This is a genomic window from Microbacterium shaanxiense, from assembly GCF_054779995.1.
Window position 1 is genome coordinate 334,713 of sequence record NZ_BAAGXE010000003.1, and the last position, 222,184, is coordinate 556,896.

223 protein-coding genes and 1 riboswitch (2 of these 224 only partly in view) are annotated in these 222,184 nt (G+C 68.0%); of the genes, 105 read left to right on the forward strand and 118 right to left on the reverse strand.

Annotated elements, in window-relative coordinates:
* From mmsB to ACYVG2_RS11190, 3 genes are all read right to left on the reverse strand, one after another.
* Window positions 1–37 carry the start of a 3-hydroxyisobutyrate dehydrogenase gene (gene mmsB, locus ACYVG2_RS11180; RefSeq protein ID WP_460781037.1) on the reverse strand. The gene continues 848 nt to the left of window position 1, outside the view, so only the first 37 of its 885 coding nucleotides appear in the window; it begins with the start codon at window positions 35–37; its stop codon lies beyond the left edge, outside the window.
* The gene (locus tag ACYVG2_RS11185) at window positions 34–1,179 is read right to left on the reverse strand and encodes an acyl-CoA dehydrogenase family protein (RefSeq protein ID WP_460781458.1); all 1,146 of its coding nucleotides are present in this window, start codon (window positions 1,177–1,179) and stop codon (window positions 34–36) included. Before ACYVG2_RS11185 ends, mmsB begins: the two co-directional genes overlap by 4 nt.
* Before the next feature lie 66 nt (window positions 1,180–1,245).
* Entirely contained in the window at window positions 1,246–2,748 is a 1,503-nt protein-coding gene (locus ACYVG2_RS11190) for a CoA-acylating methylmalonate-semialdehyde dehydrogenase (protein ID WP_460781039.1), read from the reverse strand.
* A gap of 394 nt (window positions 2,749–3,142) precedes the next feature.
* Here ACYVG2_RS11190 and ACYVG2_RS11195 point away from each other — a divergent pair, with 394 nt between their 5' ends.
* Window positions 3,143–3,721: an antibiotic biosynthesis monooxygenase gene (locus ACYVG2_RS11195; RefSeq protein ID WP_460781040.1), complete on the forward strand. Its 579-nt coding sequence runs from the start codon at window positions 3,143–3,145 to the stop codon at window positions 3,719–3,721.
* A 4-nt stretch (window positions 3,722–3,725) separates the two neighbouring features.
* Here ACYVG2_RS11195 and ACYVG2_RS11200 read toward each other — a convergent pair whose 3' ends face one another.
* On the reverse strand, window positions 3,726–4,625 hold the full coding sequence (locus tag ACYVG2_RS11200; RefSeq protein ID WP_460781041.1) for a LysR family transcriptional regulator: 900 nt from the start codon (window positions 4,623–4,625) through the stop codon (window positions 3,726–3,728).
* A gap of 92 nt (window positions 4,626–4,717) precedes the next feature.
* On the opposite strand from ACYVG2_RS11200, the gene ACYVG2_RS11205 reads away from it, so the two are divergent.
* The gene (locus ACYVG2_RS11205; protein WP_460781042.1) at window positions 4,718–5,383 is read left to right on the forward strand and encodes a type 1 glutamine amidotransferase domain-containing protein; all 666 of its coding nucleotides are present in this window, start codon (window positions 4,718–4,720) and stop codon (window positions 5,381–5,383) included.
* 70 nt (window positions 5,384–5,453) lie between these two features.
* On the opposite strand, the gene ACYVG2_RS11210 is transcribed toward ACYVG2_RS11205, so the two are convergent.
* The 6 genes from ACYVG2_RS11210 to ACYVG2_RS11235 form a co-directional block, all read right to left on the reverse strand.
* On the reverse strand, window positions 5,454–6,917 hold the full coding sequence (locus tag ACYVG2_RS11210; RefSeq protein WP_460781043.1) for a hypothetical protein: 1,464 nt from the start codon (window positions 6,915–6,917) through the stop codon (window positions 5,454–5,456).
* A 66-nt stretch (window positions 6,918–6,983) separates the two neighbouring features.
* On the reverse strand, window positions 6,984–7,907 hold the full coding sequence (locus ACYVG2_RS11215; protein WP_460781044.1) for an aldose 1-epimerase family protein: 924 nt from the start codon (window positions 7,905–7,907) through the stop codon (window positions 6,984–6,986).
* 23 nt (window positions 7,908–7,930) lie between these two features.
* Window positions 7,931–9,445: an L-arabinose isomerase gene (gene araA, locus ACYVG2_RS11220; protein ID WP_460781045.1), complete on the reverse strand. Its 1,515-nt coding sequence runs from the start codon at window positions 9,443–9,445 to the stop codon at window positions 7,931–7,933.
* Window positions 9,446–9,461: 16 nt separating this feature from the next.
* Window positions 9,462–11,045 carry a xylulokinase gene (locus ACYVG2_RS11225; protein WP_460781046.1) on the reverse strand — a complete coding sequence of 528 codons (1,584 nt, stop codon included), beginning with the start codon at window positions 11,043–11,045 and terminating at the stop codon, window positions 9,462–9,464.
* Window positions 11,042–11,761: an L-ribulose-5-phosphate 4-epimerase gene (locus ACYVG2_RS11230; RefSeq protein ID WP_460781047.1), complete on the reverse strand. Its 720-nt coding sequence runs from the start codon at window positions 11,759–11,761 to the stop codon at window positions 11,042–11,044. The genes ACYVG2_RS11225 and ACYVG2_RS11230 overlap by 4 nt, the downstream gene beginning before the upstream one ends.
* Window positions 11,762–11,891: 130 nt before the next feature.
* Window positions 11,892–12,911, reverse strand: a complete 1,020-nt coding sequence (locus tag ACYVG2_RS11235; RefSeq protein ID WP_460781048.1) for a LacI family DNA-binding transcriptional regulator — start codon at window positions 12,909–12,911, stop codon at window positions 11,892–11,894.
* A gap of 113 nt (window positions 12,912–13,024) precedes the next feature.
* Here ACYVG2_RS11235 and ACYVG2_RS11240 point away from each other — a divergent pair, with 113 nt between their 5' ends.
* From ACYVG2_RS11240 to arfA (ACYVG2_RS11260), 5 genes are all read left to right on the forward strand, one after another.
* Window positions 13,025–14,071 (forward strand): LacI family DNA-binding transcriptional regulator, encoded by a 1,047-nt coding sequence (locus tag ACYVG2_RS11240; RefSeq protein ID WP_460781049.1) that lies wholly within the window; start codon window positions 13,025–13,027, stop codon window positions 14,069–14,071.
* Between the two features lie 94 nt (window positions 14,072–14,165).
* A complete protein-coding gene (locus ACYVG2_RS11245; protein ID WP_460781050.1) occupies window positions 14,166–15,503 on the forward strand; it encodes an extracellular solute-binding protein in 1,338 nt (445 codons plus the stop codon).
* Window positions 15,500–16,459, forward strand: coding sequence for a carbohydrate ABC transporter permease (locus ACYVG2_RS11250; RefSeq protein ID WP_460781051.1), 960 nt, complete (start codon window positions 15,500–15,502; stop codon window positions 16,457–16,459). Before ACYVG2_RS11245 ends, ACYVG2_RS11250 begins: the two co-directional genes overlap by 4 nt.
* Window positions 16,459–17,370: a carbohydrate ABC transporter permease gene (locus ACYVG2_RS11255; protein ID WP_460781052.1), complete on the forward strand. Its 912-nt coding sequence runs from the start codon at window positions 16,459–16,461 to the stop codon at window positions 17,368–17,370. Before ACYVG2_RS11250 ends, ACYVG2_RS11255 begins: the two co-directional genes overlap by 1 nt.
* A 40-nt stretch (window positions 17,371–17,410) precedes the next feature.
* Entirely contained in the window at window positions 17,411–18,934 is a 1,524-nt protein-coding gene (gene arfA / locus ACYVG2_RS11260; protein WP_460781053.1) for an arabinosylfuranosidase ArfA, read from the forward strand.
* An 81-nt stretch (window positions 18,935–19,015) separates the two neighbouring features.
* Here the strand turns inward: arfA (ACYVG2_RS11260) and ACYVG2_RS11265 are convergent, their stop codons facing one another.
* From ACYVG2_RS11265 to ACYVG2_RS11300, 8 genes are all read right to left on the reverse strand, one after another.
* Window positions 19,016–20,035, reverse strand: coding sequence for a LacI family DNA-binding transcriptional regulator (locus ACYVG2_RS11265; RefSeq protein WP_460781054.1), 1,020 nt, complete (start codon window positions 20,033–20,035; stop codon window positions 19,016–19,018).
* 81 nt (window positions 20,036–20,116) lie between these two features.
* Window positions 20,117–21,136 carry a galactofuranose ABC transporter, permease protein YjfF gene (gene yjfF, locus ACYVG2_RS11270; protein WP_460781055.1) on the reverse strand — a complete coding sequence of 340 codons (1,020 nt, stop codon included), beginning with the start codon at window positions 21,134–21,136 and terminating at the stop codon, window positions 20,117–20,119.
* Window positions 21,133–22,179: an ABC transporter permease gene (locus tag ACYVG2_RS11275; RefSeq protein WP_460781056.1), complete on the reverse strand. Its 1,047-nt coding sequence runs from the start codon at window positions 22,177–22,179 to the stop codon at window positions 21,133–21,135. The genes yjfF and ACYVG2_RS11275 overlap by 4 nt, the downstream gene beginning before the upstream one ends.
* Window positions 22,176–23,750: a sugar ABC transporter ATP-binding protein gene (locus ACYVG2_RS11280; RefSeq protein WP_460781057.1), complete on the reverse strand. Its 1,575-nt coding sequence runs from the start codon at window positions 23,748–23,750 to the stop codon at window positions 22,176–22,178. Before ACYVG2_RS11280 ends, ACYVG2_RS11275 begins: the two co-directional genes overlap by 4 nt.
* A gap of 65 nt (window positions 23,751–23,815) precedes the next feature.
* Complete coding sequence (locus ACYVG2_RS11285) at window positions 23,816–24,811, reverse strand: ABC transporter substrate-binding protein (protein WP_448964414.1); 996 nt, start codon at window positions 24,809–24,811, stop codon at window positions 23,816–23,818.
* A gap of 221 nt (window positions 24,812–25,032) precedes the next feature.
* On the reverse strand, window positions 25,033–26,067 hold the full coding sequence (locus ACYVG2_RS11290; protein ID WP_460781058.1) for a helix-turn-helix domain-containing protein: 1,035 nt from the start codon (window positions 26,065–26,067) through the stop codon (window positions 25,033–25,035).
* A gap of 65 nt (window positions 26,068–26,132) precedes the next feature.
* Window positions 26,133–27,644 carry an arabinosylfuranosidase ArfA gene (arfA, locus tag ACYVG2_RS11295; protein ID WP_460781059.1) on the reverse strand — a complete coding sequence of 504 codons (1,512 nt, stop codon included), beginning with the start codon at window positions 27,642–27,644 and terminating at the stop codon, window positions 26,133–26,135.
* A 53-nt stretch (window positions 27,645–27,697) separates the two neighbouring features.
* Window positions 27,698–29,995 carry a glycoside hydrolase family 3 N-terminal domain-containing protein gene (locus ACYVG2_RS11300; RefSeq protein ID WP_460781061.1) on the reverse strand — a complete coding sequence of 766 codons (2,298 nt, stop codon included), beginning with the start codon at window positions 29,993–29,995 and terminating at the stop codon, window positions 27,698–27,700.
* Between the two features lie 174 nt (window positions 29,996–30,169).
* Between ACYVG2_RS11300 and ACYVG2_RS11305 the strand changes: the two genes are divergently transcribed.
* From ACYVG2_RS11305 to ACYVG2_RS11320, 4 genes are all read left to right on the forward strand, one after another.
* Complete coding sequence (locus tag ACYVG2_RS11305) at window positions 30,170–31,087, forward strand: carbohydrate ABC transporter permease (protein ID WP_460781062.1); 918 nt, start codon at window positions 30,170–30,172, stop codon at window positions 31,085–31,087.
* Window positions 31,084–31,977: a carbohydrate ABC transporter permease gene (locus ACYVG2_RS11310; protein WP_460781063.1), complete on the forward strand. Its 894-nt coding sequence runs from the start codon at window positions 31,084–31,086 to the stop codon at window positions 31,975–31,977. Before ACYVG2_RS11305 ends, ACYVG2_RS11310 begins: the two co-directional genes overlap by 4 nt.
* Window positions 31,978–32,038: 61 nt before the next feature.
* Window positions 32,039–33,376, forward strand: a complete 1,338-nt coding sequence (locus ACYVG2_RS11315) for an ABC transporter substrate-binding protein (RefSeq protein WP_460781064.1) — start codon at window positions 32,039–32,041, stop codon at window positions 33,374–33,376.
* A gap of 168 nt (window positions 33,377–33,544) precedes the next feature.
* Window positions 33,545–34,564, forward strand: a complete 1,020-nt coding sequence (locus tag ACYVG2_RS11320) for a LacI family DNA-binding transcriptional regulator (RefSeq protein ID WP_460781065.1) — start codon at window positions 33,545–33,547, stop codon at window positions 34,562–34,564.
* 12 nt (window positions 34,565–34,576) lie between these two features.
* Here the strand turns inward: ACYVG2_RS11320 and ACYVG2_RS11325 are convergent, their stop codons facing one another.
* The 7 genes from ACYVG2_RS11325 to ACYVG2_RS11355 all read right to left on the reverse strand — a co-directional run bounded on the left by ACYVG2_RS11325 (window position 34,577) and on the right by ACYVG2_RS11355 (window position 41,581).
* Window positions 34,577–35,761, reverse strand: coding sequence for a thiolase family protein (locus ACYVG2_RS11325; protein ID WP_460781066.1), 1,185 nt, complete (start codon window positions 35,759–35,761; stop codon window positions 34,577–34,579).
* Window positions 35,762–35,792: 31 nt separating this feature from the next.
* On the reverse strand, window positions 35,793–36,983 hold the full coding sequence (locus ACYVG2_RS11330) for a bifunctional 2-methylcitrate synthase/citrate synthase (RefSeq protein WP_460781067.1): 1,191 nt from the start codon (window positions 36,981–36,983) through the stop codon (window positions 35,793–35,795).
* Between the two features lie 3 nt (window positions 36,984–36,986).
* A complete protein-coding gene (gene prpB, locus ACYVG2_RS11335; protein ID WP_448964404.1) occupies window positions 36,987–37,889 on the reverse strand; it encodes a methylisocitrate lyase in 903 nt (300 codons plus the stop codon).
* The gene (locus ACYVG2_RS11340) at window positions 37,889–39,406 is read right to left on the reverse strand and encodes an MmgE/PrpD family protein (RefSeq protein WP_460781068.1); all 1,518 of its coding nucleotides are present in this window, start codon (window positions 39,404–39,406) and stop codon (window positions 37,889–37,891) included. The genes prpB and ACYVG2_RS11340 overlap by 1 nt, the downstream gene beginning before the upstream one ends.
* Complete coding sequence (locus tag ACYVG2_RS11345) at window positions 39,403–40,071, reverse strand: GntR family transcriptional regulator (protein WP_460781069.1); 669 nt, start codon at window positions 40,069–40,071, stop codon at window positions 39,403–39,405. Before ACYVG2_RS11345 ends, ACYVG2_RS11340 begins: the two co-directional genes overlap by 4 nt.
* Before the next feature lie 74 nt (window positions 40,072–40,145).
* Window positions 40,146–40,511, reverse strand: a complete 366-nt coding sequence (locus ACYVG2_RS11350; RefSeq protein ID WP_460781070.1) for a VOC family protein — start codon at window positions 40,509–40,511, stop codon at window positions 40,146–40,148.
* 14 nt (window positions 40,512–40,525) lie between these two features.
* On the reverse strand, window positions 40,526–41,581 hold the full coding sequence (locus ACYVG2_RS11355; RefSeq protein WP_460781071.1) for an EamA family transporter: 1,056 nt from the start codon (window positions 41,579–41,581) through the stop codon (window positions 40,526–40,528).
* 38 nt (window positions 41,582–41,619) lie between these two features.
* Between ACYVG2_RS11355 and ACYVG2_RS11360 the strand changes: the two genes are divergently transcribed.
* Window positions 41,620–42,150 carry a CGNR zinc finger domain-containing protein gene (locus ACYVG2_RS11360; protein WP_460781072.1) on the forward strand — a complete coding sequence of 177 codons (531 nt, stop codon included), beginning with the start codon at window positions 41,620–41,622 and terminating at the stop codon, window positions 42,148–42,150.
* Between the two features lie 11 nt (window positions 42,151–42,161).
* Here the strand turns inward: ACYVG2_RS11360 and ACYVG2_RS11365 are convergent, their stop codons facing one another.
* Entirely contained in the window at window positions 42,162–42,767 is a 606-nt protein-coding gene (locus ACYVG2_RS11365; protein ID WP_460781073.1) for a glucose-6-phosphate isomerase family protein, read from the reverse strand.
* Between the two features lie 99 nt (window positions 42,768–42,866).
* Between ACYVG2_RS11365 and xylB the strand changes: the two genes are divergently transcribed.
* Genes xylB through ACYVG2_RS11385 form a run of 4 tightly spaced genes read left to right on the forward strand, consistent with a single transcriptional unit; the run spans window position 42,867 to window position 47,320 of the window.
* Window positions 42,867–44,474, forward strand: coding sequence for a xylulokinase (xylB, locus tag ACYVG2_RS11370; RefSeq protein ID WP_460781074.1), 1,608 nt, complete (start codon window positions 42,867–42,869; stop codon window positions 44,472–44,474).
* Entirely contained in the window at window positions 44,474–45,424 is a 951-nt protein-coding gene (locus ACYVG2_RS11375) for a phosphoglycerate dehydrogenase (RefSeq protein ID WP_460781076.1), read from the forward strand. The genes xylB and ACYVG2_RS11375 overlap by 1 nt, the downstream gene beginning before the upstream one ends.
* Before the next feature lie 10 nt (window positions 45,425–45,434).
* A complete protein-coding gene (locus ACYVG2_RS11380; protein ID WP_460781077.1) occupies window positions 45,435–46,361 on the forward strand; it encodes a shikimate dehydrogenase family protein in 927 nt (308 codons plus the stop codon).
* Window positions 46,361–47,320 (forward strand): phosphotriesterase family protein, encoded by a 960-nt coding sequence (locus ACYVG2_RS11385; protein ID WP_460781078.1) that lies wholly within the window; start codon window positions 46,361–46,363, stop codon window positions 47,318–47,320. Before ACYVG2_RS11380 ends, ACYVG2_RS11385 begins: the two co-directional genes overlap by 1 nt.
* A gap of 82 nt (window positions 47,321–47,402) precedes the next feature.
* Here the strand turns inward: ACYVG2_RS11385 and ACYVG2_RS11390 are convergent, their stop codons facing one another.
* From ACYVG2_RS11390 to ACYVG2_RS11400, 3 genes are all read right to left on the reverse strand, one after another.
* On the reverse strand, window positions 47,403–48,410 hold the full coding sequence (locus ACYVG2_RS11390) for an ABC transporter substrate-binding protein (protein WP_448964393.1): 1,008 nt from the start codon (window positions 48,408–48,410) through the stop codon (window positions 47,403–47,405).
* Between the two features lie 73 nt (window positions 48,411–48,483).
* Window positions 48,484–49,515 carry an ABC transporter permease gene (locus ACYVG2_RS11395; protein WP_448964392.1) on the reverse strand — a complete coding sequence of 344 codons (1,032 nt, stop codon included), beginning with the start codon at window positions 49,513–49,515 and terminating at the stop codon, window positions 48,484–48,486.
* A complete protein-coding gene (locus ACYVG2_RS11400; RefSeq protein ID WP_448964391.1) occupies window positions 49,515–51,017 on the reverse strand; it encodes a sugar ABC transporter ATP-binding protein in 1,503 nt (500 codons plus the stop codon). The genes ACYVG2_RS11395 and ACYVG2_RS11400 overlap by 1 nt, the downstream gene beginning before the upstream one ends.
* Before the next feature lie 195 nt (window positions 51,018–51,212).
* Here ACYVG2_RS11400 and ACYVG2_RS11405 point away from each other — a divergent pair, with 195 nt between their 5' ends.
* Entirely contained in the window at window positions 51,213–52,085 is an 873-nt protein-coding gene (locus ACYVG2_RS11405) for a sugar phosphate isomerase/epimerase family protein (RefSeq protein WP_460781079.1), read from the forward strand.
* Window positions 52,086–52,088: 3 nt separating this feature from the next.
* On the opposite strand, the gene ACYVG2_RS11410 is transcribed toward ACYVG2_RS11405, so the two are convergent.
* Genes ACYVG2_RS11410 through ACYVG2_RS11420 form a run of 3 tightly spaced genes read right to left on the reverse strand, consistent with a single transcriptional unit; the run spans window position 52,089 to window position 54,772 of the window.
* Window positions 52,089–52,508 carry an RbsD/FucU family protein gene (locus ACYVG2_RS11410; RefSeq protein WP_460781080.1) on the reverse strand — a complete coding sequence of 140 codons (420 nt, stop codon included), beginning with the start codon at window positions 52,506–52,508 and terminating at the stop codon, window positions 52,089–52,091.
* Between the two features lie 10 nt (window positions 52,509–52,518).
* The gene (locus ACYVG2_RS11415) at window positions 52,519–53,490 is read right to left on the reverse strand and encodes an aldo/keto reductase (RefSeq protein ID WP_460781082.1); all 972 of its coding nucleotides are present in this window, start codon (window positions 53,488–53,490) and stop codon (window positions 52,519–52,521) included.
* Complete coding sequence (locus ACYVG2_RS11420; RefSeq protein WP_460781083.1) at window positions 53,477–54,772, reverse strand: enolase C-terminal domain-like protein; 1,296 nt, start codon at window positions 54,770–54,772, stop codon at window positions 53,477–53,479. Before ACYVG2_RS11420 ends, ACYVG2_RS11415 begins: the two co-directional genes overlap by 14 nt.
* A 125-nt stretch (window positions 54,773–54,897) precedes the next feature.
* On the opposite strand from ACYVG2_RS11420, the gene ACYVG2_RS11425 reads away from it, so the two are divergent.
* Both ACYVG2_RS11425 and ACYVG2_RS11430 read left to right on the forward strand, forming a co-directional pair.
* Window positions 54,898–55,758 (forward strand): fumarylacetoacetate hydrolase family protein, encoded by an 861-nt coding sequence (locus tag ACYVG2_RS11425; protein WP_460781084.1) that lies wholly within the window; start codon window positions 54,898–54,900, stop codon window positions 55,756–55,758.
* Window positions 55,755–56,507 carry an SDR family NAD(P)-dependent oxidoreductase gene (locus ACYVG2_RS11430; protein ID WP_460781085.1) on the forward strand — a complete coding sequence of 251 codons (753 nt, stop codon included), beginning with the start codon at window positions 55,755–55,757 and terminating at the stop codon, window positions 56,505–56,507. The genes ACYVG2_RS11425 and ACYVG2_RS11430 overlap by 4 nt, the downstream gene beginning before the upstream one ends.
* A 16-nt stretch (window positions 56,508–56,523) precedes the next feature.
* On the opposite strand, the gene ACYVG2_RS11435 is transcribed toward ACYVG2_RS11430, so the two are convergent.
* Complete coding sequence (locus ACYVG2_RS11435; protein WP_460781086.1) at window positions 56,524–57,402, reverse strand: amidohydrolase family protein; 879 nt, start codon at window positions 57,400–57,402, stop codon at window positions 56,524–56,526.
* 46 nt (window positions 57,403–57,448) lie between these two features.
* Here ACYVG2_RS11435 and ACYVG2_RS11440 point away from each other — a divergent pair, with 46 nt between their 5' ends.
* Entirely contained in the window at window positions 57,449–58,147 is a 699-nt protein-coding gene (locus ACYVG2_RS11440; protein WP_448964383.1) for a FadR/GntR family transcriptional regulator, read from the forward strand.
* 21 nt (window positions 58,148–58,168) lie between these two features.
* Here ACYVG2_RS11440 and ACYVG2_RS11445 read toward each other — a convergent pair whose 3' ends face one another.
* Window positions 58,169–58,837, reverse strand: coding sequence for a transaldolase family protein (locus ACYVG2_RS11445; protein ID WP_460781087.1), 669 nt, complete (start codon window positions 58,835–58,837; stop codon window positions 58,169–58,171).
* 104 nt (window positions 58,838–58,941) lie between these two features.
* Between ACYVG2_RS11445 and ACYVG2_RS11450 the strand changes: the two genes are divergently transcribed.
* From ACYVG2_RS11450 to ACYVG2_RS11475, 6 genes are read left to right on the forward strand one after another with little or no spacing between them, the layout of a single operon-like run.
* On the forward strand, window positions 58,942–59,886 hold the full coding sequence (locus ACYVG2_RS11450) for a ribokinase (protein ID WP_460781088.1): 945 nt from the start codon (window positions 58,942–58,944) through the stop codon (window positions 59,884–59,886).
* A gap of 24 nt (window positions 59,887–59,910) precedes the next feature.
* The gene (gene rbsD / locus ACYVG2_RS11455; RefSeq protein WP_460781089.1) at window positions 59,911–60,309 is read left to right on the forward strand and encodes a D-ribose pyranase; all 399 of its coding nucleotides are present in this window, start codon (window positions 59,911–59,913) and stop codon (window positions 60,307–60,309) included.
* Window positions 60,310–61,143 (forward strand): GntR family transcriptional regulator, encoded by an 834-nt coding sequence (locus ACYVG2_RS11460; protein WP_460781090.1) that lies wholly within the window; start codon window positions 60,310–60,312, stop codon window positions 61,141–61,143. It begins immediately after the preceding gene.
* A gap of 27 nt (window positions 61,144–61,170) precedes the next feature.
* Window positions 61,171–61,461 (forward strand): hypothetical protein, encoded by a 291-nt coding sequence (locus ACYVG2_RS11465; protein WP_460781091.1) that lies wholly within the window; start codon window positions 61,171–61,173, stop codon window positions 61,459–61,461.
* 22 nt (window positions 61,462–61,483) lie between these two features.
* Entirely contained in the window at window positions 61,484–62,545 is a 1,062-nt protein-coding gene (gene cds1, locus ACYVG2_RS11470; RefSeq protein ID WP_460781092.1) for an L-cysteine desulfhydrase Cds1, read from the forward strand.
* An 18-nt stretch (window positions 62,546–62,563) separates the two neighbouring features.
* Window positions 62,564–63,070: a glycine cleavage system transcriptional repressor gene (locus ACYVG2_RS11475; protein WP_460781093.1), complete on the forward strand. Its 507-nt coding sequence runs from the start codon at window positions 62,564–62,566 to the stop codon at window positions 63,068–63,070.
* Window positions 63,071–63,163: 93 nt separating this feature from the next.
* On the opposite strand, the gene ACYVG2_RS11480 is transcribed toward ACYVG2_RS11475, so the two are convergent.
* Complete coding sequence (locus ACYVG2_RS11480) at window positions 63,164–64,177, reverse strand: aldo/keto reductase family protein (protein WP_460781094.1); 1,014 nt, start codon at window positions 64,175–64,177, stop codon at window positions 63,164–63,166.
* A 59-nt stretch (window positions 64,178–64,236) separates the two neighbouring features.
* A complete protein-coding gene (locus ACYVG2_RS11485; protein ID WP_460781095.1) occupies window positions 64,237–64,917 on the reverse strand; it encodes a FadR/GntR family transcriptional regulator in 681 nt (226 codons plus the stop codon).
* Between the two features lie 187 nt (window positions 64,918–65,104).
* Here ACYVG2_RS11485 and ACYVG2_RS11490 point away from each other — a divergent pair, with 187 nt between their 5' ends.
* Genes ACYVG2_RS11490 through ACYVG2_RS11505 form a run of 4 tightly spaced genes read left to right on the forward strand, consistent with a single transcriptional unit; the run spans window position 65,105 to window position 69,526 of the window.
* Window positions 65,105–66,325, forward strand: coding sequence for an aminotransferase class V-fold PLP-dependent enzyme (locus ACYVG2_RS11490; protein WP_460781096.1), 1,221 nt, complete (start codon window positions 65,105–65,107; stop codon window positions 66,323–66,325).
* Between the two features lie 44 nt (window positions 66,326–66,369).
* Entirely contained in the window at window positions 66,370–67,683 is a 1,314-nt protein-coding gene (locus ACYVG2_RS11495) for an ABC transporter substrate-binding protein (protein ID WP_460781097.1), read from the forward strand.
* 2 nt (window positions 67,684–67,685) lie between these two features.
* Window positions 67,686–68,636, forward strand: coding sequence for a carbohydrate ABC transporter permease (locus ACYVG2_RS11500; protein ID WP_460781098.1), 951 nt, complete (start codon window positions 67,686–67,688; stop codon window positions 68,634–68,636).
* A complete protein-coding gene (locus ACYVG2_RS11505) occupies window positions 68,633–69,526 on the forward strand; it encodes a carbohydrate ABC transporter permease (RefSeq protein WP_460781099.1) in 894 nt (297 codons plus the stop codon). Before ACYVG2_RS11500 ends, ACYVG2_RS11505 begins: the two co-directional genes overlap by 4 nt.
* Before the next feature lie 32 nt (window positions 69,527–69,558).
* Here ACYVG2_RS11505 and ACYVG2_RS11510 read toward each other — a convergent pair whose 3' ends face one another.
* Complete coding sequence (locus ACYVG2_RS11510; RefSeq protein ID WP_460781100.1) at window positions 69,559–71,016, reverse strand: aminotransferase-like domain-containing protein; 1,458 nt, start codon at window positions 71,014–71,016, stop codon at window positions 69,559–69,561.
* 19 nt (window positions 71,017–71,035) lie between these two features.
* Here ACYVG2_RS11510 and ACYVG2_RS11515 point away from each other — a divergent pair, with 19 nt between their 5' ends.
* Window positions 71,036–71,386: a hypothetical protein gene (locus ACYVG2_RS11515; protein ID WP_460781101.1), complete on the forward strand. Its 351-nt coding sequence runs from the start codon at window positions 71,036–71,038 to the stop codon at window positions 71,384–71,386.
* 13 nt (window positions 71,387–71,399) lie between these two features.
* Here ACYVG2_RS11515 and ACYVG2_RS11520 read toward each other — a convergent pair whose 3' ends face one another.
* Window positions 71,400–72,017 (reverse strand): NAD(P)H-dependent oxidoreductase, encoded by a 618-nt coding sequence (locus ACYVG2_RS11520; RefSeq protein ID WP_460781102.1) that lies wholly within the window; start codon window positions 72,015–72,017, stop codon window positions 71,400–71,402.
* A gap of 72 nt (window positions 72,018–72,089) precedes the next feature.
* Here ACYVG2_RS11520 and ACYVG2_RS11525 point away from each other — a divergent pair, with 72 nt between their 5' ends.
* A complete protein-coding gene (locus tag ACYVG2_RS11525; protein ID WP_460781103.1) occupies window positions 72,090–72,665 on the forward strand; it encodes a TetR/AcrR family transcriptional regulator in 576 nt (191 codons plus the stop codon).
* Between the two features lie 17 nt (window positions 72,666–72,682).
* Here the strand turns inward: ACYVG2_RS11525 and ACYVG2_RS11530 are convergent, their stop codons facing one another.
* Both ACYVG2_RS11530 and ACYVG2_RS11535 read right to left on the reverse strand, forming a co-directional pair.
* Window positions 72,683–74,209: a DUF4407 domain-containing protein gene (locus tag ACYVG2_RS11530; RefSeq protein WP_460781104.1), complete on the reverse strand. Its 1,527-nt coding sequence runs from the start codon at window positions 74,207–74,209 to the stop codon at window positions 72,683–72,685.
* 82 nt (window positions 74,210–74,291) lie between these two features.
* On the reverse strand, window positions 74,292–74,852 hold the full coding sequence (locus ACYVG2_RS11535; RefSeq protein ID WP_460781105.1) for a TetR/AcrR family transcriptional regulator: 561 nt from the start codon (window positions 74,850–74,852) through the stop codon (window positions 74,292–74,294).
* 65 nt (window positions 74,853–74,917) lie between these two features.
* On the opposite strand from ACYVG2_RS11535, the gene ACYVG2_RS11540 reads away from it, so the two are divergent.
* Window positions 74,918–75,553 carry an NAD(P)H-dependent oxidoreductase gene (locus ACYVG2_RS11540; protein ID WP_460781106.1) on the forward strand — a complete coding sequence of 212 codons (636 nt, stop codon included), beginning with the start codon at window positions 74,918–74,920 and terminating at the stop codon, window positions 75,551–75,553.
* Here the strand turns inward: ACYVG2_RS11540 and rlmN are convergent.
* Entirely contained in the window at window positions 75,502–76,764 is a 1,263-nt protein-coding gene (rlmN, locus tag ACYVG2_RS11545) for a dual-specificity RNA methyltransferase RlmN (RefSeq protein ID WP_460781107.1), read from the reverse strand. The genes ACYVG2_RS11540 and rlmN overlap by 52 nt on opposite strands.
* A 70-nt stretch (window positions 76,765–76,834) precedes the next feature.
* On the opposite strand from rlmN, the gene ACYVG2_RS11550 reads away from it, so the two are divergent.
* The 4 genes from ACYVG2_RS11550 to ACYVG2_RS11565 all read left to right on the forward strand — a co-directional run bounded on the left by ACYVG2_RS11550 (window position 76,835) and on the right by ACYVG2_RS11565 (window position 79,511).
* Window positions 76,835–77,353 (forward strand): ribosomal protein L7/L12, encoded by a 519-nt coding sequence (locus ACYVG2_RS11550; protein WP_460781109.1) that lies wholly within the window; start codon window positions 76,835–76,837, stop codon window positions 77,351–77,353.
* Between the two features lie 61 nt (window positions 77,354–77,414).
* On the forward strand, window positions 77,415–78,053 hold the full coding sequence (locus ACYVG2_RS11555) for a bifunctional 4-hydroxy-2-oxoglutarate aldolase/2-dehydro-3-deoxy-phosphogluconate aldolase (protein ID WP_460781111.1): 639 nt from the start codon (window positions 77,415–77,417) through the stop codon (window positions 78,051–78,053).
* A 37-nt stretch (window positions 78,054–78,090) separates the two neighbouring features.
* Window positions 78,091–78,765, forward strand: coding sequence for an ankyrin repeat domain-containing protein (locus ACYVG2_RS11560; RefSeq protein WP_460781459.1), 675 nt, complete (start codon window positions 78,091–78,093; stop codon window positions 78,763–78,765).
* Window positions 78,765–79,511: a sulfite exporter TauE/SafE family protein gene (locus ACYVG2_RS11565; protein ID WP_460781112.1), complete on the forward strand. Its 747-nt coding sequence runs from the start codon at window positions 78,765–78,767 to the stop codon at window positions 79,509–79,511. Before ACYVG2_RS11560 ends, ACYVG2_RS11565 begins: the two co-directional genes overlap by 1 nt.
* Before the next feature lie 24 nt (window positions 79,512–79,535).
* On the opposite strand, the gene ACYVG2_RS11570 is transcribed toward ACYVG2_RS11565, so the two are convergent.
* Both ACYVG2_RS11570 and ACYVG2_RS11575 read right to left on the reverse strand, forming a co-directional pair.
* Window positions 79,536–80,369, reverse strand: coding sequence for an SDR family oxidoreductase (locus ACYVG2_RS11570; RefSeq protein WP_448964359.1), 834 nt, complete (start codon window positions 80,367–80,369; stop codon window positions 79,536–79,538).
* Between the two features lie 25 nt (window positions 80,370–80,394).
* Window positions 80,395–81,156 (reverse strand): SDR family NAD(P)-dependent oxidoreductase, encoded by a 762-nt coding sequence (locus ACYVG2_RS11575; protein ID WP_460781113.1) that lies wholly within the window; start codon window positions 81,154–81,156, stop codon window positions 80,395–80,397.
* A 97-nt stretch (window positions 81,157–81,253) separates the two neighbouring features.
* Between ACYVG2_RS11575 and ACYVG2_RS11580 the strand changes: the two genes are divergently transcribed.
* From ACYVG2_RS11580 to ACYVG2_RS11590, 3 genes are all read left to right on the forward strand, one after another.
* Window positions 81,254–81,613, forward strand: a complete 360-nt coding sequence (locus tag ACYVG2_RS11580) for a DUF488 domain-containing protein (protein WP_460781114.1) — start codon at window positions 81,254–81,256, stop codon at window positions 81,611–81,613.
* Between the two features lie 138 nt (window positions 81,614–81,751).
* The gene (locus ACYVG2_RS11585) at window positions 81,752–82,030 is read left to right on the forward strand and encodes an AbrB/MazE/SpoVT family DNA-binding domain-containing protein (protein ID WP_426187824.1); all 279 of its coding nucleotides are present in this window, start codon (window positions 81,752–81,754) and stop codon (window positions 82,028–82,030) included.
* Window positions 82,027–83,217 (forward strand): macrolide family glycosyltransferase, encoded by a 1,191-nt coding sequence (locus ACYVG2_RS11590; RefSeq protein ID WP_460781115.1) that lies wholly within the window; start codon window positions 82,027–82,029, stop codon window positions 83,215–83,217. The genes ACYVG2_RS11585 and ACYVG2_RS11590 overlap by 4 nt, the downstream gene beginning before the upstream one ends.
* 60 nt (window positions 83,218–83,277) lie before the next feature.
* Here the strand turns inward: ACYVG2_RS11590 and ACYVG2_RS11595 are convergent, their stop codons facing one another.
* Complete coding sequence (locus ACYVG2_RS11595; protein WP_460781116.1) at window positions 83,278–84,420, reverse strand: hypothetical protein; 1,143 nt, start codon at window positions 84,418–84,420, stop codon at window positions 83,278–83,280.
* 139 nt (window positions 84,421–84,559) lie between these two features.
* Between ACYVG2_RS11595 and ACYVG2_RS11600 the strand changes: the two genes are divergently transcribed.
* Window positions 84,560–85,285 (forward strand): phosphotransferase, encoded by a 726-nt coding sequence (locus tag ACYVG2_RS11600; protein ID WP_460781117.1) that lies wholly within the window; start codon window positions 84,560–84,562, stop codon window positions 85,283–85,285.
* A complete protein-coding gene (locus ACYVG2_RS11605) occupies window positions 85,282–85,677 on the forward strand; it encodes an MmcQ/YjbR family DNA-binding protein (protein ID WP_460781118.1) in 396 nt (131 codons plus the stop codon). Before ACYVG2_RS11600 ends, ACYVG2_RS11605 begins: the two co-directional genes overlap by 4 nt.
* 96 nt (window positions 85,678–85,773) lie before the next feature.
* On the opposite strand, the gene ACYVG2_RS11610 is transcribed toward ACYVG2_RS11605, so the two are convergent.
* The 3 genes from ACYVG2_RS11610 to ACYVG2_RS11620 all read right to left on the reverse strand — a co-directional run bounded on the left by ACYVG2_RS11610 (window position 85,774) and on the right by ACYVG2_RS11620 (window position 88,663).
* Window positions 85,774–86,565, reverse strand: coding sequence for an energy-coupling factor transporter transmembrane component T family protein (locus ACYVG2_RS11610; RefSeq protein ID WP_460781119.1), 792 nt, complete (start codon window positions 86,563–86,565; stop codon window positions 85,774–85,776).
* Window positions 86,562–88,019, reverse strand: coding sequence for an ABC transporter ATP-binding protein (locus ACYVG2_RS11615; RefSeq protein ID WP_460781120.1), 1,458 nt, complete (start codon window positions 88,017–88,019; stop codon window positions 86,562–86,564). The genes ACYVG2_RS11610 and ACYVG2_RS11615 overlap by 4 nt, the downstream gene beginning before the upstream one ends.
* Before the next feature lie 2 nt (window positions 88,020–88,021).
* Window positions 88,022–88,663 carry an ECF transporter S component gene (locus ACYVG2_RS11620; RefSeq protein WP_460781121.1) on the reverse strand — a complete coding sequence of 214 codons (642 nt, stop codon included), beginning with the start codon at window positions 88,661–88,663 and terminating at the stop codon, window positions 88,022–88,024.
* A riboswitch (TPP riboswitch) is annotated at window positions 88,654–88,765 on the reverse strand. It overlaps the preceding gene by 10 nt.
* A 114-nt stretch (window positions 88,766–88,879) precedes the next feature.
* Here ACYVG2_RS11620 and ACYVG2_RS11625 point away from each other — a divergent pair.
* Window positions 88,880–90,535 carry a D-alanyl-D-alanine carboxypeptidase gene (locus ACYVG2_RS11625; RefSeq protein WP_460781122.1) on the forward strand — a complete coding sequence of 552 codons (1,656 nt, stop codon included), beginning with the start codon at window positions 88,880–88,882 and terminating at the stop codon, window positions 90,533–90,535.
* Between the two features lie 27 nt (window positions 90,536–90,562).
* Here the strand turns inward: ACYVG2_RS11625 and ACYVG2_RS11630 are convergent, their stop codons facing one another.
* The 3 genes from ACYVG2_RS11630 to ACYVG2_RS11640 form a co-directional block, all read right to left on the reverse strand.
* Entirely contained in the window at window positions 90,563–92,722 is a 2,160-nt protein-coding gene (locus ACYVG2_RS11630) for an ABC transporter ATP-binding protein (RefSeq protein ID WP_460781124.1), read from the reverse strand.
* A complete protein-coding gene (locus ACYVG2_RS11635; RefSeq protein WP_460781125.1) occupies window positions 92,719–94,446 on the reverse strand; it encodes an ABC transporter ATP-binding protein in 1,728 nt (575 codons plus the stop codon). Before ACYVG2_RS11635 ends, ACYVG2_RS11630 begins: the two co-directional genes overlap by 4 nt.
* Before the next feature lie 158 nt (window positions 94,447–94,604).
* Window positions 94,605–95,666 carry an enoyl-CoA hydratase/isomerase family protein gene (locus tag ACYVG2_RS11640; protein WP_460781126.1) on the reverse strand — a complete coding sequence of 354 codons (1,062 nt, stop codon included), beginning with the start codon at window positions 95,664–95,666 and terminating at the stop codon, window positions 94,605–94,607.
* A gap of 108 nt (window positions 95,667–95,774) precedes the next feature.
* On the opposite strand from ACYVG2_RS11640, the gene ACYVG2_RS11645 reads away from it, so the two are divergent.
* Complete coding sequence (locus ACYVG2_RS11645) at window positions 95,775–97,436, forward strand: ABC transporter ATP-binding protein (RefSeq protein ID WP_460781127.1); 1,662 nt, start codon at window positions 95,775–95,777, stop codon at window positions 97,434–97,436.
* An 11-nt stretch (window positions 97,437–97,447) separates the two neighbouring features.
* On the opposite strand, the gene ACYVG2_RS11650 is transcribed toward ACYVG2_RS11645, so the two are convergent.
* From ACYVG2_RS11650 to hemE, 11 genes are all read right to left on the reverse strand, one after another.
* Window positions 97,448–97,897, reverse strand: a complete 450-nt coding sequence (locus ACYVG2_RS11650; protein ID WP_448964346.1) for a hypothetical protein — start codon at window positions 97,895–97,897, stop codon at window positions 97,448–97,450.
* Window positions 97,898–98,124: 227 nt separating this feature from the next.
* Window positions 98,125–99,447, reverse strand: a complete 1,323-nt coding sequence (locus ACYVG2_RS11655; protein ID WP_460781128.1) for a glutamate-1-semialdehyde 2,1-aminomutase — start codon at window positions 99,445–99,447, stop codon at window positions 98,125–98,127.
* 10 nt (window positions 99,448–99,457) lie between these two features.
* Window positions 99,458–100,435: a porphobilinogen synthase gene (gene hemB, locus ACYVG2_RS11660; protein WP_460781129.1), complete on the reverse strand. Its 978-nt coding sequence runs from the start codon at window positions 100,433–100,435 to the stop codon at window positions 99,458–99,460.
* Window positions 100,432–101,232 (reverse strand): uroporphyrinogen-III synthase, encoded by an 801-nt coding sequence (locus ACYVG2_RS11665; RefSeq protein ID WP_448964343.1) that lies wholly within the window; start codon window positions 101,230–101,232, stop codon window positions 100,432–100,434. Before ACYVG2_RS11665 ends, hemB begins: the two co-directional genes overlap by 4 nt.
* A complete protein-coding gene (gene hemC, locus ACYVG2_RS11670) occupies window positions 101,232–102,239 on the reverse strand; it encodes a hydroxymethylbilane synthase (RefSeq protein ID WP_460781130.1) in 1,008 nt (335 codons plus the stop codon). Before hemC ends, ACYVG2_RS11665 begins: the two co-directional genes overlap by 1 nt.
* A gap of 5 nt (window positions 102,240–102,244) precedes the next feature.
* On the reverse strand, window positions 102,245–102,922 hold the full coding sequence (hemQ, locus tag ACYVG2_RS11675) for a hydrogen peroxide-dependent heme synthase (protein ID WP_448964341.1): 678 nt from the start codon (window positions 102,920–102,922) through the stop codon (window positions 102,245–102,247).
* A 74-nt stretch (window positions 102,923–102,996) separates the two neighbouring features.
* Window positions 102,997–103,272, reverse strand: a complete 276-nt coding sequence (locus ACYVG2_RS11680) for a hypothetical protein (protein ID WP_460781131.1) — start codon at window positions 103,270–103,272, stop codon at window positions 102,997–102,999.
* Window positions 103,259–103,666 carry a phage holin family protein gene (locus ACYVG2_RS11685; protein WP_448964339.1) on the reverse strand — a complete coding sequence of 136 codons (408 nt, stop codon included), beginning with the start codon at window positions 103,664–103,666 and terminating at the stop codon, window positions 103,259–103,261. Before ACYVG2_RS11685 ends, ACYVG2_RS11680 begins: the two co-directional genes overlap by 14 nt.
* A gap of 1 nt (window position 103,667) precedes the next feature.
* A complete protein-coding gene (locus tag ACYVG2_RS11690) occupies window positions 103,668–104,096 on the reverse strand; it encodes a hypothetical protein (RefSeq protein WP_460781132.1) in 429 nt (142 codons plus the stop codon).
* 123 nt (window positions 104,097–104,219) lie between these two features.
* Complete coding sequence (gene hemG / locus ACYVG2_RS11695) at window positions 104,220–105,692, reverse strand: protoporphyrinogen oxidase (RefSeq protein ID WP_460781134.1); 1,473 nt, start codon at window positions 105,690–105,692, stop codon at window positions 104,220–104,222.
* Complete coding sequence (gene hemE / locus ACYVG2_RS11700) at window positions 105,689–106,729, reverse strand: uroporphyrinogen decarboxylase (protein ID WP_460781135.1); 1,041 nt, start codon at window positions 106,727–106,729, stop codon at window positions 105,689–105,691. The genes hemG and hemE overlap by 4 nt, the downstream gene beginning before the upstream one ends.
* A gap of 83 nt (window positions 106,730–106,812) precedes the next feature.
* Here hemE and ACYVG2_RS11705 point away from each other — a divergent pair, with 83 nt between their 5' ends.
* On the forward strand, window positions 106,813–108,111 hold the full coding sequence (locus ACYVG2_RS11705; RefSeq protein WP_460781136.1) for a glutamyl-tRNA reductase: 1,299 nt from the start codon (window positions 106,813–106,815) through the stop codon (window positions 108,109–108,111).
* A 7-nt stretch (window positions 108,112–108,118) separates the two neighbouring features.
* Here the strand turns inward: ACYVG2_RS11705 and ACYVG2_RS11710 are convergent, their stop codons facing one another.
* The 6 genes from ACYVG2_RS11710 to ACYVG2_RS11735 all read right to left on the reverse strand — a co-directional run bounded on the left by ACYVG2_RS11710 (window position 108,119) and on the right by ACYVG2_RS11735 (window position 114,657).
* The gene (locus tag ACYVG2_RS11710) at window positions 108,119–108,595 is read right to left on the reverse strand and encodes a heme-degrading domain-containing protein (protein ID WP_460781137.1); all 477 of its coding nucleotides are present in this window, start codon (window positions 108,593–108,595) and stop codon (window positions 108,119–108,121) included.
* Window positions 108,596–108,650: 55 nt separating this feature from the next.
* Window positions 108,651–109,448: an NAD-dependent epimerase/dehydratase family protein gene (locus ACYVG2_RS11715; protein WP_460781138.1), complete on the reverse strand. Its 798-nt coding sequence runs from the start codon at window positions 109,446–109,448 to the stop codon at window positions 108,651–108,653.
* Window positions 109,445–110,746: a mandelate racemase/muconate lactonizing enzyme family protein gene (locus tag ACYVG2_RS11720; protein ID WP_460781139.1), complete on the reverse strand. Its 1,302-nt coding sequence runs from the start codon at window positions 110,744–110,746 to the stop codon at window positions 109,445–109,447. The genes ACYVG2_RS11715 and ACYVG2_RS11720 overlap by 4 nt, the downstream gene beginning before the upstream one ends.
* Complete coding sequence (locus tag ACYVG2_RS11725; RefSeq protein WP_460781140.1) at window positions 110,746–111,582, reverse strand: RraA family protein; 837 nt, start codon at window positions 111,580–111,582, stop codon at window positions 110,746–110,748. Before ACYVG2_RS11725 ends, ACYVG2_RS11720 begins: the two co-directional genes overlap by 1 nt.
* Before the next feature lie 73 nt (window positions 111,583–111,655).
* Window positions 111,656–113,839: an alpha-amylase family protein gene (locus ACYVG2_RS11730; RefSeq protein WP_460781141.1), complete on the reverse strand. Its 2,184-nt coding sequence runs from the start codon at window positions 113,837–113,839 to the stop codon at window positions 111,656–111,658.
* Entirely contained in the window at window positions 113,836–114,657 is an 822-nt protein-coding gene (locus ACYVG2_RS11735; RefSeq protein WP_460781142.1) for a hydroxypyruvate isomerase family protein, read from the reverse strand. Before ACYVG2_RS11735 ends, ACYVG2_RS11730 begins: the two co-directional genes overlap by 4 nt.
* Window positions 114,658–114,743: 86 nt before the next feature.
* Here ACYVG2_RS11735 and ACYVG2_RS11740 point away from each other — a divergent pair, with 86 nt between their 5' ends.
* The gene (locus ACYVG2_RS11740) at window positions 114,744–115,805 is read left to right on the forward strand and encodes a LacI family DNA-binding transcriptional regulator (protein WP_460781143.1); all 1,062 of its coding nucleotides are present in this window, start codon (window positions 114,744–114,746) and stop codon (window positions 115,803–115,805) included.
* Window position 115,806: 1 nt separating this feature from the next.
* Here ACYVG2_RS11740 and ACYVG2_RS11745 read toward each other — a convergent pair whose 3' ends face one another.
* The 6 genes from ACYVG2_RS11745 to ACYVG2_RS11770 all read right to left on the reverse strand — a co-directional run bounded on the left by ACYVG2_RS11745 (window position 115,807) and on the right by ACYVG2_RS11770 (window position 122,518).
* Window positions 115,807–116,940, reverse strand: coding sequence for a Gfo/Idh/MocA family protein (locus tag ACYVG2_RS11745; protein ID WP_460781144.1), 1,134 nt, complete (start codon window positions 116,938–116,940; stop codon window positions 115,807–115,809).
* A complete protein-coding gene (locus ACYVG2_RS11750; RefSeq protein ID WP_448964325.1) occupies window positions 116,937–117,692 on the reverse strand; it encodes a ThuA domain-containing protein in 756 nt (251 codons plus the stop codon). Before ACYVG2_RS11750 ends, ACYVG2_RS11745 begins: the two co-directional genes overlap by 4 nt.
* A gap of 71 nt (window positions 117,693–117,763) precedes the next feature.
* Window positions 117,764–118,744, reverse strand: coding sequence for a carbohydrate ABC transporter permease (locus tag ACYVG2_RS11755; RefSeq protein ID WP_460781145.1), 981 nt, complete (start codon window positions 118,742–118,744; stop codon window positions 117,764–117,766).
* Complete coding sequence (locus ACYVG2_RS11760) at window positions 118,741–119,703, reverse strand: ABC transporter permease (RefSeq protein WP_448964506.1); 963 nt, start codon at window positions 119,701–119,703, stop codon at window positions 118,741–118,743. Before ACYVG2_RS11760 ends, ACYVG2_RS11755 begins: the two co-directional genes overlap by 4 nt.
* A 41-nt stretch (window positions 119,704–119,744) precedes the next feature.
* Window positions 119,745–121,391 carry a type 2 periplasmic-binding domain-containing protein gene (locus ACYVG2_RS11765; protein WP_460781146.1) on the reverse strand — a complete coding sequence of 549 codons (1,647 nt, stop codon included), beginning with the start codon at window positions 121,389–121,391 and terminating at the stop codon, window positions 119,745–119,747.
* A gap of 215 nt (window positions 121,392–121,606) precedes the next feature.
* On the reverse strand, window positions 121,607–122,518 hold the full coding sequence (locus tag ACYVG2_RS11770) for an aldo/keto reductase (RefSeq protein WP_460781147.1): 912 nt from the start codon (window positions 122,516–122,518) through the stop codon (window positions 121,607–121,609).
* A gap of 173 nt (window positions 122,519–122,691) precedes the next feature.
* On the opposite strand from ACYVG2_RS11770, the gene ACYVG2_RS11775 reads away from it, so the two are divergent.
* Window positions 122,692–123,345 (forward strand): GntR family transcriptional regulator, encoded by a 654-nt coding sequence (locus ACYVG2_RS11775; RefSeq protein WP_460781148.1) that lies wholly within the window; start codon window positions 122,692–122,694, stop codon window positions 123,343–123,345.
* A 2-nt stretch (window positions 123,346–123,347) separates the two neighbouring features.
* On the opposite strand, the gene ACYVG2_RS11780 is transcribed toward ACYVG2_RS11775, so the two are convergent.
* Complete coding sequence (locus tag ACYVG2_RS11780) at window positions 123,348–125,414, reverse strand: alpha-amylase family protein (protein ID WP_460781149.1); 2,067 nt, start codon at window positions 125,412–125,414, stop codon at window positions 123,348–123,350.
* Window positions 125,411–126,352, reverse strand: coding sequence for an NAD(P)-dependent oxidoreductase (locus tag ACYVG2_RS11785; RefSeq protein ID WP_460781460.1), 942 nt, complete (start codon window positions 126,350–126,352; stop codon window positions 125,411–125,413). Before ACYVG2_RS11785 ends, ACYVG2_RS11780 begins: the two co-directional genes overlap by 4 nt.
* Window positions 126,353–126,384: 32 nt before the next feature.
* On the opposite strand from ACYVG2_RS11785, the gene ACYVG2_RS11790 reads away from it, so the two are divergent.
* The 6 genes from ACYVG2_RS11790 to ACYVG2_RS11815 all read left to right on the forward strand — a co-directional run bounded on the left by ACYVG2_RS11790 (window position 126,385) and on the right by ACYVG2_RS11815 (window position 131,304).
* Window positions 126,385–127,221, forward strand: a complete 837-nt coding sequence (locus ACYVG2_RS11790) for an NAD-dependent epimerase/dehydratase family protein (protein WP_460781150.1) — start codon at window positions 126,385–126,387, stop codon at window positions 127,219–127,221.
* Between the two features lie 14 nt (window positions 127,222–127,235).
* Complete coding sequence (locus ACYVG2_RS11795) at window positions 127,236–128,243, forward strand: D-2-hydroxyacid dehydrogenase (protein WP_460781151.1); 1,008 nt, start codon at window positions 127,236–127,238, stop codon at window positions 128,241–128,243.
* Between the two features lie 40 nt (window positions 128,244–128,283).
* Entirely contained in the window at window positions 128,284–128,856 is a 573-nt protein-coding gene (locus ACYVG2_RS11800; protein WP_460781152.1) for an HhH-GPD-type base excision DNA repair protein, read from the forward strand.
* 75 nt (window positions 128,857–128,931) lie between these two features.
* Window positions 128,932–129,399, forward strand: coding sequence for an SRPBCC family protein (locus ACYVG2_RS11805; RefSeq protein WP_460781153.1), 468 nt, complete (start codon window positions 128,932–128,934; stop codon window positions 129,397–129,399).
* Window positions 129,396–130,877 carry a phytoene desaturase family protein gene (locus ACYVG2_RS11810; protein ID WP_460781154.1) on the forward strand — a complete coding sequence of 494 codons (1,482 nt, stop codon included), beginning with the start codon at window positions 129,396–129,398 and terminating at the stop codon, window positions 130,875–130,877. The genes ACYVG2_RS11805 and ACYVG2_RS11810 overlap by 4 nt, the downstream gene beginning before the upstream one ends.
* Before the next feature lie 4 nt (window positions 130,878–130,881).
* Window positions 130,882–131,304 (forward strand): DUF1801 domain-containing protein, encoded by a 423-nt coding sequence (locus ACYVG2_RS11815; protein ID WP_460781155.1) that lies wholly within the window; start codon window positions 130,882–130,884, stop codon window positions 131,302–131,304.
* Between the two features lie 7 nt (window positions 131,305–131,311).
* On the opposite strand, the gene ACYVG2_RS11820 is transcribed toward ACYVG2_RS11815, so the two are convergent.
* The 9 genes from ACYVG2_RS11820 to ACYVG2_RS11860 form a co-directional block, all read right to left on the reverse strand.
* Window positions 131,312–132,130 (reverse strand): serine hydrolase domain-containing protein, encoded by an 819-nt coding sequence (locus ACYVG2_RS11820; RefSeq protein WP_460781156.1) that lies wholly within the window; start codon window positions 132,128–132,130, stop codon window positions 131,312–131,314.
* Window positions 132,131–132,147: 17 nt separating this feature from the next.
* Window positions 132,148–133,776, reverse strand: a complete 1,629-nt coding sequence (locus ACYVG2_RS11825) for an ABC-F family ATP-binding cassette domain-containing protein (protein WP_460781157.1) — start codon at window positions 133,774–133,776, stop codon at window positions 132,148–132,150.
* 351 nt (window positions 133,777–134,127) lie between these two features.
* Window positions 134,128–135,513: a glycine--tRNA ligase gene (locus tag ACYVG2_RS11830; RefSeq protein ID WP_460781158.1), complete on the reverse strand. Its 1,386-nt coding sequence runs from the start codon at window positions 135,511–135,513 to the stop codon at window positions 134,128–134,130.
* Between the two features lie 87 nt (window positions 135,514–135,600).
* Entirely contained in the window at window positions 135,601–136,266 is a 666-nt protein-coding gene (locus tag ACYVG2_RS11835) for a YdeI/OmpD-associated family protein (RefSeq protein ID WP_460781159.1), read from the reverse strand.
* A gap of 47 nt (window positions 136,267–136,313) precedes the next feature.
* Entirely contained in the window at window positions 136,314–136,925 is a 612-nt protein-coding gene (locus ACYVG2_RS11840) for a hypothetical protein (protein WP_460781160.1), read from the reverse strand.
* A gap of 70 nt (window positions 136,926–136,995) precedes the next feature.
* Window positions 136,996–137,685: a GNAT family N-acetyltransferase gene (locus tag ACYVG2_RS11845; protein WP_460781161.1), complete on the reverse strand. Its 690-nt coding sequence runs from the start codon at window positions 137,683–137,685 to the stop codon at window positions 136,996–136,998.
* Window positions 137,686–137,739: 54 nt separating this feature from the next.
* Window positions 137,740–138,582, reverse strand: a complete 843-nt coding sequence (locus ACYVG2_RS11850; RefSeq protein WP_460781162.1) for a sigma-70 family RNA polymerase sigma factor — start codon at window positions 138,580–138,582, stop codon at window positions 137,740–137,742.
* Between the two features lie 24 nt (window positions 138,583–138,606).
* Window positions 138,607–139,944, reverse strand: coding sequence for an FAD-binding oxidoreductase (locus ACYVG2_RS11855; protein WP_460781163.1), 1,338 nt, complete (start codon window positions 139,942–139,944; stop codon window positions 138,607–138,609).
* 88 nt (window positions 139,945–140,032) lie between these two features.
* Complete coding sequence (locus ACYVG2_RS11860; RefSeq protein WP_460781164.1) at window positions 140,033–141,841, reverse strand: glycoside hydrolase family 35 protein; 1,809 nt, start codon at window positions 141,839–141,841, stop codon at window positions 140,033–140,035.
* A 141-nt stretch (window positions 141,842–141,982) separates the two neighbouring features.
* Between ACYVG2_RS11860 and ACYVG2_RS11865 the strand changes: the two genes are divergently transcribed.
* Entirely contained in the window at window positions 141,983–143,425 is a 1,443-nt protein-coding gene (locus tag ACYVG2_RS11865) for an MFS transporter (protein WP_460781165.1), read from the forward strand.
* Between the two features lie 18 nt (window positions 143,426–143,443).
* On the opposite strand, the gene ACYVG2_RS11870 is transcribed toward ACYVG2_RS11865, so the two are convergent.
* The gene (locus ACYVG2_RS11870) at window positions 143,444–143,833 is read right to left on the reverse strand and encodes a hypothetical protein (RefSeq protein WP_448964303.1); all 390 of its coding nucleotides are present in this window, start codon (window positions 143,831–143,833) and stop codon (window positions 143,444–143,446) included.
* Between the two features lie 30 nt (window positions 143,834–143,863).
* On the opposite strand from ACYVG2_RS11870, the gene ACYVG2_RS11875 reads away from it, so the two are divergent.
* A complete protein-coding gene (locus tag ACYVG2_RS11875) occupies window positions 143,864–144,337 on the forward strand; it encodes a MarR family winged helix-turn-helix transcriptional regulator (protein WP_460781166.1) in 474 nt (157 codons plus the stop codon).
* Window positions 144,338–144,364: 27 nt separating this feature from the next.
* Here ACYVG2_RS11875 and ACYVG2_RS11880 read toward each other — a convergent pair whose 3' ends face one another.
* The 3 genes from ACYVG2_RS11880 to ACYVG2_RS11890 all read right to left on the reverse strand — a co-directional run bounded on the left by ACYVG2_RS11880 (window position 144,365) and on the right by ACYVG2_RS11890 (window position 148,010).
* Window positions 144,365–145,249: a serine hydrolase gene (locus tag ACYVG2_RS11880; RefSeq protein WP_460781461.1), complete on the reverse strand. Its 885-nt coding sequence runs from the start codon at window positions 145,247–145,249 to the stop codon at window positions 144,365–144,367.
* A 147-nt stretch (window positions 145,250–145,396) separates the two neighbouring features.
* Window positions 145,397–147,361, reverse strand: coding sequence for a M13 family metallopeptidase (locus tag ACYVG2_RS11885; protein ID WP_460781167.1), 1,965 nt, complete (start codon window positions 147,359–147,361; stop codon window positions 145,397–145,399).
* Between the two features lie 100 nt (window positions 147,362–147,461).
* A complete protein-coding gene (locus tag ACYVG2_RS11890) occupies window positions 147,462–148,010 on the reverse strand; it encodes a DnaJ family domain-containing protein (RefSeq protein WP_460781168.1) in 549 nt (182 codons plus the stop codon).
* A 134-nt stretch (window positions 148,011–148,144) separates the two neighbouring features.
* Here ACYVG2_RS11890 and ACYVG2_RS11895 point away from each other — a divergent pair, with 134 nt between their 5' ends.
* Window positions 148,145–149,467, forward strand: a complete 1,323-nt coding sequence (locus tag ACYVG2_RS11895; RefSeq protein WP_460781169.1) for an MATE family efflux transporter — start codon at window positions 148,145–148,147, stop codon at window positions 149,465–149,467.
* A 39-nt stretch (window positions 149,468–149,506) separates the two neighbouring features.
* Window positions 149,507–150,418 carry a hypothetical protein gene (locus ACYVG2_RS11900; protein WP_460781170.1) on the forward strand — a complete coding sequence of 304 codons (912 nt, stop codon included), beginning with the start codon at window positions 149,507–149,509 and terminating at the stop codon, window positions 150,416–150,418.
* On the opposite strand, the gene ACYVG2_RS11905 is transcribed toward ACYVG2_RS11900, so the two are convergent.
* The 4 genes from ACYVG2_RS11905 to ACYVG2_RS11920 all read right to left on the reverse strand — a co-directional run bounded on the left by ACYVG2_RS11905 (window position 150,393) and on the right by ACYVG2_RS11920 (window position 154,179).
* Entirely contained in the window at window positions 150,393–151,544 is a 1,152-nt protein-coding gene (locus ACYVG2_RS11905) for a hypothetical protein (protein WP_460781171.1), read from the reverse strand. The two genes, ACYVG2_RS11900 and ACYVG2_RS11905, sit on opposite strands and share 26 nt — an antisense overlap.
* Window positions 151,545–151,636: 92 nt before the next feature.
* The gene (locus ACYVG2_RS11910) at window positions 151,637–152,293 is read right to left on the reverse strand and encodes a response regulator (RefSeq protein WP_460781172.1); all 657 of its coding nucleotides are present in this window, start codon (window positions 152,291–152,293) and stop codon (window positions 151,637–151,639) included.
* Window positions 152,290–153,507 (reverse strand): sensor histidine kinase, encoded by a 1,218-nt coding sequence (locus ACYVG2_RS11915; RefSeq protein WP_460781173.1) that lies wholly within the window; start codon window positions 153,505–153,507, stop codon window positions 152,290–152,292. The genes ACYVG2_RS11910 and ACYVG2_RS11915 overlap by 4 nt, the downstream gene beginning before the upstream one ends.
* A gap of 54 nt (window positions 153,508–153,561) precedes the next feature.
* Window positions 153,562–154,179, reverse strand: coding sequence for a TrmH family RNA methyltransferase (locus ACYVG2_RS11920; protein WP_460781174.1), 618 nt, complete (start codon window positions 154,177–154,179; stop codon window positions 153,562–153,564).
* 36 nt (window positions 154,180–154,215) lie between these two features.
* Between ACYVG2_RS11920 and ACYVG2_RS11925 the strand changes: the two genes are divergently transcribed.
* Window positions 154,216–154,848: a metal-dependent transcriptional regulator gene (locus ACYVG2_RS11925; RefSeq protein ID WP_460781175.1), complete on the forward strand. Its 633-nt coding sequence runs from the start codon at window positions 154,216–154,218 to the stop codon at window positions 154,846–154,848.
* A gap of 27 nt (window positions 154,849–154,875) precedes the next feature.
* Here ACYVG2_RS11925 and ACYVG2_RS11930 read toward each other — a convergent pair whose 3' ends face one another.
* Together ACYVG2_RS11930 and ACYVG2_RS11935 are read right to left on the reverse strand one after the other, a co-directional pair.
* Complete coding sequence (locus ACYVG2_RS11930) at window positions 154,876–155,607, reverse strand: IclR family transcriptional regulator (RefSeq protein WP_460781176.1); 732 nt, start codon at window positions 155,605–155,607, stop codon at window positions 154,876–154,878.
* Between the two features lie 44 nt (window positions 155,608–155,651).
* Complete coding sequence (locus ACYVG2_RS11935) at window positions 155,652–156,944, reverse strand: alanine racemase (protein WP_460781177.1); 1,293 nt, start codon at window positions 156,942–156,944, stop codon at window positions 155,652–155,654.
* A gap of 148 nt (window positions 156,945–157,092) precedes the next feature.
* Between ACYVG2_RS11935 and ACYVG2_RS11940 the strand changes: the two genes are divergently transcribed.
* The 3 genes from ACYVG2_RS11940 to ACYVG2_RS11950 are packed head-to-tail and all read left to right on the forward strand — an operon-like array spanning window position 157,093 to window position 158,687.
* Entirely contained in the window at window positions 157,093–157,698 is a 606-nt protein-coding gene (locus ACYVG2_RS11940) for a bifunctional 4-hydroxy-2-oxoglutarate aldolase/2-dehydro-3-deoxy-phosphogluconate aldolase (RefSeq protein ID WP_460781178.1), read from the forward strand.
* A gap of 25 nt (window positions 157,699–157,723) precedes the next feature.
* A complete protein-coding gene (locus ACYVG2_RS11945; protein ID WP_448964289.1) occupies window positions 157,724–158,515 on the forward strand; it encodes an HAD-IIA family hydrolase in 792 nt (263 codons plus the stop codon).
* Window positions 158,516–158,519: 4 nt separating this feature from the next.
* The gene (locus ACYVG2_RS11950; RefSeq protein WP_460781179.1) at window positions 158,520–158,687 is read left to right on the forward strand and encodes a hypothetical protein; all 168 of its coding nucleotides are present in this window, start codon (window positions 158,520–158,522) and stop codon (window positions 158,685–158,687) included.
* Between the two features lie 12 nt (window positions 158,688–158,699).
* Here the strand turns inward: ACYVG2_RS11950 and ACYVG2_RS11955 are convergent, their stop codons facing one another.
* The 3 genes from ACYVG2_RS11955 to pyrE form a co-directional block, all read right to left on the reverse strand.
* A complete protein-coding gene (locus tag ACYVG2_RS11955) occupies window positions 158,700–159,857 on the reverse strand; it encodes an anhydro-N-acetylmuramic acid kinase (protein ID WP_460781180.1) in 1,158 nt (385 codons plus the stop codon).
* A 136-nt stretch (window positions 159,858–159,993) separates the two neighbouring features.
* A complete protein-coding gene (locus ACYVG2_RS11960) occupies window positions 159,994–160,896 on the reverse strand; it encodes an ROK family protein (RefSeq protein ID WP_460781181.1) in 903 nt (300 codons plus the stop codon).
* Between the two features lie 10 nt (window positions 160,897–160,906).
* Window positions 160,907–161,467: an orotate phosphoribosyltransferase gene (gene pyrE / locus ACYVG2_RS11965; protein ID WP_460781182.1), complete on the reverse strand. Its 561-nt coding sequence runs from the start codon at window positions 161,465–161,467 to the stop codon at window positions 160,907–160,909.
* Window positions 161,468–161,555: 88 nt separating this feature from the next.
* Here pyrE and ACYVG2_RS11970 point away from each other — a divergent pair, with 88 nt between their 5' ends.
* From ACYVG2_RS11970 to ACYVG2_RS11980, 3 genes are read left to right on the forward strand one after another with little or no spacing between them, the layout of a single operon-like run.
* Window positions 161,556–162,092 (forward strand): YbhB/YbcL family Raf kinase inhibitor-like protein, encoded by a 537-nt coding sequence (locus ACYVG2_RS11970; protein WP_460781183.1) that lies wholly within the window; start codon window positions 161,556–161,558, stop codon window positions 162,090–162,092.
* A 28-nt stretch (window positions 162,093–162,120) separates the two neighbouring features.
* Complete coding sequence (locus ACYVG2_RS11975; RefSeq protein ID WP_460781184.1) at window positions 162,121–162,966, forward strand: exodeoxyribonuclease III; 846 nt, start codon at window positions 162,121–162,123, stop codon at window positions 162,964–162,966.
* Window positions 162,967–163,002: 36 nt separating this feature from the next.
* Window positions 163,003–163,812: a Cof-type HAD-IIB family hydrolase gene (locus tag ACYVG2_RS11980; RefSeq protein ID WP_460781185.1), complete on the forward strand. Its 810-nt coding sequence runs from the start codon at window positions 163,003–163,005 to the stop codon at window positions 163,810–163,812.
* Window positions 163,813–163,890: 78 nt separating this feature from the next.
* Here the strand turns inward: ACYVG2_RS11980 and ACYVG2_RS11985 are convergent, their stop codons facing one another.
* Window positions 163,891–164,052 (reverse strand): hypothetical protein, encoded by a 162-nt coding sequence (locus tag ACYVG2_RS11985; protein ID WP_460781186.1) that lies wholly within the window; start codon window positions 164,050–164,052, stop codon window positions 163,891–163,893.
* Window positions 164,053–164,538: 486 nt separating this feature from the next.
* Here ACYVG2_RS11985 and ACYVG2_RS11990 point away from each other — a divergent pair, with 486 nt between their 5' ends.
* Window positions 164,539–165,672 carry a DUF4232 domain-containing protein gene (locus ACYVG2_RS11990; RefSeq protein WP_460781187.1) on the forward strand — a complete coding sequence of 378 codons (1,134 nt, stop codon included), beginning with the start codon at window positions 164,539–164,541 and terminating at the stop codon, window positions 165,670–165,672.
* Window positions 165,673–165,768: 96 nt separating this feature from the next.
* On the opposite strand, the gene ACYVG2_RS11995 is transcribed toward ACYVG2_RS11990, so the two are convergent.
* The gene (locus tag ACYVG2_RS11995) at window positions 165,769–166,740 is read right to left on the reverse strand and encodes a nucleotidyl transferase AbiEii/AbiGii toxin family protein (RefSeq protein WP_460781188.1); all 972 of its coding nucleotides are present in this window, start codon (window positions 166,738–166,740) and stop codon (window positions 165,769–165,771) included.
* Window positions 166,737–167,534 (reverse strand): type IV toxin-antitoxin system AbiEi family antitoxin, encoded by a 798-nt coding sequence (locus tag ACYVG2_RS12000; RefSeq protein ID WP_460781189.1) that lies wholly within the window; start codon window positions 167,532–167,534, stop codon window positions 166,737–166,739. The genes ACYVG2_RS11995 and ACYVG2_RS12000 overlap by 4 nt, the downstream gene beginning before the upstream one ends.
* Before the next feature lie 147 nt (window positions 167,535–167,681).
* Between ACYVG2_RS12000 and ACYVG2_RS12005 the strand changes: the two genes are divergently transcribed.
* Entirely contained in the window at window positions 167,682–168,080 is a 399-nt protein-coding gene (locus ACYVG2_RS12005; protein WP_460781190.1) for a VOC family protein, read from the forward strand.
* 50 nt (window positions 168,081–168,130) lie between these two features.
* On the opposite strand, the gene ACYVG2_RS12010 is transcribed toward ACYVG2_RS12005, so the two are convergent.
* The 3 genes from ACYVG2_RS12010 to ACYVG2_RS12020 all read right to left on the reverse strand — a co-directional run bounded on the left by ACYVG2_RS12010 (window position 168,131) and on the right by ACYVG2_RS12020 (window position 169,657).
* A complete protein-coding gene (locus ACYVG2_RS12010; RefSeq protein ID WP_460781191.1) occupies window positions 168,131–168,667 on the reverse strand; it encodes an RNA polymerase sigma factor in 537 nt (178 codons plus the stop codon).
* Window positions 168,664–169,302, reverse strand: a complete 639-nt coding sequence (locus ACYVG2_RS12015; protein WP_460781192.1) for a hypothetical protein — start codon at window positions 169,300–169,302, stop codon at window positions 168,664–168,666. Before ACYVG2_RS12015 ends, ACYVG2_RS12010 begins: the two co-directional genes overlap by 4 nt.
* A 160-nt stretch (window positions 169,303–169,462) precedes the next feature.
* The gene (locus ACYVG2_RS12020) at window positions 169,463–169,657 is read right to left on the reverse strand and encodes a hypothetical protein (RefSeq protein WP_460781193.1); all 195 of its coding nucleotides are present in this window, start codon (window positions 169,655–169,657) and stop codon (window positions 169,463–169,465) included.
* 124 nt (window positions 169,658–169,781) lie between these two features.
* Here ACYVG2_RS12020 and ACYVG2_RS12025 point away from each other — a divergent pair, with 124 nt between their 5' ends.
* Window positions 169,782–170,372: an RNA polymerase sigma factor gene (locus ACYVG2_RS12025; RefSeq protein WP_460781194.1), complete on the forward strand. Its 591-nt coding sequence runs from the start codon at window positions 169,782–169,784 to the stop codon at window positions 170,370–170,372.
* The gene (locus tag ACYVG2_RS12030) at window positions 170,369–171,124 is read left to right on the forward strand and encodes a hypothetical protein (protein ID WP_460781195.1); all 756 of its coding nucleotides are present in this window, start codon (window positions 170,369–170,371) and stop codon (window positions 171,122–171,124) included. Before ACYVG2_RS12025 ends, ACYVG2_RS12030 begins: the two co-directional genes overlap by 4 nt.
* A 138-nt stretch (window positions 171,125–171,262) precedes the next feature.
* Here ACYVG2_RS12030 and ACYVG2_RS12035 read toward each other — a convergent pair whose 3' ends face one another.
* From ACYVG2_RS12035 to ACYVG2_RS12045, 3 genes are read right to left on the reverse strand one after another with little or no spacing between them, the layout of a single operon-like run.
* Window positions 171,263–171,886 carry a dihydrofolate reductase family protein gene (locus ACYVG2_RS12035; RefSeq protein ID WP_460781196.1) on the reverse strand — a complete coding sequence of 208 codons (624 nt, stop codon included), beginning with the start codon at window positions 171,884–171,886 and terminating at the stop codon, window positions 171,263–171,265.
* Window positions 171,883–172,578, reverse strand: a complete 696-nt coding sequence (locus tag ACYVG2_RS12040) for a winged helix-turn-helix transcriptional regulator (RefSeq protein WP_460781197.1) — start codon at window positions 172,576–172,578, stop codon at window positions 171,883–171,885. Before ACYVG2_RS12040 ends, ACYVG2_RS12035 begins: the two co-directional genes overlap by 4 nt.
* Before the next feature lies 1 nt (window position 172,579).
* Window positions 172,580–173,023, reverse strand: a complete 444-nt coding sequence (locus ACYVG2_RS12045; RefSeq protein ID WP_460781198.1) for a VOC family protein — start codon at window positions 173,021–173,023, stop codon at window positions 172,580–172,582.
* Window positions 173,024–173,174: 151 nt separating this feature from the next.
* Here ACYVG2_RS12045 and ACYVG2_RS12050 point away from each other — a divergent pair, with 151 nt between their 5' ends.
* The 4 genes from ACYVG2_RS12050 to ACYVG2_RS12065 are packed head-to-tail and all read left to right on the forward strand — an operon-like array spanning window position 173,175 to window position 177,257.
* Window positions 173,175–174,437, forward strand: a complete 1,263-nt coding sequence (locus tag ACYVG2_RS12050; protein ID WP_460781199.1) for a sensor histidine kinase — start codon at window positions 173,175–173,177, stop codon at window positions 174,435–174,437.
* On the forward strand, window positions 174,434–175,102 hold the full coding sequence (locus tag ACYVG2_RS12055; protein ID WP_460781200.1) for a response regulator: 669 nt from the start codon (window positions 174,434–174,436) through the stop codon (window positions 175,100–175,102). The genes ACYVG2_RS12050 and ACYVG2_RS12055 overlap by 4 nt, the downstream gene beginning before the upstream one ends.
* Window positions 175,099–175,737: an ABC transporter ATP-binding protein gene (locus tag ACYVG2_RS12060; RefSeq protein WP_460781201.1), complete on the forward strand. Its 639-nt coding sequence runs from the start codon at window positions 175,099–175,101 to the stop codon at window positions 175,735–175,737. Before ACYVG2_RS12055 ends, ACYVG2_RS12060 begins: the two co-directional genes overlap by 4 nt.
* Before the next feature lie 14 nt (window positions 175,738–175,751).
* Complete coding sequence (locus ACYVG2_RS12065) at window positions 175,752–177,257, forward strand: hypothetical protein (protein WP_460781202.1); 1,506 nt, start codon at window positions 175,752–175,754, stop codon at window positions 177,255–177,257.
* 81 nt (window positions 177,258–177,338) lie between these two features.
* Here the strand turns inward: ACYVG2_RS12065 and ACYVG2_RS12070 are convergent, their stop codons facing one another.
* Window positions 177,339–177,911 (reverse strand): NADPH-dependent FMN reductase, encoded by a 573-nt coding sequence (locus ACYVG2_RS12070; protein WP_460781203.1) that lies wholly within the window; start codon window positions 177,909–177,911, stop codon window positions 177,339–177,341.
* A gap of 133 nt (window positions 177,912–178,044) precedes the next feature.
* Here ACYVG2_RS12070 and ACYVG2_RS12075 point away from each other — a divergent pair, with 133 nt between their 5' ends.
* The 10 genes from ACYVG2_RS12075 to ACYVG2_RS12120 all read left to right on the forward strand — a co-directional run bounded on the left by ACYVG2_RS12075 (window position 178,045) and on the right by ACYVG2_RS12120 (window position 189,297).
* Window positions 178,045–179,235, forward strand: a complete 1,191-nt coding sequence (locus ACYVG2_RS12075; RefSeq protein WP_460781204.1) for a benzoate/H(+) symporter BenE family transporter — start codon at window positions 178,045–178,047, stop codon at window positions 179,233–179,235.
* A gap of 60 nt (window positions 179,236–179,295) precedes the next feature.
* Window positions 179,296–180,192 carry an ABC transporter ATP-binding protein gene (locus ACYVG2_RS12080; RefSeq protein WP_460781205.1) on the forward strand — a complete coding sequence of 299 codons (897 nt, stop codon included), beginning with the start codon at window positions 179,296–179,298 and terminating at the stop codon, window positions 180,190–180,192.
* On the forward strand, window positions 180,189–181,286 hold the full coding sequence (locus ACYVG2_RS12085) for an ABC transporter permease (protein WP_460781206.1): 1,098 nt from the start codon (window positions 180,189–180,191) through the stop codon (window positions 181,284–181,286). Before ACYVG2_RS12080 ends, ACYVG2_RS12085 begins: the two co-directional genes overlap by 4 nt.
* A 283-nt stretch (window positions 181,287–181,569) precedes the next feature.
* Entirely contained in the window at window positions 181,570–183,165 is a 1,596-nt protein-coding gene (locus ACYVG2_RS12090) for a peptide ABC transporter substrate-binding protein (RefSeq protein WP_460781207.1), read from the forward strand.
* A gap of 14 nt (window positions 183,166–183,179) precedes the next feature.
* Window positions 183,180–184,562 carry a M14 family zinc carboxypeptidase gene (locus ACYVG2_RS12095; protein ID WP_460781208.1) on the forward strand — a complete coding sequence of 461 codons (1,383 nt, stop codon included), beginning with the start codon at window positions 183,180–183,182 and terminating at the stop codon, window positions 184,560–184,562.
* Window positions 184,562–185,494, forward strand: coding sequence for an ABC transporter permease (locus ACYVG2_RS12100; RefSeq protein ID WP_460781209.1), 933 nt, complete (start codon window positions 184,562–184,564; stop codon window positions 185,492–185,494). The genes ACYVG2_RS12095 and ACYVG2_RS12100 overlap by 1 nt, the downstream gene beginning before the upstream one ends.
* Window positions 185,487–186,410 carry an ABC transporter permease gene (locus tag ACYVG2_RS12105; RefSeq protein WP_460781210.1) on the forward strand — a complete coding sequence of 308 codons (924 nt, stop codon included), beginning with the start codon at window positions 185,487–185,489 and terminating at the stop codon, window positions 186,408–186,410. The genes ACYVG2_RS12100 and ACYVG2_RS12105 overlap by 8 nt, the downstream gene beginning before the upstream one ends.
* Entirely contained in the window at window positions 186,397–186,963 is a 567-nt protein-coding gene (locus ACYVG2_RS12110) for a GbsR/MarR family transcriptional regulator (RefSeq protein WP_460781211.1), read from the forward strand. Before ACYVG2_RS12105 ends, ACYVG2_RS12110 begins: the two co-directional genes overlap by 14 nt.
* Before the next feature lie 2 nt (window positions 186,964–186,965).
* Entirely contained in the window at window positions 186,966–188,612 is a 1,647-nt protein-coding gene (locus ACYVG2_RS12115; RefSeq protein WP_460781212.1) for a dipeptide ABC transporter ATP-binding protein, read from the forward strand.
* 97 nt (window positions 188,613–188,709) lie between these two features.
* Window positions 188,710–189,297 (forward strand): nitroreductase family protein, encoded by a 588-nt coding sequence (locus ACYVG2_RS12120; RefSeq protein ID WP_460781213.1) that lies wholly within the window; start codon window positions 188,710–188,712, stop codon window positions 189,295–189,297.
* A gap of 67 nt (window positions 189,298–189,364) precedes the next feature.
* Here ACYVG2_RS12120 and ACYVG2_RS12125 read toward each other — a convergent pair whose 3' ends face one another.
* The gene (locus tag ACYVG2_RS12125; RefSeq protein ID WP_460781462.1) at window positions 189,365–189,985 is read right to left on the reverse strand and encodes a TetR/AcrR family transcriptional regulator; all 621 of its coding nucleotides are present in this window, start codon (window positions 189,983–189,985) and stop codon (window positions 189,365–189,367) included.
* Window positions 189,986–190,102: 117 nt separating this feature from the next.
* Between ACYVG2_RS12125 and ACYVG2_RS12130 the strand changes: the two genes are divergently transcribed.
* The 3 genes from ACYVG2_RS12130 to paaZ are packed head-to-tail and all read left to right on the forward strand — an operon-like array spanning window position 190,103 to window position 193,742.
* Complete coding sequence (locus ACYVG2_RS12130) at window positions 190,103–190,846, forward strand: enoyl-CoA hydratase/isomerase family protein (RefSeq protein ID WP_460781214.1); 744 nt, start codon at window positions 190,103–190,105, stop codon at window positions 190,844–190,846.
* The gene (locus tag ACYVG2_RS12135; RefSeq protein ID WP_460781216.1) at window positions 190,843–191,685 is read left to right on the forward strand and encodes a 3-hydroxyacyl-CoA dehydrogenase family protein; all 843 of its coding nucleotides are present in this window, start codon (window positions 190,843–190,845) and stop codon (window positions 191,683–191,685) included. Before ACYVG2_RS12130 ends, ACYVG2_RS12135 begins: the two co-directional genes overlap by 4 nt.
* Window positions 191,682–193,742 carry a phenylacetic acid degradation bifunctional protein PaaZ gene (gene paaZ / locus ACYVG2_RS12140; protein ID WP_460781217.1) on the forward strand — a complete coding sequence of 687 codons (2,061 nt, stop codon included), beginning with the start codon at window positions 191,682–191,684 and terminating at the stop codon, window positions 193,740–193,742. Before ACYVG2_RS12135 ends, paaZ begins: the two co-directional genes overlap by 4 nt.
* Here the strand turns inward: paaZ and ACYVG2_RS12145 are convergent.
* Entirely contained in the window at window positions 193,731–195,839 is a 2,109-nt protein-coding gene (locus ACYVG2_RS12145; RefSeq protein WP_460781218.1) for a RecQ family ATP-dependent DNA helicase, read from the reverse strand. The genes paaZ and ACYVG2_RS12145 overlap by 12 nt on opposite strands.
* Window positions 195,840–195,936: 97 nt before the next feature.
* Here ACYVG2_RS12145 and ACYVG2_RS12150 point away from each other — a divergent pair, with 97 nt between their 5' ends.
* Window positions 195,937–196,356, forward strand: a complete 420-nt coding sequence (locus tag ACYVG2_RS12150) for a pilus assembly protein CpaE (RefSeq protein ID WP_460781219.1) — start codon at window positions 195,937–195,939, stop codon at window positions 196,354–196,356.
* A 197-nt stretch (window positions 196,357–196,553) separates the two neighbouring features.
* On the opposite strand, the gene ACYVG2_RS12155 is transcribed toward ACYVG2_RS12150, so the two are convergent.
* Complete coding sequence (locus ACYVG2_RS12155) at window positions 196,554–197,939, reverse strand: FAD-dependent oxidoreductase (protein WP_460781220.1); 1,386 nt, start codon at window positions 197,937–197,939, stop codon at window positions 196,554–196,556.
* 11 nt (window positions 197,940–197,950) lie between these two features.
* A complete protein-coding gene (locus ACYVG2_RS12160) occupies window positions 197,951–198,712 on the reverse strand; it encodes an aquaporin (protein ID WP_460781221.1) in 762 nt (253 codons plus the stop codon).
* Between the two features lie 48 nt (window positions 198,713–198,760).
* Here ACYVG2_RS12160 and ACYVG2_RS12165 point away from each other — a divergent pair, with 48 nt between their 5' ends.
* The 9 genes from ACYVG2_RS12165 (at window position 198,761) to ACYVG2_RS12205 (ending at window position 206,016) form a co-directional block, all read left to right on the forward strand.
* Window positions 198,761–199,435, forward strand: coding sequence for an arsenate reductase/protein-tyrosine-phosphatase family protein (locus ACYVG2_RS12165; RefSeq protein WP_460781222.1), 675 nt, complete (start codon window positions 198,761–198,763; stop codon window positions 199,433–199,435).
* Window positions 199,436–199,455: 20 nt separating this feature from the next.
* The gene (locus ACYVG2_RS12170; protein WP_460781223.1) at window positions 199,456–199,854 is read left to right on the forward strand and encodes an arsenate-mycothiol transferase ArsC; all 399 of its coding nucleotides are present in this window, start codon (window positions 199,456–199,458) and stop codon (window positions 199,852–199,854) included.
* Window positions 199,855–199,940: 86 nt separating this feature from the next.
* On the forward strand, window positions 199,941–201,401 hold the full coding sequence (locus tag ACYVG2_RS12175) for an HNH endonuclease signature motif containing protein (protein WP_460781224.1): 1,461 nt from the start codon (window positions 199,941–199,943) through the stop codon (window positions 201,399–201,401).
* Window positions 201,402–201,499: 98 nt separating this feature from the next.
* Window positions 201,500–202,477: a 1,2-phenylacetyl-CoA epoxidase subunit PaaA gene (paaA, locus tag ACYVG2_RS12180; protein WP_460781225.1), complete on the forward strand. Its 978-nt coding sequence runs from the start codon at window positions 201,500–201,502 to the stop codon at window positions 202,475–202,477.
* On the forward strand, window positions 202,477–202,779 hold the full coding sequence (paaB, locus tag ACYVG2_RS12185) for a 1,2-phenylacetyl-CoA epoxidase subunit PaaB (RefSeq protein WP_460781463.1): 303 nt from the start codon (window positions 202,477–202,479) through the stop codon (window positions 202,777–202,779). The genes paaA and paaB overlap by 1 nt, the downstream gene beginning before the upstream one ends.
* Window positions 202,755–203,600 carry a 1,2-phenylacetyl-CoA epoxidase subunit PaaC gene (gene paaC / locus ACYVG2_RS12190; RefSeq protein ID WP_460781464.1) on the forward strand — a complete coding sequence of 282 codons (846 nt, stop codon included), beginning with the start codon at window positions 202,755–202,757 and terminating at the stop codon, window positions 203,598–203,600. Before paaB ends, paaC begins: the two co-directional genes overlap by 25 nt.
* Window positions 203,594–204,094 carry a 1,2-phenylacetyl-CoA epoxidase subunit PaaD gene (gene paaD / locus ACYVG2_RS12195; RefSeq protein WP_460781226.1) on the forward strand — a complete coding sequence of 167 codons (501 nt, stop codon included), beginning with the start codon at window positions 203,594–203,596 and terminating at the stop codon, window positions 204,092–204,094. Before paaC ends, paaD begins: the two co-directional genes overlap by 7 nt.
* Window positions 204,094–205,209 (forward strand): 1,2-phenylacetyl-CoA epoxidase subunit PaaE, encoded by a 1,116-nt coding sequence (gene paaE / locus ACYVG2_RS12200; protein ID WP_460781227.1) that lies wholly within the window; start codon window positions 204,094–204,096, stop codon window positions 205,207–205,209. Before paaD ends, paaE begins: the two co-directional genes overlap by 1 nt.
* Window positions 205,210–205,245: 36 nt before the next feature.
* Complete coding sequence (locus ACYVG2_RS12205; RefSeq protein WP_460781228.1) at window positions 205,246–206,016, forward strand: enoyl-CoA hydratase/isomerase family protein; 771 nt, start codon at window positions 205,246–205,248, stop codon at window positions 206,014–206,016.
* On the opposite strand, the gene ACYVG2_RS12210 is transcribed toward ACYVG2_RS12205, so the two are convergent.
* The 3 genes from ACYVG2_RS12210 to coaBC all read right to left on the reverse strand — a co-directional run bounded on the left by ACYVG2_RS12210 (window position 206,003) and on the right by coaBC (window position 209,955).
* Window positions 206,003–206,482 carry a hypothetical protein gene (locus ACYVG2_RS12210; RefSeq protein ID WP_460781229.1) on the reverse strand — a complete coding sequence of 160 codons (480 nt, stop codon included), beginning with the start codon at window positions 206,480–206,482 and terminating at the stop codon, window positions 206,003–206,005. The genes ACYVG2_RS12205 and ACYVG2_RS12210 overlap by 14 nt on opposite strands.
* Before the next feature lie 63 nt (window positions 206,483–206,545).
* Window positions 206,546–208,696, reverse strand: coding sequence for an ATP-dependent Clp protease ATP-binding subunit (locus ACYVG2_RS12215; protein WP_460781230.1), 2,151 nt, complete (start codon window positions 208,694–208,696; stop codon window positions 206,546–206,548).
* A gap of 56 nt (window positions 208,697–208,752) precedes the next feature.
* Window positions 208,753–209,955: a bifunctional phosphopantothenoylcysteine decarboxylase/phosphopantothenate--cysteine ligase CoaBC gene (gene coaBC / locus ACYVG2_RS12220; RefSeq protein WP_460781231.1), complete on the reverse strand. Its 1,203-nt coding sequence runs from the start codon at window positions 209,953–209,955 to the stop codon at window positions 208,753–208,755.
* 93 nt (window positions 209,956–210,048) lie between these two features.
* On the opposite strand from coaBC, the gene ACYVG2_RS12225 reads away from it, so the two are divergent.
* Window positions 210,049–211,527 carry a peptide MFS transporter gene (locus tag ACYVG2_RS12225; protein ID WP_460781232.1) on the forward strand — a complete coding sequence of 493 codons (1,479 nt, stop codon included), beginning with the start codon at window positions 210,049–210,051 and terminating at the stop codon, window positions 211,525–211,527.
* Window positions 211,528–211,531: 4 nt separating this feature from the next.
* Here ACYVG2_RS12225 and ACYVG2_RS12230 read toward each other — a convergent pair whose 3' ends face one another.
* Window positions 211,532–212,158 carry a TetR/AcrR family transcriptional regulator gene (locus tag ACYVG2_RS12230; protein ID WP_460781233.1) on the reverse strand — a complete coding sequence of 209 codons (627 nt, stop codon included), beginning with the start codon at window positions 212,156–212,158 and terminating at the stop codon, window positions 211,532–211,534.
* A 57-nt stretch (window positions 212,159–212,215) separates the two neighbouring features.
* Between ACYVG2_RS12230 and ACYVG2_RS12235 the strand changes: the two genes are divergently transcribed.
* On the forward strand, window positions 212,216–213,160 hold the full coding sequence (locus ACYVG2_RS12235) for an NAD(P)-dependent alcohol dehydrogenase (protein WP_460781234.1): 945 nt from the start codon (window positions 212,216–212,218) through the stop codon (window positions 213,158–213,160).
* Between the two features lie 49 nt (window positions 213,161–213,209).
* Window positions 213,210–213,914, forward strand: coding sequence for an NRDE family protein (locus ACYVG2_RS12240; protein WP_460781235.1), 705 nt, complete (start codon window positions 213,210–213,212; stop codon window positions 213,912–213,914).
* Window positions 213,915–213,919: 5 nt separating this feature from the next.
* Here ACYVG2_RS12240 and ACYVG2_RS12245 read toward each other — a convergent pair whose 3' ends face one another.
* Entirely contained in the window at window positions 213,920–214,885 is a 966-nt protein-coding gene (locus ACYVG2_RS12245; RefSeq protein WP_460781236.1) for a GlxA family transcriptional regulator, read from the reverse strand.
* Between the two features lie 109 nt (window positions 214,886–214,994).
* Here ACYVG2_RS12245 and ACYVG2_RS12250 point away from each other — a divergent pair, with 109 nt between their 5' ends.
* Both ACYVG2_RS12250 and ACYVG2_RS12255 read left to right on the forward strand, forming a co-directional pair.
* On the forward strand, window positions 214,995–215,156 hold the full coding sequence (locus ACYVG2_RS12250) for a hypothetical protein (protein ID WP_460781237.1): 162 nt from the start codon (window positions 214,995–214,997) through the stop codon (window positions 215,154–215,156).
* A gap of 28 nt (window positions 215,157–215,184) precedes the next feature.
* The gene (locus ACYVG2_RS12255; protein WP_460781238.1) at window positions 215,185–215,733 is read left to right on the forward strand and encodes a hypothetical protein; all 549 of its coding nucleotides are present in this window, start codon (window positions 215,185–215,187) and stop codon (window positions 215,731–215,733) included.
* A 15-nt stretch (window positions 215,734–215,748) separates the two neighbouring features.
* Here the strand turns inward: ACYVG2_RS12255 and ACYVG2_RS12260 are convergent, their stop codons facing one another.
* Complete coding sequence (locus tag ACYVG2_RS12260) at window positions 215,749–216,966, reverse strand: glycosyltransferase family 4 protein (RefSeq protein WP_460781239.1); 1,218 nt, start codon at window positions 216,964–216,966, stop codon at window positions 215,749–215,751.
* A gap of 2 nt (window positions 216,967–216,968) precedes the next feature.
* A complete protein-coding gene (locus ACYVG2_RS12265; RefSeq protein WP_448964499.1) occupies window positions 216,969–218,189 on the reverse strand; it encodes a glycosyltransferase in 1,221 nt (406 codons plus the stop codon).
* A 158-nt stretch (window positions 218,190–218,347) separates the two neighbouring features.
* Between ACYVG2_RS12265 and ACYVG2_RS12270 the strand changes: the two genes are divergently transcribed.
* From ACYVG2_RS12270 to ACYVG2_RS12290, 5 genes are all read left to right on the forward strand, one after another.
* A complete protein-coding gene (locus ACYVG2_RS12270) occupies window positions 218,348–218,935 on the forward strand; it encodes a hypothetical protein (protein WP_460781240.1) in 588 nt (195 codons plus the stop codon).
* A 44-nt stretch (window positions 218,936–218,979) separates the two neighbouring features.
* Complete coding sequence (locus ACYVG2_RS12275; protein ID WP_460781241.1) at window positions 218,980–219,423, forward strand: MarR family winged helix-turn-helix transcriptional regulator; 444 nt, start codon at window positions 218,980–218,982, stop codon at window positions 219,421–219,423.
* Window positions 219,420–220,076 (forward strand): hypothetical protein, encoded by a 657-nt coding sequence (locus ACYVG2_RS12280; RefSeq protein ID WP_460781242.1) that lies wholly within the window; start codon window positions 219,420–219,422, stop codon window positions 220,074–220,076. Before ACYVG2_RS12275 ends, ACYVG2_RS12280 begins: the two co-directional genes overlap by 4 nt.
* A 308-nt stretch (window positions 220,077–220,384) precedes the next feature.
* Entirely contained in the window at window positions 220,385–221,755 is a 1,371-nt protein-coding gene (gene mgtE, locus ACYVG2_RS12285; RefSeq protein ID WP_460781243.1) for a magnesium transporter, read from the forward strand.
* Window positions 221,756–221,872: 117 nt separating this feature from the next.
* Window positions 221,873–222,184, forward strand: partial view of a Pr6Pr family membrane protein gene (locus ACYVG2_RS12290; RefSeq protein WP_460781244.1) — the 5' portion only. Its footprint extends 342 nt past the window's final position; 312 of the gene's 654 nt are visible here — the first part of the coding sequence; its start codon is at window positions 221,873–221,875; the stop codon falls past the right edge of the window.

The following is a 222,184-nucleotide window of genomic DNA, read 5'->3' on the forward strand; positions in this document are numbered from 1 at the left end:
GCCCCATGTGACCGAGGCCGAGGAATGCGATCTTCATGACGCCGCCTTGAGCGCGTCACGTCCGACGATCATGCGCATGATCTCGTTCGTCCCTTCCAGGATCTGATGCACGCGCAGGTCCCGCACGACCTTCTCGATCCCGTAGTCCTGAAGGTACCCGTAGCCGCCGTGCAGCTGAAGGGCATCATTGGCGACGCGGAATCCGGCATCCGTCGCGAAGCGCTTGGCCATCGCGCATCGCACCGTCGCGTCGTCAGCGTGCTCATCGACGGCGCGCGCGCCATCCTGCACCATGAGCCTCGCCGCGTGCAGCTCGGTCTCCATGTCTGCGATCGCGAACACGATGCTCTGCTTCTCGGCGAGCGCCTCGCCGAACGTGAACCTCTCGTGCACGTAGCGCCGCGCCTGGTCCAGAGCCCAGCGCGCACCGCCCAGCGAGCATGCCGCGATGTTGAGACGGCCGCCGTTGAGCGCGGACATCGCGATCGCGAAGCCCTGCCCCTCCGCGCCGAGCAGAGCGGATGCCGGCACCCGCACCTCATCGAGGATCACCTGCCGCGTCGGCTGGGCGTGCCAGCCCATCTTCTTCTCCGGCGCGCCGAAGGACAGGCCCTCCGCGTCACCGGGGACCAGGAACGCGGAGATGCCGCGGGCACCCGCCTCTCCGGTGCGCGCCATAACGACGTAGACGGCTGCCTCTCCGGCGCCGGAGATGAACTGCTTGACGCCGGTCAGCACGTACTCCTCGCCGTCGCGGATCGCGCTCGTCGCGATGGCGGCGGCATCCGAGCCGGCACCGGGCTCGGTCAGGCAGTAGGCGCCGAATCCCGTCATGGCGGTGAGTTCCGGCAGCCACTGCGCACGCTGCGCATCAGACCCGTAGGTGTCGAGCATCCACACCACCATGTTGTGGATGGAGATGTATGCCGCCACCGCCGGGTCGCCCTTCGCGAGCTCTTCGAAGATCGCGACGGTGTCCACCCGCGCGAGACCGGTTCCGCCGAACTCCTCGTCGGCGTAGATGCCGCCGAGACCGAGTTCGCCGGCATGCTGCAGCGCCTCGCGCGGGAACACGTGGTTCTCGTCCCACTCGGCGGCGTACGGCGCCAGCTCGGTCTCTGCGAACTCGCGAACCGCGTGCAGGATGGCCGCGCGCTCTTCGGTGGTTGTCGTGATCATCGTCATCGGGGATCCTCTCGCCTTGTGGGCAGATCATTGATGTGGTCGGTCATCGTCGGGTCGGTCTCAGTGCATGGTCGGGATGACGAAGCTCGCCCCGTCGCGCACACCGTGCGCCGGCCAGCGGCTCGTCACCGTCTTGGTCTTCGTGTAGAAGCGGAACGCGTCGGCGCCGTGCTGGTTGAGGTCGCCGAAGCCGCTGCGCTTCCAGCCGCCGAACGTGAAGTACGCGATCGGAACGGGGATCGGCACGTTCACGCCGACCATCCCGACGTTCACTCGAGCGGTGAAGTCGCGGGCGGCGTCTCCGTCGCGTGTGAAGATCGCGACGCCGTTGCCGAACTCGTGATCGGATGCCATGGCGAGCGCCTCTTCGTAGTCGGCGGCGCGGGCGATCACGAGCACGGGTCCGAAGATCTCCTCGCGATAGATCGACATGTCGGTGGTGACGTGGTCGAACAGAGTGGGCCCGAGGTAGAAGCCGCTCTCGTGTCCGTCCACGTTGAGCCCCCGCCCGTCGGCGAGCAGCGTCGCGCCGGCATCGATGCCCTGCTGGATGTAGCCCTCCACGCGCTCCACCGCGGAGAGCGCCACGAGCGGGCCGTAGTCGACGTCCTCGGCGAGTGCCGGCCCGACGCGCAGCTGACCCACGCGTTCCGTGAGCTTCGCGGCGAGAGCGTCGGCCGTCTCTTGGCCGACGGGAACGGCGACCGAGATCGCCATGCAGCGCTCCCCCGCCGAACCGTAGCCGGAGCCCATCAGCGCATCAACGACCTGATCGAGATCGGCATCCGGCATCACGATCATGTGGTTCTTGGCCCCGCCGAAGCACTGCGCCCGCTTGCCGTGGGCGGTCGCCGTCGAGTAGATGTACTCGGCGATCGGCGTCGAGCCCACGAACCCCACGGCCTGGATGCGCGGATCCGTCAGCAGAGTGTCGACGGCCTCCTTGTCGCCGTGGACGACGTTGAAGATGCCGGCGGGCAGTCCCGCCTCGAGGAACAGCTCTGCGAGACGCACCGGCACCGACGGGTCGCGCTCGCTGGGCTTGAGGACGAAGGCGTTGCCGGCGGCGATGGCCGGGCCGGCCTTCCACAGCGGGATCATCGCGGGGAAGTTGAACGGGGTGATCCCGGCCACGACGCCGAGGGGCTGACGCATCGAGTAGACGTCGATGCCAGTGCCCGCCTCGGTGGAGTACTCGCCCTTGAGCAGGTGCGGTGCGCCGGCGGCGAACTCGATCACTTCGAGACCGCGCTGGATGTCGCCCTTGGCGTCATCCAGCGTCTTGCCGTGCTCACTGGAGAGCAGCGTCGCGAGCTCGGTCATGTTCTTCTGCACGAGATCGAGGAAGCGCAGCAGCACTCGTGCCCGCTTCTGCGGGTTGGTCGCCGCCCACGCCGGCTGCGCGGCCTCGGCGTCGTCGATCACACGACGCACTTCTTCTGCCGACGCCAGCGGCACATGCGCCTGCACGGTGCCCTCGCTGGGGTCGTAGACGTCACCGAAGCGTCCGTCCTTGGGCGTGAGAAGCGATCCGCCTACGAAATGGGGGATGGTACGAGTCATTATGCGATGTCCCTTCGCGCCGTCGTTGGCACGATGAACAGATTACTCTGGTCTCCGTATATTTACTAGGGCATCCAAGTATTCCTCCTCAAGCCTCTGCGGAAGGGCCGGCCATGTCGACGTCGCACGTTCGATGCCCGTTCACCATCCGGTCACCTTCGACACGTACAACTGCAGGTGCGCGGAAGAACTCAGACCGGAACGGGTAGTCAGGACTTTCCGCGCGACGGTGAGCAGAGCTCCCGAGACCCCCGCCGAATCGGGTCGGCGGGGGTCTTCTCCGTCCGGGCCCGGCCGCTCGGCGACGTCGCCCAGCGGCTCGAAGCAAACACGAAACAAAGCCCGCATACACTCGGATCCGCCACAAGCACGCTTCATCTCCGAGGGGCCCACCATGTCCAGCGTTCCGATCACCGTCTCCATCCGCCGCGAGGTGGACCCCGCACGCATCTCCGAGGCGACCGCCTGGGTGCAGACCGGCGTCAATCTCGCGAACAAGCACCCGGGTTTCCTGGGCTCCGGGTGGGTGCGCGCCGGCGAGGATTCGCAGCTCTGGCACATGCTCTACCGGTTCGCGAGTGTCGAGACGCTCGAGGCGTGGGAGCAGTCCCCCGAGCGCACCTGGTGGCTCTCGATGGGCGAGGGATTCGTGCGCAGCGAGCATTCGCGCAGACGCACAGGGATCGAGGGCTGGTTCGACGAACCGGCGACCGGTTCGATCCGCGTTCCGGATGCCGTCGCCGCCGACGATGCACCGCCCGCACCGCCGCGGTGGAAGCAGGCGGTGACGATCTGGCTCGGCTTCTTCCCCGTCAACCTGCTCTTCAGCCTCGCGATGACGCCGGTGCCCGGCTGGGGCGAACTGCCGCTCTGGCTGCGGGTGCTCGCGACGACGCTCGTGCTCACGCCGATCATGACCTACTGGGTGCTCCCTTGGGTCACCCGCGCCCTGCGGGGATGGCTCGCGCGCTGAGCCTTCAGAGCCCCTCGACCGCGGCGCGCAGCGCGCGCTCGACGATCGCGACGCCCTCATCGAGACGACCAGGCCGACGCACCAGGTGCAAGGTGTTGATCGGCGGGTCGTCGGTCTCGCGCAGTACGACGAGCCGCCCTTGCGCCAGTTCTTCTGCGATCAAGTACGTCGGCAGCACCGTCACTCCCGCCCCGGCGCTCGCAGCCGTGGCCAGAGCGCGGAGGTCGGGCGCGATCAACTGAGGTTCGCGCTCCAGACGGACGCCGAACACGTGCCGCCAGTAGCGCCGCAGGATCGGGACGTCACGCGCGTAGGAGAGCAGCGGCCGGGCATCGATGTCCGAGGGACGCAGGCCCGCGGAGGGTTCGATCCCCAGGGACGGCGATGCGACGAGGACGAACTCCTCATCGCACAGCACAGCCGTCGGAAGTGCACGGCCGCGCGGCCGCACCGCCGAGATCACCACGTCGAGGCTGCCGACCCTGAGCTGCTCCAGCAGGTCCTCGGCGAGACCGTGGGTCGCTTCAAGACGGAGTCCGTCGGCGATCGCCGGCGCGAGGGCGGGGAGGGCGACCCGGGCGAGGAACTCCGCCGCTCCACCCAGGCGCACTCGTGGAGCCTCGACGGCCGGCTGCGCGCCCAGGGCCTCCGCCAGTGCATCGAGCGGGCCGGAGAGACGGGTGGCGAGTTCGTCGGCACTGGCGGTCGGGCGGATGCCGCGGGCGTGACGCACGAACAGCGGTTCTCCGATGCTGCGCTCCAGGGACTGCAGCTGCGCGGTGACGGACGACTGTGCGAGACCGAGCATCCGTGCGGCTGCCGAGACCGAACTCGAACGGTAGGCCGCAAGAAACACCCGCCATCGGTCGAGGCTCTGCAATCCATCGGAATTTCGATCGCTCATATCGAGAATCTATCGGAATCACCCATCTGCAACGACCGTTGTCATCGGTGTCCGCAACCCACGGCGTAGCCGTCAGACCCTTTGGAGTCCACATGTCCACCGTCCTCTTCGTCGTCACCGGCGCTCGCACCTGGACCCTTTCCGACGGCACGGCGCACGCCACCGGCTTCTGGGCGGAAGAGCTGCTCACGCCGTACGCCCTGCTCACCGAAGCCGGCCACGACATCGCCTTCGCGACACCCGGCGGCGTCGTGCCGATCGCCGACGCAGGCAGCCTCGCCGAAGGGGATGCTGAGGCGATCGCGCGCATCACCGCGCTCCGGACGCCTCTCGTGCTCGCCGACGTGGATCCCCTCGCGTTCGACGCGGTGTACTACCCCGGCGGCCACGGACCGATGCAGGACCTCGCCGTGGACGCCGACTCCGCTCGTCTGATCACCGCCACCGTCGCGGCCGGGCGTCCCCTCGCTGCAGTGTGCCACGGACTCGCGGCGTTGCTGCCGGCGCGCACCTCCACGGGCACGCCCATCCTGGCCGGGCGCCGGATCACCGGCTTCTCGGATGAGGAGGAGCGCATCGGCGGGCTGGCCGACCGAGCACCGTTCCTGCTCGAGACGTCGCTGCGCGAGCTCGACGCTGACGTCGAGGTGGCGGCGCCGTGGAGCGATCACACGGTCGTGGACGGGCTGCTGATCACCGGGCAGAACCCGCAGTCATCGGCATCCGTCGCTGCGGCTCTGGTGACGGCGCTGGGCTGACTCACGAACCGCTCGAACCGCGCAAGTGCGGCATCTCGCTGGATGCCGCACTTGTGCTTCGGGGTCGGGGTCAGTCCCAGGTGACGGTCGGGGTCTCCTGGGCGAAGTCGACCGACGGCGTGTCCATGTAGCCGCCGAACCAGACCTCGAACTCCGAGGTCTGGCCGTCCTTCGTGCCCTGGAGCGTCATCTCCACATCGGGGGTGTCGTACGTCGAGACCAGAGTGGGCGTGGAGTAGTCGACCTCCGGCACCATGCTGTCGAGCGTCGCCATGCCGTCGCTCGTGATCGTCCTGGTCACCGAGCCGTCGACCGGTGTGTAGCCGCTGAGGTCGATCTCGGTGATGTCCATGCCGCAGGGCGTCGTGAGCGTCTTCATCGCCACGCATTCCTCGATGGCCGCACGCACGAGCGATCGGAACGTCGCTGCGCCGTCATCGGTGAGCACCGGGTAGATGTCCCAGAACAGCTCGCTGTCGTCGTCCGTCGTCAGCGTGAACGTGTCGGTGTCGGAATCGAGCGCGAACTGCTCGTAGCCGAGCGCCAGCTGGTAGGCACCGGGGAAGAGCGAGGTCGACGGGTCAGCGGGCTCGACCCCGTTCACCGTCAGCCCGAGACCGTCGAAGTTCGACAGCGTCGCCATGACCAGGCCGTCGCTGATCACCCATCCGTCGTCGGACGAGCTGTACGCGGTGAATTCGCGTTCGATCGTCTCGCCTCCGACGGCGAAGGACGCCGAGACCGTCGCCTCGTACTCGCTGGCATCCTCTGACTCCTCCACGACGATGTCGGTGATCGGGGCGAGTTCCAGCGATGCACTGAGCACCTCGTCAGTGAGCAGACTGTCATCCGCGTACGTCTCGACGAACGTGAGCGCCGTCTCGGCGTCGCCTTCCGACAACGCCGTCAGGTACTCCTCGACTGCTTCGGATGCCGTCGGGGCGGCCCCGCGCAGCAGACCGGGCACGATGATCGCTGCGGCGACCAGCAGCACGAGCACCGCCGCTCCACCGATGATGCCGAACAGCAGCCCCTTCGACATGGGCTTGCGCGGCGCGGCCGGCGCGACCGGATATGCGCTGGTGGGGTATCCGCCGGCGGTATACGCCTGTGGTGCGTTCGGGTCGTGCACGGGAGCGTTCCCCGGGTACACCGGCGCGTTCGGGTCGTACACCGGAGCGTTCCCCGGGTACACCGGCGCGTTCGGGTCGTACACCGGCGCCGCATGGGGCTCGGGGATCGCCTCCGGGGCGGTGGAATGACCCGCCCCAGGGAGCTCGTGCCCACCGGCAGCGGGCGCGGGTTCGGGCGTCGGCGCGGGCGCAGGCGCGGGCTCCGGCATCGGTGCGGGTGCAGGCGCGGGTTCGGGCATCGGCGCAGGCACGGCTCCCGCATCCGGTGCTCCCGCATCCGTCGAGCCCGCATCCGAAGAGAACGTTCCGTCGAAGCCGTGCTGACCCGCGGCCGTGTCGCTCACCGACTCCGGCACGTTCGTCGGGGTGGGCGGGAAGTTCTCCGGAGTGTCATTCGTCACGGCTCCCATCGTATTGCCAACGCGACGGGCCTCCCGTGGGCAGAAATGCCCATGGGAGGTGCGTGATCAGATCGCGCGGAAGTGCCAGGATGCGGCGGCTTCGGTGCCCGCATCCAGCACGATCAGGTCGACGGTCGAGTTGAAGGCGTCCGGTGGGCACGTCATCGGCTCGACGGCCAGACCGATCCGGCTGTTCGCCGCATCCGTCGGAAGGTCGGCGGTGTGCACCTGCACCCACGGGCAGCTCTCGTCCCAGCGCAGTGCGACGCCGCGTCCGTCCGCCGCCACGACGCGCACCTCGGCGAATCCGTCGGTGCGGTCGAGTTCGGTGAAGGCGTGATCGATGAACACGTCGCCGATCACGCGCGGGGTGCGGAAGTCCCATTCCGGATGCGCGTCGACCGCGTCCACCGCGATCGGGCTCAGCCGATCGGCAGTGACGGTGAGCACCTCGGATGCCGGGAGCTCGAGAGTCCAGTCATCGACCCGTCCTTCGCCACCGACCAGATACGGATGCGGGCCGGTACCCCAGGGCGCCGCATCCGTCCCGAGGTTGCGCGCGGTGACGGTCTGATTCAGACCGTCTGAATCGAGACGGAACTCCACGGCGACCTCGACGCGGAACGGATACCCGAGCTGAGGTTCGATCACGGCTTCCAGCACGACGCGGTCGTCTTCCACCGCGCGGTCGGCGAACTCGGTCCACGCCAGCAGTCCATGCAGCGCGTGGCCGCGGGCGGGCTCGGTGAGCGCGAGCTGGTGCGCCTGGCCGCCGAACGAGTAGCTCCCGTCGACGACGCGATTCGGCCACGGCGCGAGCGTCGCTCCCCGGTACGCGGGGCGCACCTCATCGGCGTCGAACGGCACGATGAGGTCGCGGCCGTCGTGCTGCAGCATCCGCAGCGTCGCGCCGACACTGGCGATGACCGCCTCGTAGCCGTGGGCGGAGATCCGCAGCTGACGACCGGATGCGGGGAGGGAAGCGCTCATGTCCTCGACGATAGCGGGCCGGTTCACAGGCCCTGCGCCAGGCGGTAGTAGGCCTGGTTCCAGCGCACCTGCTTCTGGAACTCGGGCAGCGTGGTGTCGTCGTCGATCACGAGCAGTTCGACCTCCGCCATCTCGGCGAAGTCGCGGAACGCCTCGAGCCCGACGGCTGTCGACATGACCGTGTGGTGCGCGGCACCCGCGGTCAGCCAGGCGGCGGCGCTGGTGTTGAAGTCGGGTGCGGGCTTCCAGACGGCACGGCCGACGGGGAGGTTCGGGAGAGCGGCGCGCGGCTCGACGTTCTCGACCACGTTCGCGGTGAGGCGGAAGCGGTCGCGCATGTCGCTCATCGCCACGACGACGGCGGGGCCGGGGTCTGCGGTGAAGACCAGGCGCACCGGGTCGTCCTTGCCGCCGATGCCGAGCGGGTGGATCTCGAGCGTGGGCTTCGCGGTGGTCAGCGACGGCGACACCTCGAGCATGTGCGCGCCGAGGATGAGCTCGTCGCCGGGGGTCATGTCGTAGGTGTAGTCCTCCATGAGGCTGGCACCGCCGGGGAGTCCTGCACCCATCACGTTCGCGATGCGCACGAGCACTGCCGTCTTCCAGTCGCCCTCCGCGCCGAAGCCGTACCCCTCGGCCATGAGCCGCTGCACGGCGAGACCCGGCAGCTGCTTCAGGTCGCCGAGGTCTTCGAACGACGTGGTGAAGGCGCCGAACCCGCCCTCTTCCAGGAACGACCGCAGCCCGATCTCGATCGCTGCTCCGTCGCGCAGCGACTGGTGCCGCTCGCCACCCTTGCGCAGCTCAGGCACGACCTCGTAGAGCTCCTCGTACTCGGCGACGAGCGCGTCGATGGCCGACGAGGATGCCGCGGCGACAGCATCCGCCAAGTCGTTCACGCCCCAGGTGTTGACCTGCACGCCGAAGCGCAGCTCGGCCTCGGTCTTGTCGCCCTCGGTGACGGCGACGAAGCGCATGTTGTCGCCGAAGCGCGCGAGCTTGAGGCTGCGCGATGCCGCGAGGCCTGCCGCGGCGCGCTGCCAGGTGCCGAGCTCCCTCTGCACGCGCGGGTCGCTCGCGTGGCCGACGACGGTCTTGCGCGGCACGCGGAGGCGCGTCTGGATGTACCCGAACTCGCGGTCGCCGTGGGCGGCCTGGTTGAGGTTCATGAAGTCGAAGTCGATGTCGGCCCACGGCAGCTCGACGTTCGCCTGCGTGTGCAGGTGCGCCAGCGGCTTCTGCAGGGCATCGAGGCCCGCGATCCACATCTTGGCGGGGCTGAAGGTGTGCATCCACGCGACGAGTCCGATGACGCGGTCGTCGGCGTTGGCCTCGAGCGCGATGCGCTTGATCGCGGCGGAGTCGGTCAGCACCGGCTTCCATACGATGCGGACGGGAACGTCGGATGCGGCATCCAGCGTCTCGGCGATCCCGCGCGACTGCTCGGCGACCTGCGCGAGCGTCTCAGGACCGTACAGGTGCTGACTTCCGGTGAGGAACCAGACCTCGTAGGCGTCGAGGGAGGTGGTCAATGACATGGCGTGTCCTTTGAGATCAGAGGGAGTCGACAGCGGCCGACTCGATGGCGAGCCCGGCGCGATAGCGGGCGAGGTAGGTGGAGAACCCGACGGCATCCGAAGAGTCGGGGGCGACAGCGGAGAGGGACGCCGCGGCGAACACCCGCTCGTCGAGGTAGGCGCCCAGAGTCACGTCATCGGCGTGCGCGAGATACGACGCCAGTACGGCGATGCCCCACGCGCCTCCCTCGGAAGCGAGTTCCCCGACCGCGACCGGCGCACCGAGAGCACCGGCGAGGAAGCGCTGCGCGACGCCTGCGGTGCGGAACATGCCACCGTGCGCGAACATGCGGTCGATGACCACGCCCTCCGCCTCGAGCACCTGCATGCCCAGCGCCAGCGTGCCGAACACGCCGTACACCTGCGCGCGCATGAAGTTCGCGAGCGAGAAGTCGCTGTCGGGCGTGCGCACGAACAGCGGCCGGCCCTGATCGAGACCCGCGATCGGCTCGCCGGCGAGATGGTTGTACGCCAGCAGGCCACCGGCATCCGCTTCGCCCTCGAGCGCTTCACGCAGCAGCGCATCGAAGACCGCGTCTTCGTCGAGGGGCTGCCCTGCGGCTGCCGAGAAGCGCGTGAACAGCCCAGCCCAGGCAGCGAGTTCGCTCGCGCCGTTGTTGCAGTGCACCATGGCGACGGCATCACCGGCCGGGGTCGTCACGAGGTCGAGTTCGTGGTGCACGCTCGTGAGCGGTCGCTCGAGCACGACCATCGCGAAGATGCTCGTGCCGGCCGACACGTTGCCGGTGCGCTGAGCCACCGAATTGGTCGCGACCATGCCTGTTCCCGCATCGCCCTCCGGCGGGCAGAGCGGGATGCCGGGGCGCAGAGCGCCCGTCGGATCCAGCAGTGCCGCCCCCGCTGCGGTCAGAGTGCCGGCCGGGGCACCCGCGGGCAGCACTCGGGGGAACAGCTCGCCGAGGGGTGCGGGCAGACGGTCGGCGGCGAGGACGGCGTAGGCGTCCAGCATCCCCGCGTCGTAGTCGCAGGTGGCCGAATCGATCGGGAACATGCCGGACGCGTCGCCGACGCCGAGCACCCGCTCGCCCGTGAGCGCGCTGTGCACGTAGCCGGCGAGCGTCGTGACGAAGTCGAGCTGCGGCACGTGCGGCTCCTCATCGATCACCGCCTGGTGCAGGTGCGCGATCGACCAGCGCAGCGGGATGTTCACGCCGAGCAGCCCGGTGAGCTCGGCGGCCGCGACACCGGTGTTGGTGTTGCGCCAGGTGCGAAACGGCACGAGAAGCTCGCCCGCAGCATCGAAGGCGAGATAGCCGTGCATCATCGCCGAGATGCCGATGGCGCCGAAGGTCTCGGGTCGTACGCCGTGCTGCGTCTCGGCATCGGCGATGAGGTCGGCGAATGCTGCCTGCAGCCCCTGCCAGACCTCGTCCAGCGCGTAGGTCCAGAGCCCTCCCTCGAGGCGGTTCTCCCACGCGAACGATCCTGTCGCGAGCACCTCGGTGGCTTCGCTTCCGATCAGGCACGCCTTGATGCGGGTGGAACCGAGTTCGATGCCGAGGCTGGTGCGTCCCTCGAGAATGTCGTCACGGGCACTCATCGCCGGGTGTCTCCGCTCTGGCCGTACACGTTCTGGTAGCGGTCGTAGAGACTGTCGATCGCGTCCTGCGGGATCGGGATCAGCGGGCCCGCCTCGCGGGCATAGTGCACGGTGCGGGCGACGTCCTCCACCATGACCGCGGCCTTCACGGCATCCTTGGCGTTCACGCCGACCGTGAAGGGCCCGTGGTTCTGCATCAGCACGGCGCGCGAGCGGTGACCGCTGAGCGTCTCCACGACGCCGCGGCCGATCGAATCGTCGCCGATGATCGCGAAGGGGCCGACCGGGATCGGGCCGCCGAACTCGTCGGCCATCGCGGTGATGACGCAGGGGATCTCCTCGCCGCGCGCTGCCCAGGCGACCGCGAACGTCGAGTGCGTGTGCACCACGCCGCCGACGTCGGGCATGTGCCGGTACACGTAGGCGTGAGCGGCGGTGTCGCTGGAAGGCGCTCGTTCGCTGCCCTCGCTGCCGGGGACCGCGACGCCGTCGAGGTCGCACAGGATCATGTTCTCGGGCGCGAGGTCGTCGTAGCTCACGCCGGACGGCTTGATCACGAACAGATCGGCGCCGGGAACCCGGCCGGAGACGTTGCCGCCGGTCCACACGACGAGTCCGCCTCGGACGAGCTCGCCATGCAGTGCGGCGACGTCGGTTCGGACGGCGGCGATGGAGGCTTCGACCTCGGGGGTGAATGCGGGTGCGTCGTTGCTCACGGGTTCCTCGTTGATCAGGGCTGTGACCGGTCACAGTCAGCCTAAGCAGTTTCAGAGGTGGTCGTCAAGGTCAGCCGACCCGCAGGCAGATGAGCGTGGATATCCGACGAAACGGCCGGCGGCGGGTCGACTATGCCGGCGGCGGTGCGACGGACTCGCGTGCGATCAGGACGGGAGCGACGGGCGCGAGGTCGGATGCCGCGGCATCGGTGCTTCCGATGAGGGTGGCGACCGCTCGACGGGCGAGCTCCTCGAAATCCTGCCGCACGGTCGTGAGTCGTGGCCAGTAGTAGGCCGCGTCGGGAACGTCATCGAAGCCGACGACACTGATCTCGGCCGGCACGGCGACCCCCGCCTCGTGCAGGCCACCGAGAAGCCCCAGAGCCATCTGATCGTTCGCCGCGAACACCGCAGTGGAACGTGAAGTCAGCACGGCACGCGCGGCCTCGTAACCGGAGCGCGCGGTCCAATCCCCCGCCACCACCAGGGCCGGCTCGAGCGCACGATGGGCCAGCTCCGCCGCATACCCCTCGGCCCTGGACTCGGCCTCCAGCCAGTCGGCAGGACCGGCGAGGTGCGCGATGCGTCGGTGTCCGGCATCCGCCAGCGCTGCGACGGCCAGACGCGCACCGGCTGCCTGGTCGACCGAGAGCCCCCGCGTCCCACGACCGGCGGAGTGCAGTGTGAGCACCGGCACACCGACGGGCAGGGTGTCGAGGGCGTGGAGGGTGCGAGCGTGCGGGGCGACGACGACGATGCCTTCCACACCCTGCGTGACGAGGTGCTCGAGCGCAGAGACGACCGACTCGTCGTCGCCCGCGTCGGCGAACGCTGCGCTCACCCAGTACCCCGCCGCACGGGCCGCGTTCTCGATCGCCGCGATGCTGCGGGACGGCCCGTACTGCAGCGCATCGGAGGCCAGCACCCCGAGCGTGCGCGAGCGGCGGGTGCCGAGTGCCCTGGCTGCGTTGTTCAGTCGGTACCCGAGCTCGACCATCGCCTGTTCGACGCGCGCCTTCGTGTCTGCGGCGACATCGGGATGATCGTTGAGCACCCGCGAGACGGTCTGCCTGGAGACCCCGGCGAGCGCGGCGACGTCACGGACGCCGACAGCGCGCACCCGCGCCTGGGAGCTGCTCGACTCGGTCACGCGGACGAGTGTACGGCGTGCGCAGCGGGCGGATGCTTCGCGCTCCACTCCATCCGAAGGGATTACATCGTGGTAATCCAGGAGAACGCGAGCGTCGCGACTAAGCTTGCGGCATGACATCGCCGGCGCCGCCCCCTGCGACGATGAAGGACGTCGCCGCTCTCGCCGGCGTCTCGCAGAAGACGGTGTCCAACGTCGTGACAGGCGCGGTGCCCGTCCGCGAAGAGACCAGGACCCGCGTCGAGGCCGCGATGCAGAAGCTCGACTTCGTCCCCAACCTCAACGCCAGAGGGCTGCGCAGCGGACGCTCGGGCACCATCGCCCTCGCCCTTCCCGATCTCGCCACCGCGTACTCGGCCGAGCTGCTGCATCGGATCGTCGATGCCGCCCACGGCCGGGGGCTCGCCGTGCAGATCGAGGAGACCGCCGCGACGCCGGAGCGCGAGCGAGAACTGCTCGCACGCGCCCGCTCGCATCTGATCGACGGCCTGATCCTCAACCCGATCCGCCTCGAGGACAGCGTCATCCGCTATGCGGACCGACTGCCGCCCCTGGTCGTGATCGGTGAGGTGGAGCAGAACCGGGCCGATCATGTGCGCATCGACAGCCGGCTCGCCGCCGCGGATGCCACTCGCCACTTGCTCTCGCGCGGCGCCGAGCGGATCGCGGTGATCGGCGGCGACGATGACGCATCGTTCGCGACCGCCACCAGTCGGCTTCGCCTGGAAGGTGTGCACGATGCCCTCCGGGAGGTCGGGATCCCCCGCGATCCGCGTCTGGAGGTCAATCGCCTGCCGTGGTCCATGGCATCCGGTGCCGATGGCGCGCGCGAGCTGCTGGCCCGCGATGTCGCGTTCGACGCCGTCGTGGCGTTCACGGATTCACTGGCCGTCGGCGCACTGCACGCCCTCCATGAGCACGGCATCCGCGTGCCGGAGGACGTGATGATGACCGGCTTCGACGACGTGGAGATCTCGGAGTTCACCTCGCCCTCCCTCACGACTGTCGCCTTCGATCGCGGCGCGTTCGCGGATGCCGTTCTCGATCTGCTCGAGTCGAGGATGATCGATCGATCGGCCGCGCCGCGATCGCGCACGCTCGCGCACCGCGTCGTCGAACGCGCGAGCACCGCACGGCCATCGCCAGCCGACCGCGGCTGAGCGGGCGGCGCCACCGATCTTCGGCGTGTCCTTGCATCCTGATTACTGCGATGTAATCATGTAGACGCCAACCCCCGGTCACGAAGGAGTGACGATGACACCCCCGCTCGATCTGTCCCGCCGACAATTCCTCACCGCCAGTTCGCTGGCCGCCGGCGCAGCCCTGCTCGCAGGGTGCGCTCCCGGTTCCGCGATCGGCGACAGCACTCAGACCCTGCAGTTCTGGCATCTTCTGAGCGGCGGTGACGGCGTCACGATGTCGTCCCTGCTCGACGGAGTCAACGGCGCGCAGGACGCGTATCGCATCCGCCCGACCGTGCTCGCCTGGGGAACGCCGTACTACACGAAGCTCGCCATGGCGGGTGCCGGTGGGCGCGCTCCGGACGTCGCGATCATGCACGCCACCCGCGTCAACGGATGGGCGCCGGGCGGCCTCCTCGACGATTGGGATCTCGATCGACTCGCGGATCTCGGTGTCGACAAGAGCACCTTCCCCGCCCCGATCTGGGAGAAGGGTTTCGTCGGAGACAGGCTCTTCAGCGTCGCGCTCGATGCCCATCCGTTCGTCATGATGTTCAACACCGATGTCTGCGATGCGGCGGGAGTGCTCGACACCGACGGTCGCCTACGGGAGACGAGCTCTCCCGAGGAGTTCGTCGACCAGCTCCGCGCTGTCAGCGGCTCAGCCGAAGGGCACGCGCTGTCGTACGGGTACCTCGGTGACGGCGCCCAGATGTGGCGACTGTTCTACGGCCTCTACGCGCAGCACGGTCTCGCCATGGAGCTCCCCCTCGGCGGCAAGGCCGTGATCGACAAGGATGCCGCTGTCGAGTCGCTCACCTTCATGCAATCCCTGCTCGACGGCGAGATCGCCGCGGCCCAGAACGACTACGGATCGGCGATCGCCGAGTTCGCCACCGGCAAGAGCGGCATGCTCTTCACCGGCGTCTGGGAGCTGCGCACGATGCAGAACGCGGGCATCCCGTTCGACGCCGCGATGATCCCGACCCTCTACGGCACCCCGGCCGTGTACGCCGACTCCCACTCGTTCGTCCTCCCCCACCAGGCGAACGCCGACGAGGCCAAGCGCGAGCTGACCTACCAGTTCGTGGCCGATGTGCTGAAGGGCTCGTTCGGCTGGGCCGAAGCAGGGCACATCCCGGCATTCCTGCCGGTCACCGAATCCCCGGAGTACGCCGAACTGATCCCCCAGGCGAACTACGCCGAGGCCGCGGAGCACGTCGTCTACGACCCGTCGGCGTGGTTCACCGGATCGGGCTCCAGCGTGCAGGAGGACTTCGGCGCCGCTGTGCAGGGCGTGCTGCTCAGCGGCGACGACCCTGCCGCGGCGATAGACCGCTTCGAGGCGCGCGTGAACACCATACTCACTCAACCGAATCCGGCCGACCCCGAAGGGACGTGGAAGCCATGACGACCTCTGCCACCGCATCCGGCGCCGCCACCCGTACGATCGTCACCGGCTCCGCCGCATCCGCCGTCCCTGCCCGCCGCGCGGGCAGCCGCAATCGTGAGCAGCTCATCAGCTGGGCGTTCCTCGCCCCGTTCCTCATCGCATTCGCGCTGTTCCTCGTGTGGCCGATCGTGCACGGCATCTACCTCAGCTTCACCGACCAGTCCCTGACCGGAGCCGGTGGGTCGTTCGTCGGCTTCGCCAACTACGGCGAGGCACTGACGGATCCCGTGATGTGGCAGTCGATGTGGAACACCGTGTGGTTCACGCTGCTCTCCACAGTGCCGCTCGTCGTGATCGCGCTGCTCATGGCGGCGCTCGTCGACCGGGGCCTGCCCGGCCAGTGGCTCTGGCGACTGTCGTTCTTCATGCCGTACCTGCTGGCATCCACCGTGATCTCGCAGATCTGGGTGTGGATCTTCAACCCGCAGATCGGTGCGGCGAACAACATCCTCGAAGCCCTCGGACTCGAGCCGCTCGCCTGGCTGCAGAATCCGGACACGAACATGCTGTCGATCGTGATCGCGACGGTGTGGTGGACGGTCGGATTCAACTTCCTGCTCTACCTCGCGGCCATGCAGAACATCCCGCCGCAGCAGTACGAGGCGGCGTCGCTCGACGGTGCGGGGCCCTGGCGTCAGTTCTGGTCGATCACGTTGCCGCAGCTGGGACCGGCCACCGTGCTCATCCTCATCCTGCAGATCCTCGCCTCGCTGAAGCTGTTCGATCAGGCCTATCAGATGCTCGGCGGCGTCGCGAGCGACACCACCCGCTCGATCGTGCAGTACATCTACGAAGCCGGCTTCGTGAACTACCGGTTCGGGTACTCGGCCGCCATCTCGTACGTGTTCTTCGCCCTCATCGTCATCATCGGCGTCGCGCAGGCCCTGGTCTCGCGTCGCCGGAAGGAGCTGTGATGTCCACCGCCACTCTCTCTCACACCCAGGCGATCACCGCACCCGGCGCGCGTCGCCGCCGTCGTCCGCATCTGCCCGGCCAGAAGCCGTTCGGACTGCTGCGCGTCACCGCATTCGTGGTGCTCGCCCTGCTCGCCATCGGCTGGCTGCTGCCGTTCCTCTGGGCGATCGCCACGGCGTTCAAGACCGAGACGGATGCCGCTTCCGGCGACCCTTCGTGGATCGGTGCGACCGGTCCCACCGTCGAGGCCTTCACCGCGATCCTCTCGCAGGGCAACGTCTACACCTGGGCGTTCAACAGCCTGTGGACCTCGGCAGCGATCACGCTCATCACACTGGCGATCTCGGCACTCGCGGCCTACGCGTTCTCGCGGATGGACTTCACCGGACGCAAGTGGATGTTCGTCGTCGTGATCGCGTCGATCATCGTGCCGCCCCAGGTGCTGATCATCCCGCTGTTCTACCAGATGCTGACCTTCAACATGATCGACACGCATTGGGGCCTCATCCTGCCGCAGGTGGTCGCGCCGGCGATGGTGTTCATCCTGAAGCGGTTCTTCGACGCGATCCCCATCGAGCTCGAGGACGCCGCACGCGTCGACGGCGCGAGCAGGTTCCGAATCTTCTGGTCGATCGTCCTCCCGCTGTCGCGTCCGATCCTCGCGTCGGTGGCGATCTTCGTGTTCATCGGAGCGTGGAACAACTTCCTGTGGCCTTTCCTGGTCATCAACGACACCACCCTGATGACGCTGCCGGTGGGTCTTCAGACCGTGATCAGCGCCTACGGCGTGCAGTACGCGCAGGTCATGGCGCAGGCGGTGCTCGCCGCCCTCCCGCTCATCATCGTGTTCATCATCTTCCAGAAGCAGATCGTCAAGGGAGTCGCGACCAGCGGCTTCGGCGGTCAGTAGTCCGTCACCACCCGGCATCCAGCCAGAAACAAGGAGAGCAATGTCCCACGCCCGTATCACCATCGACCGCGACTACACGATCGCCGACGTGCCGCGCAGGCTCTTCGGCTCGTTCGTCGAGCACATGGGCCGCTGCGTGTACACCGGCATCTACGAGCCGGGCCATCCGATGGCCGACGAGCGCGGCTTCCGCAAGGACGTGCTCTCGCTCGTCAAGGAGATGGGCCCGACGGTCATCCGCTACCCCGGTGGCAACTTCGTCTCCGGCTACCTGTGGGAGGACGGCGTCGGACCTGCGGCCGACCGCCCGACGCGCATCGACGGCGCCTGGCACACGATCGAGACCAACGCGTTCGGCCTGCACGAGTTCGTGGACTGGGCGCGCGACGCCGACGTCGAGATCATGGAGGCCATCAACCTGGGCACGCGCGGCGTCGAGGAGGCGCGTGCTCTCGTGGAGTACGCCAACCACCCCGGCGGCACGTACTGGTCGGACCTGCGCCGCAAGAACGGCGCGGCCGATCCGTTCGACATCAAGCTGTGGTGCCTGGGCAACGAGCTCGACGGCCCGTGGCAGATCGGGCACAAGACGGCCGCGGAGTACGGGCGTCTCGCGCAGGAGACCGCGAAGGCGATGAAGCTCGTCGATGACTCGATCGAGCTCGTAGCGGTCGGGTCGTCGAACAGGCAGATGCCGACGTTCGGTACGTGGGAGCACACCGTGCTCACGCACGCCTACGACGAGGTCGACTACATCTCGATGCACGCGTACTACCAGGAGCACGACGGCGACGCCGAGTCGTTCCTCGCCGAGGCCGTCGAGATGGATGCCTTCATCGAGGGCGTGGTCGCGACGATCGACGCTGTGAAGGCCGCGGGCAAGCACACGAAGCAGGTCGACATCTCGTTCGACGAGTGGAACGTCTGGTACCAGTCGGGACTCGACACCGAGGACCAGCCGCATCAGGTGTCGAAGTCGTGGCGCACGCACCCCCGCCTGATCGAGGACACCTACTCCGTGACGGATGCCGTCGTCGTGGGAACCTTCCTCAACAGCCTGCTGCGCCACGGCGACCGCGTGCGTATCGCCAACCAGGCGCAGCTGGTCAACGTCATCGCGCCGATCCGATCCGAGGAGGGCGGGGCAGCCTGGCGGCAGTCGACGTTCTGGCCCTTCGAGCGGATGGCGCGCCTCGCCACCGGGCAGATCCTTCGCCTTGCGGTCTCGTCGTCGCAGATCAGCACGAAGCGCTACGGAGACGTCGACGCGGTCGACGCCGCGGCGACCTGGGACGAGGAGACAGGGCGACTGGTCGTCTTCGTGGCGAACCGCTCACTGGAGGAGTCGAACGACCTCACCATCGATCTGCGCGGGCTCGGCGATCTTCGCGTCACGAACGCCGAGACATTGACCGTCCCTGAGGCCGGGGATCGCCACACGGCGAACCTCGAGACCAGCCCTGATACCGTGCGCATGGTGCCGCTGACCGCCGCTGAGGTCGTCGACGGCGCGGTCCGCGCGACACTGCCTCCGCTGTCGTGGTCGGTGATCGAACTGAGCTGAGGCGATCCCCTGTTCGAGTCGCGCGGATATGCCTCCGCAGCGGATGCCGCGCTCTGCGCGACTCGAACGGCCTCTTCCGCGTCAGCGACGGGCAGCACTCGCCCGGACGACGAGCTGCGGGATCTGCATCGTGCTCGCCACCGGCGAGCCCTCGTCCGTGAGCTGCGCGAGCACGGCGGCCATCGCCTCCTGGCCGAGCGCGGTGAAGTCCTGCCGCACCGTCGTCAGCGGCGGGGTGAAGTGGGCGGAATCGGGCACGTCGTCGAAACCGACGACGCTGACGTCCTCCGGCACACGGACACCGGCATCCTGAAGCGCATGCAGGAAGCCGAGCGCCATCTGGTCGTTGCCTACGAAGACCGCTTCGGGAGTGCGGACGGCCAGCAGTTCGCGGCCGATGCGATGACCGGACTCGGACGACCAGTCGCCGCGCAGCGGATCTTCGACGGGCAGACCGGCGGCGACCAGCGCGTCCTTCCACCCGCGCAGCCGCTCCTCGGCATCCATCGACCCGGCCGGTCCAGCGAGATGCACGATGTCCTGATGGCCGAGCTCCTGCAGGTGCGCCACGGCGCGACGCGCGCCGCCGTACTGGTCGAGGCTCACACGCACTCCGCGCCCTCGCGCCTCCGAGGCGATGGAGATGAGCGGGACTCCGAGCTCCCAGCCGTCGAACGCGTCGAGGACGCCGCGTTCGGCCGCCAGCAGCACGATCGCCTCCACGCTCTGCCTGATCAGCATCTCGGCGGATGAGCGCAGCGTGGAGCCCTCGATGTCGGCCGGATTCGTGGAGATCACCGCGTAGCCGGCTGCCCGCGCGGACTGGTTGAAGCTCAGCACGATGCTGGACGGACCGAAATCGGGCAGGCCCGTCGCCACGAGGCCGATCGTGCGCGAGCGTCGCGTGACCAGCGCCCGCGCCGCCTGCGAGGGCACGTAGTGCAGCTGACGGATCGCCTGCTCGACGCGCTCCCTGGTGCTAGCGCGCACATTGGGCAGATTGTTCAGCACCCGCGAGACGGTCTGGTGCGAGACTCCGGCCAGACGCGCGACATCGAAGATCGTTGTCGCGCTGTGCGACTGATCGTCGTTCGGACTCACCGGCCCCGCCTGCTCCCTCTGGCGTCCTCGGACGCGCTCCGTACCCCCATTATCGTGTCGGGAGCCCTGCACTCCGTGCCGTCACGTCTTGCGCCTGGTGAGCACGCGCTGCAATCCGATGAATGCGAGCAGCAGCGCGCCGATGAAGATCTTCGTCCACCACGATGACAGCGTGCCCTCGAACGTGATGATCGTCTGGATGATCCCCAGCACGAGCACACCCAGCACGGACCCCAGCACGAAGCCGTATCCGCCGGCGAGGAGCGTGCCTCCGATCACGACCGCGGCGATCGCGTCGAGCTCTGTGCCGATCGCCGTGAGCGGGTAGCCGGAGAGCGTGTAGAAGGAGAACAGGATGCCGGCCAGCCCCGAGCAGAGGCCGCTCACGGCGTACACGAGCACCTTGGTGCGGGCCACGGGGAGACCCATCAGCTGCGCACTGTGCTCGCCGCCGCCGATCGCGTACACCGTGCGACCGAAACGCGTCCGGTGCAGCGTCCACACCGCGACCGCCACGATCACCAGCGCGATCACCACGCTCCACGTGATCGACATGCCGCCGCCGAGAGGGATGCGCGACACGGCGAGCGCGATGAACGACTCGTCGGAGATCGAGATGGAGCTCTGGCTGATGACGTAGCAGAGGCCGCGGGCGAGGAACATCGCGGCGAGCGTCGCGATGAACGGCTGCACCTTGAAGTGGTGCACCATCAATCCCACCAGCAACCCCAGCACGGTCGTCGCGACGATGATGACGGGGATGACGATGACCGCGGGCACACCGCTCTGCAGCAGGCTCGCGACCATCATCGTCGACAGTGCCACCACCGCGCCGACCGAGAGATCGATGCCACCGGTGAGGATGACGAAGGTCATTCCGACGGCCAGGACGATCAGATAGGCGTTGTCCACGAACAGGTTGAGGATCACCTGACCCGCGAAGAATCCCGGATAGCGGATCCCGCCGGCGACGAACACCACGACGAACAGGATCGCGGTCACGAGCACGGGCCCGTACTTCGGGCTGGTGAACGCGGAGCGCGTGCGTTGCAGCATCCGCTGGGCATGCGTGGGGGCGGGTGCCTTGATCAGCGTGCTCATACCGACACCGCCTCCTTGCCTGCTCGCAGCGCGAGTCTTCGTCGGAACGCCGCGAGCGTCTCATTCGTCGTCGGCGACTGCAGCAGGCACACGAGCGTGACGACCACCGCTTTGAAGACCATGGTGATGATCGGCGGGATGCCCACGGTGTAGACCGTCGTGACGAGCGTCTGGATGACCAGAGCGCCGACCACGGTGCCGACCAGCGAATACCGACCACCGGCGAGCGAGGTGCCGCCGATGACGACCGCGAGGATGGCGTCGAGCTCTATGAAGAGGGCGACGTTGTTCGCGTCGGCCGCCATCGTGTTCGCCGTGAGGATGAGTCCGCCCACCGCGGCGCACAGTGCCGCGAAGATGTAGACGAGGAACAGCAGCCCTCGCGCGCGCACGCCAGCCTGGCGCGAGGCCTCGGGGTTGATGCCGACCGCTTCGATCAGCATCCCGAGCGCGGTGCGCCTGGTGAACAGGACCGCGATGAGGAAGACTCCCGCGGCCAGGTAGATCGCGACCGGCACGCCCCAGACGAAGCCCGCACCCAGCACCTTGAAGGGCGCGCTGTTGACGGTGAGGATCTGCCCCTCTGTGATGAGCATCGCCGCCCCGCGGCCGGCGGTCATCAGGATCAGCGTCGCGATGATCGGCTGTATCCCCACCACCGCGACGAGGAATCCGTTCCAGGTGCCGAGTACGAGCGCGATCAGGACCGCGGTGAGGATCGCGATGGCGACGGTGCCGGGATCCGCGGGGTCGGGGGCGCCGAGCAGGATGCTGCAGGCGACGGAGCCGGCGATCGCGGCGACGGCGCCGACGGAGAGGTCGATGCCCCTGGTCGCGATGACGAGCGTCATCCCGATCGCCACGATCATCATCGGTGCGCCGTTGCGCAGGATGTCGATCAGGCTGCCGTAGAGATTGCCGTCGCGGACGGTGATCGAGAAGAAGCCGGGGAACGCGATCACGTTGATCAGGAACAGGACGGCGAGCATCACCAGGGGCCAGAACAGGCGGCTCGAGACGATGCGGGCCAGCAGTGCACTCATGCGGTCTCTCCGAGTTCCTCGTCGGCATCGCCCTCGGCGATGAGCGCGAGCAGGTTGTCGATGGTCAGGTCGTCGTTGTCCAGATCGGCGACCTTGCGCCTGTCGCGCATCACGACGATCCGATGGCTGAGCCGCAGAACCTCCTCGAGCTCTGCGCTGATGAAGATCACGCTCATGCCGTTCTCGGCGAGGCTGATCACGAGCTTCTGGATCTCGGCCTTCGCTCCGATGTCGATGCCGCGGGTGGGTTCGTCGAGGATCAGCAGCCGTGGGGCGACGGCGAGCCATCGACCGAGCAGCACCTTCTGCTGGTTGCCGCCGGACAGATTGCGCACGATGGCGTCGGGGTTGGCCGGGCGGATGTGCAGCGCTTCGATGTAGCTCTGCGCGAGCTCGTCCTGACGCGTGCGCGGAATGGGCCGGAACCAGCCGCGATCGGCCTGGAGCGCGAGGATGATGTTGTCGCGGACCGTGAGCTCGTCGACGATCCCCTCGGCACGACGGTTCTCGCTGGAGTATGCGATGCGCCGCGACAGCGCATGGCGTGGAGTTCTCAGCCGGATGCCGTCGCCGAGGATCTCGAGCGTGCCGGTGTCCGCCCTGTCGATGCCGCCGAGCAGCCGCGCGACCTCCGTGCGGCCGGAGCCGAGCAGGCCGGCGAAGCCGACCACCTCGCCTTCGCCGATGCGCACGTCGACGGACGAGACCGAGCCCTTCCTCCCGATGCCGGTGGCACGAAGGAACGGCACGGACTCCGGTGTGCTCTGATCGTTCTCGCGCACGCGCTGCTCGAGATCCTCGAGCGTGCCGATCTCCTTGCCGATCATCTTCTCCACCAGCTCGATGCGCAGGATCTCCGGTGTCAGATGCTCGCCGACGAGACGCCCGTTGCGCAGCACGGTGAGCCGATCCGCGATCTCGTAGACCTGGTCGAGGAAGTGCGAGACGAACAGGATGGCGACGCCGTCGTCTCGAAGGTTGCGGATGATGCGGAAGAGCTCGGCCACCTCGTCGGCGTCGAGACTCGAGGTCGGCTCGTCGAGGATGAGCACCTTCGCGTTGATGTGGATCGCGCGAGCTATCGAGATGAGCTGTTGGATCGCCAGCGAGTGGCTGCCGAGCATCGATTCCGGGTCGACATCCAGGCCGAGCGTGTCGAGGACGACGCGGCTCTGCGCCCGCATCGCCCTGTAATCGATGGATCCCCATCGGCGGGGCTCCCGCCCCAGCATGATGTTCTCGGCGACGGAGAGGTTGGGGAGGAGATTCACCTCCTGATAGACGGTGCTGATGCCGGCTTCCTGAGCCTGCGCCGTGCTGCGGAACGAGACCGGCGCGCCGTCGAAGACGATGCTGCCCGAGTCGATCTGGTACACGCCGGTGAGCGCCTTGATCAGAGTGGACTTGCCCGCGCCGTTCTCCCCCATCAGCGAATGCACCTCACCGGGGAACATCCGGAACGACACCTCGTCGAGCGCCTTGATACCGGGAAAGGAGATCGACGCGTCGCGGATCTCGATGATCGGGTCGGGGTGTGCTGCGGGTGCGGCGGGCCTGCTCAGCTCAGTCATCCTGCTTCTCCATCGAAGGGGTGATACCGGGAGCGGACTCGCATCCGCTCCCGGTGGGGTCGCGCTCAGTACTTGCGGTCGGGCAGGGCCTCGATGGCCTGCTCCTTGGTGAAGGTGGTCTCCTCCGTGACGATACGCGGCTCGACGGTCCCGCCGTCGTTCAGCGTCTTCACGATGTCGACCAGCTGCTGACCGAGCAGGGGCGAGCACTCGACGATGAAGTTGATCTTGCCGTCGGCGAGCGCCTGCATGCCGTCCTTGACGGCATCGACCGTGATGATCTTGATGTCGACGCCCGGCACGAGACCGGCGGCCTCGATCGCCTCGATGGCACCGAGACCCATGTCATCGTTGTGAGCGTAGACGAGGTCGATGTCCGGGTTGGACTTGAGCAGCGCCTCCATGACCTGCAGGCCGCCGGCACGGGTGAAGTCGCCGGTCTGGCTCGCGACGATCTCGAACTTGTCGTCCTCACCGATCACGTTCGCGAATCCTTCGGCGCGATCGATCGCAGGTGCAGCGCCGGTCGTGCCCTCGAGCTGGACGATCTTGACGGAATCCGCGTCAGCGAACTCCTCGACCGCCCATTCGCCGGCCTTCTCGCCCTCCTCGACGAAGTCCGAGCCGAGGAACGAGACGTACAGCGACTCGTCCTTCGAGTCGACCGCGCGGTCGGTGAGGATGACGGGGATGCCTGCCGCCTTGGCCTCGTTGAGCACCGCATCCCAACCTGTCTCGACCACAGGGGAGAACGCGATGTAGTCGACGCCCTGCTGGATGTACGACCGGATCGCCTTGATCTGGTTCTCCTGCTTCTGCTGGGCGTCCGAGAACTTCAGTTCGATGCCGGCGTCTTCGAACGCCGCCTGGATGTCCTTCGTGTTCGCGGTGCGCCATCCGGACTCCGCCCCGACCTGAGCGAAACCGACGACCAGCTCGTCGAGCGCCTTGGCTTCTCCGGCGCCGCCGGCGTCGCCTCCACCGGAGTCGCCTCCGGACGCACAGCCGGCGAGACCGAGCAGCAGCACGCCGGCCGCTGCGATCGAAATGAGCTTCTTCATGGGTGAACCTCCTTGTTCGTCCGGTAGCTGCTGCGGCTGGTGCTCCGCGGTGCATTCGGGCGGCCACCGTGGCCGCAATCGAAATGTTAGCGCTCACTGTTAGCGCTCACAAGAGCGTGATCACGGCCTCTGCGCAACGAAACGGTAACGGCCCCACGGCGCAGACGAAGGGCGCACTCATCCGCTCGCAGCGGACGAGTGCGCCCTCGGTCGAACGCTGATCAGGCGATCGTGGCGAGGATGGCCTCGGAGAGCCACCGGCCGAATCGGCGCAGCTCCGGCTGCTGATCCGCGTCCGCGGAGCCTGCAGCGCGGGCGAGTTCCGCATCCGGGGCCGGCTGATCGTTGATGATCGCGACCAGTTCGAGATAGCGTCCCTCGGTTGCGCGGTACCCCTCGTGCTGGAGCGCCTCCGAAGTGATCTCGTCCACTCGGCTGTAGACGTTCGCCAACCGCTTTCGCAGGTCGTCGTCGGAGGCGACGCCCCCAGCCGCCGCACTCTGCTCGACCAACTGGTCGGCGAGCAGAACCACCCGTGGATCATCGGACGCGAGGCCCGCTCCGTGAGCCGCGCCGAGCTTCGGCATCAGGTCGCCACCTGCGGAGCTGATGAATTCCTGCACGGCCGGTGCCGACATCCTCCTGCCGACTTCGGTCGCGTACGTCTCACGCAGATACGCGCGCGTCTCCTCCCGGAACTTCTCGTCTCTCAGCAGCTCCGACAGGCTGATCCATGCATCGAGCTGCTCAGCAGTGGGATCGTCGGCAAGACGGGGATGCGCGTCGCGGATCTTCTCGACCGCGGCATCCGGCAGGTCGGACGAGACGCTCTCCAGGAAGTCGTCGACCAATCGCTGACGCTCGGTGTCGGACATCGCGACGAGACGCTGCAGAAGCTTCGCGCGTTCCGCGGTGCTGTCCTGGCGCACGAGCGCGCGCAGGACGGCTCTCTTCGCCTGGAGCTCTTTCGCACGTCCTTCCACGACGTCGAGATGTTCGGCGAGGAGATCGCGCAACGAGACGACACCGGTGAGGACGCGACGGATCTGCTCGAGGCCGGTGTCGAGATCGCGCAGCGTGCGGATGAACTCGAAGCGGGCGATCGCGTCCAGATCGTAGAGCCGATGCCCGCCGTCGGTCTCGTCAGTGGGTTCGACGAGGCCTTCGTCGGAGTAGTAGCGGATGGCGCTGACGCTCAAGCCGGTGCGGCGTGCGACATCACCGATGAGGTGGAGGGAGTGTTGTGTGTCGTTCATGTCCCCACTCTGCGACCTCAAGCGGCTTGAGGTGCAAGTCCCTGGTCGATTCTAGTTCTCCGCCCTCATCCGAGTGCGATCGCGTTCCACGAGACGGGGGGAAGCACGATCGTCAGCGCCCCGCCTGCCAGCGACACCGTCTCGTTCGGACGCGGTGCGACGCGTTCGCGCTCCTCGAGGGTGTTCTTGGCGTAGATGTCGGCGTCGCTGAGCATGTGCGACTCGAGCACCGAGATGTCTCCGAGCCCGGCGACATCGATCGTCACCGTGATCGGATCCGTGACGCTGCGGTTCACGAGGAAGACCGCTGAGCGACCGGTCTCGGCGTCGTGGGTCGCCACGGCGTCCACCAGCGGGACCTCTCCGTAACGAGCGGTCTCGTACGTCGGAGATTCGAGTTTGAGTTCGAGCGCTTCGCCCTGCGCCAGGCGCGATGTGACCGAGAACGGGAAGAACGTGGTCTGCCGCCAGGCAGGACCGCCCGGTTCGGTCATGATCGGCGCGATCACGTTGACGAGCTGAGCCAACGAGGCACTGGTGACACGATCGGCGTGCTTGAGCAGCGAGATCATCAGACCACCGAAGACGACCGCGTCCAGCACCGAGTAGCTGTCCTCGAGGATCCTCGGCGCCACCGGCCAGTTCTCGATCCCGGCGATCTTGTCGACTCCGTGATAGCGATCGATGTACCAGACGTTCCACTCGTCGAACGAGATGTCGATCCGCTTGGAGCTGCCGCGTACGGCGCCGACGTGATCAGCCGTCGCGACGACGGACTCGATGAAGCGATCCATATCGACACCAGAGGCGAGGAAGGAATCGATGTCTCCGTTCTTCTCCTCGTAGTAGGCATGGCACGAGATGTAGTCGACGTCGTCGTACGTGTGTCCCAGCACCACGCGCTCCCACTCGCCGAATGTCGGCATGTGCGCACCGGAGGAGCCGCACACCACGAGCGCGACGTCGGGGTCGATCTGACGCATCCCCTTCGCGGTCCGTGCGGCGAGCTTGCCGTAGTCGTCCGCCGACCGGTGCCCCAGCTGCCAGGGCCCGTCCATCTCGTTGCCCAGGCACCACATCTCCACGGCGAAGGGCTCGTCGCGTCCGTTCTCGCGACGACGCTCGCTGAGCTCGGTGCCGCCGGGGATGTTCGTGTACTCGAGAAGGTCGAGCGCCTCCAGCGTGCCCCGGGTGCCGAGATTCACCGCGAGCATGAGGTCGCTGCCCACCTTCTCCAGCCACGAGGAGAACTCGTGCAGGCCCACCTCGTTCGTCTCGGTGGAGTGCCAGGCGAGGTCGAGGCGACGCGGACGCTCTTCGCGGGGGCCGACCGAGTCCTCCCAGCGGAACCCTGAGACGAAGTTCCCGCCGGGGTAACGGATCGTGGAGACGCCGAGCTCTCTGACGAGCTCGATCACGTCCTGTCGGAAGCCCTCGGCATCCGCCGTCTCGTGACCCGGTTCGTAGATGCCGTCGTAGACGTGCCGGCCGAGGTGCTCGACGAAGCCTCCGAACAGTCGGCGGTGGATCCGCCCCGCGACGAACTGCGGATCGATGGTCAGATGGGCTGCGGGCATTCTCTGTTCCTCTTCTGTGACGAGATCGTGGGGGTTGCTGTTGCTGTCGGCGCTCATGCGACCTCGGTTCGGAGCACGGGGTCGACGACTTCGCGCGTGGCACCGGTCATGACGAGCGTCTGCGATCGCACGAGGGCTCCGACCGAGAACCCGGCGGAGAGCACGATCTCTCCTGCTTCGACGATCCGGCGGCGCGAGAGGCCCGTGAACGAGAAGCGGTCGGCGTGCAGGGTGAACGACACCCGTGTGCTCTGACCGGCTTCGAGTGCGATCCGCGCGTAGCCGACGAGCTGCTGCACCGGCCGCGTGACCTGTGCGACGGGATCGGCGAAGTACAGCTGCACGACGGTCTCCCCTGCCAGGTCGCCCGTGTTCGCCACGGTCACCGATGCCGTCACCGTGCCGTCCGTGGGCATCTCGGCGCGGTCGAGAACGAGGTCGTCGATCTCGAAGGTCGTGTACGACAGGCCATGCCCGAAGGGGAAGGCGGCAGCGATCGACAGGTTGCTAATCCTGTCCCCATCCTGTCCGAGCGGGGGTGCGAGGTAGGTGTGCGGAAGCGCTGCGCCCCCGTGCGGCACCTGCACCGGGAGATGGCCGCTCGGATTGACCTCTCCCGCAAGGATGCGCGCGAGGGCCCCCGCACCCTCGACTCCCGGCATGAACGCCTGCAGCATGGCGGCCGCACGACCGACGAATCGTCCGAGCGCATAGGGACGACCGGACAGGACGAGGAGCACGACGGGGGTGCCCGTCGCCAGGATCGCCTCGACGAGGTCGCCCTGCTCACCGGGAAGCTCGAGGGAGGGCGCGTCGGACCCCTCGCCCGATGTGCCCTTGCCGAACATGCCGGCGTGATCGCCCACGACGACGACCGCGACGTCGGCGACCGTCGCGGCGTCGACGGCGCGCGCGAGATCCTCCGGCGTGCCTGGCGCCTGCAGCGGACAGCCGCGCTCCACGACGACATCCGCGCCGGGGAAGGACGCGCGCACGGCGTCCGGGAGCGAGGACGCGTCGAGCCCGAGCCCGAGCTCCCGATGCCGGGAGAGCACGTGAACCGGGAACGAGTAGGCCCCCATCATCGCGCTCGGATCATCGGCGCAGGGTCCGATGACCGCGATGCGCGATGTCGATCGGGGAAGCGGGAGCAGACCTGCGGGATTCTCGAGCAGGACGACGGACTTCTCCGCCATTCGTCGCGCGATGCCGCGGTTGGCCGGGCTGTCCAGGTCGTGGTCGGCGGGTTCGCCCGGCCGCCAGCCCTCGTCGAGCAGTCCGAGTTCGATCTTCTGCCTGAGCACGCGGCGCAGCGCCGTGTCGATGTCGGCGGCGGTGCGCTCGGGATCGGGGTCATCCTCTTCCAGAGCGAGGAACGCGGAGATGTCGGGCAGTTCGACATCGAGTCCGGCATGCAGGGCGAGACGGCCCGCCTCGGCCATGCTCCCGGCGACCGCGTGCTTGGACTTCAGGAAGGCGACGGCCCAGTAGTCGGAGACGACCGTGCCGTCGAAGCCCCATTCGCCCCGGAGCAGGTCCGTGAGCAGCCATCGATCCGCTGCGGCCGGCACCCGGTCGGTCTCGGTGTAGGAGTTCATCACGCTGCGCGCTCCGGCCAGGCGAACGGCCATCTCGAAGGGCGGGAGCACGAGATCGCGCAGTTCGCGCTCCCCCATCGAGACGGGCGCGTGATTGCGTCCGCCTCGCGAGGTCGCATGCCCGGCGAAGTGCTTCAGCGTCGCGATGACACCGGATTCCTGCAGGCCCTCGACGTATGCGGATGCGAGCGTGGCGACCACATAGGGGTCTTCACCCATGGTCTCCTCCACCCGGCCCCAACGGTAATCGGTCGCCACATCGAGCACCGGGGACAAGCCCTGATGGACGCCGACCACCGACATGTCGTGACCGATCGACCGCGCCATCTCCTCCACCAGCTCAGGATCGAAAGTGGCGCCCCAGGCGAGCGCGGTCGGATAGACCGTCGCCCCGAGAGTGGTGAAGCCGGTGAGGCATTCCTCGTGCACGATCGCGGGGATGGCGATGCGCGTGGTGTCGAGCAGGTGCCGTTGCGCATCGCGGATGCGTTCCATCCCGTCGCGCGCCGAGACCGGCGCGGTGCCGAAGACCCTGGTGAGCTGACCGATGCCGTGGCGCACCACGTGCTCGAACGGCGCCCTGCCCTCGGAGAACACGTCCTGCATCGGCGCGATGATCTCGCCCGATGTGCGCTGGTCGGCCCAGTACGCGCCGAGCTGAGCGATCTTCTCTTCAGCGGTCAGCTCCGCGACCAGCGCGTCGACTCTCTCCTCGACATCGATCCGGGGATCCCGCCAGATCTCGTCCGTCATTGGTGCGCCTTCCGTCCTCGGCTCTTGCTGCTCGCATCCGTGCACGACATCAGCTCAGGATCGTATGTCGGCGGCAGAAATACAACGTTGTAAATTTTCTCTCCGGAGTATAGCCTTCTCAACCGAGGACGGAGAAGTTCAGTCCCAGAGGCATAGTTCGAGGAAGAAACTGCCATGGCCGAAACGCATCGCATGAAGAAGCTGCTCTACAACCAGCGGCTCGCCCCCTACCTGTTCATCCTGCCGTTCCTGGTGACGCTGCTCATCTTCTGGCTGGTCCCGGTAGGGCGCTCCGTGATCATGAGCTTCCAAGAGGTCCTGTACGGTCAGGCGACGTTCATCGGCACCGCGAACTACGAGCGGCTCTGGCGCGATCAGGTGTTCTGGAAGGCGATGTTCAACAGCATCCGGTACATGGTGCTGACCCTCGTGATCCTCGTTCCGATCCCGATGGTGCTGGCGGCCATCATCAACTCCAAGCTGGGCAGCAGCCGCATCAAGAACTTCTTCAAGTCGTCGCTGTTCGTGCCGGCGCTGACGTCGGTCGTGGTCGCCGGCATCGTGTTCCGACTGATGTTCTCCGAGACCGACTCGGGGCTGATGAACCAGATCGTCGAGTTCCTCGGCTTCGGACCGTTGCGCTGGCTCCGCGAGGACCTCACGGGCCTCGCGGCGCTCCTGCTTCTCGCCCTGTGGCGCTGGGCCGGTGTCAACACGATGTACTTCCTCGCCGGGATGCAGGCGATTCCGAACGAGTACTACGAAGCGGCCTCCATCGACGGCGCGAGCAAGATCCAGCAGTTCTTCAACGTGACGCTTCCCGGCATCAAGCCGACGATCGTCTACGTCACGACCATCAGCGTGTACGGCGGGCTGGCGATGTTCCTGGAGAGCTTCATGCTCTACGCCGGCAACAACTCCCCCAACAATCAAGGTCTCACGATCGTCGGCTACCTCTACCGGAAGGGCATCCAGGAGAACGATCTCGGCTTCGCCTCCGCCGTCGGCGTCGTGCTCCTCGTCGTGGTGCTCGCCATCAATCTCACCCAGCTCACCGCCACGGGGACGTTCAAGAAGGAATCGACGCGATGAGTCAGCAGACAACCACGAGGCCCGACCGTGACTCGACCGTCGGGGCGTCTCGCCCGGGCATGAGCCGCAGGACGGCCGCCCTCATCCAGGGCGCCTTCCTGCTCGCGATCGCACTGATCTCGCTCGTGCCGGTGCTCGCGATCTTCGTCGGCACCTTCCAGGACGGCAACGAGGTCATCCGCAACGGCATCTCGTTCTCGATCGACTTCTCCGAACTGAGCTTCGACAACTACGTGATGCTCTTCACCGATTCCGGCATGTACTTCCAGTGGTTCTGGAACAGCCTGGTGCTGACCGTCGTCCAGGTGGTCGGCACGCTCCTGGTGAGCTCCTTCGTCGCGTACGGATTCGCGATGTACGAGTTCCGCGGCAAGAGCCTCGGCTTCATCCTCGTGATCATCCTGATGACCATCCCCTTCGAGATGCTCATGCTGCCTCTGTACGTGCAGGTCAACGACATCGGCGCCGCGGACCAGTACTGGATCGTCGTCCTGCCGTTCCTGGCCCAGGCCGTCACGATCTTCTTCTTCCGGCAGTACTTCCTCGGTGTGCCGAAGGAGATCCTCGAAGCCGGTCGTGTGGACGGCGTCTCCGAGTTCGGCATCTTCTTCCGACTCGTCGTGCCCATCGCCAAGCCCGCTTTCGCCGCCATGGCGATCCTCAACGGGATGACCATCTGGAACAACTTCCTCTGGCCCCTTCTGGTGCTGCGCTCACCCGACAAGTTCTTGCTCCCGATCGGGCTCAACACCCTGTTGACGCCGCATGGCAACAACTACGAACTGCTGATCATCGGCTCGTTCTTCTCCCTCATCCCGATCCTGATCCTCTTCCTCGCATTCCAGCGATTCTTCGTCGCAGGCATGACCGCCGGCTCGGTGAAGGGCTGATCTGCCCACCGTCTCCTTATCCCTTACCCGCAGTACCCAACACACAGTCAGGAGTATCACCATGCGAATCCGAAGGATTCTGACCGCAACGATCGCGACAGGGCTGGTAGTCGGAGCTCTCTCCGGCTGCACGAGCGGTGGCCAGTCGGACGGCGGCGGCGAAGGCGAAGGCGGAGCCACCGAGCTGGAGATGTGGGTGTTCGCCGAGCTCCACGGCCAGGTCTACGAAGAGATGGCCGAGAAGTGGAACGAGGAGAACCCCGACAAGGCCGTCGACCTCAACCTCACCGTCTACCCGTACCAGGACATGCACGACAAGCTGCTGCTCGCCGTGAACTCCGGCCAGGGCCTTCCCGACCTCGCCGACATCGAAGTGGGCAAGTTCGCGAACTTCGTCAAGGGCGACAACCCGCCGCTCGCCGATCTGACGGAGGCAGCAGCCCCCTACGCCGACGACATCGTCAAGGCCCGACTCGACCTGTACAGCCGGGACGGCAAGATCTACGGCTACCCGACGCACGTCGGCGCGTTCGTGGCCTTCTACAACACCGAGCTGCTCGAGGGCGCGGGGATCGACTACACGACGATCAAGACCTGGGAGGACTTCGCCGCGGCCGGAGCCGAGTACAACGAGGCGACCGACAAGGCCTTCAGCGTCGCGAGCACGAGCGTGTACTTCACCGAGCCGCTGGCGATCGCACAGAACGGCGGACAGCTCTTCGAGGACGACGGCCTCGGCGCTCCCGCCGTGAACAGCCCCGAGGTCGTCGAGACGATGCAGATGTTCCAGGACATGAAGGACTCCGGCGCGATCTCGACGATCCCCGGCGGCAGCCCCGACAGCGAAGAGGCCTTCGGCGCGATCAACAAGGGCGACTACGCGGCCATCGTCTACCCGGCGTGGTACACCTCGCGCTTCGTCGATTACATGCCCGACCTGGCCGGCAAGATCGCCATCGCTCCCGCGCCGCAGATCGAAGGCTCGGATGTGCTCACGATCGGTGGCGGCGGCACCGGCACCACGGTGATGGCGGCCAGCGAGAACAAGGAGCTCGCCAGCGAGTTCCTCGCCTTCACGAAGCTGTCCCTCGACGCCAACGTGGCGGTGTGGGAGGTCCTCGGCTTCGACCCGGTCAACATGTCGGTCTGGGAGGACGACGCGGTCACGCACAACCCGGACAACAAGTTCAACAAGTACTTCCAGACGAACCTGTTCGACGTGCTGAACTCGGTGAAGGACGGCATCGGCCACTTCGAGTCGTTCTCCAACGAGAACCTGCCCACCGTGGACAACCAGTTCCGGACCGTCACTCTCAACGAGATCTATGAGAGCGGCACTCCGGCCGAGGACGCCCTCGATCAGGCGCAGGAGACCGTGCTGAACGAACTGGGCCAGTAGCCCGAGGCGATTCCGGATGCGGGCGGGCGATCATTCGCCCGCCCGCATCCGCCGTTCGCCTGATTCTCCGCGGCACGGCCGTCGTTATCCCGGTCGATCACGACGGCATGACTAGAGTGAGAACAACGGCGGCAGTGGTGGCGATGGGCGGGACCGATGGATTCGACGATGCACGACGTCGCACAGCTCGCCGGCGTCTCCATCAAGACGGTCTCGAACGTCATCAACGACTACCCGCACGTCCGCCCCGACACACGTGATCGGGTGCAGGCTGCCATCGACGAGCTGGACTATCGACCGAACCTGTCGGCACGCGGCCTTCGTTCGGGCCGCACTGGGGTCATCGGGCTGGCCGTGCCGGCACTGCGCGAGAACTACTTCGCCGAGCTCGCCGACGCGATCATCCGTGCGGCGGATGCTCGGGGCCTCGGTGTCGTCGTCGAACAGACAAGTGGCGATCGAGAGCGCGAGCTTCAGGTCGTCAGCGGCGGCCGCCTCCGACTCACCGACGGGCTGATGTTCAGCCCCTCCGCTCTGGGCCAGAAGGACGCCGAATCGCTGAGCACCGATTTCCCGCTGGTGCTGCTGGGCGAGCGCATCTTCAACGGCCCGACGGACCATGTCGCGATGCACAACACATCGTCGGCCCGCGCGGCGGTCGAGCACCTCCTCGACATCGGACGCCGGAGGATCGCGATCATCGGCGCCGAACCGGAGCGCGGCACCGAGGTCAGCTCGGCCAGCCTGCGCCTGAACGGGTACCTGCTCGCCCTGCAGGGTGCGGGGATCGAGATCGACCAGCGGCTCATCCGGTCCAGCGAGCACTGGAACCACTCGACCGGAGCGTCGACCACGCGTGAGCTGATCGACGAGAAGATCCCGTTCGACGCCGTCTTCGCCCTCAACGACACGTTGGGACTGGGTGCCCTGAGGGCACTGGGCGAAGCCGGCCTGAGTGTGCCCGGCGATGTCGCCGTCATCGGTTTCGACAACATCGACGAATCCCGCTTCTCGGTCCCCTCCATGTCGAGCGTCGACGTCGGCAGCGAGCAGATCGCCGCGACGGCGGTGGACCTTCTCATCGAGCGCATCGCGGAGAAGGGCGTGCGCCGGCCCCCGCGCACGATCAAGCCCGATTTCCGCATCATCCGGCGGGAGTCGACCGGATTCTCCGGCAACGGGCGATAGCTCTGCGGCTGCTCAGAGCCGTTCGATGATGGTGGCGTTGGCCATGCCGCCGCCCTCGCACATGGTCTGCAGCCCGTAGCGGCCACCCGTGGCCTCGAGGTGGTCGACGAGCGTGCCGAGCAGGCGGGTGCCGGATGAGCCGAGCGCGTGGCCGAGGGCGATCGCTCCTCCACGCGGATTCAGCTTCGCAGCATCCGCCCCCAGTTCTGCAGCCCATGCGAGCGGAACGGAGGCGAAGGCCTCGTTCACCTCGTACGCGTCGAGGTCGCTCATCGTGAGTCCCGCGCGTTCGAGGATGCGGCGCGTCGCAGGGATCGGACCGGTGAGCATCATCATCGGATCGTCGCCCACCACGGAGAACGCGTGGAACCGTGCGCGGGGCCGGAGCCCGAGAGTCTCGGCGCGCTCCGCGCTCATCAGCAGGGCGGCGGATGCGCCGTCCGTGAGCGGCGAGGAGTTGCCCGGCGTGATGGCCCACTCGACCTCGGGAAACCGTGCCGCGAGAGCATCCGTGCGGAACGCGGGCTGAAGACCGGCGAGCTTCTCGGCGGTCGTTCCTGGGCGCACGGTCTCGTCGGTGCGCGCATCCGGTGCCTCGTCGATGGCGACGACCGTGCTGCCGAAGAATCCGTCCGCCCAGGCCTGCGCGGCGCGGCGGTGCGACTCGGCCGCATACTCGTCGAGTTGGTCTCGGCCGAAGCCCCAGCGATGCGCGATCAGTTCGGCGGAGACGCCCTGATTCACGAGCCCGTCCGGGTAGCGGGCGCGCAGTCGCGGCGACATCGGCGAGCCTCCGACGGCTGATGATCCGAGCGGAACCCTGCTCATCGATTCCACTCCGCCGACCAGCACGGCGTCGTAGGCTCCGGCCATGATGCCCTGGGCCGCGATGTGCACGGCCTGCTGGCTCGATCCGCACTGTCTGTCGATCGTCGCGCCCGGTACCGACTCGTCGAATCCGGCAGCCAGCACCGCCTGCCTGGCGATGTTCATCGACTGGTCGCCGACCTGGCTGACGCATCCGAGGAGCACATCGTCGATCTGGCGGGATTCGAGGCCGTTGCGCTCGAGGATCGTCGTCAGGACCCCGGCCGCGAGGTCGACGGGATGCACGTCACTCAATGCACCACCCGGTTTGCCTCGTCCCACCGGGGTGCGGACGATGTCGACCAGGACCGCTTCGCTGCGATTCGTCATGATTCTCCCTTGTGGACGGAACTCGGCCGGGTCAGCCCGCCGCCTCTTCCGGCCGCTCGAGCACTTCGATCGCCGCCGTGTCCGGCTCGTACTCCGCGATGTGCCGCTCATCCGGGCCGTTGTACGCCGACAGCGGGCGGATCAGCGCGTTCGACGCCTGCTGCTCGATGATGTGCGCCGTCCAGCCCGTGATGCGCGCCGCGATGAACAGCGGCGTGAAGGTGAGCGTGTCGTAGCCGATGAGGTTGTACGCCGGTCCGGACGGGTAGTCGAGGTTCGGGTAGATGCCCTTCCGCGATACGAACTCGTTCTCGAGCGTCTCGTAGAGGTCGGCGACGTCCTTGCGGTCGTAATGCGCCACGAGCGTGTCGAGCGCGGCCTTCATGGTCGGCACTCGCGAGTCGCCGCGCTTGTAGACGCGGTGCCCGAAGCCCATGATCTTGCGCTTCTCGGCGAGCGCGGTGTCGAGCCAGCCGGACACCTCGGACGCCGAACCGATCTCGTCGAAGATGTGCATCACGGCTTCATTCGCGCCGCCGTGCAACGGGCCCTTCAGCGCGCCGATCGCGCCGACGACCGCTGAGTGCAGATCGCTGAGCGTGGAGGTGATCACGCGTGCCGTGAAGGTCGACGCGTTGAAGGAGTGCTCTGCGTACAGGATCATCGAGCGGTTGAACGCGTCGACCACGACCGGCGCCGACTCTTCACCGAACGTCAGCCACAGGAAGTTCGCCGCGTAGTCGAGATCGTCACGCGACTCGACGATCTCCTCGCCGCGGCGACGGCGCTGGCCGTACGACACGATCGCCGGCAGCACGGCGAACAGCTTCAGACTGCGATCGAGATTCTCCTCCGGGGTGCCGACGGCGTCCAGGACGTTGCTGATGCCGGCCGTCTCGATCGCGCCGATCACGCTGACGGCGGTGCGCACCTCGTCCATCGGGTGCGAATCCAGCGGCAGCCGATCGATGGCGTCCTTCACCTCGGCGGGCAGGGCGCGGTTCGCGCGCTCGGCCGCGCGGAACTCCGCCAGCTGCTCGGCGCTCGGCAGCTCGCCGTGCCACAGCAGGTACGCGACCGCTTCGAACGACTGCGTCGCGGCCAGCTCCTGCACCGGGTATCCGCGGTAGAGCAGGCTGTTCGTCTCGGGGTTGACCTTGCTGATCGCCGTCTCATCGGCGACGACCCCTGCGAGGCCCTTCTTGATCTCGATGTCAGCCATGGTTCACTCCTTCGTGATGGTGAAGTTGAAGACGCCGGAGTCGAAGTGGTTGTACGACTCGTAGTCGATGAGGTCGTAGAGGTCGGCGCGGTGCTGCATCTCGCCGAGCTTCGAGGTCAGATGCCCCTCTTCCTTCAGCGTATCGAGTGCACGGCCGGTCGCGCCCATCGCGATGCGCAGCATCGACACCGGCCAGATGACGATGTTGACCCCGACGTCACGCAGCTGATCGACCGAGAACAGGTCGCTCTTGCCGAACTCGGTCATGTTCGCCAGGATCGGCACGTCGACTGCCGCCCTGATCGCGGCGAACTCCTCGAGCGAGCGCATCGCCTCGGGGAAGATCGCGTCGGCACCGGCGTCCACCAGCGCCTTGGCGCGATCCTTCGCGGCTTCGAGCCCGTCGACGGCGGCGATGTCGGTGCGGGCCATGACGAGGAAGTTCTCATCGCGCCGTGCATCGACGGCCGCGCGGATGCGTTTGACCGCTGTATCGGAATCGACGACGGCCTTCCCGTCGAGGTGACCGCACCGCTTCGGGTTGATCTGGTCTTCGATGTGGGCTCCGGCGAGACCGGCATCCTCGAGGGTCTGGATCGTACGCGCCACGTTCATGGGCTCGCCGAAGCCGGTGTCGGCGTCGATGATGGCCGGCAGTTCCGTCATCCTGGCGATCTGCTGACCGCGACCGGCGACCTCGGTGAGCGTGGTCAATCCGATGTCGGGCAGGCCGAGGTCTGCGGACAGCACGGCGCCCGAGATGTAGACGCCCTCGAACCCCTTCTGCTCGATGAGCTTCGCACTCAACGGGTTGAACGCCCCAGGGAACCGCAGCAGCTCGCCTGTCGCGAGGCGCTCGCGGAACAGGCGCCGCTTCTCGGCAGGCGTGGTGTGGGAGTACAGCATCAGAACAGCCCCTTCGTCGCCGGCTCGGATGCCACGACACCCGGCTTCGCGATGATGGAGAGCTCGGCGACCTCAGCGGCGGACAGCTCCGGCAGGCGCTGCACGAGCGACAGGAACCGCGCGATCTCCTCAGGCGACAGCACAGGTTCAGCCAGCATGCGGAACTTGTTGATGTAGTTCTCACGGGCGAAGGGCCTGGCGCCGAGCGGGTGGGCATCCGCCACGGCGATCTCGTCGACCAGCGTGGAACCATCCGTGAACGTGATCTCCACTCGACCGCCGAACGCCTTCTCGGCGATGTCGTTCGAGTGGTAGCGACGGGTCCACTCGGCGTCCTCGAGCGTGGTCACCTTGTTCCACAGCTCGACGGTGTCGGCACGGCCGGCGCGCGACGGCGCGTACGAGTCGACGTGGTGCCACGATCCGTCCTGCAGCGCGACGGTGAAGATGTACGGGATCGAGTGGTCGAGTGTCTCGCGCGAGGCCGTCGGGTCGTACTTCTGCGGGTCGTTCGCGCCGGAGCCGATCACGTAGTGCGTGTGGTGGCTCGTGTGGAGGACGACGGAGGAGATCTTCGACGTGTCGACGCCCTCGTTGTGCAGCTTGCGCGCGAGATCGATCCACGCCTGCGCCTGGTACTCGGCGGAGTGTTCCTTCGTATACGAGTCGAGGATCGCGCGCTTCGCCTCACCTGGGGCGGGCAGCGGCACATCGTACGCGGCGTCCTTGCCGTCGAGCATCCATGCGATCACGCCGTCCTCGCCTTCGTAGATCGGCGAGGGGCTGGTCTGGCCGCGCATGGCGCGGTCGACGGCCTCGACGGCCATCTTGCCGGCGAAGGCCGGGGCGTGCGCCTTCCACGTCGAGATCTCACCCTTGCGACTCTGCCGGGTCGCGGTCGTGGTGTGAAGTGCCTGGCCCACGGCCTGATAGATGGTCTCGGCGTCGAGGCCGAGAAGGGTGCCGATGCCCGCAGCGGCGGACGGCCCGAGGTGGGCGACGTGGTCGATCTTGTGCTTGTGCAGGCAGATCGCCTTCACCAGATCGACCTGGATCTCGTAGCCGGTGGCGATGCCGCGGACCAGTGCACGCCCGTCGGCGCCGACGTGCTGAGCGACCGCGAGGATCGGCGGGATGTTGTCGCCGGGGTGCGAGTACTCGGCCGCGAGGAACGTGTCGTGAAAGTCGAGTTCGCGCACGGCGACACCGTTGGCCCACGCCGCCCACTCGGGGCTGGTGCGCGCGTCGAGCGGGGCGCCGAACACGGTCGCTCCGCTCCCTCCGGTCGAGACCGGATGACTGAACGCCTGGTCGCGGGCCGCGATGATCGGGCCGCGGGTGAGCGAGGCCGCGGCGACGGAGGCGTTGTCGATGATGCGGTTGATGATCATGTCGACGACGTCCTGCTCGACCTCGACGGCATCCGTGGCGACCTCAGCGATCTTCCAGGCGAGCTGGTCCTCGCGGGGCAGGTCTTCTTCGCTCTTGTAGACGCGGACGTGGTGGGTGACGGTCATGACTGTCCTTCGTTCTGGATGCTGTCGAGGATGCTGGTGAGGGCGTTGCGCAGATGCACGTGCGTGGCGTGGGCGGCGAGATCGCCGTCGCGTTCCGCGAGGGCTTCGGCGATGAGCCGGTGCTCTGCGACGGATGCGGAGAGCCGGGCGGGATTGTCGCGCGAAAGCCGGCGCACGCGGACGAGGTGCGTGCGCACGGTGCGCAGTGCCGCGGCGATGTAGTCGTTGTCGACTGCGGCATCCACTGCCCGATCGAATCGGGCGATGAGTGCGTAGTAGTCGGCGCGGCCGGTGGCGGCGTCGAGGGATGCTCCGGCTGCCGCGAACTCCGCGGCGAGCGCCGCGAACAGCTCGGCGTCGCCGCGCTGTGCCGCGAGGCGGGCGGCCGACTCCTCCAGCGCGCGACGGATCTCGAAGAGCGATCGGATGTCGTCGGCATCGATGTCGGTCACAACCGTGACCCGCGGTGACTGCTGCTGCACCAGCCCGTCGGCGCTGAGCTGCTGCAGCGCCTCTCGCAGCGGGGTGCGGCTGACACCGAGCCTGGCGGCCTGCTCGACCTCGGCCAGAACCGTACCAGGGGCGAGCTCGCCGGACTGGATCTCCTCGAGCAGCGTCGCGTAGGCGCGATCACTGGCCCTGGTTCGCTCGACTGCGGTACTCACACGGCTAGTGTATACACAATTCGCGAAGTCGACTCATTTCGGGCCGAACTGCACTCTCACGGTATACAAAAATGTCAACCGGCGTCGGTCACGCCTTCGTACAGCCCGATCGAATTGCCGTCGGGGTCGCCGATCACCGCCCACCAGCTCGTCTCGCTGATCGGCTGCTTCTCCATCAGCACGGTCGCGCCGGCCTCGACAGCGGCGGCGACGGTCTCATCGATCGAGTCGACCTCGACGTAAGAGCGCGGTTGCGCGAACTCGGCGCTGCGCGGCGCGAGCCCTCCCCCGCTGATCTTGTTCGGCGCCTGCCACATCGGGTAGTCCTCGAAGCCGGGGATCTCCGCGATCTCCCAGCCGAACAGCCCGGAGTAGAAGGCCTTGGCCCGTTCCATGTCGCTCACCGGGATGTCGATGTGGGTGATGTCTCCGTGCGCCATGTCGGCGTCCTCTCCTACGAGTGGTCCGGGCCCGTGCGAGCACCGGCACGGCCAGTTTCGTCCGCCGGCTCGTCGCGTGCAAGAGCATCCACGAACTGTTCACCGGGCGGGGCGAGCACCGGGTCGCCGGCGTCCGCCGCGACCGGTTCGCCGAGCTTGACGACCACCACTCCGGCGAGCACGAGGGCCGCCCCGAAGGCCTGCAGCAGGTTCGGCAGCTGACCGAGCAGCAGCCATCCGAACAGCAGCGCGGCGACCACCTCGGCGAGCGCGATGAATGACGCGAGACGCGAACCCAGCAGTCGCGTCGACGCGATACCGAGCACGTACGCCAGCGCGGTCGCGATGATCCCGAGAGCGAGCACCGGCACGAACCACGGGACGGTTCCGAACCGGTAGGTGACGTCATCCGTGTTCCAGGCGATCGGAACGATGCCGACGAGGCCGGCGAGAGTCAGCCCGATCGCGCCGACGAAGAGGCCTGATCCGGCGAGCACGAGCGGAGGGAGCCCCGTGTCGCTCTTCGCGGAGAGGATGAAATAGGCGGCCGCTCCCACCATGGCGCCGAACGCCCAGAGCACGCCGCCGACGTCGACGCTGCTCCCGGAGAGCACATCGAGCATGAGCACGAGCCCGATGAACGCGATGAGCGCGCCCAGCATGCTGCGGCGGGTGGGCCTCTCGCCCCTTCGCATCCACAGCCACAGAACCACGGCGATCGGCGCGGTGTACTCGATGAGCAGCGCGAGTCCGACATCCATCACCGCGACGGCCTGGAAGTAGAACAGCTGCGTGGCAGTGACGGCGAGCAGTCCGTACGCCGCGATGGTCCACGCGTTGCGGAGCAGCAGACGCCACCGACCGCGCAGCGCGACGATCGTCGGGATGAGCAGCACGAGAGCCGCGACCCAGATCCGCACGGTCACCGCCGCACCGGGCGTCCACCCGGCATCGATCAGACCGCGCGCCCAGGCGCCGGACATCCCGAACGCGAACGCCGCGCCGATCGCCAGCGGGAGCCCGAGCCTCAGGCCGGACTGCGGCCGCCTGTCATTTGTCAAACCACCCATGATCGATGACGCTATCGGCATCGTTGTAAGGTGTCAATATGCTCTTCACAGATGACACGGTCGAAGCGCTACGCGCCGCAGTGCATCTGGTGAACACTGCCGAAGCACCCGACACGCTCACGTCGGGGACGGACGTCGAAGAGTTCCTGGCAGCGTTCCCCTACACGGGGCGCATCGACCGCGACGCCGACGAACTCGCGGCCCTTCGTGACCTGCGTCCGCGCCTTCGCACGATGCTGCTCGCCCCCCGCGACGACATGGTCGACGGCATCAACCGCGCCCTGCAGGATGTGGCCTTCGACGCCCACGTCGTCCGTCACGACAGCGCGGACTGGCACCTGCACGCGGTCGCAGACGACCGGCCGCTCGCCGAACGCATCCTCGCCGAGACCGCGATGGCCCTGCTCGACGTCGTCCGCGCCGAGGAAGGCAGCCGGCTCGCCGTATGCGCCGACGAGGAGTGCGAGGGCATCGTCCTCGACCTGTCCCGCAACCGCTCGCGCCGCTACTGCTCCACGGCCTGCACGAATCGCAACGCCGTCGCCGCGTACCGCGCACGGCAGCGGTGAGTGGCGCGGACTCAGGCCGCGCGGTATCCGACGTGGTCCGGATTGTCCCTGAGCGCCCAGCCGTCGCCATCAGCGACGACGAGGTTCTTCATACCGCCGGCGTCGGCGATGACGGCGTAGTCCTGTCCGGCATCCGCGGCGTAGCAGAACAGCGTGACGAACGGCTCGTCGCCCACGTTCACGCTGCGATGGATCCAGTGCCCCGGCACGTCGACCGCCTGTCCCGGCGTCAGCTCGACGGCTGACGTCTGGCCGTCGAGCGTCTCCAGCAGCATGACGCCGCGTCCGCTCAGGCAGTAGTAGAGCTCGGCCCGATCAGCCACCGCGTGCAGATGCCCTCGTGTCACGGCGAACTCCTCGCCGTATCGACCGGGCAGCAGCGTGCTCGTGCCGACGATCAGGGCACCCGGCCCCTCCTGATAGCGGTGGTCGTCGACCCAGTAGACCAAGTCATCCGCGCCGCGCTCGCCGACAGCATCCTGCCAGGCCCGCTCGTCACGGTAGACGCCGTCCATGTCGCCCAGATACTTCTCGTAGCGACGCGAGCGCCCCTCGATGCCGCCCTGCGGCGAGACCTTCAGCAGGGCGGGGACGTCCACGGCGGATGGGGTGCTCACGATGATCTCCAACGACTTGTAACTACAGGACTTGTAATTACAGGTATACTCCAGATCAGCACGATCAGGAAACCGCAACCAACGAAGCAGGCACGAACTGTGATCATCGCGCACGACCTCGGCACCACCGGCGACAAGGCCTCGCTGCACGACGCCGACGGCCGTCTCATCGCATCGACCACCGTCGGATACCCGGCGCACTTCGCAGCGGGGGGCGTCGCCGAGCAGGATCCTCAGCACTGGTGGGATGCCGTCGCCGCCGCCACCCGCGCACTGCTCGAGCGCACGGGGACCGACTCGACCGAGGTGCAGGGACTCGTCGTCAGCGGACAGATGATGGGAGCGGTGCTGCTCGACGCGGACGGACGCCCCGTGCGTCCGGCGATCATCTGGGCCGATACCCGCTCGGGCGCTCAACAGCGCGAACTGGAGCGGGTGCTGGGCGCCGAGCACGCGTACCGGCTGCTCGGCCATCGACTCAACCCGACGTACTCGATCTCGAAGATCATGTGGGTGCGGGACAACGAACCCGACGTCTGGTCGCGCGTACGCCGCTTCTGCGTCGCCAAGGACTACATCGTGCTCGGCCTCACCGGGCGCCTGGCGACCGACCGCTCCGACGCCTCCGGCACGAACGCCTACGACCAGCAGACCGGCGACTGGTCAGACGAGGTGCTGGCCGCGGCCGGCCTCGACCGCTCACTGTTCCCCGAGATCCTGGATTCCACGGCGATCGCCGGGACGCTCACGGATGCCGCGGCGGACGCCCTTGGCCTGCACACCGGCGTGCGCGTGGTGATGGGCGGGGGCGACGGCCCGATGGCGGCCGTCGGATCCGGCATCGTCGCGCCGGAGGACGGCGCGTACGTGTGCCTTGGCACATCGTCGTGGATTTCGTTCGCGTCGCACGCGCCGCTGATCGACGCGCGCATGCGCACCTTCACGTTCGACAACGTCGTTCCCGGTTCGTTCGTGCCGACCGCGACGATGCAGGCCGGAGGCGCGTCGATCCAGTGGATCAGTGAGGCGCTCTCGCCCGATCCGCAGCATCCGGACACCGCGCGCCTCGCCGCAGAAGCCGGCGGCGATCTCGACACCGAGGACCTGTACTTCCTGCCGTATCTTCTCGGCGAGCGCTCCCCCATCTGGGATCCGAACGCACGTGGCGCCTTCGTGGGCATCGGTCGCCACCACTCCCGTCAGCACCTCGTGCGCGCGGTGCTGGAGAGTCTCGGCTACAACCTGCTCAGCAGCATCCACGCCTTCCGCGAGTCGGGCGCGACGATCGACCGCATCGACGCGGTCGGCGGAGGCGCGCAGAGCGACGCGCTGCTGCAGATCCTCGCCGACGTGTGGGGCGTACCCGTGCGACGGCGCACGATCGTCGAAGAGGCGAACAGCCTCGGGGCCGCGGTCACCGCTGCGGTCGGACTCGGCCTCGCCGACTTCTCGACCGCACGCGGACTCAGCGAGGTGACGGCCGAGTTCGTCCCGGATGCCGGACGTCACAGCGTGTACGCATCGCGGCACGCCCGCTTCACGGCTGCCTACGATGCTCTGGCGCCCTGGTTCGCCGCCGCGCCCGGTTCGGCGGGACACTTGTCAGTCGAAAAGCACAGTCGTCGGTCGGAATCGACGGAATCGACCGACATCCGTGATTCCGTGCTGACATCCGTACCCGCCGACTCCGACTGCGGCGCAGTCTGATGGGCATCATCCTCGCCACCAGCCGCTCCTTCTCGGACGGCGACATCGATCTCATCGCGCGAGCGACGGATGCCGGGCACGAGATCGTCCGAGGACCAGCGCACCACGAGCTCCAGACACTCGCCCCGCTGCTCGAGGCAGCGGATGCCTGGATCGCCGGCACCGGACCTGTCACCGCCGCGCACCTCGACGCCGCACCGAACCTGAGGGTCGTCGCGCGCTACGGCGTCGGAACCGAATCCGTGGACCTCGCCGCGGCGAGCGACCGCGGCATCCCGGTCACCAACACCCCCGGTGCGAACGCGGATGCCGTCGCCGACCACACCATCGGACTCATGCTCGCCGCAGTCCGGTCCATCCCCGACGGCGACCGGCGCGTGCGCCGTGGCGACTGGAGCGTCCGCCGCGGCCGCGAGCTCGGCGCGTCCACCGTCGGCATCGTGGGTTTCGGCCGTATCGGCCAGGGCGTCGCGAAGCGGCTGAGCGGTTTCGGTCCGCGCGTTCTCGCCTCGGATCCGTTCCTGCCGGCAGCACGCATCCGCGAACTCGGCGCTGTCCCCGTCGGACTCGACGAACTGTTCCGCGACTCCGACCTCATCACTCTTCACGCGCCGGGCGGGCAGCGTCTCATCGATGCGCACCGGCTCGACGGCATCCGGCCCGGCACGATCATCGTGAACACCGCGCGCCCCGACCTCGTCGACGAGACGGCCCTTGCGGCTGCGCTGAGTGCCGGCCGGCTCGCCGGGTACGCCGCCGACACTCTCGACGGCGACACCGCGGCATCCGCCAGTCCTCTGCTCGCCACCGAACTCGCCGACCGCGTGATCGTGACACCGCACCTGGGCGCGCAGACCACGCAGGCCGTCGACAACATGGGCTCCATGTCACTCGACGACGTGCTCGCCGTCCTCGCGGGTCGCGCGCCCGCCCACCCCGTCACTCGCTGAAAGGCCTCGCATGACCGCTGCATCGTCCGACTACATGGGCTTCGTCGGTGTCACCACCGGCTCGTCGTCGATCATGAAGGTCTTCCCGCTGTGGGCCGACATCCTGGGGCTGCCCACCCGCAGGCTCATCGGGCACGATCTGCCGATGGACGCCGCACCGGGGCAGTACCGCGCGCTGGTCGAGCAGATCCGCGACGATCCGCACCATCGAGGCGCGCTCGTCACCACGCACAAGATGAATGTGTACGCCGCGGCGTCCGATCTGTTCGACGAGCTCGACCCGTTCGCCGTCTCGTGCTCGGAGATCTCCAGCATCGCCAAGCGCGGCGCGCGACTGTCCGGGCGCGCGAAGGATCCGATCACGGTCGACCTCGCGCTGAACGACTTCCTGCCGGCCGACCACTTCACCAACACCGGCGCACAGGTCGTCATCCTCGGGGCGGGCGGATCGGGCACCGCGCTCAGTTGGGCCCTGGCCGAACGGGTGGACGCCCCTTCGCGGGTGATCGTGACCGCCCGCAGCGACGCCAAGCTCGAGCACCTGCGCGAGGTGCACCGCCAGCACGGCACGAGGGAGGGGTTCATCGAGTACGTGCGCACTGATGCGCCGCAGGATGCCGCCGCGATCGCCGCCGCCGCGCCCCCCGGATCGCTCATCGTCAATGCGACCGGGCTCGGCAAGGACCGTCCCGGCTCTCCCCTGCCGGACGACGTCGTCTTCCCCGAGCGTGCGTACGCGTGGGAGTTCAACTACCGCGGCTCGCTGGAGTTCCTGCACCAGGCACGCACGCAGGAGGCTGCCCGTGGACTGCATGTCGTCGACGGGTGGCGCTACTTCATCCACGGCTGGTCGCAGGTCGTCGCCGACGTGTTCGAGCTGACCCTCACCCCCGAGATCGTGGAGCAGCTCGCGGAGGCCGCCGAGGCAGCGCGCTGATGATCCGCACCGTCCTCGGCGACATCGACCCGGCCCTGCTCGGGGCGACGAACTACCACGAGCACCTGTTCCAGGTCACGCCGCTGCTGCCCGGCGACGAGCTGGACGACGAGGACGCATCGGGCGCGGAGGCTGCCCTGCTGCACGGCAGCGGCTTCGCCGCGATGGTGGATGCCACACCGTTCGGGCTCGGCCGCAACCCCGAGGCGGTCGCGCGCATCAGCGTCGCGACCGGCCTGCACATCGTCGCCACGACCGGACGGCACCGCGAAGCGCACTACGGCGACGAGCATCCGATGCAGGTGTGGACGGCCGAGCAGCTCGCCGCGCTCTTCGTCTCCGACGTCACCACCGGCATGGTCGCCGACGACGGCGAGATCTTCGAGAGCCCTGACGTGCGGATCGCCCGCACCCCGACGAGTGCTCCGGTGCGCGCGGGGATCCTCAAGGGCGGCATCGGCTACTGGTCGATCAGCCATTTCGAGCGCACGACGCTCGAGGCGCTGGCCGTCGCGCACCGCTCGACGCACGCGCCGATCATGGTGCACCTGGAGTTCTGCACCGCCGCCCACGAGGTGCTCGATCTGCTCGCGGCGGAGGGCGTGGCATCCGATCGCGTCGTCCTCGCGCACGCCGATCGGGACCCGGATGCCGGTCTGCACGCCTCGCTCGCCGAGCGCGGTGCGTACCTGGGATATGACGGCTTCGCGCGACCGCGCACGCGGTCGGATGCCGAGCTGCTCGCCCTGGCGGAGCAGGTCGTGTCTCAGGTAGGTGCGGATCGCATCCTGCTCGGCGGTGACGTCGCCCGCCGCACCCGGTACATCTCTTACGGCGGCATGCCCGGCCTCGCCTATCTCGGTGACCGCTATCTGCCGCGGCTGCGGTCGCTCGTCGGCGCGGATGCCGTGGAGCGGATGCTGGTCGCCAACGCCGCCCGGTTGCTCGACCTCGGCTGACGCCTGACCAGCCCGACGGGTGCCATTGCACGAGAACGGCCCCTCACCCGAAGGCGAGGGGCCGTCTGACGCAGGCGTCAGATCACTCGTAGAGGACCGCCGCGATGTCGGGGTCTTCCATGTTGGTGGCGTCGTACCAGTAGGAGCCGGTGTCGTAGAACTCCTCGACGGAGTCGCCGTTGGCCGCGTCGAAGGCCGCCTGGACGACCTGCTCGCCGATGCCGATCGGGTCCTGCGTGATGGCGCCGGCCATCGTGCCGTTCTTGATGGCTTCGATCTGCGCCGCACCGGAGTCGAATCCGATGATGGTGAGCTTGCCCTTCTCGAGGCCGAGCTCGCCGACGGCGTTCACGACGCCGATGGCAGAGCCCTCGTTGGTGCCGTAGATGCCCTTGAGGTCAGGGTGCGCCGCGATCATGGCCTTGGCGATGTCCGCCGACTTCAGGTGGTCGCCGTCGCCGTACTGGATGTCGACGATCTCGATGTCCGGGTAGTCGGCCTCGATCTTCTCGACGAAGCCGTCACGGCGCTCGACACCGGTCGAGTTGATCTGGGAGTGGCCGACGATGGCGACCTCACCCTCTCCGCCGATCAGCTCTGCCATGTGCTCTGCGGCCAGGGCTCCCGCGACCTTGCTGTCGGTCGCGGAGAGGCTCAGGCCGACGTCGCCGTTGCACGGGGCGTCGAAGTAGACGACCGGGATGTCCTTCGACTTCGCCTGCTCGAGCGGAGCGACGCAGGCCTCTGGGTCGAGGGCGGCGTAGGCGATGGCATCCGGGTTCTTGTCGATCGCCGTCGTGAGCATCTCGAGCTGCTGCGCGATCTCGGTCTCAGCCGCTGGGCCTTCGAAGGTGATCTCGACGCCGAGCTCCTCCGCCTTCTGCTCGGCGCCCGTCTTGACGGCCTGCCAGAACTGGTGCTGGAAGCCCTTCGACACCAGCGCGATGTACATCTCGCCGTCGCCGGCGCCTCCGCCCCCGCCGTCGGTGCCGCCCTCTTCGATGATGTCGCCGCCGCCTGCGCAGCCCGCCATCACGAGCGCGGATGCGGCCATGAGTGCCGCGAATGCGGTCTTCTTGCCAAATCGCATGGAAACTCCATTGTTCTGTGGATGCCGGCCTCACGGTCGGCGCTGTGGTGGATAGGGATAGGGAGGGAGAGGATCAGGTTCGCTGGCGGTTGCGCAGCGAGTCGAGGAAGACCGCCAGGAGCACGACGACGCCGACGACGATGTTGCGCCACTCGGTCTGGATCGACAGGATGCTGAGGCCGTTGACGAGCACGCTCATGATGAGGGCGCCGATCACGGTGCCGATGATCGAGCCGCGTCCGCCGAGCAGCGACGTGCCGCCGATGATGACCGCGGCGATCGCCTGCAGCTCGTAACCGGTTCCGATCTGCGGCTGCGCCGAGTCGAGGCGGGAGGCGATGACGACGCCGGCGATGCCGGTGAAGGCTCCGGCGAACATGTAGACGAAGATCGTCCAGCGCCGGGTGTTCACACCCGACAGCCGCGTGGCCTCTTCGTTCGAGCCGATCGCGAAGGTGTATCGGCCGAGCAGCGTCTTCGAGAGCACCAGGAACGCGATGATCGCGAGCACGGCGGTGATCAGCACGGCGTTCGGGATGCCAGGGATGATCGCGCCGAGCGCGATCCGCTTGAAGTCCGGTGCCGAAGTCGAGAAGTAGATCGGCGCGACCCCGGAGATCACCAGGGCGAGTCCGCCGGCGATCATCATCATCGCGAGCGTGGCGATGAACGGCGGCAGCCGCAGGAACGTGACGTTGAAGCCGTTGATCAGCCCCATCAGCACACCGGTGGCGATGCCGCCGATGACGCCGATCCAGACCGGCAGCCCCATGTTCGTGATGAACACGCCGGTCATGACCGAGCACAGCGCCATGCCCGTTCCCAGCGACAGGTCGATGCCACCGGTGATGATGACGAATGTCGTGCCGAGGGCCAGGATGCCGATGACCGCTGTCGACAGCAGCACGGAGGCGATGTTGCTGAACGTGAAGAAGTTCGGGCTCGCGAGAGAGAAGAAGATCAGCAGGACGACGAGCGTGCCGAAGGCCAGCGACTGCTGCACCTGTCGCTTGAGGAACGCACGGGTGTCGCGCTTGTCGGTGTTCTCGTTCACGGCCTGCTGGATGACGGTCGTCGTCGATCCGGACTGTTCTGGGGTGCTCATCAGTCTTCCTCCCCGTGGGCTGCGAGTTGCATGATCTTCTCCTGGCTGGCTTCTTCGTTGCGGAGGGTTCCGGTGATGCGACCGTTCGCGAACACGGCGATGCGGTTCGCGACGCGGAGGATCTCGGGCAGCTCCGACGAGATGACGATGATCGACTTCCCGGCATCCGCCAGCTGCTGCATGAGCCGGTAGATCTCCTCCTTGGCACCGACGTCGATGCCTCTGGTCGGTTCATCGAAGATGAGGATGTCGCAGTCGCGCATGAGCCACTTGGCTATGACGACCTTCTGCTGGTTACCGCCCGAGAGCAGCTTCACGACCTGGTTGACCGACGGGGTCTTCACCCGCAGCTGCTGCACGTACTCCTTCGTGCGCTGCTTCGCCTTGCTGTCGCCCATCCAGCCGATGCCGTTCGCATACGAGTCGAGCGAGGCGAGGACCGTGTTGAACGTGACGCTCTGCTCGAGCATCAGGCCGAGGCGCTTGCGGTCTTCCGAGAGGTAGCCGAGGCCCAGCTTCACGGCATCCGCCGGCTGGCTGATCCGCGCAGCGCGACCGCCGACCTGGATGACGCCGCCATCTCGGGGATCCGCACCGATGATGGCCCGAGCCGTCTCGGTGCGACCGGCGCCCATGAGCCCGGCGAACCCGAGGATCTCGCCCTTGTGGAGCTGGAAGGAGACGTCCTTCAGCAGTGTCTTCGTCGTGAGGCCCTGCACGTCGAGCACGACGGGGTCGCCGAGGTGCTCACGTGCCTCCGGGCGGGTTCCCTCGTCGATCACGCGCCCCACCATCATCTCGATGATCTTCGGGACGCTGATCTCGCTCTTCTCCAGTGATCCGATGTATCGGCCGTCTCGCAGCACGGAGACGCGGTCGGCGAGACGACGCAGCTCATCCATGCGGTGCGAGATGTAGACGATGCCGGTACCACTCGCCTTGAGCTGCTCGATGAGCACGAAGAGAGTCTCGACCTCGCTGTCCGTCAGTGCGGACGTCGGCTCATCCATGATGAGCACCTTCGCGTTGAACGACAGCGCCTTGGCGATCTCCACCATCTGCTGCTCGGCGACCGTGAGCTCTCCCACGAGCCGGCGAGGGTTGAGATCGATGTGCAGGCGCTGCAGGAGCTCAGCGGTCTGCCTGTTCAGCCGGCGCTCCGACAGCAGCAGCGCTGACGTGGGTTCCCGGCCGATGTAGATGTTCTGCGCCACCGTGAGATCGGGCATCAGGTTGAGTTCCTGATGGATGATCGTGATGCCCAGCTGCTGCGCCTGCAGCGGACTGGTGAGCTCCACTTCCTGGCCCTCGAAGGTGATCGTGCCCTCGTCGCGGGTGTAGATCCCCGACAGGATCTTCATGAGCGTCGACTTTCCGGCACCGTTCTCGCCGACGAGCACGAGCACTTCGCCGGAGTGCACTTCGAGGTGCACATCCTGGAGCGCCTGGACACCGGGGAAGCCCTTGCTGATGCCTTCCACCCTGAGGATGGGATCGCTCATGTACTCACCTGCTTCCTTGAAGGTCGGGGGCGGACTCCCCTGTACGGGAATCCGATCAAACATCGGATCAATTGTCTATCAGCATCGACTCTGACGCAAGTTGTATCTAAATGTACCTATCCGCGTGCTGTCATGCTAGACCTGTAATAACAACTTCGTCACGGATGCGCGCGAGCGCAGGAGAGAGGAGCCCACATGCTCATCGGCGCGCACGGACTGGTCTTCACCGGAACCTTCGACGAGGCGGGCCTGCGGCGCGCGATCGAGGGCACGCGGACGGCCGGCTTCGATCTCGTGGAGATCCCCTTGATGGATGCCGCGGCCTTCGACTCCGCGTTGGCCTCGCGGATGCTGCAGGACAACGGCCTCGCGGTGACGGCATCGCTCGGGCTGACCCCTGCGACCGACCTCACGAGCGAGGATCCCGCGGTCGTCGCATCCGGCGTCGCGATGTTGGACCGCTGCCTGGACCACGTCGCGACCATGGGCGGCGACGTGCTGTGCGGCGTGATCTATTCGGCGATGGGCAAGTACATGGCGCCGACCACCGCGAAGGGCATCGAGAACAGCCGCGCGGCGATCTCCGAGTTGGCATCGACGGCCGCGGCGCGCGGCATCCGCCTCTCGCTCGAGGTCGTGAACCGCTACGAATCGAACGTCTTCAACACCGGTCGCGGCGCGCTCGGCTTCCTCGACGGCGTCGCGGGAGATGTCAGCGTGCATCTGGACACCTACCACATGAACATCGAGGAATCGGACTTCTTCCAGCCCGTCCACGATGTCGCGAAGGCAGGGAAGCTCGGCTACGTGCACATCGGCGACAGCCATCGCGGCTACCTCGGCACCGGCACGGTCGACTTCGCGACGTTCTTCCGCGCCCTTCATGACGTCGCCTATGACGGACCTGTCGTGTTCGAGTCGTTCTCGTCGGCTGTCGTCAGCGCCGAGCTCAGCAACACGCTCGGCATCTGGCGCAACCTCTGGCAGGACTCTGACGATCTCGCCGCGCACGCGAACCGGTTCATCCGCGATGCATTGCACGCGGTCGAGACCATCGATCGGCACTGATCCCTACGCGGAGGCGTGCCCGACGACGCCCTTGCGCAGCAGCGCGTTGCCGTACTTGCGCGTCTCGCCGGTACGCACCATGAGGTACGCGGGCGCGGCGAGTTCGTAGTACGCGAAGCGCTCGACGAACCGGGTGGACTCGACGGCCGTGCCCGCGGCACGCATGAGTTCCTGCTGCACGTCGAGCACCTCGCCGTCGGCGGATTCCATCAGGTCGAGGCCGGGCGCATCGTCGAGAGGGATCACGGTGCGGATCGCGGCCAGCACTTCGGGAGTCGTCGTGCCCGGCAGATCGATCACGCGCTCCCCCAGCGCCCAGGCCGGAAAGTGCGCATCCGCGATCACGACGGCATCCGAGTGCCCCATGCGGTCCAGGTGCAGCAGCATCTCGCCGGTGAGCAGCGGGTTGATTCCTTCGAGCATCGGTTCCTCCTCAATCAGTGGTGGCCGGGATGAGACCATCGGCGACGAGCTCTGCCCAGAAGTCGTCCGGTATCGCGAGGGCTGCGAGCTCGGCGTTCTGCCGCACCTGCTCCGGACGCGAGCTGCCCAGCACGACCGACCGGGTCGCCGTGTCGCGCAGGGGGAATTGGATGGCCGCCGCGGGCAGCGGCACCTCGTGCGCACGGCAGACGGAGACGATGCGCTGTAGCCTGTCCCAGATCTCGTCGGGCACGCCGCCGTACTCGTAGCGACCGTCGCGCGTCGGCTCGGCTTTCGCGAGCAGGCCGGAGTTGAAGACGGATGCCGCGACCACTCCTGTGCCGCGATCATGGCATGCAGGCAGCACCTCGGTCGCGGCCGGCTGCTCGAGCAACGTGTAGCGCCCGGCGATCATGATGATGTCGAGGTCGGCCTCGCGCACCGAACGCGCCAGCGCCTCCGACGTCATCGATCCGACACCGATCGCCTGTACGGCGCCCTCGGCGCGGATCATCTCCAGCGATGGAAAGGCCTCCGCCAGTGCGAGGTCGAGATCATGACGTTCGGGGTCGTGCAGATAGACGAGATCGATCCGGTCCAGCCCAAGCCGCTCGCGGGATTCGTCGAGAGACGCGCGGATGCCGGCATCCGAGAAGTCCCACACCCTCTGCAGGTCGTCCGGCACGAAGAAGTCGTGCGCGGTGTCGAGGCCGCCTTCGTGGTCGGGGTTCGGCCGCAGGAGTCGCCCGGCCTTGGTGGAGAGCACGAACTCGTCTCGCGGCTTGGTCTGCAGGAACGCACCGAGGCGTCTCTCCGAGAGTCCGAGGCCGTAGTGCGGCGCGGTATCGTAGTAGCGCACCCCGCTGTCCCACGCAGCATCCAGCACCGCCCATGCCTCGTCGTCGGAGAGCTCTCGGAACAGGTTCCCGACGTTCGCGGCGCCATAGCCGAGCATCGGCAGCTGCAGCTCAGTCGATGACATGCGCGCCCTTCCAGGTGTACTTCGCGATGCTCTCCGCCTTCATCTCCATACTGGCCCCCGGAGCCGTCGGCGCCATGTACGAGCCGCCCTGGATGTCGGTGGGCACGACGAAGTGCTCGTGCAGATGATCGACGAACTCGATCAGTCGCCCCTCGCGGGTGCCCGTCACTGCGACGAAGTCGAACATCGACAGATGCTGCACGGCTTCGCACAGCCCGACACCGCCGGCATGCGGGCAGACCGGGACGCCGAACTTCGCGGCGAGCAGCAGGTTGGCGATGTTCTCGTTGACGCCGGCGACCCTCACGGCGTCGATCTGCATGACCTCGATGGCCTCCGCCTGGAGCAGCTGCTTGAAGATCATCCGGTTCTGGGCGTGCTCACCCGTCGCGACGCGGATGGGGGCGATCGCCCTGGCGATCTCTGCGTGACCGAGGATGTCGTCGGGGCTGGTGGGCTCTTCGACCCAGGTCGGATGGAATTCCGCGAGCGCGTTCACCCACTCGATGGCCTCCGACACCTCCCAGCGCTGGTTGGCGTCGATCGCGATCGGAAAGTCGGGGCCGACGACCTCGCGGGCCTTGCGGAACCGGCGGATGTCGTCGTCGAGGTCGGCGCCGACCTTGAGCTTGATCTGCGTGAAGCCGTCGGCCAGTGCCTCGCGGGCGAGCCGCTCCAGCTTCTCGTCCGAGTAGCCCAGCCAGCCCGGACTCGTGGTGTAGCCCGGGTACCCGGTGGCCAGCAGCTCGGCCTCGCGTTCCTCCCGTCCTTCCGCGCCGGCGCGGAGGATCTCGAGCGCATCCTCCGGGGTGAGCGCGTTCGTGAGGTAGCGGAAGTCGACCAGCGAGACGAGCTCCTCCGGCGTCATCCGTGCGAGCAGCTGCCACAGCGGCAGGCCGGCGCGCTTGGCCTTGATGTCCCAGAGCGCGTTGATCACTGCACCGATGGCCATGTGCATCACGCCCTTCTCGGGGCCGAGCCAGCGCAGCTGGGAGTCGCCGACGATGTCGCGGAACGTGCTGCCCATGTCATCCAGCAGCGGCTCGATCTCGCGGCCGACCAGGTGACCGGCGAGCGCATCGATCGCCGCGACCTGCACGTCGTTGCCTCGACCGATCGTGAACACGAACGCGTGGCCCTCGACACCGTCGCCCGCGTCGGTCCGGATCACGACGTACGCCGCAGAGTAGTCAGGATCGGGGTTCATCGCGTCTGAACCGTCGAGGCTCAATGACGTGGGAAAGCGGATGTCGGTGGTGTCGAGTGCGACGACGCGGCTCACGGGGATTCCTCTCCTCGTGCAGCACGAAGATTCTGCACGGATCCTTTGGAGTGTAAACATCGGATGTCTATACTGTCAATCAGACGTGCCGCCGGACGGCGGCTTCCCCGAGAGGCTGGAGAACCATGAAGTTCGCGCGGCTTGGCGCCCCTGGATCCGAGATCCCCGTCCTGGTCGATGGTGATCGTCACTTCGATCTGCGGCCCGTGACATCCGATGTCGACGGTGATTTCCTCGCCGGAGATTTCCGTGCACGCGTGGGCGCTGCGCACGCCGCGGGTGAGCTCTCCGAGCTCGAGGGCGCAGCGGATCTCCGCATCGGCGCGCCGATCGCACGCCCGAGCGCCGTCATCTGCATCGGCATGAACTACGCCGCGCACGCCGCGGAGTCCGGCTCGGAGCCGCCGACGATCCCGATCATCTTCCTGAAGACGCCGAACACCGTGGTCGGGCCGAACGATGACGTGACGATCCCACGGGGCAGCGTGAAGACCGACTGGGAGGTCGAGCTCGGCATCGTCATCGGGGCACGTGCCGCCTACCTCGACTCCACCGAGGAGGCCGACGCCCACATCGCCGGCTACGTCGTCGCGAACGACGTGTCGGAGCGCACCTTCCAGATCGAGGTCTCCGGCGGACAGTGGTCGAAGGGCAAGATCGCGCCTGGCTTCAATCCCACCGGGCCCTGGCTGGTCACCCCCGACGAGGTCGATGTGGACGACCTGAATCTGAAGAGCTTCGTGAACGGCGAATCCCGCCAGGACTCGAACACGTCCGACATGATCTTCGACGTGCGCACGATCGTGCACCACCTCTCGCAGTACGTCACGCTCGAGCCCGGCGACCTCATCCTCACCGGCACACCGCAGGGCGTGGCGCTGTCCGGCAAGTACCCGTATCTGGCGGCCGGCGATGTCGTCGAGATCGAGATCGAGGGCCTCGGTCACCAGCGGCAGAACTTCGTGGCATGGGAGGCGACCCGATGAACGGCACCTTGGAGGGCCTCGTCGCGATCGTCACCGGTGGCGCCTCGGGCATCGGCGCCGCGATCGCCGCACGGCTGCACGCCGACGGTGCGCAGATCGCCGTGCTAGACCGCGACACCTCGGGCGCAGACGGGCGCTTCGCCGCGTTCACGGCCGACGTCTCGGATCGGGCGAGTGTGGATGCTGCGGTGGCGGCCGTCGCCGAGAAGTTCGGCCGCATCGACATCGTGATCAACAACGCCGGCATCGGCGCCCAGGGCGACATCAGCGCGAACGACGACGACGAATGGGCACGGGTGCTGTCGGTCAACGTCACCGGCATCGCACGCGTGACCGCGGCCGCCCTCCCCTGGCTGCGCAATTCGCCCGCCGCAGCGGTGTGCAACACGGCATCCATCGCGTCGACCACTGGCCTCCCGCAGCGCGCGCTGTACTCGGCGTCGAAGGGCGCCGTCTCGGCGCTCACGAGAGCGATGGCGACCGACCATCTGCACGAGGGCATCCGCGTCAATGCCGTGAACCCCGGCACGGCGGATACCCCGTGGGTGGGGCGTCTGCTCGATTCGGCGGCCGACCCCGCCGCTGAGCGCGCCGCACTGAAGGCCCGCCAGCCCCACGGCCGGCTGGTCTCGGCCGACGAGGTCGCCGGCGCCGTGCTGTATCTGGTTTCTCCGGCATCCGGCTCGACGACAGGCACCTTCATCGAGGTCGACGGCGGCATGGCGCAGCTGCGTCCGCGTCCCGCGTAAGGGCGCGGGCTCGAGGTCAGCGGATGCCGTAGAAGGCGAGCGCGTTCGAGCAGAACACCTTCTCGGCGTCGAGCCCGCGCGCCTTCGCCCAGCCGTGAAGCGTGTGGAACCAGTCGTCGCGGTTGCCTTCGACGTACACGGTGGCGTCGGGACTGCTGGTGTCGACGGACGACACCGGCCAGTCGCTGCCCCACATCATCCGGTCTTCGCCGAACGCGTCAGCGGCGACGTCGAGGAACGGTTCCATCTGGTCCTCGTCGATCATCCCGGTCGATTCAGCCGGCAGGCCCGACAGTTTGACGTACACGTTCGGATGCGCGGCCAGTTCCTTCAGATCCCGGATCCACTCGGCGCTGGGCCGCAGCGGTGCATCCTCGGTGCCGATCGCGGGCTTGCCCAGGTGATCCAGCACGATACGCAGATCGGGGACAGCGTCTGCCAGAAACACGACGTCGCCGATCTGGTGGGCACGCACACAGGCATCGAACGTCAGGCCGCGAGCGGCCACTTCACCGACGCCTTCGATGAAGTCGGCGCGACGCGCGAATCCGTCCCGCTCACCCTGCAGCAGATGCCGCACGCCGACGACCCGTTCGAACGCCCCGAGGGCATCGAGATGCTTCCCGAGCGTGCGCTTCCGATCGAGCCGTGCGCCCGCGACGATGCCGACCACCCCTGCGGCGAGCGCGATCGACTCGATCCAGCGCACCTCGTCGATCGCCTGCTTCTCGACGGGATCGGCCTGCACGAAGATCGCAGACTCCCCCTCGGCATCCTGGATCCTGTCGGCTCGCAACTCCTCGGCAGCGAAGCGGGCATTGAGATCTCCCTCCAGCCAGCGGTAGGTGAGAACGCCCGGATCCCAGAGGTGCAGGTGACTGTCGACAACGCGCATTCCTCCATCCTGCCCCAGACATCCGATCAATCGCTAGAATGGCGGAATGGCAGTCACCGATGAGGCGATCGAGAAGATCAAGGCGATGATCGTGTCCGGCGAACTGTCCCCCGGAGACCGCCTCCCCCCGGAGAAGGAGCTCTCCGAGCGCCTCGGCCTCTCGCGCAATTCCATGCGCGAGGCGGTGAAGGCCCTCGAGGTCATCCGCGTGCTCGATGTGCGCCGCGGCGACGGCACGTACGTCACTAGCCTCGAGCCGCACCTTCTGCTCGAGGCGATCTCGTTCGTCGCCGACATGCACGACGACGATTCGCTGCTCGAGATCTTCGCCGTGCGCCGGATGCTGGAGTCCCAAGCGACCGGGCTCGCCGCCACGCTCGGCACGTCCGAGGCGATCGACGCCCTGCACGCCGAACTGGACGGCGTCGAGACCGACGTGTCGATCGACGCCCTCGTCGAGCACGACATCCGCTTCCACCGCGAGATCGTCCGCATGGCGGGCAACGCCTATCTCGCCAGCCTCATCGAGAGCCTCAGCGGACAGACCGTGCGTGCGCGCATCTGGCGCGGTCTCACCGAGCAGGGCGCGGTCGAGCGCACCCTGTCGGAGCACCGCGGCATCGCCGATGCCCTCGCACAGCGCGACCCGAACCTCGCCACGTCACTGGCCACCGCGCACATCGCCGGCATCGAGCGCTGGCTCCGCCAGGCAGCGGCCGTCACCGAGAGCGGCGCCGAGTCGTAGCATCCGCTCGCAGGCGACGGGCTACGCGCCGATCCGCGCCATCGCCGCCTCGAACTCCGCCGCGGAGCTGTCGCTGACCGGATGCTGCAGCACCTGATCCAGCACGTCGGGTGCGGCGGTGAAGTACGGCACTCCTGCGGTTCGCAGCGACACGATGTCGTCCGCCGAGCGCAGGCTCGCGGCGAGCACGTTCGTGCCGCTTCCCGCGCACACAGCCTGCATCTCGGGGATCAGAGCGTCGCCGTCGACACCGGCATCGCGCAGCCGCCCGAGATACGGCGCGATGTAAGTCACTCCGATGCTCGCCGCCGCGAGCGCCTGCGCCACCGAGTACACGGCCGTGATCAGCACGCTCGCACCGTCTGCGACGAGACGGGATGCCGCGGCGAAGCCCTCGGCCGTCGCCGGCACCTTCACCGCCACTCGGTCGCCGAGCGCGCGGATCGTGTCGGCGTTGCGCAGCAGGTCGACGCGCGAAGCTCCCCAGGTCTGGAAGAAGATCTCCCGCGCGCCCTCTGCCTCCCACTGCGAATACAGCGACGGGATCTCGGCCGCCGTGCGGCCCCCGCGCTCGAGGATGGTCGGGTTCGTGGTGACGCCGTGCACCACTCCCGCCGACAGCAGCCGTGAGACCCGTTCGGTGTCGGCGCTGTCGACGTACAGGCGCGGGGCGATGGCGGCAGCGGGCATGGGTTCGACTCCTTGTGACGAACCTGTCGTTACAAGTTCGGGTTCGGCTAATGTAATGACAGGACTCGGCCCCTGTCAAAGAGAGCCCCCGCAGAAGGAGATCCATGACCACCCCATCCACCGAAGGACGCAACGGCGTCGTCATCGTCGGCAGCGTCACGGCGGATGTGACCACCTTCTCCCAGCGCCTTCCCGCACGAGGCGAGACCATCCTCGGGGATCAGTTCACGCTGATGCTCGGCGGGAAGGGCGCGAACCAGGCCGTGGCGGCCGGCCGTGCCGGAGCACTGACGAGTTTCGTCGGCTGCGTCGGCGACGACCTCTTCCACGATCTGGTGGTCGACGGTCTGACGGAGGCCGGCGTCGACCTCACGCATCTGCGCACGGTCCCCGGCCCGACCGGCGTCGCGCACATCCGTGTCGACGCCTCGGCGCAGAACGACATCGTGATGGTGCCGCTCGCCAACGCCGAGCTGAACACCGCGCAGATCGACGAGGCACTCGACGCGCTCGCTCCGACCACCTCCGTGCTGCTGACCCAGCTCGAGACGCCGTCCGCGCTGACCGCGCACATCACCGCCAAGGCGCGTGCACTCGGCATGACCGTGATCCTCGATCCGGCCCCGGCGGCTCCGCTGCCCGCCGAGGTCTGGGCGAACATCGACATCGTCACCCCTAACGAGACCGAGGCGTCGGTGCTCAGCGGCATAGAGGTGACGGATGCCGCGACCGCAGAGCAGGCCGGGCGGTGGTTCCTCGACCACGGCGTCGGCGCCGCCGTCATCACCCTGGCCGCTCAGGGCTCGTGCGTCGTCACGGCAGAAGGAGCGGCACTCGTGCCGCCGCTGCCCGTCGAGGCCGTCGACACCACAGCGGCCGGCGACGCCTACGCCGGCTACCTCGGAGCGGCCCTGGCCGACGGCGCCTCACTGACCGACGCGGTGCGCCTGGCCACGGCCGCCGGCGCGCTCACCGTCACGAAGCAGGGCGCGTCGCCCAGCCTGCCCGTCCGTGCGGACGTGGACGCCTTCCTGGCGGCCAGAGTCTGACCCTCAGAAGATCAGGAACCCGAGATGCGCAAGACCTCGACCACCATCAATCCGGCGCTCTCGCGCGTGATCAGTGAGACCGGCCACACCGACCTGCTCGTGGTCACCGACGCCGGCCTGCCCATCCCTCCCGGATCCGAACGGATCGACCTGGCCTATCGCCCAGGCGCCCCCGCGTTCTTCGATGTGCTCGACACCGTGCTCGCCGAGATGGTCGTCGAGGGTGCGACGGTCTCCGCCGAGGTCGCGGATCAGAGCCCAGAGGTGCTGCAGGGGCTGCGGGAGCGGCTGCCGCACATCGACATCGAACTCGTGCCGCACATCGAGTTCAAGAAGCTGACTCACGGCGCACGCGCCTTCGTGCGCTCGGGCGAGTTCACGCCGTACGCCAACGTCATCCTGCACGCGGGGGTGGCGTACTAGATGACCACGCCGTCGACCCGCCCCGCACCGACCGACACGATCGACCGGCATTCGGCCGCGCCGATGTACGACCAGCTGCGCCAGCTCATCATCGACGGCATCACCAGAGACGGGCTGCAGCCCGGCGATCCGCTGCCCGGCGAGCACCGGCTGTGCGAGCGGTACGGCATCTCGCGCACGGTCGTGCGGCAGGCGCTCGCGCAGCTCGAGCATGAAGGGCTCGTCGAGCGGGTCAAGGGCAAGGGCACATTCGTGTCGCGCCCTCGCACGAGCGAGGCGCTCGTGCACACCCTGATCGGCCTCTTCGACGATGTCGAACGACGCGGCGGGCACGTGCACAGCGACATCCTGCGCCACGAGCGCACCGAGGCAGACGCCGACGTCGCGGCAGCCCTCGAGGTTCCCGTCGGATCGCCCGTCGTGGCCCTGGAGCGACTGCGCCACGTCGACGGCGAGCCGTGGTCGCTGTCGACGACCTGGATGCCGGATGCCGTCGGCGCCCTCACCCTCGGCGTCGACCTGTCCGAGGCGTCGTTGTACCGCGTGCTCGCCGAGCACGGCATCCGGGCTGCCGACGGTGTGCGCTCAGCGGAGGCGACCGTGGCGACCCACGATCAGGCCCAGCAGCTGGATGTCAGCGCCGGGTCCGCACTGCTGCGGCTGCGCAGCATCAGCCGCGATGAGCAGGGGATGCCGATCGAGTACTTCATCGCGTTGCACCGCGGCGACCGCTCGCGGTTCGAGTTCCAGCTGCGTCAGGAGCAGTCGCAGGCGTCGCTGTTGCACGTCGACGGCGACGGCAGCGCGTCGCGAGCCGGTACAGTCTCTCTCTGAGGGTGTGCGCACACCTCGGAAGGGACGATGATGGTCGAAGAGCAGCCCCGCCGGCGCGACGATCCCGCACCGCCGCTGGCCGACCTGAGCACCCGCCCGAGTCCGGTTCCAGGACCGTTGACGAAACCGGCACCGGTCATCCGCCCGCAGAGGAAGCGCAGACGCTGGGTGTTCGTGATCGCGGCACTGATCGTTCTGGCCGGGCTGATCGCCGGTGGGATCGCGTGGAGCAACTCGCTGCAGGCCGCACCGCAGACCTCGCATTCGGACACCGCGCTCGACGCCGGGCATCCGCACGCGCTGCACAGCCCCGTCTGACCGCACGGCTACGCTCGGATCCATGACCTCCTGGACCAGCACCGCCATCTCCCTGCTGGAAGCAGACGCCAATCGCAGTGCCGACACGCACCTGCACGTCTTCCCCCTCCCGCTCGAGTGGGGCATCGACCTCTACCTCAAAGACGAGTCCGTGCACCCGACCGGCTCGCTCAAGCATCGCCTCGCACGCTCGCTGCTGCTCTACGGCCTGGTGAACGGGCGCATCAACGAGGACACGACGCTGGTCGAGGCATCCAGCGGATCCACCGCCGTCTCAGAGGCATACTTCGCCCGGATGCTCGGGCTCGACTTCGTGACCGTCGTGCCCCGATCGACCAGCCCGGAGAAGATCGCGCTGATCGAGTTCTACGGCGGCCGCTGCCACTACGTCGACCGGGCACCCGACATGTACAGCGAGGCCGAGCGCCTGGCATCGGAGTGCGGCGGGCACTACCTCGATCAGTTCAGCTACGCCGAGCGGGCGACCGATTGGCGCGGGAACAACAACATCGCCGAGAGCGTGTTCAGCCAACTCTCCCGCGAGCGGCATCCGATTCCGGAGTGGATCGTGGTCGGCGCAGGCACCGGTGGAACGAGCGCGACGTTCGGGCGCTACGTCCGCTACCGCCAGCATCCCACCAAGGTGGCCGTGGTCGACCCGGAGGGCTCGGCGTTCTACGGCGGCTGGAGCACGGGTGCCGCCGACTACACGACCGGCACGCCCAGCCGCATCGAGGGCATCGGTCGTCCCCGCGTCGAGCCGTCGTTCGTGCCCGGCGTGATCGACGAGATGCTGCAGATCCCCGACGCCGCGTCGATCGCCGCGATCCGGCTGCTCAGAGAGCGCACCCTGCACTGGGCGGGCGGCTCGACCGGGACGAACCTCGTGGGCGCGTTCCAGCTGATCTCGCGCATGCGCGCAGCCGGACGCCAGGGCAGCGTCGTCACGCTGATCTGCGACGGCGGTGCCCGCTACGCCGGCACGTACTACTCCGACGAGTGGGTCGCATCCCAGGGCTGGGATCTCGTCCCGCACCGGGCCCGGCTCGACCGCTTCCTGGAGACCGGCGCATGGGACGCGTGACGCGGCTACGCTGACGGCATGACCACTCTGATCCTCACCGTCGCCGGATCCGACCGCCCGGGCCTCGTCGCGGCCGTCGCCGACATCGTCGACACCCACGGCGGCAACTGGGAGAACAGCCAGCTGAGTGAACTGGCCGGGGTCTTCGCCGGAGTGATCCAGGTGTCGGTGACGCCCGAGCACCAGGAACACCTCACGTCGGCGCTGCGCGCCCTCGACGGTCTGCTCACGGTCGCCGTGCACGCCGGAACGGATGCCGTGCCCGCTGCCGCGCAGCCCATCTCGCTGCAGATCCTCGGCAACGACCGGCCGGGCATCGTCCGCGAGATCTCCGGGGTGCTGCAGGCGCGCGGTGTCAGCATCGAGAAGATGGGCACCGAGACGAAGGATGCGGCGATGGCCGGCGGCCGCCTGTTCGAGGCGTCCGTGACGGCCGAGGTGCCGGCATCCGCAGACCTCGACGCGCTGCGCGCAGACCTCGAGCGCCTCACCTCCGAGCTTCAGGTCGACATCACGCTGACCTGACGCCCCCTCCCACCGTCGAGGCCCCCTCGTACCTACGCGGATACGAGGGGGCCTCGACGACAACAGGGGGCATCGCCGGTCGGCGCGCCAGGCTCAGACCAGGCGCGACTTCGGGGAGACGGAGTACGTGCCCTCCGGGTCGCTGTTGACGGTGTCGCCGAGGGCGGCATCGATCGCGGCGAGCGTGTCGGCGTCGAGGGTCACGCCGGATGCCTTGACCGTCTCGGCGAGCTGCTCAGGACGGGATGCTCCGACCAGCGCCGCTGCGACGTTCTTGTTCTGCAGCACCCAGGCGATCGCGAGCTGCGGCATCGAGATACCGGCCTGCTCCGCGATCGGCTTCAGCTTCTGCACCGCGGTGAGGATCTCGTCGCGCAGGAAGCCCTTGATGAAGTCGGCCCCGCTGTGCGGATCAGTCGCGCGTGAGCCGTCCGGCACGGGCTGCCCTGGCAGGTACTTGCCGCTGAGCACGCCCTGCGCCATGGGCGACCAGACGATCTGCGAGATTCCGAGCTCTTCGGATGCCGGAACGACCTTGCCCTCGATCACGCGGTGCAGCATCGAGTACTGCGGCTGGTTCGAGATGAGCTGCACGCCGAGCTGTTTGGCGAGAGCGTGGCCTTCGCGCAGCTGCTCGGCCGTCCACTCGCTGACGCCGATGTACAGCGCCTTGCCCTGCCGGACGACGTCGGCGAACGCCTGGAACGTCTCCTCCAGCGGCGTCTCGTAGTCGAAGCGGTGCGCCTGGTAGAGGTCGACGTAGTCGGTGCCGAGGCGCGTGAGCGATCCATTGATCGACTCGAGGATGTGCTTGCGGGAGAGCCCGGTGTCGTTCGGGCCCTTGGGGCCGGTCGGGAAGTAGACCTTCGTGAAGATCTCGAGCCCTTCGCGGCGCTGACCCTCGAGCGCCTTGCCGAGCACGACCTCCGCGGCGGTGTTCGCGTAGGTGTCCGCGGTGTCGAACGTCGTGATGCCGGCATCCAGTGCCGCGTGCACGGTCTTCACCGCGGCGTCGTCGCCGACCTGCGATGCGTGCGTGACCCAGTTGCCGTAGGTGATCTCAGAGACCTTGAGACCGCTGTTGCCGAGATAGCGATAGTTGACCATGCCTCAACGCTAGCGGCTGACGAAACCAGGAGGGTCGGCTCCGTCGCACTGAGTCACCTCTACGCCGGAGCCTGATGCTTGCGCAGCCAGAACTCCGTCTGAGCGACGTGTCCGGCAGCGGCTGCAGATGCCGCCACCGGGTCGCGCGCTTCGAGACCGCGCAGGATCGATCGATGCCCGGCATCGGAGAGCAGCTTGATCTGCGCGGCATCGTCGGTGGTGAAGATCCGATACGCCCGTGAGCGCGACCGCAGCACGTCGAGCAGTGTGGCCAGAGCGTCGTTGCCCGCGATGTCGGCGATCGCGGAGTGGAACTCGTTGTCGAGCTCGGAGAGCTCCTCGTCGTCCGCGACCGCTTCCAGGCGATCCAGGAGCGCGTCCAATCTCGCGATCGCCTCCTGATCGATGCGCGCCGCCGCGAGGCTCGCCGCGTGCGCCTCGAGCGCTCGGCGCAACTCGTACAGCTCGATGATGGAGTCCAGCGGCAGCAGCCCCACCGTGAGGCTCAGCCCCTTGATGAGGTCGGCGGCGTGCAGTTCGGAGACGTAGCTTCCTGAACCGTGGCGGGTGTCGATCACACCGAGCGCCGACAGGGTGCGGATCGCCTCGCGCAACGGACCCCTGGATACCCCGAGCCGTTCGCAAAGCTCGCCTTCGCTGGGCAGCCGGTCACCGGGGCGCAGGTCACCGTCGGCGATCAACGCACGCAGTCCGTGCAGTGCCGTCTCCATCGCGCCCATGCGCCTGCTCTCTCTCGGGCGCCATCATGCGCCGAACCACATTCGGAGTCTGCCGCGCAGACCCGTTTGCACCAAGTTGTATTACGACTTTGCTAAATATACGGCGCAGGATCGCCATTTCGGGGTCTATATGGCAAAGTTGTGCAACAAGTTTCCCTTCCGTTGATCTTCCCGCGAACGAGGCACCATGCAACAGCCGACATCCACCATCGCCCCGGTGCAGCTGGCATCCGGCATGCGAGCCCGTGATGCCTGGCCCCTCGACCCTGAGATCATCCACCTCAATCACGGTTCCTTCGGAGCAGTGCCGACAGAGGTCGTCGAACACCAGAACGCGCTGCGCGCACAGGCCGATCGCAGCCCGGTCGGGTGGTTCCCCCGTATCGCGGAGCATGTTGCGGATGCTCGGGCCCGTGTCGCGCCGTTCGTCGGCGCCCGCTCAGAGGACACCGCATTCATCCCGAACGCGTCGGCCGCGGCGACCGTCGTGTACAACAGCCTCCGCCTCGACGCGGACGACGAGATCCTCGTCACCGACCACGGATACGGCGCGATCACGATGGGTGCTGCCCGTCTCGCCCGACGCTTCGGTGCGCACGTGCGCGCCGTGCACATCCCGTTGTTCGCTCCCGCGGAAGAGGTCATCGAGCTCTTCCGCCAGGAGATCACCGGACGCACCCGACTGATCATCGTGGATCAGATCACCTCTCCCACCGCACGTGTGCTCCCGACAGCCGAGATCAGCGCACTCGCCCGCGAGCGCGGCATCCGCGTGCTCGTCGACGGCGCGCACGCTCCCGGCCTGGTCGCCGATGCCGCGGCGGTCGGCGGCGGGGACTGGTGGTTCGGCAATCTGCACAAGTGGCCCTGCGCCCCGCGCGGATCCGCAGTGCTCGTCACCTCCGATCCCGACCGTCAGGAGCTGTGGCCGCTCATCGACTCGTGGGGCGCGCCTGACCCGTTCCCTGGGCGCTTCGACACGCAGGGCACGATCGACGCGACCACCTACATCAGCACCCCCGCCGCCATCGACTTCATCGAGCGCGAGTACTCCTGGGAGCGCACGCGCGCCACGATGCGAGAGTTCGCCGACCTCGGTGCGCGGATCATCGCCGATGCCGTGCAGCCCTACGTCTCCGACGACGCACTCGTGCAGTTGCCGGCCGCGGCCGAGGCCATGCGTCTCATCCGCCTCCCCGACGGCCTCGGCAAGACCCGTGAAGAGGCCGATGATCTGCGCATGACGCTGTTCGACCGTGTCGGGGTCGAGACGGCGTTCACGAGCTTCGAGGGCCGCGGCTACTACCGGCTCTCCGTGCACCTCTACACCGAGGTGAGCGACTTCGAGGCGTTCATCGAACGCTGCGTCCCCGAGATCCTCCGCGCGGCCGAGGCCGCGGCATCCTGATCCGAATCCCCGAGAAGCACCACCACACACGAAAGAGGTACGTCATGAAGCGCACTCGTCTGACGACGATCGCCGGCGTGGGCACAGTCGCCCTGCTGGCTCTCACCGCATGTTCCGGCGGCGGCTCCGATTCCTCCGCCGAGGGCGGTGACGTCGAGCTGCAGATGGTCGAGAGCCTCACCAACCCCGCGCGCACCGAGCTGCTGCGCGGCCTGCTCGACGACTTCGAGGCGGAGAACCCCGGCGTCACGGTCAAGCTGGTCTCGCCACCGACCGAGCAGGCCGACCAGACCATCCAGCAGATGCTGCAGTCCGGCTCCGGCGTCGACGTGCTCGAGGTGCGCGACATCACCGTCGGCCCGTTCTCGAACAACGGCTGGCTGTACGACATGACCGACGACCTGGCGAGCTGGGACGGCTGGGATGCTCTGACGGACAACGCGAAGGCCGCCGCCGAGGGCGACGGCAAGAGCTACTTCGTCCCCTACGGCTTCTACGGCCTCTCGCTCTTCTACCGCACCGATCTCGTCGAGGAGGCCGGCTTCGACGGGCCGCCCACCAGCTGGGAGGAGCTCCTCGAACAGGCCTCCGCCATCCAGGACCCGGCGAACAACACCTACGGCTACGCGTTCCGCGGCGGCCAGAACGGCAACACGAACGTCGTCGCCGCCATCGAGGCCTACCTCGTCGACGACCTCGATCCGAGCAACGCCTTCCTCCTCGAGGACGGCTCGACGATCTTCGCGGCACCCGAGGCGCAGGATGCCGTCGACACGTACTTCGACCTCTTCGAGCAGGGCTCGCCGCCCTCCGCGGTCTCGTGGGGCTATCCGGAGATGGTCGCCGGCTTCACGAACGGCTCGACCGCATTCCTGCTGCAGGACCCAGAGGTCATCGCCACCGTGCAGGACTCGAACCTCACCGAGGATCAGTGGGACACGGCACCGCTGCTGACCGGCCCTGACGGCAAGGCGGCTCAGCCGCTCGCCGTCGCCGGCTGGGGTGTCGCCGAGGCCGGCGAGCACAAGGAGGAGGCCGTGAAGCTCGTCGAGTTCCTCTCCTCCGCCGAGCCCGCCACCGAGTTCGCGCAGGCGAACAGCCTCGTGCCGATCATCGCCGCCGCATCCGACGACGAGTTCTACTCGACGGGGCCGTGGACGAGCTACGTGACCATGACCGAGAACCCGGACACCTACGTCAACGTGCAGCAGCCGCGTGGCGTCAGCTGGTGGACCGAGTGGATCCAGAAGTCCGACCAGGACGTGCAGAACGTGCTGTTGGGCAACATGACCACGGCCGAGCTGCTCGAGTCGTGGGATGCGTACTGGGTCGAGAAGTACGCCTCCGAAGAGGGCTGATCATGACCTTGCTGACGCGTTCGGGGCGCTCCACCGGTGAATTCGGTGGGGCCGCCCCGGCGCGGCCGGGGAAGAAGGTCTTCCGCAGTCGCCATGCGTGGACGATCCTCGCCTTCCTCGCCCCCGCCATCCTCTTCGTCTGCTGGTTCACGTACTACCCGATGCTGCAGGGCATCCGCATGGCGTTCCACGACTGGAACCTGTGGGACCTCACCTCTACCCCGTTCGTCGGATTCGACAACTTCACCCGCATCTTCAGCGATCCGGTGTTCCCGCAGGTCGCATGGAACTCGGTGCTCTGGGTCGTCGGGTCGCTGGTGCCGCAGTTCGTGATCGGCTTCCTGATCGCACTGGCCCTTCGCACCCGCTTCCGCTTCCGCGGCGTGTACCAGGCGCTCGTGTTCTTCCCGTGGGCCGTGTCCGGCTTCCTGATCGGGATGCTGTTCCGCTGGATGTTCAACGCGGAGTTCGGCGTCATCAACGATCTGCTCATGAAGACCGGGCTGATCGACGCTCCGCTGCCGTGGTTGGCCGATCCGAAGCTCGCGATGGTCGCCGTGATCGTGGCGAACATCTGGTACGGCGTGACCTTCTTCGCGATCATGATCCTCGCGGCTCTCCAGTCCGTGCCGGACGAGATGCTCGAGGCCGCGAGCCTCGACGGCGCGGGAAAGCTGCGTCAGCTGTTCTCGGTGATCATCCCGTACATCCGCATGACGCTGATGCTTACCGTGCTGCTGCGCGTGATCTGGATCTTCAACTTCCCCGACATCATCTGGGCGATGACCAGGGGCGGGCCGGCGCACCAGACCCACATCATCACCACCTGGATGATCAACTACACCCAGCAGGGCAACTACGGCATCGCCAGCGCGATCGGCCTGATCGTCGTCGGGTTCCTGTTCGTGTTCTGCGCCTTCTACCTGATGGCGATGAGGAGGGCGAACCGATGAGCGACACCGCACAGATGGTCCTTCCGACCGGCACGAGACAGCGGCCGATCGGACGTGCAAAGAAGAAGGTCTCCGGTCTCGGCATCCTGCGCTTCGTCGGGCTCGCCGTCTGGCTGCTGATCACGCTGTTCCCGCTGTACTGGATCGCGCTGACCTCGTTCAAGGCCCCGGCCACGGTCAACGTGTACCCGATCGAGTACTGGCCGAGTCAGCCGTCGATGCAGAACTACGCCAACCTGTTCGAGACGAGCAGCTTCGGGGTGTTCCTGGCGAACTCCGCGATCGTGGCGCTGGTCGCCGGTGCCACGAGCACGTTCATCGCGCTGCTGAGCGCGTTCGTGATCGCGCGCTTCGAGTTCCGCAGCAAGGGCGCGGTGCTGATCGCGTTCCTGCTCACGCAGATGATCCCCGCGTTCATCGCGCTCGGTCCGCTGTACTCGATGATGGCCGACCTCGGACTCGTCGACAACAAGTTCGGACTGATCCTCGTCTACGTGGCGATCTGCATCCCGTTCTCCACCGTGATGCTGCGCGGGTTCTTCGAGAACGTGCCAGTGGCGCTCGAAGAGGCGGCGATGATCGACGGATGCTCGCGCCTCGGTGCACTGTTCCGGGTGCTCGTGCCGGTCATGACCCCCGGCATCATCGCGGCGTTCATCTTCAACTTCGTGAACTGCTGGAACGAGCTGTTCCTCTCTGTCGTGCTCATGCACTCCGAAGAGAACCGCACCGTGCCCGCCGCGCTGAACGGCTTCATCTCGACGTTCAACGTCGACTGGGGTTCGATGTCGGCGGCCGCCGTCGTCACGATCCTGCCGACGATGGTGCTGTTCGCCCTCGCGAGCAAGTGGATCGTGCAGGGCCTGACGGCCGGCGCCGTGAAGGAGTGAGTGTTGAGGCGCCGGCGACGGCGCCTCAACACTCACAGCAGTTCGCGATACTCCCGCCACGCGTCCCCGAGTCGCCGGATGCCCTCGGTGAGCACGGCATCCTCGGCGGTGAACGGTATGCGGATGTGATCGTCGGGAGAGGCGCCGGCAGCGAACTCCGCGCTGCCGGCGACAGCGACGCCGTGCACGGCGGCGATGCGCGCCAGGGCGTCCGCTGATCCGACGGGCAACGCCGCCCAGAGCGCGAGTCCGCCGAGGGGCTCGCGGAACGTCCAGTCCGGCAGGTGCTCCGCCATGAGGCGGATCAGCAGCCGCAGTCGCTCCTGATGCGTGGCGGAGACCTCCCGCCGCAGTTCGCCCGCGTGCTCGAGCAGATCGCTCGCGAGCAGTTGAGCGGGAACACTCGTGGACTGGTCGGCCAGTTGGCGCGCACCGCGCAGCCGACGTACCAGCACCGGATCGGCACGCAGCCATCCGACCCGCAGCCCCGCCCACGCCCACTTCGAGACGGATTCGACGACGATCACCGGAGCGTCCGGCCGCTCCGCGGCGAGCGTGGGCGGCACGACGCCGTCGAACGATATCCCGGCCACGACCCTGTCCTCGACGATCGGCACGCCGTACTGCGCCGCGAGATCGGCGATGCGCGTTCGCGCGGCCGCAGGCAGTCGCGTGCCGGTCGGGTTCTGATGATGTGGATTCAGGGCGACCAGCGCCGGACGCATCCGCGCCATCGCCACCTCCAGAGCAACGACATCGATCCCGTCGTCTCCCATCACGATCCCGTGCACGCTTCCCCCGCGCAATCCGACCGTGTCGGTCACACCCGGCCAGGTCACCTCCTCGGCGAGGACGACATCGCCGGGGCCGACGAGTGCATTCACGACCAGGCTGATGGCCTGCTGTGCACCGTGGGTCACCAGGATCTGCTCGGGTGCGGTGACAGTGCCCTCAGCCGTCAGCAGGTCCGCGATCTGCTGACGCAGCATCGGGAACCCGGCCGGGTCCGTCTCCGGGCTCAGTGCGAGATCGAGACGCGGCTGATGCGCGCGGATGATCGCGACGGCCGCAGCGGGGATCTGCGGAACAGTGCGCAGCAGATCGATCGCGTCCGGCAACGCCGAGAAGAGCGCCTCGCCGCGCCCGCCGCGCCCGCCGTCACGCGTGCGCCCGGTGGACGAGCCGGCGATGCGCGTGCCACTGCCCTGGCGGCGTTCGACTGCGCCCTCCTCGGCGAGCACCGCATACGCAGACACCACGGTCCCGCGAGAGACCGCGATCGCCGCCGCGAGCGTGCGTTCGGCGGGCAGGCGATCCCCAGGACGCAGCTCTCCCGTCTCGGCGAGGGAACGGATCCGTTGCGCGAGTTGCGCCGACAGCGTCCCGTCGCCATGCGCCCAGCGTCCGAGCCTGGCGGCCAGGGCTGCGGAATCGACCAAGTCCGTCCGATGGTCCACCAGCCGTTGATTGGCCCTGTCGCCTGCGCTCATGAGAGTTCATTCTGGTCCAATGAGCCACTCGAGCGCAGATGTTTCACCATTCATTGGGCCAATCTCGGATGATTGGACCATCGAGGAACTGCTGGATTGGTTCGCAGAAGATGACCACCGCCTCAGCGACGACAGCCTGCGGACACCGCTGCTCATGGTCGAGGAGGCGCTCACCGGACAGCCCTGGGCGCCCACGGCTGATGCGTCCTTCCGTGGCATTCGCGCGTCGCGCTCACCCGGGATCGTCAGCCTGGTGCGATCGATCGCCATGCACTCCCGTGCTCACCCCGCGATGCGCGCGTACACCCTGGCGGAGGTCGTCTCCCGGGCGAACGCTCGCCTGGTCGGCGCCGAGATCAGTGGCGCCTGACGACGCTCGCCGGTCACGCGAGGACGGCGGCGCCCGAACGGCCCGACGTGCGCTCGACGAGCATCTCGCCGAGCGCACTGATCTCGGCGGCGAGGAGATCAGGGTCCTTCGTGTCGGACTCGTACACGTAGGTCGTGGACCCGTGCGTCGCGCCGCAGTAGGACACGATCCCTCTCTCGATCTGCGTGCGCACGGTCTGCGGGATCCCATGGCGCTCGAAGCTCGCCGCATCGTCGCCCGCGACGATGACCAGATGGACCGTGAGTCGATCCAGCATCCCGAACTGGGTGGCACCCGGCGTCGCGTCGTACGCCCACCCGCCGACGAACACGCGGTCGATCCAGCCCTTGAGCAATGCCGGCATCGACCACCAGTACATCGGGAACACGAGGATCAGATGGTCGGCACGATCGACGCGTTCCTGCTCGGCGACCACCTCTGCGGGCACGTCTCCCCTGCCGCGGTAGAGCGCAAGATCGGCCTCCGAGAACCTCGGATCGAAGCCCTCGGCCGCGAGGTCGGCGAACTCGACGTCACCACCGGCCCCGCGGATCGCGTCGAACACCGCGCGCGCGGCGCCGTGGGTCAATGATTCGCGATCAGCATGCGAGACGACGACAAGACTGCTCATGGACTTCCTCCGGTATGGTTGTTGTGTACTAAACGTAGGTTACCGATAGTACATAAGATCAGGAGGGATCGGATGCCGCGACAGAGGCTGTCTCGAGAAGACAGGTACAGCCAGCTGATCGACGTCGCGTGGGCGCTGGTGCGCTCGGAGGGCGCGGATGCTCTCACCCTCGGCCGCCTCGCCGACCGCGCGGGCGTCGCCAAGCCGGTCGTCTACAGCCACTTCGCCTCCCGCGCCACCCTGCTGGCGGCGCTGTTCACGGAGTTCGACGATCGCCAGACGGCGATGCTCGAGGAGTACCTGGACGCCGCGGATGCGTCTCTGGACGGGCGCGCGAACGCCATCGCGGACTCGTACGTCGAATGCGCGCTCGCTCAGGGTCGGGAGCTGACCGGCGTGCTCGCGGCGCTGGAGGGCTCGCCTGAGCTCGAGCAGGTCAAGCGGGAGTCGGAACGCGCGTATTCGGAGCGATGCGGGGAGATCCTCGCGCCCTTCAGCGGGCCCGGGGGCGTCAGGCCCGCATCACTGACCGCCGTCTTCGGTGCCGCCGACGCCCTCTCGCAGGCCGCGGCGACAGCGGCGCTTCCCGCCGATCAGGCGAAGCAGGAACTCTCCGCGCTGATCGTCACAGTCGTCGGCAGGGGCTGATCCGCCTCGCCCGTCGGTCAGGTGGCCTGCGCGGCCGATTGCTCGGTGACGATCCGGGCGCGGTCGCGGAAGCCCTCCGCGGTGACCTTGTCGAGCGCCACCTGCTTGCGGATCGCGGCGGTCCGCTCGTACAGCGTCGGCTCGCCGAAGCTCGTGAGCACCTTCACGAGTACGGGGAGCAGTTCGATCATGAAGAACAGGGCGGCGATGAGCCAGTGCGCCCAGAGGATGGCCGGCTCCTTCTCGGAGAGGCGGTTCAGTCCGCTGATCTGGCTGAGCAGACCCGTCGCCCCTGCGTTGCCTCCCGCCACGGCATCCGCCCTCGCGTTGTACGCGGCGAGCGCCTGGTCGTAGCCCTCCCTCGCGGCGGGGAGCTGGGTCTGCGCCTGCTCGCGGTTCTGCGCCTCGGACGTCGAGGTGTTCTCCTTCGCCGCGGAACCGGCGGCTTCGAGATCGGCGTTCGCGTCGCGCAGCTGAGCAGCGAGCGCGTCGTACGTCTGCTGGGCCTGGGCAAGCTGCGCCTCGGCGGCGTCGGAGCTCGCGCCCTCGCCGTTCACGCCGGTGCAGCCGGGCACCGTGCCCGCACCCTCGCCGGTGAGCTCGCACTGGTACAGCGCCCGTGCCTGATCGATCACGGCCTGCTGGTCCGTCATCTTGGCGCCCAGGTCGTCGACCGTCGCCTGCGCGGCGGATTCGCTCGCAGAGGATGCGTCGGTGCCGGCCACGATGCCGGTGGCCGCCTGGTTCTCGAGCGTCGCGACGCGTTCGGATGCGGCATCCAGCGCCAGCTTCTCCGGGCCGGACTCCAGTGCCTCCTGGTCGGACTGCGCCTGGACGATGTTCGTCGCGGCGACCTCGCGGGAGATGTCGTTGTGGAAGATCTGCAGCACGAGCGGCTCCGCGACGACGAAACCGATGATCACGGCCATGATCACACGCGGGATCGCGAGCCCGATGAGCTTCCAGATGTTCCTCGTCGAAGTCATGGTCGAGGTGAGGAAGCGATCGAGGTTGAAGATGATGAGTGCCCAGATGATCGCCAGCGGCACCGCCAGCCAGATGATCGCCTGCACACCGGTCGTGAGCGCGAAGAGCATCGAGATCGCCGAGACCAGGGCGGTGCCGGCGAGCACGAAGAACATCTGCACGAAGCGCGAGGTCTCACCGGGGACGCGGTCGAGGATCTCTCCGTCGGCGCCGCCCAGGATCGCGAGGGTGCGCAGTCGCGAACCCGGCGTGCGGGGACGACGCGCGCGGCGAACGCGCGGGGCGCGCTCCGGCTTCACCCGCGTGGCGGCCGTCGGCGCGGCATCCGGCTCCGTCGGCACCGGGCGCTGCGGCGTGGCACCGATGAAGGGCTCATCGTCCGCGGAACCGGAGCGGTCGGCGTCCGTCGCGTCGTCGACGGAGGACGTGGATTCGGACCCGGTGGGCTCGAACTCACGCAGGAAGTCGAGGTCGTCGGTCGTGGCATCCGTGTCGCTGTCGAGGATGATCTGACCCTGCGAGTCGAAGCGACCCGGTCGATGGGCGGAGTAAGGCATCAGACAAACTTAGGAAAGCGTGCCTGTGGACTCGGTGCAAAACCCCTGCACGGCGCTCCCAGGAACGGATGCCGCGCAGCGATCAGATGAGCCGATCGACAGTCGCGCCGAACGCGGCCAGCGCGGCGTCGAGTGTCAGATGTCCGGCGGCCGAAAGGGTGCCGAGTCCGTGCACGAGACCCCAGAGTGCGGCGACGTCCTCCGGCTCGTCGAGCCCGACGGCCCTCGCGGCGGTGGCCAGCACCGTCTCCAGTTCATCGATGAGTGGCGCCATCGTCTCGGTCGGAGAACCCGGCACGCAGACGGTCGGATCGTAGATGACGTCGAACGAATTCGGGTGCTCGGCCGCGAAGCGGATGTATGCACCCCCCGCCTCCACGAGTGCCGCACGTGGGTTGCCGGCCTCTGCTCCCCGACGAACGGTGTCGACGAGTTCCGTCATGCTGCGCTCGGCGAGAGTCTTCAGCAGACCTCGCCGGTCGGTGAAGTGGTGATAGGGCGCGTTGTGGCTCACGTCGGCTGCGCGCGCCACTTCCCGAAGACTGATCTCAGCGGCCGGCATCCGCTCCAGCAACTGCATGGCCGCAACCTCGAGTGCGTGCGCAAGGTCACCGTGGTGATAGCCGGTCTTCGAACTTGACATGAGCAACATTGTCTCTTATCTTGACAGTGTCCACAACCTAGACAGTGTCAAGATAGGAATTCCCCATGCCCTCCGCTCTCGTCATCGACGGCCACCCGGACGCCGAATCCCTCACGTCCTCCCTCGCGCAGCGCTACGCCACCGGTTACGGGGATGCTCGGCTGCTCGCGCTTCGCGACCTCGAATTCGATCCGCACATGCGGTTCGGCTATCGACAGCGCATGCCTCTGGAGCCCGACCTCGCAGACGCGAAGCGGGCCATGCAGGAGGCGAAGACGATCATCATCATGACCCCGCTCTGGTGGGGATCGGTGCCGGCGCTGCTCAAGGGGTTCTTCGATCGCGCCCTGCTGCCTCAGCAGGAGTACCGGTACAACGACCACGGAGTCCCGGAGGGGCTGCTCAAGGGACGACGCGGACGGATGCTCCTCCTCGCCGACACCCCGTGGTACGCGGCTCCCGTCCTCGGACTCCCCGCCGTCACGCACGTCGCGAAGAGCACGATGAAGCTCTGCGGCGTCCGGCCCTTCACTGTGCAGCGCCTGCTCGGCGTCAAAGGTGCCGACGACGCCAAGATCGCGAGGTGGCTCGACGGCGCGGAGCGCACCGGGGCGTCAGATGCGCGGAGAGACGTCGACCGGCCGACGCCTCAGGCCATCGCCGCCGAGGCGGCCTCGTCCTCGGTCGTCGCGACGAGCTGACCGCACGCGCCATCGATCTCCTTGCCGCGGGTGTCGCGGAGCGTCGTCGGGACACCCGCGTCGTTGAGGCGGCGCACGAACTCGTTCGTGACCTCGCGGGTCGACGCCGTCCACACCGATTCGGGCGTCGGGTTCAGCGGGATCGGGTTCACGTGCACCCAGCCGCGCCCACGGGCATTGAGCTTCTCCGCCAGCAGGTCGGCGCGCCACGCGTGGTCGTTCATGTCCTTGATGAGTGCGTACTCGATCGAGACGCGACGGCCGGTCTTCTCGTAGTACTCGTACGCGGCATCCAGCGCCTCGTCGACCTTCCACTTCGAGTTCACCGGGATGAGCTCGTCGCGCAGGTGATCGTCAGGGGCGTGCAGCGACAGCGCGAACGTGACGGGGATGCCCTCGTCGGAGAGCTTGCGGATGGCCGGGACGAGGCCGACCGTCGACACCGTGATACCACGCGCGCTCATGCCGAGGCCGTGCGGCTGCTCCGCGACCATCGTGCGCACGGCATCCATCACGCGCTTGTAGTTGGCGAGCGGCTCGCCCATTCCCATGAAGACGATGTTGGAGACGCGCTCCATGCTGTGATCGTCGGCCTTCTTGCCGCCGAGGCCGCCCTCGGCGATCAGACGGTTCGCGCGGACGATCTGCTCGATGATCTCGGCCGACGACATGTTGCGGGTCAGTCCCGCCTGGCCCGTCGCGCAGAACGGGCAGTTCATGCCGCATCCGGCCTGCGAAGACACGCACAGCGTGATGCGTCCGGGGTAGCGCATGAGCACCGACTCGACGAGGGCGCCGTCATGCAGTCGCCAGAGGAACTTGATCGTGTCGCCCTTGTCGGTCTCGAGACGGCGCACCTCGGTGAGCAGCGGCGGCAGCATGCCGGCGACGAGCTCTTCGCGCTGCGCGGCGGGAAGGTCGGTCATCTCGGCCGGGTCGGACGTGTAGTGGGTGAAGTAGTGCGTCGACAGCTGCTTGGCACGGAAGCCGGGCAGGCCCAGCTCCTTGACCTTCTCGACGCGCTCTTCGACGGTGAGGTCGGCCAGGTGCACCGGCGGCTTGCCGCGCTTCGGGCTCGCGAACTGCAGCAGCGGACGCCCGCTCTCGTCCTTCTTCTGAGTCCAGCCTTCGGTACGGGGGCGCACCTGCGGGGCGGCACCCGTTTTCAGGCGTGCGGGACCCGTCGAGCGGATGCGGGAGGACTCAGTCATGCCTTCAAGGGTACGCGGTGGCGGGTGGGAAGCGGCTGGTGGCGAGAGGGCGGCCTCCTAGAATGGCGCGATGGAGATCCTGACCGTCCTCGGCGTCGTCATCGTGATCGTCGTCGTGATCCTGCTGGTGCGGCGCGCGCTGAGATCGATGCGCCCTGAGGTGCCCTCGATCCGACCTTCCGGGCAGAGCGCCCTCCCGTTCTCGGTGTCGCCGACGGTCGTGACGGCAGAAGCCGCGCATGAGGTCGAGCGTCTCCTCTCGCAGGGGCAGAAGATCCAGGCGATCAAGCTGCTGCGAGAGCAGACCGGGCTCGGACTCGCCGAGACGAAGAACCTCATCGACACCTGGCCGAACGCGATCACGGTCGCCCAGCATCGATTCGCCCCCTACGTCGCCTCGCCGACCGCGGCCGTGCCGCCGGTCGCCCAGGGAGTGCTGCCACCGGACGTCATCGCGCAGATCGACCATCTCGTCGCCGCCGATCAGAAGATCCACGCGATCAAACTCTTCCGAGCCGCGACCGGAGTCGGGCTCAAGGAGGCGAAGGACCGGATCGACGCGTGGGTTCCGCGCGGCGGCGCGCTCTGAACCTGTCACTACAGCCTGCGTGATGCACGAGAATGGAAGCATCACCGATCGAGGAGCTTCCATGACCGACCGCCTTGCCCGTGCCCGTGCCACCGGAGTCCTCGCCGTACTGCGTGCTCCCTCCCCCGAGCAGGCGCTCGATGCGGCGGAGGCGATCATCCGCGGCGGCGTCACCGGCATCGAGGTCACGTACTCCACCCCGGATGCTCCAGCCGTCATCCGCGAGCTCATCTCCCGGCACGGCGACGCGGCGTACGTCGGCGCCGGCACCGTCACCACCGTCGAGCAGGCGACGGCCGCGGCCGATGCGGGCGCCGAGTTCCTCGTGAGCCCAGGCACGCTGCCCGACCTCACCCGCGCCATGCTCGACACCGGCCGCGTCGTCATGACGGGCGCGATGACCCCGACCGAGGTCATGGGTGCGCTCGCTCTCGGTGTCGACGTCGTGAAGATCTTCCCCGCATCCCTCGGCGGCCCCGCCTACCTCGGCGCCCTGCGCGGACCGTTCCCCGACGCACCGCTCATGCCCACCGGTGGAGTGAAGCCCGATAACCTGACCGACTGGTTCGCCGCAGGCGCCGTGGCCGTCGGCGCGGGCGGCGATCTTGCGAACTCCGCGTCCATCAAGACCGGTGACTGGGCAGACCTCACCGCGCGCGCACAGGCGTTCGCGGCGGCACTCACCGCCGTCCGCGGCTGACCCTGGCCAGAGACGGTGGAGTGTGCACGTGAGACGGATGCTGCTGACCGTGCTGCTGCTCGCCGTGGCAGCCGCGACCGCCGCCTGCACGCCGTCGACCGAGGCTGAGGAGCCGGGTATGAACACCGACGCCGAACAGCGCCTGCTCGCTGCGGCATCCGCCGGCGACGACGATGCCGTGCGCGATGCACTCGAAGACGGTGCGGACCTGGAATCGCGAGGCGAGAACGGGATGACCGCGCTCATCGTCGCGACCAAGGCGAACCACGTCGACGTCGCACGCACGCTCATCGAGGCCGGCGCCGATGTGAACGCTCAGGACGACATCGAGGACTCCGCATTTCTCTATGCCGGCGCCCGCGGCCACGATGAGATCCTCCGGCTCACGCTCGAGAACGGCGCCGATCTGTCGAGCACGAACCGTTTCGGCGGGACGGCCCTCATCCCAGCGTCCGAACGGGGACTGCTGAGCACCGTGCGGATCCTGCTGGACGCAGGAGTGGACCCAGATCACATCAACAACCTCGGCTGGACGGCCCTGCACGAGGCGATCGTCCTCGGCGACGGGTCGGACGCCTACGTCGAGGTGATCGAAGCCCTGCTCGACGGCGGCGCCGATCCGACGATCGCGGACGGTGACGGCGCCTCGCCCCGCGAACTCGCCGCCGCCCGCGGCTACGACCGGGTCGTCGCCGTGATCGACGCGCACTGATGCCCGACCTCCTGCCCTGGGCCTGGGTCGTCCTCGCGATCGCCGCGCTCACGATCGGCCTCGCGAAGACCGCGATCCCCGGCGGCGGCATCCTGCCCGTGGCGCTGTTCGCGGCGGTGCTGCCGGCACGCACGTCGACGGCCGCCCTGCTGCTCCTGCTGATCGTCGGCGACATGTTCGCGCTGATCGCCTATCGGCGGCACGCGCACTGGCCGACCCTGTTGCGGTTGGCCCCCGCGGTCGTCGCGGGGCTTCTGACGGGTTTCGCCTTCCTCGCACTCGGAGACGACGGCATCGTGCGCCGCGCGATCGGCGTGATCCTGCTCGCCATGATCGCCGTGACGCTGTGGCGCCGGTGGCGTCGGCGAAGGACGGATGCCGCAGCGGCCGAGCACGGCGTCGTCGTGGCATCGACCTACGGCGCACTGGCCGGGTTCACGACGATGGTCGCCAACGCGGCGGGTCCGGTGATGTCGATGTACTTCCTCGCGATGCGCACGCCGGTGCAGGTGTTCCTCGGCACCTCGGCGTGGTTCTTCGCGATCGTGAACCTCGTGAAGGTGCCCTTCCTCGCGGGCATCGGCCTGTTCGACGGCCAGGTGCTGCTGATGGATGCCGTGCTGATTCCGCTCGTCGTCGTCGGCGCCCTCGTCGGGGTGCGCGTGGCGCGCCGGATGAAGCAGCGGGTGTTCGACGGGATCGTGATCACCCTCACGATCGTCGGCGCCGTCTACCTGCTGCTCTGACCCCCCACCCGGCGCGCGCCGGTCTCAGCCGAGGAAGATGTCCGGGAAGAGCCGGTCGTCCGGTGTGCCGGGTACTGCGGCATAGCCGGAGAAGTCGGTCACGCCGTCGGCCTCGAGCACGTCCTCCACGATCAGGCTCTGACCGGTGTAGTCGGCAGCGGTCTTCGTGAGGACGGCGTACGCGGCATCCGCATAGATCTGCGGCGTACGGCTCGCGGCCATCACCTTGTCACCGCCCAGTAGATTCTGCACCGCGGCCGTCGCGATCGTCGTGCGCGGCCACAGCGTGTTGGCGGCGATGCCGTCGGCGGCGAACTCCGCAGCGAGTCCGAGCGTGACCATGGTCATGCCGAACTTCGCCAGCGAGTATCCGGTGTGCGCACCGAGCCACTTCGGTGTGGGGTTGAGCGGCGGCGACAGAGACAGGATGTGCGGGTTCGACGACTCGCGCAGCTGGGGGATCGCGGCACGCGAGAGCATGAAAGTGCCGCGGACGTTGACGTCCTGCATGAGGTCGTACTTCTTCGCGCCGAGATCGAGTGAACGCGACAGGTCGATGACGCTGGCGTTGTTGATCACGATGTCGATGCCGCCGAACTCGCCCTGCGTCTTCATGACCGCCTCGGTGATGTCGTCGTCCTCGCGCACGTCGCCGACGATCGGCAGTGCGTTTCCACCCGCGGCCGTGATCTGCTCGGCGGCGGTGTGGATCGTGCCCTCGAGCTTGGGATGCGGGGTGTCGGTCTTGGCGAGCATCGCGATGTTCGCGCCGTCCGCTGCCGCGCGCAGCGCGATCGCCAGTCCGATGCCGCGGCTGCCGCCCGACATCAGGATCGTCTTGCCTGCGAGGTTGGTCATGCTGCTCCTTCTTGTGCGTTCAGTTCTACTTCGGTGCCATCCGGATCGCGCCGTCGAGGCGGATCGTCTCACCGTTGAGATAGTCGTTGTCGATGATGCTCATGGCCAGGGCGGCGTACTCGGCGGGTCGGCCGAGTCGCGCAGGGTAGGGCACCTGCTGCCCGAGGGACTCCTGCGCGGCTTCGGGCAGGCCGGCGAGCATCGGGGTCTCCATGATGCCCGGTGCGATCGTGCACACCCGGATGCCGTGGCGGGCGAGCTCGCGCGCGATCGGCAGCGTCATGGCGTGCACGCCCCCCTTCGACGCCGAGTACGCCGGCTGCCCGATCTGCCCGTCGAACGCGGCGACGGATGCGGTGTTGATGATGACGCCGCGATCGCCCGAGTCGGAGGGTTCGTTCTTCGCGATCACGGCGGATGCCTGCGAGGTGACGTTGAATGTGCCGACGAGGTTGATGCGGACCACGCGTTCGAAGTCCGCGAGTACTGCGGGCTTGCCGTCGCGATCGAGCACCTTCGCGGGTGGTGCGATGCCGGCGCAGTTCACGACGATGCGCAGCGGAGCCGCGGCGTTCGCGGATGCCGCGGCAGATGCGGCATCGTCGGGACTCGTGACGTCACCAGGGGCGAACGTGCCGCCCAGTTCTGCGGCCAGCTCCGCGCCCTGAGATGAAGGAAGATCGAGCAGCGTCACGTGCGCGCCGGTTGCGGCGAGCGCGCGGGCGGTGGCGAGGCCGAGGCCTGAGGCGCCGCCCGTGATCAGTGCTCCGGATCCCTGGACCTGCATGTGTTCTCCTTCGAACGGGTGTGCAACTCAGTTCCAGCATACGCAGTTCTCAGTTCCACCCTGGCGTCGCGGTGCGAACAGGTGTTGGGTGGAGGGTATGGAACTGCGTCGCAAGCGAGCCTACGACAACGCCGAGGCGGCTGACGGGTTCCGTGTGCTGGTGGACCGGCTGTGGCCGCGAGGCCTGGCGAAGGAAAGGGCTGAGATCGATCTGTGGGCCAAGGACACCGCTCCCAGCCCCGACCTGCGCAAGGCCTGGCACGCGGCATCCGACGATGACTGGGGCGTATACGCCGACCGCTATCGCGCGGAACTGGGGAATGAGACCGCACCCGCACTCGAAGAGCTCGCGGCCGAACTGAAGCAGCACGGAGTCGTCACCCTCGTCTACGCCGCACATGACGAGGAGCACAACCACGCGGTCGTGCTCCTGGCAGCGTTGCGGCCGCTGCTGTGACCGCACTTGCTTGTTCACAACTCCTCAAGTTTCGCTGACATGCGGTGCCCCCGGCGAACAAGTCGGCGTTCTGCAACCATTTCTTGGGGAGTTGTGGGCGCACCACCTCGTCACGACGACATGTATAACATGTATTCCATGTCAAAGACCAGTGGTGAGTTCGAGAGCTCTGAAGCCGATCACGCCCTCTCCGGCCCGGGCGGACGGATGTTCTACGGCGCCGTGACCGTCGGCGAGAGAGGTCAGGTCGTGATTCCCGCACAGGCCAGGCGTGACCATGACATCGCGCCGGGCGACAAGCTGATCGTGCTCGGTAGTCCGGACGGGTTGGCGCTCATGGGTGCTGATCGTCTGCTCGACCTCCTGGGCGACACGACGGTGCTCGCGGATCGGGTACGAAGAGTGGCACGGTCATGAGCCGCATCCTCTTCATGGGGCCCCACGGGCACGGGCACGTCACTCCGATGCTCGGCCTCGCCGAGGAACTCGTCACTCGTCGTCACGACGTCGTCTTCGCAGCTCCGGGCGAATATGAGAAAGGCGTCGCCGCGAGCGGTGCATATTTTCACCGCGTGCGGTCCGAGTGGGAATCACTCGATGCTGACTCGATCCCTCAGATGCATGGTCGAGAGATGGTCCGCGCCATGGGCCTGCTGCTCGACGAGACGAAGGCGATGGTCGCACAGCTCGCTGACCAGCCGCGCCCCGACCTCGTGGTCCACGACGGGACGCTCGGATGGTGGGGACGGATCCTGGCACACCGCTGGAACGTCCCGTCGGTCGAGACGTGGCCGAACTTCGTCGGGAACAAGCATTGGAACATGAGCCGCTATGTGCGGATCAACCCGTTCAGCCCGAGATTCCTCCTGACGATGCTCCGTATCGGCCGGTACATTCGTTCCGAGGGGATCCCGGACGTCGGCGCGTTCATGCAAGGACGTTTCGCGGCTGCGCGGATCGTGACGCTACCGCGGTCGTTCCAGCCGCGGGATGAGACCTTCCCCGACCACGATTTCGTCGGGCCCATCATCGCGGACCGATCGTTTCAAGGCGAGTGGAAGGCTCCCGCGCCGGGCGTGCCCGTCGTTCTCGTGTCGCTCGGGACGGCGTACAACAATCAGCCCGAGTTCTTCCAGATGGTCGCGGAGTCGGCGCGTGAGCGCCCGTGGCATGTCGTGATGGCGGTCGGCAACCAGGTCGACATGGATGGCTTCGGTGACCTCCCACCGAACGTCGAGCTGCACCAGCGGGTGCCCCAACTTGCCGTGCTGAAGCGCGCCCAGGCATTCGTCACCCATGTCGGAATGGGGAGCACCCTCGAATCCCTTGCCCTGAAAGTACCGATGATTGCTGTTCCGCAGATGGCGGAACAGCAGGCCAACGGTGACCGCATCCGCGACCTCGGTCTCGGAGAATCGCTCGGTCACACGGCGCTCACACCCGACGCGCTCTGGAATGCGATCGACCGCGTCTCGCGCGACGGGCAGATCGCACAGCGACTCGCCGACATGAGCGCCGAGATCGAGGCGTCGGGCGGCGCCAAGGCAGGCGCGGATGTCGTGGAGCGGATCCTCACGACATCGTCACGGAACTCACGGCGATAGGACTTGGGCATGATGACACCCTTACAGCGGCGCCTCACAGCACCACAGGTCAGGTGTCGCCTATCCGTTCAGTGCACCTGAGAGTCCTTCGCGGATGCTCGGCCAAGGTCCCGACGCGGCGTCCGAGCGACGAGCCATGGCGTAGCCCCAGGTCGCCAGGGCGAGCAGTGGTCCCCACAACCAGAACGGGAACATGAACAGGGACACGACAACGTCGCCGACGCTGCCGCCGCTCAGCGCGACCTCGATCGTCGGCAGTATCAAGTCGACGCCGCCGACGGTGAACAACGCCGCGACGATGGATGCCGGAACCACGGCGAGCGAGATCGGCACCGGGCGTCCCCCAAGACCTGCCATCCACCGCGGGAAGCGCTGACCCCATGGACGGATGAGCCCGAGTGTCAGCACGCCACCAGAGAGCATCGCAGCACCGAGGCTGAGCCCGATGAGAAGCGTGCCCGTTTCCTCGGCGAAATCGATCCCGCTTGGTGCAAGCAGAGGCCAGGGCGTCAGCCACGACGCCCGAGCGATCGAGTACGGCAAGGCGCAGCATGCGGCGACGACGGTGACCGCGGTGCGATGGCGAAGCAACCACTCGGCGAAGGAGCCGCGATGCGCAATCTCACGCATCACCGATCGAGTGATGAGGGCAACCGCTGCAATCAGATATACGACCGCGTACAGCAGCCAAGGGAGTTGTCGGACGAACGCGGGCCCGAGCCCGCCCACGACAGCTGCGCCCCTCAGCCCTACGAACACCCATGTCGCGATGGCAGCGATCACAGCGATCACGACCACACCCCACAAGGGATTGCGCCACACGAACAGCGCACTCAATACGACGACGCCGACGACGACGAACGCCACGAAGGAGTAGCCGGCGATCGGGATCAGCTCTCCGGGAGTCAGCAGAATCATGACGGCAGCGACGACGACGACCGCGATTCGCAGCACCATCGGCGCCTGACCGGTGCGCGTTGCGGCGGGCTCGAGCAGTCCGACGGCGAGGCCTGCGAGGCCGATAGCGAGGCCGAGCGTCGCCTCCACCGCGTCGGGAAGCACTCGCCCAGCAAGCCCAGGAGCCGCACCCTCTACCCAGTCAAGTGAGCCGGGGATGATGAGGCGGACGCCGCCGGCGATGGTCAGCACGGACGAACAGAGGACGACGACGAACGTCAGGAGACGATGGGTGCGCAAAGTCATGGCTTCACGGTACGAGCGCGGCACCGTCGCGAGCATCACCTACTGAGGTGGTCGTGCCTCACCCGCGCGAGTGAGCTTTCATTCGAGTTGTGAAGGCGACAATCAGGAAGATCGGGGCGATGACCGAGAGAATGGTCACGTGAGCATCCCCTCCACGCACATCGAAGTGCCGCAGCGCGTGCGCGAGCTCGCAGGTCGCGCGGCGCTCGCGCCCGTGTGGCACAACAACATCGGTGGGCTCACGTACCGCACCGACGATGGGCGCTTCATCAAGTACGGTCCCCTCGATGCCGAGGCGAACATGCGCGACGAGGCGGAGCGCATGCGCTGGGCCTCCCGGTGGACCCCGGTGCCAGAGGTCATCGAACAGGGAGAGGATGACACCCACGAGTGGCTTGTCACGGTCGCCGTTCCCGGCGAAAGCGCTGTCGTGGCCCGGTGGATCGCCGAGCCCGCAACAGCTGTGAGGGCCGTCGGTGAGGGTCTGCGCGCGCTGCACGATGCACTGCCGATCGGCGAATGCGCGTGGAGCTGGGGCGTACCCGCCCGAATCGGGAATGCCGAAGCCCGCGGCATTCGCGTACCCGAAGCACTGCACGAGGCGCCGGCCGTCGATCGCCTCGTCGTCTGCCATGGCGACGCGTGCGTACCCAACACCCTGCTCGACGCCGGCGGCCGCTGGCTCGCGCACGTCGACCTCGCCGCACTCGGCACCGCCGACCGCTGGGCAGACATCGCCGTGGCATCCATGAGCACGACGTGGAACTACGGCCCCGGGTGGGACGACGCACTCATCGAGGCGTACGGCCTCGAGCCCGACCGCGAGCGACTGGCGTACTACCGCGACCTGTGGAATGCGACATGACGGCTCATCCGATCATGTTCGAAGATGACGACCCGCTGCTGGCACGGGTCCGAGCCCTCGCGCTGGCCCTTCCCGAGGCCGCGGAGAAGATCAGCCACGGACGCCCGGCGTTCTTCACGCAGAAGGTGTTCTGTTACTTCGGCGGCTCCGTCCGCATCGATCAGGAGTGGGTCGCCCACGATGCGGCGATCATGGTGCGCCCCGACCCCGACGACGATCCGGCACTCCGCCAGGATCCGCGATTCTGGGTGCCGGCGTACCTCGGGCCCTCGGGCTGGCTCGGGATCGACCTCGACGACGACACGGACTGGCGGGAGATCGCCGAGCTCATCGACGCATCATTCCGCGTCACCGCGCCTCGGCGACTCGTGCGCGAGCTCGACGAACGCTGAGAGCGACGTCCAGCGCTACACATTTCGACATCCGCGTCATCGATCGATGTAGCGGATGCCGAAACATGTAGCGGATGGTCGTGGAAAGAGAGGGTCTCAGCTCCAGACGAACCGGAACGTGCCGAGCAACACCGCCGCAGCCAACGCGAGCGCCATGATCACCGCGCCCCCCAGCAGCGCGACTCCGTCGCGGGCGTGCAGACGCGACGGCCGGGCCCAGGTGCGCGGGATGCCGGAGCCGAAGCCGCGCGCCTCCATCGCCATGGCCAGTTTCGTGCCGCGCCTGACCGCGAACACCAGCAGCACGAATGCCATCGAGAAGAACCGCCGGAGCGCACCTCGATCACCGACGCCGCGCGCGCGGCGGGCGAGCCCCATCGTGCGCCAGTCGTCGAGGAACAATCCCAGCATCCTGGTGCCCGCGAGCACGCCGAGCACGAATCTGCTCGGCAGCTTCGCGACCTGGGCGAGGGCGTCCGCGAGCTCGGTCGGGTCGGTGCGCCCGAACAGCAGGATGGTCGGCAGCCCCAGAGCGACGATCCGCAGGCTCACCGCGAGGGCCAGTTGCACCGAATCCGCACTGATCGTCGCGAATCCGAAGCTCCAGTAGATGCGTCCGGCCGGCTCCGCGTACAGCAGCATGCTGAGGCCCGCGATCGGCGCGAAGAAGACGAGCGGCAGCATGCGGCGCAGCACCGTCGACAGCCGCATCCCTGTCAGCGGAAGGCAGAGGAGCTGCAGTCCGATGGCGACGACGCCGCTCACGACGTCGATCGACGCGAACAGCGGCACCGACAGCAGCAGGGCGAGCACGACCTTCGTCACCGGGTTCACCCCGTCGAGCCACGCGCGGTGCAGCGTCTCCCCGATATCGACAGCAGTGCTCATGCGGCGGGCTCCAGAGAGATGCGGTGTCCGCCGAGGTGCTGGATCACACCTTCATCGTGCGTCACGGCGACGACCGAGGTGCCGGAGGCGACCTCCTCCTGCAGCAGGGCGACCAGCTCGATCCAGCCCCTCCGATCCTGACCGAAGGTCGGCTCGTCGAGCACGATCACCTCGGGGGACGCCGCGAGCACGGTCGCCACCGACAGCCGACGCTTCTGCCCTCCTGACAGCGTGAACGGATTCGCGAGGGCGAGGTGCGACAGGTGCAGGCGATCGAGCAGCCCGTCGACGACGGATGCGGTGCGTGCATCATCCCAGCCCAGCGCCTTGGGTCCGACGCCGAGCTCGTCGCGCAGCGTCTGAGTGAGGAACTGGTGCTCCGGCTCCTGGAACACCGTGCCGATGCGGGTGAGCAGCTCGCGCGATGTCCACCGGATCGGGCGGCGACCGCCTCGGCCGGCGAGCGAAGGGGCGGCGACGACCTCACCCGCATGCTCGGCGATCAGACCGGCGAGCGTGAGCGCGAGCGTCGACTTGCCGACACCGTTCGGGCCGGTGATCACTGTCGCACGCGCCTTCGGCACGTGCACGTCGAGCGCGGACTGGACGACGGTGCGCGGGGTGCGGGCGATCGCGAGACCGCTCGCCGAGAGCACCGGCTCGCCCGCGGCGGGAGCGGCGGCGAGCACAGGCAGATCGAGCCTCTCGTCCGGCACCCACACGCCGGCCTCCGCGAGCACTCGACCGTGCTCGGCGAAGACCTGCGCGGGCGCCCCGTCGGCGAGCAGTCCTCCATCGGCGCCGAGGACGATGACCCGCGTCATCAAGTCGACCCACACCGGAGTGCGGTGTTCGACGACGATCAGGGTCGCGCCGGTGGCATCGACGACGCGGCCGACGCTCGCCCGCACCTCGGCGATGCCCTCCGGATCCAGATTCGCGGTCGGCTCGTCGAGCAGCAGCAGCCCTGGCCGCATCGCCAGCACACCGGCGAGCACCAGCCGCTGCTTCTGTCCGCCGGAGAGCTCCTTCGTCGGACGGCGCAGCGGCACCTCGAGACCCACTGCCTCGAGCGCCTCGGCCACGCGTGCGGGGATCTCGGATGCCGGGACGCCGAGATTCTCGCATCCGAAGGCGACATCGTCGCCGACCTTCGACAGCACGATCCCGGCATCCGGATCCTGCATGACGAGCCCCGCCTGCCCGCGCCGCGACTCGGGAGCCGCACCGTCGACCAGAAGCGAGCCGGTCCTGTCACCCTCGTCGGCGTCGCCGAGCACCCCGGCGAGGCCCGCGAGCAGAGTCGATTTGCCCGCCCCTGATGCGCCGAGCAGCAGGACGCGCTCTCCGGGCTCGATCGTGAACGAGACGTCGCTGACCGCGGCGCGTTTGCGCCCGGCGTAGCGCCACCCCCAGCCCACAGCCTGCACACGGGCCGGGGTGGCAGCGGTCATGCTCAGACCTCGCGCGCGAGTTCTCGCCCTGCAGCGAAGCGGCTGAGCGCTCCCGTCTTCGCCAGTGCGCGCACGAGCAGCCAGCCGACGACGCCAGCGAGAATCGCACCCGAGATCGCGACGCTGGTGAGGTAGATGGCGTTGAACTCGAACGACTTGAGAATGTTCGGCGAGCTGCCGTAGAACAGCTCGAACACCCAGGCCGCCGCTCCCGCGCCGACACCGGCGAGGGCCGCGACCCCGAGGCCGAACCGGCGGTACAGGAACAGCGCGAAGATCAGTTCGGCGCCGAGGCCCTGCACGAGACCGGACAGGACCGTGGAGACGCCCCAGACGTTGCCGATCAGCATCGACACGATCGCTGCGACCACCTCGACGACCAGAGCTGCCCCCGGCTTGCGGATCACGAGTCCGCCGATGACTCCGCCGATCAGCCAGATGCCGACGGCGACGCCACCGAGCCCGGGGGTCACCGCATCCGCAGCGCCGAACCAGGCGCCGCCGACGACGTTCCAGCCCCAGAACAGCAGACCGACCGCGACACCGAGGACTGCGGCGACGACGATGTCGACGACGCGCCAGCGCCAGGGATTGGCACCGGTGCCGTTCGATACGGCATCGGGCGTGCGTGTAGACGTGCTCATTTGAACTCCTCCCTGCGCTGGCATGACCCAGATCAGGTTCGACGGTCGAAGCGCTTGTCGCTCCCTCTCAGCCCGGCTCGCCGGACTCCCGTGGTTGTGCAGACGATCTTACCCAGGTTCGAAAGCCCCCGCACCGTCTCCCGCGGTCGCACTGCTCCGCAGCGGTGAGCCCCGCGCCCACGCACGGATTCGCACCGGATTCGATACCGTAAACAAGTGACGATCGATGACGCGACGCCCGATATCGGGGCGCTCACCCGGCGTGAGCTTCGTGCGACCACGGGTGCCACGGGCACCGTGGCCCCGCCGACCCTGCCGTTCAGCGACACCGCGGACGCCTCCGTCGCGGATGCGTCGACCGTTGATCACGTGGCGGAATCCGCGGAAACGCACGCGAACGCGGCAGCTTCTGAAGAGTCGGTCCCCGACGACTCCCCCCTTGACGACATCGAGACGATGACCGACGCGGACTCCACCGTCGCCGCGATCGAGGATCGCCCTTCGAACGCCGCGCAATGGGCCGACGACGAGCAGACGGCGACGGCGTTCACCTGGCTCGACGTCGACGCCGTGGACGAGGCCACCCGTCCTGCCGATCTCGATACCGTAACGATGCGCGAGACCGGACCCGATCTGCTCGCTGATGCACCGCTGCGCCCCGCGCTGCTGCACGCACGCTGGCTGGTGCCGCTCGGCACCCTCGCCGCACTCGTGGTGGCCTACGCGGCGACCGTGCTGCTGTGGCCGCTGCACGAGGTCCCCCCGACCGTGGAAGCCGTGGAGCTCCAGACGATCGCTTCAGAGGTCGCGGCGCCCACCTGGCCGGCCGCGGGCAGCGCCGCCATCAGCGTCGCCGGCGTCTCGTCCGCTTCTTCCGCCGCGGACGCCGTGTCGATCGCCAGCGTGACGAAGGTCGTCACCGCACTGATGGTGCTGGATCGTCTGCCGTTGCAGCTCGGCGAGCAGGGCCCCGAGTTCGCGTTCTCGTACAGCGACAACGTGGAGTACTGGGACTACCGTCGCGGCGATCAGTCCGCACTCGACGTGCCCGTCGACGGCGTGCTGACCGAGTACCAGATGCTGCAGGGCACGTTGCTCGGCTCCGCCAACAACTACATCGATCGCCTGGCCCGTGAACTGTGGGGATCGGATGCGGACTTCGCCGACGCCGCAGCCACATGGCTCACGGAGCGCGGGCTGTCCGGCATCACGATCGTGACGCCTTCTGGCTTCGACGAGGGCAACGTCGCCACGCCCGAAGGGCTGCTGCGCCTCGGGGAGTACGCGATGCAGAACCCGGTCTTCGCGGAGATCGTCGGTACGGTCTCCGCCGACATCCCGGGCGCGGGCGTCGTCACGAACACGAACGGCATGCTCGCCGATCCCGGCGTCGTCGGCATCAAGACGGGAACCCTCGAGGGCTGGAGCATGCTCACCGCGAAGGACGTGACGGTGGACGACACGACCGTGCGCCTGTACGCGGCGGTCCTGAACCAGGGCAGCGACGAGGAGCGCCTCGCGGTGACGCGGTCGCTGTTCGCCGAGGTCGAGAAGACCCTGCAGGACACACCGCCCGCCGTTCCGGCCGGCACCGTCGTCGGTGAGGTCGAGACGCTGTGGGGCGCGCGCGTCGACCTCGTCACCGACGAGGACGCCACAGTGCTGCTGTGGAACGGCGCATCGGCGGAAGCCGGTGCGGCGCTCGCACTGAGTGAGGAGCGCGCCGCGGGGGATCGGGCGGGCACCCTCACCGTCAGCGGTCCCGTCAACGCCTCCGAAGTCGGTGTCTCACTCGCGGACGAACTGTCCGGGCCGAGTCCGTGGTGGCGGCTCACCCATCCGCTCGAGCTCCTCGGCGTCGTGGCCGACTGACGAAGCAGCCGGCCACGACGATCGGGCTCAGGCTCCTGCCTGCTCCTCGGCCTCGGTGTCGCCGCTCGCGACCGACACGGTGTCCGGCGCGTCGGCGTCACCGGTGACGACCACGGGGGTCGTGCCCGTCATGGCCTCCTCGGCATCGATGTCGGTCGCCGCCTGCTCGAACTGCGACTGGTACAGCCGCCAGTAGGCGCCCTGCGCCGCGATGAGCTCTTCGTGCGTGCCCTTCTCGACGATGTCGCCGTGCTCCATCACGAGGATGAGGTCGGCGTCGCGGATGGTCGACAGACGGTGCGCGATCACGAACGACGTGCGTCCCTGTCGCAGCGCGGCCATGGCGTGCTGCAGCAGCAGCTCGGTGCGGGTGTCGACCGCACTGGTCGCCTCATCGAGGATGAGGATCGACGGCTTCGCCACGAACGCGCGTGCGATGGTGATGAGCTGCCGCTCGCCGGCCGACACGTTGGCCGCGTCCTCTTCGAGGACGGTCTCGTACCCGTCGGGAAGCGCGTGCACGAAGCGATCGACGTACGTCGCCTTCGCCGCCTCCAGCACCTCCTCGTCGGTCGCCGATGCGCGGCCGTAGCGGATGTTCTCCAGGATGGATCCCGCGAACAGCCACGGATCCTGCAGCACCATGCCCGTGCGCGAGCGCAGCTCCGACCTGGTCACCTCGGAGATGTCCTGCCCATCGAGCAGGATGCGACCACCGCTGAGCTCGTAGAAGCGCATGATGAGGTTCACCAGCGTGGTCTTTCCCGCGCCGGTCGGACCGACGATCGCGACCGTCTGCCCCGGCTCCACCCGGAACGAGAGGTCGTTGATCAGCGGACGCTCCGGCGTGTACGAGAACGAGACGTTCTCGAACTCGATGACGCCCTTACCGTGTTCGAGGGCGGGTGCGTCCGCGTCATCCGGATCCTGCTCATCAGCGTCGAGGAAGTCGAACACGCGCTCAGCCGATGCGGTGCCGGACTGCACGATCGCCGCCATACCACCCAGCTCACTGAGGGGCTGCGTGAACTGCTGCGAGTACTGGATGAACGCCTGCACGTCGCCGAGACGGAGCTGCCCGCTCGCGACCATCAGACCACCGAGCACGGCGATGCCGACATAGGTCAGGCTGCCGACGAAGGTCATGGCCGGCATGATGATGCCCGACAGGAACTGCGCCTTGAAGCTCGCCTGGAACAGCTCCTCGTTCTCGACCTGGAACTTGTCGAGCGCATCCTTCTCGCGGCCGTAGACCTTCACCAGCGCGTGGCCGGAGAACGCCTCCTCGACGCGGGCGTTGAGGCGACCGACCTTGCGCCACTGCGATCCGAACGCCTTCTGCGAGCGCGGACCGATGACGCCGAAGATCACTCCCATGAGCGGCAGCGCGACCAGGGCGACCAGCGCCAGCTGCCACGAGATCGAGAACATCATCACCAGCACGCCGATCACGGTGAGCACCGAGGTCAATGCGCCGGAGAGCGACTGCTGCATCGCCGTGGTGATGTTGTCGATGTCGTTCGTGACGCGCGAGATCAGCTCGCCGCGCTGCACCTTGTCGAAGTACGAAAGCGGCAGGCGATTGATCTTCGCCTCGACGGACTCGCGCAGGCGCCACATCGTGCGCACCATGATGACGTTGATCACGTAGCCCTGGATCCAGCTCAGCAGCGCGGCACCGATGTAGATCGCGAGCACGGCAACGATGATCCAGCGCAGGCGCTCGAAGTCGATGCCGGCGCCGACCTGGAAGTCGGTGAACGCCGCGACCATGTTGGCGAAGTCGTCCTGACCCTGCGATCGCAGGATCTCGACGACCTGCTCCTGCGAGGTGCCCGCCGGCACGCCGCTGTCGCCGAGGGTCTTGGAGATGAAGCCCTCGTAGATGATGTTGGTGGCTTCGCCGAGCACCTTCGGCGCCGCGACCGTCAGCACGACGCCGATGGCACCGAGGATCGACACGAAGACGAACCACAGCGCTGACGGCTTCAGCAGACCGATCATCCTGGCGAAGCTCTTGCCGAAGTTGTCGGCCTTGCCCGGCGCGACCGCGTCCCAGTCGCCCGAGTTCAGCCTGGCCTGCTCGGCGAGTTCGGCCTCGTACTGCTCTTCTGCGGTGAGCTCACCCGCGACTCCCTGCGCCGTGCTGGTCGGAGCCTCGGCATACGGCTTCTTCTGGTCGCTCATGCGTCCACCCCCAGCTGCGATTCGACGATCTCTCGGTATGTGTCGTTCGTGGCGAGCAACTCGTCGTGGGTGCCGACTCCGACCATCGTGCCGCCGTCGAGCACCACGATGCGATCGGCATCCATGATGGTCGACACGCGCTGTGCGACGACGATCTTCGTCACCCCTGGCAGCTCACGCCACAGCGCCTGCCTCAACCTGGCGTCGGTCGTGAGATCGAGCGCCGAGAACGAGTCGTCGAAGATGAGGACCTCGGGCTGGTGCACGATGGCCCTGGCGATCGCGAGCCGCTGACGTTGTCCTCCGGAGACGTTCGTACCGCCCTGCGCGATGCGCGAATCGAGGCCGTCCGGCATCTCTTCGACGAAATCGCGACCCTGCGCGATCTCGAGCGCATGCCAGAGCTCTTCGTCGGTCGCCTCCTCCCGCCCGTAACGCAGGTTCGACGCCACGGTTCCGGTGAACAGGAACGGACGCTGCGGCACCAGGCCGATGCTCTTCCACAGCGCGTCGACGTCCGCCTCGCGCACGTCGGTGCCGTTGACGCGCACCGAACCGCCTGTGACGTCGAACAGCCGCGGGATCAGCGAGACGAGCGTGGTCTTCCCCGCTCCGGTCGAGCCGACGATCGCGACGGTCTCCCCCTTGTTCGCGCCGAACGATACGCCGGACAGCACGGGCGAGTCGGCACCGGGGTAGGTGAACTCGACGTCTTCGAGCATCACCGTTCCAGGAGCGGTGAAGTCGACGACCCCGTTCTCTGGACGGTGCATGCTCGACTCGGCGTCGAGCACTTCGCCGACGCGCTCTGCGGAGACGGCGGCGCGCGGGATCATCATGGCCATGAAGCTCGACATGATGACGCCCATCATGATCTGGCCGATGTACTGCATGAAGGCGAACAGCGTGCCGACCTCGACGTTGCCCGCGTTGATCTCGACACCGCCGAACCAGATGACCCCGACCACTGTCACGTTGAGGATCAGCATGAACAGCGGGAAGAGCAGCACGAAGAGCGACCCGATCTTGCGGCCGAGGATCATGAGCTCGGTGTTGGTCTCGCGGAAGCGCTCTTCCTCGATCGGCTCGCGCACGAACGCCCGCACGACCCGCACGCCGGTCAGCTGCTCGCGCATGACGCGGTTGATGGCGTCGAGCTGATTCTGGTTGCGCCGGAACAGGGGGACCATGCGGCCGATGACGAGAACCGCGGTGATGAGCAGCGCGGGCACCGAGACGGCGATCAGCCAGCTCAGCCCGACGTCCTGCTGCACCGCCATGATGATGCCGCCGATGGCGAGCAGCGGCGCGGTGACGAACATGGTCGCGCCCATCATCGCCAGCATCTGGACCTGCTGCACGTCGTTCGTGTTGCGCGTGATCAGCGACCCGGCGCCGAATTGCGACACCTCGCGCTCCGAGAAGCCGCTGACACGGGAGAAGACGTCGGCGCGGATGTCGCGGCCGACGCTCATGGCGGCCTTCGCCGCGAAATATGTGGCGATGATCGAGCAGACGATCTGGCCGAGCGACACGAGCAGCATGAATGCGCCGGTGCGCCAGATGTAGCCGGTGTCGGCCTGGGCGACGCCGTTGTTGATGATGTCGGCGTTGAGCCGGGGCAGGTAGAGAGTGGCGAGCGCGCTGGCGAACTGGAACAGCAGTACGCCGACGAGGAGCCATCGGTATTTGGAGAGATAGCGGACGAGGAGTTTTCCGAGCATGAAAGTGTCCTTGTGAAAGAGGGCCGAGACAGCCACAGAACAGAGTGCCACGAAGTTCGGACATTGCACACGACGAATGCGGATTATCCGCTCAGGGCGAACGATCCGCTGATCATGGGCACATTCTGCACCGCGTCCAGCAACGCGCGACGGTCGGTTCAGCCGAAGAGAGGCACCTCGGGGACGTACGCGCGTGCTGCGGCGCCGGCATCCGGTCCGAGCTCGGCGATGGTGGCCGGTCGCCACTTCGGCGAACGGTCCTTGTCGACCAGCTGCGCGCGGATACCCTCGACGAGGTCCGGGTGATGGGTCCCGAACCACAGCACGCGACGGTACTCGCCGATCAGCGCGGCCCGCAGGTCGCCCTCTCGCGCCTCGCGGACGGCGTCGAGTGTGACGGCGACCCCGGTGGGTGAGAGTTCGGCCAGCGTCGCGGCAGTCGCGCCGGCCGCGTTCTCGGTCCGCTCCGACAGTCGCTGCACGACCTCGCCGATCGTGTCCGCGGAGAACACCTCGTCGATCCACGCGCGCTCGTCCGCGAGGACGGAGCGCTCCGGCGTCTCGTCGAACAGCAGCACGAGCTCGGACGGGCTGGTCGGGTCGGCGCGCTTGCCGAGGGCCTCGCGCAGCTCGTCGAGATGGGCGGACGGCACGTAGTAGTCCGCGAAGCCGGCGTAGACGGCATCCGCTCCCGTCATCGTGGCGCCGGTGAGCCCGAGGTACTCGCCGATCCGACCGGGAGCGCGACCGAGCAGGTAGGTGCCGCCCACGTCGGGGGTGAACCCGATCCTGGTCTCCGGCATCGCCAGACGGCTGCGCTCGGTCACGACGCGGATGGCCGCGTGGCCCGCCAGTCCGATCCCTCCGCCCATCGTGATGCCGTCGGCGAAGGCCACGACCGTCTTCGGGTACCGGGCGATCATGAGGTTGAGTGCATACTCCTCGCGGAAGAAGTCGCCGACGCCCTCATGCCGACCGCTGACGATCTGCTCGTGCAGGCCACGCACGTCTCCTCCGGCGCAGAGTCCCCGCTCGCCGGCGCCGTCGATCAGGACGATGTCGACGTCGCTGTCATCGCGCCACCGATCGAGCGCTGCGGTGAGCTGTCGGATCATGCCGAGATCCAGCGCGTTGATCGCCTTCGGCCTGTTCAACGTGAGCCGCCCCAGCGATCCCTCGGTGCGGACGAGGACGGTGGGTTCCGCGGTGCTGTCAGTCACGAATGCCACGTTACCCGCCTGTTTCTTCACGCATCGCACAGCGCCAACGCGAGATTCTGCGTGTTTTCCGACAAGATAGAGAGAACGCCCAACGCAGAAAGGCCCGGGATGCCAGACGGACAGCTGATCGAGTTCGACCATGTGACGAAGCGCTTCGGCGCTGTCGCCGCGGTGTCGGACTTCTCCGCGCGCGTCAACCCCGGTGTGGTGACGGGCTTCCTCGGACCGAACGGCGCAGGCAAGACCACTACGCTGCGCATGCTGGTCGGCCTCGAGCGTCCGACCATCGGCACCACGAAGATCGGCGGCAAGCGCTTCTCCGAGCTGCGCGACCCCGCCCGCGTCATCGGGGCGATGCTCGAGAACCCCGGCTTCCGCGCCCGCCGCACCGTCGAGCGTCATCTCATCGCCGCGGCGAAGGCGAACAGCATCCCGATGTCCCGCGTCGGAGAGCTCATCTCGTTCGTCGGCCTCGCCGATGACGTCGACACGCGCATCGCGGCGCTCTCGCTCGGCATGCGTCAGCGCCTGAGCGCGGCGACCGCCCTGCTCGGCGACCCCGGCGTGCTCGTGCTCGACGAGCCCGCGAACGGGCTCGACCCCGAGGGCATCCGCTGGATGCGCACGCTCATCCGCGGTCTCGCCGATGAAGGGCGCACCGTCCTGGTGTCCTCGCATGTGCTCTCCGAGGTGGAGCAGACCGCCGACGAGATCCTCGTCATCGCGAGCGGCGAGCTGAAGTTCGCCGGCACCATGGAAGACCTCGCTGACCCGAGCACTGGCCCCGTCGTGGTCGATGCCGCCGACCGTTCCGCGCTCTCCTCCGCGCTGCGCGGTGCAGGGTTCGAGTTCGAGGTCCTGCGCTCCGGCCTGACGGTGCGGGGCAGCGACGCGGCCACCATCGGTGCGGTCACGGCCGGCGCCGGCGTGGCGCTGACCACACTGCAGCAGCGCGGTCCGACGCTCGAGGACGTCTTCCTGGATCTCGTGAATGACCGGTACGTGCGCCCAGCGCCCGCCGTCGCAGCCGCGCAGGCGGATGCCGTTCCCGCCCCCGCCACGGATGCGGAGCCCGTTGCCGACGCCGACCGTCCGGTCGCGGCGCTGTTCAGCTCCGTCGACGTGCCCGAAGCGGATGCACTCATCGAGGACGAGGTCATCGTCGACGAGGCGCCTTCCGATCACACGCTCGCAGACGACGCCGAGGCCGCACCCGAGGCCGCACCCGCAGCCGCAGCCGCCGAGCCTCAGGACGAAGATGCGGCTCCCGTCGACGCGGCACACCTCGACGCCGACGCCGACGCCGACGCCACCGACGCGGCCGGACCGGCGGACGAAACCGATACGCCCGCCCCTCAGGAAGCAGACCGTCCGCTCCCCGGAATCGCCGGGTTGGCCGCGGTAGCGAGCCTGTTCAACACGCCCGCCAAGACGGCGGATGACGCGAGCGAAGGCGACGTCGAAGAGCAAGCCGATCGTCCGTCCGCAGACGCGGCCGACGAGATCGACCCCGACGCCACCCGCGTCATCGACGTGGTGCCGGGTGCTGACGCCACTACTGCGGATTCCGAGCCGGAGTCGCCCGAGTCGGATTCCGAGTCCGACGAGCCCGATCCCGCCGAGGAGTTCTTCGACGCGCTGACCGGCGACCCGTCATCAGAGGATGACGACGCGGAGGACGCGCCCGTCGACCACGAGACCGCGGATGGCGCGGACGACGCGCAGGACGGATCTTCGGACCACAGCGAGTCCGCGCACGAACAGCGCTGAGCTCTCGGATCTCACACCGGGCGCGGCCGGATGACCGGTCGCTGGCGCCCCTTCACGACGGGCACCGGCGCGGTACCCGCGATCTCCACGACGTCGACGGGCTCCTCCGAGACATCGAGGCGCAGCGCCTGAGTGAGGGCGAGACCGTGCCTGGTCGTGAAGATCAGTCGTTGGAACTGCTCATCGCCCTCGAGGTCGATGACCACACTCGCCCGGTGGCGGCGGATGAGCACGAAGTCGGTCGTCGCGGCGGCCTTCCATGTTCCGGCCGCGAGGATGCCGGGGATGTGCGTACCGGGGCCCGGCACTCCGCGCAGCCACGTCCAGGCATCGTCGGTGAGCTGCACCTTGGTGATGGTGTCGCGCGAAACGCGGAGGTTCTCGCGGTGGAACGTCGCAGCGCGCTCGAGCGGGGAGAGCACAACCTCAAGCTGTGTCTGATCCAGCAGCAACGTCACCATGCACCCAGTCTGCCAGCGACGCCCTGCAAACTGTCTGCGACTTCCTCACAGGACCGCAACGATCCGGTTGTGCGGTTCCACCACGTCGGTTTCTCTGCACGACTCCGGAGGAACACCCGGCTGAGCGTCGTCCGGCGACCATGTGCACCCGAATCCCCAGAAGGCTCCGGCGTTATGCGGGATGGAAACCGGCAATGACGCGCGACGTCCGCGAAACGTGCACCCGATCAGGCCAGAGCGGACGCCGCGGCCGCGGCCGCCGCCGGCAGCGCCGCCTCGATGCGGCTCAGAGCCGCGTCATCGTGCGCGGCGGTGAGGAACCACGCCTCGAACACGCTCGGCGGCAGAGCCACGCCCTGCTCGCGCATCGCGTGGAAGAAGGGCGCGTAGCGGAACGCCTCCTGCGCCTGCGCCTCGGCGTACGTGCGCGGCGGCCGCTCGGCGAACACCACACCGAACAGGTTTCCGGCGCGGGGCACGGCGTGCACGACGCCGGCGTCGGTGAGGGCGGCGTCCAGGGCCGCTGCGACACGGGCGGCTGCGGCATCCACCCGCGCATACACCGCTGGGGTCGCGAGCCGCAGCGTCGCGAGGCCCGCAGCGACCGACAGCGGATTGCCCGAGAGCGTTCCGGCCTGGTACACCGGCCCGGTGGGCGCGAGCAGGTCCATCACGGCGGCTCGACCGCCGAGCGCGGCGAGCGGCATGCCGCCGCCGACGACCTTGCCGAACGTGATGATGTCGGGCAGGTACTCCTCGCCGAGGGATGCCTGCAGCGCCCAGTATCCTGCGTGGTGCACGCGGAAGCCGGTGAGCACCTCGTCGAGGATCATCAGCGCGCCGTTCGCGTGCGCGGTGTCGGCGATGAAGCGGTTGAAGCCGGGCTCGGGCTCGACCACGCCCATGTTGGCCGCCGCGGCTTCGACGATCACGGCGGCGATGCGGTCGCCGTGCTCTGCGAACACGGTCTCAAGTGCGGCGCGGTCGTTGTAGCCGATCACGAGCGTCTGCGCGGCGATGGGCGCGGGCACTCCCGCAGAGCCCGGCAGCGCCAGCGTGGCGACCCCTGATCCGGCCTCGGCGAGCAGTCCGTCGGAGTGACCGTGGTAGTGCCCGGCGAACTTCACCAGCAGATCGCGACCGGTGGCACCACGCGCGAGGCGGATCGCCGTCATGGTCGCCTCGGTGCCCGTGGACACCAGGCGCACGCGTTCGATCGGAGCGAGGTCGCCCACCCGCACGCGCTCGGTGATGAGCCGTGCGAGCTGCACCTCGCCCTCGGTGGGCGCCCCGAACGAGAGCCCGCGGGCAGCAGCGTCCTGCACCGCGGCGACGATCTCCGGATGCGCGTGCCCCAGCAGAGCGGGACCCCATGAGGCCACGAGGTCGATGTACTCCTGGCCCGCGGCATCCGTGACGGTCGCGCCCTTGGCGGATGCCAGGAACCGCGGCGTCCCGCCGACGGATCCGTACGCCCGCACCGGGGAATTCACCCCGCCGGGCGTCACCGCGCGAGCGGCGGCGAACAGGTCATCGTTGCGGTCGTTCATGAACCCTCCCTCAGTCGCGGAGCCAGCCGGCGGCCTCGGTCGCCCAGTACGTCAGCACGGCATCGGCACCGGCACGACGGATCGACAGCAGCGACTCGAGCACGGCTGCCCTGCGATCGATCCAGCCGTTCGCACTCGCGGCCTCGATCATGGCGTACTCACCGGAGATCTGATATGCCCATACCGGAATATGCACGGCGTCGCGCACCTCGCGGAGCACGTCGAGGAAGCTCATGGCCGGCTTCACCATGACGATGTCCGCACCCTCGGCTTCGTCGATCAGCGCCTCGCGCAGTCCCTCGCGGCGGTTGCCCGGATCGAGCTGATACGTGCGGCGGTCGCCCTGCAGCTGCGAATCGACCGCTTCGCGGAACGGTCCGTAGAACGCGCTCGCGTACTTGGCGGCGTAGCCGAGCAGGAGCGTGTCGGTGAAGCCTTCGGCATCGAGCCCGCGTCGTATCGCCGCGACCTGGCCGTCCATCATGCCCGACAGCCCCAGCAGGTGCGATCCCGCCCGCGCCTGAGCGAGCGCCATCGCGACGTATCGCTCGAGAGTCGCGTCGTTGTCGACCGATCCGTCGTCGGAGAGCACGCCGCAGTGGCCGTGGTCGGTGAACTCGTCCAGGCACAGATCGGTCTGCACGACGAGCGCGTCGCCGACCTCGGAGACCAGCGCGGCCGTTGCGACGTTGAGGATGCCGTCGGGGTCGTCCGCCCCCGAGCCGGTCGCGTCACGCACGGCGGGAACGCCGAACAGCATCACACCTCCGACGCCGGCCTCCGCCGCCTCGACCGCGGCGCGACGCAGCGAATCGAGCGAGTGCTGAGCGACACCGGGCATCGAGCTGATCTGCACGGGCTCCGAGATGCCCTCGCGCACGAACATCGGGAGAACGAGCTGCCGCGGCTCCAACGAGGTCTCCCGCACCAGGTTCCGCACCGCCGACGACTGACGCAGCCGGCGCGGACGGATCTCGGGGAAACTCACGGTGCGAACTCGTCGGCCGCGTGCGGAAGGGTGAAGTGCGACACCGCATCGATGAGCGCGTCGACGGTCTGCTTGTCCGCGACCACCGTGATGGGCAGCCCGGCCTTCCGGGCGTCCTTCGCGGTGCGAGGGCCGATCGCGGCGAGCAGCGTGTCATCGGGGATGTCGGGGAACTGCTCGCGCACCTGCTGCGCGACCGATCCGCTGGTGATGAGGATCGCGTTGATGCGGCCGCTGTCGACATCGCGGCGGATGCGCTCGGTGACCGGCACTCCGACGGTGCGGTAGGCGACGACGCTCGAGACCTCATGTCCGGCGTTGATGAGCGAGCGCGTGAGGACCGGCTTCGCGATCTCGCTGCGCAGGGTCAGGATGCGACGGGGTGACGGTTCGAGGGCGAGGAGCTGCTGCGCCATCCCCTCGGCGGAGTTGTCCTCCTCCGGCACGAGCGCGACCTCGTAGCCGACCGCCTGAAGCGCTGCTGCCGTCGTCTCGCCGACCGCCGCGATCTTCGTCGACCGGGGAACCACGGCGCGGTGCGCGAACAGCACATCGACGGTCGTGGCGCTGGTGATCGTGAGCCAGTCGAACTCTCCGGCGGCGAGCTTCGTCAGCGCGTCGTCGAGCGCGGCCTGGTCGTTGGTGGGGCCGAAGTTGATCAGCGGCGCGACGACGGGGACGGCGCCCTGCGCGCGAAGGCTCGCGGCGACGCCGTCGCCCCAGGGGCCTCCTCGCGGAACGAGGACGCGCCAGCCGGTCAACGGCTTCTCATGATTCGTTTCGGGTGTGCTGCTCATCAGGATTGCTCTCGGGAGACGAGTCCGGCCGCCCCTTGATCGAGCAGCCGACGGGCGACAGAAAGTCCGATCTCGCGTGCTGCGTGATTCGGGTCCGCACCATCGGCAGCATCCGCTCCATTGCCACTGCCGTTCAGACGAATATACCCCCGGCGCAGAGGTTCGGTGACGTCGAGGCCGATCCGCCGCTCTCCTTCGGGTGCGTAGACGACCGTCCGCACGCGCACGGAGTCGCCGGTGACGACCGCGTGCGCGGCCATCGGCGCCTGGCATCCGGCATCCAATCCCTCCAGCACGCCGCGCTCCACGGTGATCGCCAGCCGGGTGGCCTCATCGTCGAGTTGCGCGAGGGCGGCGAGGAGATCTGCCGGCGCGTCCGCGGTCGTCTCCACGGCGAGCGACCCCTGGCCCGGTGCGGTCGGCCATTCGGCGAGGCCGAGCTCTTCACGCGCGAGCGGGATCTCGGTCCCGATCCGTGACAGGCCGGCGGCCGCGAGGATCACGGCATCCAGCTCGCCCGACTCGACGCGTGCCATGCGCGAGCCGATGTTCCCGCGGATGTCGACGACCTCTGCACGGGGCGCGCGACGGCGCACCTGGGCGATGCGCCGCGGTGAGCCCGTGCCGACCTTCGCTCCGGCGCGCAGCTCGTGCAGCGGGGTGCCGTCGCGCGTGAGCACGATGTCCCGCGCATCCTCCCGCTGCGGCGTCGCGGCGATCAGCAGGCCGTCGGGCTCGGCGGTCGGCAGGTCCTTGAGCGAGTGCACCAGGATGTCGCACTCCCCGCCGAGCAGCGCCTCCCTCAGGCGGGTGGCGAAGATGCCCATCCCGCCGATCTCGGACAGCGATGCACGGTTGGTGTCGCCTTCCGAGACGATGGGAACGAGCTCGACCTTGCGGCCGGAGACCTTCTCGAGTGCGGTGGCGACGTGGCCGGACTGCGCCTGCGCGAGTGCGCTTCTGCGCGTGCCGAGGCGGATCGGACGCTGTCGGGTCGAAGTACTCATCACGCCTACTGCAGCACGTCCGCGATCTCGTCGAAACGGAGCCTGCGACCCGTGAAGAACGGGACCTCCTCCTTCACGAAACGACGGGCCTCGGTGTAGCGCAGGTCGCGCATGAGGTCGACGAGCTCGGTGACATCATCGGCCTCGAGCGGGAGGATCCACTCGTAGTCGCCGAGGGCGAAGGCCGCGACGGTGTTCGCGATGACGCCCGTGAACGCCGCGCCCTTGCGTCCGTGATCCGCCAGCATCTTGCGGCGGTCCTCCTCCGGGGCGAGGTACCACTCCGGCGTGCGCACGAACGGGTACAGGCAGAGCCAGTCCTTGGGTTCGACCCCACGCAGGAAGCCGGGCACGTGCGCACGGTTGAACTCGGCGTCGCGGTGCACACCCATCACGTTCCATACGGGCAGCAGCGTGCGCAGGAGCTCGGTGCGGCGAAGGCGGCGCAGCGCCTTCTGAAGGTCCTCCGCGGTGTCGCCATGCAACCACACGAGCAGATCGGCATCCGCCTTGAGGCCCGAGACGTCGTAGAAGCCGCGGATGGTCACACCGGAGTTCTCGATGTGCTCGGAGATCGTCTCCAACTCGGTCGCGTCGGTCTCCGCGACAGGCGCATCAGGATTGCGTCGCCACACGGCCCAGAGTGTGAAGCCGGTGGGGTTCTCTTCGCTCGCGTCGGACATGCATCCAGTCTGCCCCTTTCTCGGGGAAGGAGCGAATGCAGTGACCCTCCGACGGGATCAGGGACCGGTCGGCGTCAGCGCGCGAGAGCGCGTGCGATGGCCCACACGAGCGTCCCGGCCACCGCCGCGATACCGACGGCCGCCGCCGCCGCGCCGACCGGGTTGCGATCGGCGAACACACGCGCCTTCGCGGCACCGCGCACGGACGCCTTCTCGATGCGGCGAGGCAGGTTCCCCTTGATCTCGATCGCGGCGAGAGCGGCCTTCAGCTCTGCACGAGCGGATGCCACGGGGTCGGTGATCCCTGCGGGGACGGCGGTGCGGGGCAGATTCAGCTCAGAGTTTGTCATCACCGGCATCCTTCACGATTCGAATATCGGTCGCGACCGCCTGACCGGGGTTCTCACGACGCAGCACCTTGCGGAACTTCAGCAGCCCGAGCAGCGCGAACGCCAGCACGCAGAGCAGCAGCAGCGCGATCACCGCCAGCGCGGAGAGCCACACCGGCCACCACGACGAGAGCCCGGCCACAGCGAAGACGAGGATCATCGGGATGAGCCAGAACAGGAAGAACAGCGCCACCAGGAACCAGACGCTGCCGATGCCGGCGTCCTTCGCGGTGCGCGAGATCCAGGTCTTGGCCGATTCGATCTCGGCCTTGACGAGCTTGCTGACGAGCTCAGGGAGGTCGCCGAGCAGCGTCAGGAAGCTGTCGTCCGCGCGGTCACGGTATCCGCGGACCATGTCACTTCCCGTTCGTCGTGGTCTTCTTCGCCGCGGTGCCCGTCGACGTGCTCGACGTCGCTGCCGGCTTCTTGGCCGCGGGCTTCTTCGCCGCCGCCTTCGCGTCTTCGACCACGTCCTCCGCCACCTCGGCGACGTTCTCCGCAGCCTTCTTGGTCGTGGCGATCGCGGAGTCGAGCTTCTCGCCGGGTGTCGCTCCGTTGCCGGCGGACTTGGCGACCTTGACGATGCCCGACCACACAGCACCGGGTATCGCGGCGGCCTTGTCGCCCGCGAATGCGGTGAGCTTGGTCACCTGCTCCTGAACCGGGTCCAGGTGCCAGACCTTGAGCCACTGCGTCTTGATCTGCTCGTAGCGCTCGCGTCCGGCGCGCGTGCCGAGTACGTAACCGACGCCGAGTCCGACGACGAGTCCGATCTTCCCCTTCATGGGGTCTCCTCACGTTGTTCCGGTCGAGCCGCAGGATTCCGCCCCTGTCGGCCAGGTACCCAGCGTAACCCCATATGCCGATTTCGGCATCTATACGGCAGGGGGTTGACAGCCAAGGTTCATCTACGCCCAGAGCAGGGCGCGGCGCAGGCGATCCGCCTCGTCCTTCGCGTCGGGGATGACCTGGGCGAGGCCCGTTCCGGAAAGCCACGCCCCGACGACGGCGAGGCCGTCGACCTTCTGCACCGCCGTACGCACGGACCGGCGACGCTCGGACGCACCGATGAGGGAGGCCGGCTGCGCCTGCGTGAACCGTGCACGGTGCGAGTCGACGAGGGTCGAGGCCGGCAGCGGCACTCCGAGAAGGTCCGCAGCCTCCCGCAGCGCGAGCGCGGCCGCCTCATCGTCGTCCAACCCGGCAGTTGCCGCTGGCTCGCCCTGAGCGCCGAACGAGACGCGCACGATGTGCCTGCCCCCCGCCGCGTCGCGGAGCCAGGACCACTTGGCGGTCGTGTGCGTCAGCGCCTTGGCGGTGTGACTGCCCGGCACGGTGAGCACTCCGGTGCCGCGCGGCGCGGCGTCGAGCGCAGGGGCGTCGAGAAGCAGGCTCACGATCTCGATCTCCGGGGCAGCGCCGGGGGCGCCCAGAGCAACGACGTGGCCGTCGAGCAGGGTACGGGCCGCCGGCTCAGCCGTCGCCACGATGACGGCATCCGCAGTGAGCGTCTCGGTCGTCGCCTCGGCATCGTCGCCCTCGCCGACCACCGGGAACGTCACCGCCCACTGCCCGCTTTCGCGGGTCAGGGCCTGCACACCGGTCCCGGTGCGCACGGTCGCGCCGAGTTCGTCGAGATCCTCCGCCAGCGCGTCGACGAGCACGTGCATGCCACCGGCGAGAGCCTCGACGGCGGAGCCCGGTGCCTTCTTGGCGCGGTCGGCACGGTCTGCGAGAAGCTGTGCGACTCCGCCCGACAGCGACCCCGCACGCGTGAGGGCCTCGTTCAGTCCTGGAGCCGCGACCTCGGTGTCGACGTCGTCCGGGTGCGCGGAGTAGACGCCGGCCGTGACGGGTGCGACCAATCGGTCGCGCACCTTGTCGCCCATCCGCGACGCGACGAGCCTGCCGAGGCTGTGCTCCTTGCCGATGGTCAGCGGTGGCCGCAGCCGATCGACGTACGCGCGCCACGCCCCACCCCAGCCGATGATGCGGCGCACGTCGTCGGCGAACGGGTTCGACGGGATGCCGAGGATCCCGCCCTTGGGCAGCGGGGCCGGGGCGACACCTGGCACTCCGACCAGCCACGCGCCCGCAGGGTCGGGAGTGACGATGCGATCGGTGAGACCGAGGTCGGCGAGCAGTTCGCGCACGTGCCCGCCCCGCGTCGCGTAGCTCTCGGCACCGGCATCCACCGCTGTCGAATCGAGTTCGGCGCGGCGGATGGCACCGCCGAGTTCGCCCGCCGCTTCCAGAAGGGTCACCCGCATGCCGACCTTGGCGCACTCTCGTGCGGCGATCAGACCGCCGATGCCCCCGCCGATCACGATGACGTGGCGCGCGGCGGCTCTGGCCGTGAGGTCTACCGGATCCTCGGTCATGCGCGTGCCGGCTCCGTGCGGGAGTGCACCAGTTCGACGATGCGGGTGAGCTGGTCGGGATCGGTCTCCGGAGGCACGCCGTGACCGAGGTTGAGGATGTGTGCGCGGGCCGCCCGCCCACGCTCGAGCACGTCGAGCACGTGCTCCTCGAGAACCGCCCACGGTGCCGACAGCAGAGCCGGGTCGATGTTCCCCTGCACGGTGACGTCAGGGCCGAGGATGCGTGCGGCCTCGTCGAGCGGCTGACGCCAGTCGACGCCGACGGCCGAGGCGACGCCGTCGAGCGTCATGTCCGCCAGGAAGGGTCCGGTGCCGACGCCGAAGTGGATCACCGGGATGCCGAGGTCGGTCACCGCGGCCTTCGAGTGCGGAGCGATCAGTGAACGGTAGTCGGCGGGGCTGAGCGAACCCGCCCACGAGTCGAACAGCTGCACGGTCGCCGCTCCCGCGTCGCGCTGCGCCTCGAGGAAGCGGCGGGAGATGCGGGAGAGCCAGCCGGCCAGGCGGTTCCACGCCTCGGGATCGGTGTGCATCATGGCGCGTGCGCGGAGATGCTCCTTGGAGGGCCCGCCTTCGACCAGGTACGCGGCGAGCGTGAACGGTGCACCGGCGAAGCCGATCAGCGGAGTGTCGCCGAGTTCGGCGGTGACGATGCGCACGGCCTCGGCGATGGCTGCCGTGTCGAGGGATTCCGGATCGATCGCGGTGATCCGATCGACGTCGGCCCGCGTGCGCACCGGTTCTGCGAACACGGGTCCGCGTCCGGGCTCGATGACCACGTCGACACCGGCGAGGCGCAGCGGGATCACGATGTCGCTGAAGAAGACGGCGGCGTCGACGCCGTGGCGGCGGACCGGCTGCAGCGTGATCTCAGCGGCGAGGTCAGGAGTCAGGCACGCATCCAGCATCCGTGTGCCCACGCGGAGTTCGCGGTACTCGGGAAGCGAGCGACCTGCCTGTCGCATGAACCATACGGGGGTCTGCTCTGGTCGATCTCCGGCGAGCGCGCGCAGCAGCGGGGCAGTGGATGAGGACATGCGTCCATCATCCCATCCGGTCTCTGTGGGTGCCCGGTGACCGCATCCAGGAGGCACTCCGAAAGGCGGCGTAAGATGTCAGTGTGCTGCTGTGTGTGACGGCGAACCACAAGACCGCCTCCTTCGAAATGCTCGAACGACTGAGCCGCACCCCCGACGACGTCGCGCCGAATCTTCTGCGCCTCGCTCCGTGCGTGCAGGGTGCAGTCGTCGTCTCGACGTGCAATCGCTTCGAGGCGTACGTCGAGGTCGACGAGCCGGTGACCGCCGCCGGGGCGGTGGGCGTCGAAGCCGTGCTCGAAGCGATCGAGCAGTCGGCGGGCATCCCCGCCGAAGAGCTCGACGGCGCCTACGCCGTGCACTCCGGCCGCCGGGTCGCCGAGCACCTCTTCGCGGTCGCGTCCGGTCTGGAATCGGTCGTGTCCGGCGAAGGCGAGATCGCCGGCCAGGTGCGACGCGCCCTCACCACCGCCCGCAAGCACGGCACCACCTCCCCCGAACTCGAGCGGCTCTTCCAGCGCGCGAGCCAGGCGCAGCGCAAGGTCAAGAACGTCACGGCGCTCGGCCGAGCCGGACGCTCGCTCGTGCGCCTCGCGCTCGAACTCGCCGACAGCCGCATCGCCGACTGGTCCGCCGAGCGCGTGCTGCTCGTCGGCACCGGCTCGTACGCTGCGGTGACGCTCGCCACGCTGCGCGAGCGCGGTGCGACGAACATCTCGGTGTACTCACCCTCCGGACGCGCGGAGCTCTTCGCCAAGAAGCACGACATCGCTGCCGTCTCCGAAGCCGACTACGCGCGCATCGCGACGGCGTCGAGCCTGCTGATCACCTGCACCACCGCGACGGAGCCGGTGCTCGGTCGCGCGCAGCTGCAAGGGCCGACAGGCGACGCGGCCGCCGGCTGCCCGATGGGCCAGCAGACCTCGCAGCTCGTGATCGACCTGGGCATGCCGCGCAACGTCGACCCCGACATCGCGAGCCTCGAGGGCGTCGCGCTTCTCGATCTCGAGACGATCCGTCTGCACGCTCCCCTCGAGGAGCTGCAGGCGACGGATGCCGCACGCACCGTGGTCCGCGAGGCCGCCGACACCTTCCACGTCGTCGGCGCGCAGCAGAGCGTGACGCCGTCGGTTGTGGCGTTCCGCACGCACATCCTCGGCCTCATGGAAGCCGAGATCGAGCGGGCTCGCGCGCGCGGCGACGAGGGCGGCAGGGTCGAGCAGGCCATGCGTCACCTCGCCGGGGTGCTCACGCACGCACCGACGAAGCGGGCGCACGAACTCGCGGCTCAGGGACGGGGCGACGAATTCGCCGCGGCACTCGAGACGCTGTACGGCATCACGGCCGACGTCGCCGATGCTCCGGCTGCCGAATCGGCCTGAGTACGCGTCACCGTCCGCGCACCTCCCGCAGCGCCTCCACGATCAGAGCGTGATCGTCGGCCTCCGCGAGTCCGGACACCGCTGCGACTCCGACGAGAAGCTCCCCCACCCGGATCGGGAACCCACCGCCGAACGCCGCGTAGTCGTTCGGCTCGTGCCAGTTGCTCGTGCGGAAATCCGCTCCGCGCCCGCGGAACGACAGTCCCACTCGATAGGTCGACTGCGCGTATGAGGTGACAGTTCGGATCTTCCGCTCGAGCCAGAGATCGTTCTCGACACGAGTTCCTGCACGCGCGGCGTGGAACACCCGCTGCGATCCGAACACGATCGAGACGGCGACGGCCTGATCGCGTGAACGTGCGAGCTCGATCACGCGCGTGCCGACGGCATACGCGTCGTCGTATCCGAACGTGTCGAAGCGCAGCTCCTCCTCCTGGGCGATCACTTCGGCGAGAGCCGTCTCCACTGCGGAATCCATGGTCATCGTTCCTGTTCTCCAGATCGTCATCGCCGGCTGAGATCCAGCCGGCCCTGCTGTCTCAACCGCGCCAGTCGAGCAGTGCCCTCGCCCGCTCCGAGTCGTAGAACGAGGCGTTGCCCGGCAGCGGCGCCGTGATCGGCACTTCGGGATAGTGCATGGCGGCGAGATCTGCCGTCGGCGTGCTGCTCAACGTGGATACGGCGACGAGGTTGAGCACGACATGCCCGTCCGATTCGACCTTGTAGGCGCGCACGGTCGCCGCCGCCGCCTCATCCAGCGGGGTCCACCCCCAGAGGTCTCGCGACGGCACATCCGGTCGCCGCCGATCCAGGCGCTCGGCTCTGGACCGGATGAGCGCGTGGTAGCGCAGCGACACGACAGACAGCCCGGGGTTCGCGGAGACCATCGCGTCGGACTGCAGCTCCGCTTCACGTTTGGACAGGCCGTACGGGTCTTCGCAGTACGCCGGATGGTCTTCATCGACTGCGAAGTAGTCGTATCGCGGTGCACGGCTGAAGCATCCGCCGATGGCGTTCACGCTCGACGCCATCACCACCCTGCCGACGCCCTGCTCGGCCGCGACGGTCAGAGCGTTGTACGAACCGGTCACGTTGGTGTTGTGCACCACGTGCGCCGGCCTGTCGAGCGGAGAGGTGATCGCTGCCAGATGCACGAGGGCATCCGCATGCCCGACGGCATCGCGCAGCGCATCGGCATCCGTGACATCGCACATGATGATGTCGGGCGCGGGCGCCCGGTCGATGGCGACAGGCTCGTGCCCCTCTGCGCGGATCGCGGCCACGACGCGTCGGCCGAGCAGGCCGGCGGCACCCGTCACCGCGATCCGCATGGTCATCCCCAGATCCGGTCCATGCTGCGCTCCGCGTCCCAGTGCGATGTCTCAGCGAAGAACACCGGATCGGCCGGATCGAGGTGGCCGCGCATGGCCTCCTCGTTGATATCGCCGAAGCCGAGGCCGGGACCGTCCGGAACCTGGATGAACCCGTCCTTGATGATCGGATTCGGAAGCCCGGTGACCAGTTCGCTCCATCCTTCGACGTCGGCGGCGTGATGCTCGAGCCCGATGAAGTTCTCGGTCGCCGCCGCGAGGTGCACGCATGCCATGGTCGCGACGGGCGAGGCCGCGAGGTGCAGCGCCATGGGTATGCCGTGCTCCCATGCGTAGTCGCCGAGGCGCTTCGTCTCGAGGATGCCGCCGGACGTCGCGGGGTCCGGATGGATGACGCTGACTGCCGCTTCCTCGATCAGCGGCCGGAAGTTCTCCGCGAGATAGATGTCCTCGCCGGTGCACGTCGGCGTCGTGGTGGCGCTCGTGAGCCGCTTCCACTGGGCCGTGTACTGCCACGGGATCATGTCCTCCAGCCATGCCAGATTGAACTGCTCGAACGCCTGCGCGATCCGGATGCAGGATTCGAGCGGGATGTGCCCGAAGTGATCCATCGCCAACGGCACCGCGTACCCGACCTCTTCGCGCAGCACGCGCACGTAGTCGACGAGGTATTCGATCCCCGCCGGGGTGATCTGCTGCCCGGTGAAGGGGTGCATGGTGAGCGTCGCCGCACGCGCGTAGGGCGGCGCGATGAGCGTCCCGGGGATGTCCCACAGCAGGTCGACACCGACATCGACCTTGAGCATCTTGTAACCGGCATCCAGCCTGGCCCGCAGCTTCGCAGCCGTCCGATGCGCGTCGGCGCCGCCAGGAGTGTCGGCGTAGCACATCACCTCGCTGCGATGCTTGCCGCCCGCGAGCTGATAGGCCGGAACACCGTAGGCCTTGCCCGCGAGGTCCATGAGCGCCATCTCGACGGCGCTGACTCCTCCGCCGCGTCGGCCGTGTCCGCCGAACTGCTTGATCGATCGGAAGATCGCATCGACGTCGCACGGATTCTTGCCGACGAGCCGGCTCTTGAGCGCGAGGACGTAGCTCGCACTGGCCTGGTCACGTACCTCGCCGTACCCGCTGATGCCCTGGTTCGTGTCGATGCGGACGATCGTCGAGCGGAACGGGACGCCTACCAGGTTCGCGATCCGCAGATCGGTTATTCGCAGCTGAGATGGAGCCGAGGCACGCGAGACGGGCACTTCGTAGTCGATCTCCGACGACGGGGATCCGACATCGTTCACAGTGGTCATCAGCGGGTGCTCCCCTCGAGCTCGCGCCAGTTCTGGAAGTCGGCCTCGATCTCGTCGAGCCATGGCGACGTGTCGATGGAAGCGCTCGAGTAGCGTCCTTCACGCAGTCGCTGCTTGCCGAAGGCGTCCCGCGATGCCGTCTCCCATGCGCTGTCCGCGAGCTCCGCGGCGAGATGCGGCGGGATGAAGTAGACGCCGGTCGCCGTTCCGAGAACGACATCGCCGGGCAGGACGGTGGCCCCGCCGACGCGCACCGGGATGTTGAGGCCGGCGAGCGTGACATTGCGGATGGGTGTCGGGTCGGCGGCGCGGTAGAAGAAGTTGACGTCGTCGAGCCGCTGCAGGCCGGCCAGATCGCGCACTCCCCCGTCGATCACAGCACCGGCGTGCGTGCGTGCGGCGACGGCCGTACCGAGATTGTCACCGATCACGGTGCCCTCGACGACCTTTCCGAAGATGTCGACCACCATGACGTCGCCCGCTCCGAGTGCATCGATGACCCAGGAGTTCTGCCGGTCGCCGTCCTGCAGGCCGTCGCGCTCGCCACTGGCGACCACCGCCGCGTCGTAGTCGGGGCGGTGAGGCAGGAACTGCGCCGTGACGGCACGTCCGACCAGCACACGTCCAGGATGCGTCTGCTGCCATCCGCTCGCGAACTGCCGCGGATACCCGTGCTTGTGCGTCGTGGCCCAAGCGTCCTCGGACGTTGCGGTCCTGATCCGCTCGAGCACGTCATCGCCGACGTGCGGACGTCCGTCGGCCGACCGCTCCCCCTCCCAACCGGCTGTGAGGCGGATGATGTCTGCTGGGCTCTGTAAGAAGCCATCGACTGGCACGGTTGTCTCCCTGATCGGTGTTGCGGTTGTGGTTCACATGAGGTGCGCTGTCGCGCCTGCCGGCGGATGCTGGTCAGTCGAAGTCGATCGCGATCACCTCGAAATCGAGTACGGAGTCGACGGTGAGCTCGATCCGCCCGTCGACGATGAGCGCATCCGCATCCACCCCGGCGCGCAGCAGCCGCACGCGTTCCACTCCTCGCCCCTCGGGGATCGCGATGGACACGAACTGCTCGGGGCTGGGCAGGAGCTCGACGATCGGGCCCTTGAGATAGCGCGGATTCGTCATGTTCACGAGATGCACGGTCATCGAGGCGGACTGCTCCCACGCGACGACCTCGATGACACCAGCCCCGCGCACGCTGACGAGTTCACCCGCATCCCTGGCCCAGTCGATCACGCCGTGCATGAGTTCGAAATGGTCCTGCACGAGGAAGTCGCTGAACGCCCTGTCGATGTCGTTGGCGAAATACGCCACCCTGCCCGTTCCGAACTGCGACAACACGAGCTGCGGGGTGCTCTCGTCGGTGTCCCGACGGTAGACGTCCTCCATCGGCAGATCCGGATACGACTCGATCAGGGTCACTGGCACCGTACGGGAGACCTCGTGATCGGCGCCGCGATCGTCGCGCATCGTCACCTCCACGCGGTTGGCCGAGTTGATGATGACATCGGTGCCGTCGATGCCCTGCAGCACCCTCTCCGCCGAGTCGCCGGCGGAGCCCTTCAGCCTCAGATACGAGTTCGAGACGCCCGTGCGCAGCCCGTGCGCGTTGACGCCGAAGAGGTCTCCGAGGGCGAAGTCGTCGCGTTCTCGGCCGTGCTCGTCCAAGAGGCTCGTGCGATAGGTGGCCACGAGCGTTCCGCCGCCCGCGACGAACGCCCGCAGCTGATCGGCCTGCCGATCCGACATGGCGACACTGTTGGGCAGGATCAGCACCCTGTACTTCCCGAGCGCTTCCGCGTCGAGCAGGTGATCGTGCACCATGTCGAACGGCATCCGGGCCTCGACGAGCATCTGATACCAGCCGAGGATCGGGCGCTGCACCGTGCGTTCCGACTCGGCGCCGTCGAAGGCCCGCGCGCTCTGCTGCGAGTAGACGAGCCCGATGTCGGCGATCGATCGGGTGTTGCGCAGGTACTGCTCATGCTCGGCCTGCCACACGTAGATGTCCTTGACGACTTCGAGCCAACGGGTGTCGTGCACTGTCCCTGCGAACTTCGTGAACCAGGCGCGCACGCCGTTCGCGGTGGCCGAAGCCACCCACATCCGGATCTCCTCGCCCACCTGCACGGAGTCCTTCCAGCGGTGGGCTTCCTCAATGCCCATGCTGAAGATGCCACCGACGGGCTTGTTCCCCATCACGGCACGGAACTCCTTGGCGTGACGGCCGCTCGTGAACGCAGGGCTCAGCCCGCTCCTGGCCTGCTTGTCGGCGAAGAGGATGTCCGATTGCGCGGCGAGCGCCGACATGTCCAGGGGGCTGAGCGCACCGCCTCCGGAGTTCGGGACGAATCGGGCATCCGGATTGATCGCGCGGATCTGCTCGTCCCACGTGCGCGCGATCGCGAGAAGCGTGCGCTCCCACCATTGGCGATAGCGGATCTCCTCCGCGGTGTAGCCGCCGTTCTGCGTCGGCAGCGGAGGGATCTCCGCGCCTCCGGTCGCCTCTCTGTACTGCGAGCGGCATCCCTCGCAGTAGCATCGCCCTTCGCCCGTCCAGCGGTTGGCGAAGATCGCATCGACGTCGTAGCGTTCGAGGATCTCCGCGTTGATCTTGGGCACGAACTCGGTCGCATAGGGGCCGAAGGGGCACGTGAGCCACACGTTCGGGGCCGACCAGTGCTCCTGAGGCTCGCCGTCGGGACCGCGGCTGAGCCATTCCGGGTGCTGCGCCGCGATCGTCCCGTGCACGGCGTGCGAATCGATGCGCGCCATCACGACGAGACCGAGCTCGCGTGCTCCGCTGACGAGGGCTCCGAAGGGATCGCCGTCGCCGAGGTACGGACTGCGGTAGTGCCCCTCCACGTCGCTCGGGTAGAAGGCCATGTATCCGCCCGCGCTCAGGCATGCGGCGTCGGCACGGATGTCGCGCATGTAGTCGATCCAGAACCCCGGGTCGAAGCCGCTGCCCGGTCTGGGGTCGTCGCCGACCATGGTCAGCTGCGCCCAGCGCATGGCGCGTTCGTACCAGGGGAGTCCGGCGCGCTCGGCGGTGACGGCATCCGGGATCGACATCGATTCGACCGTGCTCATTCCCGTGCCTCGCGATCCAGTCCGAGTGCCGACTCGAGCGCGCTCGCGCTCACTGTCTGCGCACCGGGTGCGTACTCGGCGGCGATCCGTCCCGTGTATCCGACCTCGGAGAGGGTTCGCAGCACCCCGGCGAAGTCGATGTCGCCCGTCCCCGGTGCGCCGCGACCCGGGTTGTCGGCGAGCTGCACGTGCGCGATGCGAGCGGCGTGCCTGCGGATCTCCTTCTCGAGATCGCGGCCGTTGGACGCCAGGTGGAACGAGTCGAACAGCAATCCGATCGAGCCGATCCCCTGTGCGGCGGCCATGGACCTCACCCGTTCGGCGTCGTCGAGGGATTCGAGCGGGTACCCGGCGTTCGCCGCTCTACTGAGCGGTTCGAGCAGCAGTGTCGCCCCTTCGAGCGCATCACCGGCGCGGCGGAGGTTGGTCAGAGCGACGTCGAGTGCGGCCTCGTCGCTGACGCCGCCGACACGGAGCCCGTAGAGGGCGTTGAAGTGCGTGCAGCCCGTGCGCTGCGCTATCCGCGCGGTCGCGACGAGGGAGCGCTGCAGATCCACTTCCCGACCAGGGTGGGAGAGCACCCCGCGCTCACCCGCTGGCATGTCCCCCGCGTAGAGGTTGAGCCCGACGAGACGCACGCCGGCCTCTTCGATCGCGCGGATCAGCGCCTCGACCTCTTCGCTCGACGGCGATGCCGTGCCGAACGGCCACCACGATTCCACGAGCTCGAACCCGCCTGCTCGTGCGGCCTGGAACCTCTCGAGGACCGGCAGGTCGGCGTACAGCAGCGAGACGTTGGCGACGATCGACGAGGTCATGACCCATCCGTTCTGGTGATTGTCCCTGTGACAAGATGATTCGCGACGGTTATCGATACACGCGTCACGACGTGAACAGGAGCGCGATGAGCGACATGCACCCGCAGGCGGCGGGGGCGGGAAGACGATCCCGCGCGACGATCGCCGATGTCGCTGCGCTCGCCGGGGTGTCGCGCGCCGCGGTGTCGAAGGTCTTCAATCGCACCGGCAGCATCTCCGCCGAGACGACTCGGCGCATCCAGGAAGCGGCCCGTGAACTGAACTGGACGCCGAGCGCGACGGCGACGGCGCTGCGGCGCTCTCGCTCGCAGACCGTCGGCCTCGTTCTCGACAAGCCGAACAGCCGCGTCGACATCGGCTTCGGTACGGCGTCGTTCCTCGCCGGCATCGAGTCCGAGCTCGCCCCGTTCGACTACGGCCTGCTGCTGTACGCGGTCGGTCGCGAGCCCGCCGCTCAGCTCGCGGCCTATCGTCGCGTCGCGGAGACGCGACGCGTCGACGGGATGATCCTGACCGACGGCGCCGAGCACGATCCTCGTTTCGAAGTGCTCGCGGACAACCGCATGCCCGCAGTCCTGGTTGGAACGCCGTTTCCCGGAACCAACATCGCCCACGTCGAGTCCCCCAATCCCGAAGCCGGTGTCGAGGATGCCGTCGAGCACCTGTTCGCGCTCGGTCATCGCCGCATCGCCTACATCGGCGGCACTCCGGGGCGATACCAGTCCGAGGCGCGCCGTTCCGCGTTCAGGGCCGCCCTGGCCGCGCAGGGCCTCACGCCGTTCGACGACGTCTTCGCCGACTACGTGCCGGAGCGTGCGGCCGAAGAGACGCGACGCATGCTCGGACTCGCGACGGCGCCGACGGCGATCCTGTACGCATCCGATGCCATGGCGATCGCGAGCATCCGGACCGCAGGCGAACTCGGCGTCCGCGTGCCGGAGGATCTCTCGATCATCGGATACGGCGGAGCCGATCTCGGCGAATGGATGACTCCGGCGCTCACGACGGTGGTCAGAGACGCGGAGCAGCGCGGACGCGCCGCCGCGATCACTCTGCTGCGTCTGCTCGGCGAGAGTCCGCAGGGCGACGCCGTGCTCAAGAATCCTGAGCTCGTGCTTCGCGCTTCCACAGCGGCTGTTCACGACTGACTCACGCCCCCGCAGGATCGAGCGCCGCACTGCGAACGCCCCAGCCGCGCAGGTGCGCGCCGGCGTCTCCCCATGACTCGAGCGCAGCACGCACCCCGTCATCGCCGCGTTCGACGGCCGAGGCGATCGCGCGCGCACGTGCCTCTTCGAGAACGTCGTCGATGCGCACCCGCTGACCTCGCTGCGCGGAGATCACTGCGGCCTCCACCATCGCGAGGCTCAGGATGTTCTCGTGCACCTCTCCCGAGCACGCTTCCCCGGTGCGCACGGCGCCTGCGAACGAATGCAGAGCCTCAGAGACCCCGCCGTATCGAAGGTCCTCGATCTGCGCCGCGGACACCGGATCGCTCTGCGGTCGGTCGTCGCCGTTCCAGACCGCGCTGCCGCCCTCGCCGCTCACGCGCCACGCGCCGTTCCACGATGTCTCGGCCCCTGGGCTCGCCCAGCTGCCGGTGTAGATGTAGCGTGCACCGCCGGTCATCTCGAAGATCGCCGTGGCCGCCGCGTCACCCCGATACCAGCTCCACGCGGGGTTGTACTCCTCGCAGTAGACCGCGACAGGATCGGCGTCGAGCAGGAACCGCGCCGAGTCGAAGGGGTGGATCGCCATGTCCACGAGCAGCGGATGCGCCATCTCGTCGCGGAAACCGCCGAAGTGCGGCGCCTTGAAGAACTCGGTCGTCGCGATGCCTATGCGTCCGAACGCGGAGACCTGGCTCTTGAGTTCGTGCAGCTGCGAGTTGTGACGACGCGACTGGCTCACGACGAACAGTCGGTCGTGCAGCTCGGATGCTGCGGCGAGAGCCAGACTCTCCGCGAGCGTGGCGGCCGCCGGCTTCTCGCTCACGACGTGAAGACCGCGGGCGAGAGCCGCCCTGGTCACATCGAAGTGCGCGGCGGGGATGGTCACGTTCGCGACAGCATCCGTCTCGACCTGCTGGAGCATCTCCTCCAGGGTCCCTGCGACGGGCAGATCCGAGCGGCCGACTCCGTCGACCGCCGCACGCGCGCCGTCGGTGAAGATGTCGACGACACCGACCAGCTCGAATGCGGGCGACTCCTCCGCGATGGCGATCCACCTGCGGCCCATGTTGCCGGCGCCGACGACGACGACGCGCAGAGGCTGCTCGCTCATCCGGCATCCACCGTGCTGAGGACCGGCATGGTGCGGGCCAGCGCCGGCAGCTTCCGCTCGACAGGATTCGCCGCCCACACGCATGCGTTGGCGAGCACACGGCGCACATCCGGGTGGTGGTACACCGGATAGGCCTGATCGCCAGGACTGAAGTAGAAGATGCGTCCGCGGCCGCGCTTGTACGTGAGCCCTGAGCGGAAGACCTCCCCACCGGAGAAGCTGGAGATGAAGACCGTCTCATCGGGTGCGGGCACATCGAAGAACTCGCCGTACATCTCCTGCTGGGGGATGTCGATCGGGTTCGGCACATCCTTCACGATCGGGTGCGCAGGGTCCACCGTCCACACGAGCTCCCGATCCTCTTCGTTGCGCCACCGCAGTGAGCACGTGGTCCCCATGAGTCGCTTGAAGATCTTGGAGAAGTGCCCGGAGTGCAGCACCAGCAGCCCCATCCCGGAGAGCACGTGCTCCTGCACCCGGTCGACGATCTCGTCGTCGACCTCCTTGTGCGCACGGTGCCCCCACCAGGTGAGCACGTCGGTCTGCGCGAGCACATCCTCGGTGAGGCCGTGCTCATCGTCGTCGAGCGTGACGGTGCGCACGACGACGTCGCCGCCGAGGTGCGCGCGGATGCCGTCGGCGATCGCGGCGTGCATGCCGTCCGGGTACAGCTCCTGCACGATCTGATCGGTCTTCTCGTGACGGTTCTCGCCCCAGACCGTGACGCGGATCGGTGTGTTTCGTTCAGACATTTGGCTGCGCGCTCCCAAGCGGATAGTGATGGATCGACGGATCGGATGCGGATACGGACGGGTACGGGCTGCTAGCCCTTGACGGCCCCGATGAGGATGCCGCTCTTGAAGTGCCTCTGCACGAACGGGTAGACGACGAGGATCGGGACCACGGCGAGCACGACGACGGCCATCTGGATCGCCAGTGACGCCGGCTGCGCCTGGTCCAGCGCGACGGTGTCGAGCGTGCCGCTGTTGACGAAGCTCTGCCCCTGCAGCACGTAGGCCCGCAGCACCAGCTGCAGCGGCCACTTGTCGTTGTCGTTGATGTAGAGGATCGCGTTGAAGAACGCGTTGAAGTAGCCGACGCCGTAGAACAGCGCGACGACCGATATCACCGGCTTCGACATCGGCGCCACGATCGTCGCGAGGATGCGCCACTCACCGGCGCCGTCGATGCGGGCGGAGTCGATGATGCCCTGGTCGATGCTCTGGAAGAAGTTGCGCACGATCAGGATGTTGAACGCCGACACCGCTGTCGGCAGGATCAGCGCCCATACCGAGTTGATGAGTCCGAGCCCCGAGACCAGCAGGTACATCGGGATGATGCCGGCGCCGAAGAACATCGTGATGATGATGAGGAAGAGGATCGGCCGGTGCAGCATCGACCCAGGGCGCGAGAGGCCCCACGCCGCGAGCACCGAGACGATCACGCTGAGCGCGGTGCCCACCCCTGTCACGAACACCGTCACCCCGACCGCCTTGGTGACGACGCCTCCGGAGAGGATCTGCGTGTACGCGACGGTGGTGAGCCCGTTCGGGACGATGACGAGTCCGCCGGCCTGCGTGATCGCGGACTGCGTCGAGAAGCTCGTGAGGACGACGGCCCAGAGCGGGAAGAGCACGGCGAGACACACGACGACGAGCGTCACGACCTTGCTGATCGTCACGATCAGTGAGGGCTTCTCCTGCCAGGCCGGACGCTTGACGGGTTCGTAGTGCCAGATCTTGGCGAGCAGCCCGCGGGGCGCTGGAGGCGTGACGAGCGCCTCGGTGGTGGGTTGAGCAGTCATTTCTTGTAGACCCCCGCCTCGCCGAACATGTGCGCGACCTTGTTGGCCGCCAGCACCAGGATCAGACTGATGATGCCTTTCAGCAGTCCGGCCGCGGCACCGTAACTGAAGTCGCCCGACACCACACCCGAGTAGTACACGAACGTGTCGAGCACCTCCGCGGCCTCGGCGCCGACAGCGTCGCGCTGAAGGATGAGCTGTTCGAATCCCACTGAGAGCGCGTCACCGAGTCGCAGGATGAGCAGCAGGATGATGACCGGCCGCAGCGCGGGCAGGGTGATGTGCCACATCCTGCGCCAGCCGGAGGCTCCGTCGACGGCGGCCGCTTCGTACTGAGATGGGTCGATCGATGCCAGCGCCGCGAGGAACACGACGATGCCCCAGCCGGCGTCCCGCCAGATCGTCTGCGAAGTCAGCAACAGGACGAAGGTGTCGGGGTTGGTCATGATGTTCAGCGGCTCAGCGCCGATGTCGCGCAGTTGCTGGCTGATCAGCCCTGCCCCGCCCAGGATCTGCTGGAACACCGTGACGATGATCACCCAGCTGAAGAAGTGCGGGAGGAAGACGATGCCCTGGATCAGCGTGCGCAACCACGGCTGCATGAGACTGTTCAGGAGGATCGCCAGCAGGATCGGCAGCGGGAAGAAGAACACCAGCTGGAAAGCGGTGATCGTCAGGGTGTTGCCGAGGGCGTGCCAGAACGCCGGATCCTGCAGCAGACGCGAGAAGTTGTCGAACCCGACGAACGGGCTTCCCGGGATGCCGACGTACGGCGAGTACTCCTGGAACGCGACGACGTTGCCCAGCATGGGAACGTAGGCGAACACGATCAGGAGCACGACGACGGGCAGGGTCATCAGCAGGAGCGAACGGTCCTGCTTCAACCGCGTCCACAGGCTCTTGCGACGCGGCCGTCCGGCCCGAGCCTTCTGCTCGGGCCGGATGTCCTCCTCGCCCATCGCCTTGACGGCGGGGCCGAGCGGAGTGATGACGCTCACGATCAGACGTCCAGGTATCCTGCGTAGAACTCACGCAGTTCATCGCCACCGCTGCTCTTCCAGGTCTTGACTGCGGCGTCGAGGTCGTCGAGCGACTTACGACCGCGAACGATGTCGCTCTCGAGATCGTTGAACGGCTGCGACAGGCTCGCCAGCCGCACCGGCTCGAGGATCTGCATGCCGTAGAACTCCGGCTCGACGCCGTACTGCATCGAGTCGGCCATGAAGTTGCAGTAGTCGGTGACGACGTCAGGGTACTGCGGCGCGTTCTGCGTGACCGGGGGACGGACGAGCCACTGATAGGTCGAGGCGACCTCCTTGAGGCCGAGCTCGGTCTTGACCGGAGCGCCGGTGTCGGGGTCCGCCTCCCAGTGGACCCCTTCGAAGCCGTTCTGCAGCAGAGCCTGTTCGGTCGTGCCGAACGGCGCCGCGATGTAATTGAGCAGGTCCAGGATCTCGTCCATCCGTGCCGGGTCGTCCTGCTTCTTCACGAACGTGATGATCTTCGCCGGGTTGCTCACGAAGAATCGCGGCGCGGAGCCGTCGTGCACGAACCAGGGCAGCGGCTGCTGGTTGTACGTCGGCGTCGTCGGCACGGTGCGCACGTGGGAGCCGATCCATCCGGAGTACCCGTCGTAGGTCAGCAGCACCTTGCCCGATTCGAAGCGCGCCTTGTTCTCTCCGCTGTTGCCTGCGACGGCGTCAGGATGGATCACCCCCGCCGCGAAGAGCTTCGCCGTGAACTCGAGGTAGCCGCGGTACTCGTCGCTCTCGTACTTGTGCACGAGCTTGCCTGATTCGCGCTTCCACTTCGGGGGCACCGCGTAGATCAGCTTGGCCGTCTCGGAGAGGTCGTTGCCCGCCCAGCGGCCGGCCTTCTCATCCGTGATCTCGACCGTCAGGTCGAAGAACTCATCCGCGTTCTTCGGCAGCTCGGTGATGCCCATCTCATCGAACAGGTCCTTGCGGTAGAAGGACGAGCCCGACATCCGGTCGGACGGATACGGGAGCCCGTACAGTTTGCCCTCGAACACGCACGACTTCCACGCGTTCGTGGGGATGTTCGCGAGGTTGGGGTACTTCTCGACCTTCTCGCCGCTGAGGTACTCCCCCATGTCCTGGAACAAGCCGGGAAGGGCCTGATCGAAACGTGCGGGGATGTTGTGCTCGGCGATGGTGACGAAGTCCGGGACGTCCTTCGCCGACGCGAAGATGGCCTGCAGCTTGTCGGGGTATGCGTTGTTGTCCGTGAACCGGAAGTCGAACTTCGCGCCGATCTCCTCGTTCACCTGCTGGAGGTACTTGCTGTCGGACAGACCGGGGACGACGTTGCCGTAGGTCGGCGTCATCGCCGTGTACGAGCCGCCGACTCCTGGCACCTTGTCGACCGACTTCACGAGCTTCGGCCACTCGAGGAAACCGGGGGTCGATCCGTCGATGCCTGGGATGTCAGGAGCGACGTACTCGACCGGGACGTAGTTGGGCAGCACTCCCTTGGGGATGCCGATCGGTCCACTGCCGGCACCGCCGCCGGATCCCGCCGCAGTGGTGCAGCTCGCGAGGACGGGGGTGATGACGGCGAAACCGAGGAGACCGAGGAAACCGCGGCGACTCGTCTTCAGGTCGGATACACCTTCGAACGCATTCATGACACTCCTTCGTGTGATTTGTTTGGGACGGGTCGGGCTCGACGGATCGAGCGGGACTCGGATCGTTGATCGGCTGGTCGATGGTTGTTCGGTCGGGATCGGGGACCGTGCGTCGAGTTCCCAAGTATTTCGATACACCACTCGGAAGTCAACGCACGCTCATACATGTCTGTGGCCTGGTTCTCAGCGGGAACCGCGGACGGATCGGATGCAGTTCATTCGCTCTGCCCGGTGTCGGCGTCGAGCAGGGCGATCTCTTCATCACTCAGCTCGAACGATGCGGCAGCAGCGGAATCGGCCGCCTGCTCTGCCGAGATCGCGCCCGGAATGGGCACGACGGTCGGGGACTGCCTCAGTTCCCACGCGAGAGCCACGCGCTGAGGGCTCACCCCGCGCTCGAGAGAGATTCGGCGCAGCGCGGGATGCCGCTCCCCGATCTTCGCGGCGCCGCCGAGTCCGCCCAGCGGCCCCCAGAGCAGGTAGGCGATGCCGTGTTCGGCGGCATACTCCATCTCGGCACGCTGGTCGCGGTGGCCGAGCGAGAAGTGATTCTCGATCGATGCCACCCGCCCGTCGAGGATCTCCTGCGCGAGAAGGATCTCGTCGAGATCGACGTTCGAGATCCCGGCACGCTTGATGATGCCCTCATCGAGCAGATCCCGCAGGGCCGTGATGGAGTCGCCGAAATCGTGGTCCGGGTCCTTCTTGTGCAGGTGGTACAGCTCGAGCGCATCGCCGCCGATGCGTTTCAGCGATGCCTTCGCGGCCTCCTTGAGGTACGCGGGCTTGCCGTTGCGGATCCACATGCCGCCGTCACGATAGATGAGACCGCCCTTGGTCGAGAGGATCACGTCGGAGGTGTCGCCGTCGTAGCGACTCAGCGCCTCGACGACGAGCAGCTCATTGTGACCCTGCCCGTCCTGCTCGGTCGTGTACGCGTCCGACGAATCGAAAAGCGTGACGCCAGAGTCCAGAGCCGCATGCACCGTCGCGATCGCCGTCTCACGATCCGGGCGCCCAGGCACGGAGAGGTTCTGCGTGCCGAGCCCGATCGCGCCGATGCGGACGCCGCCGAGGCGACGCTCCGCCCGGGCGGCATCCGTGCCGCGCGGGGTCTGGGTATGCATTCGCTGCAGTCCTTTCCATGTCGCGTCGTCGCGACTGTTGACGTCGAAGGTGACCTGCGGTCGCCCGAAGTGTCTCGTCGATGAGTTGATCACCGTGTAACACCATACGACATGTAAACTCGTAGGACAATCCTCAATGACATGATTGACGAAAACACCTCATGGAGGTTCCATTGCCTGCACTTTCGGTTCGCACCGTCTCCCTCGTCGACGCCGTGTCCGAGTCGCTGCGCCTCGCGATCATCAACGCCGAGTACGAGCCGGGCTCCCCACTCACCGAGGTACGGGTGTCCGAGGACTTCGGGGTCGCCCGTTCGACCGCGAAAGCCGCGGTCGAACGCCTGGTCGCAGCCGGATTCCTCGAGCGTTCCCCGCATCGTTCGGCCCAGATCCCGCGTCTCACCGAGAAGGACGTCATCGATCTGTACGAGACCAGGCAGATCATCGAGGGCGCGGCGGTGCGGCGCTCCGCGGCGTCCGGGAAGTCGTTGAACGACGCTGAGAGGGCCGAGGCCGACCTGATCAGCGCCGCCAGCAGGGGCGACCGCGATGCGGTGGCGACCGCCGACGTCGCGTTTCACACGGCTCTGGTCGAAGCGGCAGGGCTGAGAAACCTCGCCGAGCTGCACGCGATGCTCATGGGTCGTGCGCACATCGCCATGGTGCAGGTGCAGCGCAGCAACCCGGAAGGCGCGCACCGCAGCCACAGCGAGCACGAACAGATCCTCGCGGCGATCCGCAGCGGTGACGGCGCCGCCGCGGCGGAGGCGCTGTCGCAGCACCTGTCGCGGGCACAGGCCGACTTCCGCCGCGGAAGCTCCGACTGAGATCACGGCCCCCTCACGACGAGCGCTTCGAATGCGCTGATCTCCGCCACCGACGCGATGATATCGTCACCGTCGATCGAGATCGTCAGGCCGGACGGCGCGACGAGCGCGTCGACGATGCAACCCGCACCCACGCCGGGAACCCGCACGCGCACACCGCGGATCGGCACGGTCGGGCCCTGTCCGTTCCGACGCTGCCCGCTGTGATTGATGAGGTGGATCACGAGCCCCGCCGCTGACCGACCGAGGATGACCTCGATCTGCTCGGGAGCGTCCACATCGACCACGGGCGCATCCAGCAACTCATGGACTCTCGCCGTCGCGGCATCTCGGATCCGGGTCAACCCGAACTCTCCGTAACTCGCGCCCACTGTCCAGGCCAGCTGCGTGACGCTGCCCCCTCCCGCACGGCGGCCAGCCGATGCGGTCGAGGTGCCGACGACGTGACCGTGCGCCTTCTCGGGCGGCCCGAAGGGCGCGCGCTCGACGACAGGCAGCAGCGCTTCGGCGTCGCCTCGCCACTGCACGTCGTAGGCGCGACCGTACCTGGGGATGAGCGCTGAGCCTTCCACGGCCGTCGCGTCGTCCAGCTTGACGTAGGACGACAGCAGCTCGGAGTCGGCGCTCTCGATCCGATCGACGCGCACCGCCGCCGACCACGGGGCGACGCCGGCGGCACCTTCCAACCCGGTACCAGCGGACGCCACGACGTGACCGCCGTTCTCGATGTACGCCTCGATCGCCGCATCCTGCTCCGGCGCGAGCGTCACGATGTCGGGCATCACGACGACCGAGAACCGATCGAGCGCCTCCGCCGAGATCGCGTCCGCAGGCAGTACGTCGAAGGGCAGGTGCGTCTCCTGGAGGGCGACGAACCAGCCCGTGAACTCGGCCCGTGACTCGGCGTGGCGCTCAGCACCGGAACCCAGCCCGTCAGGACGCACGAGCGCGATCGGCGAACAGGCATTGAGCCCCGAGTACACCTCGACGTTGGAGGTCACCAGTCTGGTCACGGCGGCGGCGGCCTCGAGCCCGTCGTACCGGATCCCGCGGGTCGGACCCATGATGTAGGTCGACGGGTTCGCGCCTCGGGCGATCGCCTGGATCAGATACTGCCCGAGCATCTCCGGTTGTTCATCGGCCATCCGATACGGCATGTCGAAGAACGCCACCGCGTTGACGAGTGCGGGTTTACCGGGCTGCGTCACCCTCGACGCGCTGACCTGCTCGTTCGTGGCGTGCGGCCACAGCGGTCGTCCGATCGCGTTGTTGGCCTCATGGAACAGGATGTCGGCCGACCGGCCGAGCACGAGCGCGGTGTCGCGGCTCCGCTCCGCGATGTGCGCGCTGATCCGGGCGGTCAGCGTATCGATCGTCTGCTGCGCGAACCGCTTCCAGAGCTGATGGCCGGGGCCGCTCGCATCCGTCGGCAGTGCCGAGCCGGTGGCGTCGCGGAAGGCGGACCGACAGGCCTCGCAGTGGCAGATGCCGTGCCTGGTGCCGCCGTAGTCGACCTCGTTGAAGCCGAACCAGTTGAAGAAGAATCCATCCACCTGATACCGACTGATCACCTCATCGACGATCTCGAACATGCTGCGCTGGTAGTAATCCCCGCTCGGGCAGACGCTGACCAGCCCTTCATAGATCTGCAGATCGCCGTTCGCCGTTCGATACGCCCATTCGGGATGAGCGTCGATGACCTCGGGGGCCACCTTCGAGAAGTCCATGCGGGCGAGCAGGCGGATCCCGCGACGACGTGCGGCATCGACGGCGTCGCGGACCAGGTCACCACCTGGCCTGGCGGCCAGGTGCGGGTTGCGCGTGTGGAAGTCGAGGTCGGTCGGATAGTGCGCGAGGATGCCGCCCACGTTGAGAAGCCAGGCCGTCGCGCCGTGCGATTCGATGTCGTCGAGGGTCGCCTCGACGTCGAGCGTCACATCGATTTCGCGCAGGTTCGTCTGGAAGACGCCGAAGGCGCTGTTCCACCACCCCGCTCTCGCCTCCTCGTGCCGATGAGCCGGCCATTGCGCTCGCGGCGCACGTCGAGCAAGGGCGAGCGGAGTCGTCACGATGTCGCCGGACGATCGAGCTCGCGGGAGCGCAGCACGAGCGCGGAATGATCGAGCCCGCCACGGCCATCGGCGACGAGTGCGGCCATGAACTCGGCGATCTGACTCGTCACCGGAAGCCGGATCCCCGCGGTCGCCGCCGAGGCTCCGACGATGCGCAGGTCCTTGTCGTGCAGATCGACGCGAAAGCCGGGTCCGAACTCCCCCGCCAGCACCGAGGCCGCCTTCCGGTCTATGACGGTGCTGCCGCCGAGCCCGCGGGAGATCGCCGCGAGCGCGGTCTCGACGTCGGCGCCCTGGGATTCGAGGAACGTCACGGCCTCAGCGAGCGCCTGCAGGTGCATGGCCACCACGAGCTGATTCGCCGCCTTGACCACCTGCCCCGCGCCGGTCGGGCCGACGTGCGTGATGGTCGACCCCATCGCTTCGAGCACTCCGCGATGCGCCTCGATCACCGCAGCCTCACCGCCGATCATGATCGACAGCACGCCCTCGATGGCGCCGGCCTCACCGCCGGACACCGGGGCGTCCAGCGCGGGATGGCCCGCATCGATGAACTTCTTCGCGACCGCGCGAGCGACGTCAGGGCTGATCGTGCTCATGTCGATGTACGAGGCGCCTGCACCGATGTTCTCGAGGATGCCGTCGTTCCCGAGCGCGACGCGCTCGACATCGGGCGAGTCGGGGAGCATCGTGATGACCACTTCGGCGCCGGCGATCGCTTCGGCTACGGAGTCCGCGACGGGGATGCCAGCAGCCGCTGCTCGTTCGAGGGTGGAGGACGAACGGGCCGTGCCGACGACCTGATGTCCTGCAGCGATGAGGTTGGCCGCCATCGGGCGCCCCATCACTCCGAGTCCGATGAATCCAATGGTGGCCATACGCGTGAGAACTCCTTCGTGCCCGGTGGTGCGAACTGTCGGTGTTCGATAGTGTATCGATATACCAACTCGAGTGGAAGGTGCACGACGTGAAGATCGCGATCACCGGAGGCAACGGTCGCCTCGGAAGCGAGGCGACCGCATGTGCACGTGCCCGAGGCCACGACGTGACCGTCATCGATCGCGCAGGCGCGCCCTCCGCAGAATCGGCGATCATCGATCTCACCGACTTCGACAGCGTCAGCGGGGTGATCGGCCAGGGCGGGTTCGACGCGGTCATCCATCTCGCCGGCATGCCTGGTCGCACTCGCGTCGCCGGAGACGTCCTGTTCCGCAACAACATGCTGACGTCCTACAACGTGTTGACGGCCGCGCGTCAGCACGCAGTGCAGAAGATCGTCTTCGCCTCGAGCGAGACGATCCTCGGCCTCCCGTTCGACACCTCTCCCGCTGAGCTTCCGATCACGGAGAGCTCACCGACCTCATATCGGGTCCGCCACGATTACGGAACAGTGAAGTACCTCGAGGATCGGATCGCGCAGCAGATGGCTGCCGACGACTCCGGCCTGAGCATCAGCGCGATGATGCTCACCACGATCGTGCTGCCCGAGATGTACTCCGAGTTCGCACGGTTCGAAGACGATGTCAGAGGTCGCGGTTACAACCTCTGGAGCTACACGGATGTGCGAGACGCCGCTCAGGGCGTTGTACTGGCGTCCGAGCATTCCCATCCCGGGTACGAACGATTCATCCTCGCCGCAGACGACACAGTCATGTGGACGTCGACCAGGGCTCTCATCGACCGCTTCCACCCCATGAGCAGACTCACCAGAGCGCTCGGCATGCATGAGAGCCTGTTCTCCAATGAGAAGGCCAAACGCGTGCTCGGGTACTCGCCGAAGTTCAGCTGGAGAGACGACCGATGACGAGAGGCCCCCGCATGCGATCGACACGACCCATCCGCCACGTGCTCGCAACCGTCGACTTCACGCCGGCCGAACTCGAGCAGCTGCGGGCGGCCTTCGCACCCGCCGGGTTCACGCACATCCCTCGACACGACGACGCGGCCATCTCCGCAGAGCTCGCCCGCGCCGACGTCGCCGTCCTCGCAGGAGACCTGACTGACGAGACGCTCGCGGCGCCGCATCTCAGATGGGTGCACTGCGACCATGCCGGGCTCAACGACTCCGCGCGCCAGGACGTCTTCGACCGCGGTCTGCTCGTCACCGGATCGGCGGGCCGCTCCGGTGAGGCGCTCGCGCAGCACGCGTTCTTCTTCGCACTCAACTTCACCTACGACATCCGCTCCACGCTCGCCAAGCAGGACGCGCACGACTGGAGCGGCGGCGACGAGTTCCGCGACCGCCCTGCCCTCTGGGGTCAGCGCCTCACGATCGTCGGGTTCGGGCACACCGGCAGGGCCATGGCAGCGTTGGGCCGCACGTTCGGGATGCATGTGACGGTGCTCACCCGCAGCGAGAGCGGCCCCTCCGCCGACGTCGATCGAATGCTGATCGCCGATCGCGGAGCCGAGGTGGCCGAGGCACTGCCGGGGGCGGATGTCGTCATGCTCGCCACCAACCTCACCGATGAGACCCACCACCTGATCGGGCCGGAGCAGTTCGCACTGATGAAGTCATCGGCGATCATCATCAACATGGCGCGGGGCTCCGTGATCGACGAGATCGCACTCGTGGAAGCGCTGCGAACACGGACCATCGCCGGCGCGGGGCTCGACGTGTTCGAGCGCGAGCCTCTCCCCGAGACCTCGCCGCTGTGGGGCATGCCCAACGTCCTGCTCACGCCGCACGCGACGCCCAAGCTGCCCGACAAGACTCAGCGATCGATCGACACGATCGTGGCGAACATCGAACGGTACCGGAGTGGCGAGCCGCTGCTCAACGCACTCTCGCCGCGGGATCTGTACACCCGCGGATCCCGCCGCTGAACGGCCGCACAACTCCGTGCCGGGGTGCCACACTGGAGGCATGGCCCTTCACATCACCGGAGACACCGCCGCCGACGCCCTACTGACCGACAATCCGCTCGCCCTGCTGGTGGGGATGCTGCTCGATCAACAGGTGCCGATGGAGACGGCCTTCGCCGGTCCGCTCAAGATCGAGCAGCGCACCGGCTCGGCGGATGCCGGCGCCATCGCGGCCATGGACCCCGAGGCCTTCCTCGAAGCGTTCAAGCAGACGCCCGCCGTGCACCGGTTCCCCGGCTCGATGGCGACTCGCGTGCAGACGCTGTGCCGGGAACTCGTCGACGCCTGGGGCGGGGATGCCGCTGCTCTGTGGACCCGCGACGACCCTGACGGCGCGGAGGTGCTGCGCCGCCTGAAGAAGCTACCCGGTTTCGGCGAGCAGAAGGCGAAGATCTTCCTCGCCCTGCTCGGCAAGCAGTACGGGTTCACCGGCGCCGGATGGCGCGAGGCATCCGCTCCGTACGGGGAGGACGGCTCGTACCGCAGCGTCGCCGACATCGTCTCGCCCGAGTCGCTGACGAAGGTGCGCGAGCACAAGAAGGCGATGAAGGCGGCGGCGAAGGCCGCCGAGTAGACCGGGCTTTTGTCAAGGCCGGTCCAGCGCAGGATCCGGTGACGCAGACTGGTCGCAACGATCCCGGGAGTGCGCATGTCGAGAAACGTCCGAAGGATGAACTGTCCGCCCGAAGCGGTCTTCCGCGTGCTGGCCGACGGCTGGCTCTACCCGAGCTGGGTGGTCGGCGCATCTCGCATGCGCGACGTCGACGCCGCATGGCCGCAGCCGGGTGCGCAGCTGCACCACTCCGTCGGGGTGTGGCCAGCTCTGATCGACGACACCACCAGCGCCGTGACCTGGGAACCGCCACGCCATATGGTGATGACCGCGCGCGGCTGGCCGATCGGAGAGGCGCGCGTGACGATCGACGTCAAGCCGTCCGGGAACGGATGCCTGGTCCGTATCCAGGAGGAGGCGGTCAGCGGTCCGGCGAAGGCGATCCCGCGCGTGGTCTCGGACGTGCTTCTGCAGTGGCGCAACTCAGAGACGCTGCACCGGCTGGCATATCTGGCCGAGGGGATCATGCCCGTGAACGCGGCATCCGATCCGGAGACGGCATGACAGGGCGTTCCTTCGATGTCGACGCCACGGTCGTCGGGGCCGGACCCAACGGTCTCGCCGCCGCGGTCACACTCGCACGTGCCGGGGTGTCGGTGCGGGTCTTCGAGCGTGCGGCACGCGCCGGCGGCGGCGCGGCGACCGAGGAGCTCACGCTGCCCGGCTTCCACCACGACATCTGCTCCGCGGTGCATCCGCTCGCCTTCGAATCCCGTTTCTTCCGGGAGTTCGGACTCCCCCACCGCGTGCCCTTCGTCGTGCCGGAGATCTCGTTCGCGCATCCGCTCGACGGCGGCAGGGCGGGGATCGCGTACCGGGACCTGGGTCGCACGGCTGACGGCCTCGGCGCGGACGGCAAGGCGTACGCGAGCCTGATGCGCCCGCTGGTCGAACGCTCGACCAGGGTCGCCGACTTCACCGGGGACACCCTCCTGCGCATGCCTCGTGACATCCCCACCGCCCTGGCCTTCGGGCTGGCCGCGATGGAACAGGGCAGCCCCCTGTGGAACGCGCGATTCCGCGAGGAGGCCGCGCCTGCCATGCTCACCGGGGTCGCATCGCACACGATCCTGCCGTTGCCAGGACTGGCGAGCTCCGGCGCCGGGCTCGCCCTGACGGCGTACGCGCATGCACGAGGCTGGCCGATCCCGATCGGCGGAAGCCAGAGCATCATCGACGCCATGGTCGACGACCTCGTCGCGCATGGCGGAGAACTCGTCACCGATCATGAAGTGACGTCTCTCGACGAGCTGCCCGCGTCACGCGCGACGTTGCTCGACGTCACTCCGCGCGCGCTGAGCAGGATCGCGGGCGAGCGGATGCCAGAGCGCTACCGCCGTGCGCTCGGTCGCTTCCGCTACGGCAACGCGGTGGCGAAAGTGGACTTCGCGCTCTCAGCGCCGGTGCCGTGGTCGCATCCCGAGCTCGGTCGCGCAGGAACCCTCCACCTCGGTGGCACGAGGGCCGAGATCGCGGCAGCGGAGAACGCCGTCGCACACGGTACCCTCTCGGATTCTCCCTACGTGCTCGTCTCGCAGCCATCGCTGTTCGACGACACGCGGGCGCCCAGCGGCCGGCACACGCTCTGGACGTACACGCATGTGCCGGCATCATCGCGTGAGGACAGGTCGGAGGCGGTCATCCGCCAGATCGAGCGCTTCGCACCCGGCTTCCGGGACACGATCATCGGGATGTCGTCGCGCACCGCTATGGATGTGGAGCGGCACAATCCCAACTACCCCCGCGGCGACATCTCCGCAGGTACACCGGATCTGGCGCAGCTGCTGCGGCGCCCCGTGCTCAGCCCCGATCCGTGGCGCACGCCCATGGAGGGCGTCTACCTGTGCGGCGCATCCACGACACCAGGGCCCGGAGTGCACGGGCTGGCGGGATGGCACGCCGCGCTGAGCGCGCTGCGGAACGAGTTCGGCACACGTACTCTGCCGGATCTGTCGCCGCGTCGCTCTCCTGTCGGAGAATGAACTCATGAAGCAGACCGGTTCGAACGTCGCCGCCCTCATCGCCGCAGCGGCGCCCGCCATCCGGCGGAGGGATGCCGAGAGCCTGACGGCCTTGATGCAGGAGGTCTCTGGCCGCGAACCCGCCGCGTGGGGAACCATCATCGGCTTCGGCTCGTGCCACTACCGCTACCCGACCGGCACCGAGGGCGACATGCCGATCCTCGCCTTCGCGCCGCGCAAGGCTGCGACCACGATCTATCTCGACGACACCGCGCGGCATGCGGATGCGCTCTCCGCGCTCGGCCCGCACACACTCGGCAAGGGATGCCTGTATATCAAGGACCTCGAGAAGGTCGACATCGGCGTGCTCCGCGGCATCCTCGAGAGCACTCTCGCGTGGACCGAAGCCGGTGGCGACGACTACGCGACGATCACCGTCACTGACTGACTCCCGTTCAGCGGACGCCGTAGCGCGCGACGATCTCCTCGGTGAGAGGCGGCCAGATGCGCTTGTGCTCATCACTGAAGGCGACGCCGGAGAGGAACGCCGCGCCGAGGTCACGTGACCGGTCGATGAACAGGAAACTGCCCTGCCCACCGAAGTGCCCTGCGGTCGCGGGCGGAAGACCGTCGCTCAACCAGTGCGGACTCTTCGCACCCTTGAGCTCGAATCCGAGTCCCCACTGGTTGTCATCGAACGAGCCGTATCCGGGCACGACGCCGCGCAGCCCGGATCGTGAGACCGAGAGCGCGAGGTCGCGCAAGGCGGCCGGGATCAAGGCCGGTCGCAGCACTTCGCGTGCGAAGGACAGCAGATCTGCGATCGAGGCTCGATAGCCCGCGGACGGGCGACCGGCCACGTCGGTGTCCTGCATGCCCAACGGCACGATGACTTCGCGGGCCAGCCACTCGGCGAACGGCATGCCGACGGACGCGCCCACGTGCGCACCGAGCGCGTCGAATCCGGCGTTCGAGTAGATCCGCCGCGTTCCGGGCGCTGCCTGCGTCTGGTCGCCCTCGAACGGCAGTCCACTGGTGTGGTCGAGCAGGTTCAGCAGTGTGGAGCCCTCCGGCCCGGCCGGCTCGTCGAGATCGACGAGCCCTCGCTCGACGGCGATCAGCACGCCCCACGCCGATATGGGCTTGGACACCGATGCCAGTGGGAGGGCGGCGCGCGGATCTCCCTGCACGGCGACGGTCTGCTCCGGGCCGGTCACCCCCACCAGCGCCGTGTGCGGGAAGCCGTCTGTCGCTGCGAAATTCGTGGTCTCCACCCTCCCATCGTCCCACGTCAGCCGTCGCGGACCTCTGCCCGACCATCGCTCACCTGCACGTGCGGCGTGCCGGCCGCCCGCTGAAGCCAGTGCCGATCGTGCGTGACGGTCACGACAGCCCCCGGATGGGACTGAACGGCGTGCTCGAGCTGCTCGACCAGTTCGGGATCGAGGTGGTTGGTCGGCTCATCCATCAGCAGAAGGCCGCCGGGTGCAGCCAGCACGATCGCCAGATCGAGTCGCCTGCGCTGCCCGACCGAGAGATCGCGGACGCTGCGGTCGAACTCGTCCTCGCGCAGCAGGCCGAAGCGGAGCAGCGTCGCCGCTGCCTCATCGCGGAACGCGGAGACGGCCTGCGCGAACACCTCGACGACCGTACCCTCGGGAGGCGATGCGACCTCCTGCCGCAGCCACGACACTCGCAGGCCCGGCGCCCGCTCGACACGGCCCGCTCGCGGGGCGAGCTCGCCGGCCAGCACACGCAGCAGCGTGGTCTTACCCGAGCCGTTGGGTCCGGTCACGGTCCAGCGCTCACCGGCGCGCAGGGTCCATGAAGGCAGTCGCAGCCGCGGTTCCGCATCACGCAGAAGCCCATCGATCGAGACGAGCGGCCCTTCGGCGGGCACCGAGGCAGTGCCCATATCGGCGGCGAAGCGCAACGGCTCCGATGGCGGCATGACAGGCTCGGCGCGCAGCCGGGACACGCGCTCCTTCGCCATGCGGATGCGGCCCATCGCGCCGTGATCACGGCTGCGTGCACGGAAGGCACCGTGGCCGAACCCGTCGAGTTCCAGTTTTCGCGGAATCCCGCTGAGCCGGAACGAGTTCGCGGCCACGAGCGCCTCGTTGCGAGCCAGCTCTGCTTTCCACTCCTCATGCCGCTCAGCCTGTCGGCGCCGTTCGGTCGCCCGCGCGATGAGGAACCCGCCGTAACCGTCGCCGTAACGACGCAGCGCAGCATCCTGCACATGGACGATCTCATCGGCGAACCTGTCCAAGAAGGCGCGATCGTGCGTCACCACCACCAGCGCCCCGCGGTGAGCGCGGAACGTCTCGTCGAGCCAGGCGAGCGCGGCGTCGTCGAGGTCGTTCGTCGGTTCGTCGAGCAGCAGCAGCTCCGCCATCGACGACATCGCGACGGCGAGCGCCAAGCGCGCCCGCTCACCACCGGACAGCTCGCCGACCGGCCGAGCCCGGTCGATGTCGCCGATGCCGAGTTGTTCGAGCGCGATGTCGACCCGCTGGTCGACGCGGTAGCCGTCCCGGGCTTCGAAGCGATCGACCAGTTCGGCGAGGTCGTCGAGCAGCACCTGCTGCTCGGGCTCGGCAGCATCCGCCAACCGCTCGGAGACGATCCGGATGTCGCGCTCGAGCGCACGCAGGTCAGAGAGCAGCAGATCGACAGCATCCTGCACGGATGCCTTCTCTGGAAAGCGCGGGTCCTGCGCTGCGTGGGCGATGCCACCGGGGATGACGACGCGCGTCTCGCCCGCGGTAGGACTCACCGAGCCCGCGATGAGGTCGAGCAGAGTCGACTTGCCGGCGCCGTTGTCGCCGATGATCGCCAGACGATCGGTGCGACCGATGACGAGATCGACGTGATCGAGCACGACGCGTTCGGCGAAGCGCACCGAGGCTGAACGCAATTCGCACACGCGATACCCGCGACGGGCGGAAGGGGAAAGGGCAGATGGGTACATGAGAACTCCTCCGCGACGGTCCACGACTGTCGCGACGATTCGCGCATCAGCGATGCGGATCGGAACAAGGGCCTCGAGCGCGCCGATCAGATGACGCGTTCGCTCAGGACCCGCCGCGGAGATGTCTCGACGCGGCGTCCCGATCTAGTGCTTCAGAGTACCCACGGTCAGAGACCATAGCAGAGATTCGCTCCGCTGCCGAGACCCCGCCTCATCGCCGAGACCCCTGCGTGCAGACGTCGATGACCGGGCGGGGTCTCGACGGCAATCAGGGGTCTCGGCGGCGGGGAGTGAGAGCTAGGCGCCCTTGAGGCGCTCAGCCAGGTACTCGTGGAGCTTCTCAACGGGGATGCGCTCCTGCGCCATTGTGTCGCGATCGCGCACGGTGACGGCGTGGTCATCGAGAGAGTCGAAGTCGACCGTCACGCAGAACGGCGTACCGATCTCGTCCTGACGGCGGTAGCGCCGACCGATCGCACCGGCATCGTCGAAGTCGATGGCCCAGCGTCCACGCAGCGAGTCGGCGACCTCGCGCGCGAGCGGCGACAGCTTTTCATTGCGCGACAGCGGAAGCACGGCGACCTTGACGGGCGCCAGACGCGGGTCGAGCTTGAGCACCGTGCGGGTGTCGGTGCCGCCCTTCGCGTTCGGCACCTCCTCCTCGACGTACGAGTCGACCAGGAACGCCATCATCGAGCGGGTGAGTCCGAACGACGGCTCGATGACGTACGGGGTGTAGCGCTCACCGGATGCCTGGTCGAAGTAGGACAGGCTCTGGCCGGACGCCTCCGAGTGACCCGACAGGTCGTAGTCGGTGCGGTTGGCGACGCCCATGAGCTCGCCCCACTCCTTGCCGGGGAAGCCGAAGCGGTACTCGAAGTCGATCGTTCCGGCGGAATAGTGCGCCCGCTCGTCCTCGGGCACGTCGAAGCGGCGCATGTTCGCCGTGTCGATGCCGAGGTCCTCGAACCACGCCCAGCACGCTTCGACCCAGTGCTCGAACCACTCCTGCGCCTCTGCGGGCGGCACGAAGTACTCGATCTCCATCTGCTCGAACTCGCGCGTGCGGAAGATGAAGTTTCCCGGCGTGATCTCGTTGCGGAAGGCCTTGCCGACCTGGCCGATGCCGAACGGCGGCTTCTTACGGCTCGCCGTGAGCACGTTGGCGAAGTTCACGAAGATGCCCTGTGCCGTCTCCGGACGCAGGTAGAACAGTCCGGACTCGTCGTCGACGACACCGAGGTAGGTCTTGACCAGGCCCGAGAACGCCTTCGGCTCGGTGTACTGCCCCTTGTTGCCGCAGTTCGGGCACGGCACGTCGGCGAGGCCGTTCTCGGCCGTGCGTCCCTTGCGCGCCTCGAAGTCCTCAACGAGGGTGTCGGCGCGGAAGCGCTTGTGACAGCTGAGGCACTCGACCAGCGGGTCGGTGAAGGTCGCCACGTGGCCGGAGGCCTCCCAGACGCGCTTCGGGAGGATGATCGAGGAGTCGAGGCCCACCATGTCGCCGCGTCCGCGCACGAAGGTCTGCCACCACTGACGACGGATGTTCTCCTTCAGCTCCGTGCCGAGGGGACCGTAGTCCCACGCGGAACGCGAACCGCCGTAGATCTCACCCGCTTGGAACACGAACCCGCGGTGGCGGGCGAGGCTGATGACCTTGTCTAGACGGGACTGTTCGGCCACGGTGGCTCCAATGGTCGGGAGAGATTCGGATGCTGCGCGCGGACATGCCGCGGCGTCATCCATCCTATCCGCGCCGGCGCGCCCGATTCAGCCCTCGGCCGAGGCAGCCGCGGCAGCCGCGCGCACGAGCCACGCCGGCGTCTTGCCCGGGCGCGCGAAGGGTACGAGCTGCCCGGCGGCGCTCTCTGCCACGAGCTGCTCGGCGCGCGCGATGCGGGTGGCCGGACGCTTGGCTGTCGCGATCCAGTGGCGCACCGCCTTGCGGTACCCAGGGGCTGCGGCGTCGAGGAACGCCTGCGCAGCGACCGAGGAGCCGAGCACGGCCTGCACCTCGGGCTCGAGCTCTGCGGCGTCGTTCTCATGGGAATACGTCCCGGTGCGATCTGCGCTGCGGGCCTCGAACGCGGCCAGGCCGGCGGGCGCCATCTTCCCCTCGGCCACGAGGCGCTCGACGTGGGTCACATTGACCTTCGACCAGGTGCTGCCCGCTTTCCGCGGCGTCCACCGCTGACGCCGCCGGTCATCGTCGATGGGCTGCGACACCGAGTCGATCCATCCGAAGCACAGAGCCTCGGGCACGGCATCCGCCCACGTCAGACCACGATCGGCGACGTGCGCCTTGCGCACCTCCATCCACAACTCCGATTCGGAGGCGTGATGCCGTTCGAGCCAGGTGCGGAACTCCGCCGCATCGCGGAAGTACACCGCGGGCTTCTCCGCCGAACCGCCCACCTGCCCCACCTCATCGTCCATGGGAACAGGATGCCACGAGCATCCGACACCGGCTCAGCGTGGCGTCGTCAGCGGTGAGGGAAGGCCTCTCCCCCGCCCGCGGCGAGCGCCTCGGCGACGATGCGTGCGTGCTCGTCTGCCATCGCCTGCGGCAGCGGCGGGAGGATGTCGTCCCAGAAGGCGAGTGCGGCGCCGCGTCCCTGCATCATGCCAGCCGGGCGAGCGAGTGCCCACATGTGCAGGTGCGCTGAGCCGTCATTCCATCGCGAGAAGTGGCAACGCGCGACACCCGGGATGCTCTTGACCGCCTCCGAGATCCGCTGCATCAGCGGCCCGAGTGCGGCGAGCACCTCGACCGGCGCATCCTCGAGCAGCCAGTGATCGCGCGGCGAGACCCACGCCATGAAAGGCAGGCCGCTCAGCTCGGATCTCATACCCACCTGCCACAGATCGTCATGCCAGATCGTGCTCGCGGAAGGCTCGCACGCACCGCACTGCGATGGATCCGCCTCACCGCCGCGCGGCTTCTCCGGCACCAGCATCGGCTCGAGCGGCCGCATGGCGATCTCGTCGAAGGCCCATGGCAGGCCCTCAGTCAGCGTCGACGCATCCAGTCGCTCGCCGATCGGCAGTCGGGAATGGAACGGTGACTGCGCTGGTACCTGCTCGACGTCGCTCATGCACCCATCGAACCATGTCGGTGTCCGGTGCCGCGCCGGAGGCACCGGACACCGATGAGGAGGGCCCCGCTCACTCGGTGAACAGGTACCCCTGCTTCACGTCGAAACCGGCGACACGCAGGCCCCGCCCGAGCATCTGCTCCATCTCGCCGCGCAGCCGCAGGCGCCACTCGTGTGCAGCGTCGGGGTCGGACACCCGCATCCCCTCGACATCAGAGGGGATCTCGAGCGTCGCCACGACGGTCTCCGCCGCAGGATGCTTGGCGATGTCGGCGAGCGCCCACTCGACGTCGAGACGGTCGCTCTCGTCGCCGGCGTCACCACCGCCGAAGATGCCGTAGTTGTTCACCGAATAACCGGTGACCCGCGCACCCAGCACGGTGAGGAAGAAGTGCGCGTTGCGTGCGACGAGCGGATCGAAGGTCCACGTGATCCGCCCGACTTCGCGCGAGAACGCCCACTGGCGCTGATGCTCCTTGAGCTCGCGCCCCCACCCGCGTCCGCGGTATTCGGGAATCAGCGCGGTGATGTGGGAATGCATCGTGCGCTGACCGGGAACGCCGAAGAAGGCGACGGAAGCCCCGACCATGCGCTCCGATCCGTCCTCGTCGTCGAACAGCCCGACGACGTAGTTGCCGGATTGCTGCAGCGCACGCAGCGTGCCCGCATCGATGACGCGCTCCGGCCCGCGGATGGAATCGAGCAGGCTCTGCGCGTCGATGATGAGTTCAACGGTGTCCAGGTCACGTATGGTTCGCACGCACCCAGTCTGCCCCTCCTCGGCCCCGATGCGGAAACGACAGGGCGGATGCTCTCACTTGAGCAGTCGCGACTCCATACGGGTGACGACGCCGTCGGCGCTGGTGAACATCAGCAGCGAGCTCGGCGCTCCGTGCTCCAGTGCGAGCACGCCGATGCTGTCTCCGAGTTCGACGATCTCGAACTCGTAGTCGCGCGCAAGCCGGTGGAACTGCGACGCCTGCGAGGCCACCCGCTCCGCACCTCTCACGATCTGCACGCCGTCCGGCCCCCGGTCGACGCGGAACTCCACGTCGGGGTGCAGCACGCCCACCAGGCGCGTGAAGTCGCCGCTGCGGGCGGCGGCGAGGAACGCGTCGACGACGGCCCGCTGCTGCTCCCGCGTCGCGCGGGGCTGCGGCGAAGACGGATCAGCGCCGCGAACGCGGTCGCGCGCACGGCTGGCGAGCTTGCGCGCGGCCTGCGGCGTGCGCGCGACGATCTCTGCGATGTCCTCGAACCGCAGACCGAAGACGTCGTGCAGCACGTACGCCAGTCTTTCGTCGGGCGTGAGCTGCTCGAGCACCAGCATGAGCGCGTACCCGACCCGATCCGCCTGCTCGACGAGAGCGGCGGGTCCGTGCTCGTCCGGCAGCGCCTCAACGTCGGGCAGCGCGTCGAGAGGATTCTCCTGCCTCCGCGTGCGCGAGCGCAGCTGGTCGAGACAGATCCGGCTCACGACGCGCGTGAGCCACGCACGCGTGTCGTCGATCGCCCCTTCGGCCCGTTCGAGCCGGAACCACGATTCCTGAACGGCGTCCTCCGCGTCGGCGTGCGAGCCGAGCATCCGGTAGGCGACGGCGGTCAGGTATCGCCGATGAGCGTCGAACTCGACCGCGAGCGCAGTGCTGTCCATCATGATTCCTCTCGTGCCCTGCGCAGGTTACCGCGCGGGCAGCGGCGACGGTGCGAAGGTCCGTGAGAAAAGATCCGACGGATCGTAGGCGTCCTTGAGGGCCGCCAACCGCCGCCGCGTGGATTGCGGGTAGACGGATGCCACGGCATCCGCCGACGTGCCGTCCAACGAGTTCGCGTATGCGCCGAGCGTGAGCGGCTGCAGCACCTGCCAGACGTCGTCCATGCGGACACGCAGCCCCTCGTAGGCGGCGTCGGGGGCCGCCGCGAAAGTGCTCACCATCAGCTCCGCACCGCGATGGGCGAACGCCGTGGCCTCGGCCGAGACCTCCCCGTACGCTCCACCGAGGCTGTGCAGCACGATGGATGCCGGCTGGTCGGACGCGGCGATGCGCGCCACCGCCTCGGCCGCCGCATCCGCGGAATCGGACGCGACGAAACCGCTCCGAAGCGCGACCCGCAGTCCCTTCGGGAGCTCGTTCCCCTCGTGCAGCAGCTCGGCATACGGCAGCTGCCCGACGTCCTGCGTCAACGGGGCGGCCGACGCCCCCACCGCCGCCAGAGCATCGTCCAGCGGCCCCGCGTCGCAACGCACGAACGTCAACTCGATGGGAGCATCCACTCCGCCGGCGAACGGGTTCGAGAGCACCATGGTCGAGCTGATCTCCTGGGGAGCGGTGCGCATGTAACGCGTCCAGGCCGGCACGACCCGCGCAGCCTGATCAGCGGGAAAAGTGAGCGACGCCCTGGTGAACAGCCGAGCGGGTTGCGCCTCGAACTCGAACGCGGTCACGATGCCGAACGCCCCACCGCCGCCGCGCAGCGCCCAGAACAACTCGGCGTGCTCATCCTCATCCACGCGGAGCACCGCGCCGTCGGACGTGACCAGTTCGACTGCCCGAAGATGATCGAGCGTGAGTCCATGCCGCCGCACGAGCCAGCCGATGCCGCCGGAGAGGGTGAGTCCCCCGACACCCACATCCGCCGTGTCACCGGAGGAGATCACGAGTCCGTGCGGGGTCAGCGCATCCACCACCTGACACCATACGGCGCCCCCGCCGACGCGCACCCTGCGTCCGTCGAGGACGTCGACGGTGCCGAGTTCTGCGAGATCGATGACGATGCCCCCGTCGACGGTGCTCAGCCCGGCGGCGGAATGGCCTCCTCCGCGCACCGCGACGGGAAGATCGGATGCCGCGGCGAAGCGCACGGCACGCTGCACGTCCTCGACGTCGACGGGACGGAGGATGAGCGCAGGTTCGGCGAAGGCGAGCGCGGTTCGCGCCGCCGTCCGGTAATCGGGCGAGCCAGGGGTGATGATCTCGCCGGTGAAGCTCTCGAGCTCGTCGCGGGTGGGTGCAGGCATGGTGTCTCCTTCAGCTGTCCGCGGGTGCGGTTCATGAAGGAGACGACGGCCGTCACGGAAGTGTGACCGATCCGCCGCACATCGTCGTTCAGGAGCCGACGAACTCCTCGGTCGGGCCGAAGTCCGGGCTCTCCCGCACCTCGACAGTGGAGCCCAGCCCGTCGGTGTCGAGTACGACGATCTCGTTCGCGCCGGCCCTCCAGAGCGGGGACGGGGCGTACAGCGTCTGCTGCGGTCCGACCTTCCAGTAGCGACCGAGGAGGAATCCGTTGAGCCAGACCATGCCCTTGGTGCCGCCAGGGAACGCGAGCCACGCATCCGCCGGGATCTCGACGGCGATCGTCGCGCGCGCGACACCATCGGACAGACCATCAGCTGCCGCGCTCGGGGCGGACCGCGCCGCCTCCGCACCCTCCGCGGAAGGTGACGCGTCGCGCGGAAGCGCACGGTGCGTCCAGCCGTGCACGTACCGGCGGCCGTTGATGCGCACCCCGTGCATGATGCCCTTGCCCTCGCCGGTGCGCGGACCGTAATTGATGCGTCCGAGGCTCTCGACCACGAGCGTCAGCGTCGCCCGGCGCGCTCCGCCAGGCAGCGCCAGCGACAGCTGCCCGTCGCGTTCCAGCGTTCCGACGCGCTCGTCATCGACGAAGACCGTGGCACGATCGTGCAGCGTGTCGACGTCGACCGTCGCATCCGCCGGCACATCGAGGTGCGCCTGATACGCCACGATGCCGTCCTCCACGCCGAGCTGCTCGAAGGTCTGCGGCATGGGAGTGGTCTCGCCCACCGCAGGCAGCGACCCGACGAACTCGCGCAAGGAGACCACCGGATGCAACGGCGCCGCCTGCGCGGCCTGCACCGGTGCCGGTGCCGGGCGCTGCGGCAGCTCGCCGTCGTGGAACGGCGCGAACGCCGCACGCAGCGCCTCGAACTTGGCGTTGAGCGATCCGTCCTCACCGATCGGCGCATCCGAGTCGTAGCTCGTGATCGTCGGCTGCAGTGCGCCGTCATGGTTGGCGCCGTTCCACAGCCCGAAGTTCGTGCCGCCGTGGGCCATGTAGACGCTGACGGATCCACCGGCAGCGAGCAGCTCTTCGACCGTGCCGATCATGCTCTGCGCCGAACGCACGTGATGCTGCTCACCCCAGTGATCGAACCACCCTCCCCACAGCTCGCTGCACATGAGGGCATCCTCCTGACGACGCAGCTCCTGTGCGGCGGCGACACCGGTGCCGAAGGTGAACGTCGGGAGGGCGCCTTCCACCGAACCGTGCGCGACCATGTCGGGCGTGATGCCGTCAGCCGTCGTCAGCAGCTCCACGATGCCGCGTGAACGCAGCGCATCGCGCTGGTGCTCGAGATACGAGTGATCGCTGCCGAACGACCCGTACTCGTTCTCGATCTGCACGGCGACGACGGGCCCGCCGAACGCGGCCTGCAGCGGCACGATGCGCGGGATCAAAGCGTCGTACCAGCGATCGACGGCGGCAAGGTACTCCGAGTCGCTCGTACGCAGCGCATTCACCCGGCCGGTGAGCCAGGACGGCAGCCCGCCGTTCGACCATTCAGCGCAGATGTACGGGCTCGGGCGCAGGTAGACGTCGAGTCCCACCTCGCCGGCCAGACGGATGAAAGACTCCAGATCGCGCCAACCGTCGAAACGGGGTTCGCCCTCGGTGCGCTCATGGAAGTTCCAGGCCACGTAGGTGTCGACCGTGTTCGCCCCCATCGCAGCCAGGCGACGCAGGCGATCCTCCCACTGCCCGGGATGGACGCGGAAGTAGTGCAGCGCGCCCGCAAGGATCCGGTACGGCCGACCGTCTCGGATCAGCTGCCCGTTCCGAAATGCGATCGCGGGAGCGATGTCCGGAGAGGACGAGGATGCGTGGTTCAAGAGGACTCCTGCGTGACTCTCGCTCCGACCCTGCGGAGTGCGGACGGATGCGTGTCGTGCGCAGCCGCGCATGACTCTACCGGACGGCCTCGATGTCGCTCCGACGCGCCCTGCACTTCCTGACACCGGTAGCCTGGCGGAGTGGGAGATCGAGACGACAGAGCCAGGAAACGCCTCTCCCGCACCCCCAATCGCGGACTCACTGTCGCGGTGCTCGCGTTCGCCGGCCTCTGCGCGTCGTTCATGTTCACGCTGGTCGTGCCGCTGCAGGCCGAACTGCCCACACTGCTGAACGCGTCACGCGAGGACACCACCTGGGTCGTCACGATCACGTTGCTGGTCGCCGCCATCGCGACCCCGATCTCCGGTCGCCTCGGCGACATGTACGGCAAGCGCCGCGTCATCGTGGTGCTGCTGGCGGCACTCATCGTCGGCTCGGTGATCGCCGCGCTCTCCGGGTCCATCGTCGGCGTGATCATCGGCCGAGCGCTGCAGGGCGGCGTCACCGGCGTCATCCCGCTCGGCATCGCGATCATGCGAGACATCCTCCCGACGAAGCGGCTCGGCACCGCCGTCGCACTCATGAGCGCCACCATGGGCGTCGGCGGAGCGCTCGGAATGCCGTTGGCCGCCTATCTGGCGATCAACGCCGACTGGCATTCGCTGTTCTGGCTCGCGGCCGGCCTCGGCATCACAGGACTCATCCTCGTGCTGTTCCTCGTTCCAGAGGACGTGCTGCTCTCCCCCGGTCGCCTCGACGTGCCGGGTGCGATCGGCCTCGCGATCGGGCTGACCGGACTGCTCCTGTACGTGTCGCGCGGCGCGCAGTGGGGGTGGACGTCGCCCATCGGACTCGCACTTCTCATCGGCGGTGTGCTCGTGCTGCTGGTGTGGGGCTGGTATCAGCTCCGCACGAAGGATCCGCTGCTGGATCTGCGCGTCGCCGCACGCCCCGCCGTGCTGTTCACGAACATCGCCGCGATCGGCATGGGATTCGCGCTGTTCGGATCGAACGTCACGTTCCCGCAGATGCTCGAACTCCCCGTGGAGACGGGGTCCGGCTTCGGGCTCGACATGATCACCGCCGCGTTCATCGTCATGCCCGCCGGACTGGTGATGATGGTGATCTCCCCGCTCTCCGGATGGCTCGAGCGCACGGTGGGCCCGCGGCCGCTGTTCACCGTCGGCGCGTCGGCGATCGTGCTCGCCTACGTCTACGTGCTGATCTGGTCGACCGAATGGTGGAACATCCTCGTCGCCAACGCGATCATCGGCGTCGGCATCGGCTTCACGTTCGCCGCCATGCCGATGATCATCATGCGCGCGGTGCCCGCGAACGAGACGGGCGCATCGAACGGGCTGAACGCGCTGTTCCGCTCGGTGGGCACCTCGAGCGCCTCCGCCGTCATGGGCGCGGTCCTGGCCGCCATGAGCGTGGAGATCGACGGCGTCGCCGTGCCCACGCGGGAGGCGTTCAACGTCTGCTACTGGCTCGCCATCGTCGCCGCCGTCATCGCCGTCGTGCTGTCGCTGTTCATCCCGAAGAGCCGCGCGATCGAACCGCACCCGTCACTGCCGAGCTGAGCACGCCATCGGACGCGGTCAGAGCGTGAAGCCGTCCGGATCACCCGTCCGCGGTGCGCGCAGCCGATCGGGAACCGGCCACGGCAGCACGAACTGCTCGGCGGCCGTGCGGCTCATGTCGCCGTAGTCGTCGACCTTCACGACGATGCGCCCTGGGGTGCCCTGGCGATCCGGAGTCACCTCGACCATGCGCACTCGGAGCGGACGCTCGGCTTCGCCCTCGAGCATCCACGGATCGGCGAGCCACGAGAGACCGTGCTCCTCCAGCGCGGTCTCGGCATCGAGCCATTCGATGGGATCCGAGATCGCACGACCGAGCACATCCACCGCCACCCAGTCGTCGCCTGCCGGGTGGATCCATCCGAGCAGCTCGCCGTCGTCACGGCGATGCGGGGTCCAGTCGTCCATCCGACGAGGGTACCCGGGCAGAATGGGATCATGGTCGCACCCCTTCCTCGCATGACGCAGGAGCAGTCCCGGGCCTGGCTCGCGCTGATCAATGCGGCCGAACTCCTTCCGGCAGCCCTCGACGCTCAGTTGCAGCGCGACGCCGACCTCACGCATTACGAGTTCATCCTGCTCAGCGCGCTTCGACATGGGGGCGCCATGCGCCTGAGCGACCTGGCCACGGCGACCAACGCGACTCTCCCCCGCTGCTCGAAGGTCGTCAGCAGACTCGAGCAGAGGGGCCTGCTGGAGCGGGAGGAGAGCGCGACCGATCGACGCAGCGTGCTGCTGCATCTCAGCCGACAAGGCCGCCGCCGGCTGGTGCTCGCCGCACCCGACCACTTCGCCACGGTGCACCGGCTCGTGCTCGATCACCTCGCACCCGAGCAGCTCGACGCCCTCGCGGACGCTCTCGAGCCCGTCGTGCATGCTCTCGATCCCCAGCACAGATTCGGCCCTTTCTGACCGACACCGGGCTTGATGCCCGCGACTTCAGTGCGCGTACTCCATCAGCTCGAGCCCGAGCACGCGGAACGCGTCATGCACGCGGAGCCGGTGAGTGATCGACAGGTCGTCGAAGCACACGATCATCGCGTACGCGATCCCCGCCCGCGGACCGGCGAGCACGCCGGCCTCCGCGCGTACGCCGCGCTCCCGCCCCGTCTTGTTGATGAACAGCAGCCCGTGGGCGTCGTGGTCATGAGAGAACGGATCCAGGCCCGTGGATGCCGCGACCAGGCTCAGGTCGTGGTTCAGGTTCAGCCACTCCGACACCTGCGCGCTGACGGCGACGTCGACCGCGGTCGAGTTCACCAGAGCGGAGAAGAGCCCGGCGAGCTCTCGCGTCGTGCCGACCGCGAGGTGCGGGGCGTCATCCGGCCCCCGTTCGTCGCGGAAGCGGTCGAGCAGCGCGGTGCGGGTGAGGCCGAGCGCGCCGAGACGCTCGTTGACCCGCTCGTCACCCACGTAGGCCAGGAGGGCATTGACCGCCAGCGGATCGCCCGCCGTCGCCGCCAGCACGGCGAGGTCGGCGAGCGGCAACGCGGGTGCCCTCAGATTGCGCCACACCCCCGCCGTCGTGACCTGGTCGGTCGAGGCGCGATCCACGATCTCCAACGGATCCAGCGTTCCGGTTTCGAAACCGGCCGCGACCTCGATCAGCAGCGGCACCACGCCGAGGCCGGCGATCGGCATCGTGACGTGATCGTCGCCGGCGAGCACCTCGGCGCCGCTGTCGAGGTCTGTGACGTGGACGGACACCTGTGCGCCGGCATCCACCAGTTCCTCCAGCGCGCGCAGCGTGGTCACGAAGGAGCGGCGTCCCACGGCGGCGCGGCGAGGAAGTCGTCGACGATTGCGCTGTGATCTGCGCAGCATCGCAGGCGGCGAAGGCTCGGGGGGAGTGCCCACGCATGTTCCTTCCCAGGAAGGTCTTCAGGGGACGCCGCCGGGAGCATGCCCCCCAGCAGCACTCGCTATCGTAACCCCGCCCGCTCCGTCCCTGTCACGAACGGCGGGCAAAGATCACCAGATCGTCACACGCTGTTCGCGGGGAAGGTGCAGCGCGTCCGTTTCCGTCACGTCGAACGCCTCGTAGAACGCATCGATGTTGCGCACGATCTGGTTGCAGCGGAACTCGTTCGGGGAGTGCGGATCGATCGTGAGCAAGCGCACGGTCTCGGCGTCGCGGCTCTTCTGCTGCCACACCTGCGCCCACGACAGCAGCAGCCGCTGCACGCCGGTGAGCCCGTCGATGACCGGCGCCTCCGCGCCGCCGAGCGAGAGCTCGTAGGCCTTCAGCGCGATACCCAGACCGCCCAGGTCGCCGATGTTCTCACCGATCGTCAGAGCACCGTTGACATGATTCTCGGCGGGAAGCCCGACCGGCACCAGTGCGTCGTACTGGGCGATCAGTGCCTTCGTGCGCTCCTCGAAGGCTGAGCGGTCGGCATCCGTCCACCAGTCGTCGAGCTTGCCTGAGCCGTCGTAGCGGCTGCCCTGGTCGTCGAATCCGTGACCGATCTCGTGGCCGATCACGGCACCGATGCCGCCGTAGTTCGCTGCGGCGTCGCGGGAGGCGTCGAAGAACGGGTACTGCAGGATCGCCGCCGGGAACACGATCTCGTTCATCGAGGGGTTGTAGTAGGCGTTGACCATCTGAGGCGGCATGTGCCACTCGTTGCGGTCGATCGGCTTACCGACCTTGTCGATGTTGCGGTCGTGCTCGAAGATGTTCGCGCGGCGGACGTTGCCGAAGATGTCAGCGGGGTCGATCTCGAGAGTCGAGTAGTCGCGCCACACCTCGGGGTGACCGATCTTCGGGGTGAACGCGTCGAGCTTGGCGAGCGCGCGCTCCCTGGTCTCCGGGCTCATCCATTCGAGCGTGGTGATGCTCTGACGGTAGGCCTCGATGAGGTTCGCGACGAGCTCGTCCATCGCGGCCTTCGCCGTCGGCGGGTAGTGGCGCTCGACGTAGACCTTGCCGATGGCCTCTCCGAGTGCGCCTTCGGTGACCGAGACGCCGCGCTTCCAGCGCTCACGGATCGTGGGGACGCCCGAGATCTCGGTGCCGTAGAACGAGAAGTTCTCCTGCACGAGGTCGTCGGTGAGGTACGGGGCGGCGGCGTGCACGACGTGCGCGCGCAGCCACGACTTCCATTCGTCGAGGCGTTCCTCGACGAGCAGCGATCCGAGACCCTCGAGTGCGCTCGGCTGCGATACGACGGCTTCGGTGAAGGCATCCGGGTTGGTCGGCACGACGGCATCCCGCCACGGCGTCAGGTCGACGCCGGTCAGCGCCTGCAGCTCGTCCCACGTCTTGAGGTTGTACGTGGCCACGGCGTCGCGGCTCGCCACGTTGTCCCAGTGATGCGAGGCGATCGCCTTCTCGAGCTCGAACGAGCGCTCGGCGTCGCCTGCGGCGTCCGCGATACCGGCGAGCGCGAGCAGGCGCTCGAGGTGGGCGCGGTAGGCGGTGCGGGTGGCTTTGAAGCTCTCGAGGCGGTAGTAGCTCTCGTCGGGGAGCGAGAGACCGGACTGCACGAGGATCGGCACGTAGCGCTCCGGATCACCGGGGTCGCCGTCGATGTAGAGGCCGATCAGGTGCGCGCGACCGTCGCGCTCGTACGCGCCGATCGTCGCGAGGAACGAGGGGATGCCGTCGATCAGGTCGATCTCGGCGAGGGTCTCCGCGAGCGGGGTGACGCCGGCCGCATCGATGCGAGCGGTGTCCATGAAGCTCGAGAACATGTCGCCGATCTTGCGTGCAAGGCTGCCGGCTTCCGCCGTCTGCGACTCCTCGATGATCGCGCGCACGTCCTTCTCGGCCTGCTCGGCGAGCAGGTGGAACGAGCCCCAGCGCGCCTTGTCTCCAGGAATCTCGGTGCGCTCGAGCCACGAGCCGTTCACGTACCGGTAGAGGTCGTCCTGCGGACGGATCTCGGAGCTGAATTCTTCGGTGGCGAGGCCGGCGGGGAGAGCATCAGTCATGAAGTCCACCCTATGCGCGCTCTCGGACACGCGAGTCGTTCAGGTGGGATCGTCGTCGGCGGGTCACAGGAAGAACAACCTTGCGGGTTCCGCGGGCGCCCTAACTCCGGTTCTCCTTCTTCCGTCGGCCGAATCGGCGTCGAGGGGGTTCCGGCGCGGCGGCGGGAGCGGGCCGCGCGGCCCTGCGCTCGCGCCATGACTCGATCTCGGCATCCACGTCGCGCGTGCGGGTGACCACCGGCGGGCCGCCCTGCAGTTGTCTACGGGCAGAGATCACCCGCTTGTTGAAATCCTCGAGCACCTCGCGCACGTCGCTCTCGCGCGCGAGAAGGTCGAGGTTCGCGTCGAGCTCGCGATCCTCCACGCGCAGCAGCAGCGCAGGAGGGCCGAGGCCGGTGAGGTTCTCGGTCTCGATCTTCCGCCGGATCCACCAGTCGGGATCGTGGTGCGTACCCAGCCCCTCGAGCGGTTTTCCCGCTCCGGGGAGATCGTCGAACTCGCCGCGGCGGATCGCCAGCTGGATCGCCGTCTCGACGAACTCGTGCTGATTCTCGGCGGTGAGCTGCATCGGCGGGGCCTCCGCCTCGGCATCCGGTTCATCGCGCTGCTGCGCCCGGTATCGGGCTGCCGCGTCTCGAGGATCTGTCATCGTCCACCTCCGGATGCCGGTTACTCCAGCCTACGACGGCGCGCCGCCGGGTCGCACGCCTGCGCCCAGCACCCCGCCGCCGCGGGCGCCCCACAGCCACCCGCGGCGCGGACCGGCGCAACTAGGCTCGAACGGTGACCGCGCACCAGACACTCAATCGGGAGATCGTGCGCCTCGCCGTCCCCGCGCTCGGGGCGCTGGTCGCCGAGCCGGCGTTCCTCATGGTGGATGCCGCACTCGTCGGCCACCTCGGCGTCACACCGCTCGCCGGTCTCGGCATCGCCAGTGCCGTGCTGCAGACGATCGTCGGCCTGATGGTCTTCCTCGCCTACTCGACGACGCCGGCGGTCGCGAGACGCTTCGGTGCGGGCGACAAAAAGGATGCCGTGAGCGTGGGCATCGACGGAATGTGGTTGGCGCTCGGCCTCGGCGCAGTGCTCGCCGTCGCCGGCGCCCTCTCATCACCGTGGCTCGTGTCGCTGTTCGGCGCATCGGCCGAGGTCGCCGCGCAGGCCGACATCTACCTGTCCATCTCGATGTGGGGTCTGCCCGCGATGCTCATCGTGTTCGCGGCCACCGGCCTGCTGCGCGGCATGCAGGACACCATGACCCCGTTGTGGATCGCCGGCGCAGGCTTCGGCGCGAACGCACTGTTGAACTGGCTGTTCATCTACGGCTTCGGCTGGGGCATCGCCGGCTCGGCCGCGGGCACGATCGTCGCGCAATGGGGCATGGTCGCCGCCTATGCACTCATCATCGGCCGCCTCGCGCGCCGGCACTCGGCCTCCGTCCGGCCCCAGCGCGACGGCGTCCGCGGTTCGGCGCGCTCGGGCGGATGGCTGTTCCTGCGCACGGTGAGCCTGCGAGTCGCACTGCTCGTCACGGTCGGCATCGCCACGGGCATCGGCACCACGGAGCTCGCCGGCTGGCAGGTGGTCTTCACGATCTTCTCGGCCGCGGCGTTCGCACTCGACGCGCTCGCGATCGCCGCGCAGGCGTTGATCGGCAAGGGCCTCGGTGCGGGCGACATCCCCGGCGTGCGGCACGTGCTCGCCCGCACCGTCGCGTGGGGCGCCTGGTTCGGCGTCATCGTCGGCGGTCTGATCGCCGCTCTGTCGGGCGTGATCGGGCTCGCCTTCACCGGCGACGCCGCGGTCGCGGCTCTCATCCAGCCGGCCCTCATCGTGCTGGCCGTGGCGCAGCCGATCGCAGGAATCGTGTTCGTGCTCGACGGTGTGCTGATGGGGTCCGGCGACGTGCGCTACCTCGCGATCGCCGGCGGTCTCAACCTCGTGCCGTTCCTTCCCGCGCTGTGGATCATCACCCTCGTCGGAGTCGACGGCACCGCCGGGGTGACCTGGTTGGCGGTCGCATTCTTCGGCGTATACATGCTCGCCCGCTTCGCGACGCTCGGCTGGCGCGTGAAGACCGGCGGCTGGTTGCGCGCCTCGGTGTAGGCGACTCTCTCTGCGCCTTGGGTGCGTCAGGATGGTCACATGACCACAGCCTGGCCCGGCGACAGCGCCACCGTCGTGCGCTGGGTGCGATCGACTCTGCTTCGCGCCGCGCAGGACGCGGGTGAAGTCGCCCTGAAGGGGCTCGAAGACATCGAGGTCACCGCTTCCCTCACCGGGAACGATCTCGATCACCTCACGCTGGATGCCACCGGCACGACGTTGACGCTCGGCTGGACCGCGCCGCCGATGCCCGTCGACCCCGTCACGAACTCCGCCGTCACGGACACCCCCGCGACCGAAGACATCCCAGAGCCGGAGATCATCTCCCGCGAACCGGGCATCGTGCGCAGCTTCCGCTTCTCCGCCCGACCGATGCGGATCGAGCGCAGCCCGCTCACGATCGACGTGCAGGCGTTCGACATGCCGATCGTGTGGCTCACCGCCGCGGAGCCCGCAGAACCGGGTGTTCCCGAGAGCGCCCATTCGATCGTGCCGAACGAGGACCTCGGCGATCTGCGCGGCACCTTCCACGCCTCCATCGCCACCAAGGATCTCGTGCCGCTGATCAGATCCGTCGCGGCGCCCATGCTGCGCGAGGGCGGCATCCGTCTCGGCCGGCTGCGCATCGAGATCGTGCAGGACGGCGCAGACGGCATCCGCGTCATCGCATACGCCGGCGTGCGCTGGAAGCTGCTCATGGCGTCGGCGCGTGCCGAGGCGCGGATCGAGGTGACGAGAGACGCCGTCATCACGATCCGCGACCTGACGCTCGGCAGCCGCAACCTTCTGGTGAAGACCGCTCTGCTGTTCGCCCGAAAGCATGTGCGCGCACTCATCGGCCGGCGGATCGACCTCAACGAGTCGTTCACGGCCGACGGCGCGACCCTTCGTCTGCACGACGTGCGCGTGGGCACCGGCGAGCAGCTCAGCGTCGAGGGTCGGTTCGGCTGAGGGCCCGATCCGACGGATGCACGGGCAGCGGGGCCCCGGACTGACGAGCCATCGCGTAGCCCCAGGTCGCCAGCGCCAGCAGCGGGCCCCACAGCCAGAACGGGAACACCAGCACGAGTTCGATGATGTGCGCGATGCTGCCGTCACCGATCGCGCCGTCCTGCGCCGACAGCACCATGTCGATGCCGCCGGCGGTGAACAGCGCCGAGACGACCGAGGCCGGCACCACGGCGAGTGCGATCGGCACGGGGCGACCACCGACGCCGGCCATCCATCGCGGGAACCGGCGGCCCCACGGCAGGATGAGACCGAGAGTCAGCACTCCGCCGGCCAGCATCGCCGTCCCCAGGCTGAGTCCGGTCAGCAGCACCATCGGCATGGCGGCGGGGTCGAGCGCCTCCGGTGCCAGCAACGGCCACGGCGTGAGCCAGGTCAGGCGGGCGAACGTGTACGGCACGGCGCAGCACGCCGCCACGATCGTGATCGCCCTGCGGTGCCGCAGCACCCACCGCGAGAATGCGCCCCGATGCCCGCGCCCGCGTGACTCGGTCTGCGCGAGGAGCGCGACCGCGGCCAGCAGATGGATCGCGGCGAGAAGCGCTCCGGGAAGCACGTCCAGCAGCGAGGCACCGAGGCTGCTCGCCAGTTCCGCCCCCCGCATCCGCACGACGGCCCACGTGACGAGCCCGGCGAGCACCGCGATCAGCGCCAGACCCCACCACGGATGCCGTCGCACGAGCAGCACCGCGAGCGTGCAGACACCGATGATGACGATCATGGCGAACGTGTAACCGGCGACGGGGATCAGCCCGCCCGGGGTCAGGAAGATCATGACGCCTGCCACGACAACGGCCGCCGCGCGCAGTGCTCGTGACGGCGGCGCACCCGACGTGGCGCGACTCTCCGCCTGCCCCAGCAACCCGACGGCGGTGCCGGCGAGACCCGCCGCGACACCGATGGCCGCGCAGACCGTTCCCGGCAGCATCCGGTCGGCGATCCCCGGCCCCAGGGCGGCTATCCAGTCCACCGACGCCGGTGCGAGCAGCCGAAGCCCGTTCAGGACGGCGAGCGCAACCGAGCCCAGGACGACGACGAGGGTCAGGAAGAAGTGGTTTCGCGTGTTCATGTCTTCACGCTATGAACCAGGCGGCACCCGCAGCATCGCCCGAGGAGGCGGGACGACTCGCCCGTGCGGGTGATTCTGCGCAGCGATACGGGTCAGTCGGCGGGGCGCAGCACGCCGTGCTCGTACGCCCAGATGACCACGTGGATGCGGTCGGGAACCGCGAGCTTGGCGAGCACCGCCTTCACATGCGTCTTCACCGTGTTCTCGGAGAGGAACAGCGCACGGGCGATCTCGTCGTTCGATGCGCCGGTGGCGAGCAGCCGCGCGACGTCCTGCTCGCGCGGGCTCAGCACGGCCAGCGACTCGCGGGCGTCCCGCCGCGGCGCTCCCTCCCGCACGAATCCCAGCAGCGCCTCAGTGGCGCGCGGCGACATCACCGGGCGCCCATCGGCGACCGCGACGACGGCGTCAGCGAGAGCCTCGGGCGTGGAATCCTTCGTCAGGAATCCGCTGGCGCCCTCACGCACAGCGGCGTAGACGTACCCGTCGAGATCGAACGTCGTCAGCACCAGGACACGGACTCCGGGGCGCAGCCGCAACACCTCCTTCGTCGCGGCGATGCCGTCGGTTCCCGGCATCCGGATGTCCATCAGCACGACATCGACGGCGTGCGCGCGGATGAACTCGATCGCGGCGTCGCCGGACTCGACGGATGCCGTGATCTCCAGTCGCGGATCGCGTGCGAGCAGCGCGGCGATGGCTTCGCGGAACAGCGCCTGATCATCGGCGATCAGCACTCGGATGCTCATTCGGCTCCTCCATCCGCGCGTGCGGCCTCGTGCGCCGCCACGGGCAGTTCGATGCGCACCTGCCACCCGGCGGGCTGCCGCGGTCCCGCGCGCAGCGTGCCCCGTGCGAGGCGGACGCGCTCTGCCATGCCGATGAGCCCGATGCCGCTCCCCGGGCTCGCCGGGCCCTGACCGCTCCCCGCGTCGTCGTCGATCGTCGCGGCGACGTGACCCGACGTCCACTCCAGCCGGACGACGATCCGCCGCGGGGCCGCCGTGTGCCTGACCGCATTGGTGAGCGCCTCGCGCACGGCATGATGCAGCGCCATCAGCGCATCCGGTTCGAGGCGTCGTCGCGTGCCCGTCTCGTCGAACCGCACGTCGGTCTCCGCGCTGCGCACGGACTCGACGAGGCCCGTGATCGCGTCGATGTCGGGGACGGGCGTCCGCGGCGCATCGCCGTCGACGGCGATCACGCCACGCATCCCGCGCAGGGCGTCTCGTCCGGTGTCGGCGATGACGTGCAGCGCGCGCGTGCTGGCGTCCGGATCGTCCCGCACCAGAGCGCGCGCCACATCCGCCTGGGCGATCATGACGGTCATGGAGTGCGCGACGACGTCGTGCAGATCGCGGTTGATCCGCATCCGCTCGGCCGTGATGGCCTCTCGTACCCGGGTGCGCTCCCGCTCTTCGGCGTGCTGTCGTCGCTGGCGCTGGAGCAGACCGATCGCCCAGGCTGCGGCGATCATCGCGGCGAGCCCCCCGAAGAGCCCGACTCTGATGCTGCCGGGCATGGTCGACACCGGCGTCCATGCGATCACAGCCGCGCCGAGCACCCCGACGCCGAGCGAGGCGAGTCCGAGACGGAGTGCACGCAGTGTCGCGACCTCGCCTACGCAGAGCAGGTAGGCGAAGGATGAGGGGAACAGTGCGGCCGGTGCGCCCGCGACCCCTTCGCCTCCCGGCAGCAGCGCGAGAGCGAGCATCGCCAGGCTGGCGGCGGCGAAAGCGATGACGGGGAAGCGCACCGAGATGAGGGTCGCCGCGTGCACTGATGCGAACAGTGCGGTGATCACGGCGGCGGCTGTCGGATCGGGCACGGCCTGCGCCTGGACGACCGCGATGAGGCTGGCCGGGAGCAGCAGCACCGTCATGGCGATCGCAAGGATCACGTCGGGGCGGTTGAGGACGCGCCAGCCGTCAGACGTGGAATTCTGCTTGACGGCGCCGGACACGGCCCCATGCTCTCACGGGCGTGTTCGACGCCGGATCACCCGTGAGGGTGAACGTCACTTCGCGTACCGGCGGCACCATTCGTACATGATCACCGCGCCGGCAGCGCTCGCGTTGATCGAGCGCGTCGAACCGTACTGGGTGATCTCGATATGACCGGATGCCGCGGCGATCGCCTCCTCGGTGAGGCCAGGACCCTCCTGCCCGAAAAGCAGCACGCAGCGCTCCGGCAGCTCGGCCTTGTCGACGGGGACGGCGCCTTCGACGTTGTCGACCGCGATGATCGGGATGCCTTCAGAGGCGGCCCAGACGGCGAACGAGGCGACGTCGTCATGGTGCACGACATGCTGATAGCGATCAGTGACCATCGCCCCGCGCTTGTTCCACCGACGCCGTCCGATGATGTGCACGGTGTCGGCGAGGAACGCATTGGCGCTGCGCACGATCGAGCCGATGTTCATGTCGTGCTGCCAGTTCTCGATCGCGACGTGGAACGGATGGCGGTGCGTGTCGAGGTCGGCGACGATCGCCTCCATGCGCCAGTAGCGGTAGCGATCGATGACGTTGCGGGTGTCGCCGTGCTCGAGCAGTTCGGGGTCGTACTGCTCCCCCTCCGGCCACTCGCCCTCCCACGGTCCGAGTCCATGGGTGGTGCGCTCAGGGGTGTCGGTCACTCAGCCAGCGTAGTCGGGGCGGCGTAGGCTGGGCTCGTGGCATCCCCAGCGGCAGACGACTATCTGAAGACCGTCTATGCGCACACCGAATGGCAGGATGCGCCGATCACTCCTTCGCAGCTCGCGGCGAAGCTGGGCATCGCCCCCTCGTCTGTGACGGAGATGGTGAAGAAGCTCGCCGCTTCGGGTCTCGTCTCGCACGTGCCGTACGGCGCGGTGCGGCTGACGGATGCCGGTGAACGTCGCGCCCTGTCGATGGTGCGCCGCCACCGCCTCGTCGAGACCTGGCTGGTGAGAGAGTTCGGTTACGGCTGGCACGAGGTGCATGACGAGGCCGAGGTCCTCGAGCACACGATCAGCGATCGTCTGCTGGAGGGGATCGACGAACGGCTGGGCCGGCCCCGCTTCGACCCGCACGGCGATGCGATCCCGGATGCCGCGGGCCATGTCGCGCGCGAACCGTTCGTGCTGCTCGCCCAGGCCCCGCTCGGCCACGAGGGCCGCGTGCTGCGCGTCTCCGACACCGACCCCGACCTGCTGTGCGCCCTGGAAGAGCTCGGGCTCTCGGTGTCGTCCGTCGTCCGCCTCACCGACGGCGGCGTCGAGATCGACGGAGCGGTCGCCGAGCTGCCGGACGGCGCCGTCGACGTCGTCTGGCTCAGCGCGTAGCATCCGTCCAGGTGCGCATGCGCGCGGTCAGCGCAGCGCGTGTGCGATCTGCTCGGCCGTCCGGCGGAGCAGCGGAACGTGCCCCTCCAGATGCGAGAGGTCGTGGACCATCCGCAGCGCGGTGATCGAAACGGCGCCGACGACACCCACCGAGGTCGTGATGGGGACGGCGACGCAGTTCACGATCTCCTCGAACTCGCCCTGATCGACGGCCCAGCCGCGTGCGGCCGTCACCTCGAGCTCCGCGTCGAGCGCGGCCCTTGTGGTCAGCGTCTGCGCGGTGTGGCGCGTCCAGTCAGCGCCGGCGAGCACGTCGTCCCGGCGTTTCTGCGTCAGCCCGGCGAGGATCGCCTTCCCCACCGCGCTGCGATTCGGATGCACAGGCGACCCGACCCGCGAGTACAGCCGCACACGACGCGGGTCCTCGACCTTGTCGACGTAGAAGATCTCATCGCCCACGAGCCCTGCGACGTGCACGGTGTTTCCGACCACGCGGTGCAGCTGCCGCACGGGGGTGTGCGCGGCATCCTTCAGGGCGACGTCCTCCAACGCGGCCGCACCGAGCATCGCCAGGCGAAACGCGACCGCATAGGTACCGTCCTCACGTCGCCGCACGAAGCCGACCTTCTGCAGCGTCTGCAGCTCTCGGAACATCGTCGAGCGATGGATGCCGAACTCCACCGCGAGCGGCGAGACTGCTTTGGGCTCGCCGGCGAGAGAGTCGAGGATCGCGGCTGCACGCTCGACGCTCTGCGACACCTAGACCACACCCTCTCCGCGCGGTGTGCGCCCGACCTCCACCATCAGAAGAAGGTGTGGATCAGATCCACGACGACGTCGGAGTCGACCGACTCGACGACGGGCAGCACGGTCCACTTGTCGAACGCGGTGCACGGGTGCGAAAGCCCCAGCCGGACGAGGCCTCCGATCTCGAGTTCGCCGCCGCCCTCGAGCCGGACGAAACTGTGCTGGTCGTTCATCGCCGAGACGGATGCTCCGGGCAGGGTCTGCCAGGGTGCGCCGAGCGCCGCGCTCTTCGCACGGGGGATCGGCAGTCCCTCATCGAACGGGAAGTCGCGCTTGCCGCCGTCTATCAGGGCGAGACCGGGCTCTGGGTGCGAGACGACCCGGCCGACGCCGAACATGCCGGGGATGAAGCGAGGCTCATCATCGCTCGTCCTCGCCTCGTCGAACGGTGAGATGCCGCGGTAGAAGCCGTCGTCGTGGACGATGTAGGCGCCGGAGCGCAGGGTGAACAGGGTGCGGCCTCCGCCGGGGCGCTCTTCGGCGTCTGCTGCGGCGCCGGCCTCGGCGAACACCTGCGCGACGAGATCGAAGTATGCGCTGCCGCCCGCCGTCACGTAGACGTCGCCGTCGTCGTAGAGGTGCCCGATGCGCTCGTGCAGCTCGATCTGGCGACGCAGGTACGTCTCGACCGCGTCGATCGCACGGACGCTGCGATCGTGCGCGAGGCTTCCCTCGTAGCCGGCGACGCCGGCGAGGCGCAGCACATCGGATGCCGCGATGCGCTCGGCGATCGCGATCGCCTCGTCGAGCGTGCGGGCACCCGTGCGCCCGCCGTCGCCGCCGAGTTCGACCAGCACGTCGACCGGGCGAGGAGCATCCGCGTCGCGCAGCGGAGCCTCCATCGACTCCACCGTGGCGATGGAGTCGGCCCAGCAGACGAAGCGGAAGTCGGGGTCGGCGAGCTCGCCCGCGAGGTAGCGCAGCGCGTGCGCGTCGACAGCGGCATTGGCGAGCATGATGGAGGAGACGCCGAACGTGCGGGCCGTGCGCACCTGGCCCATCGTGGCGAGCGTGATGCCGAGCGATCCCGCATCCAGCTGCCGCTGCCAGAGCGAGGGTGCCATGGTGGTCTTGCCGTGGGGCATGAGCTCGAGGCCGCGCTCAGCGCACCACGTCGCCATCACGTCGGTGTTGTGGCGCATCGCCGCGTCGTCGAGAACGACGAGCGGGGTCCAGAACTCCGAAAGTCGTGGCCGGGAGGCCAGGAACTCCGCCGTCGTCATCCCGACGGCCCGTTCCGGCAGCCCCTTGTGCCGCGCTGTCAGCCTGATCTCCGCAAGCTCGTGCATCTGTCGCCCTTCCGTCTCGTCAGAGTGTGCATATGTTGCAACGTGAATTGCAGTTGACGCTCACTCTGGTCACACTCGAAGTGTAGTCGCGCTCGAGTTGCGACTCATCCGTGCTCTCCAAGGCAGCACCCCCGAAAGGCGGCACCTCGTGCTCGACAACTCCTCCCTCGCCGCTCTCTTCGGCGATGTCCCCCTGATGGCGATCCTGCGCGGCATGGGTGCGGAGCGCACGCTCGCCGTCGCCACCGCCGCCTGGGATCTCGGCATCACGAGCGTGGAAGTGCCAGTGCAGACGCCTGCCGATGTCGAGGCGCTGCGCGTGCTGGCCGAGGCCGCGAAGGACCGCGGGCTGACGGTCGGCGCCGGCACCGTCGTCTCGCTCGAGCATGTGCGCCAGGCCGCGGACGCGGGCGCCTCGTTCACGGTCAGCCCCGGTTTCGATGCCGAGGTCGTTCGCGCGTCGCACGATGCCGGGATGCCGGCGCTGCCGGGCGTGGCCACCGCCACCGATGTGCAGCTCGCGATGAAGTCCGGGCTCACGTGGCTCAAGGCGTTCCCCGCGTCTCTGTTGGGTCCGGCCTGGTTCACGGCCATGTCCGGACCGTTCCCGCAGGCGAACTTCGTCGCGACCGGCGGCATGGACTCGTCCAATGCGGCGCAGTTCCTCGACGCGGGCGTACGCGTGGTGGCGGTCGGTTCCGCGCTCGAGGACCCCGCGCAGCTTCCGGCGCTTGCGCGCCTGCTCCGCGGGTAGCATCCGCGACCAATAGGCTGAGCACATGGCTGAACGCTCCGAGATCGAATGCTGGCTCACCGACATGGACGGCGTGCTCGTCCATGAGAACGACGCCATCCCCGGTGCATCCGAGCTGCTGGCCGGCTGGGAGGCCGAAGGCATCCCGTACCTGGTGCTGACGAACAACTCGATCTTCACCGCGCGCGACCTCTCGGCGCGTCTGCGCTCCAGCGGTCTGAATGTGCCGGAGGACCGGATCTGGACGTCGGCCCTGGCCACCGCGGCCTTCCTGCAGCAGCAGGTTCCCGGCGGTTCGGCGTTCGTCATCGGCGAGGCCGGCATCCTCACCGCCCTGCATGACGCAGGGTTCGTCATGACCGAGACCAACCCCGACTTCGTCGTCGTGGGCGAGACCCGCACCTACTCGTTCGAGGCGATCACGAAGGCCATCCGCCTGATCAACAGGGGCGCGCGCTTCATCATCACCAACCCGGACGCCACCGGCCCGAGCGTCGAGGGCCCGCTGCCGGCGACCGGAGCCGTCGCCGCACTCATCACCAAGGCCACCGGACGCGAGCCGTACGTCGTCGGCAAGCCGAACCCGATGATGTTCCGCTCGGCGTTGAACAAGATCGGCGCGCACTCCAAGCGCACCGGCATGATCGGCGACCGGATGGACACCGACGTGGTCGCCGGCATCGAGGCGGGGCTGCACACCGTGCTCGTGCTCACCGGCATCAGCGACCAGGTCGAGATCGAGAAGTACCCGTTCCGCCCCGACGAGATCGTGAACTCGGTCGCCGATCTGCTGCCGTCGGGCTCTTCAGAAGGCTGACGCCATGGACCAGAGGGACCTGCTCTTCCTCGTGATGCTGCTGATCGGGCTCACCACGCTGACGGTCATCATCGTGCAGTTCGTCCGCTCCCGTCGCCGGGGTCGGGGCGACGACGAGGGCCGATCCGGCAACTGGTGGGAAGGCCCCTGGGACGACGACCGCAAGCGCTGACGAGCGCGCGCGTCAGCTCAGGGTCAGACTGCGCACGGACGCCACCGGCTCCGGCATCCGCAACGGACCCGCACCCGGCGTGATCGTGCCGAGGATGCGCGGCTCGCGCGCACCCGTGCCGCCGGGGACGATGGCGGGGACCCCGTGCATGGTGCACCACCCGATCAGGGCGAACAGGATCGCCTCCTTGTTGTCCGCTGACGCGCCCAGCTCATCCGCGAGTACGACCTCGGTGTCCGGCAGTGCGGCGCGGAGACCCTGCATGATCAGCGGGTTGTGGCATCCCCCGCCCGACACGGCGAGGAAGCCGATTCCTGCCGCGCGCGCGTCGTTCGCCACGGTCTGCACCGTCAGTTCGGTGAGCGTGCGCACGAGGTCGGTCACGCGCACGTCGCGGCCCAGCGCGGTCGCGTGCGCACGCACGTAGTCGAGGTGGAAGTGCTCCTTGCCCGTGCTCTTGGGAGCCGGCAGGGCGTAGTACGGGTCGGCGAGCAGCGAGGCGAGCAGGGCATCGTCGACGTCGCCGGACAGGGCGATGCGAGCATCCTCGTCGTAGCCGAGCGGGTTCAGGCCGTACTTCGCGATCACGGCATCGACGAGCGCGTTCGCCGGTCCGATGTCATAGGCCGAGATCGCGCCCTCACGGACGATGGTCATGTTCGCGATGCCGCCCAGATTCAGCGCGGCCGACGTGCCTGCACGCCCTCGCAGCAGCAGTTCGTCGAGGAACGACACGAGCGGTGCGCCGTGCCCGCCGGCGGTGATGTCGCGGATGCGTACGTCGGACACCACAGGGGCGCCGACCGCTTCGGCGATCCACGCCGGCTGGCCGATCTGCAACGTGCCGCGGGCATGTCCGTCGTCGACCCAGTGGTAGACGGTCTGCCCGTGGGTGCACACCGCATCGACGCCGCCGACGGATGCCGCAGCATCCGCCGCCACGTCGGCGAACGCCTGACCGATCAGGGTGTCGAGCTCGCAGACCTCGGCCAGCGTCGTCTTCGCGGGCGGCAGCGCGGCCACGAGTCGAGCACGAAGCGCAGGGTCGTAAGGGACGCTGGCCTCGTGCAGCACGGTGCCGCGCACGGCGCCATCCGCCTCGCTGAAGTCGACGACCGTCACATCGATCCCGTCGTGTGAGGTGCCCGAGAGCAGTCCGAGTACGCGCATCCGTTGTCCTTCCGTCGTCCTTCGAGGGTACGTCGGCCTGCGGGCGACACCCCGCCGGCCGACGCACCAGATGTCGGACCGTTCGTGGTGATTCGTCCGACATCTGGCGTGTCGGCCCCCAATCCGTTGGGGCGAACTACCTGAGCACGAGCGCGGCCGCGCCGATCAGCGGGCCTTCGTCTCCCAGCCCGGAGCGCACCACACGCGCGCGCCGGGAGTAGTCGTGTGCGGCACTCGCGGTGAGCGCCTGCTGCACGAGGTCGATGTAGTCGTCGGACACCCGGGAGAACCCGCCGCCGATCGCGACCATGTCGAGGTCGACGAGTGTCGCGGCATCCGCCAGCGCCTCTCCCACTGCGCGAGCGGACCGTTCGATCGCCGCACGCGCGATCGGATCGCCGGATGCCGCGTCGCGAGCGAGATCTTCGCCGGTGGCACCCGTCCATCCCTGTGTCTGCGCCCACGCGGCACTGGCGGGCCCCGAGGCGATCTCCTCGAGCGTCAGCCCGCCTTCACGGCGCACCTGCCCGAGGTGCCCGGCGTTGCCGGAGGCTCCACGGATGTACTGCCCGCCCACGACGAACCCGCCGCCGACCCCCGTCGAGACGACGATCGACAACGACGAGCGCGCCTCGCGGGTCGCTCCGAGCCACGCCTCGGCGAGCGCGAGTGCACCGCCGTCGTGCCCGAACACGGTGTGCACGTCACGGCCGAGATCAGCGGATGCCGCGTCACGCACCGCTCCGGCCAGGCCGTAGCCGCGCGCCTGGGGCATGTTGACCGGCACGATCGAACCCGTCGGGAGGTCGATCGGGCCCGCGCTGCCGACACCGGCGCCCACGAGCTCGGCGCCTTCCGGCAGCAGGGCGAGCGCATGCGCGATGACGGCCCCGACTGCAGCATCCATCGATGTCTGTGTCGCGGTGCGGCCGGTGGCCTGCCTGCTGCGGCTGCCTGCGACCAGCATGCCGTCGTCGCCGACGAGCGCGGCTTCCAGCTTGGTGCCGCCCACATCCACGGCCAGTGCGTAACGAGTCATGCGCCGAGAATCACTGCGGGTCGAGACCGAGGTCGTCGAGGTCGAAGGCGGCCAGCCATTGCAGGCCCTCGGCCTCGATCGCGGCCTGCGCGCCGGTCTTGCGGTCGACGATCACGGCGACGGCGACGACCTCTGCGCCTTCGCGCCGCAGAACCTCGACGGCCTTGAGCGCGGACTGGCCGGTGGTGGAGGTGTCCTCGAGCACGACGACGCGCTTGCCCGCGACGTCGGCGCCTTCGATCTGACGGCCGCGGCCGTGGTCCTTGGGCTCCTTGCGCACGACGAACGCGTCCAGCGGACGGTCGGTGCCGACCGAGGCGTGCAGCACGGAGTTGGCGATCGGGTCGGCACCGAGCGTCAGACCGCCGACGGCCGCGACGTCGAGATCGCCGATCAGATCGAGCATGATGCGGCCGATCGCCGGAGCAGCCCTGTGGTCGAGCGTGAGACGGCGCATGTCGACGTAGTAAGTCGCCTGCTTTCCGCTGGAAAGGGTGAAGTCGCCGTGGAACACCGCCTCATCCTTGATGAGGGCGAGGAGGGACTGTCGGTCTGCGTCGAGTGCGGTCACGGCATCCAGCTTAGAGCCGGTGGTGCGACCTGCGTGGTGCGCCTATCGTGGGCCGTGACGTCATCATCCCCTCAGCGAAGGAGGCCCCATGCTCTCGTACGATCCTTACGCCGAGCTCGCCACGCTGCGTGATTTCGCGCCGCTCGAGTTGAGCAGTTCCGATTTCGAACCGGGCGGTCCGCTGCCGCTGTTCGCCTGGTCGTCCGGTCGGGGCGGTGAGGACCGCTCGCCCGCTCTGGAGTGGTCGACGCCGCCCGCCGGCACACGCAGCTTCGCGATCTCGTGCTTCGACCCGGACGCTCCGACCGGATCGGGGTTCTGGCATTGGGCCGCCTACAACCTTCCCGCCTCGGCCATCTCGCTCGCCAGCGGCCTCGGAGATCTCGCCGCGCTTCCGCACGGAGCGACGGTGCTGCCGAACGAGTCCCGCTCCGATCGGTTCATCGGCGCGGCCCCGCCGGAGGGCACAGGCGTGCATCGGTACTTCTTCGTGGTGGACGCACTGGACGTGGAGACACTCGACATCCCCGCGGGCTCCACGCCGGCGGTGCTCGGATTCAACCGGCATTTCCATTCGCTCGCCCGTGGCGTGCTGATCGGAACGGCCGATCCTGCGGAGCGCTGACGTCCGACCCCGCAACTAGGCTGGATGCATGCGCCTGGCCACCTGGAACGTCAACTCCATCCGCACCCGCGTGCGCCGCACGGTCGAGTTCGCGGTGCGCGAAGACATCGACGTGCTCGCGATGCAGGAGATCAAGTGCAAGCCCGAGCAGTTCCCCTATGCGCAGTTCGAAGAGGCCGGCTATCAGGTCGAGGTGCACGGCCTGAATCAGTGGAACGGCGTCGCGATCGCGAGCCGCCTCCCCATGACGGATGTGTCCACCGCATTCGACGGCATGCCCGGCTTCGCCAAGGGTCATGAGGGACCGGATGCTCCGCTCGAGGCGCGCGCGCTGGGTGTGACCGTCGACGGCGTGCAGATCTGGAGCCTGTACGTGCCGAACGGGCGGGCTCTGGGCGACCCGCACTATGCCTACAAACTGCACTGGCTCGACGAACTGCGCCAGCACGCGGCATCCGCTCTGCAGAAGAACCCCGATCTGCCCCTGGCGCTCGTCGGCGACTTCAACATCATCCCGTTCGACTCCGACAACGGCGATCCCGACATCGTCGAGGGCGTCTCGACCCACGTCTCCCCGCAGGAGCGCGCGGCGTTCTTCGCTTTTCAGGATGCGGGTCTCACCGACGTCGTGCGTCCGATCCTGCCCGAGGGCTACACCTACTGGGACTACCAGCGGCTGAAGTTCCCCCGCAACGAGGGCATCCGCATCGACTTCGTGCTCGGCTCCCCCGCACTCGCCGGCGCCGTGACCGGCGCATCCATCCACCGCGACGAGCGCAAGGGCGAGCAGCCCAGCGATCATGTGCCGGTGGTGGTCGACCTCGACTTCGGTGGCGCCGATGCTGACGACGACATGCCGATGATCTTCGCGTGAGCGTGGTCGAGAACAAGACGACGGGTTGAGACGCCGATGCCTGTCCGCTTGATCGCGACCGATCTCGACGGGACCCTGCTCGACTCTGCTTCAGCCGTGTCGCCGCGCACGCGGCGAGCGCTCGATGCCGCCCGCGCCGTCGGTATCCATGTGGTCCCCGTCACAGCGCGACAGCCGATCGGTCTGCGTATGATCGCCGCCGACGCCGGATTCGACGACTGGGCGCTGTGCGGCAACGGAGCCTATGCGACGCATCTGACGGACGGACGGATGCTGTTCGCCGAGGAGCTGCCGGCCGAGACGGTTCGCACCCTCGCCGAGGCGCTGCAGGCTGCCCTGCCCGGGCTGCTGTTCGCGAGCGTGCGCGAAGGCGGCGAGACGTTCGTGGCTCAGCACGGCTACGCGCAGATCGCTCACCTCTCCGACCACAAGCGAGATCCCCGCACGATGGGCGGTGTGCCGCTCGACCTCGTTCTGGCTGAGCCCAGCGTGAAGTTCGTCATCCGGCACCCCGAACTCGCGCCGCAGGCGGTGTTCGACATTCTGCGCCGCCTCGGGCTCACGGGATTCGAGGCCACGCTCTCGGGCGCACCGTTCGTCGAGGTGATGGCCGAGGGCGTCACCAAGGCCACGGGCCTGGCCCGGCTCTGCGACCACCTCGGGATCGAGCGGGCCGACGTGGTCGCATTCGGCGATGCGCTCAACGACGTCGAGATGCTCCACTGGGCCGGGCACTCGGTGGCGATGGCAGGCGGGGAGAAGGTTGTTCACGATGCCGCCGATGAGGTCGCGGCGTCGAACGACGAGGACGGGGTCGCCCGGGTCATCGAGCGGATGCTGGCGTGATGAGGTTCCGACGACACACGACGAGATGATCGGTCCCGGCGACGTGCTCAGTTGACGAAGCCAGATGTCTTGCGGGGATTACACCGGTAGTTCGACCACGGCTTGCCGAGTACCTCCACACTGCTCAGAGCCGTCGATGCGGGTCCAGTCCACGTTCACGTGGCCCTGGTCGACGACCACTCCGGTCTCATCCGTCAGCCGGTAACCCATGGTCGGCTCACCGCCAAGGATGAAAGTCACCTGCCACCCGACCTCGCTGGATCCACTCAGCTCCTGCAGGTTCGTGTCCCGCGGTTCATCAGTGGCGCCGATCCGCCCGGGCTGTATCGGAGTCCCCGGGACGCAGTCCTCTCCGTCGCAAATTTCGAGCGACAGCCCGGGTTGCGCGTTCGCGAGAGTCACCGTCGCGTTGCTCGGATACGCAACTGCAGGACAAACCGCCTCAGCGAACGGATTGCACGCTGTCAGCAATCCCAGCCCAGACACGACGAATGCCGCGGCCACAGCCATTCTTCTACCACGCATGAGGTCAGGCTACGCGGGTACGAGATCCTGGCAATCACTCGTTCCCAATTCGAGATGCGACCACTCAACCGCGCCGGCGCGAGGCGCGTGCCGATGGTGAGGTCTGCCGAAACGTTCACGCGTGGAATGACGGGGTGATGAAGCGATCGTGGCGATAGGGTCGAGGCACCCGGATATCCGCGGTACTAACCAGGGGGTGCGATGCGGCGAGGCCTGATCGGCGGAGGGGTGCTCGCCGCCCTGTGGTTTCTCTGCGGCTGGGCGCCGTACTTCCTGTACGCGGCCGGAGGGAGCATGGCGACTCTGGCGCAGCTCGTGCCGTCCCCCATGGGACGTGGCGTCTTCGGGAGCCCGGTCCTGTGGGCGGCCATCGTGCAGACGCTGACAGCTGTCGTACTCATCGCCGGATACTCGGCGCTCGCGTCGAGGCTCTCTGCGGGTCGGGTCGCGTTCGCGGCCGGCTGGCTCGCGGCGATTCTGACCGCCTTCGCCATCGGCGCCGTCATAGATCTCGGCAGTTTCATCGTCCACGTAGCCGACTCAGGGATCCGGGGTGCCACCGCCACCATGGGTAGCGCGTCGGAGACGACGTGGTGGGCGGTGCTGGCCGGGTGGGTCCCCGCACTCCTGCACGTGCGCCTGGGACGGATGCGGCATCCGGACTCCTCGCGGTCGTCCAGCCCTTCCGCCGTGTCAAGACCCACCGCGGTCGCATCCCTGATAGCGGTCCTCGCGCTGATCGCTCTTCCGTTCGCGACGGAGGGTGGCCATAACGCGACACAGGAGCGACTGCGCGAGGAACAAGCAGCCGAGGAAGGTCAGGCCGATCCGAGCGGGGCGGGCGCCCCGGATCCTGCTGCATCAGGAGAACCTGTGCCGACCGCATCAGCCTCCGACGGCCGGCTACCCGAAGGTGCGTGCACGACGGCGAGCACGACGATCTTGGCGCCGGCTCCGGATGCGGCCACCGGACACCGAGGACAGTCGCTGTCGCTCGTCAACGTGTCCGAAGAGGCATGCGTCGTCGACGGATATCCGGACATCGCCTATGGAGACCAGAACGAGCATCTCCTCGACGTGGTTGTCGAGCACGGCCGCTCGTTCATGGCAGAGGACCCAGGCGCGTCACCGATCACTCTGCAGCCCGGAGAGTCGGCCTCGGCTGTGATCGGGTGGGATGCGAACTCAGTGCACGGACAGCTTGCCGCCCGCAGTCTGTGGATAGCCGTGGCGCCTGGAGAGGAGCGACTCTCGTGGGATGTCTCGCTGGACATCATCTCCGGAGCAACCGTGCACGTGACCGCTTGGCAGACCGCAGCACCGCCAGGGAGCTGACGCACCGTCCCACCTGAATCTGGTTTCCCCGGCGATCTTCGCGTGAGCGCTATGCAGGGCTCACGCCGCACCGGGTGCGGTGTCCGGTCATTCGCATCAGTAAAGTCCTGCCTCGGCAAGACGGTCTCCTGGCAGTTTCGCGAGGAGCCGAAGTGCTAACGGACGATCCTGTTCGCGAGCACGTGCAATTACTCGTTCATCGTCGTCGAGTTCGGCAAGGAACCGGAAATGCGTGCGCAAGCCTTCACCGAGCTCCTCTGCTGTTGGCGTCGGCACCGCGAGCGCACCGATGTCCTCGCTGTCGAACTCGTCGGTTCCGCGGATGCGCAGCCACTTGTCCGGATCGAAGTCGGGTCCTTCGTGGCCAGGCTTCCAGAAAGTGCTTCCCGCATGAAGACCGTTCGCATCGACCCATATTTTCAATACAGCCAATCGGCGCAGAAGTGCCAGATCCATCTGACCGGTGATGCGCGTGTTGGTCATGACCCAGCGCAGATCGTACATGTCACGGGCCGGAGTCGCGCGGTTCAACCGTGCGACCTTTTCCGCGATATTCTCCTCGAGTCGCACGATCTGAAGTTCCGGTAGCGCGGGTTGGCCATACTGTGCGTGCACAGGAAGCGACTGCCACCCACGCCGTACAGGCGGAAGCCAGGGTGGCGGGTTCAGATCGAGCTTGCTCTGCAATTCCCCGACCTGCACGCCGAAGTCGTGCTCGAACGTAAGCGTCCACTTTCCGCGGCGTTCGATGACGCCGTAGCGGAAGGGGCCGATCTGCAGGCCTTCGATCGCGGCGATGAGATCGACGAGTGCGTCTTCGGGATTGGCACCGACCTCCACTGCTGCGAAATCGAGGTCGAGCGAGAACCTGCCTGCGTTGCCGGCATACAGTTTACGCAGCGATGTCCCGCCCTTGAACGCGAGTGCGTCGAGGGTTCCACCAATGTGCAGGTGGCGCAACAGGATGTCCTGTGCAATGTCGATCACTGCTGCGTCGCGCCCCTGCGCTCCTGCACCTTGAGGCGTGTGGCGCGCGACATGCCCGATAGTGAGGCGGATATCGCTCATGAGATCGGCTCGAGCAATCGGGGGTCGAAGGGGAGCAAAGTGTCTGCGACCTGCCAGCTCGCATCGTGTCTGCGCAAGGGGCTCCGTGGCCCGAACCATGTCTTACCGGTGAACCGCGTGTCGCTGTGGATCGTGGCGGCGAGGTCGGGACGCATCCCTTGGAGAAGGTATCCGGTGCGGACGCGCACAGAGGTCGGTCGACCGTTGATCTCGTCGCCAAGGCGCTCAGCGATGAGCGTACGGGCAAGCTCAGGCAGCCATTCCAGAGCACTGCTCCACGAGCGCACCGCCTGCGGGCGGGAGGCCATGTGCACGACAACGCTCTCCGCAGCGAGAACGGGAACGCCCCGAAGAACCTCGTAGTTCAGGTTCGGGTCGAACGTTGCCGCCAAAAGCTGCGGCGGAAGTTCACGCGCAAGCGCGCTTGTCGAGGCGGCAACTTCAAGGCGCGTCGGAACACGATCAGCCACACCGTGCGCCCAGGCAGCCGCCTGGAATGTCAGAGCGCACCTCGCGTCGGGACGCGCTGCAAGAAACGCAAGCAACGGAGTGGTCGGATCATTGCTTGAGTACCGACCAGCTAGGGCCGCTGGTGCGAACTCCCACACACCGCGGCGCGCAGTTGGCAGCAGCCATCCTCGTTCTCGCAAGCGAGACGCCACGATCTTCGTAGGGGTGCGTATATGGTGCCGCTCAACAAGACGGGCAAGGTCGCCGATCGTCACGAGCGACGACTGCTCGAGTTCGAGATCCTCAAGCACAGCAGCAAGCGAACGGGGAATTGTGCGCGTCATGGATATGCCTTTGGTAACTAGCTAAGTAACCATTATCACATGCTTGACACCAAATGGTGGGTTGTCATCATATGGGGCTGGTTACCAGATCAGTAACCAACTGATTCCATGCGACACCAATACGCGTCTACGTGGGAATATCGAAAGATGCCAGGTTTCCATCACGTCGAGTTGTGGGTTGCGGACTTCTCGGAGGCGCAAGCTGAGTGGGGCTGGCTTCTGAGCAGGCTAGGTTTCGCACTCGAAAGCGCATGGGTCGATGGGCAGTCATGGAGCGCCGACGGCGCGTACCTCACGATCACGACCTCGCCGAACTTGACGTCGCCGACGCACGACCGTCGACGTGCCGGCGTGAATCACCTGGCGTTCAAGGCTGAGTCCGCGACGGCGGTCGACATGGTTATCGCGGACGCGCCCGCGCACGGTTGGCGTCCGCTCTACCATGACCGCTATCCGCATGCGGGCGGGGAGGACCACTACGCCGGTTGGATCGAGAACTCCGCCGGATTCAAAGCCGAGGTCGTCGCCACGCTCTCTCCGGAGTGAAACGGCAAGGATCCGCACCCAGAACCGTTGCCGACGCAGCATCCGGCTCATTACACCGACGAGACACCGACGTCAGTTGAGGGACCGATCGGGTCCAAGGATTGTGCGAGTTGCTTCCGGGCAGCCTGATATCGGGTTCGCGCGGTCGAGGCGGGGATGCCGATGATGCCGGCTGCGTCGGTGATACTGAACCCGTCCCAGTGGATGAGGCCGATCAGCTCGCGCAGGTCGGGCGCCAGCCGGCTCACGGCGTCGCGAACTTCGATCGTGCGCTGGTCATCATCGGGAGGCGTGGCGGTGGTGAGGTGGGCACGGAGTTTGTCGGCGAGTTTCCATCGTCGCTGTGCAGCTCGTTCCGCATTCGCAAGGACGTTTCTCGCTATCCCGAACAGCCACATCCTTGCTTGAGTGGCCTCATCGGGCATGGCGTCGATACGGCGCCATGCGGTCGCCATCGTCTCCGACAGTAGATCGGCCGCCTCGGTGCCACGGGCCCGGTGCTCGAAGTATGCGAGGAGATCCGCGGCGTTCATCGAGATGTTGTCGACGCCGCGGGACTGACGCTCGTTCATGCGTCGGCGGCTCACGGAATGTCCTCTCCGCAGAGAGTCTGGCCACGGAGCGCCATCGAATATCGTTCGCCGGACTGGAAGAATCCACGTTCGACAAGCTCTTCGTTCACGGTCTTGTTCACTGCGGTGCTCACGGCCATCCCGTAGATCACGTCCTCGATCGTGCCGTACCCGGGCGAACCGCTGTTGCTGACGACCATGGCCTGCGCATATTCGAGTGCCGAGTCCTCAATGAGCAGCCGTCCGTATCGCGCAGCGACATCTGCATCGGCGACGACGTCCATAGTGGCGTAGATCTCTTGGACAGCGCGCTGAATGTCGGGATTCTCGGAACGAAGGTCGCCGACGCGCTCTTCGCAGATCACACCGCTGGGCAGCGTGTACGTGAACGTCCCGTCAGGCGTGTGCGCCCACGGCTCCCACAGGCCCGTCGCCATCGCGGCTGCACCGAGGCCGAACACCGCGACGACCGGAATCCCTGCGGTCAGCGAGAGCCGCCAGGCACGCTTACGTGCATCCGGGCGCGCTGCTCGCCGCGTGGCGATCGTCAACGAAGCCAGCTCGTCCTCCACTGCGGGGGTTATCGGCGTCGTCGGAGACGCGAGCCGCCGCAACACTTGATCGAGCTCTTCGTGATCTTTGGTGTCCATGCCAGTCCTTCCTCAAGAAGCCCTCACCATGTACATGTCCGGCACCTGTCGAAACGTCTGTCGCCGGGGAACAATGCGTCAAACCCCTGAGGTCGCGATCAGTATCTCGAACCGCACGGCCTGAGACACGATGCTCCTGGGGCGTTATGGCCGCAGGTTCCTACCAGATTGGGAATCCAGGGATCCAGGCGACGGAACCATACGAGATCACAGGTGCGATGGCGAGCAATACCCAGGGAGCCGCAACGAACCAGACGAGCGCGATCGTGACGCCCACGAGCAGCGTCGCCGCAATCATCAGCCCCCAGGAAATCGGTGCGCGTTCGAGCCGGAGCATCTCGGACCTCGTGGTCATAGCTTGAGCGTAGAGGAGAATCGTCGCGTGATCGCTTGCACCCCGCTCCCCGTGCGCTGGCTGCGTGCTGCTCAGCACTCGACGGTGCGTGTGACACTTCCGCGACTGCCGGACATGACATGGTATGAGCGATAACGACGAGAGCGCGACGTGGGAGAGAGCCCGCACGGGGAGCGGAGAGGCTTACGCTGAGCTCTTCCGCCGGCATCGTGACGCCGTGTTCCGGCGCGCTACGGCGCTGGTTGAACGCGCGCAGGATGCTGAGGATGCGACGGCCGTGGCGTTCTTCGAGCTGTGGCGGAGGAGGAGGTCGGTCCTCCTCGTCGACGGCACTGTTCTGCCGTGGCTGCTGGTGACCGTCGCTAATACGGCGAGGAATCAGCGTCGCGGCGGCATGCGATACCGGCGACTGTTGGCGGCGCTGCCGCGTGCGGAGGCCCGTGATGCGGAGCACGAGGCGATCACTGCCCTGGAAACCAAGGCTCTCGGCATCCGGTTACGTGACGCGCTGTCGGTGCTGGATCCGAAGGATGCCGCACTACTCACGCTCACGGCGGTGGACGGGCTCACCGTCGCCGATGCCGCCCGGCTTATCGGGCTGAAGGCGGGAGCTGCCCGCACGCGTCTGATGCGTGCGCGCCGTCGCCTTCAGCACGACCTCACATCAACCACGCCACACGTCATCCCGCTTCTGGCGGAAGGAGAACGCGCATGAACACCGCAATGGACTCGGTCTTTGCTGCGAGCGTCGAGCAAGAAATGGTGGCCATCGGCACCGACCACAGTCGACTGCAACGCCATCAGCGCAGAGCACGGACGGCGACTATCGTTGGCGGATCGCTCGCGCTGGTCGGAGCGCTGACGGGGGCCGCGATCATCAGCGGGCTGCCGGGTCAGACGACGGTCACTTCGTTCGGTGAGCCTGTGAGTGGTTCCTACACGGGCACGACCATCGTCGACCTCGGTCCGGTACCGGCCGGTGCTGAGCAGGTGATCCTCGAAGTCACTTGCTCCGAGGGCGGGAAGATCGAAGTGCCCACGAATCCAGGATCGTCGGACATCAGGTCCGCAAGCGTCTACTGGGAGTGCTCCGACCCGATCCGCGAGAATCCTACGGTCCACGTCGACAACGGCCTTCTGCCCGCTGACGGCGGAACCACGATCACCATCAGCGCAGATCCCGGCACGTCGTGGACTGTCGTCGCACGCTACGGCTCGTCATCGTCTACTCTCTGGGGCGTGAACGCGCACGGTGAGACATACGGAGTGCCGAATGAGAACGGCATCCCTGATCTCGTCTCAGCGCAGGCGACCAACGGCGAGGTCGGCTACACACGGGAGTCCGAGTCGCTCGCCTTCGAAGGCGAAGGATATCTGAGGGTCTACAAGTCGGACGGCGAGACGGTGATCGGCTGGTTCCCGGTCGGCGACCCCTCGACGCTTGGGGACCCGCCCGCGGTGGACTAGTGAGGTCGGCCCACGGTTCACGTGGGACCGTGGATCTGCGTTTTCTGCGGAGGTTTCGACTCGCCCACGGCTCGCTCAACCCGTTTCGTCTCGCTTCGCTCGCTCAACGACCCGCGACGGCTTCAGCGTCCCCCGGGCTCACTCGCCCATCGTCCCGGTGCGAACCGGACCGGGCGCCGGCGCGTAGCGCAGGCTCACGGCGCCGTTGTCGCCGACCTCCGCACCGAGCAGCGTCAGGTTCGCCGCGGCGGCACCGTCGGGGAACACCTTCTTGCCCTGGCCGAGCACGACCGGGTACACCCAGAGCTGCAACTCATCGAACAACTGCTCGGTGAGCAGCGTCTGCACGAGGTCGACGCTGCCGATCACGTGCACATCCTCGTGCTGAGCGCGCAGCCGCGCGACCTCGGCCTTCAGGTTGTCACCGACGCGCGAGCTCCCCTGCCATGCGAGCTCGATGTCGGCGTCTCGCGAGGCGACGTACTTCGGCACCCGATCGAAGAGTTGCCCGATCGGCCCCTCAGGACCCGTCGTGTGATGCGGCCAGTATGAGGCGAAGATGTCGTAGGTGCGGCGGCCCAGCAGCAGCGCGTCGAGCGTCGACATCCCCTCCATGACCCATTTCCCGACGGCGTCGTCCGGCACTCCGGCCTGCCAGCCGCCGAAGGAGAACCCGTCCGAGGGATCCTCCTCCGGTCCGCCTGGCGCCTGGGCGACGCCGTCGAGCGTGGTGAAAAGATCGATGATGATGCGGCCGGTCATGATGCGGCTCCTTGCAGTTCGAATGATGCGATGTGAAAGGTGGAGGCGAACGAGTCCAGGAACGACTCGTCTCCTCGGACGACCGCGACGACATCCTGCGCGATCGCCTGGGTCGGCGTGATCTCGCCACCGATGATGCGGCGGATGCCGGGACCGGCGACGAGGACGGCATCCGGCTCGCCGTCCGGCATCTGCCCGCCGACGGGTGGCGCGGGCGGCGCGATCTGGGCGACCGACAGCATCCCGCCGCGCACCTGCGCGCGCAGCGCGACGTCACCGACGTGCAGTTCGTAGTCGGCATCCGTCGCCGACTCCGGTCGGAACGCCGTCCGCAGCGCCATGGTGAGCGAATCAGGGGTGACGACGTCTCCGGGCGAAGGGTCTCCCATGGCCTGGAAGCCCCAGCGTCCGATGGCGAGCATGATCGGCTCGAGCGCGCGACCGTAGGGGGTGAGCTCGTACACGAGCCCGCAGTTCTTCAGCGGCACTCGGCGCACGACTCCACCCTCCTGCAGGTCTTTCAGTCGCGTCGAGAGGATGTTCGTGGGGATGCGCGGCAGGCCCTGCTTGAGGTCGGTGTAGCGCCTGGGCCCCACGAGCAGATCGCGGACGATGAGCATCGCCCACCGTTCACCGATCAGTTCGACGGCCGTGGTGACCCCGCAGTACTGGCCGTAGCTGCGCGCGGCCACGTCAGGACGCGGAACCCTGCTCGGCCATGTACGCCTCAGGGCCCTTCTCGACGGCCTCCTCGCTCATGTAGAGGAAGCCGAGGCTGTTGCCGTCGGGGTCGTCCAGATCGCGGGAGTACATGAAGCCGTAGTCCTGCGCAGGCTTCGGCTCGGTGCCGCCGGCGGCGAGCCCCTTGGCGACGATCGCGTCGACGGCCTCACGGGAGTCCTGACTGAACGAGACCGACACCTGCACCGACTCGTTCGGGTCGGCGATCGGCTTGTCGGCGAAGGTCGCGAAGAACTCGCGCTTGAGCACCATGAAATAGATGTCCTCACTCCACACGATGCACGCGGCGTTCTCGTCGGTGAACTCGGGGCTGATGTCGCAGCCGAGACCGGTGTAGAACGCCTTGCTGCGCTCGAGATCGGTGGTGGGGAGGTTGACGAAGACCTTGGTTGACATGCTGACTCCTTTGTCTGATGCTCGATGCCGGCGAGATCGCCGTGCCTGTTGAGAACGATGCTTGCAAAAAACAAGTACGGTGTCAACGGCATCTTTCCCGATCCGTCGCAGGGCGGATGCTGCAGCATCCGCTTGCCCGTACCGTTGAACCATGTCCGCACCATTCCGCGCGCTCACCGCGAGCCAACGCCGGTCCGACGCGCTGCTGGCCACCGTCGTCTTCGTCTCCGGTGTGATCAGCGCCGCGCTTTCCGCGGCGTCGGAGATCTACGGCGACGAGCAGGCGCCGCTGTGGCAGGCGCTGATCTATCTGGTGTTCCTAGCAGCGCCCCTCGCGTGGCGGCGCGTCTGGCCGGCCCAGGTCGCGATCATCGTCTCGGTCGCCTACTTCGTCGCCGTCACCCTGCGCATCCCCGAGCTGTACGCCGGCAATGTCGCGATGTTCATCGCGCTGTACACGGTCGGTGCCTGGATGGCGAACCGCCGCGCGGCGATGATCGTGCGAGCCGCGATCATCGCCGGCATGTTCGCGTGGCTGATGGTCACGATGTACCGCGACGCGATCGACACCGCCCGCGAGGAGGACATCATCGCCGGCGCCATGTCGCCGTACCTCGCCTTCATGATGCTGCAGCTGCTGGTGAACGTGCTCTACTTCGCCGGCGCCTACTACTTCGGTGAGCACGCGTGGCGTGCCGCGATGCAGCGCCAGGCACTCGAACAGCGCACGGTCGATCTGGAGCGCGAGCGCGAGGTCACCGCCGCGCAGGCCGTGGCACTCGATCGGGTGCACATCGCCCGCGAGTTGCACGACGTCGTCGCCCACCACGTCTCGGTGATGGGCGTGCAGGCAGGGGCCGCGCGCATGGTGATCGACCAGGATGCCGCAGCGGCGAAGGAGATCCTCTCCGATGTGGAAGGTTCGGCACGCGAGGCGATCAGCGAGCTGCGACACCTGCTCGAGACGCTTCGCTCCTCGGATGCCGGCGTGGACGACGCCGCGTCGACCGTCACCCTCGACGACATCGCCGACCTGGTGGAGGCGTCCAACTCGGCCGGAGTGCCCACGGAGTTCACCGTGATCGGCACGCCGCGACCGGTGCCATCGGTGACGCAGGTGAATCTCTACCGCATCGCACAGGAGTCGCTCACGAACGCCCGCCGCCACGCCGGCGCGGAAGCCATCGCCGACGTGCGCCTGCGCTACCAGGACACCGGCATCGAGCTCGAGATCGTCAACACAGGCCGGGCCGTTCTCACGCCGCGGTCAGGGATGGGGCAGTTGGGCATGCGCGAACGCGCACTGGCGTCGGGCGGCACGATCGAGTCGGCGCCCCGCGAGCGCGGAGGATGGCGCGTGCGCGTGCACGTTCCCCTGTCCGCGCCCGTCGCCCTGGCGGGAGCGAACGCATGACCGGTCCGATCCGTGTGCTCCTCGTCGATGACTACCAGGCGCTGCGCGCCGGGTTCCGCACCATCCTCGACATCCAGCCCGACATCACGGTCGTCGGCGAGGCCGCCACCGGCGCAGAGGCCCTGACGGCGGCATCCGATCTCAGACCCGATGTGATCCTGATGGACGTGCAGATGCCCGACATGGACGGCATCGAAGCGACCAGACGCATCGTCGCAGACGACGAGGTGCGCGCGGCGATAGCGATCGTGACGACCTTCGATCGCGACGACTACCTCTTCGCCGCTCTGGATGCCGGTGCGAGCGGCTTCCTGCTCAAGAACGGCACCCCGGAGGATCTGGTCACCGCCGTCCGCGTGCTCTCCGCCGGCGACGGCATGCTGGCTCCGGAGGTGACGCGCCGGGTCATGCAGCGGTACGCATCCACCGCACCGGAAGCCGCGGAGACCGCGACGGCGAACGTGCTCGCCGAGCCGCTCACCGAACGGGAGACCGAGGTGCTGGCACTGGTCGCCGAGGCGATGAGCAACGCCGAGATCGCAGCGCGGCTGTTCATCGGCGAGGCGACGGTGAAGACCCACGTCTCGCGCATCCTGCAGAAGCTCGGGGCGCGCGACCGCGTGCAAGCCGTCGTACTGGCGCACCGCCACGGACTCGCGCGATGACGGCTCTGCTCACGGCATCCGATGTGGGGGTCGTCGTCGACGAACAGGTGCTGCTGCCGACCACGACGCTGACGATCGACCAGGGCCAGACCCTGGCGGTGCGCGGAGAGAACGGAGCGGGCAAGACGACACTGCTGCGCGTGCTCGCCGGTCTCATGCCCGCGACATCCGGCGATGTGCTCCTCGAAGGCGAACCGCTGCACATCCGCCGCCGCGCCCACCGCGCCGCGATCGCGGCGATGATCGGCGCGCCACCGCTGTCGCGGGATCTCACACTCGCCGAACAGCTGCGCTTCATCCGCGCCACCTGGGGCGACGACGCCGGGACCGGGGAGCGTCAGGCCGTTGCGGTACTGGAAGAACTCGGCATCGCCTCCCTGAAGATGCGGTACCCCTCAGAGCTGTCGTCAGGACAGCTGCAACTGTTCTGCCTTGCGCTGACCCTGGCCAGGCCGAGCCGGGTGCTGCTGCTGGACGAACCAGAGCAGCGCCTGGACGCGCACCGGCAGGGTCTGGTCGCCGACGCGCTGCGCCGGCGATCGGGGGCCGGATGCGCGATCGTCTTCGCGACGCACAGCACCGCACTCGTGGAGGCGATCGGATCCGACGTGCTGACAGTCGGCGAGAACGAGTGATCGACGGAGTCAGCATGCGGGATCGTGCGCGCGTAGCGGCGACGCGGGCCGTGCACCGTGCGCGAGGCTCGCACCGAACACGGGGTGACACCGCCTACCTGGCGTACATCTCCGTGCTCGTCGCCGCGATCGTCGGGGTCCCGATCATCCGCACGATCGTGTTGGCGCTCGCCGCGCCCGAAGCCATGGAGGCGCTCGGACACGAGAGCACCGCACGCCTCATCGCCGTCGCCGGCGCCCTGGTCTGGGTGGGGGCGCTGGCACTGGGCCGCGTCCGCGGCCCGATCACACCGGATCCGTTCGTGGCCGTCGCCCTTGGCCGGTCGGACATCCCTCCCCGCGCAGCATGGTCGCGTGAACTGCTCGGATCCTCCGTCGGCGTGTGCCTCGCGCTGACCGCACTCGCGACGTTGACGGTGAGCGGATTCCTCGCCCGCGGCGTCGCGATCGACACGGCCATCGCGTTCATCGTCGGATCGCTCCTGTTCGCCGTGCCGACCGCGGCGATCTGGCTGGCCGGCCAGGTCGTGACCCGGCGCACTGCGGCCGTCTGCGGGGTCGTGCTCGTCGCGCTGCTCGCCGGCGCCGTGTCGCTCCCCCTCGATGCGCTGCTTCCGGCCACTGCGCTCGCGGGCCTGTGGCCGGGCGGCATCGGCGCGACGGTCGCGCCGCTCTCGGCACTCGGTGCCTGCGCGATCATCGCGCTGGTTGCGATCGTCCTTCTCCTCGATCGGATGATGCCGAACAGCGTCGAGGATCATGCGCACCGGTGGGAGGCGATGACGGTTCTGGCCGGCACCGGCGACATCTCGGGCGCCCTGGATCGTACGCGCACGCGACCGGTGACAGGGCGTCGCATGCGCATCGCGTTCGCACGACCTCTTGTCGTCGCTGTGCTTCAGCGCGCGATCGTCGGCGCCCTGCGTACGCCGCTGCGTGCCGCGGTCGCGCTGGTCGCCCTCGCCGCTGCGGGCGCCGGATGGGCTTGGTTCGCGCAGTTGCAGGAAGGCCCGCGCTGGGTCGCTGCGATCGGAGCCGGACTGTTGACCTTCGCCGCCCTGGGCCCGTTCATCGACGGGTTCCGTGAGGCGGCAGACACCGCAGGTCGCCCGGCGGTGTACGGCCGTACGGCCGGGTGGCTGCTGGCGCTGCACCTGCCGTTGCCCCTGTTGATGGGCGTTCTCGTTCCGTCGGTCGCCGTGCTTCTCGCGGGTTCCGACCTCGGCACAGCCGCCATGGCGGCGACGATCGGAGCGATGCTCGTCGCCGTGCGCGCGTATGACTCGACCAAAGGCCCGATGCCCATCGAACTGATGATGCCCGTTCCGACCCCTGCGGGTGACGCCTCTTCCATCGGCATGTGGGCGTGGCAGGCCGACGCCCTGCTGTGGACGGCCGTGCTGTCGTTCTGGCTCTCGACATCGTCCACGGCCGGCCCGGCGACGCTGCTCTGGGCGCTGCCGGTCGCCGCACTGCTCACGGCGCTCACCGCCGGACGGCTGGGCCGCGCAGCATCCTGATCGGGTGGGCACCGCTGAGCCGTGCGGAACCACGGATGCCCCGCAGCCCGAAGGCTGCGGGGCATCCGTGGTCGGCGAAGGTTACGCGTTCACGAGGTCGGCGGAGTGCTGCACGCGCGAGATGAGGCCGTTGAAGGCCTCGAGGTAGCCGACGAGGAACCCGGCGGTGCTGTCGTCGGTGACCTGGCCGTCGTCGGTGAACAGGCCGGGGCGGTCCTGGATGAAGCCCTCGGGCTGTCCCATGGTGATCGCGCTGAAGTGACCGAGGATCGCACGCAGATGCTGCTGGGCGGCGGCGGTCGCGACGCCGGAGCCGGAAGTGCCGATGACGGCGACAGGCTTGCCGAAGAACGACATCTCACCGTACGGACGGGTCGACCAGTCGAGAGCGTTCTTCAGCACACCCGGGATCGAGCGGCTGTACTCGGGTGTCACGATGATGACGCCGTCGACGTCGGCGATGGCCTTCTTGAAGTCCCTCGCCACCTGAGGGAAGTCGCCGTCGAAGTCGGGCGAGTAGAACGGGAGGTCCTTGATCTCGATCTCGACGAGTTCGGTGCCTTCGGGGGCGAGGTTCGTCAGCACGCGCGCCAGGCGGCGGTTGATGGAGGTGCTGGAGATGCTGCCGACGATGTAGCCGATGGTACGAGTCACAGGTTTTCCTTCTCTTCTCGGGCTCGACACGAGCCTTGACTGTCTTCCGAGGTCAACGACCCTCGGGAAGATTCTATTCCGTTGAATACAATGAGTTCTCTGTGTGCGGATCCGTCGCGCTAATCTCACCCCTATGACCGACGCGCCCGCTCCGCTGTCCAGGCCGATCCTCGCGGGCGTCGTCACTGCACTGGTCGGCTTCACGAGTTCGTTCGCCGTGGTCCTCACCGGGCTCTCCGCCGTCGGAGCGTCACCGGCGCAGGCCGCGAGCGGGCTGCTCATCCTCAGCATCACGATGGGCCTCGCCTGCGTCTTCCTCGCCTCTCGCTATCGGATGCCGATCACGGCGGCCTGGTCCACTCCCGGCGCAGCGCTGCTCGCCGCGACGGGAGCCGTCGAGGGCGGCTGGCCGGCGGCGACGGGAGCATTCCTCGTCGTGGCTGCACTCACACTGCTGGCGGCAGCATGGCCCGGCTTCGGCGGTCTGATCGCCCGCATCCCCGCATCCATCGCCCAGGCGATGCTCGCAGGAGTCCTGCTTCCGCTGTGCCTCGCGCCGGTGACCGGGATCGCCGAGAACCCGTGGGGCGTGATTCCCGTCGTGCTCACGTGGCTCATATTCGCTCGGATCGCACCTCGCTGGGCGGTGCCGCTCGCCTTCGTCGCCGCCGCCATCGTGGTCGGGGTGGAACTGGCGCAGGGCGGTTCCTCGATGGATGCGAGCCTGCTCCTCCCCCGAATCGAGTTCGTCGCACCGACTCTCACTGTCGGGGCGATCATCGGCATCGCGCTCCCGCTTTTCGTCGTGACGATGGCGTCGCAGAACGTGCCAGGCGTCGCGATCATGCGCAGCTACGGTTATGACGTGCCATGGCGCCCGGCCATGCTCGTGACGGGCATCGGCACGGCGATCGGCGCACCGGCTGGCGGACACGGAATCAACCTCGCCGCGATCAGTGCCGCACTCGCGGCATCCCCGGAGGCAGACCCAGACCCGAAGCGCCGCTGGGTGGCCGGGCTCTCCACCGGCGTCGCGTACGTCGTGCTCGGCGGCTTCTCCGCCGGTTTCTCCGCGCTCGTCATCCTCGCGCCCGCGACAGTGATCCCCGCGGTGGCCGGCGTCGCACTCTTCGCAGCGTTCGGCTCCGCCATCCAGCAGGCGGTTGCAGAACCGAGCGAACGGATGCCCGCCGTGGTGACCTTCCTCATCGCGGCATCCGGCATCTCCCTCGCGGGCATCAGCGCGGCATTCTGGGCGCTGATCGCAGGGCTCCTGGTGCGCCTCGTCCTCACCCGATTCGCCGCCCGTCCGTCCGAAGGCTGAGGCGGGAAGTCCGCCGCACGGGGGATGCCACACGCACGCCCCTCTCCCTAGCGTGGAGTCATGACCTCAGGAACGCTCCAATTGACCGGCGTGACGAAGAGCTACGGCACACGCCGGGTGCTCGACGACATCACGTTCTCCGTCGCCGCCGGGCACCTCACCGGCTTCGTCGGCGGCAACGGCGCGGGCAAGACGACCACGATGCGGATCGTGCTCGGCCTGCTCGCCTCCGACGGCGGATCCGTCACGCTCGGCGGCGCACCGCTGACCGCTGACGCCCGCCGCCAGTTCGGCTACATGCCGGAGGAGCGCGGGCTGTACCCGAAGATGAAGGTGCTCGAGCAGGTCGTCTACTTCGCCCGTCTGCACGGGTTCTCCAAGTCGGATGCCACGTCGCGCGCGACCGCGCTTCTCGAGGAGCTCGGACTCGGCGAGCGTCTGAACGACAACATCGAGGCGCTGTCGCTCGGAAACCAGCAGCGTGCGCAGATCGCCGCGTCCCTCGTGCACGATCCCGAGGTCCTCATCCTCGACGAGCCCTTCTCCGGGCTCGACCCCCTCGCGGTGGACACGGTCGCCGGCGTGCTGCAGGAACGCGCAGCCCGCGGTGTCTCCGTGCTGTTCTCCTCGCACCAGCTCGACGTCGTCGAGCGCCTCTGCGACGACCTCGTCATCATCGCGGGCGGCACGATCCGCGCGGCAGGCCCCCGCGATCAGCTGAGAGAGCAGCACTCGGCGCCCCGATGGGAGCTCGAGAGCAGCGGAGACGTCGGCTGGCTGCGCGAGGAGCAGGGCGTGAGCGTCGTGGACTTCGAGGGCGGCAGCGCCGTGTTCGACGCGGACGATCCGGCCACCGCGCAGCGCGTCCTCCGACGTGCACTGGAAGACGGCGACATCAGCAGATTCGGCCCGCAGCATCCCACCCTCGCCCAGATCTTCAAGGAGGTCATCCAGTGAACGCCTCATCGACCAAGGCCGTCTCCACCGGCCAGGGTGTCTGGCTCGTCGCAGAACGCGAGCTGAGCACCAGGCTGCGCAGCAAGGCGTATCTGATCTCCACCGGCATCCTGCTGCTGATCGCCCTCGCGGGCGTCATCTGGGCCGGTTTCTCGTCTTCGAACTCCACCGCGACCCCGATCGCGGCGACGAGCGCCACGGCATCCGCCCTCTCGGAGGTGGACGGCTACGACGTGACCGAGGTCGCCGACCGGGATGAGGCCACCGCCCTCGTCGAATCCGGCGAAGTCGACGCCGCCGTGATCGACGATGCGTCATCCGCGACCGGCCTCGTGATCATCGCCGACCAGGAGGCACCGCAGGGCCTGCTGATGGCGCTCTCCGCGACGCCGGAGGTCGAACTGCTCAACCCGGATGCCGCGAGCGGACCGCTCCGGTACCTGCTCGGCATCGGCTTCGGCCTGGTGTTCATGATGTCCGCGATGATGTTCGGCATGCCGGTGGCGTCGAGCGTCGTGGAGGAGAAGCAGACCCGCGTCGTGGAGATCCTGCTCTCCAGCATCCCGGCACGGGTGCTGCTGGCCGGAAAGGTGGTCGGCAACACGATCCTGGCGATCTCGCAGATCGTGCTCCTGGCCGCCGTGGGAAGCATCGGGCTGATCGTCACCGGCCAGACCGGACTCCTGGCGGGACTCGGCGGCCCGGTCATCTGGTTCGCGGTGTTCTTCCTCTTCGGGTTCATCCTGCTCGCGGCCATGTTCGCGGCCGCCGGATCGATGGTGTCGCGTCAGGAGGACGCCGGCACCACCTTGACTCCGGTGATGTACCTGACGATGATCCCGTACTTCCTCGTCATCTTCTTCGGCGACAACCCCGTCGTGATGACCGTACTCTCGTACGTGCCCTTCTCGGCCCCGGTCGGGATGCCGATCCGTCTGTTCTTCAACGAGGCGGAGTGGTGGGAGCCCCTGGCGTCGCTGGCGATCATGCTCGTCGCGTGCGTGCTGGTGATCCTGATCGGCGCGAAGATCTACGAGAACTCGCTGCTCAAGATGGGCGCCAGGGTCAAGTTCCGCGAGGCGCTGCGCGGCTGAGGCACGACGACGCTCCTCGAAAGAAGGAAAACGGGGATTCCCACGACCGGGAATCCCCGTTTTCCTTCTTTCATCGCCGGAGAGAGACTCCACCGACCCATTTCGCCCCGGGTATTGCGCTCCGGGGTCACACGTGTTTCACTCCTATTACAACTTTCAGTAATCACTGAAAGTTCATTGACGATTGAAGCGGATACGTCCTAACGTGCGAGGAACGGCTGCACACCCGAGCAGCCCCGTCCCCGCCGCACACGTTCCGTACGTTGTGGCTCAAGGAGGAGTTATGCACAGCAAGGCACGTCTGTTGGCAGCCGCGTCGGCGGCGGTGGCGCTCACGCTCACGGGTTGCTCGGCGGGGGCTGCGGATGAATCCGCGGAGAACGCCGATCCGATCCGATACGCGGTCGAAGAACCGGACTCGATGATCCCCGGCAATCAGTTCGGCTCCTACGCGATCCTGGAGACGATCTTCTCGCCTCTCACCGAGATCGGCGAGGACGGCGAGATCGGCTACGTGGCCGCGGAGTCGGTCGAATCCGAAGACGCGAAGACCTGGACGGTCACCCTCCGCGACGGATGGACGTTCCACGACGGATCCCCCGTCACCGCTCAGGACTACGTCGACACCTGGAACCACGCCGCATACGGCCCGAACGCATGGGTCAACGGCGCGCAGCTCGCGAACGTCGTCGGCTATGCCGAGATGAATCCCGCAGAGGGAGAGCCGACCGCGACCGAGCTCGCCGGCCTCAGTGTCGTCGATGACCGCACCTTCACGGTCGAGCTGGTCGCTCCCGACCGCCAGTACCCCCTGCAGCTGACCATCGGCCAGACCGGGCTGTACCCGCTGCCGGACGGCGCCCTGGATGATCTCGAGGCCTGGGAATCCGCCCCCGTAGGGAACGGCCCGTTCCGCCTCACCGACGGTTGGTCGGCCACCGACCCGATCGAGGCCGTCGCCTACGAGGACTTCTCCGGTGACGAGCCCACGATCGACGCCGTGACGTTCGTGCCGTATCTCGACACGGCGACGGCGTACACGGATGCCCTGGCCGGCGAGATCGACATCGTGGCGATCGCCGGTTCGCAGGCCGAGCAGGCACGCGGAGAGTTCGGCGACCACGTGCACGAGCTCGATGCACCCGGCGTGGACTTCCTCGGCTTCGACCTCGACGACCCGCGCTTCGCAGACGTGCGCGTGCGTCAGGCGATCTCGATGGCGATCGATCGCGATGCCATCAACGAAGCCGTCTTCGGGGGTTCGCAGGTGCCCGCGACATCCCTCACCGCTCCGAGCATGCCCGGCGATCCGGCCGGCATCTGCGGCGAGTACTGCGAGTTCGACCCCGAGGCGGCCAAGGCGCTCCTGGAAGAGGCCGGCGGCTTCGACGGAGAGCTGCAGGTGCACTTCATCGCCAACTGGGGCCAGGAGGATCTCTTCGAGGCCATCGCGAACCAGCTGCGGCAGAATCTCGGCATCGAGAGCGCCGTCGCGACACCGTCCGCCGACTTCGCCGCCTTCACCGACATGATCACGAAGGATGCCGCCAACGGCCCGTTCCGCGCACGCTGGGGCGCGCTGTACCCGAGTCAGCAGAACACGCTGACGGCGGTGTTCACCCCCACGGGCGAGGGCAACTTCGGGGCAGGGGGATACAACAACCCCGAGGTCGTCGAGCTGCTGCAGACCGCCAACGCCGCTGCGGACCTCGAGGAATCGCTGGCCGGATACACCGCGGTGCAGGAGCGCATCCTGCAGGACTTCCCCACCGTCCCGCTGTTCGGCAACCGCTACCTCTACGTCACCTCGGATCGCATCGCCGAACTGCACACCAATTCGGGTGCGGTCGACGTGGCCGAGATCATCGTCGCCGACTGAACCGGAGCTGAACCTTGCACGACCCCGCGACAACGCTCGGCACGGCGGAGGACATCCTCCGCCGTGCCGGTGCGGTGCCAGACCAGACGAAGATCCCCACCGTCGACGAGCTCCACGAGCGGATCGAGCAATTGCGCGTCGAGCGCCCCGATCTGCTCACCCTCGAGCGCATCGGGACCAGCCGGCTCGGTGATCCGATCCGGCTGTACCACCTGGGCTCCGGCACGCGTTCGGCGCTCATCGTCGGCGCGGTGCACCCGAACGAGCCCATCGGATCGCTGACCATCCTTCATCTGATCGATCAGTTGCTGCACGACGACTCGTTCCGCGAAGCCCTCGACACGACGTGGCACATCGTCCCGTGTGCCGATCCGGACGGAATGCGCCTGAACGAGGGCTGGTTCGGCGATCCGTCGGATCGCGATCGATACGCTAGGGAGTTCTTCCGACCCGCCCCGGACGAGCAGGTCGAGTGGACGTTCCCCTTCGACTACAAGGCCGCGTACTTCGACGCCATGATGCCCGAGACCCAGGCGCTGGCCAGGGCGATCGACAGCACTCGACCCGACCTGTACGTGCCGCTGCACAACAGCGAGGGCGGCGGAGCCTACTTCTACCTCTCGCGACCGCTGCCCGAGCTGTACCCGCTGCTGCATCAGGTCACGGCATCCTGCGGTGTGCCCCTGCACGCCGGCGAGGCGGAGGGCGCGCACTTCACCGTGCTCGACGAGGCGATCTATGAGATGGGAACGCTGCAGGGCGCATACGACTGGGCCGAGGCACAGGGCTTCGATCCCTATCCCCCCGGGTCGGCCGGCGACGCCTCGACCTCGTACGCCGCGAAGTACGGCACCCTCTCACTGATCGCCGAGTTGCCGCAGTTCAGCGACCCGACCGCCGACGACACGAGCGCGACGTCCACGATCTACCGCGATGCCCTGCGCGAGAGCGGGCGTCTGCTGATCGAGACGGGCACCACGCTCGTGAACCTGCTGGAACGCGTCGAATCCCAGGTGCGGATGGACACCGCACTGCTGCGCGCCGCCCGGGTGTTCGCCCCGATGGCGCTCACCGCCGGTGAAGGCAACATCGCGCGGGCGGATGCCGAGGACGATCGACCGGCGACCGTCGCAGAGGTCTCGAGCCTGGAGGGGCTCGTGGACCTGCACCGGCTGCGCTGGGGCGGCATGCTGCTGCGGGCGCTTCAGGCCGAGGTCGACGCCGGTCTCGCCTCGCCCGAGGTGCGCAGGACCGCCAGGGACGCGCATCGGGTCTTCGGCGCCTGGCTCCGCGAAGCCACGGCCAGACGTCACTCGGCGCCGATCCCCCTGGCCAAGGTCGTCGGCGTGCAGTACGGAGCGATCCTCGCCGCGCACGCTCAACTGGAGCGCCGCTGATGCGCACGACGGTGGGCGTGCTGCAGCGGGTCGCGGGTTTCGCGCTCGTGTTCGTCGGCGTGACGTTCATCATCTACCTGGCCGTCTTCAGCCTTCCCGGCGACGCGATCCGCGCTCTGGCCGGAGACCGGCAGCTGCCCCAGTCGGTCATCGACGCGATCAACGCCAAGTACCTGCTCGATCAGCCGTTGTGGGTGCAGTACACGAACTATCTCGGCAACCTGCTCACGGGTGATCTCGGCCTCGACCTCACCGGTCGACCGGTCGCCGACAAGCTCGCCGACCGGTGGCCGGTGACGATCACGCTCGCGCTGACGGCGTGGACGATCCAGGTGGTCCTCGGCCTCGCGGTCGGCGTCGTCTCCGCGCTCAAGAAGGGCACGGTGATCGACAAAGGGCTCCTGGTCATCACGATCGGACTCAGCTGCATCCCCGTCTTCGTGCTCGGCATCACCGCGCAGATCCTGTTCGGCGTGCGGCTGGACTGGTTGCCGGTGGCCGGAATCCGCGAAGGATGGCCGCTGTCGTACCTGCTCCCCTCGCTCGTGATCGCCGCCATCGGACTCGCCTCCGTCTCGCGGCTCGTGCGCGGCTCGATGATCGAGAACCTCGAGGCCGACTACGTGCGCACGGCCAGGGCGAAGGGCATCGGCGAGGGGCGCGTCGTCGGGCTGCATGTGATGCGCAACTCCCTCATCCCGACAGCGACCTTCCTCGCCACCGACCTGGGCTTCCTGCTCGGCGGCACCGTCGTCATCGAGGGCATCTTCAATCTGCCCGGCGTCGGAAACCTGCTGTTCACAGCGATCCGCGACCACGAGGCGGCGATGGTGGTGGGCATCTCCACGGCGTTGATCGTCATCTTCCTGATCACCTCGCTGCTCGTGGACGCGATCCACGCCCTTCTCGACCCGAGGATCCGACGTGCCTGAGAACATCCCTCCCATCACGGCGAAGATCCCTGCGCCGAAGACCACCTCGACCTCTCTGCCTCAGGCCGCCAGACCCTCCCCTTGGGTGCTGCTGCTGCGCCGGCCGCTGTTCTGGGTCGCGTCGACGATCCTGCTGGTCATGCTCGCCTTCGCCGTCGCGCCCGCGCCGTTCGCCGGGTTGTTCGGCAACGGCGATCCGCGTGCCTGCGATCTCGCGGACAGCAAGGTGGAATCGGCACCCGGCCATCCGTTCGGCTTCGACCTCCAGGGCTGCGACATCTGGGCGGGAGCCGTCTACGGCGCCCAGGCGTCGATATCCGTCGGACTCCTCGCCACCGGGATCGCACTCGCGATAGCGCTCGTGATGGGGCTGCTCGCCGGAATGGGTGGCCGCGTCGCCGACTGGATCGTGTCGCGTCTGACCGAGGTGTTCCTCGGCTTCCCCTTCCTGCTGGCGGCGATCGTCGTCCTGAACATGTTCGGCACGCGCAACGTGCTCACGGTCGGGGTCGTCCTCGGTGTCTTCGGCTGGCCGATGATGGCGCGGCTCATGCGCGCCTCCGTGCGATCGGTCACGAAGGCCGACCACGTGCTCGCCGCGCGCACCATGGGACTCGGCGCCGGGCGCATCATCAGCCGCTACGTCGTGCCGAACTCGGTGCAGCCGGTGATGCTGATGGCGACGCTCACGATCGGCGGCGTCATCGTCGCCGAGAGCACGCTCACGTACCTCGGCATCGGGCTCTCGTCGCCGGCGGTCTCGTGGGGTCTGCAGATCGCCGCGGGCTCGCGCGTGTTCCAGACCGCACCCCATGTGCTCGTGCTGCCCAGCATCATGCTCGCCGTGACCGTGCTGGCGATCGTCGCGCTCGGCGAGGAACTGCGCACGGTGTTCGATCCACGTGAGCGCCGATGAGGGTGGGATGCTGATGGTGCAGGAGAAGGGATCGAACATGGCCGAAGAGGACTCCGAACAGATCGACGAGCGCGAGCAGTACCGGCGCCAGTTCGCCGAGGAGATCAGCCTGATCTGGGAGATGACCGGCACCTCGCGCATGGACGGCCGTGTGCTCGGTTATCTGATGATCATGGACCAGCCGTACATCTCCTCGGCCGACCTCGCGGCAGCCCTCAGCGCCAGCACCGGTGCGGTGTCGATGGCGACCAGGCGTCTGATCGACACCAACTACATCCGCCGCCACTCCGTGCCGGGCGACCGCAGCCACTACTTCAAGGCGGAGGAGGATCCCTGGGGGAGCTTCCTCGCGAATGAACGCCGTTACTTCGACAGGCACATCGCATCGATCGATTCCGCGCTGAGCTGGCTGGGTCCCGAAGAGGCGGAGGCGCGCATCCGCCTCACGAACGGCCGTGACTACCTGGAGTGGATCCAGGAGTACCACCACAAGATGCTCGCCGATTGGCGCGAGCACAAGCGTGCCCGTGACGCGGGCGAGAAGAAGGCGTGAACATGACTGCGCCGAGCAGCGAACCGATCCTCAGCATCCGGGATCTGCGTGTGCATTTCGGCACCCGCAACCCGGTCGAGGTCGTGCACGGTCTCGATCTCGACATCGCACCCGGCGAGGTCGTCGCCGTCGTCGGAGAGTCGGGCTCGGGCAAGTCGGTCACCGCTCTCTCGGTGATCGGGCTGCTCCCCGAGAACGCGCGCGCCACGGGGTCGGTCCGGCTGCACGGGCGAGAGCTCGTCGGCCTGAAGCCCGCCGATCTGCGTCGTGTCCGCGGTGCGCAGATCGCTCTGATCTCGCAGGATCCGGTGGCGTCCCTCAACCCGGTGTTCACGATCGGATTCCAAGTCATCGAGGCGGTGCGTGCGCACGACCGCACGCTCAGTGCAGGAGCCGCGCGCCGCCGCGCGATCGACCTGCTCGAGCTGGTCGACATCCCCGAGCCGAGCCGGCGCATGAAGCAGTATCCGCACGAGCTCTCGGGCGGCCAGTGCCAGCGCGTCGGGATCGCGATGGCGCTGGCATCCGACCCGCAGTTGCTGATCGCGGATGAGCCCACGACAGCACTCGACGTCACGGTGCAGGCGGAGGTGCTCGATGTGCTCGCACGCCTCGGACGCCGCGACGGACGAGGCGTGCTGCTGATCACCCACGACATGGGTGTCGTGGCCGAACTGGCCGATCGTGTCGTCGTGATGCGCGAGGGCGAGCTCGTCGAACAGGGGTCGGTGCGCGGCGTGCTGCTGCGGCCGTCCGCGCCGTACACACGGCAGCTGCTGAGCGCCGTGCCGCGCATCGGTGAGCGGCCCGCCGCAGTCGGATCCGATACCGATCAGCCTCTCGTGCTGGATGTCGCAGGCCTCCAGGTCACGTACGGCGGACGCCTCCGCGGCCAGTTCCGTGCCGTCGACGGCGTGAGCCTTCAGGTGCGAAGGGGCGAGATCCTCGGGCTCGTCGGCGAGTCGGGCAGCGGCAAGTCGACCATCGGGCGCGCGATCATCGGCGCCGCACCCGTGACCGGCGGATCGATCATCGTCGACGGCGTCGACATGCGCACCGCCGGCAGAGCCGTGCGCCGCGAGTCGCGCCGCAGGATCGGCGTGGTGTTCCAGAACCCGGCACTCTCACTCAATCCGCGCTACACCGTCAGGCAGAGCGTCGAGGAACCCCTCGCGGCGATCAAGGGACTGCGCGGTCGCGAGCTCGCAGATCGCGTGGATGCGCTGCTCGAGTCGGTCGGACTCGCCGATCGGGCCGCCCGCTACCCGCACGAGCTCTCGGGCGGGCAGAGGCAGCGGGTGGCCATCGCCAGGGCCGTCTCGCTCGACCCTGCTCTGCTCATCGCGGACGAACCGACCAGCGCACTGGACGTGTCGGTGCAGGCGCAGGTGCTCGATGTGTTCCGCGAGCTGCAGGAACGACTGCGCTTCGCGTGCGTGTTCATCAGCCACGACCTCGCCGTCATCGACGAGCTCTGCGACAGCGTGAGCGTGATCCGCGGCGGCGCGGTCGTCGAGTCGGGTTCACGCGCACAGGTGCTGCAGCATCCGAGCGATGAGTACACGCGTCGGCTGCTGGCGGCCGCGCCCGTGCCCGACCCCGATGTCCAGCAGGAGCGAAGGGCCGCACGACTCGCCGCGATCATGTGATTCTGCGCCAACCGGAATATGCGCGCGCATGGAACGGTTATGGTGGATGGCAAGGCGGACGACGGGGTCGGCCCAGATTCAGACCCCGAAAGGCATCATGAGTACTCCGCTCCTCGACCGCACCGCACCGACCGCCGTCCCCGTACTGGACATCCTCGCTGAGCGCTGGAGCCCCCGCGCATACGACGGCGCCGCACCGATCGACGAGGCGAAGCTCGCCGCAGCACTCGAAGCCGCCCGCTGGTCTCCGTCCGCCAACAACACCCAGCCCTGGCGCTTCATCGTCGCCCGCCGCGGCTCGGCTCTGCACGCGCAGATCCTCGACGCGCTGCTCGGGTTCAACCAGACCTGGGCCGGCCACGCCGCCGTGCTCGTCGTCGCAGTTGCCGAGACCGCGACGGCAGACGGGTCCCCCATCACGCACGCCTGGTACGACCTCGGCCAGGCCGTCGCGCACCTGTCGGTGCAGGCGCACCACGACGGGCTCGTCGTCCACCAGATGAGCGGGTTCGACGGGGCGGCCGTGCGCGCGATCGCCGACCTCGAACCGCGCTTCACCCCCGCGACCGTGATCGCTCTGGGCGAGCTCGGCGACGCGTCGACTCTTCCGCAGGCGCTTCAGGAACGGGAGACCGCGCCTCGAGTCCGTCGCTCGCTCGACGAGACCGTGATCGCCAGCGCCTGAGTCGACACGATCCCCGCTACGGGGTGAAGTTCGTCGGTTCCGAGCACGCGCTGAACCGCTGTCGCGCTCAGCGCGTGCGAAGCCCGTCGAGCGCGACTGCGAGCACGTCGTCGGCCAGTTCGGCCGCGCCTTCCGGCCCCGCCGGCCGGTACCACTCGACGATCGAGTTGACCATGCCGAACAGCAGGCGGGTGGCCACCGCAGCACGGATGTCACCGCGCACCGACCCCTCCGCCTGCGCGGCCCGCACGAGCACGGTGATCCGATCGTCGAACGTGCGGCGCCGCTCGAGCGCTGATCGCTCGACCTCGCTGTTGCCCCGCACGCGCAGCAGCAGGGTCACGAACGGGAGCTTGTCGACGAGCACTCGCACCGCACCGCGGAGCACGTGCTCGAGCCGCTCCCCCGCCGACCCGACCGTGGCGTCCGGCTCGCGCAGCACGGCTTCCAACGAACCCATCGCCTCGTCGAGGGCGAGTTCGAGAAGCCGCTCCTTCGACGCGTAGTGGTGGTACAGCGCGGACTTCGAAAGACCGAGCCGTTCGGCGAGCGACGACACCGACGTCGCGTCGTAGCCGTGCTCGATGAACACCTGCACGGCGACCTCGAGGATCTGCCGCTGGTCGTAGCCCGGTCGCCCGCGGCGCGCAGCAGACGCCGCCCCTGCGACCCTCCCAGATGATGGCACTGACACGCATCCAGTCTGTCATCGGTGATTGCCCGTCCCCACGATCCTTGGCATAATGAATTACTGAACGATCGGTCAGAAACTAGCACACGCCAGACGACGCAGTCAGGAGCGCACATGAACGAGGAACCTCTCGTCATCGACCGCACGGCCGACCGCGTCGTCGCACGTCTCAACCGCCCCGAGAAGCGCAACGCGATCGACCGCGAGACGATCGACGCCCTGCATGCGCTGTGCGCGGAGCTCGAAGTCGCGCCGCGCACGCTGATCCTCACCGGCACCGAAGGAGTGTTCGCCGCGGGTGCAGACATCAGCCAGCTGCGCGCCCGCCGCGCCGAGGACGCACGTCGGGGCGTGAATGCCACCGCGTTCATCCGCATCCACGAACTGCCGATGCCGGTGATCGCCGCGATCGACGGTTACGCACTCGGCGGTGGTGCCGAACTCGCCTATGCGGCAGACATCCGCATCGCCACGCCGGCGCTGAAGATCGGCAACCCAGAGACCGGTCTCGGCATCATGGCCGCCGCTGGGGGCACATGGCGCCTGGGCGAGATCGTCGGCGACGGACTCGCCCGCGAGATGCTGCTCACGGGCCGCCTGCTCGCGGCGGATGAGGCGCTGCGCGCCGGCCTCGTCTCCAGCATCCATCCGGCATCCGAGCTGCTGGCGACCGCCCATGCGATCGCGGATCGGATCGCGGCGAACGATCCGCTCGCCACTCGGCACACCAAACGCGCCATCCGCGCTCCGCGCTCGGAGCACCCTGGCATCGACGGCGAGCTGCAGGCCGAGCTGTTCGAGAGCCCGGAGAAGATGCGCAGGATGACGGACTTCCTGGAGAAGCGGGGTCGACCATGAAAGTGGGCGTTCTCGGCGGTGGCCGCATGGGTGCGGGGATCGCGCATGCGTTCCTGCTGGCCGGCTCCGATGTCGCCATCGTCGAACGCGACAGCGAGGCGATGACGACGGCGATGCGCCGGATTCAGGAGAGCCTCGAGCGCTCCGTGCAGCGCGGCGGCACCGCACGGAGCCTCGACGAGCTGACGACCATGCTCCGGGCCGGCACCGATGCGGGGCTCTTCGCCGACCGCGATCTGGTGATCGAGGCCGTCCCCGAAGACCGCGCACTCAAGTCCGAGGCGCTCACCCGCGTGGAGAGAGCGCTGCCCGCGCATGCGGCGCTCGCCTCGAACACCTCCTCGATCTCGGTAGACGCCCTGGCCGCCTCGCTCACGCGCCCGCAGAGCTTTCTCGGACTGCACTTCTTCAATCCCGTGCCGTCGTCATCGCTGGTCGAGATCGTGGGCGGATCGGCAACGGATCCGACGCTCGTCGATCGGGCGCGCGGCTGGGTGGAGTCACTGGACAAGACACCGATCGTCGTCCGCGACTCCCCCGGATTCGCATCCAGCCGGCTCGGCCTCGTCCTGGCGCTCGAGGCGATCAGGATGCTGGATGCCGGCGTCGCCTCGGCGGAGGACATCGATCAGGCGATGGAGCTCGGGTACCGGCATCCGATGGGCCCGTTGCGGACGACCGATGTGGTCGGGCTCGACGTGCGTCTCGACATCGCCGAGGAACTGTACGCGACCCTCGGCGAGCGCTTCGCACCGCCCGCGCTGCTGAGGCAGATGGTCGCCGACGGCAGGCTCGGCCGCAAGAGCGGCGAAGGCTTCTACAGATGGGATCGGGAATGACCGGAGTTCTGCCCAGTTACGTCCAGGGCGAGTGGTGGACGCCGCAGACCGCTGCCGACGCACTCGTCGTCCGCGATGCGTCGACGGGCGCGGAGATCGCGCAGGTGAGCACCGAGGGCCTCGACCTCGCAGGCGCTCTCGAGTACGCCCGCACGGTCGGTCAGGCGTCACTGGGCGCACTGACCTTCCATCAGCGTGCCGTGCTGCTCAAGAAGTTCGCACTCGCCCTCACCGAACGAAAGCACGAACTGTACGCGCTTTCGGCTCGCACCGGAGCGACGAAGGCCGATTCCTGGGTCGACATCGACGGCGGGATCGGCGTGCTGTTCGCGTACTCCGGCAAGGGGCGGCGAGAACTTCCCAACGGCCAGGTGCACGTCGACGGCCCGGTCGAGGCGCTGTCGAAGGACGGCAGCTTCATCGGCCGCCATGTGCACACGCGCCTGCCAGGGGTCGCCGTGCAGATCAACGCATTCAACTTCCCGGTGTGGGGTCCGCTCGAGAAATTCGCGCCCGCGTTCCTCGCCGGAATGCCGTCGCTGATCAAGCCCGCCACCCCTACCGGTTATCTCACCGAGGCCATGGTGCGGATCCTGGTCGAATCCGACCTGCTGCCCGACGGATCGCTGCAGCTCGTGTGCGGCAGCGTGCCCACCCTCTTCGAAGAGCTACGACTCGGCGATCTCGTCGGGTTCACCGGCAGCGCCTCGACCGCCGCGACGCTGAGGGTGAGGACCCCGAACGGGGTGCGCTTCACCGCCGAGACCGACTCGATCAACGCCTCGGTGCTCGGCCCCGACGCGACCGAGGGAACGGCCGAGTTCGACGCGTACGTGCGTCAGCTGGTCACGGAGCTGACGACGAAGGCAGGGCAGAAGTGCACGGCGATCCGGCGTGCGATCGTGCCGACGGCATCCGCTGACGCCGTGATCGATGCGGTGCGCGCACGGCTCGAGGCGAAGATCGTGATCGGCGATCCGCGTGTCGAGGGCGTGACGATGGGCCCGCTCGTCTCTCTCGCCCAGCGCGACGAGGTGCTGCGGCAGGTGCAGTCGCTGCAGGATGCCGGTGGTCGGATCGTCGTCGGCACCAGCGATGCACCAGAGGTGCGCGGCGTCGAGGGCCCCGCCGCGGCCGCGCCGGATGGTGCTTTCGTCGCCCCGATGCTGCTGCGCTTCGACGACGCGAGTGCGGATGCGGTGCACGAGGTCGAGGCGTTCGGCCCGGTGGCCTCGCTGCTGACGTACGGGGCCGCATCCGAGGCGGCCGCTCTCGTGGCGCGCGGAGGCGGCTCGCTCGTGACGAGTGTCGCCACGTACGATCCGGTGTTCGCGGCGGAACTGATGACGGGCATCGCCGCCTCGAACGGACGAGTGCTGTTCCTCGACCGCGACGACGCGCGCTCGTCCACTGGCCACGGCTCGCCGATGCCCGGTCTCGTGCACGGCGGCCCTGGCCGCGCGGGCGGCGGTGAGGAGCTCGGCGGCATCCGTGCGGTGCTGCATCACATGCAGCGCACGGCTGTGCAGGGTTCGCCCGACATGCTCACGGCGTTGACGGGCGTATGGCACGCCGGCGCCGCAGCGCACTCGGACGGGGCGCATCCGTTCCGCAAGTCGCTCGCTGAGCTGCGGATCGGCGATCGCATCGCCTCGGCGTCCCGCGAGGTGACGCTGGACGATATCGAGACGTTCGCGCACTTCACCGGCGACACCTTCTACGCGCACATGGATGAGCGGGCCGCCGCCGCGAACCCGTTCTTCCCCGGACGCGTCGCGCACGGGTACCTGCTCGTGTCGTGGGCCGCGGGGCTTTTCGTCGACCCGGAGCCTGGCCCTGTGCTCGCGAACTACGGTCTGGAGAATCTGCGCTTCATCACTCCGGTCTCGCCAGGCGACAGCATCCGCGTCGAGCTGACCGCGAAGCAGATCACGCCGCGCGAGACCGATGAATACGGCGAGGTGCGGTGGGATGCCGTGATCCGCAACCAGGACGATGAGACCGTCGCGACGTACGACGTGCTGACGCTGGTGGAGAAGGAGCGCTCACCCGCGTAGCGCGAGCACGAACGGCAGCACCTCGGTCGCTCCCGCCTGCCGGAGCGAGCGGGCAGCGACGGTGAGGGTCCAGCGGCTGTCAGCCTGGTCGTCGACGAGCAGGAGCGGCCCGTGGGGGATCTCGAGCCCATCGGCGCTGAAGCGCTCCCAGAGACCGGCGAGCCGGAACGCGCTGTTGCCACCCGGCTGCCCGGTGGGCCCGCCGTCGACCGGGGTCAGTGCGCCGATGAAGGGCAGCCTGCCGATCTCGGCGATCCCGCGCGCGAGCGAGTCGACGAGCAGCGGACGCGATCGCGACGGCATCGCGACGACGGCGACGGGCCGCTCGTCCCATCCCCACCCTGCGAGCACCCGCACGCAGCCGGCGAGCACCTGAGGGGTCGCCTGCGCATCAGGCGCACCTGCGGCGAAGAGCGTACGCAGGGTGCCGCCCCAGCCGAGGTCGGTGAGCCGGGCCAGCGCTCGTCCGCTGCCGGCCTGCTCACCCGCGGGGATGCGCCCCTTCGCCGGAACCCCGAGTCGGTCGGCACCCGTTGGCCAGACGCGGCGCGGGTCGATCGCGACGCCGACGCGGTCGAGAGACTCGGATGCCGCGGATATCGCCGCGGCTCCGATCTCGCGGGGGAACCATGCGCCGACGCAGTTGTCGCACCGCCCGCACGGCTCGGCCGTGTCGTCATCGAGCGAACGCTGCAGGAACTCCATGCGGCATCCGTCAGTCTGCTCGTAATCGAGCATGTGCTGCTGCTCGGCGACGCGTTCGGCGGCGATGCGCGCGTAACGGTCCCGGTCGTAGACCCAGCTCTCACCAGTGGCGATCCACCCGCCCTGCACACGTCGTACCGCGCCGTCCACATCGAGCACCTTGAGCAGCAGCTCGAGCGGGGTGCGACGGATGTCGACCATCGCCTCGAGCGCAGGAGTCGAGATCGGCGCATCGCCGAGAGCCGCGATCACACGCTCGGCGCGCTCCTGATCGGGCATGGATGCCGTGGCGAAGTAGTGCCAGATGTCTCGGTCCTCCGGCCCGGGCAGCAGCAGCACGTCCGCGCTCTCGCTCGCGCGCCCCGCGCGACCCACCTGCTGGTAATAGGCAACCGGCGACGACGGCGCACCGAGGTGCAGCACGAACCCGAGGTCTGGCTTGTCGAACCCCATGCCGAGCGCACTCGTCGCGACGAGCGCCTTCACCTCGTTGCGCTTGAGCATGCCCTCCGACTCCTCGCGCTCATCGGTGTCGGTCTGGCCGGTGTACGCGCGCACCTCGTGGCCGCGCTCGCGCAGCAGCCGGGCGGTGTCGACGGCCGCGGCGACGGTGAGCGTGTAGATGATGCCCGATCCTGGGAGGTCGTCGATGTGACTGAGCAGCCAGGCGAGCCGGCTGGCCGCATCGGGAAGGCGCAGCACGCCGAGCCGCAGGGATGCACGGGCGAGCGGGCCGCGGATCGTGAGCACGCCCTCGTCTGATGCGGCGACTCCGAGCTGCTCTTCGACGTCGGCGACGACGCGGCTGTTCGCCGTGGCGGTCGTGGCGAGCACTGGCACCTCTGCGGGCATCTGCGTGATGAGGTCGCGCAGACGCCGGTAGTCGGGGCGGAAGTCGTGACCCCAGTCGCTGATGCAGTGGGCCTCGTCGACCACGAGCATGCCGATCCGTCGCACGAGTGCCGTCAGCTGCTGCTCGCGGAAGGCGGGGTTGTTCAGCCTCTCCGGCGACACAAGCAGCACGTCCACCTCGTCGCGGTCGAGTCGTGCGAGCACGTCGCCCCATTCGTGCGCGTTCGTCGAGTTGATCGCCACCGCGCGCACGCCGGCGCGTTCGGCCGCCGCGATCTGGTCGCGCATCAGCGCCAGCAGCGGCGAGACGAGCACTGTGGGTCCGGCGCCCTGCCGGCGCAGCAGGAGGGTCGCGACGAAGTAGACGGCGGACTTGCCCCAGCCGGTCCGCTGCACGACGAGCGCCCGCCGGCGCTGGGCGACCAGCGCCTCGATCGCTTCGTATTGCCCCTCGTGGAAGTCGGCGTCGGGGCGGCCGACGAGTTCGCGCAGTGCGGCGAGGGCGGCGGCACGGGTGTCGACGGCAGACAGAGAGGTCATGTCACCACTCTGCCTCAGGCGACCGACACAGCGGCTGCGTGTCCGGAAAGCGACAGGGCAGGCCGCGGGCCACAGGCCATCGTCTAGCGTGGAAAACGTGATCACCCGCGAACTCGCGGTCGCGCTGCGGCAGGCCGGCCTCGTATGGCTCCCCCAGAGCGGCGACCGATTCCTGCTCGACCTCCCCGACGAGGTCGAGCTCGAAGTCGAGGCCGAGGTCTTCACCGTCAGCGAGATGACCATCGAGGCGCGTCGGACGCCGCGCGGCACCGACCTCGCGTTCAACGGCACGACCGAGTGGGCGCTGGATGCGGTCGAGCTGGCGGACGCCGTCTGGCTGCCGCGCGAGGATCAACTGCGCGACCTCCTGCGCGGCACCTTCAGGAGCTTGGTCCGCCTGGAGGATTCCTTCCTAGTGGAGATCGAGATCAGCGGTGAGGCGCTGCGTTTCGAGCATCCCGATCCGTCTGAAGCGTACGGTCGGGCGCTCCTGGAGCTCGTCTCCCGCTCTCACTGATGCTCCGCGGCCCGGGGATTCCGCTCGCGCTCGGGAGCCGTCTGCACCCGACTGCGTGCGCCTGCCGAAAACGGGCTGTCGGCGTTTCGGCGTGAATGGGTTTCGGTGGGCGACTTCGGCGGATCGTCTTCGGCGTGTCGAGCACCTGGTCTGCGGTGTCCGCGGGACTGCCGGAAACGATCGTCTGCGGCGTACCGTCACCCCGCTGATACCGACAGGCGTGTCTCTCGCTCCCATGCTTGGGTTGCGACCTGCACGGCATCCCACGGCGAGCCGAGCGGCGGCGTGTAGGAGAGGTCCAGGTCACTCATTGCCGCGACCGTCATGCCGTGATGCAGGGACGTCGCGTATGTGTCGACGCGCTTTGAGATCTCCGCGCCGCGGGTGCCGACAAGCTGCGCCCCGAGTAGTCGGCCGTCGTGAGTATCGCCTGTGATGCGGATGCTGATGGGCGTCGCACCCGGGTAGTACCGCTTGTGGTCATCAACGATCGCGGTGTGGCTGTGTGGCACGAAACCGGCCGCCGTGGCCTCCTGGTCGCGGAGGCCCGTGCGAGCTGCCACGACGTCGAACACCTTCACGACCTGTGTGCCGAGGCTTCCGGCGAACTGCGTGTCGCCGCCGATCGCGTTCTCGCCTGCGACGCGTCCCTGCTTGTGGGCTGTCGTACCGAGCGGGAGATACGTGACACCCAGGAGGCGGTGATGGGTGACCACTCCGTCGCCGGCCGCCCAGACGTGCGGCAGGCCGGTGCGCATCCGTTCGTCGACGACCACAGCGCCGCCCGCGCCCGTGGTTGCGCCGGCTGCCGTGAGAAGGCTGGTGTTGGGCCGTACGCCGACGACGACGAGCACCACGTCAGCGGTGCGGGAGAACGGGTCACCGTCGTGGGTTCCGACAACGGTGATTCGTCCTGCGTCGCGGGTGACAGCTTCGACTCGGGTGCGAGTGAGGACGTCGACGCCGTGTCGGGTGAGTTCGCCGTGGACGAGGGAGCCGAGTTCGGGATCGAGGGTGGAGAGGACTTCGGGGCCGCGCTGGAGTTGGGTGACCTGGAGGCCGCGCACGGTCAGGGCTTCGGCCATTTCGAGGCCGACGTAGCCGGCTCCGACGATGATCGCCGTCTCGGGTTGATGTTCGTCGAGGTACTTCTCGAGCGCGAAAGTGTCGCCCATCGAGTGCAGCAGGTGCACGCCGTCGTCGGGGCCGAGCTGGTCAAGACCTGCGATGCCGGCTGTCGACGGCGATGCCCCCGTGCCGACCATGAGCTCGTCGTACGGGATGGCCGATTCCGTGCCGTCGGCGTTGCGGACGGTGAGCCGGCGGCTGTCGACGTCGATGCCGGTGGCGAGGGTGTCAAGCCGGAGGTTCATGCCGGTGGCTTCGAGATCCGCGTGGGTGCGGTGGGCGAGCGACTGCCAGGGCTGCACCTCGCGGGAGAAGTAGTACGGGATGCCGCAGATGGAGAAGTTCGGGTACGAGTCGGCGACCACGACTGTGACATCGACGGACGGGTCGAGTTCGCGGGCGCGGAGGGCGGTGGAGATTCCGGCGTCGCTTCCGCCGATCGCTACAAGATGCATGAGGGTGCCTTTCAGGGCTGGTTGTCGAGTTGCTGAGGGACCACGACGTCGCCGGCCGTGCGGGCCGCGGTTGGATAGAGGCCGAGCAGCAGCGCGAGGCCGATGGCAGCCCCGACGAGCTGTGCGGCGATGAACGGCGCGACAGAGGTGGGTGCGATGCCGGCGAACGTGTCGGTGAACATTCGCGCGATCGTGACGGCGGGGTTCGCGAACGATGTGGAGCTAGTGAACCAGTAGGCCGCGCCGATGTACGCCCCGACCGCGGCCGCGGTGGCCGAGCCCTTTCCGGTGCGGGCGAGTGCGAAGATCAGCAGCACGAGGCCGGCTGTGGCGACCGCTTCCCCGACCAGGTGCCCGCCTGTGACGCGGTCGTTGGACGAGAGCGCGGGGCCGGTGTCGAACATGACCCCCGCGAGGAGGGTGCCGGCGATGCCGCCGAAGATCTGCGCGAGCACGTACGTAGCGACGTCGCGCAGCGGAAGACTGGTGCCGGCGCTGCGGCCAAGCAGCCAACCCGCGACCGTCACCACGGGATTGAAGTGCGCACCGGACACCGGACCGAGCATGAGGATCAGGACCGTCAGACCGAGGGCGGTGGTAAGGCTGTTTTCCAGCAGCTGAAGACCGACATCGTTCGGGGACAACCGCTGCGCGGCGATACCGGAGCCCACCACGATGGTGACGAGCAGGCCGGTTCCGAGAAACTCGGCGGCAGCGCGGCGCAGCACGTGTGGCCGCTCTGCTTCGGTGAGGGAGGGGTAAGAAGTCTTCATGTCGGCTCATCTTGACCTGAACGAGGTAATTCAGTCAAGATTGAGTCAATGAACACTGAACGAATTGATCAGGTGGAGGCGCGCGCGGCAAAGCATGCTGCGCTGAGCGACCCATCACGCCTGCAGATCGTCGATCGCCTCACACTGGGCGACCTCTCCCCGACCGAGATCGGGGTGGCACTAGGCCTTCCGTCGAATCTCATCACACATCATTTGAATGTGCTGGAGTCCGTGGGGATGGTGTCACGCTCCCGCTCAGAGGCTGACAAGCGCCGCAGCTACGTCCATCTGACCGACGACGCTCTTCACGAACTCACTCCTGGACGGGCGGAACGCGCGAGCCGTGTCGTGTTCGTGTGCACCGCGAACTCCGCGCGGTCGCAGCTCGCGGCGGCGTTGTGGTCGACCCACAGCAGCATCCCGGCGTCATCCGGAGGAACGCACCCGGCCGAGCGGATAGATCCGGGCGCTGTGGCCGCAGCAGATCGCCACTCGCTAGCTCTGCGGGATGAATCACCCCAAGCCTTGACTTCGATCCTGAACGATTCAGATTTCGTGGTCACCGTATGCGACAGCGCCCACGAAGAACTTGGCGTTGCCGGACACCTGCACTGGTCGATCCCCGACCCCGTGCGGATCGGCACCGACGACGCCTTCGACACCACCTTCGACGAGCTGGAGCGCCGGATAGCGGAACTCGCGCCCCGGCTCGCCGCCAGCTGACTCACCCTGAAGGAGAACCCGTGACTGACACCACTTCGACCGTCCTTTTCATCTGCCAGCACAACGCCGGCCGTTCGCAGCTCGGCGCGGCTCTCCTGGAGCACTTAGCCGGCGACCGCTTCGCCGCGACCTCGGCCGGCCTTTCCCCCGCCGGTGAAGTGAACCCGGCCGTAGCCGCCACCGTGGCAGAGCTCGGAATGGATATCACCGCTCGGGCGCCCCGCGCCGTCACGGTCGAGGACCTGGACACCGCCGACATCGTGGTGCTTATGAAGCCGGGACTCACATTGCCTTCCACGCCCCGCGGAGAGGTTCTGGAGTGGTCGTTCCCGAACCCAGAGTCCTGGGACGCCGAAGCAGTGCGCCCACTGCGCCAGGCCGTATCCGAGAAGATCCAGACCACGCTTCTCAACCGTTGAGCTAATCGCAAATTCGTTCAGAAAACTTTTCTGATCAGCCCGTTTTTCGGCTCGGAATGTCGGTGGCCCTCGGTTGAATAGGAGTTATGAACAGCGTTGTCACTCACCTCGAAGACCTCGACCGGTCTCTCGCTGAGGCGAGTCGTGATGCGTTCGGTCGCGAAGAGATTCCCGATCTTGCGGATGCCGAGATCGCCGCGCTTCTTGAACTGAGCGGCAGCATCCAAAAACGGATCGAGGGTCTGCAGGTCGAGGCGGCCGTCCAGGTGCTTGAACGGTCTGCGCCGATGCGCGACGACAAGCTCACGGCGAAATACGGATGGTCACGGCCGGTCGCCCTCGTGCGGGTGCTGACACGCAGTGAGACGCGCGACGCGAATCGCGTGATGAAGGTCGCCAGGTTGTTGAGCCGGGCTCGGGGGATATCGAACGGCGAGTTCCTTCCCGCACGTTACCCCGCGCTGCGCGATGCGATGGTGACAGGATCGGTCGGCGTTGCCGGTCTGCTCGCGGCGATGGAGCCGCTGGAGCAATCCCGCCGCCGAATCCTCGATGACGAACGACTGGAGGCCGACCGGCAGCTCGCCGACGTCGCTCGCGGGATCAGCCGCAGCGCAGACGGCGGTGTGAGCATCGGCCCGCTGCCCACACCGGAAGACCTGCGGATGCTGTCGCAAGTGCTCGCCGCCTACCTCGATTCTGATGGTGCAGAGCCATCCGACGAGATCGGCGCGCGCGCCCGGAGTCTCACGCTCGGACGGGAGCGCGACGGCAGCGTGCCTCTGCGCGGAAATCTTCTCCCCGAAGTAGCCGGTCAATTGAAGTTGCTGCTGGACAGCATCCTCAATCCTCGAGTCGATGGGCCAGATGATCCGACGACCGGAGTGCACTTCACCGAGAGCGCCGACGAAGAGACGACGCCGAACGGCGATCCGCATACCGACTCGATGTACCTCGACCAGCGGACCAGAACGCAGAAGATGCACGATGCCTTCGCGATGATCATCAACGGCGCTGCGCGTGCGGGCGAGTTCCCGCAGATCGGTGGTGCGTCGCCGACCCTCGTGGTCACCGTCACCGCTGAAGACTACGCAGCGGGCAGCGGGTGGGCAACGGTGCTGAACACCGGCGACCGGATCCCCTCGCGCGTGGCCGCGCAGACCGGGTGTTCCGGCGGCATCCAGCGCGTGCTGTTCGATGAGAACGGTCGGATCGCCTCCCTCGGCACTTCCGCGCGCATCTTCAACGCCCTGCAGCGCCGGGCGATCACTCTTCGTGACGGCGGCTGCGTGATCCCTGGCTGCACGGTGCCGGCATCCTGGTGCGAGGTCCATCACGTGTTCGAGTACGCCGACGGCGGTCCCACCCATACTGATAATGGTGTGCTGCTGTGCTGGTGGCACCACCGCAATCTCCACCTCTCGGAGTGGCGGATCCGCATGAATCGTGGCGTCCCCGAGATCAGAGGACCACTGTGGTGGGATCGCGAGCAGAGATGGCATCCGGCCGGAATCCCGAGCCCGCGCGGTCGAGAACGCGCAGGGTGACGATCGAACCCTACGCCCGATGATGCGCGCGCCGTGAGCTTGTGAGACAATTACTGAACGCACGGTCAGTAATGACGCGCCGCGACGAAGGAGTCGGGATGACCACCGCACCGGAAGCCCCCCAACCGGACACGATCAGCGAAGAGCAGCGCCGGTTCGACGAGATCATCGCCGCCGACTCGCGCATCGAACCCCGCGACTGGATGCCGGATGCCTACCGCCGTGCGCTGATCCGGCAGATCGGGCAGCACGCGCACTCCGAGATCATCGGCATGCAGCCGGAGGGCAACTGGATCACCCGCGCCCCGAGCCTGAAGCGCAAAGCCATCCTGATGGCGAAGGTGCAGGACGAAGCCGGCCACGGCCTGTACCTGTATTCGGCCGCGCAGACGCTCGGCATCACGCGCGACGAGATGACCATGCAGCTCATCGAGGGCAAGGCGAAGTACTCGTCGATCTTCAACTACCCCACTCCAACCTGGGCCGACATGGGCGCGATCGGGTGGCTCGTCGACGGCGCTGCGATCTGCAACCAGGTGCCGCTGTGCCGTGCGTCCTACGGGCCGTACGGGCGGGCGATGATCCGCATCTGCAAGGAAGAGTCGTTCCATCAGCGGCAGGGCTTCGAGATCCTGCTGTCGCTGATGCAGGGAACGGATGCGCAGCGCGAGATGGCGCAGGATGCCGTAGACCGCTGGTACTGGCCGAGCCTGATGATGTTCGGCCCGCCGGACGGCGACTCCCCCAACTCGGCGCAGTCGATGGCATGGAACATCAAGCGGTTCTCGAACGACGAACTGCGCCAGCGGTTCATCGGCATGCTCGTGCCGCAGGCCGAGGCTCTCGGCGTCACGCTGCCCGATCCGGAGCTGCACTTCGATGAGGAGACGCAGCAGTACATCGGCGGCGAGATCGACTGGACCGAGTTCTTCGAGGTGCTCGGTGGCAACGGACCCATGAACAGCGAACGGCTGCGCGCGAGGCGTGAGGCGCACGAGGAAGGCGCCTGGGTGCGCGAGGCCGCTGCGGAGTATGCCCGCAAGCAGGCCGAGCGGAACGCGAAGGAGGCCGCGTGATGGTCAGCACCGAGACCGCATCCGAGACCTGGCCGCTGTGGGAGGTGTTCGTCCGCGCGAACCGCGGCATGAGCCACGTGCACGCCGGGTCGTTGCATGCGCCAGACGCCGAGCTCGCCGTTCGCAACGCCCGCGACCTGTACACGCGCCGCGGCGAGGGCACCTCGATCTGGGTCGTTCCGGCGGACGCCATCACCACGAGCGACCCCGACGCGAAGGGCTCGTTCTTCGAAAGCCCTGCAGGCAAGAACTACCGTCACGCGGTGTACTACACCGCATCCGAGGAGGTGCCGCACCTGTGACCGCCTCCCGCCCGCTCCCGCACGTCACGGTCGACCAAGTGGAGCTCGCCGCCGAACTCACCGGCGACGCCGACGCCACCGCGACCCCGGCCGTCGCCGAGTACGCCCTCTGGCTCGGCGACGACGCGCTGATCCTGTCGCAGCAGCTCGGCGGATGGATCGCACACGCGCCCGAGCTCGAGGAGGACGTTGCGCTCGGCAACATCGCTCTCGATCTGCTCGGTCATGCCCGGTCACTCCTGCACTATGCAGGCACCGCCGACGGCCGCAGCGAAGACGATCTGGCGTACTTCCGCGACGAGCCGGAATTCCGCAGCGCGTGGCTCTTCGAGCAGCCCAACGGCGACTTCGCGCAGACGATCGCCCGGCAGCTCACAGCATCCGCCTACATGTTCGAGCTCTACTCCGCGCTGCGCGCATCGAAGGATGCGACGCTCGCCGCCGTGGCGGAGAAGGCGCTGAAAGAGGTCGACTACCACCGCGACCACGCCGCGCAGTGGACGCTGCGCCTCGCCGGCGGCACCGAGGAGTCGCGACGGCGAATGATCCGCGCGGTACGGGACGTCTGGCCGTACGTCGAAGAGCTGTTCCGCGACGAACCTCTGATCGACGAGCTCGACGGCATCGCGGCTCGCCCCTCCACTCTGCGCGCAGGGTTCGACGCGGTGATCGCCGCGGTCTTCACCGAGGCCGAACTCGACATCCCCGATGTGAGCGCGTCATCGGGCGGCGGCCGCCGCGGTCGGCACTTCCCCGCCATGGGACATCTCCTCGCCGAGATGCAGGTCCTGGCGAGACAGCATCCGGGGGCGTCATGGTGACGAAGACGACCACGCGCCGCGCGCACGCCTGGGCGATCGCCGCCACGGTGACCGACCCCGAGATCCCCGTGCTCACGATCGAAGACCTGGGCGTGCTGAGAGACGTGACCATCGATCACGACACCGTGATCGTCACGCTCACCCCCACGTACAGCGGATGCCCCGCGCTCGACGCGATGCGCGACGACGTGACCCTCGCGCTCACGGCCGCGGGCTTCGACGACGTCGAGGTGCGCACCACACTGTCTCCGGCGTGGACGACGGACTGGATGACGGATGCCGGGAAACAGAAGCTCCGCGAGTACGGCATCGCCCCGCCGCACGCGCGTGCCGCCCTCGGGCAGGGGCCGATTCGGCTGCGACTGGCGGTCAAGTGCCCCCGCTGCGGATCGCTCGACACCCGTGAGATCGCCCGCTTCGGTTCGACTTCGTGCAAGGCGCTCTTCGAGTGCCGCGCCTGCCTCGAGCCCTTCGACCATTTCAAGGTGCTGTGATGAGGACGGGTGCTGTGACCACGACCACGCGCCGCCGGGGGCGCTTCCACGAGCTCACCGTCTCCGACGTGCGGCCGCTGACGACCGAGAGCATCGAGGTCACGTTCACCGTCCCACCTGAGCTGCACGGCGAGTACGACTATCTTCCGGGGCAGTACGTGGCGTTGCGCGCCCACGTCGAGGGCCATGAGGTGCGCCGCAGCTACTCGATCTGCCGCCCGCCGACCCTCGGCGAGGTCAGCGTCGGTATCAAGCGCGACCGCGGCGGGCTCTTCTCGGTCTGGGCGCACGAGAATCTGAAGCCCGGCGATCGCATCGAGGTGATGAGTCCGGAGGGCACGTTCACCACCAACCTGCCCGACCTCGAACACGCGCACATCGCCGGCATCGCGGCGGGCTCAGGCGTGACGCCGATGATGGCGCTCGCATCCCACGTGCTGGCGTCGTCGCCGACCGCGCGGTTCAGCCTGGTCTACACGAACCGTGCCACCCAGGACGTCATGTTCCTCGACGACCTCGCCGACCTCAAGGACCGCTACCCCGCACGCCTCGCCCTGCACCACGTGCTCTCCCGCGAGCAGCGCACGGCACCACTGCTGTCCGGACGCATCGACGCCGAAAAGCTGAACGCGATCCTCGACGGCCTGCTGCCGCCGAGCACCGTCACCGAATGGTTCCTGTGCGGACCCTTCGACCTCGTCTCGCTCTGCCGTGAGACGCTCGAAGGCCGAGGTGTGCCGCATGACAGCATCCGCTTCGAACTGTTCACGAGCGATGCCGACGGTCCGCGTGTCGACCGGGGACGCCCTGTGGTCATCGGCGAGGGCGATGAGACGCGGCGCATCGAGTTCACCCTCGACGGCCTCTCATCGACGGTCGAGTCGCCTGTCGCGGCGAACGAGGCGATCCTGGATGCGGCGCTGCGCGTGCGCGGGGACGTGCCGTTCGCGTGCGCCGGAGGCGTCTGCGGCACGTGCCGTGCGCGGCTGATCGATGGTGAGGTGCGGATGACTCAGAACTACGCGCTCGAACCCGACGAGATCGAACGCGGATACGTACTGACGTGCCAGTCCCACCCGACGACGAAGAGCGTGGTCGTCGACTACGACGCCTGATCCGACACGACGCCTGATCCGACACGAGGAGCGAACATGATCGACCTGGCCATCACCGACGACGTCGCCCACGTGGTCCTGAACGCTCCGCACAAGCGCAATGCGCTCGACGTGCAGGCGCTGACGGAGCTCGGCGATGCGTACGATGCGGCCGAGGCCGCTGGCGTGCGCGCTCTCGTGCTCCGCGGTGAGGGTGCCGGGTTCTGCGCCGGGCGCGACATCGCCGATGTGGATCCTGCCACGGATGATGTGACCGGGTACCTGGCGGGCGTCGTCACCCCGCTGCTGCAGAAGATGTCGGCTTTTCACGCGCCCACGTTCGCAGCAGCGCACGGCGCGTGCCTCGGCGTCGGGCTCGGTCTGCTGATCGCCACGGACGTCGTGTACGTCGCCGACACCGCGAAGATCGGCTCGCCGTTCGCCGCACTCGGTGCGACGCTCGACTCCGGCGGGCACGCACTGTTCTACGAGCGCCTCGGCGCGCACAAGACGCTCGACCTCGTCTACACAGGGCGACTGATGAGCGGCACCGAAGCCGTGCAGTCCGGCCTGTTCTCGCAGGTGCTGCCGGCCGCCGATGTGATCCCGGCGACCGTTGCCGCAGCATCCGCGGCCGCCGCCGGCGCGACGCAGGCGTTCCTCGCCAGCAAGCGCCTGGTCGCCAGGCTGCGCGACGAGCGTCTCGCGCTGTGGGATGCCGTCGCGGAGGAGAACGCGAACCAATCGTCGCTGCGCGACACGTCCGACTACCGCGAGGGCTTCGCGGCGTTTCAGCAGAAGCGCAAGGCGGAGTTCACGGGAAAGTAGGCGCGAGCGGAACCCGGCCTGGGGTGCGCGACAGCACGACACCGATGATCGCGGTCGTGATCGTCGCGACCCATCCGAGGAACCCGATGATCAGCGCCACGGCGAAGATGTTCGATGATGCCGTGCTGCTCGTCCACCCCCAGGTAGAGATCACAGAGCCGAACGGAGGCGTGTCGCCACCGTCTTCGAGCGTGAACATCATCACGAGCAGCGCGATCCAGGTCACCCCGCTGGCGATGTTGTAGAACACCCTGGTGCTGCGGGCCGCTTTCGCATCGCGGTCGAAGAGCACGATGATCGGCGCGATGTACATCGCGATCGCCACGACAGGACCGGCGAACATGCCGATGAGCGTCATCCATCCCATCGGTGCGCCGAACAGACCGCGCCCGAACACCACGAGCCCCGTCAGCAGCACAGGGGCGATCCACTGGAAGACACGGACGAACCGACCGGAGAGCCTCATACGGTCGACCCTACCGTCACGGGAGTGCGGCTCCTCCGGGCCACCATCGCCAGGCGGGGCGGCCTACGCCGAGGTCAGCACCAGGCCGGAGCCGTCCGCCGCGACATCGACACGCACGGTGTCCCCGTCGCGCACGCCTCCCGAGAGCAGCGCGGTGGCCAGCTTGTTCTGCATCTCGTTCGTGATGAGCCTGCGCAGCGGACGCGCCCCGTACACCGGGTCGTATCCCCGCTCGGCGAGCCACGACCGGGCGTCGGGCGTGACCGCGAGGGTGAGCCTGCGCTCGCGCAACCGCGTGTGCAGCTGATCGATCGCGAGTTCCACGATCTGGGCCAGGTCGTCCTCTGTGAGCGCCTGGAAGATCACGATGTCGTCGAGACGGTTCACGAACTCGGGCTTGAACGACTGACGCACGAGCGTCATGACGCCCTCGCGCTTGTCATCGAGCGACAGCGTCGGATCGATGAGGATCGGCGAGCCGAGGTTCGAGGTGAGGATCATGATCACGTTCGAGAAGTCGACCGTGCGCCCCTGTCCATCGGTCAGGCGACCGTCGTCCATGACCTGCAGCAGCACGTCGAAGACCTCCGGATGCGCCTTCTCGATCTCGTCCAGCAGCACGACGCTGTACGGGCGGCGGCGGACGGCCTCGGTGAGCTGACCACCCTGCTCGTACCCGACGTAGCCGGGAGGGGCACCGACGAGCCGCGAGACGGTGTGCTTCTCGCCGTACTCCGACATGTCGATGCGCACCATGGCGTGCTCGTCGTCGAACAGGAACTCGGCGAGCGCCTTCGCGAGCTCGGTCTTTCCCACACCGGTCGGGCCGAGGAACAGGAACGATCCGGTCGGGCGACCGGGGTCGCTGATGCCCGCGCGTGAGCGGCGAACGGCATCCGACACCGCCTGCACGGCGTCCTTCTGACCGATCAGGCGCTTGCCCAGCTCGGCCTCCAGATGCAGCAGTTTCTCGGTCTCGCCCTGCAGCAGCCGCCCCACGGGGATGCCGGTCCACGCCGCGATCACGCCGGCGATGTCCTCCTCCGTGACCTGCTCGTTGACCATGCGGCCTTCGCCGTCCTCCGACTCCTCGGACTGCTCCGCCTCGATCAGCTCGCGCTCCAGCGCCGGGATCTCGGCGTACAGCAGCCGCGACGCCTTCTCGAGGTTGCCCTCGCGCTGCGCACGTTCGGCGTCGCTGCGCGCGGCATCCAGTCGGGTCTTGAGGTCTCCGACCTTGTTCAGCGAGGCCCGCTCGCGCTCCCACCGCTCCTGCAGCTCGCCGAGACGGGACTGCTCTGCCGCGAGGTCTTCGCGCAGGGCCGCGAGGCGCTCCTTCGAGGCGGCGTCCTTCTCCTTCTTCAGGGCGAGCTCTTCGAGCTTGAGCCGATCGACGTGGCGGCGCAGCTCATCGATCTCGACCGGGGCCGAGTCGATCTCCATGCGCAGACGGGACGCGGCCTCGTCGATCAGGTCGATCGCCTTGTCCGGCAGCTGACGCGAGGGGATGTACCGATTCGAGAGCGATGCCGCGGCGACGAGCGCACTGTCGGAGATCGCGACCTTGTGATGCGCCTCGTAGCGCTCCTTGAGTCCTCGGAGGATCGCGATGGTGTCCTCGACCGTGGGCTCGCCCACGTAGACCTGCTGGAAGCGGCGCTCGAGCGCGGCGTCCTTCTCGATGAACTCGCGGTACTCGTTCAGCGTGGTCGCACCGATCAGCCGCAGCTCACCGCGGGCGAGCATGGGCTTGAGCATGTTGGATGCCGCGACCGACCCCTCGCCCCCACCAGCGCCCATGAGCGTGTGCAGCTCGTCGATGAACGTGATGACCTGACCGTCGGACTCGGTGATCTCCTTGAGAACCTGCTTCAGGCGCTCCTCGAACTGGCCGCGGTACATGGCGCCGGCGACAAGGGCTGAGATGTCGAGCGTGATGAGCTCTTTGTCCTTGAGCGACTCCGCGACGTCTCCCGCAACGATCCGCTGCGCCAATCCCTCGACGACCGCCGTCTTGCCGACGCCCGGTTCACCGATCAGCACGGGATTGTTCTTCGTGCGGCGGGTGAGCACCTGACTGACGCGCCTGATCTCGCTGTCGCGCCCGATCACCGGATCGAGCTTTCCCTGACGTGCGCGATCGGTCAGGTTGATGCCGAACTGCTCGAGGGCGGACTGCTGATCGTCTTGCTGCGGCTGTGCGGGGTTGGTCATCGTGTCCTCCTGGACGGCTCCTCTTCAAAGTTGAGTGGTGATGACTCAACTTTACCTCAACTGCGCGTCTTCTGCACGGCGTCCCAGAGTTCGCGGGCGACGTGGCGCTTGGAGCCCTCGGCCGTAGCGATGACCGCACCGCCTTCTCCGATGATCTCGACGGCGTTCTCGGCCTTCTCGAAGCCGTGCTCCGCATCCGCGAGGTTCACCGCGAGCAGGTCGACGCCCTTGCGCTCGCGCTTGCGACGTGCGCGCTCGCGGCGCTGCTCCGCGTCCGACAGCGTCTCCGCCGCGAAGGCCACGACCGTCTGCCCCTGCGGGCGCGACGCGGCGAGCCCGGCGACGATGTCGGCGTTCTCGACGAGTTCGACGCGGTCGAGCATGCCCGATTCCTTGGTGAGCTTCTGATCCGACGGCTCGGCGGGCCGGTAGTCGGCGACCGCGGCAGCCATGATCACGACATGAGCGGATGCCGCGGCATCCGTCATCGCCTCGCCCAGTTGCGCGGCGGTGCCGACCGAGTGCACCGTGATGCGCGGATGCCGCGCTTCGGCGAGCACATCGGCGGTGATGTTCGCGGCGACCAGCTCGACGTCGGCGCCGCGGGCCGCGGCCTCGGCTGCCAGCGCGACGCCCTGCCGCCCGCTCGAGCGGTTGCCGAGGAACCGCACCGGGTCGATGGGCTCGCGCGTGCCGCCGGCCGAGATGGCCACGCGGGTTCCGGCGAGATCCTGCGGCGAGAGCAGTGCGAGGGCCGAATCGACGATCTCCTCCGGCTCGAGCATCCGGCCCGGACCGGAGTCACCGCCGGTCAGCTCTCCGTCGTCGGGGCCGAGGATGCTGACCCCGCGCCCGCGCAGCGTCTGGATGTTGGCCCGGGTGGCCGGATGCCGCCACATCTCGGTGTGCATCGCGGGCGCGATCGCCACGGGAGCCGTCGTCGCCAGCAGCGTCGTGCCGAGCAGATCGTCGGCGAGCCCCGCAGTCATCTTCGCGATCGTGTTCGCGGTGGCCGGTGCGACGATCACCAGCTCCGCCGCCTGACCCAGTGCGACGTGGCGCACCTTCGCCACGTCATCGTGCACGCTCGTCGTGACTGGATTGCGGCTGATCGCCTCCCACGTCGGCGCCCCGACGAAGCGCAGTGCGTCCTCCGTGGGGATAACCGTCACTTCGTGACCCGCCTTGATCAGCAGTCGCACCAGATTGACCGTCTTGTACGCGGCGATGCCGCCCGTGACTCCGACGACGATGTTCATGCTTCGATTCTGCCCTGTGTCGACCCTGCCGGGGCGGACGGGTCGCCTGCCGTGGATCGACGGCCGCCACGTGGAGGCGTAACGTGACGGGATATGAGCACTTCTCCTCCTGCTTCCACGACGCCCGACGCCGGATCCGCGGACAGGGGCTTCTTCGGCCACCCGCGCGCGCTCGCGCACATCTTCGGCGTGGAGATGTGGGAGCGGTTCAGTTTCTACGGCATGCAGGGCATCCTGCTCATCTACCTGTACTACTCGGCCACCGAGGGCGGGCTGGGCATGCCGGAGGCGGTGGCCGCGGGCATCGTCGGCGCCTACGGCGGCGCGGTCTACCTCTCCACGATCCTCGGCGCATGGGTCGCCGATCGCCTGCTCGGTGCGGAACGCGTGCTGTTCTTCAGCGCGATCGTCATCGTCGCCGGCCATCTCGCACTGGCACTGCTCCCTGGATTCGTCGGGGTCGGCGTCGGCCTGGTCCTCGTCGCGATCGGATCGGGCGGACTGAAGGCGACCGCGACATCCGTCGTCGGCACGCTCTACTCCGCCGACGACACGCGGCGCGACGGCGGCTTCTCGCTGTTCTACCTCGGTATCAATCTCGGGGCGTTCCTCGGCCCGATCCTCACGGGGCTGCTGCAGTCCACGGCCGGATTCCACTGGGGTTTCGGACTCGCCGCCGTCGGGATGATCGCGGGTCTCGTGCAGTACTCGTTCGGTCGTCGGGGCCTTCCCGATGAGGCCCGGAAGGTCTCGAACCCCCTTCCGCGCCGCGGCTACCCGCTCGTCGGCGGCATCGCGGCGGCGGCCGTGATCGTCATCGTCGTGCTCGTGCTGACAGGGGTCATCCGTGCGGATAACCTCGCGCTGGTGGTCATCATCACGGTCATCGCCGCGACGATCGCGTACTTCGCCGTGATCCTCGGCAGCCGCAAGGTCACCTCGGAGGAGCGCAGCCGCGTGTGGGCGTTCGTGCCGCTGTTCCTGACCTCGGTGGCGTTCTGGTCGCTGTACCAGCAGCAGTTCACGGTGCTCACCGTGTACTCGGACAAGCGCCTGAACCGCGACCTGTTCGGCTGGGAGATGCCGGTCTCGTGGGTGCAGTCGATCAACCCGGTGTTCATCATCGTGCTGTCCGGCGTCTTCGCCTGGCTGTGGACGCGCCTCGGCACGCGGCAGCCGTCGACGCCGGTGAAGTTCGGCCTCGGCGCGATCGTGATGGGCGGCGCGTTCCTGCTGTTCCTGCCCTTCGCCGGAGGCGGCGAGAACTCCACTCCGCTGCTAGCCATCATCGGCATCCTGTTCGCCTTCACCGTGGCCGAGCTGCTGCTCTCGCCCGTCGGGTTGTCCGTGACGACGAAGCTCGCGCCGAAGGCGTTCCACACGCAGATGGTCGCCCTGTTCTTCCTGTCCGTGTCGCTCGGCACGGCATTGGCCGGACAGCTCGCCGTGTTCTACGACCCGGCGAACGAGGTGCCGTACTTCCTCGTGCTCGGCCTCATCGCAGCGGCGGTGGGCGTGGCGATGCTGCTCGCGGTCAAGCCGGTGCTGCGCCTCATGAAGGGCGTGCGGTAGCCACTCAGAGTGCCGACACGTCGAGCGGGAGCGGCACCTGCGGCGGGAGGGGAACGTCCGCCGCGCTCGCGCGGAAGGACTGCAGCAGATAGCCGGTGAGCCGACGGGATGCGGCCGGCGCGGCGTCTCCCGCACCGGCACGCACCCCGGAGTTCGCCAGCAGGATCAGCATCAGATCCGACGTCGAGAAGTCGTCTCTGAGATCACCGGATGCCTTCGCACGGCGAGCCAGCTCGGCGAAGGTCGTCTCGGCATGCTCCCGAAGCGCACCGAAGTCCGACGTTCCAGGAAGCGCCGACACGAGCGCGGCCGAGAATCCCCTGTCGTGCGCCTGCATCTCGCACACCTCCTCGATGACACGGGAGAACGCGCGCCACGGGTCGGGATCGGCGAGCGCATCGTCGAGCATGTCGGCGCACTCCCCCATCGGGTCGGCGAACGCCTCGGCGACGAGATCGCCCTTCGATGGGAAATGCCGATACAACGTGGCGACACCGAGGCGCGCGCGGCGCGCGATCTCGCTCATCGACACCCCCAGACCGTCGTCTCTGAAGGTCTGCCGCGCGACATCGAGCAGTTGCGAGCGATTCGCGGCGGCATCCGTCCGCAACCGAGTCGATTTCGTCGTCATGCTCTCACTTTAGACGAAACGGAGTGGTCGTTCCGTTTCGGATGTTAGACAGGAGGAATGACCTCAGAGACCATGCGCATGGCCAGCTACGACCGCTACGGATCCGCGGACGTGCTCCGCGAAGTGACAGGGCCGCTGCCCCGCGTGAAGCCGGGGCACGTCCTGGTCCGAGTGCGCGCGCTGTCGGTCAACGGCGGCGAACTGGCGATGCGCGCAGGACGCCTTCGTCCGTTCAGCGGCAATCGGTTCCCCAAGCAGGTCGGTCTCGACCTGGTCGGTGAGGTGGTCGGCCCCGGCGCCTCCCGCTTCTCGGTCGGCGACCTGGTCTGGGGCATCGGAGGGATGCCGCTGGCCACCGCGGCGGAGTACGCGGCAGTCCGACCCGATCACCTCGGCCTGGTGCCGGAAGGTCTGGATGCCGTGCAGGCCGCCGCGCTGCCCGCCGGTACGACCGCGATCACCGCGCTCCGCGACAAGGCCGCGCTGGCCCCCGGCGAGCGCCTTCTGGTGCGCGGCGCGACGGGCGGGGTCGGATACGTCGCCGTCCAGCTCGGCAAGGCGATGGGCGCGCACGTGACCGGATTGGCGAGCGCGCGCAACCTCGATCTCGTGCGGGAGCTGGGAGCGGATGAGGCGATCGACTACCGCCGTCCCGGCAAACTCGGGCAGTTCGACGTCGTGCTCGACACCGTCGGCACCGATCTGCCCGCATTCCGCCGCCTGCTCGCTCCCGGCGGTCGCATGGTCGCCATCGCGTTCGATCTCACGCACCCCTTTCGGTCGCTCGGGTACATCGCCGCGAACTCGCTGCGTCGTACGCGGTGGACGCGCTTCTTCAGCGGCGATCCGCGGACGCCGCTGTTCGCCGAGTTGGGCCGATGGGTCTCGTCAGGTGCGATCCGTCCTCAGCTCGACCGCGTGTTCCCCCTGTCCGACATCGCCGGCGCCCATCGCGCACTGGAGGACGGGGGCGTCCGCGGCAAGATCGTGATCACGATCTGACCCGTCGGGTGCGCGTACCCTCTGCGCGGCCAGACCTAGACTGGGCTCCGTGTGCACCGTCGTGATCGATGTCGCCGAGCCGGGAGGGTCGAGACTTCTCGCTGTCCGCGATGAGGATCCGCAGCGCGCCTGGGATTCGCTGGGCGAATGGTGGCCGGAGCGCTATCCAGGAGTGACAGGCATCCGCGATCGCCGTGCGGGCGGCGCCTGGCTCGCGGCGGACCGGAGCAGTCGGCGCCTCGCCGTGCTGCTCAACCGGGCCGACGTGCTCGATCTGCCTGAGGATCAGGTGGCCAGCCGAGGCAGCCTGGCCCTGGAGTCCGTCGCCGGTCGATCGCCGATCGCTCCACTCCCCATGCACGGCTTCAATCTGCTGGAGGTCGGACCGGAGGCCGCGCGCGTGCTGTCGTGGGACGGCGCGGATCTGACCGAGACACCCGTTCCGACCGGCGTGCACATGATCGCGCACGACGGTCTCGACGATCCCGCCACGGCCCGGATCGCCAGGTGGCTGCCGGAGTTCAGAGCCCATGCGGCGACCACTGACCACTGGGATCACGAATGGATCGAGCTGCTCGCCGCATCCACTGCTCTCGACCCCACCGATGACGCCGCCATCATCCGCGACAACCGCCCGCACGGATACCCGACGCAGTCACTGCTGTACTGCGTCGCGGCCGTCGGCCACACCTCACTCGACGTGCGTCAGACGACCCTGCCCGTACCAGGGCACTGGTCACTCGCCGAGCACTGAGCGCATCAGGCGGCAGACTCCTCGACCGATGCGAACTTCGCGCGGTAGGCCGTCGGCGTCGTCGCCAGCACCCGCGCGAAGTTCTGCCGCAGTACCGCGGCAGAACCGAAGCCGCACTCCATGGCGATCGCGTCGAGCCCCAGATCTGAGCGCTCCAGCAGTCGCTGCGCGTGGATGATGCGCTGCCTGGCCAGCCATGCCGCCGGCGTCGCACCGTGCTCGGCCTTGAAACGCCTGGCGAAGGTGCGCGGCGACATGTGCGCGCGCGAGGCGAGCTGATCCACGGTCAGCTCCTCACGAAGATTCTCGACGGCCCAGTCCGTGACCGCGACGAGCGAGTCGGTCTGCGCGGCCGGCAGCGGCCTGTCGATGTACTGCGCCTGCCCACCGTCGCGCTGCGGTGGTACGACCATGCGGCGAGCGACGCGGTTCGTGAGCTCGGCGCCGATCTCCTGCCGCAGGAGGTGCAGGCAGGCGTCGAGACCGGCAGCGGTGCCGGCGCTCGTGATGATCCGGCCGTCCTGAACGAAAAGAACGTCGGGGTCGACGTCGATCTGCGGGAACATCGCCGTCATCTCATGCGCGTACATCCAGTGCGTCGTCGCGCGGCGGCCGTCGAGCACGCCCGCCTGCGCGAGGATGAACGACCCGCTGCAGATGCTGAGCAGCCAGGCGCCCCTGGCCTCGGCGTCGCGCACGACATCGAGGACGCGGGGATCGGTGGCTCCCCACCATCTGCGCGGGATCGGGGAGACCACCACGAGATCGGCCTCGTAGGCGAACGAGAGGTCGTGTTCGACGTTGATCGAGAAGCCGATCTTCGAGGCCACTTCGCCGGGGTCGGCGGTGACGACGCGGAAGTCGAAGTTCGGCACCCCGTCATCCGAGCGGTCGAGGCCGAACGCTTCGCAGGCGACCCCGAACTCGAAGGGGGCGAACCCGTCCTGAACGATGCATGCGACGGTCTTCATGGGCGTCCTTCCGGTCGATCACTGGCGATCACCATGTTGGCAGTTATCCGGTGATCTATGTCGATTCTGCCACTCGTGGCAAGAAGACGCCATGCATAGCATTTCTGCCATGGTCATCATCATCCTTCTCGCAACGCTCGCCCTCGGCGGCGTCATCGCGACGCTCGTCGAACTGGGCCGCGACGGCTTCCGGCCGATCGCGACGGATTGGACACGCGTCGCGGAGCGCGACACCGCACAGAACGCGGAATCGGCACCGATCTACCGCTGAAGCGCGAGCCGCGGATATGCTCAACGGCATGAGCGATCCGCAACAGAGCCCGGTTCCGCCGTACGCCTCGAACGCCGGCCAGCCGCCTCAGCCGACCTATCCTCCGCAGCCGGGACAGCCGGCCCAGCCGGCCCCGACTGCGCATCAGTACTACCAGGGCGGCGGCGCACCGCAGCAGCAGGCGCAGCCCCAGTACACGCAGCCCCAGTACGCGCAGGCGCAGTACGCACAGCCCGGTCATGCCGGCGCGTCCTCTCCGAGCTCGTCCAACGCCCCGGGACGGATCGGATTCATCATCGGCCTCATCGGACTCGCCGTCGGCCTGCTGTCGAACGTGATCGTCCAGATCATGATCCGCTCGGCCGACTACGCACTGATCGGTCTCGTCAGCGGGGGCTTCTCGGTGGTCGCCTTCCTCGCCTCACTGGCAGCGCTCATCTTCGGCATCGTCGGACTCCGTCGGGTCGGCGCCCCTCACGGGCTCGCTGGCATCGCCACCGGGCTCGGCGGAGCCGGCGTCATCGGCGCCGGATTCGCCTTCATCCTCAACGCGGTCAGCTCGATCTTCTACTTCTGACGCGAGGGTGCGCCCTCACTGCCGCGCGAGCACGCGTTCGTAGACCTCGATCATCGCGGTCGTCCGCGACGACTGGCGGAATGCCGCTGCGACATCCGGATCGGGCGTCGGCGCGTCGCCGGCGACGATGTCGGATGCCGCGCGCTGCAGCGTGTCCGCGAGCGCCGTGACGGAGGCGTCCGGCACGGCCCAGAGGCCACCGCGCAGTTCAGCGGCGATGTCCGGGTCGCTGACGACGGTCGGTGTGCCCAGCGTCGCCGCTTCGAACGGCGTCATGCCCTGCGTCTCGAAACCGATCGAGGTCTGCACGACCGCATCCGCCGCAGCGATCCTCGCCAGGGTGTCCGGATACGAGAGGCGCCCGGCGAATCGGATGCCGTCGTGACCTCGGGCGATCTTCTCGGCGGCGCGCAGCTGTCCGCCTCCGCCGATCACCTCGATGTCCGCATCCACGCGTGACTCGACAACGGCCTCGAGGAAAGGCAGCAGCCTCTTCTCCGGGCTCATCCGCCCGAGCCATACGAACCGTGGGCGCCGAGGGCTCGACGCACCATCCGAGATGCGAGCTGCCACGCCAGCCGCGGTGTCGCGCGCCGCGAGCGTCTGCGCGAGCAGCTCGTCGTCGATACCGTTCCACACCACGTCCACCCGCTCGAAGACGCCGTGCTCCTCGAGGCGCCGAGCGAAGTGCCCCGACGGCGCCGTGACCGCACTCGAGCCTTGCGCGATCCCGCGCAGGAACGCCCATCCGTCCACGCCGTCGACCGTTCGGCCGATCCCTCGCATCGCCGCGCGTCGCCAGAGGTTGAGCACCGCCAGCGCCGGCCTGTGCAGCGGGGTGACGGCGGCCATGCCGACGTCGACACGGTTGTGCATGGTGTGCACCACAGGGATGCCGTGGCGATGGGCGAACCGATGGCCGATGAACGCGCCCCAGAAATCAGCCTGCACGTGCACGAGGTCGACCGGTGGGCGTGAGACGAACGCCCGATCGAGGAAGCGATCGGTGCGCCGGCCGGGCCACGACATCGAGTACTCGCGGTCGACCGTGATCGGTATGGAGGGGAGGTCGAAGGGGTTCGGCCACCCGAAGACGCTGCCGTTGTGCATCTTCGGTGCGACCACGGTCACGGTGTGCCCTGCGAGCTCGAGGTACTGCTTCTGCAGCCGCATCGACACCTGCGCACCACCGAGCGAAGCGAGGTGCTGATCGCCGAAGAAGACGATGTGCATGGTTATGCCGGCAGTGGTTCGTCGCGGTAGAGCGCCTCGAAGGTGTCGAGCGTGCGGTTTATGTCGTGCACGAGGACACCGTCCAGCGATGCCTGCTGCATCCGCTCGTACTCGGCGGGCTCCGCCGTCAGCACATCCGTGAGACGTGCGGCGAGGTCGTCGGCGTCGCCCGGTTCGAACAGGTAGCCGTTCTCACCGTCGTGCACGAGGTGCGGCAGGGCGACGGCATTCGCGGCGACGATCGGCAGGGCCGACGCCATCGCCTCCATGGTCGCGATCGACTGCAGCTCGGCGATCGACGCGATCACGAACAGACTCGCGCGCGAGAGCAGGGCACGCAGCTCCGCGTCGGTGGTGCGACCGTGGAACGTGACCCGGTCCGACAGACCGAGCTCGCCGGCGAGTCGCTCGAGATTCTTGCGCTGATCCCCGCCGCCGACGATGTCGAACGTCGTCTCGAGCGCGGGGTCGAGCTTCGTCATCGCCTGCAGGATGACTTCGATCTGCTTCTCGGCGGTGAGGCGCCCGACGAAGATGATGCGGTTCTTCTCCCGCGGCGCGACGACCGGCGTGTACTGCGTGCGGTCGATCCCGCAGCTGATCGGGATGACGCCTTCGATGTCGATCGTCTTCTCCAGGAAGTCCGCCGCCCGACGCGTCGGCGTCGTGACCGCCCTGGTGAGCTTGAGCGTGCGCTCCGCGTCGTCCCACGCGAAGTCGATGACCCGGCGGTTGATGAACTCGGGAAGCGCTGTGTGATCGAGGATGTTCTCGGCCATCACGTGGTTGGTCGCGATGATCGGGATGCCGCGCTGCGCGGCGATGCGCGAGAGGCCGCGGCCGATCACGATGTGCGACTGGATGTGCACGACGTCGGGCTGCACCCGGTCGAGCACCTTTCTGGCGTAGTGCTTGGCGCGCCACGGCCACACGAACCGCAACCAGTCGTGCGGCGCCCAGCGCACTGACGGCAGACGGTGAAGCGTCATCGGCTCGCCCTCGATCACCTCGGTCTGCGGCTCCGCCCGACGGTACTTCCTGTTCGGCGCCACGACATGCACGTCGTGACCGCGCTGCACGAGCCCCGCCGCCAGCCGTTCGGCGAAGCGGGCGGCGCCGTTGATGTCGGGAGCGAAGGTGTCGCATCCGATCAGGATGCGCAGCGGACGATCGCTGGGAGCGGAGGCGGGCTCGGGGGCGCTCGACGGAACGACCTTGTCGATCGGAGCGTCAGAGGAGGTCACGGATGGCAGCCTTACGGTACGCGTCGGGGGATGGCCCTGGTTCAGGGCGCTGGCAACTCTACCCGAGCGGCCTGCGGGCGCCCGGGAGGCCAGCCGCAGTCAGGCCCTCACGCAGGCTCATCCTCTAGCGTGGTGACATGCGCATCGCCAGCTCCGCAGACCCGCAGCTCTGGATCCCCGTCACCGAGTCGTTCGGGTGGAAGGGGCGTCGACACCGCAAGGCCGCACTGCGGATGCTGATGGGCAACGCCGTGCAGGCGGGCGGTGGCACCCCCGCTCGGGGCACTCGCATCGGAGCGTGGGCGATCAGCCAACTCGCCCCCGCGATGATGAAGCGCGCGGATGGCCGCGTGCTGGTGTGGACGTGGAAGGCGGAGCCGGAGCTCGTCGTCGCCATGGCGACGACGCAGGAGTTGACGAACGAAGTGCGCACGGCCAGGGCCATGATGCCGATGGAGTACGACGACACCGAGTCGTTCCCCTCCCGGCTCGGAGTCGGGGAGAAGCTGGTGATGTCCTTCCCCGAACAGCCCACCTCCCCTCCGTTCGCCACATACACCTGGGACACCGGAACGCATCTGGTCACGTTGACCGCCGTGGGCGGATCCCGTGAGACGTTCGGCACGCTGATTCCCGCGCTGGACGATCTCGCGCGCAGCATCCGCATCGCCGACGATCTGGAGGGCGGTGAGGCGCGCGACGTCCTGCGGATCGATCCCGCCTGATCTTAATTAATGAAGCATGGTAATGATGTAGTAGCATCACTATCATGAACCCGCTGCTTCTCGACCGCCTGCTGCAGATCGCCGACCTGTTCCAGAAGGACATGGCGCGCGCGTTCGAGGGCACCGGATTGACGACCTCGCGTGTGCACCTGCTGTGGGTGCTGCAGCATGCCGGCCCGTCGACGCAGCAGGCGCTCGCGAAGCTGTGCGACGTGAGCCCCCGCAACATCACCGGCCTCGTCGACGGGTTGGAGCGATCCGGCCACGTGCGCCGGACTCCCCACCCGACGGATCGCCGGGCCGTGCTCGTCGAACTCACCCCCGACGCCGTCACGACCATGGCGCGCATGCAGCAGGAGCACGTCGAGCTCAACGACACGCTGACGGCCGCGATCGCACCCGAAGACCGTGACGCCGTCCAGCGCGGAGTCGCCGCGCTGGCAGATCACCTGGCGGCGCTCGTCGCCGAGGCCGAGAGCGCGAAATGAGCAGCACGACGATCGACATCGCGTCCCCGTCCGCGTGGCGGCGGTTCCTCTCCCTCGCGCACCGCGCGCTGCTCGCAGAGCTGCGCATCTACGCGAGCATCGGGCGGGCGATCGCCAGGCGCCCGGCGGTTCCGCGCGGAGGCACCGGGATCGGCTACCACCGCCCTGTGCTGACGATCCTCATCGTGTTCATCGTGCTGTCGGCGGTCGAACTGCCGATCATCGACCTGATCGTGCACCGCTGGCCCGCCGTGAGGATCACGTTCCTCATCATCGGCATCTGGGGCCTCACGTGGATGATCGGACTGCTCTGCGCGATGCTGCTGCGCCCGCACGCGGTGGGCCCGGACGGCATCCAGGTGCGCAATGGGCTCGAGGTCGACGTCGCGCTCCCCTGGGAGGAGACCGCGTCCGTCGCGATCAGCAGGCGCATCGATGAGCCCAAGCAGCCGCGCATCACCGGTTCGGAGTACGCGGAGCGGATGCAGGACGAGACGAACATCGAGATCGAGCTGGAACGGCCCTACGCGGTGCGACTGCCCGGCCTCGCTCCCCGCGGCGGAGAGCATCCGGTCACCTCCGTGCGCATCTGGGCCGACGATCCTCGCGCGTTCCTGGCTGCCGCGCGGCCGTTCCTCCTCGCCGCCGACTGAGAAGACCCCCGTCTGCGCGGCGCATGAGGACGGCGCGCAGACATCCCGCAACCTGATGGACTACATTGGCGGAGGCAGCGGACGAGCGTCCCACTGCGGCTCGACCGCATCTGAGCGGTCTGCGACGACGGAAGCGAGGTGGTACTCCCATGAGTGGTGATAGTTGCCATCAGCATCCGGACTCCGCTTTCGCTGCATCGCAGCGCTGACTTCTCGCGCGGTTGTCCGGCTTCGACTCATCCGTCCAGCCGACGATCATCAGCGCCTCCTGTTGCGCTTCCTGTCGGCCTGCCCGAAAGAAGCTCTCCATGACCACGGAGCAGATCCCCACCCAGAACCTCGACACCGCTGACCTTCTCGACACGATCGAGCAGAGCCTGTCGCGGCGCGATCTCGCCGCGGCATCCGCCGCCCTCTCACCCGCACCCACCTGGCAGATCGTGCAGGTGCTGGAACGCCTGAACCCCCGGGACTGCGCTGTCGTCTACCGGTTGCTGCCGAAGCAGCAGGCGGTGGAGGCGTTCGAAGCGCTGTCGCCCGAGCTGCAGGGCGAGCTCGTCCGCGGACTGCAGGACGCCGAGGTCGCGGCACTGTTCGCCGAGATGGATCCGGACGATCGGGTCTGGCTGCTCGATGAGCTGCCGGCATCCGTCGCGCCCAGGCTGCTGCGAGGGCTCTCGCCGCGGGAGCGGGAGCTGACCGCATCAGTCCTCGGCTACTCGCAGGACTCCATCGGCCGGCGCATGAGCCCGGAGTACGTCGCCACGCACCCCGGCCTCACCGCCGCCGAGACGCTGCGACGCATGCGCGCGCGTCTCGCCGACGCGGAGACCATCTACACGCTTCCCGTGACCGATCACGCGCGCCGCGTCGTCGGCGTCGTCAGCCTCAGGGACCTGTTGAGCGCGGATGACGACGCTCTCATCGATTCGCTGATGCAGGACGCGCACACCGTGCCCGCCGACTCGGACGCCGAGGTCGCGGCGCGCGACTGCACCGACCTCGGCCTGCTCGCCGTGCCAGTGGTCGACAGCGAGCACCGCCTGGTCGGCATCTTCACGATCGATGACGCCGCGCGCATCCTCAAGCGCGAGGAGAGCGAGGATGCTGCGCGCCAGGGCGGCGTGGAGCCGTTGACCCGGCCGTACCTGTCGACGCCGATCCGGCGGATCGTCCGCTCTCGGGTGGTCTGGCTCCTCGTGCTCGCCGTCGGCGCGACGCTCACCGTCAAGGTTCTTTCGGTCTTCGAGGCGACGCTCGAGCAGCTCACCGTGCTGGCACTGTTCGTGCCTCTGCTGATCGGCACGGGAGGCAACACCGGCAACCAGGCCGCGACGACCGTGACCAGGGCGCTCGCGCTCGGCGAGGTGCGGCCGAGGGACATCGTGCGCGTCCTCACCCGAGAGCTGCGGGTGGGCCTGTCGCTCGGCGTGCTCCTCGGCCTGCTGGGGTTCGGGATCACCGCGCTCCTGTACGACTGGCAGATCGGGCTCGTGATCGGGTGCACCCTCATCGCGGTGTGCGCGGTGGCCGCGACGATCGGGGGGATCATGCCCCTGGTCGCCAGAATGATCCGGGTGGATCCCGCGGTCTTCTCGAATCCGTTCATCACCACCTTCGTGGACGCCACCGGGCTCGTGATCTACTTCGTCATCGCCAAGGCCATCCTGGGCATCTGAGCGGCCAGGACCGCCCGGGACGCGCAGATATCGACGACCGCGGATTCGACTCCGGAGCAGTCGTCCGTAGAATCGCCGGATGACGTGGAACCGCGTCGAAAGGGGAGGCTGGCGGCAGTGAGGGCACGAACGACGTTCGGCGCACTTCGCCTTGTCACGGCGGCTGTGTGCCTCACCGCGCTCGTTCACCGGCTGTTCTGGGGTCTGAGTTCCCAGACCATCGCAGGGCGCAACTTCTTCGCGTACCTCACCGTCGAATCGAACTGCGCGCTCGTCGTGCTGCTCGTCATCGGCGGCATCCTCGCGTTCCGGCGCGACGACGACCCTCGGTGGTTCAGCGTCGCACTCTCACTCGTGCTGACGTGGACCATCACCGCGGGCCTGGCCTTCGCGCTCATCGTGTGGCAGGCCGGGCTCCGCGGCATCCGG

What these genes read in the sequence shown, in the direction of transcription:
- ACYVG2_RS11185 (WP_460781458.1), bottom strand. Translation starts at nt 1,179, where the DNA reads ATGATCACGACAACCACCGAAGAGCGCGCGGCCATCCTGCACGCGGTT.
- ACYVG2_RS11190 (WP_460781039.1), bottom strand. Translation starts at nt 2,748, where the DNA reads ATGACTCGTACCATCCCCCATTTCGTAGGCGGATCGCTTCTCACGCCC.
- ACYVG2_RS11195 (WP_460781040.1), top strand. Translation starts at nt 3,143, where the DNA reads ATGTCCAGCGTTCCGATCACCGTCTCCATCCGCCGCGAGGTGGACCCC.
- ACYVG2_RS11200 (WP_460781041.1), bottom strand. Translation starts at nt 4,625, where the DNA reads ATGAGCGATCGAAATTCCGATGGATTGCAGAGCCTCGACCGATGGCGG.
- ACYVG2_RS11205 (WP_460781042.1), top strand. Translation starts at nt 4,718, where the DNA reads ATGTCCACCGTCCTCTTCGTCGTCACCGGCGCTCGCACCTGGACCCTT.
- ACYVG2_RS11215 (WP_460781044.1), bottom strand. Translation starts at nt 7,907, where the DNA reads ATGAGCGCTTCCCTCCCCGCATCCGGTCGTCAGCTGCGGATCTCCGCC.
- araA (WP_460781045.1), bottom strand. Translation starts at nt 9,445, where the DNA reads ATGTCATTGACCACCTCCCTCGACGCCTACGAGGTCTGGTTCCTCACC.
- ACYVG2_RS11225 (WP_460781046.1), bottom strand. Translation starts at nt 11,045, where the DNA reads ATGAGTGCCCGTGACGACATTCTCGAGGGACGCACCAGCCTCGGCATC.
- ACYVG2_RS11240 (WP_460781049.1), top strand. Translation starts at nt 13,025, where the DNA reads ATGACATCGCCGGCGCCGCCCCCTGCGACGATGAAGGACGTCGCCGCT.
- ACYVG2_RS11245 (WP_460781050.1), top strand. Translation starts at nt 14,166, where the DNA reads ATGACACCCCCGCTCGATCTGTCCCGCCGACAATTCCTCACCGCCAGT.
- ACYVG2_RS11250 (WP_460781051.1), top strand. Translation starts at nt 15,500, where the DNA reads ATGACGACCTCTGCCACCGCATCCGGCGCCGCCACCCGTACGATCGTC.
- ACYVG2_RS11255 (WP_460781052.1), top strand. Translation starts at nt 16,459, where the DNA reads ATGTCCACCGCCACTCTCTCTCACACCCAGGCGATCACCGCACCCGGC.
- arfA (WP_460781053.1), top strand. Translation starts at nt 17,411, where the DNA reads ATGTCCCACGCCCGTATCACCATCGACCGCGACTACACGATCGCCGAC.
- yjfF (WP_460781055.1), bottom strand. Translation starts at nt 21,136, where the DNA reads ATGAGCACGCTGATCAAGGCACCCGCCCCCACGCATGCCCAGCGGATG.
- ACYVG2_RS11275 (WP_460781056.1), bottom strand. Translation starts at nt 22,179, where the DNA reads ATGAGTGCACTGCTGGCCCGCATCGTCTCGAGCCGCCTGTTCTGGCCC.
- ACYVG2_RS11280 (WP_460781057.1), bottom strand. Translation starts at nt 23,750, where the DNA reads ATGACTGAGCTGAGCAGGCCCGCCGCACCCGCAGCACACCCCGACCCG.
- ACYVG2_RS11285 (WP_448964414.1), bottom strand. Translation starts at nt 24,811, where the DNA reads ATGAAGAAGCTCATTTCGATCGCAGCGGCCGGCGTGCTGCTGCTCGGT.
- ACYVG2_RS11290 (WP_460781058.1), bottom strand. Translation starts at nt 26,067, where the DNA reads ATGAACGACACACAACACTCCCTCCACCTCATCGGTGATGTCGCACGC.
- arfA (WP_460781059.1), bottom strand. Translation starts at nt 27,644, where the DNA reads ATGCCCGCAGCCCATCTGACCATCGATCCGCAGTTCGTCGCGGGGCGG.
- ACYVG2_RS11300 (WP_460781061.1), bottom strand. Translation starts at nt 29,995, where the DNA reads ATGACGGACGAGATCTGGCGGGATCCCCGGATCGATGTCGAGGAGAGA.
- ACYVG2_RS11305 (WP_460781062.1), top strand. Translation starts at nt 30,170, where the DNA reads ATGGCCGAAACGCATCGCATGAAGAAGCTGCTCTACAACCAGCGGCTC.
- ACYVG2_RS11310 (WP_460781063.1), top strand. Translation starts at nt 31,084, where the DNA reads ATGAGTCAGCAGACAACCACGAGGCCCGACCGTGACTCGACCGTCGGG.
- ACYVG2_RS11315 (WP_460781064.1), top strand. Translation starts at nt 32,039, where the DNA reads ATGCGAATCCGAAGGATTCTGACCGCAACGATCGCGACAGGGCTGGTA.
- ACYVG2_RS11320 (WP_460781065.1), top strand. Translation starts at nt 33,545, where the DNA reads ATGCACGACGTCGCACAGCTCGCCGGCGTCTCCATCAAGACGGTCTCG.
- ACYVG2_RS11325 (WP_460781066.1), bottom strand. Translation starts at nt 35,761, where the DNA reads ATGACGAATCGCAGCGAAGCGGTCCTGGTCGACATCGTCCGCACCCCG.
- ACYVG2_RS11330 (WP_460781067.1), bottom strand. Translation starts at nt 36,983, where the DNA reads ATGGCTGACATCGAGATCAAGAAGGGCCTCGCAGGGGTCGTCGCCGAT.
- prpB (WP_448964404.1), bottom strand. Translation starts at nt 37,889, where the DNA reads ATGCTGTACTCCCACACCACGCCTGCCGAGAAGCGGCGCCTGTTCCGC.
- ACYVG2_RS11340 (WP_460781068.1), bottom strand. Translation starts at nt 39,406, where the DNA reads ATGACCGTCACCCACCACGTCCGCGTCTACAAGAGCGAAGAAGACCTG.
- ACYVG2_RS11350 (WP_460781070.1), bottom strand. Translation starts at nt 40,511, where the DNA reads ATGGCGCACGGAGACATCACCCACATCGACATCCCGGTGAGCGACATG.
- ACYVG2_RS11355 (WP_460781071.1), bottom strand. Translation starts at nt 41,581, where the DNA reads ATGGGTGGTTTGACAAATGACAGGCGGCCGCAGTCCGGCCTGAGGCTC.
- ACYVG2_RS11360 (WP_460781072.1), top strand. Translation starts at nt 41,620, where the DNA reads ATGCTCTTCACAGATGACACGGTCGAAGCGCTACGCGCCGCAGTGCAT.
- ACYVG2_RS11375 (WP_460781076.1), top strand. Translation starts at nt 44,474, where the DNA reads ATGGGCATCATCCTCGCCACCAGCCGCTCCTTCTCGGACGGCGACATC.
- ACYVG2_RS11380 (WP_460781077.1), top strand. Translation starts at nt 45,435, where the DNA reads ATGACCGCTGCATCGTCCGACTACATGGGCTTCGTCGGTGTCACCACC.
- ACYVG2_RS11385 (WP_460781078.1), top strand. Translation starts at nt 46,361, where the DNA reads ATGATCCGCACCGTCCTCGGCGACATCGACCCGGCCCTGCTCGGGGCG.
- ACYVG2_RS11390 (WP_448964393.1), bottom strand. Translation starts at nt 48,410, where the DNA reads ATGCGATTTGGCAAGAAGACCGCATTCGCGGCACTCATGGCCGCATCC.
- ACYVG2_RS11395 (WP_448964392.1), bottom strand. Translation starts at nt 49,515, where the DNA reads ATGAGCACCCCAGAACAGTCCGGATCGACGACGACCGTCATCCAGCAG.
- ACYVG2_RS11400 (WP_448964391.1), bottom strand. Translation starts at nt 51,017, where the DNA reads ATGAGCGATCCCATCCTCAGGGTGGAAGGCATCAGCAAGGGCTTCCCC.
- ACYVG2_RS11405 (WP_460781079.1), top strand. Translation starts at nt 51,213, where the DNA reads ATGCTCATCGGCGCGCACGGACTGGTCTTCACCGGAACCTTCGACGAG.
- ACYVG2_RS11410 (WP_460781080.1), bottom strand. Translation starts at nt 52,508, where the DNA reads ATGCTCGAAGGAATCAACCCGCTGCTCACCGGCGAGATGCTGCTGCAC.
- ACYVG2_RS11415 (WP_460781082.1), bottom strand. Translation starts at nt 53,490, where the DNA reads ATGTCATCGACTGAGCTGCAGCTGCCGATGCTCGGCTATGGCGCCGCG.
- ACYVG2_RS11425 (WP_460781084.1), top strand. Translation starts at nt 54,898, where the DNA reads ATGAAGTTCGCGCGGCTTGGCGCCCCTGGATCCGAGATCCCCGTCCTG.
- ACYVG2_RS11430 (WP_460781085.1), top strand. Translation starts at nt 55,755, where the DNA reads ATGAACGGCACCTTGGAGGGCCTCGTCGCGATCGTCACCGGTGGCGCC.
- ACYVG2_RS11435 (WP_460781086.1), bottom strand. Translation starts at nt 57,402, where the DNA reads ATGCGCGTTGTCGACAGTCACCTGCACCTCTGGGATCCGGGCGTTCTC.
- ACYVG2_RS11440 (WP_448964383.1), top strand. Translation starts at nt 57,449, where the DNA reads ATGGCAGTCACCGATGAGGCGATCGAGAAGATCAAGGCGATGATCGTG.
- ACYVG2_RS11445 (WP_460781087.1), bottom strand. Translation starts at nt 58,837, where the DNA reads ATGCCCGCTGCCGCCATCGCCCCGCGCCTGTACGTCGACAGCGCCGAC.
- ACYVG2_RS11450 (WP_460781088.1), top strand. Translation starts at nt 58,942, where the DNA reads ATGACCACCCCATCCACCGAAGGACGCAACGGCGTCGTCATCGTCGGC.
- rbsD (WP_460781089.1), top strand. Translation starts at nt 59,911, where the DNA reads ATGCGCAAGACCTCGACCACCATCAATCCGGCGCTCTCGCGCGTGATC.
- ACYVG2_RS11460 (WP_460781090.1), top strand. Translation starts at nt 60,310, where the DNA reads ATGACCACGCCGTCGACCCGCCCCGCACCGACCGACACGATCGACCGG.
- ACYVG2_RS11465 (WP_460781091.1), top strand. Translation starts at nt 61,171, where the DNA reads ATGATGGTCGAAGAGCAGCCCCGCCGGCGCGACGATCCCGCACCGCCG.
- cds1 (WP_460781092.1), top strand. Translation starts at nt 61,484, where the DNA reads ATGACCTCCTGGACCAGCACCGCCATCTCCCTGCTGGAAGCAGACGCC.
- ACYVG2_RS11475 (WP_460781093.1), top strand. Translation starts at nt 62,564, where the DNA reads ATGACCACTCTGATCCTCACCGTCGCCGGATCCGACCGCCCGGGCCTC.
- ACYVG2_RS11480 (WP_460781094.1), bottom strand. Translation starts at nt 64,177, where the DNA reads ATGGTCAACTATCGCTATCTCGGCAACAGCGGTCTCAAGGTCTCTGAG.
- ACYVG2_RS11485 (WP_460781095.1), bottom strand. Translation starts at nt 64,917, where the DNA reads ATGGGCGCGATGGAGACGGCACTGCACGGACTGCGTGCGTTGATCGCC.
- ACYVG2_RS11490 (WP_460781096.1), top strand. Translation starts at nt 65,105, where the DNA reads ATGCAACAGCCGACATCCACCATCGCCCCGGTGCAGCTGGCATCCGGC.
- ACYVG2_RS11495 (WP_460781097.1), top strand. Translation starts at nt 66,370, where the DNA reads ATGAAGCGCACTCGTCTGACGACGATCGCCGGCGTGGGCACAGTCGCC.
- ACYVG2_RS11500 (WP_460781098.1), top strand. Translation starts at nt 67,686, where the DNA reads ATGACCTTGCTGACGCGTTCGGGGCGCTCCACCGGTGAATTCGGTGGG.
- ACYVG2_RS11505 (WP_460781099.1), top strand. Translation starts at nt 68,633, where the DNA reads ATGAGCGACACCGCACAGATGGTCCTTCCGACCGGCACGAGACAGCGG.
- ACYVG2_RS11510 (WP_460781100.1), bottom strand. Translation starts at nt 71,016, where the DNA reads ATGAGCGCAGGCGACAGGGCCAATCAACGGCTGGTGGACCATCGGACG.
- ACYVG2_RS11515 (WP_460781101.1), top strand. Translation starts at nt 71,036, where the DNA reads ATGAGCCACTCGAGCGCAGATGTTTCACCATTCATTGGGCCAATCTCG.
- ACYVG2_RS11520 (WP_460781102.1), bottom strand. Translation starts at nt 72,017, where the DNA reads ATGAGCAGTCTTGTCGTCGTCTCGCATGCTGATCGCGAATCATTGACC.
- ACYVG2_RS11525 (WP_460781103.1), top strand. Translation starts at nt 72,090, where the DNA reads ATGCCGCGACAGAGGCTGTCTCGAGAAGACAGGTACAGCCAGCTGATC.
- ACYVG2_RS11530 (WP_460781104.1), bottom strand. Translation starts at nt 74,209, where the DNA reads ATGCCTTACTCCGCCCATCGACCGGGTCGCTTCGACTCGCAGGGTCAG.
- ACYVG2_RS11535 (WP_460781105.1), bottom strand. Translation starts at nt 74,852, where the DNA reads ATGTCAAGTTCGAAGACCGGCTATCACCACGGTGACCTTGCGCACGCA.
- ACYVG2_RS11540 (WP_460781106.1), top strand. Translation starts at nt 74,918, where the DNA reads ATGCCCTCCGCTCTCGTCATCGACGGCCACCCGGACGCCGAATCCCTC.
- rlmN (WP_460781107.1), bottom strand. Translation starts at nt 76,764, where the DNA reads ATGACTGAGTCCTCCCGCATCCGCTCGACGGGTCCCGCACGCCTGAAA.
- ACYVG2_RS11550 (WP_460781109.1), top strand. Translation starts at nt 76,835, where the DNA reads ATGGAGATCCTGACCGTCCTCGGCGTCGTCATCGTGATCGTCGTCGTG.
- ACYVG2_RS11555 (WP_460781111.1), top strand. Translation starts at nt 77,415, where the DNA reads ATGACCGACCGCCTTGCCCGTGCCCGTGCCACCGGAGTCCTCGCCGTA.
- ACYVG2_RS11560 (WP_460781459.1), top strand. Translation starts at nt 78,091, where the DNA reads ATGCTGCTGACCGTGCTGCTGCTCGCCGTGGCAGCCGCGACCGCCGCC.
- ACYVG2_RS11565 (WP_460781112.1), top strand. Translation starts at nt 78,765, where the DNA reads ATGCCCGACCTCCTGCCCTGGGCCTGGGTCGTCCTCGCGATCGCCGCG.
- ACYVG2_RS11570 (WP_448964359.1), bottom strand. Translation starts at nt 80,369, where the DNA reads ATGACCAACCTCGCAGGCAAGACGATCCTGATGTCGGGCGGCAGCCGC.
- ACYVG2_RS11575 (WP_460781113.1), bottom strand. Translation starts at nt 81,156, where the DNA reads ATGCAGGTCCAGGGATCCGGAGCACTGATCACGGGCGGCGCCTCAGGC.
- ACYVG2_RS11580 (WP_460781114.1), top strand. Translation starts at nt 81,254, where the DNA reads ATGGAACTGCGTCGCAAGCGAGCCTACGACAACGCCGAGGCGGCTGAC.
- ACYVG2_RS11585 (WP_426187824.1), top strand. Translation starts at nt 81,752, where the DNA reads ATGTCAAAGACCAGTGGTGAGTTCGAGAGCTCTGAAGCCGATCACGCC.
- ACYVG2_RS11590 (WP_460781115.1), top strand. Translation starts at nt 82,027, where the DNA reads ATGAGCCGCATCCTCTTCATGGGGCCCCACGGGCACGGGCACGTCACT.
- ACYVG2_RS11595 (WP_460781116.1), bottom strand. Translation starts at nt 84,420, where the DNA reads ATGACTTTGCGCACCCATCGTCTCCTGACGTTCGTCGTCGTCCTCTGT.
- ACYVG2_RS11605 (WP_460781118.1), top strand. Translation starts at nt 85,282, where the DNA reads ATGACGGCTCATCCGATCATGTTCGAAGATGACGACCCGCTGCTGGCA.
- ACYVG2_RS11610 (WP_460781119.1), bottom strand. Translation starts at nt 86,565, where the DNA reads ATGAGCACTGCTGTCGATATCGGGGAGACGCTGCACCGCGCGTGGCTC.
- ACYVG2_RS11615 (WP_460781120.1), bottom strand. Translation starts at nt 88,019, where the DNA reads ATGACCGCTGCCACCCCGGCCCGTGTGCAGGCTGTGGGCTGGGGGTGG.
- ACYVG2_RS11620 (WP_460781121.1), bottom strand. Translation starts at nt 88,663, where the DNA reads ATGAGCACGTCTACACGCACGCCCGATGCCGTATCGAACGGCACCGGT.
- ACYVG2_RS11630 (WP_460781124.1), bottom strand. Translation starts at nt 92,722, where the DNA reads ATGAGCGACCAGAAGAAGCCGTATGCCGAGGCTCCGACCAGCACGGCG.
- ACYVG2_RS11635 (WP_460781125.1), bottom strand. Translation starts at nt 94,446, where the DNA reads ATGCTCGGAAAACTCCTCGTCCGCTATCTCTCCAAATACCGATGGCTC.
- ACYVG2_RS11645 (WP_460781127.1), top strand. Translation starts at nt 95,775, where the DNA reads ATGCCAGACGGACAGCTGATCGAGTTCGACCATGTGACGAAGCGCTTC.
- ACYVG2_RS11650 (WP_448964346.1), bottom strand. Translation starts at nt 97,897, where the DNA reads ATGGTGACGTTGCTGCTGGATCAGACACAGCTTGAGGTTGTGCTCTCC.
- ACYVG2_RS11655 (WP_460781128.1), bottom strand. Translation starts at nt 99,447, where the DNA reads ATGAACGACCGCAACGATGACCTGTTCGCCGCCGCTCGCGCGGTGACG.
- ACYVG2_RS11665 (WP_448964343.1), bottom strand. Translation starts at nt 101,232, where the DNA reads ATGAGCAGCACACCCGAAACGAATCATGAGAAGCCGTTGACCGGCTGG.
- hemC (WP_460781130.1), bottom strand. Translation starts at nt 102,239, where the DNA reads ATGAGTACTTCGACCCGACAGCGTCCGATCCGCCTCGGCACGCGCAGA.
- hemQ (WP_448964341.1), bottom strand. Translation starts at nt 102,922, where the DNA reads ATGTCCGACGCGAGCGAAGAGAACCCCACCGGCTTCACACTCTGGGCC.
- ACYVG2_RS11680 (WP_460781131.1), bottom strand. Translation starts at nt 103,272, where the DNA reads ATGACAAACTCTGAGCTGAATCTGCCCCGCACCGCCGTCCCCGCAGGG.
- ACYVG2_RS11685 (WP_448964339.1), bottom strand. Translation starts at nt 103,666, where the DNA reads ATGGTCCGCGGATACCGTGACCGCGCGGACGACAGCTTCCTGACGCTG.
- ACYVG2_RS11690 (WP_460781132.1), bottom strand. Translation starts at nt 104,096, where the DNA reads ATGAAGGGGAAGATCGGACTCGTCGTCGGACTCGGCGTCGGTTACGTA.
- hemG (WP_460781134.1), bottom strand. Translation starts at nt 105,692, where the DNA reads ATGACCGAGGATCCGGTAGACCTCACGGCCAGAGCCGCCGCGCGCCAC.
- hemE (WP_460781135.1), bottom strand. Translation starts at nt 106,729, where the DNA reads ATGTCCTCATCCACTGCCCCGCTGCTGCGCGCGCTCGCCGGAGATCGA.
- ACYVG2_RS11710 (WP_460781137.1), bottom strand. Translation starts at nt 108,595, where the DNA reads ATGACCATGGATTCCGCAGTGGAGACGGCTCTCGCCGAAGTGATCGCC.
- ACYVG2_RS11715 (WP_460781138.1), bottom strand. Translation starts at nt 109,448, where the DNA reads ATGACCATGCGGATCGCGGTGACGGGTGCCGCCGGCCTGCTCGGCCGA.
- ACYVG2_RS11720 (WP_460781139.1), bottom strand. Translation starts at nt 110,746, where the DNA reads ATGACCACTGTGAACGATGTCGGATCCCCGTCGTCGGAGATCGACTAC.
- ACYVG2_RS11730 (WP_460781141.1), bottom strand. Translation starts at nt 113,839, where the DNA reads ATGAGCACGGTCGAATCGATGTCGATCCCGGATGCCGTCACCGCCGAG.
- ACYVG2_RS11735 (WP_460781142.1), bottom strand. Translation starts at nt 114,657, where the DNA reads ATGACCTCGTCGATCGTCGCCAACGTCTCGCTGCTGTACGCCGACCTG.
- ACYVG2_RS11740 (WP_460781143.1), top strand. Translation starts at nt 114,744, where the DNA reads ATGAGCGACATGCACCCGCAGGCGGCGGGGGCGGGAAGACGATCCCGC.
- ACYVG2_RS11745 (WP_460781144.1), bottom strand. Translation starts at nt 116,940, where the DNA reads ATGAGCGAGCAGCCTCTGCGCGTCGTCGTCGTCGGCGCCGGCAACATG.
- ACYVG2_RS11750 (WP_448964325.1), bottom strand. Translation starts at nt 117,692, where the DNA reads ATGTCTGAACGAAACACACCGATCCGCGTCACGGTCTGGGGCGAGAAC.
- ACYVG2_RS11755 (WP_460781145.1), bottom strand. Translation starts at nt 118,744, where the DNA reads ATGACTGCTCAACCCACCACCGAGGCGCTCGTCACGCCTCCAGCGCCC.
- ACYVG2_RS11760 (WP_448964506.1), bottom strand. Translation starts at nt 119,703, where the DNA reads ATGGGCGAGGAGGACATCCGGCCCGAGCAGAAGGCTCGGGCCGGACGG.
- ACYVG2_RS11765 (WP_460781146.1), bottom strand. Translation starts at nt 121,391, where the DNA reads ATGAATGCGTTCGAAGGTGTATCCGACCTGAAGACGAGTCGCCGCGGT.
- ACYVG2_RS11770 (WP_460781147.1), bottom strand. Translation starts at nt 122,518, where the DNA reads ATGCATACCCAGACCCCGCGCGGCACGGATGCCGCCCGGGCGGAGCGT.
- ACYVG2_RS11795 (WP_460781151.1), top strand. Translation starts at nt 127,236, where the DNA reads ATGCGATCGACACGACCCATCCGCCACGTGCTCGCAACCGTCGACTTC.
- ACYVG2_RS11800 (WP_460781152.1), top strand. Translation starts at nt 128,284, where the DNA reads ATGGCCCTTCACATCACCGGAGACACCGCCGCCGACGCCCTACTGACC.
- ACYVG2_RS11805 (WP_460781153.1), top strand. Translation starts at nt 128,932, where the DNA reads ATGTCGAGAAACGTCCGAAGGATGAACTGTCCGCCCGAAGCGGTCTTC.
- ACYVG2_RS11810 (WP_460781154.1), top strand. Translation starts at nt 129,396, where the DNA reads ATGACAGGGCGTTCCTTCGATGTCGACGCCACGGTCGTCGGGGCCGGA.
- ACYVG2_RS11815 (WP_460781155.1), top strand. Translation starts at nt 130,882, where the DNA reads ATGAAGCAGACCGGTTCGAACGTCGCCGCCCTCATCGCCGCAGCGGCG.
- ACYVG2_RS11835 (WP_460781159.1), bottom strand. Translation starts at nt 136,266, where the DNA reads ATGGACGATGAGGTGGGGCAGGTGGGCGGTTCGGCGGAGAAGCCCGCG.
- ACYVG2_RS11840 (WP_460781160.1), bottom strand. Translation starts at nt 136,925, where the DNA reads ATGAGCGACGTCGAGCAGGTACCAGCGCAGTCACCGTTCCATTCCCGA.
- ACYVG2_RS11850 (WP_460781162.1), bottom strand. Translation starts at nt 138,582, where the DNA reads ATGATGGACAGCACTGCGCTCGCGGTCGAGTTCGACGCTCATCGGCGA.
- ACYVG2_RS11855 (WP_460781163.1), bottom strand. Translation starts at nt 139,944, where the DNA reads ATGCCTGCACCCACCCGCGACGAGCTCGAGAGCTTCACCGGCGAGATC.
- ACYVG2_RS11870 (WP_448964303.1), bottom strand. Translation starts at nt 143,833, where the DNA reads ATGGACGACTGGACCCCGCATCGCCGTGACGACGGCGAGCTGCTCGGA.
- ACYVG2_RS11875 (WP_460781166.1), top strand. Translation starts at nt 143,864, where the DNA reads ATGGTCGCACCCCTTCCTCGCATGACGCAGGAGCAGTCCCGGGCCTGG.
- ACYVG2_RS11880 (WP_460781461.1), bottom strand. Translation starts at nt 145,249, where the DNA reads ATGCTGCGCAGATCACAGCGCAATCGTCGACGACTTCCTCGCCGCGCC.
- ACYVG2_RS11885 (WP_460781167.1), bottom strand. Translation starts at nt 147,361, where the DNA reads ATGACTGATGCTCTCCCCGCCGGCCTCGCCACCGAAGAATTCAGCTCC.
- ACYVG2_RS11890 (WP_460781168.1), bottom strand. Translation starts at nt 148,010, where the DNA reads ATGACAGATCCTCGAGACGCGGCAGCCCGATACCGGGCGCAGCAGCGC.
- ACYVG2_RS11900 (WP_460781170.1), top strand. Translation starts at nt 149,507, where the DNA reads ATGACCACAGCCTGGCCCGGCGACAGCGCCACCGTCGTGCGCTGGGTG.
- ACYVG2_RS11905 (WP_460781171.1), bottom strand. Translation starts at nt 151,544, where the DNA reads ATGAACACGCGAAACCACTTCTTCCTGACCCTCGTCGTCGTCCTGGGC.
- ACYVG2_RS11910 (WP_460781172.1), bottom strand. Translation starts at nt 152,293, where the DNA reads ATGAGCATCCGAGTGCTGATCGCCGATGATCAGGCGCTGTTCCGCGAA.
- ACYVG2_RS11935 (WP_460781177.1), bottom strand. Translation starts at nt 156,944, where the DNA reads ATGCACGAGCTTGCGGAGATCAGGCTGACAGCGCGGCACAAGGGGCTG.
- ACYVG2_RS11945 (WP_448964289.1), top strand. Translation starts at nt 157,724, where the DNA reads ATGGCTGAACGCTCCGAGATCGAATGCTGGCTCACCGACATGGACGGC.
- ACYVG2_RS11950 (WP_460781179.1), top strand. Translation starts at nt 158,520, where the DNA reads ATGGACCAGAGGGACCTGCTCTTCCTCGTGATGCTGCTGATCGGGCTC.
- ACYVG2_RS11955 (WP_460781180.1), bottom strand. Translation starts at nt 159,857, where the DNA reads ATGCGCGTACTCGGACTGCTCTCGGGCACCTCACACGACGGGATCGAT.
- ACYVG2_RS11960 (WP_460781181.1), bottom strand. Translation starts at nt 160,896, where the DNA reads ATGACTCGTTACGCACTGGCCGTGGATGTGGGCGGCACCAAGCTGGAA.
- ACYVG2_RS11970 (WP_460781183.1), top strand. Translation starts at nt 161,556, where the DNA reads ATGCTCTCGTACGATCCTTACGCCGAGCTCGCCACGCTGCGTGATTTC.
- ACYVG2_RS11975 (WP_460781184.1), top strand. Translation starts at nt 162,121, where the DNA reads ATGCGCCTGGCCACCTGGAACGTCAACTCCATCCGCACCCGCGTGCGC.
- ACYVG2_RS11980 (WP_460781185.1), top strand. Translation starts at nt 163,003, where the DNA reads ATGCCTGTCCGCTTGATCGCGACCGATCTCGACGGGACCCTGCTCGAC.
- ACYVG2_RS11990 (WP_460781187.1), top strand. Translation starts at nt 164,539, where the DNA reads ATGCGGCGAGGCCTGATCGGCGGAGGGGTGCTCGCCGCCCTGTGGTTT.
- ACYVG2_RS11995 (WP_460781188.1), bottom strand. Translation starts at nt 166,740, where the DNA reads ATGAGCGATATCCGCCTCACTATCGGGCATGTCGCGCGCCACACGCCT.
- ACYVG2_RS12000 (WP_460781189.1), bottom strand. Translation starts at nt 167,534, where the DNA reads ATGACGCGCACAATTCCCCGTTCGCTTGCTGCTGTGCTTGAGGATCTC.
- ACYVG2_RS12005 (WP_460781190.1), top strand. Translation starts at nt 167,682, where the DNA reads ATGCCAGGTTTCCATCACGTCGAGTTGTGGGTTGCGGACTTCTCGGAG.
- ACYVG2_RS12015 (WP_460781192.1), bottom strand. Translation starts at nt 169,302, where the DNA reads ATGGACACCAAAGATCACGAAGAGCTCGATCAAGTGTTGCGGCGGCTC.
- ACYVG2_RS12020 (WP_460781193.1), bottom strand. Translation starts at nt 169,657, where the DNA reads ATGACCACGAGGTCCGAGATGCTCCGGCTCGAACGCGCACCGATTTCC.
- ACYVG2_RS12025 (WP_460781194.1), top strand. Translation starts at nt 169,782, where the DNA reads ATGAGCGATAACGACGAGAGCGCGACGTGGGAGAGAGCCCGCACGGGG.
- ACYVG2_RS12030 (WP_460781195.1), top strand. Translation starts at nt 170,369, where the DNA reads ATGAACACCGCAATGGACTCGGTCTTTGCTGCGAGCGTCGAGCAAGAA.
- ACYVG2_RS12035 (WP_460781196.1), bottom strand. Translation starts at nt 171,886, where the DNA reads ATGACCGGCCGCATCATCATCGATCTTTTCACCACGCTCGACGGCGTC.
- ACYVG2_RS12045 (WP_460781198.1), bottom strand. Translation starts at nt 173,023, where the DNA reads ATGTCAACCAAGGTCTTCGTCAACCTCCCCACCACCGATCTCGAGCGC.
- ACYVG2_RS12050 (WP_460781199.1), top strand. Translation starts at nt 173,175, where the DNA reads ATGTCCGCACCATTCCGCGCGCTCACCGCGAGCCAACGCCGGTCCGAC.
- ACYVG2_RS12055 (WP_460781200.1), top strand. Translation starts at nt 174,434, where the DNA reads ATGACCGGTCCGATCCGTGTGCTCCTCGTCGATGACTACCAGGCGCTG.
- ACYVG2_RS12060 (WP_460781201.1), top strand. Translation starts at nt 175,099, where the DNA reads ATGACGGCTCTGCTCACGGCATCCGATGTGGGGGTCGTCGTCGACGAA.
- ACYVG2_RS12065 (WP_460781202.1), top strand. Translation starts at nt 175,752, where the DNA reads ATGCGGGATCGTGCGCGCGTAGCGGCGACGCGGGCCGTGCACCGTGCG.
- ACYVG2_RS12075 (WP_460781204.1), top strand. Translation starts at nt 178,045, where the DNA reads ATGACCGACGCGCCCGCTCCGCTGTCCAGGCCGATCCTCGCGGGCGTC.
- ACYVG2_RS12080 (WP_460781205.1), top strand. Translation starts at nt 179,296, where the DNA reads ATGACCTCAGGAACGCTCCAATTGACCGGCGTGACGAAGAGCTACGGC.
- ACYVG2_RS12090 (WP_460781207.1), top strand. Translation starts at nt 181,570, where the DNA reads ATGCACAGCAAGGCACGTCTGTTGGCAGCCGCGTCGGCGGCGGTGGCG.
- ACYVG2_RS12100 (WP_460781209.1), top strand. Translation starts at nt 184,562, where the DNA reads ATGCGCACGACGGTGGGCGTGCTGCAGCGGGTCGCGGGTTTCGCGCTC.
- ACYVG2_RS12115 (WP_460781212.1), top strand. Translation starts at nt 186,966, where the DNA reads ATGACTGCGCCGAGCAGCGAACCGATCCTCAGCATCCGGGATCTGCGT.
- ACYVG2_RS12120 (WP_460781213.1), top strand. Translation starts at nt 188,710, where the DNA reads ATGAGTACTCCGCTCCTCGACCGCACCGCACCGACCGCCGTCCCCGTA.
- ACYVG2_RS12130 (WP_460781214.1), top strand. Translation starts at nt 190,103, where the DNA reads ATGAACGAGGAACCTCTCGTCATCGACCGCACGGCCGACCGCGTCGTC.
- ACYVG2_RS12135 (WP_460781216.1), top strand. Translation starts at nt 190,843, where the DNA reads ATGAAAGTGGGCGTTCTCGGCGGTGGCCGCATGGGTGCGGGGATCGCG.
- paaZ (WP_460781217.1), top strand. Translation starts at nt 191,682, where the DNA reads ATGACCGGAGTTCTGCCCAGTTACGTCCAGGGCGAGTGGTGGACGCCG.
- ACYVG2_RS12145 (WP_460781218.1), bottom strand. Translation starts at nt 195,839, where the DNA reads ATGACCTCTCTGTCTGCCGTCGACACCCGTGCCGCCGCCCTCGCCGCA.
- ACYVG2_RS12155 (WP_460781220.1), bottom strand. Translation starts at nt 197,939, where the DNA reads ATGCATCTTGTAGCGATCGGCGGAAGCGACGCCGGAATCTCCACCGCC.
- ACYVG2_RS12160 (WP_460781221.1), bottom strand. Translation starts at nt 198,712, where the DNA reads ATGAAGACTTCTTACCCCTCCCTCACCGAAGCAGAGCGGCCACACGTG.
- ACYVG2_RS12165 (WP_460781222.1), top strand. Translation starts at nt 198,761, where the DNA reads ATGAACACTGAACGAATTGATCAGGTGGAGGCGCGCGCGGCAAAGCAT.
- ACYVG2_RS12175 (WP_460781224.1), top strand. Translation starts at nt 199,941, where the DNA reads ATGAACAGCGTTGTCACTCACCTCGAAGACCTCGACCGGTCTCTCGCT.
- paaA (WP_460781225.1), top strand. Translation starts at nt 201,500, where the DNA reads ATGACCACCGCACCGGAAGCCCCCCAACCGGACACGATCAGCGAAGAG.
- paaB (WP_460781463.1), top strand. Translation starts at nt 202,477, where the DNA reads ATGGTCAGCACCGAGACCGCATCCGAGACCTGGCCGCTGTGGGAGGTG.
- paaD (WP_460781226.1), top strand. Translation starts at nt 203,594, where the DNA reads ATGGTGACGAAGACGACCACGCGCCGCGCGCACGCCTGGGCGATCGCC.
- paaE (WP_460781227.1), top strand. Translation starts at nt 204,094, where the DNA reads ATGAGGACGGGTGCTGTGACCACGACCACGCGCCGCCGGGGGCGCTTC.
- ACYVG2_RS12205 (WP_460781228.1), top strand. Translation starts at nt 205,246, where the DNA reads ATGATCGACCTGGCCATCACCGACGACGTCGCCCACGTGGTCCTGAAC.
- ACYVG2_RS12210 (WP_460781229.1), bottom strand. Translation starts at nt 206,482, where the DNA reads ATGAGGCTCTCCGGTCGGTTCGTCCGTGTCTTCCAGTGGATCGCCCCT.
- ACYVG2_RS12215 (WP_460781230.1), bottom strand. Translation starts at nt 208,696, where the DNA reads ATGACCAACCCCGCACAGCCGCAGCAAGACGATCAGCAGTCCGCCCTC.
- coaBC (WP_460781231.1), bottom strand. Translation starts at nt 209,955, where the DNA reads ATGAACATCGTCGTCGGAGTCACGGGCGGCATCGCCGCGTACAAGACG.
- ACYVG2_RS12225 (WP_460781232.1), top strand. Translation starts at nt 210,049, where the DNA reads ATGAGCACTTCTCCTCCTGCTTCCACGACGCCCGACGCCGGATCCGCG.
- ACYVG2_RS12230 (WP_460781233.1), bottom strand. Translation starts at nt 212,158, where the DNA reads ATGACGACGAAATCGACTCGGTTGCGGACGGATGCCGCCGCGAATCGC.
- ACYVG2_RS12235 (WP_460781234.1), top strand. Translation starts at nt 212,216, where the DNA reads ATGACCTCAGAGACCATGCGCATGGCCAGCTACGACCGCTACGGATCC.
- ACYVG2_RS12245 (WP_460781236.1), bottom strand. Translation starts at nt 214,885, where the DNA reads ATGAAGACCGTCGCATGCATCGTTCAGGACGGGTTCGCCCCCTTCGAG.
- ACYVG2_RS12250 (WP_460781237.1), top strand. Translation starts at nt 214,995, where the DNA reads ATGGTCATCATCATCCTTCTCGCAACGCTCGCCCTCGGCGGCGTCATC.
- ACYVG2_RS12255 (WP_460781238.1), top strand. Translation starts at nt 215,185, where the DNA reads ATGAGCGATCCGCAACAGAGCCCGGTTCCGCCGTACGCCTCGAACGCC.
- ACYVG2_RS12260 (WP_460781239.1), bottom strand. Translation starts at nt 216,966, where the DNA reads ATGCACATCGTCTTCTTCGGCGATCAGCACCTCGCTTCGCTCGGTGGT.
- ACYVG2_RS12270 (WP_460781240.1), top strand. Translation starts at nt 218,348, where the DNA reads ATGCGCATCGCCAGCTCCGCAGACCCGCAGCTCTGGATCCCCGTCACC.
- ACYVG2_RS12275 (WP_460781241.1), top strand. Translation starts at nt 218,980, where the DNA reads ATGAACCCGCTGCTTCTCGACCGCCTGCTGCAGATCGCCGACCTGTTC.
- ACYVG2_RS12280 (WP_460781242.1), top strand. Translation starts at nt 219,420, where the DNA reads ATGAGCAGCACGACGATCGACATCGCGTCCCCGTCCGCGTGGCGGCGG.
- mgtE (WP_460781243.1), top strand. Translation starts at nt 220,385, where the DNA reads ATGACCACGGAGCAGATCCCCACCCAGAACCTCGACACCGCTGACCTT.